This window comes from Priestia sp. YIM B13491 (genome assembly GCF_042787605.1).
Lineage (GTDB): Bacteria > Bacillota > Bacilli > Bacillales > Bacillaceae_H > Priestia > Priestia megaterium_E.
In genome coordinates this window covers 169,854-400,539 of the sequence record NZ_JBHZOR010000004.1, presented here as the reverse complement: position 1 = coordinate 400,539, position 230,686 = coordinate 169,854, and the positions used below count along the sequence as shown (strand labels likewise).

228 protein-coding genes, 3 tRNA genes, 1 other RNA gene, 1 pseudogene and 3 riboswitches (2 of these 236 only partly in view) are annotated in these 230,686 nt (G+C 38.2%); of the genes and pseudogenes, 70 read left to right on the top strand and 163 right to left on the bottom strand.

The annotated features are described in order from the left end of the window. Positions 1 to 57 carry the start of a sigma-54 interaction domain-containing protein gene (locus ACFX4E_RS17015; protein ID WP_377237969.1) on the bottom strand. Its footprint begins 1,320 nt before the window's first position, so the window shows 57 of its 1,377 coding nt (coding positions 1-57); the start codon lies at positions 55 to 57; its stop codon lies off the left edge, out of view. A gap of 116 nt (positions 58 to 173) precedes the next feature. Further along, positions 174 to 2,309 carry a DNA helicase RecQ gene (gene recQ / locus ACFX4E_RS17010; RefSeq protein ID WP_098525083.1) on the bottom strand — a complete coding sequence of 712 codons (2,136 nt, stop codon included), beginning with the start codon at positions 2,307 to 2,309 and terminating at the stop codon, positions 174 to 176. A 1,004-nt stretch (positions 2,310 to 3,313) separates the two neighbouring features. On the opposite strand from recQ, the gene ACFX4E_RS17005 reads away from it, so the two are divergent. Further along, positions 3,314 to 3,856 (top strand): hypothetical protein, encoded by a 543-nt coding sequence (locus tag ACFX4E_RS17005; RefSeq protein ID WP_098333224.1) that lies wholly within the window; start codon positions 3,314 to 3,316, stop codon positions 3,854 to 3,856. A gap of 131 nt (positions 3,857 to 3,987) precedes the next feature. Continuing rightward, positions 3,988 to 4,401 (top strand): hypothetical protein, encoded by a 414-nt coding sequence (locus ACFX4E_RS17000; protein WP_205689760.1) that lies wholly within the window; start codon positions 3,988 to 3,990, stop codon positions 4,399 to 4,401. Positions 4,402 to 4,514: 113 nt separating this feature from the next. On the opposite strand, the gene ACFX4E_RS16995 is transcribed toward ACFX4E_RS17000, so the two are convergent. Next, the gene (locus ACFX4E_RS16995) at positions 4,515 to 4,775 is read right to left on the bottom strand and encodes a hypothetical protein (RefSeq protein ID WP_336117584.1); all 261 of its coding nucleotides are present in this window, start codon (positions 4,773 to 4,775) and stop codon (positions 4,515 to 4,517) included. A 372-nt stretch (positions 4,776 to 5,147) separates the two neighbouring features. On the opposite strand from ACFX4E_RS16995, the gene ACFX4E_RS16990 reads away from it, so the two are divergent. From ACFX4E_RS16990 to ACFX4E_RS16975, 4 genes are all read left to right on the top strand, one after another. Continuing rightward, positions 5,148 to 5,474, top strand: coding sequence for a YflT domain-containing protein (locus ACFX4E_RS16990; protein WP_013056955.1), 327 nt, complete (start codon positions 5,148 to 5,150; stop codon positions 5,472 to 5,474). Positions 5,475 to 5,593: 119 nt separating this feature from the next. After that, positions 5,594 to 5,851, top strand: coding sequence for a hypothetical protein (locus tag ACFX4E_RS16985; RefSeq protein ID WP_060745700.1), 258 nt, complete (start codon positions 5,594 to 5,596; stop codon positions 5,849 to 5,851). A 274-nt stretch (positions 5,852 to 6,125) separates the two neighbouring features. After that, complete coding sequence (locus ACFX4E_RS16980; RefSeq protein WP_377237970.1) at positions 6,126 to 6,674, top strand: DUF3231 family protein; 549 nt, start codon at positions 6,126 to 6,128, stop codon at positions 6,672 to 6,674. Positions 6,675 to 6,741: 67 nt separating this feature from the next. Next, the gene (locus ACFX4E_RS16975) at positions 6,742 to 7,035 is read left to right on the top strand and encodes a hypothetical protein (protein ID WP_025752303.1); all 294 of its coding nucleotides are present in this window, start codon (positions 6,742 to 6,744) and stop codon (positions 7,033 to 7,035) included. 27 nt (positions 7,036 to 7,062) lie between these two features. Here the strand turns inward: ACFX4E_RS16975 and ACFX4E_RS16970 are convergent, their stop codons facing one another. Both ACFX4E_RS16970 and ACFX4E_RS16965 read right to left on the bottom strand, forming a co-directional pair. Further along, positions 7,063 to 9,240, bottom strand: a complete 2,178-nt coding sequence (locus tag ACFX4E_RS16970; protein WP_098790682.1) for an FUSC family protein — start codon at positions 9,238 to 9,240, stop codon at positions 7,063 to 7,065. Between the two features lie 188 nt (positions 9,241 to 9,428). Further along, on the bottom strand, positions 9,429 to 10,244 hold the full coding sequence (locus tag ACFX4E_RS16965; RefSeq protein ID WP_060745703.1) for a hypothetical protein: 816 nt from the start codon (positions 10,242 to 10,244) through the stop codon (positions 9,429 to 9,431). A gap of 178 nt (positions 10,245 to 10,422) precedes the next feature. On the opposite strand from ACFX4E_RS16965, the gene ACFX4E_RS16960 reads away from it, so the two are divergent. Next, positions 10,423 to 11,361 carry a VanW family protein gene (locus ACFX4E_RS16960; RefSeq protein ID WP_377579802.1) on the top strand — a complete coding sequence of 313 codons (939 nt, stop codon included), beginning with the start codon at positions 10,423 to 10,425 and terminating at the stop codon, positions 11,359 to 11,361. A 74-nt stretch (positions 11,362 to 11,435) separates the two neighbouring features. Here the strand turns inward: ACFX4E_RS16960 and ACFX4E_RS16955 are convergent, their stop codons facing one another. The 3 genes from ACFX4E_RS16955 to ACFX4E_RS16945 form a co-directional block, all read right to left on the bottom strand. Further along, positions 11,436 to 11,558, bottom strand: coding sequence for a YjcZ family sporulation protein (locus ACFX4E_RS16955; RefSeq protein WP_013056948.1), 123 nt, complete (start codon positions 11,556 to 11,558; stop codon positions 11,436 to 11,438). Between the two features lie 188 nt (positions 11,559 to 11,746). After that, positions 11,747 to 12,259: a GNAT family N-acetyltransferase gene (locus ACFX4E_RS16950; RefSeq protein ID WP_098333228.1), complete on the bottom strand. Its 513-nt coding sequence runs from the start codon at positions 12,257 to 12,259 to the stop codon at positions 11,747 to 11,749. An 84-nt stretch (positions 12,260 to 12,343) separates the two neighbouring features. Further along, positions 12,344 to 12,568 carry a YczF family membrane protein gene (locus tag ACFX4E_RS16945; RefSeq protein WP_028408619.1) on the bottom strand — a complete coding sequence of 75 codons (225 nt, stop codon included), beginning with the start codon at positions 12,566 to 12,568 and terminating at the stop codon, positions 12,344 to 12,346. A 145-nt stretch (positions 12,569 to 12,713) separates the two neighbouring features. Between ACFX4E_RS16945 and ACFX4E_RS16940 the strand changes: the two genes are divergently transcribed. The 3 genes from ACFX4E_RS16940 to ACFX4E_RS16930 are packed head-to-tail and all read left to right on the top strand — an operon-like array spanning position 12,714 to position 16,670. Next, positions 12,714 to 14,336 carry a spore germination protein gene (locus ACFX4E_RS16940; protein WP_377237972.1) on the top strand — a complete coding sequence of 541 codons (1,623 nt, stop codon included), beginning with the start codon at positions 12,714 to 12,716 and terminating at the stop codon, positions 14,334 to 14,336. Then, positions 14,326 to 15,549 carry a Ger(x)C family spore germination protein gene (locus tag ACFX4E_RS16935; protein WP_377237973.1) on the top strand — a complete coding sequence of 408 codons (1,224 nt, stop codon included), beginning with the start codon at positions 14,326 to 14,328 and terminating at the stop codon, positions 15,547 to 15,549. Before ACFX4E_RS16940 ends, ACFX4E_RS16935 begins: the two co-directional genes overlap by 11 nt. A 20-nt stretch (positions 15,550 to 15,569) precedes the next feature. Further along, entirely contained in the window at positions 15,570 to 16,670 is a 1,101-nt protein-coding gene (locus ACFX4E_RS16930; RefSeq protein WP_377258619.1) for a GerAB/ArcD/ProY family transporter, read from the top strand. A 198-nt stretch (positions 16,671 to 16,868) separates the two neighbouring features. Here ACFX4E_RS16930 and ACFX4E_RS16925 read toward each other — a convergent pair whose 3' ends face one another. From ACFX4E_RS16925 to ACFX4E_RS16900, 6 genes are all read right to left on the bottom strand, one after another. Continuing rightward, the gene (locus ACFX4E_RS16925) at positions 16,869 to 18,269 is read right to left on the bottom strand and encodes a Na+/H+ antiporter NhaC family protein (protein ID WP_377237974.1); all 1,401 of its coding nucleotides are present in this window, start codon (positions 18,267 to 18,269) and stop codon (positions 16,869 to 16,871) included. A gap of 215 nt (positions 18,270 to 18,484) precedes the next feature. Continuing rightward, positions 18,485 to 18,556: transfer RNA gene (locus ACFX4E_RS16920), tRNA-Gly, on the bottom strand. A 19-nt stretch (positions 18,557 to 18,575) separates the two neighbouring features. Continuing rightward, positions 18,576 to 18,657, bottom strand: a tRNA-Leu gene (locus ACFX4E_RS16915). Between the two features lie 26 nt (positions 18,658 to 18,683). Next, a tRNA-Trp gene (locus ACFX4E_RS16910) sits at positions 18,684 to 18,757 on the bottom strand. Between the two features lie 221 nt (positions 18,758 to 18,978). Beyond that, positions 18,979 to 20,373, bottom strand: a complete 1,395-nt coding sequence (locus ACFX4E_RS16905) for a phospholipase D-like domain-containing protein (RefSeq protein WP_377579827.1) — start codon at positions 20,371 to 20,373, stop codon at positions 18,979 to 18,981. A gap of 309 nt (positions 20,374 to 20,682) precedes the next feature. Next, positions 20,683 to 20,952 (bottom strand): hypothetical protein, encoded by a 270-nt coding sequence (locus ACFX4E_RS16900; protein WP_028408625.1) that lies wholly within the window; start codon positions 20,950 to 20,952, stop codon positions 20,683 to 20,685. A 504-nt stretch (positions 20,953 to 21,456) separates the two neighbouring features. On the opposite strand from ACFX4E_RS16900, the gene ACFX4E_RS16895 reads away from it, so the two are divergent. The 3 genes from ACFX4E_RS16895 (at position 21,457) to ACFX4E_RS16885 (ending at position 24,054) form a co-directional block, all read left to right on the top strand. Then, on the top strand, positions 21,457 to 22,575 hold the full coding sequence (locus ACFX4E_RS16895) for a GerAB/ArcD/ProY family transporter (protein WP_377237975.1): 1,119 nt from the start codon (positions 21,457 to 21,459) through the stop codon (positions 22,573 to 22,575). A gap of 96 nt (positions 22,576 to 22,671) precedes the next feature. Next, entirely contained in the window at positions 22,672 to 22,914 is a 243-nt protein-coding gene (locus ACFX4E_RS16890; protein ID WP_377237976.1) for a hypothetical protein, read from the top strand. 18 nt (positions 22,915 to 22,932) lie between these two features. Further along, complete coding sequence (locus ACFX4E_RS16885; protein WP_377237977.1) at positions 22,933 to 24,054, top strand: GerAB/ArcD/ProY family transporter; 1,122 nt, start codon at positions 22,933 to 22,935, stop codon at positions 24,052 to 24,054. Between the two features lie 26 nt (positions 24,055 to 24,080). On the opposite strand, the gene ACFX4E_RS16880 is transcribed toward ACFX4E_RS16885, so the two are convergent. The 8 genes from ACFX4E_RS16880 to ACFX4E_RS16845 form a co-directional block, all read right to left on the bottom strand. After that, a complete protein-coding gene (locus ACFX4E_RS16880; protein WP_098432738.1) occupies positions 24,081 to 25,415 on the bottom strand; it encodes an FAD-dependent oxidoreductase in 1,335 nt (444 codons plus the stop codon). Between the two features lie 479 nt (positions 25,416 to 25,894). Further along, complete coding sequence (locus ACFX4E_RS16875; protein ID WP_377237978.1) at positions 25,895 to 27,973, bottom strand: DNA topoisomerase III; 2,079 nt, start codon at positions 27,971 to 27,973, stop codon at positions 25,895 to 25,897. Positions 27,974 to 28,100: 127 nt separating this feature from the next. Further along, positions 28,101 to 29,756, bottom strand: coding sequence for a DUF2339 domain-containing protein (locus ACFX4E_RS16870; RefSeq protein ID WP_377237979.1), 1,656 nt, complete (start codon positions 29,754 to 29,756; stop codon positions 28,101 to 28,103). Positions 29,757 to 29,929: 173 nt separating this feature from the next. Then, entirely contained in the window at positions 29,930 to 30,166 is a 237-nt protein-coding gene (locus ACFX4E_RS16865) for a hypothetical protein (protein ID WP_013056931.1), read from the bottom strand. 99 nt (positions 30,167 to 30,265) lie between these two features. Beyond that, positions 30,266 to 30,709, bottom strand: coding sequence for a hypothetical protein (locus ACFX4E_RS16860; RefSeq protein WP_025752277.1), 444 nt, complete (start codon positions 30,707 to 30,709; stop codon positions 30,266 to 30,268). Positions 30,710 to 30,862: 153 nt separating this feature from the next. Further along, positions 30,863 to 31,891 carry a spore photoproduct lyase gene (gene splB / locus ACFX4E_RS16855; protein WP_025752275.1) on the bottom strand — a complete coding sequence of 343 codons (1,029 nt, stop codon included), beginning with the start codon at positions 31,889 to 31,891 and terminating at the stop codon, positions 30,863 to 30,865. A 111-nt stretch (positions 31,892 to 32,002) separates the two neighbouring features. Next, complete coding sequence (locus tag ACFX4E_RS16850) at positions 32,003 to 32,251, bottom strand: transcriptional regulator SplA domain-containing protein (RefSeq protein WP_016764006.1); 249 nt, start codon at positions 32,249 to 32,251, stop codon at positions 32,003 to 32,005. Positions 32,252 to 32,336: 85 nt separating this feature from the next. Next, positions 32,337 to 33,296 (bottom strand): LacI family DNA-binding transcriptional regulator, encoded by a 960-nt coding sequence (locus tag ACFX4E_RS16845; protein ID WP_060745714.1) that lies wholly within the window; start codon positions 33,294 to 33,296, stop codon positions 32,337 to 32,339. Positions 33,297 to 33,420: 124 nt separating this feature from the next. Between ACFX4E_RS16845 and ACFX4E_RS16840 the strand changes: the two genes are divergently transcribed. Continuing rightward, on the top strand, positions 33,421 to 33,549 hold the full coding sequence (locus ACFX4E_RS16840) for a hypothetical protein (protein ID WP_013083044.1): 129 nt from the start codon (positions 33,421 to 33,423) through the stop codon (positions 33,547 to 33,549). Positions 33,550 to 33,588: 39 nt separating this feature from the next. Here the strand turns inward: ACFX4E_RS16840 and ACFX4E_RS16835 are convergent, their stop codons facing one another. From ACFX4E_RS16835 to ACFX4E_RS16825, 3 genes are all read right to left on the bottom strand, one after another. Continuing rightward, positions 33,589 to 34,899 (bottom strand): Na+/H+ antiporter NhaC family protein, encoded by a 1,311-nt coding sequence (locus tag ACFX4E_RS16835; protein ID WP_377237980.1) that lies wholly within the window; start codon positions 34,897 to 34,899, stop codon positions 33,589 to 33,591. An 85-nt stretch (positions 34,900 to 34,984) separates the two neighbouring features. Then, positions 34,985 to 35,091: riboswitch (SAM riboswitch) on the bottom strand. Positions 35,092 to 35,192: 101 nt separating this feature from the next. Continuing rightward, positions 35,193 to 35,960, bottom strand: coding sequence for an ABC transporter permease (locus ACFX4E_RS16830; protein ID WP_377237981.1), 768 nt, complete (start codon positions 35,958 to 35,960; stop codon positions 35,193 to 35,195). Continuing rightward, the gene (locus tag ACFX4E_RS16825; RefSeq protein ID WP_098525096.1) at positions 35,953 to 36,864 is read right to left on the bottom strand and encodes an ABC transporter ATP-binding protein; all 912 of its coding nucleotides are present in this window, start codon (positions 36,862 to 36,864) and stop codon (positions 35,953 to 35,955) included. Before ACFX4E_RS16825 ends, ACFX4E_RS16830 begins: the two co-directional genes overlap by 8 nt. A 170-nt stretch (positions 36,865 to 37,034) precedes the next feature. Between ACFX4E_RS16825 and ACFX4E_RS16820 the strand changes: the two genes are divergently transcribed. Further along, on the top strand, positions 37,035 to 37,475 hold the full coding sequence (locus tag ACFX4E_RS16820) for a YtoQ family protein (protein ID WP_098525097.1): 441 nt from the start codon (positions 37,035 to 37,037) through the stop codon (positions 37,473 to 37,475). 152 nt (positions 37,476 to 37,627) lie between these two features. On the opposite strand, the gene ACFX4E_RS16815 is transcribed toward ACFX4E_RS16820, so the two are convergent. From ACFX4E_RS16815 to ACFX4E_RS16805, 3 genes are read right to left on the bottom strand one after another with little or no spacing between them, the layout of a single operon-like run. Then, a complete protein-coding gene (locus ACFX4E_RS16815) occupies positions 37,628 to 38,839 on the bottom strand; it encodes a Ger(x)C family spore germination protein (RefSeq protein ID WP_060745717.1) in 1,212 nt (403 codons plus the stop codon). Continuing rightward, positions 38,823 to 39,950 (bottom strand): spore germination protein, encoded by a 1,128-nt coding sequence (locus ACFX4E_RS16810; protein WP_377258622.1) that lies wholly within the window; start codon positions 39,948 to 39,950, stop codon positions 38,823 to 38,825. The genes ACFX4E_RS16815 and ACFX4E_RS16810 overlap by 17 nt, the downstream gene beginning before the upstream one ends. A gap of 3 nt (positions 39,951 to 39,953) precedes the next feature. Next, positions 39,954 to 41,531 carry a spore germination protein gene (locus ACFX4E_RS16805; protein WP_098432735.1) on the bottom strand — a complete coding sequence of 526 codons (1,578 nt, stop codon included), beginning with the start codon at positions 41,529 to 41,531 and terminating at the stop codon, positions 39,954 to 39,956. Positions 41,532 to 42,036: 505 nt separating this feature from the next. On the opposite strand from ACFX4E_RS16805, the gene ACFX4E_RS16800 reads away from it, so the two are divergent. Then, positions 42,037 to 43,656: an ABC-F family ATP-binding cassette domain-containing protein gene (locus ACFX4E_RS16800; RefSeq protein WP_050688769.1), complete on the top strand. Its 1,620-nt coding sequence runs from the start codon at positions 42,037 to 42,039 to the stop codon at positions 43,654 to 43,656. A 36-nt stretch (positions 43,657 to 43,692) separates the two neighbouring features. On the opposite strand, the gene ACFX4E_RS16795 is transcribed toward ACFX4E_RS16800, so the two are convergent. The 5 genes from ACFX4E_RS16795 to ACFX4E_RS16775 all read right to left on the bottom strand — a co-directional run bounded on the left by ACFX4E_RS16795 (position 43,693) and on the right by ACFX4E_RS16775 (position 48,433). Beyond that, on the bottom strand, positions 43,693 to 44,577 hold the full coding sequence (locus ACFX4E_RS16795; RefSeq protein WP_377237982.1) for a DMT family transporter: 885 nt from the start codon (positions 44,575 to 44,577) through the stop codon (positions 43,693 to 43,695). A 64-nt stretch (positions 44,578 to 44,641) separates the two neighbouring features. Then, positions 44,642 to 45,358 (bottom strand): helix-turn-helix transcriptional regulator, encoded by a 717-nt coding sequence (locus ACFX4E_RS16790; protein WP_377237983.1) that lies wholly within the window; start codon positions 45,356 to 45,358, stop codon positions 44,642 to 44,644. Positions 45,359 to 45,385: 27 nt separating this feature from the next. Continuing rightward, positions 45,386 to 46,015: an alpha/beta family hydrolase gene (locus ACFX4E_RS16785; protein ID WP_377237984.1), complete on the bottom strand. Its 630-nt coding sequence runs from the start codon at positions 46,013 to 46,015 to the stop codon at positions 45,386 to 45,388. A gap of 59 nt (positions 46,016 to 46,074) precedes the next feature. Further along, positions 46,075 to 47,085, bottom strand: coding sequence for an LLM class flavin-dependent oxidoreductase (locus ACFX4E_RS16780; protein WP_377258625.1), 1,011 nt, complete (start codon positions 47,083 to 47,085; stop codon positions 46,075 to 46,077). A 130-nt stretch (positions 47,086 to 47,215) separates the two neighbouring features. Next, positions 47,216 to 48,433, bottom strand: coding sequence for an MFS transporter (locus tag ACFX4E_RS16775; RefSeq protein ID WP_028413468.1), 1,218 nt, complete (start codon positions 48,431 to 48,433; stop codon positions 47,216 to 47,218). A gap of 140 nt (positions 48,434 to 48,573) precedes the next feature. Between ACFX4E_RS16775 and ACFX4E_RS16770 the strand changes: the two genes are divergently transcribed. Both ACFX4E_RS16770 and ACFX4E_RS16765 read left to right on the top strand, forming a co-directional pair. Then, positions 48,574 to 48,855, top strand: a complete 282-nt coding sequence (locus ACFX4E_RS16770) for an acylphosphatase (protein WP_013083031.1) — start codon at positions 48,574 to 48,576, stop codon at positions 48,853 to 48,855. A gap of 83 nt (positions 48,856 to 48,938) precedes the next feature. Next, on the top strand, positions 48,939 to 49,715 hold the full coding sequence (locus tag ACFX4E_RS16765) for a 3-hydroxybutyrate dehydrogenase (RefSeq protein WP_013056911.1): 777 nt from the start codon (positions 48,939 to 48,941) through the stop codon (positions 49,713 to 49,715). Positions 49,716 to 49,758: 43 nt separating this feature from the next. Here the strand turns inward: ACFX4E_RS16765 and ACFX4E_RS16760 are convergent, their stop codons facing one another. The 8 genes from ACFX4E_RS16760 to ACFX4E_RS16725 form a co-directional block, all read right to left on the bottom strand. Then, entirely contained in the window at positions 49,759 to 52,170 is a 2,412-nt protein-coding gene (locus ACFX4E_RS16760; protein ID WP_377237986.1) for a S8 family peptidase, read from the bottom strand. A gap of 741 nt (positions 52,171 to 52,911) precedes the next feature. Further along, on the bottom strand, positions 52,912 to 53,349 hold the full coding sequence (locus ACFX4E_RS16755; protein ID WP_013056909.1) for a S1 domain-containing RNA-binding protein: 438 nt from the start codon (positions 53,347 to 53,349) through the stop codon (positions 52,912 to 52,914). Between the two features lie 181 nt (positions 53,350 to 53,530). Then, entirely contained in the window at positions 53,531 to 54,352 is an 822-nt protein-coding gene (gene nadE, locus ACFX4E_RS16750) for an ammonia-dependent NAD(+) synthetase (RefSeq protein ID WP_377237987.1), read from the bottom strand. A gap of 34 nt (positions 54,353 to 54,386) precedes the next feature. After that, entirely contained in the window at positions 54,387 to 55,067 is a 681-nt protein-coding gene (gene nadD, locus ACFX4E_RS16745) for a nicotinate (nicotinamide) nucleotide adenylyltransferase (RefSeq protein ID WP_028408648.1), read from the bottom strand. Positions 55,068 to 55,082: 15 nt separating this feature from the next. Continuing rightward, positions 55,083 to 56,552, bottom strand: coding sequence for a nicotinate phosphoribosyltransferase (locus ACFX4E_RS16740; protein ID WP_060745727.1), 1,470 nt, complete (start codon positions 56,550 to 56,552; stop codon positions 55,083 to 55,085). Positions 56,553 to 56,574: 22 nt separating this feature from the next. Beyond that, positions 56,575 to 57,123 (bottom strand): cysteine hydrolase family protein, encoded by a 549-nt coding sequence (locus ACFX4E_RS16735; protein WP_028408650.1) that lies wholly within the window; start codon positions 57,121 to 57,123, stop codon positions 56,575 to 56,577. 71 nt (positions 57,124 to 57,194) lie between these two features. After that, positions 57,195 to 57,971 carry an NUDIX domain-containing protein gene (locus ACFX4E_RS16730; RefSeq protein ID WP_060745728.1) on the bottom strand — a complete coding sequence of 259 codons (777 nt, stop codon included), beginning with the start codon at positions 57,969 to 57,971 and terminating at the stop codon, positions 57,195 to 57,197. Between the two features lie 221 nt (positions 57,972 to 58,192). Further along, positions 58,193 to 58,588, bottom strand: a complete 396-nt coding sequence (locus tag ACFX4E_RS16725) for a CDI toxin immunity protein (protein WP_028408652.1) — start codon at positions 58,586 to 58,588, stop codon at positions 58,193 to 58,195. A gap of 331 nt (positions 58,589 to 58,919) precedes the next feature. On the opposite strand from ACFX4E_RS16725, the gene ACFX4E_RS16720 reads away from it, so the two are divergent. After that, complete coding sequence (locus ACFX4E_RS16720) at positions 58,920 to 60,008, top strand: FAD-dependent monooxygenase (protein WP_028408653.1); 1,089 nt, start codon at positions 58,920 to 58,922, stop codon at positions 60,006 to 60,008. Between the two features lie 90 nt (positions 60,009 to 60,098). Here ACFX4E_RS16720 and ACFX4E_RS16715 read toward each other — a convergent pair whose 3' ends face one another. Together ACFX4E_RS16715 and ACFX4E_RS16710 are read right to left on the bottom strand one after the other, a co-directional pair. Further along, positions 60,099 to 60,434 carry a helix-turn-helix domain-containing protein gene (locus ACFX4E_RS16715; RefSeq protein WP_013056901.1) on the bottom strand — a complete coding sequence of 112 codons (336 nt, stop codon included), beginning with the start codon at positions 60,432 to 60,434 and terminating at the stop codon, positions 60,099 to 60,101. A 203-nt stretch (positions 60,435 to 60,637) separates the two neighbouring features. Beyond that, entirely contained in the window at positions 60,638 to 60,763 is a 126-nt protein-coding gene (locus ACFX4E_RS16710; protein WP_013083022.1) for an anti-repressor SinI family protein, read from the bottom strand. A gap of 232 nt (positions 60,764 to 60,995) precedes the next feature. Between ACFX4E_RS16710 and ACFX4E_RS16705 the strand changes: the two genes are divergently transcribed. From ACFX4E_RS16705 to ACFX4E_RS16695, 3 genes are read left to right on the top strand one after another with little or no spacing between them, the layout of a single operon-like run. Then, entirely contained in the window at positions 60,996 to 62,549 is a 1,554-nt protein-coding gene (locus ACFX4E_RS16705; protein ID WP_377237988.1) for an alpha/beta hydrolase, read from the top strand. A gap of 15 nt (positions 62,550 to 62,564) precedes the next feature. Further along, positions 62,565 to 63,035, top strand: a complete 471-nt coding sequence (locus tag ACFX4E_RS16700) for a DinB family protein (protein WP_060745730.1) — start codon at positions 62,565 to 62,567, stop codon at positions 63,033 to 63,035. Between the two features lie 54 nt (positions 63,036 to 63,089). Continuing rightward, a complete protein-coding gene (locus ACFX4E_RS16695; protein WP_377237989.1) occupies positions 63,090 to 63,875 on the top strand; it encodes a nucleotidyltransferase domain-containing protein in 786 nt (261 codons plus the stop codon). Between the two features lie 67 nt (positions 63,876 to 63,942). Here the strand turns inward: ACFX4E_RS16695 and ACFX4E_RS16690 are convergent, their stop codons facing one another. The 5 genes from ACFX4E_RS16690 to ACFX4E_RS16670 all read right to left on the bottom strand — a co-directional run bounded on the left by ACFX4E_RS16690 (position 63,943) and on the right by ACFX4E_RS16670 (position 67,842). Next, positions 63,943 to 64,140: a hypothetical protein gene (locus tag ACFX4E_RS16690; protein ID WP_098333247.1), complete on the bottom strand. Its 198-nt coding sequence runs from the start codon at positions 64,138 to 64,140 to the stop codon at positions 63,943 to 63,945. 974 nt (positions 64,141 to 65,114) lie between these two features. Beyond that, complete coding sequence (locus ACFX4E_RS16685; RefSeq protein ID WP_098333248.1) at positions 65,115 to 65,957, bottom strand: hypothetical protein; 843 nt, start codon at positions 65,955 to 65,957, stop codon at positions 65,115 to 65,117. Between the two features lie 468 nt (positions 65,958 to 66,425). After that, on the bottom strand, positions 66,426 to 66,629 hold the full coding sequence (locus ACFX4E_RS16680; RefSeq protein ID WP_098249809.1) for a hypothetical protein: 204 nt from the start codon (positions 66,627 to 66,629) through the stop codon (positions 66,426 to 66,428). Positions 66,630 to 66,744: 115 nt separating this feature from the next. After that, entirely contained in the window at positions 66,745 to 67,173 is a 429-nt protein-coding gene (gene fosB, locus ACFX4E_RS16675; RefSeq protein ID WP_098249810.1) for a metallothiol transferase FosB, read from the bottom strand. Positions 67,174 to 67,230: 57 nt separating this feature from the next. Continuing rightward, positions 67,231 to 67,842 carry a LysE/ArgO family amino acid transporter gene (locus tag ACFX4E_RS16670; protein ID WP_028408659.1) on the bottom strand — a complete coding sequence of 204 codons (612 nt, stop codon included), beginning with the start codon at positions 67,840 to 67,842 and terminating at the stop codon, positions 67,231 to 67,233. A 103-nt stretch (positions 67,843 to 67,945) separates the two neighbouring features. Between ACFX4E_RS16670 and ACFX4E_RS16665 the strand changes: the two genes are divergently transcribed. Continuing rightward, positions 67,946 to 69,388 (top strand): aminotransferase-like domain-containing protein, encoded by a 1,443-nt coding sequence (locus ACFX4E_RS16665; RefSeq protein WP_377237990.1) that lies wholly within the window; start codon positions 67,946 to 67,948, stop codon positions 69,386 to 69,388. On the opposite strand, the gene ACFX4E_RS16660 is transcribed toward ACFX4E_RS16665, so the two are convergent. From ACFX4E_RS16660 to ACFX4E_RS16640, 5 genes and pseudogenes are all read right to left on the bottom strand, one after another. Then, positions 69,379 to 70,455 (bottom strand): HAMP domain-containing sensor histidine kinase, encoded by a 1,077-nt coding sequence (locus ACFX4E_RS16660; protein WP_377258628.1) that lies wholly within the window; start codon positions 70,453 to 70,455, stop codon positions 69,379 to 69,381. The genes ACFX4E_RS16665 and ACFX4E_RS16660 overlap by 10 nt on opposite strands. Next, positions 70,452 to 71,132, bottom strand: a complete 681-nt coding sequence (locus tag ACFX4E_RS16655) for a response regulator transcription factor (RefSeq protein WP_060745737.1) — start codon at positions 71,130 to 71,132, stop codon at positions 70,452 to 70,454. Before ACFX4E_RS16655 ends, ACFX4E_RS16660 begins: the two co-directional genes overlap by 4 nt. Positions 71,133 to 71,143: 11 nt before the next feature. Beyond that, a complete protein-coding gene (locus tag ACFX4E_RS16650) occupies positions 71,144 to 71,707 on the bottom strand; it encodes a class I SAM-dependent methyltransferase (protein WP_060745738.1) in 564 nt (187 codons plus the stop codon). Positions 71,708 to 71,834: 127 nt separating this feature from the next. Continuing rightward, positions 71,835 to 72,014 (bottom strand): hypothetical protein, encoded by a 180-nt coding sequence (locus ACFX4E_RS16645; protein WP_081085237.1) that lies wholly within the window; start codon positions 72,012 to 72,014, stop codon positions 71,835 to 71,837. Positions 72,015 to 72,145: 131 nt separating this feature from the next. Then, positions 72,146 to 72,865 (bottom strand): annotated as a pseudogene (locus ACFX4E_RS16640) (SDR family NAD(P)-dependent oxidoreductase). 197 nt (positions 72,866 to 73,062) lie between these two features. Here ACFX4E_RS16640 and ACFX4E_RS16635 point away from each other — a divergent pair. Next, a complete protein-coding gene (locus ACFX4E_RS16635; protein WP_043982218.1) occupies positions 73,063 to 73,689 on the top strand; it encodes an FMN-dependent NADH-azoreductase in 627 nt (208 codons plus the stop codon). 66 nt (positions 73,690 to 73,755) lie between these two features. Continuing rightward, positions 73,756 to 73,968: a hypothetical protein gene (locus ACFX4E_RS16630; RefSeq protein WP_377258740.1), complete on the top strand. Its 213-nt coding sequence runs from the start codon at positions 73,756 to 73,758 to the stop codon at positions 73,966 to 73,968. Between the two features lie 80 nt (positions 73,969 to 74,048). Here ACFX4E_RS16630 and ACFX4E_RS16625 read toward each other — a convergent pair whose 3' ends face one another. After that, complete coding sequence (locus ACFX4E_RS16625) at positions 74,049 to 74,816, bottom strand: TrmB family transcriptional regulator (RefSeq protein ID WP_252123154.1); 768 nt, start codon at positions 74,814 to 74,816, stop codon at positions 74,049 to 74,051. A gap of 122 nt (positions 74,817 to 74,938) precedes the next feature. On the opposite strand from ACFX4E_RS16625, the gene ACFX4E_RS16620 reads away from it, so the two are divergent. From ACFX4E_RS16620 to ACFX4E_RS16610, 3 genes are all read left to right on the top strand, one after another. Further along, positions 74,939 to 75,712: a sulfite exporter TauE/SafE family protein gene (locus tag ACFX4E_RS16620; RefSeq protein WP_013056888.1), complete on the top strand. Its 774-nt coding sequence runs from the start codon at positions 74,939 to 74,941 to the stop codon at positions 75,710 to 75,712. Between the two features lie 164 nt (positions 75,713 to 75,876). Then, positions 75,877 to 76,542 (top strand): hypothetical protein, encoded by a 666-nt coding sequence (locus tag ACFX4E_RS16615; RefSeq protein WP_231504500.1) that lies wholly within the window; start codon positions 75,877 to 75,879, stop codon positions 76,540 to 76,542. A 140-nt stretch (positions 76,543 to 76,682) separates the two neighbouring features. After that, positions 76,683 to 77,573: a PhzF family phenazine biosynthesis isomerase gene (locus ACFX4E_RS16610; RefSeq protein WP_028408668.1), complete on the top strand. Its 891-nt coding sequence runs from the start codon at positions 76,683 to 76,685 to the stop codon at positions 77,571 to 77,573. A gap of 40 nt (positions 77,574 to 77,613) precedes the next feature. Here the strand turns inward: ACFX4E_RS16610 and ACFX4E_RS16605 are convergent, their stop codons facing one another. The 3 genes from ACFX4E_RS16605 to ACFX4E_RS16595 form a co-directional block, all read right to left on the bottom strand. Then, the gene (locus tag ACFX4E_RS16605) at positions 77,614 to 77,892 is read right to left on the bottom strand and encodes a hypothetical protein (RefSeq protein ID WP_223268911.1); all 279 of its coding nucleotides are present in this window, start codon (positions 77,890 to 77,892) and stop codon (positions 77,614 to 77,616) included. 113 nt (positions 77,893 to 78,005) lie between these two features. Beyond that, entirely contained in the window at positions 78,006 to 79,508 is a 1,503-nt protein-coding gene (locus ACFX4E_RS16600) for an NAD(P)H-hydrate dehydratase (protein WP_377237992.1), read from the bottom strand. 11 nt (positions 79,509 to 79,519) lie between these two features. Further along, positions 79,520 to 80,560, bottom strand: a complete 1,041-nt coding sequence (locus ACFX4E_RS16595) for a C45 family autoproteolytic acyltransferase/hydrolase (protein ID WP_016763970.1) — start codon at positions 80,558 to 80,560, stop codon at positions 79,520 to 79,522. A gap of 142 nt (positions 80,561 to 80,702) precedes the next feature. Here ACFX4E_RS16595 and ACFX4E_RS16590 point away from each other — a divergent pair, with 142 nt between their 5' ends. The 3 genes from ACFX4E_RS16590 (at position 80,703) to ACFX4E_RS16580 (ending at position 83,750) form a co-directional block, all read left to right on the top strand. Next, entirely contained in the window at positions 80,703 to 82,580 is a 1,878-nt protein-coding gene (locus tag ACFX4E_RS16590) for a terpene cyclase/mutase family protein (protein WP_286128231.1), read from the top strand. A 331-nt stretch (positions 82,581 to 82,911) separates the two neighbouring features. Further along, entirely contained in the window at positions 82,912 to 83,454 is a 543-nt protein-coding gene (locus ACFX4E_RS16585) for a GNAT family N-acetyltransferase (RefSeq protein WP_377237994.1), read from the top strand. A 101-nt stretch (positions 83,455 to 83,555) separates the two neighbouring features. Continuing rightward, entirely contained in the window at positions 83,556 to 83,750 is a 195-nt protein-coding gene (locus tag ACFX4E_RS16580) for a hypothetical protein (protein WP_013056879.1), read from the top strand. A 1-nt stretch (position 83,751) separates the two neighbouring features. On the opposite strand, the gene ACFX4E_RS16575 is transcribed toward ACFX4E_RS16580, so the two are convergent. The 4 genes from ACFX4E_RS16575 to ACFX4E_RS16560 form a co-directional block, all read right to left on the bottom strand. After that, entirely contained in the window at positions 83,752 to 84,537 is a 786-nt protein-coding gene (locus tag ACFX4E_RS16575; RefSeq protein ID WP_060745744.1) for an ABC transporter ATP-binding protein, read from the bottom strand. An 18-nt stretch (positions 84,538 to 84,555) separates the two neighbouring features. Then, positions 84,556 to 85,038, bottom strand: a complete 483-nt coding sequence (locus ACFX4E_RS16570) for a GNAT family N-acetyltransferase (RefSeq protein ID WP_098432718.1) — start codon at positions 85,036 to 85,038, stop codon at positions 84,556 to 84,558. A 158-nt stretch (positions 85,039 to 85,196) separates the two neighbouring features. Then, positions 85,197 to 85,673: a site-2 protease family protein gene (locus tag ACFX4E_RS16565; protein WP_028408675.1), complete on the bottom strand. Its 477-nt coding sequence runs from the start codon at positions 85,671 to 85,673 to the stop codon at positions 85,197 to 85,199. A gap of 146 nt (positions 85,674 to 85,819) precedes the next feature. Beyond that, positions 85,820 to 86,638: an AraC family transcriptional regulator gene (locus tag ACFX4E_RS16560; protein ID WP_225049777.1), complete on the bottom strand. Its 819-nt coding sequence runs from the start codon at positions 86,636 to 86,638 to the stop codon at positions 85,820 to 85,822. A gap of 138 nt (positions 86,639 to 86,776) precedes the next feature. On the opposite strand from ACFX4E_RS16560, the gene lacZ reads away from it, so the two are divergent. After that, positions 86,777 to 89,881 carry a beta-galactosidase, LacZ type gene (gene lacZ, locus ACFX4E_RS16555; protein ID WP_335563606.1) on the top strand — a complete coding sequence of 1,035 codons (3,105 nt, stop codon included), beginning with the start codon at positions 86,777 to 86,779 and terminating at the stop codon, positions 89,879 to 89,881. A gap of 36 nt (positions 89,882 to 89,917) precedes the next feature. Here the strand turns inward: lacZ and ACFX4E_RS16550 are convergent, their stop codons facing one another. The 4 genes from ACFX4E_RS16550 to ACFX4E_RS16535 all read right to left on the bottom strand — a co-directional run bounded on the left by ACFX4E_RS16550 (position 89,918) and on the right by ACFX4E_RS16535 (position 94,132). Continuing rightward, positions 89,918 to 90,829: an EamA family transporter gene (locus tag ACFX4E_RS16550; protein ID WP_060745747.1), complete on the bottom strand. Its 912-nt coding sequence runs from the start codon at positions 90,827 to 90,829 to the stop codon at positions 89,918 to 89,920. A gap of 98 nt (positions 90,830 to 90,927) precedes the next feature. Beyond that, positions 90,928 to 92,844, bottom strand: a complete 1,917-nt coding sequence (locus tag ACFX4E_RS16545) for a vWA domain-containing protein (RefSeq protein WP_098333258.1) — start codon at positions 92,842 to 92,844, stop codon at positions 90,928 to 90,930. An 11-nt stretch (positions 92,845 to 92,855) separates the two neighbouring features. Then, on the bottom strand, positions 92,856 to 93,770 hold the full coding sequence (locus ACFX4E_RS16540; RefSeq protein WP_043982189.1) for an AAA family ATPase: 915 nt from the start codon (positions 93,768 to 93,770) through the stop codon (positions 92,856 to 92,858). 131 nt (positions 93,771 to 93,901) lie between these two features. After that, a complete protein-coding gene (locus tag ACFX4E_RS16535; protein WP_013056869.1) occupies positions 93,902 to 94,132 on the bottom strand; it encodes a YkvS family protein in 231 nt (76 codons plus the stop codon). A 421-nt stretch (positions 94,133 to 94,553) separates the two neighbouring features. Between ACFX4E_RS16535 and ACFX4E_RS16530 the strand changes: the two genes are divergently transcribed. Together ACFX4E_RS16530 and ACFX4E_RS16525 are read left to right on the top strand one after the other, a co-directional pair. Further along, entirely contained in the window at positions 94,554 to 95,048 is a 495-nt protein-coding gene (locus tag ACFX4E_RS16530; protein WP_016763958.1) for an RNA polymerase sigma factor, read from the top strand. Next, a complete protein-coding gene (locus ACFX4E_RS16525; RefSeq protein ID WP_098790706.1) occupies positions 95,045 to 96,235 on the top strand; it encodes an anti-sigma factor in 1,191 nt (396 codons plus the stop codon). The genes ACFX4E_RS16530 and ACFX4E_RS16525 overlap by 4 nt, the downstream gene beginning before the upstream one ends. Before the next feature lie 149 nt (positions 96,236 to 96,384). Here the strand turns inward: ACFX4E_RS16525 and ACFX4E_RS16520 are convergent, their stop codons facing one another. Further along, complete coding sequence (locus tag ACFX4E_RS16520; protein ID WP_176524092.1) at positions 96,385 to 96,837, bottom strand: helix-turn-helix transcriptional regulator; 453 nt, start codon at positions 96,835 to 96,837, stop codon at positions 96,385 to 96,387. Between the two features lie 153 nt (positions 96,838 to 96,990). Between ACFX4E_RS16520 and ACFX4E_RS16515 the strand changes: the two genes are divergently transcribed. From ACFX4E_RS16515 to ACFX4E_RS16505, 3 genes are all read left to right on the top strand, one after another. Next, the gene (locus tag ACFX4E_RS16515) at positions 96,991 to 97,611 is read left to right on the top strand and encodes a hypothetical protein (RefSeq protein WP_098525117.1); all 621 of its coding nucleotides are present in this window, start codon (positions 96,991 to 96,993) and stop codon (positions 97,609 to 97,611) included. A 109-nt stretch (positions 97,612 to 97,720) separates the two neighbouring features. Then, positions 97,721 to 97,898: non-coding RNA, 6S RNA (ssrS, locus tag ACFX4E_RS16510), on the top strand. A gap of 147 nt (positions 97,899 to 98,045) precedes the next feature. Continuing rightward, complete coding sequence (locus ACFX4E_RS16505; protein WP_013082985.1) at positions 98,046 to 98,474, top strand: pyridoxamine 5'-phosphate oxidase family protein; 429 nt, start codon at positions 98,046 to 98,048, stop codon at positions 98,472 to 98,474. 28 nt (positions 98,475 to 98,502) lie between these two features. Here ACFX4E_RS16505 and thiE read toward each other — a convergent pair whose 3' ends face one another. The 5 genes from thiE to ACFX4E_RS16480 form a co-directional block, all read right to left on the bottom strand. Further along, positions 98,503 to 99,147 (bottom strand): thiamine phosphate synthase, encoded by a 645-nt coding sequence (gene thiE, locus ACFX4E_RS16500; protein WP_098333261.1) that lies wholly within the window; start codon positions 99,145 to 99,147, stop codon positions 98,503 to 98,505. Between the two features lie 13 nt (positions 99,148 to 99,160). Beyond that, positions 99,161 to 99,967 (bottom strand): hydroxyethylthiazole kinase, encoded by an 807-nt coding sequence (gene thiM / locus ACFX4E_RS16495; RefSeq protein WP_060745752.1) that lies wholly within the window; start codon positions 99,965 to 99,967, stop codon positions 99,161 to 99,163. A 73-nt stretch (positions 99,968 to 100,040) separates the two neighbouring features. Beyond that, positions 100,041 to 100,149: riboswitch (TPP riboswitch) on the bottom strand. A gap of 191 nt (positions 100,150 to 100,340) precedes the next feature. Beyond that, positions 100,341 to 101,558 (bottom strand): MFS transporter, encoded by a 1,218-nt coding sequence (locus tag ACFX4E_RS16490; RefSeq protein ID WP_028408684.1) that lies wholly within the window; start codon positions 101,556 to 101,558, stop codon positions 100,341 to 100,343. 96 nt (positions 101,559 to 101,654) lie between these two features. Further along, the gene (locus ACFX4E_RS16485) at positions 101,655 to 102,254 is read right to left on the bottom strand and encodes a TetR/AcrR family transcriptional regulator (protein ID WP_028408685.1); all 600 of its coding nucleotides are present in this window, start codon (positions 102,252 to 102,254) and stop codon (positions 101,655 to 101,657) included. Between the two features lie 317 nt (positions 102,255 to 102,571). Beyond that, entirely contained in the window at positions 102,572 to 103,036 is a 465-nt protein-coding gene (locus tag ACFX4E_RS16480; RefSeq protein ID WP_098249828.1) for a GNAT family N-acetyltransferase, read from the bottom strand. Positions 103,037 to 103,205: 169 nt separating this feature from the next. On the opposite strand from ACFX4E_RS16480, the gene ACFX4E_RS16475 reads away from it, so the two are divergent. Next, positions 103,206 to 103,712: a hypothetical protein gene (locus tag ACFX4E_RS16475; RefSeq protein WP_098249829.1), complete on the top strand. Its 507-nt coding sequence runs from the start codon at positions 103,206 to 103,208 to the stop codon at positions 103,710 to 103,712. Positions 103,713 to 103,809: 97 nt separating this feature from the next. Here the strand turns inward: ACFX4E_RS16475 and ACFX4E_RS16470 are convergent, their stop codons facing one another. Continuing rightward, complete coding sequence (locus ACFX4E_RS16470; RefSeq protein ID WP_377237995.1) at positions 103,810 to 105,309, bottom strand: UDP-N-acetylmuramoyl-L-alanyl-D-glutamate--2,6-diaminopimelate ligase; 1,500 nt, start codon at positions 105,307 to 105,309, stop codon at positions 103,810 to 103,812. A gap of 215 nt (positions 105,310 to 105,524) precedes the next feature. Beyond that, positions 105,525 to 105,794, bottom strand: a complete 270-nt coding sequence (locus tag ACFX4E_RS16465) for a hypothetical protein (RefSeq protein WP_081085238.1) — start codon at positions 105,792 to 105,794, stop codon at positions 105,525 to 105,527. Between ACFX4E_RS16465 and ACFX4E_RS16460 the strand changes: the two genes are divergently transcribed. Further along, positions 105,772 to 106,380, top strand: a complete 609-nt coding sequence (locus ACFX4E_RS16460; protein WP_098249831.1) for a DNA-3-methyladenine glycosylase — start codon at positions 105,772 to 105,774, stop codon at positions 106,378 to 106,380. The genes ACFX4E_RS16465 and ACFX4E_RS16460 overlap by 23 nt on opposite strands. Positions 106,381 to 106,448: 68 nt before the next feature. On the opposite strand, the gene ACFX4E_RS16455 is transcribed toward ACFX4E_RS16460, so the two are convergent. The 5 genes from ACFX4E_RS16455 to ACFX4E_RS16435 all read right to left on the bottom strand — a co-directional run bounded on the left by ACFX4E_RS16455 (position 106,449) and on the right by ACFX4E_RS16435 (position 111,340). Beyond that, positions 106,449 to 107,417, bottom strand: coding sequence for a sugar phosphate isomerase/epimerase family protein (locus ACFX4E_RS16455; protein ID WP_028408689.1), 969 nt, complete (start codon positions 107,415 to 107,417; stop codon positions 106,449 to 106,451). A gap of 1 nt (position 107,418) precedes the next feature. After that, complete coding sequence (locus ACFX4E_RS16450) at positions 107,419 to 108,423, bottom strand: Gfo/Idh/MocA family protein (protein ID WP_034275886.1); 1,005 nt, start codon at positions 108,421 to 108,423, stop codon at positions 107,419 to 107,421. A 12-nt stretch (positions 108,424 to 108,435) separates the two neighbouring features. Then, on the bottom strand, positions 108,436 to 109,461 hold the full coding sequence (locus ACFX4E_RS16445) for a Gfo/Idh/MocA family protein (protein WP_377237996.1): 1,026 nt from the start codon (positions 109,459 to 109,461) through the stop codon (positions 108,436 to 108,438). Between the two features lie 32 nt (positions 109,462 to 109,493). Then, positions 109,494 to 110,219, bottom strand: a complete 726-nt coding sequence (locus ACFX4E_RS16440) for a ThuA domain-containing protein (RefSeq protein ID WP_060745759.1) — start codon at positions 110,217 to 110,219, stop codon at positions 109,494 to 109,496. An 89-nt stretch (positions 110,220 to 110,308) separates the two neighbouring features. Beyond that, complete coding sequence (locus ACFX4E_RS16435) at positions 110,309 to 111,340, bottom strand: LacI family DNA-binding transcriptional regulator (RefSeq protein ID WP_060745760.1); 1,032 nt, start codon at positions 111,338 to 111,340, stop codon at positions 110,309 to 110,311. Between the two features lie 250 nt (positions 111,341 to 111,590). Between ACFX4E_RS16435 and ACFX4E_RS16430 the strand changes: the two genes are divergently transcribed. After that, positions 111,591 to 112,166 carry a cell wall hydrolase gene (locus ACFX4E_RS16430; RefSeq protein ID WP_028408694.1) on the top strand — a complete coding sequence of 192 codons (576 nt, stop codon included), beginning with the start codon at positions 111,591 to 111,593 and terminating at the stop codon, positions 112,164 to 112,166. 31 nt (positions 112,167 to 112,197) lie between these two features. Here the strand turns inward: ACFX4E_RS16430 and ACFX4E_RS16425 are convergent, their stop codons facing one another. The 3 genes from ACFX4E_RS16425 to ACFX4E_RS16415 form a co-directional block, all read right to left on the bottom strand. Further along, a complete protein-coding gene (locus ACFX4E_RS16425) occupies positions 112,198 to 113,532 on the bottom strand; it encodes a sodium-dependent transporter (RefSeq protein ID WP_098249835.1) in 1,335 nt (444 codons plus the stop codon). Positions 113,533 to 113,708: 176 nt separating this feature from the next. Continuing rightward, complete coding sequence (locus tag ACFX4E_RS16420; protein WP_013056847.1) at positions 113,709 to 113,891, bottom strand: hypothetical protein; 183 nt, start codon at positions 113,889 to 113,891, stop codon at positions 113,709 to 113,711. 302 nt (positions 113,892 to 114,193) lie between these two features. Next, positions 114,194 to 114,940: a TspO/MBR family protein gene (locus tag ACFX4E_RS16415; protein ID WP_098333264.1), complete on the bottom strand. Its 747-nt coding sequence runs from the start codon at positions 114,938 to 114,940 to the stop codon at positions 114,194 to 114,196. Positions 114,941 to 115,166: 226 nt separating this feature from the next. Further along, a riboswitch (TPP riboswitch) is annotated at positions 115,167 to 115,264 on the top strand. 94 nt (positions 115,265 to 115,358) lie between these two features. Here ACFX4E_RS16415 and tenA point away from each other — a divergent pair. Then, positions 115,359 to 116,048, top strand: a complete 690-nt coding sequence (gene tenA / locus ACFX4E_RS16410) for a thiaminase II (RefSeq protein WP_013056845.1) — start codon at positions 115,359 to 115,361, stop codon at positions 116,046 to 116,048. Positions 116,049 to 116,076: 28 nt separating this feature from the next. Here the strand turns inward: tenA and ACFX4E_RS16405 are convergent, their stop codons facing one another. Genes ACFX4E_RS16405 through ACFX4E_RS16395 form a run of 3 tightly spaced genes read right to left on the bottom strand, consistent with a single transcriptional unit; the run spans position 116,077 to position 118,585 of the window. Continuing rightward, entirely contained in the window at positions 116,077 to 117,477 is a 1,401-nt protein-coding gene (locus ACFX4E_RS16405) for an aldehyde dehydrogenase (RefSeq protein ID WP_377237997.1), read from the bottom strand. A 13-nt stretch (positions 117,478 to 117,490) separates the two neighbouring features. Then, positions 117,491 to 117,793 (bottom strand): ArsR/SmtB family transcription factor, encoded by a 303-nt coding sequence (locus tag ACFX4E_RS16400; RefSeq protein WP_028408698.1) that lies wholly within the window; start codon positions 117,791 to 117,793, stop codon positions 117,491 to 117,493. A gap of 12 nt (positions 117,794 to 117,805) precedes the next feature. Then, entirely contained in the window at positions 117,806 to 118,585 is a 780-nt protein-coding gene (locus tag ACFX4E_RS16395) for an SDR family NAD(P)-dependent oxidoreductase (RefSeq protein ID WP_028408699.1), read from the bottom strand. A 308-nt stretch (positions 118,586 to 118,893) separates the two neighbouring features. Here ACFX4E_RS16395 and ACFX4E_RS16390 point away from each other — a divergent pair, with 308 nt between their 5' ends. Beyond that, positions 118,894 to 120,126 (top strand): helix-turn-helix domain-containing protein, encoded by a 1,233-nt coding sequence (locus ACFX4E_RS16390; RefSeq protein WP_098333267.1) that lies wholly within the window; start codon positions 118,894 to 118,896, stop codon positions 120,124 to 120,126. 74 nt (positions 120,127 to 120,200) lie between these two features. On the opposite strand, the gene ACFX4E_RS16385 is transcribed toward ACFX4E_RS16390, so the two are convergent. From ACFX4E_RS16385 to ACFX4E_RS16350, 8 genes are all read right to left on the bottom strand, one after another. Further along, positions 120,201 to 121,688, bottom strand: a complete 1,488-nt coding sequence (locus ACFX4E_RS16385; RefSeq protein ID WP_217598797.1) for an FAD-dependent oxidoreductase — start codon at positions 121,686 to 121,688, stop codon at positions 120,201 to 120,203. Positions 121,689 to 121,804: 116 nt separating this feature from the next. After that, complete coding sequence (locus tag ACFX4E_RS16380) at positions 121,805 to 122,395, bottom strand: superoxide dismutase family protein (RefSeq protein WP_025752148.1); 591 nt, start codon at positions 122,393 to 122,395, stop codon at positions 121,805 to 121,807. A 188-nt stretch (positions 122,396 to 122,583) separates the two neighbouring features. Further along, the gene (locus ACFX4E_RS16375) at positions 122,584 to 123,069 is read right to left on the bottom strand and encodes a YusW family protein (RefSeq protein WP_016763933.1); all 486 of its coding nucleotides are present in this window, start codon (positions 123,067 to 123,069) and stop codon (positions 122,584 to 122,586) included. Positions 123,070 to 123,185: 116 nt separating this feature from the next. Continuing rightward, positions 123,186 to 124,568 carry an aspartate kinase gene (locus tag ACFX4E_RS16370; RefSeq protein ID WP_013082960.1) on the bottom strand — a complete coding sequence of 461 codons (1,383 nt, stop codon included), beginning with the start codon at positions 124,566 to 124,568 and terminating at the stop codon, positions 123,186 to 123,188. Positions 124,569 to 124,763: 195 nt separating this feature from the next. Continuing rightward, on the bottom strand, positions 124,764 to 126,635 hold the full coding sequence (locus tag ACFX4E_RS16365; protein ID WP_013056836.1) for a PTS fructose transporter subunit IIABC: 1,872 nt from the start codon (positions 126,633 to 126,635) through the stop codon (positions 124,764 to 124,766). A gap of 12 nt (positions 126,636 to 126,647) precedes the next feature. Beyond that, entirely contained in the window at positions 126,648 to 127,562 is a 915-nt protein-coding gene (gene pfkB, locus ACFX4E_RS16360; protein ID WP_098525125.1) for a 1-phosphofructokinase, read from the bottom strand. Further along, positions 127,559 to 128,311 (bottom strand): DeoR/GlpR family DNA-binding transcription regulator, encoded by a 753-nt coding sequence (locus ACFX4E_RS16355; protein ID WP_013056834.1) that lies wholly within the window; start codon positions 128,309 to 128,311, stop codon positions 127,559 to 127,561. Before ACFX4E_RS16355 ends, pfkB begins: the two co-directional genes overlap by 4 nt. Positions 128,312 to 128,955: 644 nt before the next feature. Continuing rightward, positions 128,956 to 129,309, bottom strand: a complete 354-nt coding sequence (locus ACFX4E_RS16350; RefSeq protein ID WP_028408701.1) for a YolD-like family protein — start codon at positions 129,307 to 129,309, stop codon at positions 128,956 to 128,958. A gap of 248 nt (positions 129,310 to 129,557) precedes the next feature. Between ACFX4E_RS16350 and ACFX4E_RS16345 the strand changes: the two genes are divergently transcribed. Then, the gene (locus tag ACFX4E_RS16345; protein ID WP_028408702.1) at positions 129,558 to 130,397 is read left to right on the top strand and encodes a YitT family protein; all 840 of its coding nucleotides are present in this window, start codon (positions 129,558 to 129,560) and stop codon (positions 130,395 to 130,397) included. Between the two features lie 149 nt (positions 130,398 to 130,546). Here the strand turns inward: ACFX4E_RS16345 and ACFX4E_RS16340 are convergent, their stop codons facing one another. The 13 genes from ACFX4E_RS16340 to ACFX4E_RS16280 form a co-directional block, all read right to left on the bottom strand. Beyond that, positions 130,547 to 131,542, bottom strand: a complete 996-nt coding sequence (locus tag ACFX4E_RS16340) for a ketoacyl-ACP synthase III (protein WP_272767332.1) — start codon at positions 131,540 to 131,542, stop codon at positions 130,547 to 130,549. A gap of 108 nt (positions 131,543 to 131,650) precedes the next feature. Then, positions 131,651 to 132,724 carry a sulfate/molybdate ABC transporter ATP-binding protein gene (locus ACFX4E_RS16335; protein WP_377237999.1) on the bottom strand — a complete coding sequence of 358 codons (1,074 nt, stop codon included), beginning with the start codon at positions 132,722 to 132,724 and terminating at the stop codon, positions 131,651 to 131,653. Between the two features lie 19 nt (positions 132,725 to 132,743). After that, positions 132,744 to 133,610: a sulfate ABC transporter permease subunit CysW gene (cysW, locus tag ACFX4E_RS16330; RefSeq protein WP_028408705.1), complete on the bottom strand. Its 867-nt coding sequence runs from the start codon at positions 133,608 to 133,610 to the stop codon at positions 132,744 to 132,746. A gap of 12 nt (positions 133,611 to 133,622) precedes the next feature. Continuing rightward, the gene (gene cysT / locus ACFX4E_RS16325) at positions 133,623 to 134,459 is read right to left on the bottom strand and encodes a sulfate ABC transporter permease subunit CysT (protein WP_013082952.1); all 837 of its coding nucleotides are present in this window, start codon (positions 134,457 to 134,459) and stop codon (positions 133,623 to 133,625) included. A 93-nt stretch (positions 134,460 to 134,552) separates the two neighbouring features. Continuing rightward, the gene (locus tag ACFX4E_RS16320) at positions 134,553 to 135,617 is read right to left on the bottom strand and encodes a sulfate ABC transporter substrate-binding protein (RefSeq protein ID WP_377238000.1); all 1,065 of its coding nucleotides are present in this window, start codon (positions 135,615 to 135,617) and stop codon (positions 134,553 to 134,555) included. Positions 135,618 to 135,868: 251 nt separating this feature from the next. After that, on the bottom strand, positions 135,869 to 136,021 hold the full coding sequence (locus tag ACFX4E_RS16315) for a Fur-regulated basic protein FbpA (protein ID WP_034275894.1): 153 nt from the start codon (positions 136,019 to 136,021) through the stop codon (positions 135,869 to 135,871). A 344-nt stretch (positions 136,022 to 136,365) separates the two neighbouring features. Beyond that, complete coding sequence (locus ACFX4E_RS16310) at positions 136,366 to 136,530, bottom strand: YezD family protein (RefSeq protein WP_013056824.1); 165 nt, start codon at positions 136,528 to 136,530, stop codon at positions 136,366 to 136,368. A gap of 372 nt (positions 136,531 to 136,902) precedes the next feature. Continuing rightward, positions 136,903 to 138,282, bottom strand: a complete 1,380-nt coding sequence (locus ACFX4E_RS16305) for a sensor histidine kinase (RefSeq protein WP_098791404.1) — start codon at positions 138,280 to 138,282, stop codon at positions 136,903 to 136,905. Between the two features lies 1 nt (position 138,283). Continuing rightward, positions 138,284 to 138,958 (bottom strand): response regulator transcription factor, encoded by a 675-nt coding sequence (locus tag ACFX4E_RS16300; RefSeq protein WP_028408707.1) that lies wholly within the window; start codon positions 138,956 to 138,958, stop codon positions 138,284 to 138,286. A 141-nt stretch (positions 138,959 to 139,099) separates the two neighbouring features. After that, entirely contained in the window at positions 139,100 to 139,990 is an 891-nt protein-coding gene (gene galU / locus ACFX4E_RS16295) for a UTP--glucose-1-phosphate uridylyltransferase GalU (RefSeq protein WP_377258631.1), read from the bottom strand. Further along, entirely contained in the window at positions 139,987 to 140,391 is a 405-nt protein-coding gene (locus ACFX4E_RS16290; RefSeq protein WP_043982148.1) for a GtrA family protein, read from the bottom strand. The genes galU and ACFX4E_RS16290 overlap by 4 nt, the downstream gene beginning before the upstream one ends. Further along, entirely contained in the window at positions 140,384 to 141,349 is a 966-nt protein-coding gene (locus tag ACFX4E_RS16285) for a glycosyltransferase family 2 protein (RefSeq protein WP_028408710.1), read from the bottom strand. The genes ACFX4E_RS16290 and ACFX4E_RS16285 overlap by 8 nt, the downstream gene beginning before the upstream one ends. Positions 141,350 to 141,362: 13 nt before the next feature. After that, on the bottom strand, positions 141,363 to 143,603 hold the full coding sequence (locus ACFX4E_RS16280; RefSeq protein ID WP_098579585.1) for an ArnT family glycosyltransferase: 2,241 nt from the start codon (positions 143,601 to 143,603) through the stop codon (positions 141,363 to 141,365). A 240-nt stretch (positions 143,604 to 143,843) separates the two neighbouring features. Between ACFX4E_RS16280 and ACFX4E_RS16275 the strand changes: the two genes are divergently transcribed. Both ACFX4E_RS16275 and ACFX4E_RS16270 read left to right on the top strand, forming a co-directional pair. Further along, positions 143,844 to 144,416: a GNAT family N-acetyltransferase gene (locus ACFX4E_RS16275; protein WP_014460341.1), complete on the top strand. Its 573-nt coding sequence runs from the start codon at positions 143,844 to 143,846 to the stop codon at positions 144,414 to 144,416. Between the two features lie 68 nt (positions 144,417 to 144,484). After that, positions 144,485 to 144,961 carry a hypothetical protein gene (locus ACFX4E_RS16270; RefSeq protein ID WP_377238003.1) on the top strand — a complete coding sequence of 159 codons (477 nt, stop codon included), beginning with the start codon at positions 144,485 to 144,487 and terminating at the stop codon, positions 144,959 to 144,961. A 136-nt stretch (positions 144,962 to 145,097) separates the two neighbouring features. On the opposite strand, the gene ACFX4E_RS16265 is transcribed toward ACFX4E_RS16270, so the two are convergent. From ACFX4E_RS16265 to ACFX4E_RS16255, 3 genes are all read right to left on the bottom strand, one after another. After that, positions 145,098 to 145,970, bottom strand: a complete 873-nt coding sequence (locus ACFX4E_RS16265) for an STAS domain-containing protein (protein WP_028408714.1) — start codon at positions 145,968 to 145,970, stop codon at positions 145,098 to 145,100. Between the two features lie 263 nt (positions 145,971 to 146,233). Continuing rightward, the gene (locus ACFX4E_RS16260) at positions 146,234 to 146,926 is read right to left on the bottom strand and encodes an LrgB family protein (protein WP_028408715.1); all 693 of its coding nucleotides are present in this window, start codon (positions 146,924 to 146,926) and stop codon (positions 146,234 to 146,236) included. Next, positions 146,896 to 147,300, bottom strand: coding sequence for a CidA/LrgA family protein (locus tag ACFX4E_RS16255; protein WP_098791407.1), 405 nt, complete (start codon positions 147,298 to 147,300; stop codon positions 146,896 to 146,898). Before ACFX4E_RS16255 ends, ACFX4E_RS16260 begins: the two co-directional genes overlap by 31 nt. A gap of 191 nt (positions 147,301 to 147,491) precedes the next feature. On the opposite strand from ACFX4E_RS16255, the gene ACFX4E_RS16250 reads away from it, so the two are divergent. Further along, on the top strand, positions 147,492 to 147,923 hold the full coding sequence (locus ACFX4E_RS16250) for a MarR family winged helix-turn-helix transcriptional regulator (protein ID WP_098249849.1): 432 nt from the start codon (positions 147,492 to 147,494) through the stop codon (positions 147,921 to 147,923). Between the two features lie 99 nt (positions 147,924 to 148,022). Continuing rightward, positions 148,023 to 148,310: a phospholipase gene (locus tag ACFX4E_RS16245; protein WP_308011539.1), complete on the top strand. Its 288-nt coding sequence runs from the start codon at positions 148,023 to 148,025 to the stop codon at positions 148,308 to 148,310. A 36-nt stretch (positions 148,311 to 148,346) separates the two neighbouring features. Here the strand turns inward: ACFX4E_RS16245 and ACFX4E_RS16240 are convergent, their stop codons facing one another. Further along, complete coding sequence (locus ACFX4E_RS16240) at positions 148,347 to 148,859, bottom strand: GNAT family N-acetyltransferase (RefSeq protein WP_028408718.1); 513 nt, start codon at positions 148,857 to 148,859, stop codon at positions 148,347 to 148,349. A 190-nt stretch (positions 148,860 to 149,049) separates the two neighbouring features. Continuing rightward, complete coding sequence (locus ACFX4E_RS16235) at positions 149,050 to 150,474, bottom strand: phospholipase D-like domain-containing protein (protein ID WP_098333364.1); 1,425 nt, start codon at positions 150,472 to 150,474, stop codon at positions 149,050 to 149,052. Between the two features lie 172 nt (positions 150,475 to 150,646). On the opposite strand from ACFX4E_RS16235, the gene ACFX4E_RS16230 reads away from it, so the two are divergent. Next, positions 150,647 to 150,913 (top strand): hypothetical protein, encoded by a 267-nt coding sequence (locus ACFX4E_RS16230; protein WP_028408720.1) that lies wholly within the window; start codon positions 150,647 to 150,649, stop codon positions 150,911 to 150,913. A gap of 2 nt (positions 150,914 to 150,915) precedes the next feature. Here ACFX4E_RS16230 and ACFX4E_RS16225 read toward each other — a convergent pair whose 3' ends face one another. The 3 genes from ACFX4E_RS16225 to ACFX4E_RS16215 all read right to left on the bottom strand — a co-directional run bounded on the left by ACFX4E_RS16225 (position 150,916) and on the right by ACFX4E_RS16215 (position 154,366). Continuing rightward, a complete protein-coding gene (locus tag ACFX4E_RS16225; protein ID WP_050689955.1) occupies positions 150,916 to 151,515 on the bottom strand; it encodes a DUF3298 and DUF4163 domain-containing protein in 600 nt (199 codons plus the stop codon). A 347-nt stretch (positions 151,516 to 151,862) separates the two neighbouring features. After that, the gene (gene folD / locus ACFX4E_RS16220; RefSeq protein ID WP_028408722.1) at positions 151,863 to 152,717 is read right to left on the bottom strand and encodes a bifunctional methylenetetrahydrofolate dehydrogenase/methenyltetrahydrofolate cyclohydrolase FolD; all 855 of its coding nucleotides are present in this window, start codon (positions 152,715 to 152,717) and stop codon (positions 151,863 to 151,865) included. A 248-nt stretch (positions 152,718 to 152,965) separates the two neighbouring features. After that, a complete protein-coding gene (locus ACFX4E_RS16215; RefSeq protein ID WP_377238004.1) occupies positions 152,966 to 154,366 on the bottom strand; it encodes an alpha/beta hydrolase in 1,401 nt (466 codons plus the stop codon). Between the two features lie 202 nt (positions 154,367 to 154,568). Here ACFX4E_RS16215 and ACFX4E_RS16210 point away from each other — a divergent pair, with 202 nt between their 5' ends. Further along, positions 154,569 to 155,039 (top strand): staygreen family protein, encoded by a 471-nt coding sequence (locus ACFX4E_RS16210; protein WP_028413560.1) that lies wholly within the window; start codon positions 154,569 to 154,571, stop codon positions 155,037 to 155,039. A gap of 52 nt (positions 155,040 to 155,091) precedes the next feature. Then, complete coding sequence (locus tag ACFX4E_RS16205) at positions 155,092 to 155,571, top strand: hypothetical protein (RefSeq protein WP_047751087.1); 480 nt, start codon at positions 155,092 to 155,094, stop codon at positions 155,569 to 155,571. A gap of 33 nt (positions 155,572 to 155,604) precedes the next feature. On the opposite strand, the gene gltD is transcribed toward ACFX4E_RS16205, so the two are convergent. Beyond that, positions 155,605 to 157,086: a glutamate synthase small subunit gene (gene gltD, locus ACFX4E_RS16200; RefSeq protein ID WP_013082931.1), complete on the bottom strand. Its 1,482-nt coding sequence runs from the start codon at positions 157,084 to 157,086 to the stop codon at positions 155,605 to 155,607. Between the two features lie 16 nt (positions 157,087 to 157,102). Continuing rightward, a complete protein-coding gene (gene gltB, locus ACFX4E_RS16195) occupies positions 157,103 to 161,656 on the bottom strand; it encodes a glutamate synthase large subunit (RefSeq protein ID WP_377258634.1) in 4,554 nt (1,517 codons plus the stop codon). 134 nt (positions 161,657 to 161,790) lie between these two features. On the opposite strand from gltB, the gene gltC reads away from it, so the two are divergent. After that, on the top strand, positions 161,791 to 162,693 hold the full coding sequence (gene gltC / locus ACFX4E_RS16190) for a glutamate biosynthesis transcriptional regulator GltC (protein WP_060747358.1): 903 nt from the start codon (positions 161,791 to 161,793) through the stop codon (positions 162,691 to 162,693). 160 nt (positions 162,694 to 162,853) lie between these two features. Beyond that, positions 162,854 to 163,924, top strand: coding sequence for a DUF3900 domain-containing protein (locus ACFX4E_RS16185; RefSeq protein ID WP_025752107.1), 1,071 nt, complete (start codon positions 162,854 to 162,856; stop codon positions 163,922 to 163,924). 71 nt (positions 163,925 to 163,995) lie between these two features. Here the strand turns inward: ACFX4E_RS16185 and ACFX4E_RS16180 are convergent, their stop codons facing one another. Together ACFX4E_RS16180 and ACFX4E_RS16175 are read right to left on the bottom strand one after the other, a co-directional pair. Further along, entirely contained in the window at positions 163,996 to 164,175 is a 180-nt protein-coding gene (locus ACFX4E_RS16180) for an H-type small acid-soluble spore protein (RefSeq protein WP_263035814.1), read from the bottom strand. A gap of 77 nt (positions 164,176 to 164,252) precedes the next feature. Further along, the gene (locus ACFX4E_RS16175) at positions 164,253 to 164,612 is read right to left on the bottom strand and encodes a hypothetical protein (protein ID WP_025752106.1); all 360 of its coding nucleotides are present in this window, start codon (positions 164,610 to 164,612) and stop codon (positions 164,253 to 164,255) included. Positions 164,613 to 164,832: 220 nt separating this feature from the next. Here ACFX4E_RS16175 and ACFX4E_RS16170 point away from each other — a divergent pair, with 220 nt between their 5' ends. From ACFX4E_RS16170 to ACFX4E_RS16160, 3 genes are all read left to right on the top strand, one after another. Continuing rightward, complete coding sequence (locus ACFX4E_RS16170; protein WP_013056797.1) at positions 164,833 to 165,141, top strand: flagellar hook-associated protein FlgK; 309 nt, start codon at positions 164,833 to 164,835, stop codon at positions 165,139 to 165,141. A gap of 141 nt (positions 165,142 to 165,282) precedes the next feature. After that, positions 165,283 to 165,429, top strand: a complete 147-nt coding sequence (locus tag ACFX4E_RS16165; RefSeq protein WP_013056796.1) for a hypothetical protein — start codon at positions 165,283 to 165,285, stop codon at positions 165,427 to 165,429. Positions 165,430 to 165,558: 129 nt separating this feature from the next. After that, on the top strand, positions 165,559 to 165,771 hold the full coding sequence (locus ACFX4E_RS16160; RefSeq protein ID WP_013056795.1) for a hypothetical protein: 213 nt from the start codon (positions 165,559 to 165,561) through the stop codon (positions 165,769 to 165,771). 60 nt (positions 165,772 to 165,831) lie between these two features. On the opposite strand, the gene ACFX4E_RS16155 is transcribed toward ACFX4E_RS16160, so the two are convergent. The 4 genes from ACFX4E_RS16155 to ACFX4E_RS16140 all read right to left on the bottom strand — a co-directional run bounded on the left by ACFX4E_RS16155 (position 165,832) and on the right by ACFX4E_RS16140 (position 168,345). Further along, positions 165,832 to 166,266 (bottom strand): MerR family transcriptional regulator, encoded by a 435-nt coding sequence (locus tag ACFX4E_RS16155; protein WP_013056794.1) that lies wholly within the window; start codon positions 166,264 to 166,266, stop codon positions 165,832 to 165,834. 523 nt (positions 166,267 to 166,789) lie between these two features. Next, the gene (locus ACFX4E_RS16150) at positions 166,790 to 167,398 is read right to left on the bottom strand and encodes a class I SAM-dependent methyltransferase (RefSeq protein WP_263035815.1); all 609 of its coding nucleotides are present in this window, start codon (positions 167,396 to 167,398) and stop codon (positions 166,790 to 166,792) included. A 60-nt stretch (positions 167,399 to 167,458) separates the two neighbouring features. Continuing rightward, positions 167,459 to 167,635 carry a hypothetical protein gene (locus ACFX4E_RS16145; RefSeq protein WP_169305171.1) on the bottom strand — a complete coding sequence of 59 codons (177 nt, stop codon included), beginning with the start codon at positions 167,633 to 167,635 and terminating at the stop codon, positions 167,459 to 167,461. A 95-nt stretch (positions 167,636 to 167,730) separates the two neighbouring features. Then, positions 167,731 to 168,345: a poly-gamma-glutamate hydrolase family protein gene (locus ACFX4E_RS16140; RefSeq protein ID WP_028408728.1), complete on the bottom strand. Its 615-nt coding sequence runs from the start codon at positions 168,343 to 168,345 to the stop codon at positions 167,731 to 167,733. A 391-nt stretch (positions 168,346 to 168,736) separates the two neighbouring features. Here ACFX4E_RS16140 and cyoE point away from each other — a divergent pair, with 391 nt between their 5' ends. Then, positions 168,737 to 169,654, top strand: a complete 918-nt coding sequence (gene cyoE / locus ACFX4E_RS16135) for a heme o synthase (RefSeq protein WP_252123128.1) — start codon at positions 168,737 to 168,739, stop codon at positions 169,652 to 169,654. Between the two features lie 24 nt (positions 169,655 to 169,678). On the opposite strand, the gene ACFX4E_RS16130 is transcribed toward cyoE, so the two are convergent. Further along, positions 169,679 to 170,617: a carbohydrate kinase family protein gene (locus ACFX4E_RS16130; protein WP_377258638.1), complete on the bottom strand. Its 939-nt coding sequence runs from the start codon at positions 170,615 to 170,617 to the stop codon at positions 169,679 to 169,681. 92 nt (positions 170,618 to 170,709) lie between these two features. Further along, the gene (locus ACFX4E_RS16125; protein ID WP_377258641.1) at positions 170,710 to 170,829 is read right to left on the bottom strand and encodes a cysteine-rich CWC family protein; all 120 of its coding nucleotides are present in this window, start codon (positions 170,827 to 170,829) and stop codon (positions 170,710 to 170,712) included. A gap of 162 nt (positions 170,830 to 170,991) precedes the next feature. Here ACFX4E_RS16125 and ACFX4E_RS16120 point away from each other — a divergent pair, with 162 nt between their 5' ends. Beyond that, positions 170,992 to 172,350 (top strand): D-serine ammonia-lyase, encoded by a 1,359-nt coding sequence (locus ACFX4E_RS16120; RefSeq protein WP_377258644.1) that lies wholly within the window; start codon positions 170,992 to 170,994, stop codon positions 172,348 to 172,350. Between the two features lie 31 nt (positions 172,351 to 172,381). Here ACFX4E_RS16120 and ACFX4E_RS16115 read toward each other — a convergent pair whose 3' ends face one another. The 3 genes from ACFX4E_RS16115 to ACFX4E_RS16105 all read right to left on the bottom strand — a co-directional run bounded on the left by ACFX4E_RS16115 (position 172,382) and on the right by ACFX4E_RS16105 (position 175,713). Continuing rightward, positions 172,382 to 173,764: a PH domain-containing protein gene (locus ACFX4E_RS16115; protein ID WP_377258647.1), complete on the bottom strand. Its 1,383-nt coding sequence runs from the start codon at positions 173,762 to 173,764 to the stop codon at positions 172,382 to 172,384. Continuing rightward, positions 173,757 to 174,239 carry a PH domain-containing protein gene (locus ACFX4E_RS16110; RefSeq protein ID WP_013056785.1) on the bottom strand — a complete coding sequence of 161 codons (483 nt, stop codon included), beginning with the start codon at positions 174,237 to 174,239 and terminating at the stop codon, positions 173,757 to 173,759. The genes ACFX4E_RS16115 and ACFX4E_RS16110 overlap by 8 nt, the downstream gene beginning before the upstream one ends. Positions 174,240 to 174,381: 142 nt before the next feature. Next, entirely contained in the window at positions 174,382 to 175,713 is a 1,332-nt protein-coding gene (locus ACFX4E_RS16105; protein ID WP_014460373.1) for an NAD-dependent malic enzyme, read from the bottom strand. A 309-nt stretch (positions 175,714 to 176,022) separates the two neighbouring features. On the opposite strand from ACFX4E_RS16105, the gene ACFX4E_RS16100 reads away from it, so the two are divergent. After that, positions 176,023 to 176,601, top strand: coding sequence for an LOG family protein (locus ACFX4E_RS16100; RefSeq protein ID WP_028408734.1), 579 nt, complete (start codon positions 176,023 to 176,025; stop codon positions 176,599 to 176,601). Between the two features lie 33 nt (positions 176,602 to 176,634). On the opposite strand, the gene ACFX4E_RS16095 is transcribed toward ACFX4E_RS16100, so the two are convergent. Further along, entirely contained in the window at positions 176,635 to 177,846 is a 1,212-nt protein-coding gene (locus ACFX4E_RS16095) for a cytochrome P450 (RefSeq protein ID WP_028408735.1), read from the bottom strand. Between the two features lie 284 nt (positions 177,847 to 178,130). Between ACFX4E_RS16095 and ACFX4E_RS16090 the strand changes: the two genes are divergently transcribed. Together ACFX4E_RS16090 and ACFX4E_RS16085 are read left to right on the top strand one after the other, a co-directional pair. After that, positions 178,131 to 178,862 (top strand): ZIP family metal transporter, encoded by a 732-nt coding sequence (locus tag ACFX4E_RS16090; protein WP_028408736.1) that lies wholly within the window; start codon positions 178,131 to 178,133, stop codon positions 178,860 to 178,862. Positions 178,863 to 178,945: 83 nt separating this feature from the next. Beyond that, positions 178,946 to 179,494, top strand: a complete 549-nt coding sequence (locus ACFX4E_RS16085; RefSeq protein WP_060747366.1) for a DUF4825 domain-containing protein — start codon at positions 178,946 to 178,948, stop codon at positions 179,492 to 179,494. Between the two features lie 20 nt (positions 179,495 to 179,514). Here ACFX4E_RS16085 and ACFX4E_RS16080 read toward each other — a convergent pair whose 3' ends face one another. Both ACFX4E_RS16080 and ACFX4E_RS16075 read right to left on the bottom strand, forming a co-directional pair. Next, positions 179,515 to 180,417: a GNAT family N-acetyltransferase gene (locus ACFX4E_RS16080; RefSeq protein ID WP_377258650.1), complete on the bottom strand. Its 903-nt coding sequence runs from the start codon at positions 180,415 to 180,417 to the stop codon at positions 179,515 to 179,517. A 156-nt stretch (positions 180,418 to 180,573) separates the two neighbouring features. Continuing rightward, complete coding sequence (locus ACFX4E_RS16075; RefSeq protein ID WP_377258653.1) at positions 180,574 to 182,433, bottom strand: N-acetylmuramoyl-L-alanine amidase; 1,860 nt, start codon at positions 182,431 to 182,433, stop codon at positions 180,574 to 180,576. A 472-nt stretch (positions 182,434 to 182,905) separates the two neighbouring features. Between ACFX4E_RS16075 and ACFX4E_RS16070 the strand changes: the two genes are divergently transcribed. Next, positions 182,906 to 183,286 (top strand): plasmid mobilization protein, encoded by a 381-nt coding sequence (locus tag ACFX4E_RS16070; protein ID WP_028408740.1) that lies wholly within the window; start codon positions 182,906 to 182,908, stop codon positions 183,284 to 183,286. Positions 183,287 to 183,342: 56 nt separating this feature from the next. Here the strand turns inward: ACFX4E_RS16070 and ACFX4E_RS16065 are convergent, their stop codons facing one another. The 12 genes from ACFX4E_RS16065 to ACFX4E_RS16010 form a co-directional block, all read right to left on the bottom strand. Beyond that, positions 183,343 to 183,522 carry a DUF8096 family protein gene (locus tag ACFX4E_RS16065; RefSeq protein WP_025752091.1) on the bottom strand — a complete coding sequence of 60 codons (180 nt, stop codon included), beginning with the start codon at positions 183,520 to 183,522 and terminating at the stop codon, positions 183,343 to 183,345. A gap of 99 nt (positions 183,523 to 183,621) precedes the next feature. Continuing rightward, complete coding sequence (locus ACFX4E_RS16060; protein ID WP_028408741.1) at positions 183,622 to 184,620, bottom strand: N-acetylmuramoyl-L-alanine amidase family protein; 999 nt, start codon at positions 184,618 to 184,620, stop codon at positions 183,622 to 183,624. A 96-nt stretch (positions 184,621 to 184,716) separates the two neighbouring features. Beyond that, positions 184,717 to 185,253 (bottom strand): hypothetical protein, encoded by a 537-nt coding sequence (locus ACFX4E_RS16055; protein ID WP_098249863.1) that lies wholly within the window; start codon positions 185,251 to 185,253, stop codon positions 184,717 to 184,719. A 135-nt stretch (positions 185,254 to 185,388) separates the two neighbouring features. Next, on the bottom strand, positions 185,389 to 186,711 hold the full coding sequence (locus ACFX4E_RS16050) for an LLM class flavin-dependent oxidoreductase (protein ID WP_263035829.1): 1,323 nt from the start codon (positions 186,709 to 186,711) through the stop codon (positions 185,389 to 185,391). A 1-nt stretch (position 186,712) separates the two neighbouring features. Next, positions 186,713 to 187,444 (bottom strand): riboflavin kinase, encoded by a 732-nt coding sequence (locus tag ACFX4E_RS16045; protein WP_377238015.1) that lies wholly within the window; start codon positions 187,442 to 187,444, stop codon positions 186,713 to 186,715. A gap of 156 nt (positions 187,445 to 187,600) precedes the next feature. Beyond that, positions 187,601 to 188,374, bottom strand: a complete 774-nt coding sequence (locus ACFX4E_RS16040; RefSeq protein ID WP_025752086.1) for an amino acid ABC transporter ATP-binding protein — start codon at positions 188,372 to 188,374, stop codon at positions 187,601 to 187,603. Beyond that, entirely contained in the window at positions 188,371 to 189,081 is a 711-nt protein-coding gene (locus tag ACFX4E_RS16035) for an amino acid ABC transporter permease (RefSeq protein WP_028408745.1), read from the bottom strand. Before ACFX4E_RS16035 ends, ACFX4E_RS16040 begins: the two co-directional genes overlap by 4 nt. Before the next feature lie 27 nt (positions 189,082 to 189,108). Further along, positions 189,109 to 189,807 (bottom strand): amino acid ABC transporter permease, encoded by a 699-nt coding sequence (locus tag ACFX4E_RS16030; RefSeq protein WP_028408746.1) that lies wholly within the window; start codon positions 189,805 to 189,807, stop codon positions 189,109 to 189,111. A 74-nt stretch (positions 189,808 to 189,881) separates the two neighbouring features. Then, the gene (locus ACFX4E_RS16025) at positions 189,882 to 190,703 is read right to left on the bottom strand and encodes an amino acid ABC transporter substrate-binding protein (protein ID WP_028408747.1); all 822 of its coding nucleotides are present in this window, start codon (positions 190,701 to 190,703) and stop codon (positions 189,882 to 189,884) included. A 73-nt stretch (positions 190,704 to 190,776) separates the two neighbouring features. Then, positions 190,777 to 191,043, bottom strand: a complete 267-nt coding sequence (locus ACFX4E_RS16020; protein WP_025752083.1) for a glutaredoxin family protein — start codon at positions 191,041 to 191,043, stop codon at positions 190,777 to 190,779. A 26-nt stretch (positions 191,044 to 191,069) separates the two neighbouring features. Next, on the bottom strand, positions 191,070 to 191,594 hold the full coding sequence (locus ACFX4E_RS16015) for a GNAT family N-acetyltransferase (protein ID WP_028408748.1): 525 nt from the start codon (positions 191,592 to 191,594) through the stop codon (positions 191,070 to 191,072). A gap of 10 nt (positions 191,595 to 191,604) precedes the next feature. Beyond that, complete coding sequence (locus ACFX4E_RS16010) at positions 191,605 to 192,135, bottom strand: hypothetical protein (RefSeq protein ID WP_098333287.1); 531 nt, start codon at positions 192,133 to 192,135, stop codon at positions 191,605 to 191,607. A gap of 327 nt (positions 192,136 to 192,462) precedes the next feature. Between ACFX4E_RS16010 and ACFX4E_RS16005 the strand changes: the two genes are divergently transcribed. Together ACFX4E_RS16005 and ACFX4E_RS16000 are read left to right on the top strand one after the other, a co-directional pair. After that, positions 192,463 to 193,488 (top strand): LLM class flavin-dependent oxidoreductase, encoded by a 1,026-nt coding sequence (locus tag ACFX4E_RS16005; protein WP_377258656.1) that lies wholly within the window; start codon positions 192,463 to 192,465, stop codon positions 193,486 to 193,488. A 398-nt stretch (positions 193,489 to 193,886) separates the two neighbouring features. After that, complete coding sequence (locus ACFX4E_RS16000) at positions 193,887 to 194,708, top strand: Cof-type HAD-IIB family hydrolase (RefSeq protein ID WP_028408751.1); 822 nt, start codon at positions 193,887 to 193,889, stop codon at positions 194,706 to 194,708. 47 nt (positions 194,709 to 194,755) lie between these two features. Here the strand turns inward: ACFX4E_RS16000 and ACFX4E_RS15995 are convergent, their stop codons facing one another. Together ACFX4E_RS15995 and ACFX4E_RS15990 are read right to left on the bottom strand one after the other, a co-directional pair. After that, positions 194,756 to 196,099 (bottom strand): 2-hydroxycarboxylate transporter family protein, encoded by a 1,344-nt coding sequence (locus ACFX4E_RS15995; RefSeq protein ID WP_013082898.1) that lies wholly within the window; start codon positions 196,097 to 196,099, stop codon positions 194,756 to 194,758. A gap of 143 nt (positions 196,100 to 196,242) precedes the next feature. Further along, the gene (locus tag ACFX4E_RS15990) at positions 196,243 to 197,952 is read right to left on the bottom strand and encodes an NAD-dependent malic enzyme (protein ID WP_028408752.1); all 1,710 of its coding nucleotides are present in this window, start codon (positions 197,950 to 197,952) and stop codon (positions 196,243 to 196,245) included. Positions 197,953 to 198,448: 496 nt separating this feature from the next. On the opposite strand from ACFX4E_RS15990, the gene ACFX4E_RS15985 reads away from it, so the two are divergent. After that, positions 198,449 to 198,853: a hypothetical protein gene (locus ACFX4E_RS15985; RefSeq protein WP_028408753.1), complete on the top strand. Its 405-nt coding sequence runs from the start codon at positions 198,449 to 198,451 to the stop codon at positions 198,851 to 198,853. 27 nt (positions 198,854 to 198,880) lie between these two features. Here the strand turns inward: ACFX4E_RS15985 and ACFX4E_RS15980 are convergent, their stop codons facing one another. The 7 genes from ACFX4E_RS15980 to ACFX4E_RS15950 form a co-directional block, all read right to left on the bottom strand. Continuing rightward, positions 198,881 to 200,371 carry a peptide MFS transporter gene (locus ACFX4E_RS15980; protein ID WP_028408754.1) on the bottom strand — a complete coding sequence of 497 codons (1,491 nt, stop codon included), beginning with the start codon at positions 200,369 to 200,371 and terminating at the stop codon, positions 198,881 to 198,883. Between the two features lie 527 nt (positions 200,372 to 200,898). After that, positions 200,899 to 202,263, bottom strand: a complete 1,365-nt coding sequence (locus tag ACFX4E_RS15975; RefSeq protein WP_098249871.1) for an allantoinase — start codon at positions 202,261 to 202,263, stop codon at positions 200,899 to 200,901. 523 nt (positions 202,264 to 202,786) lie between these two features. Further along, positions 202,787 to 204,214 carry a sensor histidine kinase gene (locus ACFX4E_RS15970; protein ID WP_060747387.1) on the bottom strand — a complete coding sequence of 476 codons (1,428 nt, stop codon included), beginning with the start codon at positions 204,212 to 204,214 and terminating at the stop codon, positions 202,787 to 202,789. Continuing rightward, positions 204,204 to 204,878, bottom strand: a complete 675-nt coding sequence (locus ACFX4E_RS15965; protein WP_013056756.1) for a response regulator transcription factor — start codon at positions 204,876 to 204,878, stop codon at positions 204,204 to 204,206. Before ACFX4E_RS15965 ends, ACFX4E_RS15970 begins: the two co-directional genes overlap by 11 nt. Positions 204,879 to 205,196: 318 nt before the next feature. Beyond that, positions 205,197 to 206,072 (bottom strand): peptidylprolyl isomerase, encoded by an 876-nt coding sequence (locus ACFX4E_RS15960; RefSeq protein ID WP_098249873.1) that lies wholly within the window; start codon positions 206,070 to 206,072, stop codon positions 205,197 to 205,199. Between the two features lie 25 nt (positions 206,073 to 206,097). Beyond that, a complete protein-coding gene (locus ACFX4E_RS15955) occupies positions 206,098 to 207,099 on the bottom strand; it encodes an acyltransferase family protein (RefSeq protein WP_377258659.1) in 1,002 nt (333 codons plus the stop codon). A 296-nt stretch (positions 207,100 to 207,395) separates the two neighbouring features. Next, positions 207,396 to 208,808, bottom strand: a complete 1,413-nt coding sequence (locus tag ACFX4E_RS15950) for an amino acid permease (RefSeq protein WP_025752074.1) — start codon at positions 208,806 to 208,808, stop codon at positions 207,396 to 207,398. A 362-nt stretch (positions 208,809 to 209,170) separates the two neighbouring features. On the opposite strand from ACFX4E_RS15950, the gene ACFX4E_RS15945 reads away from it, so the two are divergent. Then, positions 209,171 to 209,824, top strand: a complete 654-nt coding sequence (locus tag ACFX4E_RS15945; protein ID WP_377258662.1) for a GntR family transcriptional regulator — start codon at positions 209,171 to 209,173, stop codon at positions 209,822 to 209,824. 179 nt (positions 209,825 to 210,003) lie between these two features. Here the strand turns inward: ACFX4E_RS15945 and nhaC are convergent, their stop codons facing one another. Further along, entirely contained in the window at positions 210,004 to 211,410 is a 1,407-nt protein-coding gene (nhaC, locus tag ACFX4E_RS15940) for a Na+/H+ antiporter NhaC (protein WP_098967245.1), read from the bottom strand. Positions 211,411 to 211,738: 328 nt separating this feature from the next. On the opposite strand from nhaC, the gene msrA reads away from it, so the two are divergent. Then, on the top strand, positions 211,739 to 212,644 hold the full coding sequence (gene msrA, locus ACFX4E_RS15935) for a peptide-methionine (S)-S-oxide reductase MsrA (protein WP_098579558.1): 906 nt from the start codon (positions 211,739 to 211,741) through the stop codon (positions 212,642 to 212,644). 3 nt (positions 212,645 to 212,647) lie between these two features. Here msrA and ACFX4E_RS15930 read toward each other — a convergent pair whose 3' ends face one another. Together ACFX4E_RS15930 and ACFX4E_RS15925 are read right to left on the bottom strand one after the other, a co-directional pair. Further along, a complete protein-coding gene (locus ACFX4E_RS15930) occupies positions 212,648 to 213,343 on the bottom strand; it encodes a YqjF family protein (RefSeq protein ID WP_136789405.1) in 696 nt (231 codons plus the stop codon). A 19-nt stretch (positions 213,344 to 213,362) separates the two neighbouring features. Continuing rightward, the gene (locus ACFX4E_RS15925) at positions 213,363 to 214,316 is read right to left on the bottom strand and encodes an NAD(P)/FAD-dependent oxidoreductase (RefSeq protein ID WP_028408763.1); all 954 of its coding nucleotides are present in this window, start codon (positions 214,314 to 214,316) and stop codon (positions 213,363 to 213,365) included. A gap of 199 nt (positions 214,317 to 214,515) precedes the next feature. Here ACFX4E_RS15925 and ACFX4E_RS15920 point away from each other — a divergent pair, with 199 nt between their 5' ends. Next, a complete protein-coding gene (locus ACFX4E_RS15920; protein ID WP_013056747.1) occupies positions 214,516 to 214,848 on the top strand; it encodes a hypothetical protein in 333 nt (110 codons plus the stop codon). A 35-nt stretch (positions 214,849 to 214,883) separates the two neighbouring features. Here the strand turns inward: ACFX4E_RS15920 and ACFX4E_RS15915 are convergent, their stop codons facing one another. From ACFX4E_RS15915 to ACFX4E_RS15905, 3 genes are all read right to left on the bottom strand, one after another. After that, a complete protein-coding gene (locus ACFX4E_RS15915) occupies positions 214,884 to 215,717 on the bottom strand; it encodes a flagellar motor protein MotB (protein WP_028408764.1) in 834 nt (277 codons plus the stop codon). Further along, a complete protein-coding gene (gene motA, locus ACFX4E_RS15910) occupies positions 215,710 to 216,504 on the bottom strand; it encodes a flagellar motor stator protein MotA (protein ID WP_013056745.1) in 795 nt (264 codons plus the stop codon). Before motA ends, ACFX4E_RS15915 begins: the two co-directional genes overlap by 8 nt. A 129-nt stretch (positions 216,505 to 216,633) precedes the next feature. Then, positions 216,634 to 216,777 carry a hypothetical protein gene (locus ACFX4E_RS15905; RefSeq protein ID WP_014460421.1) on the bottom strand — a complete coding sequence of 48 codons (144 nt, stop codon included), beginning with the start codon at positions 216,775 to 216,777 and terminating at the stop codon, positions 216,634 to 216,636. A 140-nt stretch (positions 216,778 to 216,917) separates the two neighbouring features. On the opposite strand from ACFX4E_RS15905, the gene ACFX4E_RS15900 reads away from it, so the two are divergent. After that, positions 216,918 to 217,196 carry a hypothetical protein gene (locus ACFX4E_RS15900; protein ID WP_014460422.1) on the top strand — a complete coding sequence of 93 codons (279 nt, stop codon included), beginning with the start codon at positions 216,918 to 216,920 and terminating at the stop codon, positions 217,194 to 217,196. 13 nt (positions 217,197 to 217,209) lie between these two features. On the opposite strand, the gene ACFX4E_RS15895 is transcribed toward ACFX4E_RS15900, so the two are convergent. The 7 genes from ACFX4E_RS15895 to ACFX4E_RS15865 form a co-directional block, all read right to left on the bottom strand. Continuing rightward, positions 217,210 to 217,869 (bottom strand): serine/threonine-protein kinase, encoded by a 660-nt coding sequence (locus ACFX4E_RS15895; protein ID WP_060747395.1) that lies wholly within the window; start codon positions 217,867 to 217,869, stop codon positions 217,210 to 217,212. A gap of 119 nt (positions 217,870 to 217,988) precedes the next feature. Continuing rightward, positions 217,989 to 219,275: a cytochrome P450 gene (locus ACFX4E_RS15890; RefSeq protein ID WP_081085344.1), complete on the bottom strand. Its 1,287-nt coding sequence runs from the start codon at positions 219,273 to 219,275 to the stop codon at positions 217,989 to 217,991. 107 nt (positions 219,276 to 219,382) lie between these two features. Then, a complete protein-coding gene (locus ACFX4E_RS15885) occupies positions 219,383 to 220,876 on the bottom strand; it encodes an aldehyde dehydrogenase family protein (RefSeq protein ID WP_013082880.1) in 1,494 nt (497 codons plus the stop codon). Positions 220,877 to 221,004: 128 nt separating this feature from the next. Next, a complete protein-coding gene (gene pulA / locus ACFX4E_RS15880; RefSeq protein WP_377258665.1) occupies positions 221,005 to 223,986 on the bottom strand; it encodes a type I pullulanase in 2,982 nt (993 codons plus the stop codon). A 79-nt stretch (positions 223,987 to 224,065) separates the two neighbouring features. Next, positions 224,066 to 225,460, bottom strand: a complete 1,395-nt coding sequence (locus ACFX4E_RS15875) for an L-cystine transporter (RefSeq protein WP_377258668.1) — start codon at positions 225,458 to 225,460, stop codon at positions 224,066 to 224,068. Positions 225,461 to 225,716: 256 nt separating this feature from the next. After that, the gene (locus tag ACFX4E_RS15870) at positions 225,717 to 226,085 is read right to left on the bottom strand and encodes a hypothetical protein (protein ID WP_074895971.1); all 369 of its coding nucleotides are present in this window, start codon (positions 226,083 to 226,085) and stop codon (positions 225,717 to 225,719) included. 104 nt (positions 226,086 to 226,189) lie between these two features. Beyond that, positions 226,190 to 227,473 carry an ATP-binding protein gene (locus tag ACFX4E_RS15865; protein ID WP_098331608.1) on the bottom strand — a complete coding sequence of 428 codons (1,284 nt, stop codon included), beginning with the start codon at positions 227,471 to 227,473 and terminating at the stop codon, positions 226,190 to 226,192. Between the two features lie 325 nt (positions 227,474 to 227,798). Here ACFX4E_RS15865 and ACFX4E_RS15860 point away from each other — a divergent pair, with 325 nt between their 5' ends. Together ACFX4E_RS15860 and ACFX4E_RS15855 are read left to right on the top strand one after the other, a co-directional pair. Further along, the gene (locus tag ACFX4E_RS15860; RefSeq protein WP_377258671.1) at positions 227,799 to 229,175 is read left to right on the top strand and encodes a M28 family peptidase; all 1,377 of its coding nucleotides are present in this window, start codon (positions 227,799 to 227,801) and stop codon (positions 229,173 to 229,175) included. A gap of 165 nt (positions 229,176 to 229,340) precedes the next feature. Further along, positions 229,341 to 230,686 carry the 5' portion of a potassium/proton antiporter gene (locus ACFX4E_RS15855; RefSeq protein WP_098331606.1) on the top strand. It continues 133 nt past the right edge of the window, so the window shows 1,346 of its 1,479 coding nt (coding positions 1-1,346); the start codon lies at positions 229,341 to 229,343; its stop codon lies off the right edge, out of view.

The window sequence follows — 230,686 nt, the reverse complement described above, 5'->3', positions numbered from 1 at the left end:
GATGACGATATTGTCATTCGAAGCATGCAAAATAGCTTCAAGCTCTCGTTCAATCATCTCAGTGCAGTACTCCTTTTTATTTAATCTGATTTTTCAAATATTTATACCTTCTATTTTATCAGTAAAATCGCTTATCCAACATAAAAAAGCTCCGTATAATAGGAGCTTTTTGTTTAAGACAGCTGCTTCATTTTTTGTTTAAATAACGCTACTTTAATCATAAAATAAGTGATGTTTTCAGGTAATTCTTCTTTGATTGGTTTTAACTTTTCATCGCCTACTGAGGAAGCAGCTTCTAAAATAAGCTGTTCGTCCTCCTCTGAAAGAAAAGGTGACCAGTCAATTTCTTTTTCTTCTTCTGCGCATTTAAACAAATGATTTTCAATGGTAATGCGGCTCAATTCACGTTCAGCAGCAATTTCATCTAACGATTTTCCTTGCTGAAATAGCTCATACGTCATTAAGTGAGAGCCTTCTTTTGATGAAGCTCTTGCTTTTTTTGGAGCAGGCGCTGAAACTTCTCGCTTTCGATCTGGATTTTCTTCACAAAACTGTTTGATTTCAGTCGTGAATCGTTCTCCGTATCGCTCTTGTTTTTGTTCTCCGACTCCTTTTACAGTGGCGAACTGTTCAAGCGTTACCGGAAGTTTTGAACACATATCATGAAGAGTATCGTCTGAAAAAATAACAAAAGGAGGCACGCCCGCTTCGTCTGCCAACTGCTTTCGAACGGAACGCAAATGAGCAAACAGCTCGTCGTCTTGGACAATTTGCTTCACTTCCATTTGTTCTTTTCTCATCACTTTTTCCGTCCCAAGAAGCACGCCTTTTCCTTTGGCCGCTACGGATAAAGTAGGAAATGATCCTTGTCCTACCAAAATAAACTGCTCTGAAATCAAATACTCAATAAAATCGCTCACTTCTTTAGCCGACCGGTCGCTCATGACGCCGTACGTTTTCAGCTTATCAAAACCAAAATCCACTACTTTTTTATTTCGAGAGCCCGTTAATACTTGAGCAATCATCATTTTACCGAAACGTTCTCCCATACGAATCATACAAGACAATACTTTTTGCGTATCGACCGTTACGTCTATTTCCACACGATCATCCGTACAGTTGCTGCAGCGGCCGCACTCATGCGCTTCACTTTCTCCAAAATAATGAAGAATATACGCTTGCAAACAGCCTTCTGTATGACAGTAGTTCACCATACTTTGCAGCTTTTCAAGATCTTGAATCTGCTTTTTAGGATTCGACGTTGACTGTTCAATTAAAAAACGCTGCACGCGAATATCCTGAGGTGAATAAAGCACGATACACTCACTTGGCAGTCCATCACGACCTGCACGGCCTGCTTCTTGGTAATAGCTTTCCATATTTTTAGGAAGCTGATAGTGAAGAACAAAGCGAATATTCGATTTATCAATCCCCATTCCGAAGGCAGAGGTAGCCACCATCACCTGCACATCATCTTGCAGAAAGCGGTTTTGCTCTTCATCACGGCTGTTTGCATTCATACCAGCATGGTATTTTGATACATTAACTCCTGACTTTTGCAATCTAGCATGAAGCTCTTCAACATCTTTACGCGTAGCGGCATAGATGATTCCGGCTTCTTGGTCATTTTTACGGATATACTGATCGATATAACTGATTCGATCCTGACCTTTCACCACCGCAAACGATAAATTTTCACGTTCAAACCCAGTCATCACCGTGTACTCTTCATTAATATGAAGAGCTCGGCAAATATCTTCACGCACTTGAGGCGTCGCAGTAGCCGTCAGTCCCATCACAATCGGAGCATTAGACAGCTTGCTGATGAGTTCATTGATGCGCAAATAACTCGGCCGGAAATCATGACCCCACTGTGAAATACAGTGCGCTTCATCTACCGCTACAAGCGGAATGGGAAGCATTTGAAGCTGCTCTAAAAACTGCGGAGACTCCAGTCGTTCCGGCGCTACATAAAGCAACTTATATTCTCCGAGCGCGACTTCTTCTAAGCGCTGCTGCACCTCCGTGTGAGTCAGCGAGCTGTTAATATACGTGGCCGGAATACCAGCTGCGTTCAACGTGTCGACTTGGTCTTTCATCAAAGAAATCAACGGAGAAATCACCAGTGTCGTTCCTTCCAAAAGCAACGAAGGAATCTGATAACAAAGCGACTTCCCTCCTCCTGTCGGCATAATACAAGCGGTATTGTGCCCTTCTAAAACATAACGAATCGACTCTTCCTGTCCTTTTCGAAATGAATCATAGCCAAAATAGGACTGTAAATGTGTTAAAGCTCGTTCAAATTGCAAAATAGCGTCCTCCTTTAAAATAAGTAGAAATAGTAGTTGAGGGATTGGTTGAGGGTAAACATTACAATTGCTCTTCCTATTCTAACAAAAAATTAGCTGCTGTGTTATTTCTAGCATAACTTCACACAAAAATATATGTAATGTAAAAAGCAAGTACTTTACAAAGACACTTGCTTTATAATGATTTAAGATATTATCGTAACAAGCACTATTAGCACTCAGTAGCAAGCCAGTATCTCCAATAGAGCGTAAATAATGCATATTTTTTAAAATTGCACCCTATTGCTGACGCTTCTTTATCGAGTGGCCTGCTTATTCCTGCTAATCTTGAAGTAGTAACCACAGTGGATGGAGTATTTCTTGCTATTTATTCATATCCAAATATTCTTCCAAAAGCATACAGATTGCCTTGGACCTTATCTTGACGACACAGTCGTTGAAACACGACCTATAATAGAAGCTGCCTGTACCAACTATTACTTGGTACAGGCAGCTCCTGATGATTCAAATTTTATTCAAAGCTGTAATCCCAACTTGCCTTACTGTTACTTGACAAATTATTAAATCAAAAGGTAGCTCTTGTTTTGACGCAAATGAGCAGGGCTGCGAACCAACAAGTGTTCCGAGTGCTATCAATTTCTCTCTTAACTTAACTTCTAATACTACTGACGGAGCAGGGATGCATAAACAAATTTGATATAGAAGATTCTCAACTTCAACTTGTTTAATATTAGAAATATCGATATATGAAGTTTGTTCAAAAACTATTATTCCCCCTCGGCTTCTTATCAAGGGGGGTTCTGTATATAAAATAAGTAAATAATATGTCAGTCTGACACACCGGGAATTTATAATTGCTTTTTGAAATCAGATACCAAGCTACATGCTGATTATTTTCAAACATTCGTAGAAACTGAGTAGACAAACGCCTTTTTTTCATGATTAAACGCTTGTCCAGTTCATTTATGAAGCAATTTACATCTACTATACTAGAAGGTGAAAATATGTCATATTATTACAAAAAATATTTAAAAAGTAGTTCTGACGACGAATATAGACACCACTGTGATAATGAATGGCATAAACATCACTGCAAACGACGCTGTGACAATGATTGTGAGAGACCAGATTTTGATGATAGACCTGCGTTTGGCACAGTAACAGGTACAACCACAGTAGCAGGAGGAGCTGTAAATACTCCATTAACACTTAATAATCTCCTGTCTCCAAGCAAGAACGTACGAGTTGTTCCTAGTGGTATAGAAGTTTTAGAAAGCGGAGAGTATTTTATTTCATTTTTAGCATTCTTCACTTCTACTCCTACTGGCTCAGCTGTTTCGTATACGATTAACGCCGGAGGCTTTACTCAACCTGTTTCTTCTTCTGCTAATAGAGCTACAGCATCCCTCGTCCGTTATTTAAGAAGAGGCGATACGGTGACAGTCACAGCAACGGTAACAACTGCTGCCGGAACTACTACTACTATCAATGCCGCTCTCACAGTCGCAAAAATCTCGTCGCGTTTTTCCGAAAAAGATTTTTATTAATTCCTATCACACTTATTTCCCTCTTATTTGATAAGAGGGCTTTTTTTATTTCTTATGTAAACCCTTCCTAAAATTCTTTTCCCCGTTTTGCCCTTTTTTCCTGTATAATAAGTAGTAAGAAAGAGGTGCTTATGACGAGACATCCTGTAGAAACGATTTATTATTTAGAAAATCCTCAGCGTGATATTTCAACGTATGCTTCGACAACGCAATTAACGGTTGAGTCTGTTGTGAAAGATGTGTTTGGTGTTGCTTGCGTAGCAGACATTAAAATTATGCTTCAATATAATAAAGAATTCCGAAAAAGCATCAGTCAATTACACAACGCAATGGACGATGATCTTACGTTAGAAATGGTTTTTCGAATTGCGTCGAAAGAAGATTTGCTTCGATTCAAAAAAAGTTTGCTTGAAAGCAGTTTAGATGACGCAGAAACGTCAATAGACTGTCCATTCAGCGCGACCATTCAGTTGCAAGATGGTCGTTATACGTGGAATGAATCCACTTCTGTGTACGAAAAACAAAAAGAACGCCTTTCATCTTAAGTTTTTATTTTTATGTATGAAAAAAGCCTGTATCTTAACTCCTTAGTTAAGATACAGGCTTTTTGGAATTTGTCCTATATTTGATTTTTAAAGTAGAACTTTTTAAGTGAAAATTAATGAAACAAGCGCGTAATTTTAGTTTTTCTATTAAAAAAGAATAATGCGGTAATCATTGTCACATCGGTCTTCACAATGATGTTTTTTCTCATGACATGGATCATAGTCGTCATGCTTATGGCATTTTTTCTTGCAAGAACATTTGCTGTGGCCATAGTCGTCATGCTTGTGGTATTCTTTCTTGCACGAGCATCTGCTGTGATGATGGTCCTCACAGTTGTGGAATCTCTTTTTGCAACATCCCATTCTACTATCATCTCCTTCTTTCTTTGTCCCTATCAGTATATGAAAAAGAAAGGAATGTGCACGGGTGCCTGTCCTAGCTTGAGGAATTTTTTAAAAAATGTGCGTACGTCTGTGATTTAACTTCCATCAAAAAAAGAATTATGCAAGGTAAAAGCTAAGCTTGCTAAAGCATTCTTCTGTTTGTTATCCGCCAGATTATCCTCAAAAATAACTGCGCTGCTTTCTTTTCTCCTATGTTAGACTTTTTAACTCAATTTCAGAAAATAGGTTTTATCTCTTCCAATAACGTGTATACACAAAACAAGGAGATAAGTTACTTAAGCTTCTCTTCATTACTCAACGTATTCGAGAAAGTTGTCTATCATACAAGGAGGTTTTTGGAAATGGTAAATGTAAAAGTAGTTGAAAATGGCGTACAGGCAAAAGATACAATTGAACAATTTTTACGTGAAGGATTTACAAAAGACGAAGTTTATTTACTTGCACACCATCAAGATCGCTCCGAGGATTTAACAGCTGCAACAAATACAAACAACATCGGTCTTTCTGAACAAGGTGTTTTTGATGCGATTGCGAACGTATTTCGTTCTCGAGGAGACGAGCTTCGTGCCAAAATGCGTTCATTAGGATTATCACAGCCGGAAGCTGAACGCTATGAAGAAGAATTAGACCACGGTAAAGTAATTGTCGTTGCATCAAAAGTTGCTTAATAAAAAAGCCCTACAACAGGGCTTTTTTATTTTGTCTTCCTCCCTTCTTACCTTTTCATTAAAGCAGTCATTCAGACATATGATTATGAAGATAAGAGTTACTGTGAGGAGTGATATATTTGATTATAGGAATTGAGTACACAAAACGTGTAAAAAATGGATTAGTTGTTAAAAATATTCCTTACAAGATACACGATAAACCTTGTGATGAAGGCTGCTGTAAAAATGATAAAACGATAGGCATCAGAGACAAATTAAGGGTTAATTGGCTGTTGAATGTTTTTATGCCTAGCAAAAATATAACAGTATTTGATTATAAATATTGGTCAGAGGAATTAACTTCTTTATGGAGAGAGCATAGGAGAAAAACGATATAATACACCTGCTAAAAAAACTCCTTGATAAGCAAGGAGTTTTTTTCTATTTACTTCATTTTCTAGAACCAGCATATTTATTACGCATTGCCGCAATTTTTATAACTTTAAATTTGGTGATAGTAAATGTACTGTCATCATTATAAGTTACTGCGTGAGAGGCTTTTTCTTCCCCTTATTATAATCAATTTTATATGTAACATTTCTTAGCTGTGTTTATCCTTTTCTGCTGAAGGCAATAATGAAGATGCATAAACTATATAAAGGGTGAAAAGTTATGATTAACGTCATTGAGACACTACTTGATTATATAAAAAACTCTTCTACAGATGATTCGCCCCCTCCCCCACATATTGGTGAGGCTATGGGATGCTGGTTATATTTCACTGCTTTAGCGGAAGAAATACCTGCCTTAGAAACCTGTCTTAATACAACAACCAACAGCGAACTGCTTAAGCTTACTCAAGACTCAAAAAACCTGGCTGAATCTCAGATTGATACACTCAAAAAATTAATGATTAAAGAAGGAATTATGCTTCCTGAAATACCGGCTACCAAGCCGAAATCCGACCCTAACAGCATTCCATTAGGAGCAAAAGCAACGGATTCTGAAATTGCTAACTTAATATCTGTAAAAATTGCTTCTAATATCGTCATGTGCAGCACGAATATGGGACAGTCTATTAGAACCGATATTGGATTGATGTGGCTAAAATTCCACACTGAAAAGGTTATATTAGGATCAAAAGTGAAAAGTCTGATGCAGCAAAAAGGCTGGCTTAAAATTCCTCCTTACTACTATTTACCTGGAGCACCTCATAACTAATTGGAGTGTTTTAAGGTAAGCAGCATAGATAACCTTACATCTAACACATTTAACGAGGTGCTTGAATATGGATTTCCCTACAATTCATACAAATTTTTGGGACGCAGTCATTGGTGTTCCTGTCGTATTAATCGTGACCCAGCTGATCAAATGGCTTTTTCATCCTAAAAAGCAATATGTTCCGACTATTGCTTTAGCTGTCGGCGTGCTTTTTTCAGTATTTATCAGTCACCCTCATCATATTATTGCCGGATTGTTTATGGGATATTTTTATGGATACGCCGCAATTGGCAGCTACGCCGGTCTTAAAACAACGTGGAGAACGATTAGAAAAGATACGTCACCTTATTCATCAGACTAAAAAACCAGCGACATATTCGCTGGTTTTTTAGTCTTCACTACTTATTTCTTCTGCTCCTAGCTCTTTGGCTAAGTGAACAACCGATTGATTGATTTTCCATACGTAATAAATGTTATGCAGCAGCTGAAGATGCTGTAAATTTCTTGATTGAACGGACGTGTCAAAATAATCTAAAGATTGTTCAATCTTTTGTCTTACATCTTCAAGCGTGTATACATACGTTCCTCGCTCTCCTCGCAACGCTTTTTCAAGCTGAGTGAAGTTGCTTGCTACTTTCTCTTCCACTTCCTTTACTACACCATGAAATTCTGCTTCCCTGTAAAAAGCCTCGTTTCTAGTAGAAGAAGCTACCAAATGCTTGGCGTAATAATTAATGGCGGTAAAGACGGTCAAAAATTGCTGAAGACGTGAACGGCCAACGAAACCTTTGATAATAGGATCTGAATCTACATGAAGCTGTTTTAGCTTTTTTTCTAATTCCATTCCTTTATCAGCTAAATTGGCAAACGCATACTGCTTCGTAAAACGATGCAAATAAGTATGAACAAATTCTTTTAAAGCCGCTACGTATTCTACTGAGGTGTCGGTTATTTTATCTCTTGTTCTTTTAGGAAACACAAGAGCAGATACGGCTAGACCAATTCCAACTCCTACAACTGTATCTAATACGCGAGCTAGTAATAAACTCTCTGAAATCCCCCCAAGAAGCATGTCATACATAAAGGCCAGCATCATCGTAATCCAAAAGCTCATAAACGAATACGTAATAGGAAAGAAATAAAAAGCCATAAACACACAGATAAAAAGCAGCGTTATTTCAAGTATCCCGGGTGAGACAAAGCTTGCGACAACAAAGCCAACAGCTGCTCCTAAAAGCGTTCCTACGCTTCGCTGCACGGCTTTTACAAACGTACTTCCTATCGTTTCTGTACCAAGAAGCACTAGATAGCCTGCTAACAGCGCCCAATATTGATGCGATGGAGATAAAAAAGAGCCAAATATTAATGTCGCAACAGCAGTGATGACCGCTTGAATAGACTTTTTCGTAGAGGGTTTTAATCCTTTTTCTTCATCATTGTCCTCTTCGTCTTCTTTTTCTTCCGCTTCTTTTTGAGGCTGTTTTTCTTGTTTCACAATTGCCTGCTGCAGCTCATAGGCTTCATCAATCACGTGATTTGATATCGTTTCGATACGGCGGATTAAGTAAAGCCAATCTTTATACCTTTTATCTTGAGGTTCGAGTTCACTTAATTTTTGGCGCAGCTCTTGCAGATGCTGAGCTGCATCCTTTAAGGAATGAGTAGGGTTTTCATTTAATACTTCTGCTTCGCGAATCGATTCCACTAGCTTTAACAGCAGCTGCTGAATATCAAAATGATTAAATGCCTTTAATTCACTGAGCTTTCGAATCGCCGGGGAATATGTCTGGAGCAGCATAACTGTATCAAATACATAAAGCCGCATCTGTTCAGCTGTTACGCCAGGCCATATGTCGTGGGGATCTGTATTTCCAAGCTCTTCTGATACTACACGGGCATACTCGGCCAGTTTTTTAATATTGCGGTTATATTGTTTGATTTGAGCCGGTTCAATTTGTTTCTTTTGAATTAACTCAATAATTAAATCAAGCACCAAATTCACTTGAATATGAAATGATTTCATTGAAGACCTCAGCACGTTGGCAGGCCGGTCTTTAAAGATAACAAAATTATAAATAAATGCACAGCATGCTCCTACTATAACGCCAGCTAACAGCCACGGCAGCTGAGAAAATGTGACGTGTAAAATAGAAGCAAAATAAAACGACATAAAGGCCACCATCGACAGGGAAAAATAGCGAATACCAAATCTCTGTAAATAAAAAGACAAAAACACCAACAGAACAAGAAAAATATTTTCTGCTTGTCCATATCGTGATAAAAACGAGCCAATTCCGAGAGAAACGGCGCTAGAAAGCGCTACTAAGCCTGTTGTCACTTTTTTTGCTTTTGTTGTTTCATCATTCACAACCAATATACCCATCAGGCCGATTACGCCTGCTAAAATAGCAGCGGTAATTTGTGAGCTTCCCGCTGCTTTTAATACGATCAGCATAATAACGACCGCTGTAATGACGCTAATCGTAGCTTTAGAAGCCGTTTTGAGCCTTTTTCGTCCAGGGTCTGCAGCAACTAAGCGGCTGAACCAATATGAAAAAATAAACACCCTCTCCTTTCGTGCTGTAGAGTTCTTTGCAGAAAGAGTAATATTATTACTTATACCCTTTTTTATTCTTTTCTATCGTATGTAAGCACGTTTTTACACTATAACATTGCGAAGGACTAAAGTGCTAAACAAATGCTTAAAAACACATCTGTTTTCTGTCAGATGTGTTTTTAAGCATTAATCAGTACTTACAATGTAAGTGAAGAAATTTCCCACCCGTTTGTTAACGGATTTCTCTTTAAAGTAAAAACCATCGTGGTCTTTTGAGCCCCTTTATCTTCGTAATAAATAAGGCAATCTACGGCGATTTTCTCTTTTGTTTTATACTTTTTTGCATGAAATACGTCCGTTTTATAATAAATAGTGGAGATACTATGCAGTTTTGCCCATAGCTTATGCTCTTGCTTCACGCGCAAAATCGGCTGCATCAAAGCATCATCATCTTGCTTTAATCCTGTTAAAAACATATTTACGACTTCTGCCGGCTCAGCTTTTAATGCATATTCATCAAGCTTTCCTCCTGCTTTTAATACCATTAACTGATGACCTGGATCCACATTTTGAGACTTGTGAGTCGTACTTCCTGCAAAATGAATGCAAAAATGACCGGGGAATCCATTGTCAAGCGCACCGGCTCCGTGAGGCATTCCGTTCATGGAAGCGGCAAGCATTTGACCTTTAAACGGAATGAGAACAGCTCTTCGGTTCCAGCTCCATTTCCCATTATATAAGTGCTTCATTACTTTCGTATCTTGGCGTGTAAGCGGCTGAGCATCTGCATGGTGTGAGCCTGCTCTTCGCTGCACGTAAAAGTAAAAGCCGGTTTCTACATCGATCACTTTAAACTTTTTCCCCTTCGGCAGTAAGCTTTCTACACGTTTCCACTTTAATACTTTTCCTGTGTCACTTACCGGAAAGTACGTAAGGTTTTCTTCTGCTTTCATCTTTTGGGGATGCACAAAAAAACTAATAAGCATAAAGACTAAAATCATTAATTTTGTCATTGTCTACCCTCATTACCTTGTAGTTTCTCTATGTAATATGCGAAAGTACACATACAATTATAAATAGAAATTTTTACACGCTCGCCTCATGGAAAATAATACAAAAAAGAGCTTGTGAATCCTATACATTAAACGGTTCATTTTATTCATACTAACAGGTGAAAGCGAGGTATATGATATGAATTTCACTTGGATGGTTGGACTTTTAATGCTCATTCAACCTCTTTCTACACAAGACCACCTATCTATTACTCATGACGGTAAACCAATTGAACGGATTGAACGGGACAAAGTGGCCGTGCCTCTTCTTCCTGTCCCTATGGTTGATCATGACAGATACAATCTTTTTCTAAAAGAATTGGATAAAAAAACATATAGAGAGCCCATAAATGCCCGCATTGATAAAAGCGGACAAATTGTTCCTGAGCAAGCGGGTGTCAAACTATATCATAAAGATTTTGCGGAGAAATTTTATACTTATTTTTTTAACGGCGGTACGTCAACATTAGAAATCCCGACGCTTCCTGTTCCGCCTCGCGTAGATAAAGAGCTGCTTGCAACGATTCGAATTAAGCAAATCGGTCATTATCATACGGTATTTAACCCTCATAATAAAAATCGTTCTCACAATATTTCTCTTGCAGCTGAATCACTAGACAGCAGCGTTATATTTCCTGGGGAAGTTTTCTCTTTTAATCAAATCGTCGGAAAAAGAACGGCAGCAAAAGGGTATATGCGTGCGCCAATCATTGTAAAAGGAGAGTATTCTGAAGGAGTTGGAGGAGGAATTTGCCAAGTTTCTTCTACTTTATTTAACGCCGTCGATAACGCTGGCGTAACGATTACACAGCGTTACTCACACAGTCGCAGTGTTTCCTACGTACCTCCTGGACGAGACGCTACCGTCAGCTGGTATGGACCTGACTTTCATTTTAAAAATACGTATAGTGATCCTTTGTTGATTCGAGCGCAGGTGCACGGGGGAGTCATAAGCGTGGCCGTTTACTCTACTGATGCGATTGAATATAAGCCTCGCCGCGTGCCTTGGGCTTCTATTGATCAATTGCCGAAAGAGAAAAAAATTGAATCGCATGTTGATACTGAGCCTGCCGATTAATCATCTCTTTCAGCTTTTTATAATGAACATAAAAAAAGCCTAAAGAAATTTCTTTAGGCTATTCAGTGATATAATTAGCAGCCGTAGCCGCCACCATAACCACCGCTATAACAACTACATCCGATAATTACTAATAGAATAAATAATACAACTAATAAAGCGAAACCAGAACCGAATCCACATCCAGCATTAGACATACAAGCACTCCCTTTCAACGTGATTTTCTGTTGCTAAAACAAAGAAGGTTCAAACATGGGGTGTTTCTCATGGATAGCTTATTGTATGTCTGCCTAGACGTTTTGGTTTGCTGTTCTGCTCATTTTTTAAAAATTGGGCTTGTTTTCGTCTTTAAAACTCGAAAAATGCAATTCCGTAAAAGTAAAGCTCATTTCCACTCTTCCTTTAAAATCGCGTAATAATATTCATCCCACCATCCTTTTTCAGTTGGAATACATTTTTTAAAATACCCTTCTCTTCTCATCCCGATCTTCTCCATAACACGATAAGAAGACGTATTCTCAGGCTGACAAGTAGCAATAATCCGATGCAGTTTCATTGTGTTAAAGCCATAGTCCACGATTGCTTTTGCCGCTTCTGAAGCATATCCTTTCTGATGATAGAGAGAATGAAATACCCAACCAATTTCATAAGTATGGTCCCCAAAATAGTTAAAAAAGACGAGATGACCAATTAAAATTTTTTCGTTTTTTAAGACAACTGGAAAATTTTTAACATTTTCTTTCGTATTTTCATTTACAAATTTCTTCGCATCATCCTTACTAAAAACACCTTCTGGTATGTACTTCATGACATTAGCATCAGATGTATATGCGTAGACATCTTGCCAATCTTCATATTTAAATTTGCGTATTAGTAGTCTGTCAGTCTCAATGTTCATGTGGTTCTCCCCTATCTCAAAGCTATCTTTCTATACGCTTGTTTCGATAGTGAAGATATAAAAACCTCTTTGCACCACAAGTTACTATTGCTTTTGCTGACGCTTCTTTAAAACAAGATAAAGTGACTCTGCGAAAAAGAAAAATAAAAGAGAAAAAAGGACAAATAATTCGGCCACTTCCATTACACGAAACGGGCTTAACGCATTGTATAGCGCCTGCAGTATGTTCGTTCCTTGAAAAAGATCAATTCCTACAGAAAGAGCGATCACAGATCCAAATAGCAGTAAGCTAACTCCAATAATTTTCATATGTCTACTCCTCACCTAATCATTACTTACCTCATAGGTTCGTCATTTTTATTTACCATCATGCAAAAGATATTTTGTTAAAAATTACATAATTATACGGTTTTTGGTCAAATTAATAAAAACTATAGTAAGGGTGCTTTCATTTATGCCTTCATTCTTTAAAAACCAAAAGTCTAAAAATAAGCTTCCCCCTCAGGCAGATCAAACAAGCAGCGAACAAGCAGCTTCTTCTCTTAAGAATCTGCTGTCTGAGAACCTTACCCTCATTAAAGAGAAAACTGGAAACAGCTCAGATATTGTGATTCGTCATTTTAAAATAGGCGTCAATAACAGCTTAGCTGCTGCTATCGTCTACATAGAAGGGATTGTAGATAATCAGGCTATCCAAGATTACTTACTGCAGTCTCTTATGAAAGATAATCAAAAAAACGAACTAAATGATAAAAATGCATTAGAGTTAATTTCCGAAGACATCGTAACAATCGGCAACGTATCGTTTGGAGACAACTGGAATGATTTACTGTCTTCTTTGATGTCAGGAGACAGCCTTCTTATTGTCGATGGCATAAACCGCGTACTCAGCGTGAGTACACAAGGCGGTGAAAAGCGTGCCATTTCAGAATCTACTACCCAAATGGTAGTGCGGGGACCAAAAGGTGCCTTTACTGAGTCTATTGGCACAAACTTAGCCATGGTGCGCCGAATTATTAAAACACCCGACTTATGGCTAGAATCGATGAAGATTGGCCGAGTAACTAAAACGGATGTCACTCTTATGTATATTCATGGCATCGCAAACGATAAAGTTGTAAAAGAAATTCGAAAGCGATTAAAAAATATTGATATTGATAGTATTTTGGAATCAGGTTATGTTGAGCAGCTAATTGAAGATCAAACGGTCACTCCTTTTCCAACTATTTATAATACAGAAAGACCTGACGTGGTGGCAGGTAACCTTTTAGAAGGAAGAATTGCTATTTTTGTGGACGGAACTCCTTTTGTCCTTATTGCTCCCGCTTTGTTCATTCAATTTTTCCAATCGGCTGAAGATTACTACGCACGCTTTGATATTGCGACGTCCATTCGTCTTTTGCGGGTGTTTATGTTTATGATTTCACTTATCGCTCCTGCTACGTATGTGGCGGTTACGACATTTCATCAAGAGATGGTACCCACGACGCTTATTGTAGCTCTTGCGGCACAGCGAGAATCCGTTCCATTTCCCGCGTTTGTGGAAGCTTTTTTTATGGAAGTCACCTTTGAAATTTTGCGTGAAGCAGGGATTCGTTTACCAAAAGCTATCGGCTCTGCCGTATCGATCGTCGGAGCTCTTGTTATTGGGCAAGCAGCGGTTCAAGCGGGGATCGTCTCACCAGCTATGGTTATTATCGTATCGATTACAGCTATTGCTAGCTTTGCAACGCCGTCTTTCGATATGGCTATTTCAGCGCGTTTAATTCGTTTTTTATTTATATTAGGAGCGGCTACATTCGGTTTCTATGGTATTATTCTTATTCTTTTAATGGGAGTTGGACATCTGTGCAGCTTACGTTCATTTGGTGTTCCTTATATGACGCCATTAGCACCGTTTATTCCTGCAAGCAATGAAGATACTTTGATACGGTTGCCATGGTGGACGATGAGAAGAAGACCTAAATTAATTAGTGATAACAAAGTTCGTCAAAGCAAACATCAAAAGCCTGAGCCTCCTTCTTCAAGAGGTATGATTAACCAGGAAATGGAAGAAGATGATCAAAATGAAACGTAAAAGTTTATTTTTACTGGTAATGACCATAATGATGGTATTGCTTACTAGCTGCTGGAGTAAAAAAGAGTTAACGGATCTTGCATTTGTATCGGCAATGGGCATTGATAAAACGAAAGATGGGCGGTATGAGCTTACCTTTCAAATTATTAACCCGGGAAATGTAGCTGGCTTACAAGGGGGCGGCGGTACCCAAAGTCCGCCTGTTACGATCTATTCTGCTTCTGGCGATAATTTAGTTGAAGCAAGCAGACGCGCTTCAGCTAGAATTTCCCGAAGACTTTATTATGCCCATACCAACTTAGTCGTGATCGGAGAAAAATTAGCGCGTGAAGAAGGAATTAACATTCTCATTGATTCTATTGATCGCGATCCTGAGTTTCGAATTACGACTTCCTTAGTAATCGCCAACCAGTCAAGTGCTGCTGATTTGGTAAAAGCACTAACGCCTGTCGATAAAATTCCAGCAAACAAAATTATGAAAACGCTGGAGTTCACTCAAAGAAAATGGGGAGAAAATCTAAAGGTTTCCTTTCAAGAAGTGATGAGATCTCTCGAATCTCCTGGAGGAGAAGCACTAGTCTCGGGTTTTCGTTTAGTTGGAAATCCTCAACAAGCAGAAAAATTAGATAACCTCCAGCAAAGCGCACCAGAAGCTACCCTTCGTGCTTCTGGCATTGCTGTTTTTAAAAATGGAAAGTTAATCGACTGGCTGTACAATAGTCCAGCCAGAGGCAGCGTTTGGATTCTTGATAAAATACAAGGAACCGACATTAATGTAGACTGGAAAGGAAAAAAAGAAGCGCTTGCCTATCAAACAGTTCGTCAAAAAACGGATGTATCTGTAAAAATGGTAAAAGGAAAACCTTATGCGTCCGTTCACACTCGCGTAGAAGGCGATCTTGGAGAAGTGGAGGTCCCTGTTGATACACGTCAACCTGCTGTAATCAAAAAAATGGAAAAAGCTGCAGGTAAAGAAATAAAAAAAGAATTACAAACAGCTATTAAACAAGCTCAGACAGACAAAGTTGACATCTTTGGATTTGGAGAAGCACTAGCACGCACGCGGCCTAATCAGTGGGAAAAACTCAAATCAGAATGGGATGACGTTTATTTTCCAAAATTAGATGTAGACGTTAAAGTAGAAGCTTACATTCGCCGAACAGGTCTGCGCAATAAATCGTTTCTCTCTAGCGTAAAAGAAAAACAACAATGAGGTAAGGAGGTTCTGGCTATATGGAAAAAGCAAAAATTAGCGCCACTCAGTTATTTATTCTCATGGTTTTATTCGAGCTGGGAAGTGCTTTATTAGTTCCTCTTGCAATGAGAGCAAAGCAAGATGCATGGCTAGCTATTTTAATTGGAATGCTGTGCAGTTTTTTCTTCTTTTTAGTTTATCACAAGCTCTATTCCTACTATCCGGACCTCCTGCCCACAGAATATATGCAGAAAATTTTAGGTAAGGCACTGGGAACGCTTCTTGCATTCGTATATATCGTTTATTTTTTATACGATGCATCACGAGTTCTAAGAGATTTCGGAGAGATGCTTCTTACTTTTGCTTATCCCGATACGCCTTTATTTATTGCCAATGCCTTATTAATGCTGGTCATTATCTATATTACCCGAAAAGGAATTGAAGCGATAGCCCGGTCAGGAGAGCTTCTGTTTATTTTTATGTACTTTCTGGCTGTGGCAGGCTTCATCTTAATTATTAGCTCAGGACTAATTGATTTTAAGAACTTACAGCCGGTATTAAAAGAAGGAGTACTGCCCGTTGCAAAAGTTGCTTTAACCGAAACGCTGTATTTTCCTTTCACGGAAGCTATTGTATTTACCATGCTTCTTCCTTATTTGAGCAATCCCAAAAAAGCGAGTGTCACCATGATATGCGCAACGGGATTAAGCGGAATTAACCTAATTATTACGATGATCATTAACATTAGCGTGCTTGGAGTTGATTTGACGACAAGATCACAGTTCCCTCTTCTGAGTACTGTCCAAACGATCCAAGTAGCTGATTTTTTAGAGCGTCTAGATGTATTTTTTATGTTCGCTATGGTTATTGGGATTTATTTTAAAGTTAGCATCTTGTTTTATGCTTCTATAATAAGTACAGCTACTTTATTTAAAATTAAATCGCCTTCCCGTCTAGCGTATCCTTTAGGCATCATTGTGTTATTTCTGTCGGTTACAATCGCTAGTAATTTTCAAGAACACCTTTATGAAGGGCTGCACGTAGCGAGATTTCTTTTACATATGCCGCTATTTTCTATCATACCTATACTGCTTTTGATTATCGCCTTTTTGAAAAATAGGAAGAAGCAGCACAGATAGTATATATCTCTAATAAATAGAAAAATGGCGTTAAAATTATCGAGGTGATGTTCGTGTATATATGGTTTTATGATCATTTTGTTAATACAATCTTATTTCCGCTTACTTGTATCATGCTAGTGTGCCTATCACTAGGGCTGTATGCATACGTTAAGCTAAAAAAAATGAAAAGTGAAGAATAGATAGCTACTCCCTCATTTAAAACAAGAAAGATACAACAAGATAGAAAGCAACTGTTATTCCCGCTGCAATTAAAGCTGGCTTTAATTTATATTTGGCATATTCAATAACAGATAAATCTAATATTTTGGCGATGGTATTCGTATCGTCGCTTAAAGGTGAAGAAAATGCTCCAAAGGAACCGCTCGCAAACACCGCACCGATAATTAATGGCAAAGAAAGATCTGCAGAACTTGCAAGCGATACGCCAAGCGGCATTAAAATCCCCCATGTCCCCCAAGCAGACCCGATAAAGTAAGAAATAGCAGCTCCAAACACAAACATAAAAGGAGTGACAAACATTTGAGGAATCCACTTAGAATGTGCCGTCACAAAATTTGAAAAACCTAAGTCTTCTGTAACAGCGGATAATCCCCATACTACCGATAACAGCAGAATAACGGACATTAAGTCATTGCCTCCTGTGATAAAACCATTAAGCAAATTCTGTAATGTAAAGCGCTGAAACAAGAAAAAAATGAGGGTAATTAACGTAGTGATAATTAAAGCTACTACCATCGCTTCTAGCACGTCTGCTTTAATAAATGCTTCAAAAAAGCTGTGGCTCTTATGATGCCCGCTCCACCATGTTAAAAGTAAAGTAAGTGAAATCACAACAAGTAAAGGTACTAACAGATTCCAAGGCTTAGAAGGCAAATCCTTCGACACGCAAGGATGACAATCATGCCAATCTTTTTCGTCTTCTTCCTCTAGCTTCATAGGAGCCGTAGATGTTGAATGATGAAAAAAACTGAAATAAATCCCTACTAGAATAATCACAATCGAAAAGAAGTTATAAGGAATGCTTTGAATGAACAAAGAATAAGCGTCTTGTTTTATGCCTTGATGATCAATTGCCATTTGAATGATTGAGACCATATACCCTACAAATGCCGTTGCCACAGGAATTAAGACGATAACAGGAGTAGCAGTTGTTTCAATAACAAACCCTAGCTCTGCTGTCGTCATTTTCACTTTTTTCAGCAGCGCTCTCATGATGGGCGCGATCGTCACAAAACGAAATGTGGGAGCACTGAATGTTCCAATGGTTGAAACATAGGTTAAAATAAGGGCTTTTTTTCTTGTATCAATTCTTTCTGCAGCTGTTTCCACAAACCCCTTAACTCCTCCAGCCATCTTAATCATTCCGATAAGCCCTGAAAACGCGTATAAAAAGACGACGATTTCTATATTAATTTTATTTCTAAGAGCTTGTACAACATAGTGAAGTAGCTTTTCAACACCTCCGATAATCGAATGATCAATTAAATAAGCGCCTACTAATAAGCCTAAAAACAACCCTGGCAGCACTTGTTTCGTGAAAATAGCTATGGGAATAACAATTAAAAACGGTATAATCGAAAACCAACTAGATTCCATAGGACTCTCCCCTATCTTAAAAACCATATTAGATGTCTTCACGTATCGTTCATTAGCTTTTAATGTAACCCCAATATTGTGTGTATATTCACGAAAGCAACACGTATAAGCAGTACTGCTTTAATAAAATATTTCTGATTACAAACAGCATAATAAAACTCTTTATTTCTACAACAAAAAAAGCAGCTTGCACATGCAAACTGCTTTTGAAAAGAAGCGGAAGACGAGGTTCGAACTCGCGACCCCCACCTTGGCAAGGTGGTGTTCTACCACTGAACTACTTCCGCGCATATATGAAAGTAAAGATGCGGGTGAAGGGACTTGAACCCCCACGTCATAAGACACTAGATCCTAAGTCTAGCGCGTCTGCCAATTCCGCCACACCCGCGTGTGAATTAAAAGCTAACTCCAAAGTGGCAGGGGCAGTAGGAATCGAACCCACACTGACGGTTTTGGAGACCGTAGTTCTACCTTTAAACTATGCCCCTAGAAATGATTTCTTCAAAAGAACCTCGTTTATTAACGACGCTATATCATAATAAAACATATATGGAATTTCGTCAATAGATCTTTTGATGAATCATAACTAGTACTAGCGGTTTTCAAAAAACTGTGAGGCATATCACAGCTTTTTACACATTACCTTCACCAGCTGCAGTCCTCTTTAATCTCCGCTATTTGTTTTTAGAGACTCTGCTGTAACAAAGTACTATACAAAATATCTCCAAAATCGTGTAAAGACCGAAAGAATATGTAGGAGTGCAGATTTTACAGGAGGCACGTTTTTTTGAGAATCCGTATTAACATCCACAGGTTCTCCCTCATCTCCCACAAGCATACTGTGAGAAATTTTAGCTTCAATAGCTCCTGTTAACTGAGCTGCAAATTCTTCACTATCTATCATAACCATGGATTCAGTATTTAAAAATGCAGAGCGCGAATCTAGGTTAAAAGAACCAACTGCACTTAAACGCTGATCGTAAACAACAGATTTCCCGTGAATTGAATAAGGCTTTTGATATTCATAAAGCTTCGAACCAGCTTTTATGACGCGATTCTTTACTCCCAAGTATGCAGAAAAAGCCATAGCATTTGGAGTGGATGTAATAGAATTAGTTAAAATAATTCTTTGCACTTTTGGTTTTACTCGCTTATCTATATACTGTTCCATCTCTTTTGTTGGTACGATATAAGGGCTTTGAACAACAATGGATTTTTCAGCTTGTTGGGAAAGCTTAATAAACGTTTTCCATATAAAAGGGCTTTTATTTATTCGTTGAATAGGATTTGTAATAAAAGAAATCTTTCTTGTAGGGATCGTTGCTTCTCTCCATACAATATAAGGATGGACAAAAGGTTCGTTTGCTTTTTTGGCCTCTTCGTATTGATCTATCAACAATTTCTTTCCTGAAAGACCGCGAAATTGTTTAGTTTTCTTGAGCTTTGGAAAAGCTTTTCGTGTATACGGATGATTCCATAATTTCTCTACATACTTCTCCATTGAGAGAATGACACTATGACTTTCTTGCTTTGTGTTATAAATCAGCACATCACGGTCATAGACAAAATTTTTATTTGGTTGACTGGCCAAGTATTTATCTCCAATGTTTCGTCCTCCAATAATACCTAATTGGCCATCGACTACTATTATTTTATCGTGAAGACGATTATGCCATGTCCAAGGTTTAAAAATAGTGAAGGGCTCATAGTACTTTAATTCTATATTATTGTGGAAAGCTAGGGCATAAAGAACATTTTTCCTCTTGCCTTTTAGCCCATGAGAGATCCCGTCTAACAGCACGCGAATACGTATACCTCGATCCGCAGCTTCGAATAAAGCGCCCATAAGTAAATCCGAAGAACGACCTTTACCGATGGAAAAGTACGCAATATCAATTGTATGCCTCGCTTCTTGAATCATCTGCATTCGAACAAGCCCTGAAAAATAACCGTTTTCCAAAAGCATAGCTCGGTCTGTAGATTCTTTCTTCCCGTAAAAATTCTCAGTATTCATTACTTTTAAGTCTTTTCCCTTGTGCAAAGGGACATAAAACAGTACCACTGCAGTTACGAATACATATATGAAGTACAATACGACAATCATTATTAGTATGTTTATTAGCATATTTCCTGTCACAATCCCTTTCCATTCTTATCGTTCTGTTTTTATTAGGATTCTTACTTTTTTAACTTCTATACCTTTTAAAATAAGAATGGAATGATGGATTATTTGTTACACCACTGTTGATTTCCGTGCCAGTCTTCGCCTTTCCCTCCAAACAACAGCTAGAAGCAATTATATACACGAAACCTACGTTTACACTACCAATAAAAAAAGCAGAAGTTCATTACCTTCTGCTTTTACAATTTATACTCTCTATTGTGAACCTGCCTAAGTAAAACAGCGGCTCTTTTACTGATTAAGGTCGTTCTCCATATCTTCTATATCTTGCTGAAACTCTGTTAAACGCTGACGCTGTGTTTCAGAAGCATTTTCAAGCGCATTCTCAATTTGCTGAGAGGCTTCATTCACTTCACCTATCGCTTGCTTCGCTTCATGTCCGTACGATGCATCATTTTTAGCTTCATTTGCCTGTTCATATGCATCTACTGCTTCTTTATGCCCCTGCTGTGCTGCTTGAAACGATTGTTGTTTATCTTTATTGTATGGGAATTTTTTCATCATAGTGCTCCTTTCCATTTGTTCACTCTTTAGTGTGGCATTTTTCTACTTATTCATACGACGCTTCAATAGGTTAAAGCTAAGTGAATATTCCTCATAACAAATCCCTCAATCATTTAAGAGCCCTAGAAAATATCTTCTATCTCCTGAAATGCTTTCTATATTTTACAAAAATGTATAATCACTTTCTTTAGCGGACATCATACGAATAGCTTATCTGAACGAAAAAATGTATTGGGGTTGACTGCATGCACTTGTTTCTTTCCTTTTTGATCATTTGTGCAGGGATTATATGGATGGAAATAAAAAGATTACCTCAACACTCTCATAAAAAGGAACGGAACATTTTTATTGTGTTCATGACAATCAGCATCATAATCGCTCTTGCAAAAATCTTTCGGCTGCCTCTACCCAACCCTTCTGATTGGGTAGAAGTAATGTTTCAACCTTTAAGTCACTTATTATTCCGTTGGATCACTTAATTAGTGTATATGGCAAAAGGATGTGCTCATTTTGCTTAATGAAATCAATATTTCAGCTGCGCAGTTTCGCAAATTAGTAACTTTGTATAGCATCGGAAGCACAATTATTGTTGTACCTGCCGCTATTACAGCTGATGCTCATCAAGATGCCTGGATTGCCGCACTCTTTGGTGTAGCATTAGGAATTGGCTTAGTTTTGCTTTTTACCTCACTAGGAAAAATGTTTCCAACGCTTACGCTGATGGAAATGAACGAAAAAATTTTAGGCAAACTATTTGGAAAGATCGTTTCTGTTGTTTTTGTGTTATCCAATTTATTTATCAGCAGTCAAGTTCTTTACTATGTAGGAAATTTTCTCACTACACAAATTCTTCCCTACACGCCGCTTACAGCCATCCACATTGCATTTATGGGTGTGGTCATCGTAGGAGTACGCCTAGGAATAGAAGTTATTGCACGAAGTGCCGAGATTTTATTTCCTTGGTTTGTCGGATTATTCGGACTTCTTATTTTGTCTATGATCCCTCAAATTAAAATAGAGCATATTCAGCCGGTGTTCGAAATCCATCCAAAAGCTTTTATTCGTGCTGTTTTAACGTTTTTAAGCATGAGTTCTTTGACTTATACCATTCTGCTTATGATTTTCCCTTCTCATACACCAGACACAAAAAAGGCAACTCAATCCTTTTATATAGGTAATATAGCCGGTGGACTAGTGATGGTTACGTTAATCTTACTCGGAATTCTAGTACTTGGTCCTTATTACTCCCAAATCACCATGTTTCCAAGCTATGAATTAGGAAGAAGAATTGATGTAGGAAACTTTCTTCAAGGAATTGAAGTAGTCATTGCTATTTTGTGGTTTATTACTCTCTTTTTTAAACTTTGCATTTACTTTTACGCTACTCTTTTGGGGTTTGCCAATGTATTTCATATAAAGGACTACAAACTATTTTCTTTTCCAGTCGCACTCATCATGATTACCCTTTCCCTTATTGTGTATCCAAGCGTTTCTTATCAAAAGGATTGGGATACAAAAACGTGGATTCCCTACAGCTTACTTGTAGGCATCTTATATCCACTTTTCCTTTTAATTGCAGGGTTTATTCAAAACAAAAAGCGGCGTTCTAGCAATGGATAGAAACTCACAAACCTTTAGTAAAGAATGCACCTTCAGTATAAGTAATTATTTTTCAGGAAAATATAACACTAATTATTCATGTATAGGAGCTAGTGTATGCTAGGGGTATTGGGGTTACTTATTGTTTGCACGCTCGTCATTTGGTTTGAAGTACCTAAACTACGGCAAAAAAAGGCGAAGAAAGAACTTTGGCTATTCTATACAGTTCTTGCAATCGGAATGGTCGTAAGCATCTGTAAAGCACTTGGTTTAAATGTTCCAAATCCTTCTGATTTATCAGCTGCTATCTTCAAGCCAATCAGCATATTTTTTACTTCATTTATTATCTTAAGACGTTAAGACGAGGAAGTGAATACAGTGAAACCTGTAGTTAAAATTTCAACGATTCAATTTCGCATGCTCGTTATGCTTTATACAATTGGAAGCACAATTGTTATTGCTCCAGCAGCTATGACTGTAGATTCTAAACAAACCGCTTGGATTCCAGCTATCCTTGGAGTAGTATGCGGATTTGTATTAGTGAAAGTATATATAGCTCTCGGACTGTTATTTAAAGATAAAAATCTGATAGAAATCAATGAAGCAGTGTTTGGAAAATATCTAGGAAAAGGTGTATCTTGTTTATTTGTCACGTCTACTGTCATAACATGCAGCCGCATTGTATACTACGTGGGGAGTTTTTTAAATACACATATTATGATGGAAACTCCGCTGATTGCTATTCACATTATTTTTATGCTTGTGGTTGTGTTCGGAGCAAGACTCGGACTAGAAACCATCGCACGCTGCTGTGAAATATTTTTCCCTTGGTTTATTGGCCTTCTCGGAATTTTCATCTTCTCACTGACTCCTCAAATGAAAGTCGAAAACCTTATGCCTTTATTAGATATTCACTTAAAGCCGCTTACTCATTCGGTTTTCACCTTTCTTAGCATCACTTATTTTACTTTTGCTCCTTTAATGATGGTATTTCCTCTTCATTTAAGAAAACCTGAAAAAGGTGCTAAAGCTTTAATGAGCGGAAGTCTGTTAGGTGGATTTATTATGGTAGCGATCATTCTCTTTTGTATAATGGTTATTGGCTCTTATCATTCTTCAACTACCATGTTTCCTGTATACGAAATGGCTAAGCGAATTGAGCTGGGAAATTTTCTGCAAGGAATTGAAGTAATTATTGCTATTATATGGTTTCTTACTCTTTTCTTTAAAGTTTCTCTTTATTTTCATGCTTCTATCGCTGGGCTTTGCCACATTTTTAACGTCAATGAAACTCGATTTCTAACGCTACCGATGGGGTTAATCATTACAACTTTTTCTATTATCGTTTATCCAACCATTATCTATCAAAAAACATGGTTAGCCGAAACGTGGATTCCCTATAGTTTTTTCGTAGGGGCTTTTTATCCTTTTATTCTTCTTGTTATAGGCTGGATCCGCTTTAGACCTGCTAAAATAAAAAAGATAATAAAATCTACATAAAAAAAAGCAGGTAGTCACCTGCTTTTTTATGCTTGAAGCGCTTGAAGTCCTGCTTGGTTTAAGAAATGCCAAGGCTTATTAAAGTGCGGTTGAAAGAAAAAGTCCATAAAGCCAAGCTCATCGATCGTCATTTCCTGCTGTACACAGACAGACAATGTATTGATTGCTTGAGTAGCATCAATTTTAGAAATAACCTGTGCGCCTACAATTCGTCTTGTTTCTTCTTCATATACTACTTTCAACGTAATATTTTCGTACGTTGGCATGAATTCAGGTCGGTTATTCTCTGATATTGTGATACTTTTCACATTCATATCAAAAAGAGAAGCTGCTGTTTCAGTTATGCCGGTAGATGCAACATTGTAATCATAAATATGCAAGCCTGATGTTCCTTGTGTTCCCATGTACTTAATCGTTGGCTTAACAAGGTTTTGAGCTACTAATGTTCCCATTCTAACTGCATTGGTAGCAAGCGGAATATAGGCATGTTTCTTAATTGGATTGTAATAAATGGCACAGCTATCTCCGGCTGCAAATACATCTTTTTTGCTTGTTTGCATATATTCATCAACTACAATTGCGCCGTTTGGAAGCATGTCTACTTGTCCTTTTACTAAGTCTGTATTTGGACGGAAGCCAACACACAGAATAACAAGATCCGCTTCGTATTCGCCTTCAGTTGTCACTACTTTTTCAACAGATCCCTCCCTGCCTACAAATTTAGTAACCGCTTGGTTTAATGCTAACTTAACTCCTCGATTTTCAAACTCAGTTTCCATTAGATTCGTAAATTCTGGATCAAGATATTTATTTAAAATGCGATCAGCACTATCAATAAACGTCACTTCTTTTCCATACACTTCGAATGCTTCTACTAATTCTGCACCAATATAGCCCGCACCAATTACGGCGATTTTCTTCGCTTGCTTCGCTTTTTCAATAATGTGATTAGCATGCTGATAGTTTTTACAAAGCACAACATTATTTAAGTCGATGCCTTCAAGGTTTGGAATAATCGGCCATGATCCAGTTGTCATCACTAGTTTATCAAATGTATCTTCAAATTCTTCGTTAGTTTCTAAATTTCGTACAGCTATTTTTTTACCCTCTGTATCAATATTCGTAACTTCATGTTTCATTTTCATATTTACACCCATCTCTTGCAATTCAGACGGTGAAGAGTAAAATAAGCCATTTGCATCTTTTACGACCCCGCCTACATAGAGCGCAATTCCACAAGACAAAAATGAAACATTATCATTTCGCTCATAAACTGTAATTTTAGCTTCTGGATAAAGTTCTGCCATATTTTTTACTGCTGCCGTTCCTGCATGTGTACACCCTACTACTGCAATTTTCATAGATGATATCCCCCTTAGGATTATAGAAAATATGATATTGTGAAGTTTTTCACACATATTGTGAAATGTTTCACAATATCTTTTACAATTCTTATTATACAAACATGTTTGTCCTTTTTCAAGAGATATGTGAAAAAAATCACATACTTTTTTAGAAAAATATGTTACAGGGTTCTTTAAATAGCTTTAAAGCTTGATATGATACGCTTTTCTTGCCGATGCGCTGCTGATGAAAAACTTCATCAGCTTGGTTTTTTACGTAGAAACTCACTATCCAGCGCACTCTCCATCAAAAAAATAAGATCGATAAAAGAGTCATCGCTAAAATGATTAGTACCATCACTCCTACTATAAAGAACGAGATTAAACGATCATTCCCCTGCTTTTTCTTTTCATTGTTCCACTCCACCTTACTTACTCACCACTTAATCCATATTAAAGGAAAAAAGTGCGATACCGTGGTATCGCACTTTTCTACATTATTTATCTTTTTTATCTTGAAGAGCTTGTTTTAAAGCATCACCCAAGCTTGAACCAAATGCTCCATCATTGTATTTGTTAAGAAGCTTTCGTTCTTCTCGTTTTGAAATCTTTTTCTTTTTGTCCTCAGCTTTCTCCACTACTTGACATGAACGGCATTGGAAGTACGTACCCGCTTTTCCTGAGTGAATTTCCATTCGCTTGTGACACTGCGGACAGCGTCGATTCGATAGTTTAGGGTCTTTTGCGCGTCTATAGCTGCACTCAAGGCTTGAACAAACGAGCACTCTTCCTTGCTTTGTTTTCTTTTCTTTCAAGAAAGAACCGCATTCCGGACATTTAGAGCCCGTTAAATTATGAGGTTTGTACGTTTGATTACTCGTTTTTACTTGCTTAACTAGCTTTTCTGTTTGTTCGCGAATATTTGTTAAGAACTCTTTTGCATTTCCTTTTCCTTTAGCAATTGCTTCTAAGTCACGTTCCCACTTAGCCGTAAGCTCAGGCGACTTTAACTCATCTGCTACTAGGTCAATCAGCTGCTTCCCTTTTTTGGTTGCGTGCAGACGATTGTTTTGGCGATCAATGGATTCATTTTGCAGAAGTTTTTCAATAATATCTGCACGTGTTGCCGGGGTACCTAAATTATGTTTTTCCATTTGTCCAAGAAGATCCGCTTCTGTATAGCGCTGCGGCGGCTCTGTAAATGCACTTTTCATCGTTACATCTTGAATGGACAGCTTGCTGCCTTCTTCCATATCAGGCAGCTTCACCGTTGCTTCTGAGTCTCCACCAGAAACTTTTTTGAAGCCTGCATTCACGACTTGCTTTCCGCTTGCTACTAACTGTTCCCCATTTACTTCAATCTCTGCTTTAACCACTTCATACTCATATGCAGGATAAAATAATGAAATAAATCGCTTTGCAATTAAGTCATACAGCTTTCGTTCATCAGCTGATAAGTCCTGGAGAAATACAGGCTGATCCGTTACGATAATAGCGTGGTGATCACTTACTTTTTCGTTATTAACCACTCGCTTTGGCAACTGTGCATTTCTTAAAATTGGACGAACTTCTTCTTTATATACAGCAGAGATGCTTTCCAAGCGCTCTTTCATAGTAGAAACCATATCTGTTGTTAAATAACGAGAATCTGTACGTGGATACGTGACTAACTTATGCTGTTCATATAACTTTTGAAGTACATTCAATGTCTTCTTAGCAGAGAAGTTAAAGCGTTTGTTAGCATCTCGCTGCAGTTCGTTTAAGTCATAAGGAAGCGGCTGCGCTTCTTTATGCATTTTGCGTTTAATTGTTTTTACAACTGCCTCACCTGATAATTTTGAGTGCAGCTCTTTTGCGCGTTTTTCATCAAAAATACGCTTTTCATTGCCCTTTTGCCAAGCGGCTTCAAAAGATGAAAACTGAGCTGTAAGCGTCCAATATTCACTAGGTTTAAATGTATTGATTACTTGTTCACGCTCAATTATCATTGCAAGCGTCGGTGTTTGTACCCTTCCTGCCGACAATGGTTCTTCATATTTAGTCGTTAACGCTCTCGTTACGTTTAAACCGATAAGCCAATCGGCTTCTGAACGGCAAACGGCTGAATCATACAAGCGATTAAACTCTTTTCCTGGTTTTAACTGTTTAAATCCGTCACGAATTGCTTTATCCGTTTGAGACGAAATCCAAAGGCGTTTAAACGGCTTGTTCCAGCGTACCTTTTCCATAATCCAGCGTGCTACAAGCTCTCCTTCCCGCCCTGCATCAGTCGCAATAATTAACTCACCAATATCCTTTCTTTTTGCTAGATCGGATACTGTACGAAACTGCGAGCTCACTTTACGAATTACTTTTAATTTCATTTTCTCAGGCATGATTGGCAGATCTTCTAAGCGCCATGTTTTATATTGGTTATCATAATCCTCTGGTGTTTGTAATTCAACTAAATGACCGAGTGCCCATGTTACGACATACTTTGGTCCTTCAATATACCCTTTTTTTGTTTGTGTGCTGCCAAGTACGCGCGCAAGATCACGTGCTACACTTGGCTTTTCTGCTAATACAAGTGATTTCATTTTATGTATACCTCCAATTCACTTGTTCCATTATACATGATTGTATACCTTTTGTACGACTTCAAGATTAAGTTTACATAATCATATTATAATAAATAAAGCTGAAGAATTTCTCTTCAGCTTCGAGCTACTTCTTTTTATAAAATAGTCGCGAGATAATTAAACCGATAGCTCCTAAGACGATAAATAACAAGGCCCGTATAGCCATTGGGATAAAAGGTAAATCGTATAAAATGAGTTTAAAAAGTGTTAAGAACAAAATGCCCACGCCGATATACGTTGCTGTTTTAAACGTTTTAAGTGATCCTATTACAAATGCTGCAATGGACATCCCTAACCAAACGGCCGTCATAATAAGCGTTTGCGGATTAGTGGAAAGGTGATTGGTGCCAGCGACCGTCACTTCTGTAGCAAAAATTAAAGAAAGAATAGAAAAAACAATACTTCCTCCAATTTTGAATATATCGTGCTCATCCCGTTCTGTTTTTTGAATGCTGATCCATATAAATACTGGAATAGAAGCTAACACAACAATCCAATTTAATGTCGGAAGAGACAGCACTCGTTCGATTGGTGTAACTAAGATATACGTTGCACTCAGTATATAAATCGTATAAGAAAATAGTTGATGAAGTAGATTTTTATACGTTATGGCGATATAGTAAACAGCAAGTCCTTGAATCACATATAAAATAACTCCTTCTCTTAAATCGACGAGCTGATGAATAAAAAACGCTACTGCAACAATTAAATAGGTAATAAAAAATTCAAATTTCTCTTTAGAACTTCTTACTGCGTAAACACCTAATGCGTAAATAATAACTAGCGCAAGCAGCACCATTGTGGTCGTGCCATCGTCAAAAACGGCGAGCAGCCAGCCGTACGTAACTGCTAAACTCGATAAAAGGGTAAACGCATATACTTGGAGTACGGATTGTGATAGAAAAAAACTTGAAATTAAGCATAAATGCTGAATAAGAATTGCCATACCTAATAACTCTTTTACACCATTATCACCGACAAACGAGTAATAAATGAGTAGCGTAAGATTTAATAGTACCGCGGAAAGAACATATAAAATTGAATATTTTTGTTTGATTGCCACATATAAAAAGGCAATATACAGAAGCGTTTCATAGCCAATGAAAACGAGCGCATTAGGCGAATTACTTTCAATAAGAAAAGGAACTAGTACGCCTCCAACCGCGCTAATAATACCTAATGCCTGTGAACGATAAAAGACTGTCGCGATAATCCCTAGGATAATCCAGCTCGCATTTAGTATAAAAGCAAGCATTGGTCCCGCTAAATGATACAGGCTATGCATCGCAAACGTCGTTAACATGAGGATAGGAATAGCTCCTCCTACAAGTACTTGCCCGAGCACCAACCTGCCCTTTTTAATTTGGAAATGACCTGTCACAGCAAAACCTATTGAAACAGCGAAACCGAGAACAACTTTTGCTTTTTCATTCATTAACCCATAGTCAGAGGCTGCTTTAAATCCCCATAGCACGCCAATAATAAATACAAAAATAAAAATTCTCGGCAGCCATGTTTGAAAAAGGACTTTTTCCCAATCAACGGGTTCTTCTATTGCCTGTGAGCTTTTAGCTGCTGTTTGAGCAGGACGTTTAGTCGTCTCCTCACGCTGCTTGGGAGGAGCGTGAACTGTTTTTGGTCTTGGAGAATTTGTTTTATATACGAGCGACTTTAGCCTGGCTACGTCTTCTTCTAAACTGCTTATTTTTCGTTCAAGTTCTTCTATTCTTTCTTTTTCCATTTTCTCTCACCCTTTCTCTTTAAAGTATTTGTGATGTTTATATGTATATCTAACAGAACTTAACTATTATACCATTAAAAGGGATATCACTTAGAAACATTCTATTTTAAGCAAAAAAAAATACAGCGCCCTTTTCAAAAGAAAAGTTCGTTGTATAGGATGTGCTGCATTTTTTATGTCACTTTCTCGCTGTATGTACTATGAAATCCCGCTTCGATGTGGGCTACTTGAAAGCTATGGTGACCAATTAAATATTTAACAATATCCACACGGTCAATTTTACCGGGCTTATTATTCATTGCTTCTCGCACCATAGATTGAAATGTTTCTTTGCAAAACTTCTTTTCATGAAGCAGAATCGTTTCACAATACTCTTCATGGTCTCCCTCTGAAATACGATAATAATGCATTTCTTTCACCCCTTTTTAATGTTATACCTATTACATACCCCAAATATTGCTATTTTAACAAATTAATTTTATTATTCTTTATTTTTCCATATATATGGTTTATAGGGCAACGTTTCGAAACTCGTCGTTATAAATGCTAATTTGAAGCCGCTGAGAAAAACGTTCTTGTTCGATATATGTTTCAGGCATTAATCCAACAGGATATACCTTAGGGTTTTCGCCACTGCCTAATATGTATACATACATCTTTCCTTCGCTTGTATATCGAACTTTCGTCGAAATACCCCCTTGCCCTTGAAGAGGCGCATAAACAGCTCTTACATTATCTCTTATTTCTTGTACAAACCCATGCAGTTCAACATCAGAATCATAATAATGGTTTGCTTCATACAAGCCGTAAATACGAGACTTATCGATATCACACAATATGTTCCAAAATTCAGATAAATCTTCTTGGAACAACACTTGAATAAAATTCCGTGCAGCTTCTTGCTGTTCGTTTGTTAATTCTTTTGTTAGCGCAAACTCTTCATTTTTTAACATCTCAGTCACCTCCCTTTTGTATGTAATACGACAAGAGATAAAAATAACCTCTTTTTTTCAACTTATTAGCAAGCAATTTATTTTTTTACATTAAAAATTGAAAAGTTATTTTGACTAAGGCGTCAGAATAACTTTTCAATTACTGTAGAATAATTACGTGAAATATTCGATTTTTGCATTCGGAAAATACTGATCAATGTAATATTCTAATGTTTCTCTTAACTCTTGCTCTTCATCTTTTGCGTATACATACTTTCCAATTCCATAACGCCCCCATTTGTAGCGACGCTCCTCTTCATTCATCTCAAGCTTTGTTTTCGGATAATTTTTCTCAATTACCCGCTTGGCCGGCTTGGTAAAGCGATGCTGAATCATTTCAAACGTAATATCATCTCTTGACTCCTCAGGTATAGAGGCGTCAAGCTTTTCAAACAACTGACGGTATCCCTCTTGCCAACCTTCATGAATGTAAATAGGCGCCACAATAAAGCCAAGTGGATATCCGGCTTTTGCAACTTTATTAGCAGCTTCAATCCGGTAATCAAGAGGAGATGTACCAGGTTCAAAGTTTTTTATAACATAATCTGCATTTATGCTAAAGCGGAAGCGCGTGCGACCATTATGTTTAGCATCCAATAAATGATCCACGTGATGAAATTTAGTCACAAAGCGCAGTTGACCTAGTTCACTTTCCCCAAAATATTCAATCGCGCGCTTTAATGAATGTGTTAAATGGTCAATTCCTACGATATCAGATGTACAAGCCGCTTCAAATCGCGTTATTTGAGGGGCTCTTTCCTGCATATATTGCTCTGCTTGACCTAATATTTCTTCAACATTCACGTACGTGCGAATATATGGTTTGCTTCCCATTGTTGTCTGCAAATAACAATAGTGACAGTGCCCCATACACCCTGTTGCAAACGGTATTGCATATTCAGCTGACGGTTTAGATGTATCAAATTTCAATGTTTTACGCACGCCAACTACTAAAGTCGACTTGGCATTGCGGTATTTTTGCAAATCATTTTTTCCCGGTATATTACGCACTTGATTATGGGAAGTTGTTTGACGAATCTCAATTCCCATCTTCTCAAATTTTTCTTTTAATTGAACACCAAGCGGGTACTCCATTGCCCCTGGCTCAATATATACTAATTGAGGTACAAAAGGTTTTATCATCATGTACACTTCCTTTTTTCTAATACTAATAGCGTTTGAAAAATAAAAAGACTCTATCCTTGGTAATTATTTTTCAAACAAAAAAGACTCTCCGTTTAAGAGAGCCTTGCATCAGTCATATTGTTCATAATCAAATATCTTATTATACATTTTTTCAGCTTCTTCATACGTTGAATATACGGCATCATCTTCAGCTAACAAATGGTAAGACTCATGTAAAAACAGCGCCTTTTCACCTTTGTTTTCGGGATGTTCAACAATTTCAGCTTGATTAATATTCGCAACGTTTGCCGTATGAGGATTTCGGTAAATAACAAATACTTGATCTCCCACTTGATATTCTTTTTTCTCCACGATCATCATCCTTTTCTTCTTTCTTTACTCGTATGATGTCCGCTTTTGCTCATTTTATCCGGTAAAAACACCTCATGGCATCATCAAAAATTCATACGCTTTTACGCTCAATAAACCGAAAAGGGAGCTCAATTTTCTGAGGAGTCTTACTTCCAACTAATGTAAAAAGCGTTTCTCCCATTTCCTTAAGAGGAAGTTCGATCGTTGTTATTTGTAAATAAGAAGAAAGCGGATGATTATCAAAACCAATGATAGCTAACTCACCAGGAACTGAAATACCCGCTTGTTCGCACTGAGCTTTTATTCCGATAGCTACTTGATCGTTTGTTACTAAAAGCGCCTGAGGCCGATTTTTCATCTGCACTAATTTTTCCACCACTTTTTCACCATCTGTCACGTTCAAACAGCCTTGAAAAACCCATTCCGGATGATAAGGCTGATTTATTCTTTCTACATATTCTTTGTATGCTTGTTGCCGCTGTTGACTATTCGTACCCGTCATTCTTCCAATACAGTAGCCAATATCCGTATATCCTTTTTCTTTTAAATACATAAGCGCCTGTTTAAAAGCTGCATAATGATCAACGTATACGGAGCGAATAGAACGATTCTGTACGTTTTCGCACACGGCTATCGGTCCGTACTGCTGATAATATTCAATCGTGCTCCAGCTGCTTGCTCTAGAACAAATAATCACTCCATCAACTTGCTTTGTTTTTAGCATATGAAGCGCTTCTTCTTCTTTTTTCACATCATAGTTCGTCTGACAAATAACAAGCTGATACTGCTTTTCTAACGCTTGAGATGCCACTCCTTCTAAAAGCAGACTAAAATACGGATGATTAATAAAAGGCAAGACGACGGCAATCATATTTGTTTTCCCTTTTGATAAGTGAACGGCATTAATGTTTTGTTCATAATTAAGTTCGTGAATAACCTGCTCTACCAGCCGGCGTTTTTCTTCTTTTACATACGGATGATGATTTAGCACCCGGGATACAGTCGAAACAGATACACCAGCTTTTTTTGCGATATCTCGGATATTTGTCATGTTTTCACCTTTTTCTCTTGCGCTGAAACGCGTTTCATACTTTATTCTCATTATAAAGTGAAACAGCAAGAAGCTAAACCCGTTACCATCGTGTTTTTATTCATTTACGTAAGGAGGTCATTTCATGGGTATTTTATTATTCATTTTATTATGCGGGATTGAAATTGGAGGAGCGGCTTATGCACTTAAACAGAACGAGACGCTTTGGAAGGAGTTAGATGATGAAAAGCCGACTGATTTTTTTAAACAGTAAAAAACCCTTAAAAAGAACATTCTTTTTAAGGGTTTGATATTACGCAGCTTCTTTAGATGACTTTGACTTTTTATTTAAACGAGGAAATCCAATTACAATTGCAATGACCCCGCAAACCGCTGTTAACATTGGGTAGAATGTAAATGGAATAATCTCAATCGGTGAAACTTTAGCAAATCCTGCTGCGAGAAGCATTTGTGCGCCGTAAGGGATAAGCCCTTGAACGCTGCATGAAAACAAGTCAAGCAGACTGGCTGATTTACGATTATCAATTGAATATTTATCAGAGATTTCTTTTGCTAACGGACCTGCTGTAATAATTGAAATCGTGTTATTAGCCGTCGCTAAATTAGTTAAACTTACTAGTCCAGCGATGCTGAATTCGCCGCCTTTTTTTGTTTGAATACGTCGTGTTAATAAATTCAATAAGAACTGAATACCGCCGTTATAGCGAATAAGCTCAACCATTCCGCCGATTAGCAGAGATAAAATAATTAACTCTGACATTCCGCCAATACCTTCTGTCACAGTTTTAGCAAGAGAAGAAAGCGTGTAGCTTCCATCAGCTAATCCAATCACGCCGGCTAGCACAATTCCTCCGGTTAAAATACTTAATACGTTTGCACCAAATATGGCAGCAACCAGTACGCCGACATAAGGCAAGATTTTAAACCAGCTAAAATCTTTAATTTCTACTGATGACGTATTGCCTAGCGTCATTACAAGCAATAAAATTACCGTAACAATCGCTGCAGGAAGGACAATAAAAAAGTTTACTTTTAATTTATCTGACATATTTGTTTTTTGCGTACGAACTGCTGCAATGGTCGTATCAGAGATTACGGATAAATTATCTCCAAACATTGCACCACCAACAACGGCAGCAACTGCTAATGTAATGGATACATGCGCTTGCTCACTGATTCCTACAGCGATAGGCCCTAGCGCAGCGATTGTTCCCATTGACGTTCCCATCGAAATTGAAATGAATGCGCCAATAACAAAGATTCCGACTACCACTAAGCTTTGCGGAAGCACAGACAGAGCTAAGTTTACCGTTGAATCAACAGCTCCCATGCCTTTAGCAACTTGAGAAAAAGCACCTGCTAAAATAAAAATAAGCACCATAATAATGATATCAGGATGCCCTGCTCCTTTAGCAAAACGCTCCACTTTTACATTAAGTGAATCTTTACGATTCATAGCCAGGGCCACAATGGCTGCAATAATAATGGCTACTAATACAGGAAGCTTATAAAAATCTCCCGTTATAATTCCTGATCCGACAAACAGGACTAAAAAGACGCCCAGCGGTAACAGCGCCCAGCCGTTTCCTTTTTGTTGTTCCATTCTTAACACCTCTTGTTTACGTAATAAAAAAAGACCTCTTCTTATTGATAAGAAGAGGTCTCTTATTTGTATCATAAGATTACCCTTCTCATCTTCCAAACGAAACATCGTCTGCTGGATTTGGCACCGCACTGCGTACAGCCAGTTGCCGAGACATCATAGGGCCAGTCCCTCCGTCTCTCTTGATAAGAAGTTTATAGTTGTTTTAAAAATAGTCTTTCACTACTGTAATCTCTTTTTATTTAATTGTCAAATGCTATTTTAGAAAAATATATAGTGCGAAAATTCTCACATCAATTAGCTACGTCTCGTTTTAAAAACGCTGCCCAAGCTATGCCCATAAAGAAGACAAAATGGGCAACTAAGATGAAAATGGAAAATGGAATCGTCATGCCGTCAAACAGCGGCTTCATTCCGTCCATATACTGCACAAAGTTCGTGTTGGCAAATAATAAAAATTTCCCCCACCATAAACCTAGCTCTGATACCAGTCCTGTTACAGCTTTCGCGCCGATACTTACGACAATAGCTAGACTGGAAGCAAGCGCGCTGTTTCTAAATAAAGACGACAGCATGAATGCGAACGTCATCATCATAAACGTTTCCATATACGCACTGTCATACGTAAGCGTAATGTTTTTAAGCAGCTGTGCATCTCCTTCTAGACTGGTAAAGCCAAAGAACAATGCTCCCCATACAAATGAAAAAAGCAAATAGCTCAGTAAATAATATAAGCTAATTAAAACGAGAGTTAGGTACTTGGATGCTAAAATCGTTGAACGTCTAGCAGGGCGAATTAAAAGAAGTTTAATGGTACCTGCTTCAAACTCTTTTGCAACCATTGACCCTCCAACAGCAAGCGCGAAAAATTGAACGAGAATCAGCATACCTGAACTAAATGACAGGAAGTTCAAAATATTGTCTTCTGTTCCTGCACTGTTTGCTACTTTCTTCATTAAAAGAGCCATACAAAGAGTTAAAATGCCGATTGTAATAAACGTGATTTTTGTACTTCTTTTGTGAAACCATTTCATGTGTTCATTTTGAATTAGCTTAAGCATGGTGCTCTCCTTCCGTAACGGACATAAACGAATCTTCAAGCGTCTCATACACAGGGGTAATTTGGTAGACTAAAATATCGCTGTCCACTAATTTTTTATTCACAGCTGGAATTTGCTCTTTTACAATCGCCACGTGGATACTATGTGATCTCACCGTTACTTCAAATTGTTGTGATAAAAGATCCGCTGCTTTTTGCGCATCAGACACTTCAAATTCTACGTACATTCCTTGATCTTGACGATTTGGAGATAAATCTTGAACGGCTTTTAACTCACCGTTTTGAATAATGCCAACGCGATCACATAATGCTTCTACTTCTTTTAATAAGTGGCTCGCGATTAAAATTGAAATTCCTTCTTCCCTGCAAAGCGTTTGTAAATATGTACGAAATTCTCTCATTCCCGCTGGATCTAGACCATTGGTTGGCTCGTCTAGTAAAAGCAATGCAGGCTTATGTAAAATAGCTTGAGCTACTCCTAAACGCTGTCTCATCCCAAGAGAATACGTCTTCACTTTTGCATGAATGCTGTTTTCAAGCTTTACTAAAGCAATCACTTCATCCAAGCGTTCTGATGTGATCCCTTCATGCATATTCGCAAAGTGTTTTAAATTTTGATAGCCCGTCAGATAATCATAAAACTCAGGGTTCTCAATAATCGCGCCAATTGATTTCATAGCTGATGTAAACTGTTCCTTTAAAGGAAAGCCGTTAACGGTAATCGTTCCCTCTGTTTCTTTAATGAGTCCTACGACGGTACGAATTAGCGTTGTCTTTCCAGAACCGTTCGGACCAAGCAACCCGAAAATCTCACCGCGCTCAACCGATAAGGATACATCATGCAAAATGGTTTTCTTCCCAATTACTTTACTGACATGATCTACTTGTAGCACTGTTTCTGTCATCATGTACATCCTTTCTTTAATTAGCAATACGCCTTCTATTGTTTCTCTTTTTTAACTATTTGTCTACTATAACCTTATTTTTGGAAAAGCAGCCTATTCAAACCATTCGTATTATCCGCTTACATTTGATAAAATAAAACAAATCTTAGTTAGAGGAGGACTTCTACATAATGAACTTAACCGTATACCTTGCCGGGCAAATTCACGATAACTGGCGAGACGAAATTAAAAACCAAGCAGAACAATTAAACCTTCCCCTTGCCTTTGTCGGTCCCATGACAGACCATGACCGCTCCGACAACATTGGAGAAGAAATTTTAGGAAAACAGCCTAACGCTGTCTTAAAAGATGAAGCTGCTTCCCAAATTAATAATTTACGCACGCAGGTGCTCCTTAAAAAATCTGATGTGGTTATTGCTTTATTTGGCGAAAAATACAAACAGTGGAACAGCGCAATGGATGCGGCGACAGCCATTGCATTAGATAAACCGCTAATTTTGGTTCGCCCTGAAAAACTGCACCATCCGCTTAAAGAACTGTCAAACAAAGCCCAAGTTGTAGTCGAAACGCCAGAACAGGCTCTTCAAGCATTAGCTTATATTTTTGAATAGCAAATAAGAGCTGTCGGTTCTGGACAGCTCTTATTCTTCATTTATCCCTCAAGCTCCTTACTGGGGGGAATATTTTTTAGCAAGCTCTAAGGCTATTCCTTTTAGTTTCTTTCATTTCCAACATCAAAACAAGCCAAATTGTACTTAGCTGCTCACTTTTTTGATCCTGACGTTCCATAATCTTTAATCATTAATTTTACATCATAGTTAATTGGAACTTCACTAAATGTTTGATCCCAATTGTCTTTAACCCTCATCCATACTCTGGGCCTTTTAATTCTCAATTGATTTCCGAACCCGGCCACATCGACTTTATATTCTTTTTGCATTTTTTCTACCGTGTTTTTTACGAGGTGCTCCACTTTTTTTTCTGAGTTTTTTTGCACCTTCTGTAAAAATTGATTTTTTAAAGGATTTCCTGAGACCACCCAATTTTCAGATAGCCTCCCCTCGGATTCAATATGCACATCGAAGGAGATGCTATTTCCTTTAACATGAGGTTCAATATGACTTTTCATGGATTCTATTTCGTATACAATCAGCTGACCGGTCTTTTTATCAAAGCTTTTCACTAGCCCGCCTTTCCCTTTTCCTGTGATCCAAGTCAGACCATCTAGTTCTTCTTCATTCAAAAAACCGATCATTTTGTTTGTTTTCCCTTTAATTATGGCAGCACCAGCAAATTTGATTTCCCCATTTGCCGATAATACATTTTGCAATAGAAAACTAGTCCCTGATTCAATATTGCTCTCTAATTTAATGAGCGACGTGGGAGGTAAAATTCTCGTTGTTCGATATGCATTTTCCACCATTCCAGCCAAACGAAATGCCGGGATTTCTCCTGCTGTCTTCGATTCTAGCCCGTCCCTAGCTCTCCCTTTACTAATAAGTACAAGACAGCTTGGTCTAATCTCATTATCACGAAGAAACTCATTCACTAATTTTCCTAAACTATACGTTCTCGCAAGAGCCTCGCCAATAATAATTACTTTTAGATGTTGGCTGGCAATCGAAGTCTCTCTTCTCAATGATAATTCACGGGTCATTTGATGAATAGAATCTCCCGTTTCAGCCATATTCACGTAAGCCTTCTGCTGAGGTCCTCCTTGGACAGTTGTTGAACTTGCCACTTGCGGGGTGATCAGTTGGTAGGTTGACGTAATCAAGTTCCTTTTGGGATACTCTTCTTGTTCATCAAATTCTTTTTCAGTCATGGACTTGTTAGCTTTATCAAGAGCCATACCTACTCCTAAACTTCGTTCTTCAATTTCATGACTGCTCCAGCAGCCCGCCAGAGGAAAAAGCAAAAAAACAGAAAGCAAAACCGATAAGAAGAACCGTACGTGATTAGAGGCTTGTCTCATACTTTCTCCCCTTTATTTTTGAAATGATAAGAAGCAGTACGGGTAAAAAGCCAAATAAAATCAGGGCAGCATTACCAACCATATCTCCTAATTTAAATACATCATTGATATTTCTAGGGATCATGGAAATGAGATAAATAACCGGAAGCACACCATACATAAATGGATGGATATTTTTTTTAAAAAGCTGAGACAGTCCTAATGAAGCAGCGTAATGGTTAACATTAAAAGAAGTAAACATTTGCATAATCCATACCACCAGCAACAAGGAATCAAAGCGTTCAAATATTAACCCAGTTAATTCATAACTTCTTATTAAATCAAGCGTAGGCCACGTTCTCGTAACCACTCCATCCACTGAGAACGCTCCGATAACCATCACGACGGTAATAACATAAAGAAGCAAAGGAATCGCAGTACCAACTAGTAAAGCTTTTACTGCTTTGTTTGGTTCTTTCATGAATGCCAATATTAAAAGCATGAATTCAGGCCCAGTAAACGCAAGAGCTGTTGTCCTTATCCCTTTTAGCACCGGCGTAATACCTGAACCTAGTACCGGGCGCAGATTATCCACTTCAAATATTTTGATACTCATAAAGGCAACAAGTAAAAAAAGAATAACCGTAATAGGTAATATAATCTCAAATATACGGGCAATTGGATTTATTCCCCCTCTTATCAGATAGAGACTTGCCCACATAAATGGCATGATTATAGCCCATTTTGGGGTTCCTTCCAACAATAGATATCCAGTTACCTCTGCCAATGAACGAGCATGAAACCCACCAAGTGCCAAAAAATAACCGATCATGAGGAAACTAAATAACTTGCCTATCCATTTCCCTACAATTTCTTGGCTGTATTGATAAAAGGTTTTTTCAGGGAAGCGTTGACTTAATTTCACCATGATTACCCCTGCTATCATGGTGATTATCCCCCCTAAAATAACAGTTAGCCAAACATCTGGTGTTTTCACTTTTTCCGCAGCTGCCCGGGGCAAGGTAAGAATACCTGTTCCAAGAATAAAGTTGGTAATAATAATAGTTGTTTGAGGCGTCGTAATACGATCTTTTGAATTTATCATTTCTAACAGCCCATTTCCTTTCATCATAAGCTACCCTTTTCGCAGAGGATCTTTGGTGTGCATCATCTTTGGACGTCGTTTCATCATCATCAGAGGCATACGGACTACCAAGTCTTTCCATTCACTTAAACGATAAGGAACAGCTGGACTCATATAAGGTACGCCGAAACTTTTTAGTTTCACTAAATGGCTCATCATAAAAAGGAAAAATAAGATGACGCCATATAATCCAAGTATGGCAGCACAAAGCATGGCTACAAACCGAAGAATACGCAATGTGATTCCTACACTATATTGCGGAATAGAAAACGATGAAATGGCAGTTAACGCCACTACAATCACCAAAATAGGGCTAACGATTCCTGCCTGCACCGCAGCTTCTCCAATGATTAACCCACCGACAATGCCCATTGCTGGACCAATTGGTTTCGGCAACCGGAGTCCGGCTTCTCTCAAAATTTCGATCGATAGTTCCATAAATAAGGCTTCGATAAGAGCGGGAAACGGAACACCAGACCTTGATCCTATAATAGAAATAGCTAACTTAGTCGGAATTAATCCTGGATGAAATGAAATAAACGCAATATACAAAGCCGGGGTAAAAAGGGAAAGAACCACTGCAATATAACGAAGAAAACGAATGAATGTACCGGGAATCCACCTTTCATAATAATCTTCCGGCGACTGTAACATCATGCTAAACGTAACGGGAGCAATCAAAGCAAAAGGCGTCCCGTCTAATAAAATGGCTACTCTCCCTTCCATCAAAGCAGCAATTACACGATCGGGACGCTCCGTGTTCTGTACTTGAGGAAAGGGACTAAGGTAATTATCTTCAATGAGTTGTTCAACATATCCTGACTCCGGTACATTATCGAGGTCAATTTTTTTAATTCGTTTTTCTACTTCTTCAACTAGCTCTGGATTAACAATTTCCTTTATGTAAGCAACAACTAAATCTTTTTTGGAACGCTTTCCTACTTGAAATTTCACCAGCGATAAATTTTCAATGTCTCCGCTTCCTCTTAATAAAGAAGTATTATCACTTAACGATTCAGTGAAGCCTATTCTTGGCCCTCTCACCAATGCTTCTGATACGGGCTCTTCAATCGTCCTTGTTTTTACTTTGCTTGTACCAAGAATTAAGGCAAGTGATAACCCGTCAATTAAAAGAGCCGTAGATCCTGTTAAGACTTTTGATATTACTTCTTTAATAGGATGGACCTCTTCTACATCACTAATTGATAATACTTGGCTTTTAATAAACTGTTTTGAAAGGCTTCCCTTTACGTAAAGCTGATCCTGTTGATATTCTTTTGAAAAATCAGCCATCAATGATGACAAAATATGTTTTTCAATAAGATCTTTATCTGATAGCCCCTCTACAAAAATAATAGCTGCCTGAATGCCGGTGCGTCCTATAATAAACTCTCGAAAATGAACGTCGGAGTTATGACCAATTTCATTTTTAACTACTTTTAGTGTTAAAGCTAAATGATCCGTAATATGATTAGGTGAATCCTGATGTATAGATTCCTGTTTGCTTTCCTTCTCGTGCGCATGGTTGCCTATTTTTTTTACTGCTGATTTCCATTTTTTCACTTTCATCACTCTTCCTCTGAATTACGAATCCCGCTTAATAATTTGTAGATTATATACGGGATGAAAAAAACCAGAACTGCTTGTATAAAAACTGGCCATTCTGGAAGATAGGAAACAACTAATTTCCACATGATAATCACCCTATTTATGTCTATATCAAACCAATTTTAGAAATAAGCACCCGTAAAATATCAGTGTTCACTTCATATAAATTCTTTTATTTACCAGGTAGTATTATTCTTCTTTTTGTTTCTTATACAAAGGAATACAACATCCATCTTAAAAATGAAAAAGAGCTGATTACTGAAGGATTAAACATGCTGGTTTGCTGTTCAAAGTTTTGGTGAATGCTAGAATAATCAAGTTTCACCGCTCAAAAAATCCCTTAAATGGTTGACGAGTGCTTGAAGTGTCGGTTACACTTTATGTTTGAAATATTGTATTCATATCGCTCTTATCTCAAAAGAATGGTATAATTTTATAGATATTGAATTTGGAGGACTGCTCATACATGATTACAGTTAGTAATGTAAGTTTACGATTTGGCGACCGAAAGTTATTTGAAGATGTGAATATTAAATTCACGCCTGGTAACTGTTATGGATTAATCGGCGCAAACGGTGCTGGAAAATCAACGTTTTTAAAAATTTTATCTGGTGAAATTGAATCTCAAACTGGTGATGTACATATGGGCCCTGGCGAACGCCTTGCTGTCTTAAAACAGAACCACTTCGAATATGAAGATCAAGAAGTTATGAAAACCGTTATTATGGGGCACGCTCGCCTTTATGAAGTAATGCAAGAAAAAGATGCTATTTATATGAAAGCAGACTTCACAGATGAAGACGGAATGAAAGCAGCTGAGCTTGAAGGTGAATTTGCTGAATTAAACGGTTGGGAAGCAGAATCAGAAGCGGCTATTCTTTTAAAAGGATTAGGCATTTCTGAAGATCTTCACGCAAAAAAAATGGCTGAACTAACGGGTAGTGAAAAAGTAAAAGTGCTTCTTGCACAAGCTTTATTCGGAAAACCTGATGTATTACTTTTAGATGAGCCTACGAATAACTTGGATATTCAAGCAATTCAATGGTTAGAAGAGTTCTTAATTAACTTTGAAAACACAGTCATTGTTGTATCTCATGACCGTCACTTCTTAAACAAAGTATGTACGCACATTGCTGACCTTGACTTCAGTAAAATCCAAGTCTACGTTGGTAACTATGACTTCTGGTATGAATCAAGTCAATTAGCACAAAAAATGGCGTCAGATGCGAACAAGAAAAAAGAAGAAAAAATTAAAGAGCTTCAAGCCTTTATCGCTCGCTTTAGCGCAAATGCATCAAAATCAAAACAAGCAACGTCTCGTAAAAAATTGCTTGATAAAATTTCATTAGATGATATCCGCCCTTCTTCTCGTCGCTATCCGTACGTGAACTTCACGCCGGAACGTGAGATTGGAAATGACGTACTTCGCGTTGAAGGTCTAACAAAAACAATTGACGGCGTAAAAGTGCTTGATAACGTAAGCTTTATTATGAATAAAGATGATAAAATCGCTCTTGTAGGCCGCAACGAACTTGCAAATTCAACATTAATGAAGATTTTAATGGGTGAAATGGAAGCAGACAGCGGTACGTACAAATGGGGTGTGACAACGTCTCAAGCCTTTTTCCCTAAAGACAACTCCGAGTACTTTGAAAACGGAGACTTAAACTTAGTAGACTGGCTGCGTCAGTATTCACCTAATGACCAAAGCGAAAGCTTCTTACGCGGTTTCTTAGGCAGAATGCTATTCTCTGGTGAAGAAGTGTTGAAAAAAGCCAACGTTCTTTCCGGAGGAGAAAAAGTTCGCTGTATGCTTTCTAAAATGATGCTAAGCGGTTCAAACGTTCTTTTGCTAGACGATCCTACGAATCACCTTGACTTAGAATCAATCACAGCACTCAACAATGGACTTATCAGCTACAAAGGTTCAATGATTTTCACATCTCATGACCATCAGTTCGTTGAAACGATTGCAAATCGTGTAATTGAAATTACGCCAAACGGAGTAGTTGACAAGCAAATGACGTACGATGAGTATTTAGAAGACAGCAACCTGCAAAAACAAGTAGCTAGCATGTACGCTTAATAAGAAATCCCCTTTCTCTAGAGAAAGGGGATTTTTTTATATACGCACCTCTTGATTTAGCGATGATTTCGGAGAATACGTTAAAAACGCTAAGCTAACAAATACTAGTGCTGCTCCACATATGTTCACCAAAGTTAGAGATTCTCCTAAGAAAAAGACGCCCAATAAAAAAGCGGTAACGGGCTCTGCTAACGATAACGTCACGGCGGTAGACGCATGTACCGACTTAAGCGCTGTAGAAAATAATACATAAGCAAGAGCCGTCGTAAGTATTCCTAAGTGAAGAGCAATGCCTATTCCATTTAAAGAAACTAGCCAGCTCATATCATACATAAACCAGCATGGGATTAGTAGAACAGCGGCGGCTGTAAACACAAGCGAAGCTCCTACTTGCGGATCAACATGCTGAACAATTTTTTTATTGACAGTCGTATAGCAAGCAAAAGATGCCCCTGCTCCTATCGCCATACCCAAACCTATCACGTCGATTTGAGTATCTTTTTTTAACAACAAGCAGCTGCACCCTATAATACCAGTAACCGTAGCAAGCAACCATTTTTTTGCAGGTTTCTTGCGGTACACTATGTAATCTAACACTCCTGACAAAAGCGGCGCACTGCCAATTGCCACCATTGTGCCTACTGCAACACCCGTTTTAATGACAGCGGAAAAAAATAACGGCTGATAAGCGGCCATACTTGCTGCAGCAACCGTAAGAGGCAGAATAGGAAGGCGTCTTACGTCCACTTTCTTTTTTTGAATAAGACAAGCTGCAAAAAGTGACAGCCCCCCCACAGCTAAACGCACGGCTCCAATCGCCACGGAATGTGCTTCAGCAGATGCTAAAGCTTGGGCAGTCCCTGTTGTTCCCCATAATACAGCGGCACATAAAATAAGTATTTTTGATAATGAAGTATTCATATTTCCATCTCCTTTCTTTTATCATAGCTAAAAGAAAGAAAAAAGTTTTTCCGCTTTTATGATCTTATTTGTCTGTTTTTAAGATACTTCGATATTGCGTGGGTGAGACTCCTTCTTGTTTTGCAAACCATTTAGTGAATGAAGACAAGCTTTGATAGCCGACTTCGTGCGCAATATACGTTATCGAATAGCTGCTCTCTTTTAACAATTCTTTTGCTTTATTTAAACGTATACGCGCTATATAGCTTTGAGGCGAATAGCCCGTTTTTTGTTTAAACCAAGCGGAAAAATAGGCAGGATGGTAATTTTCCATCTTGGCAAGGCTTTCTATGTTTAGCTCTTGATTAAAGTTAGCATGAAGGTAATCAATGGATTTAAACGTTTGGTTCTTTGGTAAATAATGCTGAACGTAACGGACTAAATCTTCAAGCGCCCCTCTCTCAGTGCTTTTTTGAAGCCCATCAAGTAAAAGGTAGCGAATTGCTTTCCACCTTGAATCCCATTGAATAAAAGCTGCTTGTTGAGCAAGATGCGCACTTTCTGTAAATTTCAAAGGAATATCAACAACTAAACATTCATTTGCGTTTTTAGCTTGATACGTATGAAGCTGACGAGGCGGAATGTAAAAGCAGCCTTCTTGCAGCGTTAAGTGCTGCTCACTCGCTTGAATATCAAGAGCACCTGCTAGCGGAAACAAAAGCTGACTGTAGTTATGATCATGAGTATGAGGTGAATAGCTGTAGGCTCTTTTTTCGCAAATAATTTCACGTAGCGTATCCATTTTGCACTCCTTTCCTTATTTCCTATCTCACAGAAGCTGTTCTATGCCGTACAAAACAGTTTCCAGCGCCTTTAACGATTCCGTAGGATTATACAAAACGTCCAATGAATGATCGGCATTTTTAATCACTTGAATATTCATTGTGTTTGTTTTTAATTGATAAACTTCTTCAGTATAATAGTAATCACGACTTCCTATTACAAGAAGACCTTTATGAGTGTTTTCTAGTAAACTTTTAAACAGTTCCGATCTGGTTAAAAGCGGCGTCAGTAAAAGCAGCACTGCATCTTTGTAGACTTCATCTTTCATAACTCGCTGAATCAGCGGAATGGTGCCCAGCGATTTTCCTACAAATATGATATTTTTATAGTCATTATGAGATAAAACGTCCTGCAGCACGAGATCAATGTCTTGCATCATAACGTCTGCAATCTCATCTGTAGACTTTGTCATCAGCTCTTTTGAATATGTATAGTGAATCTGAACCACGTCAATTCCGTGTTTTAACATCAGCATCGTTACATAATACAACAGCGGCTTTTCGTACGTATAGCCCAGACCTGAAAACATAAAGCAAATGCGAGGCCCTCCTGTTTTAATATGTGTATAGGTAATCTTATTAGTTTGGCTGCTTACACTTTTTTGATCTACGTGCATGTCACTCCTCCTTTTTAAATATTCTAACATTTAATCCCGTAAAAAAACCCCACCTTTTCTTAAAAAAATGAGGGTTGAGGAAATAGCTCTGCAAGCAGTTCATAAGACTTCTTTTTTGCTTCATAATCATGGATATTTGTAATAATTAAAAATTCGTCGTTATCGTATTTTTGCTGCAGCCCGATTAATCCTTGTTTTACTTCAGCTGGATTTCCTACGATCATACGAAGACGATTGTTGGTTATTTTTTTGAGCTCTTCTTCTGAATAAGAACGATTGCGCACTTCTTCTATCGATGAAATTGTTGTATCTCCGCCTTTAGCTACTTTCAACAGCCAATCATCTAACGTGTTAGCGTGTTCCTCCGCTTCTTCTGTTGTTTCTGCACATACTACAAATACGCATACGTTGGTTTTAGGCTTTGATTGATACGAAGAAGGGATAAATTCTTGTTTATAATGACGAATGGCTTCTTGTCCACCAACTGAATAAATAAAGTGTCCAAACGTAAAAGAGATGCCCAGTTCAGCAGCAGATCTCGCTCCTCTTTTATTGATACCAAGATGCCACAACTCCGGCTTTGTTTCACTTAACGGATAAGCCGTCACGCCGTAATACGGATGATCCGACGGCAAATTATGCTCAAGATGTCCTTTTAACGCTTGAATTTGCCGCGGGAATTCATTGAGGCTTTTACGGACTCCATCTGTCAGCGCTAGCCGAGTCAGCGCATCTCCTCCCGGTGACCGTCCAAGACCTAAGTCAATTCGATTCGGAAACAGATTTTCAAGCAACTGAGCATCTTCTGCTACTTTATACGGACTGTATTGAGGAAGAAGGACTCCTCCAGATCCAATTCGGATTCGGCTCGTTTGAGAAGCTAAGTGCGTCATTAAAAGAGTTGGAGATGAGCCTGCAAGACCGTTCGTATTATGATGTTCCGCTACCCAAAAGCGGTGGTAGCCCAACTTTTCCGTTAATTTTGCCAGTTCCACCGTACGTTTTAACGCTTCCTTTGGTGTTGATCCGCTTGAAACTGGAGACTGATCCAATACGCTTAGCTTAATCATAGCTGATTCTTCCTTTCGATTTTCAATTTCTATTGTATCTATTGTAGGAGAAAAATATGAATTCGTCTTGAAATTTGCTTCACGCTCATAAAAAAAGCAAACGCTAAGGCGCGTTTGCTTTTTCTTTTTCTTATTTTGCTTCGTGTATTTCTTTCACACGCTTATCGCTCGGCAACAGCCATGTTAACAGCCCTAGGATTGGTAAATAGCTGCAAAACAGCATAATAAACTGAAGGCTGAAGACATCGGCTAATTTACCGAATACAACAGCTCCTAAAGCTCCCATCCCAAAAGCAAGACCTACAATTAAGCCGGAAACCAAGCCAATTTTCCCCGGCATCAGCTCTTGAGCATAGACGACCGTGACGCTGAAACTTGACTGGAGAATAAAGCCGATTAGTATTAAAAGAGGTGCCGCCACTCCGAGAGAAACGTGAGGGAGTAATAAAGTAAACGGTACTGACCCTAACATAGAAAACAACAAAATATTTCGTTTTCCGAAACGATCGGCAAGCGGACCTCCAAAGAATGTTCCAAACACCCCTGCAATCATAAATAAAAAAACGTAAAGCTGAGCGCTTTTGATAGGCAAATTAAATTTTTCAATAATATAAAACTGAAAGAAATTAAGGATGCCGGCTCCGTACCATGAACGTGCAAAAACAAGAAAAATTAAAAGTCCAATCGCAAAAATAATTTGCTTGTTCATCGTAAATGAAGCATCTGACTGCTTTTTCTTCAAGCGTTGACGAGTAGCTAACTCTGATTTATACCATTTAGAGACGCTGTATAGAACCACTACGCCGATACCTGCAATTAACGTAAACCAAATTGTTCCAAACTGACCAAGTCCGATAAAGATAAATGCCGTAAACAGCGGAGCCATCGACTGTCCAGTATTCCCGCCAACTTGATAAATAGACTGTGCCAGCCCCCGCTTTCCTCCTGCTGCCATATACGCTACGCGAGAACCTTCCGGGTGAAAAATAGCGGATCCGAATCCTACAAATAAAACAGATATAATCACAAAATAAAAATTTGGCGCTAAAGCGAGTCCAACCATACCAATCATGCTTAAACACATTGCAATTGGCAATAAAAACGGCGAGGGACGCTTATCGGCAAATACGCCGAATACCGGCTGCATAATCGATGACGTCATGTTTAAAGCAAAGGCAATCCAGCCGATTTGCGTGTAGTTTAAATTCATCGATTTTTCAAGGACTGGAAAAAGTGCCGGTATAACAGACTGCATACAATCATTTAGAAAATGTCCTAAACTAATAGCAAATAAAATACGGTAAATTGTCGCCGGCTGCGCTTGCTGCGTTCGTGCTGCTGCTTGCATTCATAACCCTTCTTTCTTATTTAATCTACATTAAAACTGTTAAAGTCTTACAATGTCTTTTTCTATTATACAGTGAAAAGTAAGATTATAGTTGTTTTCTTTTTTATAAAAAAGGGAAAATTGCCTGTGAGGTGAGAACAGTGAAAAAACATGTGCATATGATTGTAGACGGACGCGTTCAAGGGGTTGGGTTCCGTCACTACACGCAGCTAAAAGCAATGGAATGCTCCATTAACGGATGGGTACGAAATCGAGACGATCAAAAAGTAGAAATTGATGCTGAAGGTGAAGAAAGTAATATCCAAAAATTTATTGAAGAAATTAAAAAAGGTCCCTCGCCGTTCGCTTCTGTTAGCAATGTGGAAGTAAAGGTAGTAAACACCCCTTCCCACACCCATTCTTTTCGTGTGAAGTACAGTTAAAATACTCGCTAAATTAAGATAATTTTTGATAAAATGGAAAAGTAAGCGATTTTATTTTTTCTACATATAAGGGGGAAAAAACGATGGTTGAAAACAAAATTGTGTTAATTACAGGTGCAGCTCAAGGTATTGGTTATCAAATTGGTGAGCGCTTTGCTGAAGACGGAGCGACTGTTGTCTTAACTGACTTGAATGAAGACGGAGTTAAGAAAGCAGCAGACAAATTGAAGACAAAAGGCTACGAAGCATTAGGCATTAAAGCAGATGTGACAAATGAAAGTGACATTGAACAAATGATTGCTCAAACGGTTGAAACATATGGCCGCCTTGATGTATTAATTAACAATGCTGGCATGCAATTTGTTTCCCCGCTCGAAGAATTTCCTACTGAAAAATTTGAACTTTTAACGAAAATTATGCTTGTTGCACCTTTTGTTGCGACTAAGCATGCGTTTCCTATTATGAAAAAGCAAAAATTCGGCCGCATTTTGAACATGTCTTCCATTAACGGATTGATTGGTTTCTCAGGAAAAGCGGCATACAACAGCGCTAAGCACGGCGTGATTGGCTTAACGAAAGTGGCTGCTCTTGAAGGTGCGGAGCACGGCATTACGGTAAATGCGATTTGCCCTGGTTATGTTGATACGCCGCTTGTTCAAAATCAATTAAAAGATTTGGCACGTACGCGAAATGTAGCGCTTGAAAAAGTACTAGAAGAAGTCATTTATCCTCTTGTTCCTCAAAAACGCTTGCTTGCTGTCGATGAAATTGCAGATTATGCAATGTTTTTAGCAAGTGATTTAGCAAAAGGCGTAACCGGCCAAGCTGCTGTGATCGATGGTGGATATACGGCTCAATAATAAAAAGAGTGTCAGTTAGACTGGCACTCTTTTTATTATTTACTTATTTAATTTCAAATTCTCCTAAAGAACCTGTCGTCTGACCTGCTTTTACTGCTTCTGCGTATAAATAATACGTTCCCGTCGGAAGAGCTTCACCATTAATCTTTCCGTCCCACGTTGCGCTAGAGAATCCTTTTTCTACATTCGTATACGAACTTAACAATTCCCCTTTTTCTAACGTTGCATCGTAAATGTAATAGCTAAGCTTCTCTGCTCCTCCTGGTAAATAACTGCCGTATTCAAATGAGCCATTTCCTAGTACATCTACATACGCAGAAGTGACGCGAGGATAATCCGGCTCTTTTACAAATAAGATGGTTGGAACATCGTACGTTTCTTTATTGTTACTTACGGTAATTGTCCCTTCATAATAGCCAGGAGACAATTTCCCTGCATCTACTTTTACATTCAGGTTTACTTTTTGTGTTTTTCCTGCATTAACAACTAAATCGTTTGTTGATTTAACGTCAATTGCCTGATGGCTTTTCTTAAATTTTACCTTGACCGAGTATTTTTGACTGTGATTTGATAGATTTTTAATCTTAAAGCTTTGTTTTTCTACTTGTTTCCCTTTATCTTTATAAAAGACGCCGTACGAGTGACTTCCTGGTGTAATAAGCGTTTTTGCTTTAATTGCATCTACTACGCGCATGCTTCCTGCACCTTGCGTATTATGAGGGTAAACCAGCCCGTTGCGGTCACGAAGCAGTTCCGTTGTGTTCATTAAAGATGCTTTTACGTCTTCTACTTTATAATTTGGATGCGCCTGTAAAATTAACGCTGCTGCTCCTGCTACGTGGGGTGCTGCCATACTTGTTCCTTGTTTGGATCCATATCCATGAGGGTTGCTTGGATCATTGGTTGGCACTGTGCTGATGATATCGACTCCCGGTGCCGAAATGTCCGGCTTAATCATCCATGTATCAACAACCGGTCCGCGCGATGAAAAGTCAGCCATTGTTTCATCGACTGTCTGATTAAACGTTGCACTAAAAGATCCCGTAACCGATCCCTTTGCCAAAGAAGCAACCAAGGCTTGTCCATCAGCTTTTGATAAGCGAATACTTGGCAAAGATGTGCCTGGAATATCAGGGATTGTCCCTTCTACATTGTTGTAAATCACCGTGGCAACAGCGCCGGCTTTTTTCGCATTATCAACTTTATCTACAAACGCAATGTCACCGCGAGAAATAACCGCTACTTTTCCTTTTACATCTTTTCCTTCAAAGTCTTCTGGTTTTCCGAGTCCGACAGGTACAAATTCATACTTTTTACCGCTTGCATCCAGTAGCGCCTTGTCATTTGGGAAGCCCATTACTTCAGCTGAAGCATAGCTTGCGTTATCTACAGTTAATGTCGTTTTATACAAATTGTAGGGAAGCTGAGTTGCACCAACTGAAATAGCTTCACGAGACGTTCCCGGAGACCCTACTGTCCAGTTAGCTGGTCCACTGTTTCCATTTGACGTAACAGCAACTACTCCTTCTTCCATTGCCCAATCTAATGCAATACTCGTTGCCAAGTCTGGATTATTAATCGTATCTCCAAGCGACAGGTTCATTACATCCGCTCCGTCTTCTACCGCACGTTCAATACCGGCGATCACGTCTTCCGTTGTACCTGTTCCTCCTGGCCCTAGTACACGATAAGCAAGTAAATGAGCATCAGGAGCTACTCCTTTAATTTTCCCGTCCGCTGCAATTGTTCCCGCTACGTGCGTTCCGTGCGTTGTTGCTTCTCCTTTTGGATCTCCAGCCGGCGTTTCTTGAGGGTCTTTGTCATCATCTACAAAATCCCACCCTTTATATTTCTCAAACGCTGACTTTAAATCCGGGTGGTCGTAATCGACGCCTGTATCAATAACGGCTACAGTCATATTTTTACCTGTATATCCTGATTTCCACGCTTGATCTGCTCCTACATAGTAAATGCTTTTATCCATTTCAGAACTGTATTCTTCGGCGCTCACTTCTTTCGATTTCACTTCTGTTGTATGATATTCAACGCTTGGATAAATAGCTTTTACTCCCGGTAAACTTGCTACTTTTTCAAGGTCATTAGCCGGAAGTTCCGCTGAAAACCCAGAAAATACTTGGTCATATTCACGCTTTACTTTTGAAGTTTTAGAAGCTTTTGAAAGCTCTTTTTTCACTTCGTCACGCGCTTTTTTAATCTTTCCTTTACTTTGCGCTACTCCTTTTTTCTTTGCTTCCGCTAAAGACTCTTCATTTAACTCCACAATAACTTTTACTTTTTTAGCCGACTTTAAGTTATAGTCTCCTTGAATTTTAACTAAAGACGGTTCAAGCGCTGGTTTTGAATTTCCGTTGGCGGATGCGCCCATTGCAAAAGAAGATAAAGCAACCGAAAATGCTACTGTACTTAATACAGACCGAATTGATACTTTTTTCATTGTGTTTTCCCTCTCCATTTCTCTCTATACTTCGTGCTACTATGTATGCCTTCATCCCCAGAACATACGCATCTTTTGCTTAGCTAGTGAGCTAAAAACTAGAATAGTATGGAAGTTCTATATATTACTATAAAATCCTTGAGTCTATGGAATCATTTTATATACTCGTGCAAATTAAGCACTAATGCTCAAAAAATGAAGAATTTTGTCTGTTTATCTTCTTTCCGTAACTTTTTTATTCCTAAAATTATGAAGAGATTAGATGAATATACAAGAATACTGACGAATTTCTGTTAATGTAGCTATTTTTATCAGGGACTCATTCCTACTTTTCCTTTGTTTACTTATAAGGTTTTTTTATTATTTTAAGAAAATTGTTCTTATAAGCGCTTTTTATTTTATTACTTATTATTTAGAACATAGTTTAATTTAATATAAAATATCGCACTTAATTAAATGAAATTTTAAAAAATTACGAATAATAAAATGAGATCTTGCAGATACTAACGTCAACGCTCGCACAAAGGGAGGCATGATTATGATAGATTTAAATTTCATCCTACTCATCCTTGATCTTCTCTCATCTCTTGTCACTATTGGCATCTACTTTACAACCAAGTAAGTACCTAACCTTCTCTTTACTCTTCTAGCGCATGTACTTAAGCTATTACAAAAAAGAAGCAAGCCAATTTTTACTGGCTTGCTTCAACTATATAATAAAGTAGTTAAAGTGGAAGGGATTTATCCGCGTCTTCCGCCTCTGCCACCTCGTTTTGATTCAGTGCTGCGTTTTAGTGTAGATAAATTATCTTCACTATCTTTTAAGAAACGCGCCATTTTTTGTTCGAAGTTTTCCTTTGGTTGGAAGTTGCTTTTAGAACGATTATCATTATTTCTTGCCTGACGTGGCGGGCGTTGTGAATAAGAAGATGAGGGTCTTTCAGGTTTATCTATTGCTTTTTTAATCGATAATCCAATTTTTCCGTCTTTCTCATTAACGACTTTCACTTCAATTTCTTGACCAACTTTAAGATGGTCATTAATGTCTTTTACATAGCTGTCAGCTACCTCACTAATATGTACAAGCCCAGTTTGACCTCCAGGTAATTCTACAAATGCTCCAAAATTAGTAATACCTGTTACTTTACCTTGTACCTTGCTACCTACTTCAACTGCCATAAAAAATGTTCCTCCTCAATAATATTAAAAGCACTTCATTATACCAAAGTGCGTAAGAATAACAAAGTGTGTATGAGAAAACAATTTGTTAAATTGCACTTTTTCCGCCTCTTTTTTGTTTTATGAAAGAAATCAGTCAAAATAATGCCCATATTAGATATACCTAATATGGGCATTTCTCTCATTTCCACCATTCATCAAACATACTAGCCGGTAACTGACGCTTATGTTCAGTAATACGATAGCGCTGTTCAATTTTTCCAGCGGCTTCTTGTGATACTTCTTTTCCTTCCAGATAATCGTCTAGTTCATCATAAGAAATTCCTAGTTCCGTTTCATCAGATTGACCAGGACTATTATCTAACAAGTCAGCTGTTGGTACTTTTTCATACAATCGTTTATCTGCACCTAATTCTTTTAGCAATGCTTTTCCTTGACGTTTTGTTAGTCCCGTTAGAGGGAGCACGTCTGCTCCGCCATCTCCATATTTCGTAAAAAAGCCTGTTACTGCTTCTGCTGCATGATCGGTTCCGATAACTAAAAGGCCGTTTTCTCCTCCGACTGCATACTGTACAATCATACGCGTACGTGCTTTGACATTTCCTTTATGAAAATCAGACAGCGCTATATCTGTCGCACCTGTAAACGAACTTTCAAATGCTTCTACCGTGTTTTTAATATTAAACGTATATGTTTCATTAGGTTTAATAAATTCTAGTGACGCCTTCGCATCCGCTTCATCATGCTGCGTGCCATGAGGCAAGCGAACGGCTACAAATTTTGCTTCATATTCTTCTTTTCGCAATTCGTCTACAGCAATCTGCGCTAATCGTCCAGCTAAGCTAGAGTCCTGGCCTCCGCTTATACCTAATACAAAGCCTTTTGCATTTGCTGACTTTAAGTAGGTTTTGAGAAAATCAACGCGGGCACGAATTTCCTGTGCTGGATCAATTTCAGATTTCACATGTAGCTCTTTTCTTATTTTTTCTTGCATGTCTGACATGATACATGCTCTCCTTCCATTATATGTAGATTTCTTACTGATACAGTCCATGTTTTTTACTATAAAAATAACAGAGATCAGGCATTAAATATCTTGGTTCTCCACCCCGAGCAAATTCTTGACGGATATAAGTAGAGCTGATTTCCATCGCCAGCCCTTTATCAAGAAGCTGAAACCGGCCGTCGTCATAATTTCGAAGCAAAGGAGAACGGCTAATAGCTTTCAACATGTCTATTCCCTCTCTTGCCATGACGATAAACTGGTTTTTACTAATAAGTTCATCTGCTTTCTTCCACTTGCCTTCGCCAATATCTTGCAGTAAGTCCGCTCCCATAATAAAAAATAACTCAGCGTGTGGAAGCAATTTTTTAAAGTGCTCCATAGTGTAGTATGTGTAATGATAGCCGGGCAATACGTCTAGCTCATACGTATCGAGCAAAAATTTTGGGTTATCTTTAATCGCTAAGCTAACCATATTTACACGGTGCTCATCCAACGTCTGGAGCTTTTTATCCGTTCGTTTGTGCGATGAAGGCAAAAAGATAATAGCATCTAACTTCTTTCGATGCGCAACCGTTGATGCCGTCCAAAGATGAACATTGGTAACCGGATCAAAAGAAGAACCATAAATCCCAATTTTCGCTCCTTTTTCTAAAAGCTTATCTATTTTTTTATCAGGGTTTAGCTGTTGAAAATAAGCAAGCGTATCTGACATGTCTCCAGCTCCCTACTATTTTTTATTTAGGGCTTCCGCTACTTTTTGTTTCACGTACGCAATTTGACGCGTTTTATTTTCCCAACATTTTTCGCTTAAATCTACTGGATATTCTTCAGGATTGCGCGTGCGCTTATATTCATCCCAAAGCAGCTCTAAATTATCTTTTACGTACTGCTGAATTTCCTGAAGCTCTTCTGTTTCATACACAAGCTCTCCGTTTACAAAGATATCATGGTGGAGTTCTTTTGCCTCAAAATTTGTGACGAATTTACTGATAAACGTATGAACAGGATGAAACATTTTTAAACGTTCTTCGCTTTGAGGATCTTCGTCTTCCATCGTGATATAATCCCCTTCAGATTTTCCATTCAAATTGTTAATAATACGATATACGCGCTTTAATCCTGGTGTACTCACTTTTTCAGGATTTGCGCTAATTTTAATCGTATCCATCATCTCGCCCTTTTCTCCTTCAATAGAAACGAGTTTATACACTGCGCCAAGCGCCGGCTGATCATAGGCAGTGATAAGCTTCGTACCAATTCCCCACATGTCTATTTGTGCTCCCTGCGACTTTAAATGCATAATCGTATCTTCATCTAAATCGTTGGAAGCAACAATTTTTGTTTCTGTAAACCCTGCTTCATCTAACATTTGACGAGCTTTTTTAGACAAATATGTTAAATCGCCGCTGTCTAAGCGAATCGCTGTAAAATTAATTTTATCGCCTAATTCTTTTGCTACTCTAATGGCGTTGGGAACTCCTGATTTTAACGTATCGTACGTATCAACTAGAAACACGCAGTTTTTATGGCGACGAGCATATTTATGAAATGCAATATATTCGTCTTTATAAGCTTGCACCATCGCATGAGCATGCGTTCCTGCAACTGGAATTCCAAATTTCTTTCCTGCTCGCACATTAGAAGTAGCACCAAATCCGCCAATATAGGCTGCTCTTGTTCCCCAAATAGCAGCGTCCATTTCTTGAGCGCGGCGTGTTCCAAATTCCATTGCCACTTGATCTCCTACTACATGTTTGATTCGAGCTGCTTTTGTCGCAATCAGCGTTTGGTAATTCACAATATTCAAAATAGCTGTTTCTACGAGCTGAGCTTCAATTAATGGTGCTTCTACACGTAAAATTGGTTCATTATGGAACACAAGCTCACCTTCACGCATACATCGAATCGTTCCAGTAAACGTAAGGTCTTTTAAGTAAGCTAAATAATCTTCTTTAAAACCTAATTCTTCATGCAAGTAGGTTAAATCTGATTCGCTAAATTTAAATGCTTTAATATATTCAATAATTCTTTCTAATCCAGCAAAAACAGCATAGCCATTCCCAAAAGGAAGTTTGCGGAAGAAAACTTCAAAAACAGCCTTCTTTTGATGAATATTATCTTCCCAGTACGTTTCTCCCATGTTAATTTGATATAAATCGGTGTGTAGCATTACGCTGTCATCTGTAAACATATTCATTAATTTCCTCCACTATTATGTCTTAAATAATTTCTGCTCCGAGGCAAGATTTAAAATGTTCAAGCGCCCACTCATGACCTTTTTGATTAAAGCTTGCTACGGCTTTTTCATAAATATAAATAGCAAATCCTTTATTATAGGCATCTACTGCTGTATGAAGTACACAAATATCCGTACATACACCTGCTAAGTAGACATCGGTAATTTGTCTTTCTCGAAGTTTAATCTCCAGATCCGTTCCAGCAAATGCGCTGTATCTCGTTTTATTCATCCATTCTACATTTACCTGTGATTGATACACATTATATAAATCATTTAACTTTCCGTATAGCTCTCTTCCTGCAGAGCCTTCAACATTATGAGGCGGAAACAGCGCTGATTCTGGATGCAAGGAATCATTTTCTTTATGAAAATCAATGGCGAACACCACATACTCATTTTGCTCAATAAATTGACGCGTAATATCGCATATGAATGTTTCAATGTGTCGCCCTGGTTCTCCGCATGTCAAAGCTCCGTTTTCAGCTACAAAATCATTTGTATAATCGATGTTAATCAGTGCTTTTTTCATTATGTTTCCCCCTCATACGTGAAAATTAACAGTTAACATATTGTTAATTATTTGGATTGAAAGTTTTTCTTTTAATAGCGTGCTGTATAGATTGGCTTCATCACATTCATTTCAACAAACTGATAGAGCTTTGTTGGTTTTTTAGACGTTCTCGTCGTTGTTTTTCCGTCTACTTCTTCAATAAATGGCAGCATTCTTATTTTTCGTGCAAAGGCCTGATCACTTTTAATCGCTGCATCATCCGTTACGGTAAGCAGCACAGCCTGCAGCTCAGAATATGTAAACTGAGAAGGCAGAAATTTCTGGGCAATGGTCGTTTGCAATAAATCTTTCTTAATTTCCTTGATTGCATCTCGAATGATGATTTCATGATCAAAAGCTAAAGGCAATGAAAAGATTTCATCTATTTTAAATAATTCAACTCGAGCAGCATCATCATTCGCTTTTCGCTTTATTAGACTATCTTCTGGAACGATTGCATAATGTGCGTTTGTAATGACCCATCCTCTATCGTCCCTGCCAGGCTCATCATAGACACCATAGTGTTTTAAATGAATGTCCTTTACGCCCGTTTCTTCTTCGAGCTCTCTTTTAGCCGCTTCAAAAGCTGATTCATCAGGATGGACAAATCCGCCGGGAAGCGCCCACTTTCCTGCTTCGCTGTTCTTTTCTCCCTCTGCGTTCACCATTGCTCGTTGGATAAGCATTAATTTCAAACTCATTTTAGGTGGTTTGTATGGTTCTTTTTCTTCCGTCACAATCGTAAATACAGCAATATCTGACGTATAGCCATATGGTTTAGGATATTCTTTTTTCGTTTGATTCGTCATTGCTTTTTTGTTCGACATTCATCATTTCTCCTGATCGCTCTTTTTACAATTAACAATATGATTAATGTTAATTATATTTGTTTTATGGAAAATGTCAATACTTTTCCCACTAATTATAAAGAGAAGGTAATTTATGTTGTAAATAACGTTATGTTTCGTATTTTTTAGATTTTATATGCATAAAAAGCTGAGTGAAGAAGTTCTAATTCCCCTCCTCCCTCAGCTTTTTTTCCTTTTAATTAACGTGCTGCTAAACCAATCATCATTTTACCGTCTTTAAAATACTCAATGACATAGTCAACAGACGGACAGTAAATAAATGCTTCTTCTGTAAGATCAGCTGTTTGTTGAAAAAATAGTAAAGCCTGAGCTAAATCGACGCTTACAGCTTTAGTTGCTCGTTTCCAAAATAAAACAACCTGATGTTCTTTTATATTCATCTCTTGAAGCCATTTTTTGATTTCTTCAATATGCCGAGTGGACTTTTTAATTAATACTTTTCGCCAATTAATTTGCATGATTGTTAAAAAAGGAAAGGTGTTTGAAAGTTTTTCGAAGTAAATGCTTGTCTGCTTTTTCGTTAGCAAATCTGCACTGTTACCCAATGTTTGAATATAATGTTCTACTTTTGTCATAATCATCCTCCAGTCGAAATTGGAGTTTGCTAGAATTTTCAGAGACGATCTCTACTCTTCTTGCTAAAAATCCTGCAGCTTTCCAACCGTGCTTTTTCTCAACAATTTTGATGTTTCACCTTTTTATACAAATTATTCAAAATAATTTGTGTATTTTAGTTTATCATAAAACTTAATCTTTGACTTTGATTATGCAAAACCTTATTTGTGTTTTGTCCAAAGAGCGAATTCCATAGAAGAAAAGCTATAAAAAAGTTGACATTCACATTTATAAAAGTTAATATACTTACTAAAAGTAACTTAATTGCATATAACAAACAAGGTGAAGAAAATGAACTATCAAACAGATGTGTGTATAATAGGAGCCGGACCAGGCGGTGCTCTACTGGCCTATCTACTGGCTAAACAAAATATATCAACTATACTGATAGAGAGATCTGATGAGCTTGGAAAAGAATTTCGAGGCGAACATTTAAATGAAGATGGAGAAATGATTCTTAAGAAACATCATATATTTGAAGAAATGGAAAGCTTAGGCCTCCTTCGAATGTCTAGGGTCGAATACTGGAAGGATGGACATGTATTCAAAACCATAGAATCTGAACTTGGACATGCAGGAATTCATGTTCCACAGCAGCATCTCCTTCAGTCTATAAATAACCAAGCAAGCATCCATCCCTCCTACAAACTTATGCTGGGCACAAAAGTAACGGAGCTAATGCAGAATGAAAAAGGACAATATACTGGAATAAAAGCTCAGCAAAAAGGCCGGGGTGAAATAATAGTTGAAAGTAAAATCATTATTGGAGCAGATGGCCGATATTCAACTGTTCGCAAACTTGCGCACATAAAAAACAATATTCATAATCATGGATACGATTTGCTTTGGGCAAAAATTCCTGCACCAGCCAATTGGGAGCCTTCTATTAAATTTGCACTTGTAGAACAGCAGCAGGTGGCGCTTTTTTCTCAAGCAAAAGGCTTTGTTCAAATCGGATGGAATATTGAAAAAGGCAGCTATCCTGCTCTTCGGAAACAATCATTTAGACCGTTTATTCAGCGTTTAATAGACGCTTTCCCTAGCTTAAACCTTTCAATAGAAAGGTTTATTACGTCGTGGTCAGACTTTACGCTTCTTTCTGTGCAAAGCAGCATAAGCGAAGTATGGTCAAAGCATCACCTGTTATTATTAGGGGATGCTGCTCATACGATGACTCCAACTGGTGCTTTTGGATTAAACGAGTCATTAAAAGATGCTGACTTACTGTCTGACTTACTGCATCAAGTTTTTTATCAAAACAAAGAGATTTCAGAAACATTGAGACAGTTTGAACAGAAAAGAAAGCCTAAATTAATAACTCTTGAACATATTCAGTTTCAGCGAGAAAAAGAATTCTCGTCCCATTTTATTTCTTCTTAAGCCTAAAAAAAAGAGATTCCATAGATAAATGGAATCTCTTTTTTTTGCAGTTGTTCTATGTAAGTTCTCTTTTATGTATATTCCGCGAAGTTAATCTTGCTTTGCCCGCTGCCATTTTTGAAATTCAAGAAATTGTTTAAACTGCTCTTTGCTTATTCCTGACTCCGCTGCTTCTTTTGCTAACTCAAGCCACTCATCATCAATATCCAACGATTCAGATTTATCCATAGGCTCATGAATTAATCTATCAATACTCACGTTCAATGAGGTAGAAATTTTGTTTAGAAATTGAATAGATGGGTTGAGCTGAATTCCTCTTTCTACTGAAGATATGTACGATTTAGCAACACCCGCTCGGTTTGCAAGTTCTGTTAGCGATATTCCCTGTTTCGTTCTGAGATCTCGAATACGTTGGCCAATTGTCATTTTAATCACCCTTACTAATGCTTACTTATCGATAATAATACCATAATTTCACTTTACCGTGCATTATAAATAAACGTTCTTACCATAAAGGGGTGATTATACATCTAAAAAAGGGTGATTATGCATCTAGTGAAGATAGTTTGAGACTGGTTATAAAGGTTATCTATACTTGGGAACGCTTTATTCCCTTATCATTGTATCGGCTAAGCATTTGAACTAATGCTTTGTAAAAATTGTCTAACTTCCTCGATGCTTATACCTGTTTGTTTTGCTTCCATTATGAGCATAACCCATTCTAAGTCTAACGTATTTTCGTCTTTAAAATTCATAATTCTCCTCCTTTCTTCTTTTTTCGAAATTGATAACGTTTTCTTTTTAGTGTTTTTGGGCATTCTCCCTTATTTATCACTATGGTTTTACAGTATAATGGATATTACTAGAACATTAGACATTTTTTAATTACTAAAAAGCACCTATTTTTTTGAAATTTTTGTCTATTCTTATCATAATAATTTTACCGTTACACAAACGCTACAGTTAGACACTAGGAGGATTGTTTTTATGCCTTTTCTGCATACGGCGACAGAAAAAATTTACTATGAAGTTCATTCGCCCGCGTTCACTGACCAGACAGACACCATTGTGATGATTCATTCTGTTATCACTGATCATACGCTTTTTGATTCTATTACTGCAGAATTAACCCAACATTATCGTGTTATTCAATACGATTTGAGAGAGACAGGAAACAGCGCCTCCGCTACAGGGGAAATATCGTTTGAGACTCATATTGAAGATCTTTTCCACCTATTACATACGTTGCATATAAAGAAATGTTACTTAGTTGGCGTGGGATTTGGAGGACAAATCGCTGTTAAATTTGCTGCTCGCTATGAATTTCTTATTGAGGGACTGATACTATTGTCTCTTCCTTTTTATTCCGATAGCACCCTTCAAAAGATTAAGAGATGTTACAACGAAGAAAGTAAAAACCAAATACCGGTAGATAAAATTTTCGAATTAGGCAAACTAGAGAGTTTGGAACCTACAAACATACAACAGATAATTGAAAAACTAAAAAAAATGGATCCCAGGGTATATTTCCGCTTTCTTAAACTATCTATTACAGACAATCTATTTCAAGAGTTGACTAGTATTTCACTTCCTGTACTCACTTTATCTGGCCAAAATGATTTGCTGTTTTCATCACAGTATCTGATTTCAAAAACGATGTTTTTAAAAAATTACAGTCATATGACCATACCTAACGCTCATTCTTCATTTCTAGTAAAAGAAAAAACAGCTTTACTCAAAGAAATTGTTATAGATTTTATTAAAAGTAATACACAACAACTGCCTTCTTTAAAGAATGATCCTATGAAAATACTTAAGAACTGGGAAAGTGACACAGCTATAGATATACAAAAAGATTTTCATGCACATACACCCTCTCTTAAAGTAGATTTTTTGTACTCTTTTTCCGTCTATGTAAATGGCCAGCTTATTACAGAAGGCTGGAACAAACGCTTTGCTCAAGAAATCTTACTATATCTTATTTTTCATCATTCTATCAGCAGAGAACAGCTATGTGAAGCGCTGTGGCCTGACGTACCTTTAAGCAACGCCAAAAAGAATTTGCGCGTCTATTTGTCTCATTTAAAAAAGCTATTGAACGCAGAAAGCGCAGAGCCGGTTTTACTTGTTAACAGGCCGCTCATTTCTTTAAACGCCGATGTGTCAAGCGATGGATTAGACTTACTAACTGACCTTCAGTGGATTACCGAACAGTCTGATCCGGCGTTGAAATTCAAGGAAGCTGAACAGAGACTGCACCAATTAGTTCCTCATTATTTAACAACGATTTATGACGATTGGTTCCTTGATATCCGAGTAAAAATAGAGATTATTCTTCTTGACTTATTAATCTGGATGAAAGAATGGCTTTGTGAGAATGGAAAAGTTTCAAAAGCCGTATTTTTACTCATTAAATTTATTGATTTAGTAGAAGAAAAGGAATTCATTTATGATGAAATTGTCGATTGCTATATCAAGCTCGATAACAATGAAAAATCAGAGTACTGGCTCGATCAAAAAATGCGGTATTTAGTTGAATAAAAAGGATGTGAATATATGAATTCGTACTGTGAGATGGTGTTTAATCAAATAAACGTTAACATCCATTCCCTAACCGCAATTATTAATGACGTTACAGAAGAAGAGCTTGCTTATCGTCCCCTCCCTCACAAGCGATCTATTCAAGAGCTGTTGCAGCATTTATGTCTCATTTGCAGTGCAGACTATTATATTTCCTTAGGCTACTCTGCAGATAAAATGAATGACTTTTATCTGCAGCATCCAGCTTATACAAAGCTTGAACTCAAAGCAGCTTTAGTAGAGGGCTTCAATCAGCTAAAAGCAGTTTACTCTTCTTTTGACGAACAACAGCTATTGTCACTGCAGACATCCTATTGGGGATGCACGTATACACGTTTTGAGTGGCTGCTTGAAATTCAGTCTCATTTATACCATCACCGTGCAGAACTGTATACGCTTCTAACCTGTTACCGCAGAAACGGATTGGATGTAGTGCTTTTTGAGTGATATAATTTGTAGCTTTTATATATAGAAAGCATTAAAAGAAAATGAGGTTGGGTTATGAGAGAAACAATCGTTGCAGCTTTAAAGAAAATTGAAGAAGATTACGACGTAAAAGTATTATACGCTTGTGAATCTGGAAGTAGAGCGTGGGACTTTCCATCTAAAGATAGCGATTATGATGTTAGATTTATTTATATTCATAAGAGGAATACATATTTAAGCATTGATCCAATCGGTGTAGGTAAAAAGCGAGATGTAATAGAGCTACCTATTAATGACCTATTAGATGTTAGCGGCTGGGACTTAACCAAGACATTAAAACTTTTCAGAAAATCAAACCCACCTTTACTAGAATGGATGCAATCAAACATTGTATATTACAAGGCGTATTCAACATTTTATAAAATGAAAGAACTACATTCTAACATCTTTACTCCTACTTCTTGTATATACCACTATTTAAATATGGCTAGAAATAACTTTCGAGAGTATTTACAAGGTGACGAAGTAAAAATCAAAAAATATTTTTATGTTTTAAGACCTGTGTTAGCTGCTAAGTGGATTGAGCAATATAACGAATTTTCTCCACTAGAATTCCCTATTCTCTTGGAGAAACTGTTACCAGAAGGAGAGTTAAAAGAAGAGGTTAGCAAGCTGTTAAAGCGTAAAATTAGTGGTGATGAGTTAGATTTAGAACCACGCATCAATGTTATTAATGAATTTTTAAACTTAGAAATTGACCGTTTAGACAAATACGTCAGAACTTTATCCGTAGAATTAGATGACCCTACATATGAATTAGATCAATTGTTTAGAGATACTTTAGACGAAGTTTGGAACTAAGTATAAACCAAAAAGGCTTATCCCTAATGCAAGTAGCGGCGGATAAGCCTTTTATTTATGGTTTCTATTAAAGCGGTATATTATTATTCGTATTTTTTGTGTCATTTAAATAGCTCTCCACATATATTTGTTCTGCATCTGTAGCATTTTTAATTCCATCCTCCGGACTAAATTCAATGTCTCTCCTTATGGCTACACGATCTGCAATGTAACCCATTGCTAACAAAAAAACTATACATCCTCCTGCCCACAGCCACATTGTCATTTTACTACCCCCTTTTTTAATTTCGATATTACATTTGATTACTTCTTAGGATTTTGATTAGTTTTACTAACCACTCCTTTTACTAACCCAGTAAAAGGATTAATTTCATAAGTTAAATCTCTTCAGGTCCCTTTTTCTTCTTTAGTTCACCTAGCGTCGCGTAATACAGCATATATCCTCCGCAGGATAAAAGCCCTCCAACAAATAAAATGGCAAGTTTTTTAATAACTATCCCCTCCACATTCTTTTAAACAAAACAGAACTAACAGATAATTCGACTTTATGTTAAACGTTTTTCCGCAAAAAGGAATTTAAATTAACATTCCCTATACTTACTATACGTTATAGCACGAAGAAAAGTTTCAGAAAATTACATCAATAATTTCCAAGTTGATTTTCAACAAATCTGATTATAATTTTTTATGTTTCATCCTAAATAATTTCAAAAATACAAAGTTACTGCTACCAATCTATCTACAAAGCATTTGAGGCTTTACGCCGCTTCAATCAGATCTACTATTATTGCCAGATGCATTAATTATGATGCCGACTATCACTGCAGGTATGAACCAATTACCTCAACACTTAATTTCTCACGGTACAGCTTTAAGTAATACAATGCGTCAAGTTGCAGGTTCGATTGGTACGGCTATACTTGTTACAATTATGACGCAACAAACTACGGAATACCTCGCTAACTATACTATACCAATACATTAAGTTCTTAAGTAGCCAACTTAGTCAATTAGGTACTAGCGGTATTATGTCGCTATACGCTAAAGCAATAACAACTCCGACTATAGATGGTAGTAACGATGCATTCTTATTTGCTACATTATTAGGTCTGGTTGCACTTTTACTCTCTTTCTTCTTGCGTACACCAAAGATCAATAGAAAGAAATAGTAAAAAGCCGTTTCTTTGGTTAAGAAACGGCTTTTTATTTTAATAAACAATTGTATTTAAAGCATATATCTTACATTTGGATATCATATTTAGATTCAAATGTAGACACTTTTTCTTTAGCATCTAAAAATTGTGTTTCAGCAGCTTTTGTGTTTTCTTCTAAAGTTGATTTATCCTTACCACTTTCTTTTTGTAGAACTTCTAGCATTTCAACTTGCTTATTTAATGACGAAGTTACGCTAGTGACTGCGGAATTCAATTGATTATATTCTTCAGTACTAAAGCTATCTTTATATTTCTCCAACTCTTCCTGAATAAGCTTTATTCTTTTCATAGGCATTCCTTGTATAGACTTAATAGCCTCAGTTGCGTCTGCATCAATTTTTTCATAATCGTAGCTATCTGCATTAAAATCTTTGTCTAACTCAATCGTGTTCACTGCATTAAAGTGCTGAGTAATATCGGCTTTCGTTAATACAATATGCATATGAGTACCTATTGCAGCCTCGTACACATCTACTGCCGAACCGTAACGTTTTTGAGCTTTTATTGCTTGATCATTACTTAAATTGTCTATCTCAGTTTTTAAGTCTTTTAAGTGTTTGTCTATTTCACCATCATCGCCTTGAAGAATATTCTTGCTTTCAATTGACTTTGCAAGTATGTTAAAGTCTGCTTCAAAAACAAGATAATCATCAGATTCCATATATCCTTTTTCTTTTGTATAGTCTTCATACTCGCTCTCTAATTTAGAGATTTTTTGTTCAAGTTTTTTCTGCTCTTTCCCCATTTGTTTCTGCTCTTGCTTAGCAGATGCTTGTTTTTGTTCTTCTTTTGTTGACCCACAAGCTACTAGACTAATAGATAACAACGATGCTACAAGTCCTAGGCCAATTTTTCTTAAATTCTTCATTTCTTTCTCCTTTTTTTGGTATGTAGTTTTTTCACCCAACCATGATAGCATATATTACGTAATCCAAAAGAACGATTTTAGCAAAAATATCAAGTTTTTAACAAATAAACCATTAAGAGCAACACTTTTTTCTACTAGTTCCGGAGATTTAAACAGGTCTTTTTTTCTCAAAGTTATTGAAAATTGTTTAATCGTTACACCTTTCACCTTGCGCAGGCTAAAAACTAATTAGGAAAAGTAAAAGCCGTTTCACCGTTTAGAAAACGGTTATTTACTTTAACATATAATTCTATACTTAGAGTTAATGTGATATTTCAACCCCTAGTTCTGATTCAAAATAATAAATTTACAATTTTCTTAGCGCGTTGACTTGTTTTTCTAAAGTGGAAATTAACCATTTTCTTCATAAAAATAGTACTATTTTCAAGAGGAATCTTTTATTTCTCCTGAAGATAGTACTACACTATATTAGATAACCTTTATTTTTGTTTTAGTTTTAATTGTATAATATGTATCTGCTACTAGTCCTACTGCAAGTCCACTAATCATCCCGTATGGTAATACACCTGGTACATTTTGATAAAAAGTGCCGATTAACATCGCAGCTAGGATGCCGAAAAGTACGCCTATCACAATATGCGAACCAAACTTCACCTGTTTTGCGGTATACATTCTTCCTCCTCCTCACTTTTTTTCCATTATATCACAACAGTATCGTTTATTTAATGATAACTGAGCGAGGAATGCGAATGTAATAAAACTGTAACCTTATATAACTATTTTAATACTACTCTTTTGGTGAATAAAATGTCATATGAGGCTTTTCTTCTTGATAATACGCTAAGCGGTCTTGGAGCGTACCGGTGTGAAATTCAAATTTATGACCGTCCGGATCCGTAAAATAAATAGATTGTTTGTCTCTTTCGTCGCGGTTTCTTCCCGGTAAGATGGTTACATTATGCTGTTTTAACAGTTCTCTTGCTTCGTCAAAGTTTTCAATAGAAATAGAAAACGCTAAATGAGTATACGAATACTGAATGTCTGATCTAGGAATATTTTTTTCTTCATTTAACGCCAGCCACAATCCATTCAGACTAAAGTAAGCGGTGGATTTTCCTTTCACTAAAAGTTCTGCTCCTAGCACTTTCTGATAAAATATGATAGATTGTTCTAAATTTGACACAGAAAAGCACATGTGATTAATTCCTTGAATCATCTTTACCCCTCGCTTTCTAGAAAAAAGTATTACATAACTTTCCTTTTAGCACCTATTTTACTGAAAAAACATACTTTTTGCCATGTAAAGAGCTACTCCCCAAATCATACATGCAGAAGCCTTATTGACCCAAATCATTATTTTTCCATTTGAATCCATTTTTCCTACTGCTTTTCCTGCAAATGCTAAGGATAAAAACCATATCCACGAAACGCATATCGTAACCAGCGTAAAAACCCACTTTTCTCTTCCGCTGTACAGTAGAGAATTTGTTCCGATTACGCCCATAATATCCATTAGCGCGTGAGGATTTAGCAAAGATACAGAAGCAGCAAATAAAACTTGCGCTTTCACCGTCATTCCTTCCTTTAATGACGTTTTTGAAGGTTCGCTCTTCCACGTCACAAAGCCCATATACGCTAAGAAAAGAAGACCTATTCCAAAAATAAGCGTTTGAAAAAATGAAAAAGCAGCGGCTGCTGCTGAAACTCCCAGCACTGCTACTAGAATTAAAATCGTATCACAAACAGAAGCCGTTACCACTACGGGAAGCGCCTGTTTGATCGTTCGTTGATTGGCTCCTTGATTAAAAACAAACACATTTTGTACCCCTAAAGGTAAAATCAAACCGAATGCTAACAACAAAGCATGTATAACCACTGTAAACATGTTGCTCTCTCCTTTCTCTTTTATCCTACAATTGACATCCCCTGTTGTCTCCATCCAAATTTTGATTTATAATACCAACCAAATTATAAAAAGGTGGTCTCACATGAACTGGACTCCAGATCGGGCTGATAAAAAGCCAATGCACAAACAAATTCAAGAGTATATGAAAGAGAAAATCATAAATGGAGAGTGGCCTATTGGAACTAAAATTCCTTCGCAGCGCCATTTAGCTGCTAGCTTTTCTGTAAATAGAAGCACGGTGGTGACAGCAACCGAAAACTTAATTGCTGAAGGACTGCTCAGCGGAAACAAAGGAGGTGGCACCAAGGTCATTAACAATACGTGGAGCTTACTAGCATCAGGTTCTCACATGAACTGGAATTCATATGTAGAAGCAGGAATATACCAACCAAATTCCCCGACTATCCGCCATATTAACGAAGCTGAATTTCAACCGGGCATTATTCGTTTAGGAACTGGAGAGTTAGCACCTGACCTGCTTCCTTCCTACCAGCTTTCGGAACTATTTAGCGGAATTAATCATAGAAGCGTACACTTGGGCTACGAGCACCCGAGAGGAAATGATGAACTCCGACAAGAGTTAGTGAAGCATGTAAAAAAACGAGGCATTGAAACTTCTCCTTCATCTATTTTAATTGTATCCGGTTCACTTCAAGCCCTTCAGTTAATTTCAATCGGCCTGCTGCCTCCAGGTGCCAATATATTAGCTGAAAAGCCTTCTTATCTTTATTCTCTACCGTTATTTCAGTCCGCACAAATGAAAATAACGGGCGTTTCGTTAGACGAAGAAGGAATGCATTTAGCTTCATTAAAAGACCAGCATGTAAAAGAAAAAGGCACAGCTTTATATACAATACCGAACTTTCATAACCCTACCAATGTAACGATGAGTGAACAAAGGCGCCAAGCACTGCTTCGCCAGTGTGAAAGAATGCATTTGCCCATTATTGAAGATGATGCTTACGGAGAGCTTTGGTTCCATTCACCGCCTCCACTTTCATTAAAAGCTCAAGATAAAAATGGAATGGTTCTTTATTTAGGAACGTTCTCTAAAACATTCAGTCCAGGATTTCGAATTGGATGGATTGTAGGGCCTGAACATGTAATTGAGCGATTAGCTGATCTTAAAATGCAAGTTGACTACGGAGCCAGTTCCTTATCTCAATGGGCCGCTGCTGAAGCTCTCAAAACCGGACTCTATGACAAGCATGTGGCCAGCGTACGCTATAAATTAAAAGAAAAATCTCAGCAAACACTGGCTATTCTAGAGAAGTATTTGAAGAATCTCGCTGTGTGGAATGCTCCGAGCGGTGGTTTTTATTTTTGGCTTACGCTGCATAAGCCTGTTTCGATGCGGAAGTTATTTAAGCACTGTCTTGACGAAGGAGTTCTTTTAAATCCAGGCGCATTGTATGACCATGAGACTTCACAGCATATCAGAATATCCTTTTCTTATGCGACGCTTGCAGAATTTGAATACGGCATCAAAATAGTCGCAAAAAGCCTTAAGAATCTTTACAAGTGATTCTTAAGGCTTTCTTGAGTTAACGGCAGCTTTATAAAAAAAGTGAGCTTATTATGCTGACGATCCGCTCGTATCTCTCCTTGATGCAGCTGAATAATTTGTTTTGCAATAGCCAGTCCTAAACCTGAACCATTCGCGTCCGTTCTTGATTCATCACCTCGATAAAATCGATCAAACAACTTTTCTACCTCAATTTTTTCACTGATGCTAATGCTGTTCCTAAAAGAAATAACTATGTAACCCTCGTCAATCTCCTGATTCACCTCTAATACGGAAGGCTTTTTGCTGTATTTCTTGACATTTTCGAGCAAGTTTTGAAATACTCTTACCATTTTTTCTACATCAACAAATGCATTCCATTCACAGGCAAAGTGAGTCTGAACGTCAATGCCTTCTCTTGTTAAAATTGGCTCGTACTCTCCTATTACCTGCTGAAGCAAACGTTTCATATCGACCTCATTTCGTTGAAGCTGAAGATCAGGACTCGTTAATTTTGTATAGTCGAACAATTCTTCTATTAACTCCGTTAAGTATTTTGCTTTTGAATCAACAATATATAAGTAGCTATCTAATGTTTCATCATCCATACTTTCTCTTTTTTTGATTAAATCTAGGTACCCAACGATGGATGTTAACGGCGTACGCAAATCGTGAGATACACTGGATATTAGCTGATTTTTTGCTTGCTCCAGCTCTCGTTCACGATCAAATTTTGTACGAAGTTGCGCAGACATTTTGTTAATGTTTTGACTTAATTCAGCCAGTTCATCTTTTCCTCGTACCTGGATGGTTGCGCCTAAATCTCCATTTGAGATTTTTTGAACTTGTTTAGAGATTTCTTTCAAATAACGAATATGGGAACGAATAAGTGCTAAGAAAACAAAAACAAAGACCACAACGGCGATAAAGAAAAGTCCAAACGCTAATATATTATATGCAGGGACATTCATTTTCTCTTCTTGTATATACCTGCTCAAAACAAGCCTAGCAATTAAAATAAAAATTAAATTGGTAGCCAAAAAACTTATAATGATAGCAAAAAGAAGCTTTACACTTATTCTTCTCATATTCTGTATCCTACGCCCCATATGGTTTTAATATAAATTGGCTTTTTCGGATTATCCTCAATTTTTTCGCGAATCTTTGTAATATGAACCATTACGGTATTATCCGATTTAAACGCATCTTCTTGCCATACGGCTTCATATATTTTCCCCATACTCATCACCGTTCCTTTGTGGCGTACCAGTAGCTCTAAAATATCAAACTCTTTTGGTGTTAAACGAATCTCGTGGCCGCGCACAAAGACAAGCCGGGTGCTGCGGTTAATTTCCAAATCGCCAATTTGAATAATATCGCGCTCAGCACGTTCATTGTATTTTTTATAGCGTCTAATTTGTGATTTTACTCGTGCGATGAGCTCGAGAGGATTAAATGGTTTTGTTAAGTAATCATCTGCGCCTGCTGTTAACCCAGAAATCTTGTCCATATCTTCTGACTTAGCCGACAGCATAATAATGGGCATGTTTTTTTCTTCACGTATTTTAAAAGCAGCATCGATTCCATTCATCTGCGGCATCATAATATCTAATATAATTAAATCTACTTCTTGTTCCTCTAAAAGCGCTAATCCAGATACAGCATTAGAAACTTTCAGCGCTTCAAATCCTTCATTTTCTAAGTAAATAGCAATTAAATTACGAATTTGCTCATCGTCATCTATAATTAAAATTCTGTCTTTCATTTACAAACTCCTTATATCTGATTTTTTTCGCATGTAAAAATATATGCAGGAGGAACATTTCTCCACTCTTTTTCCACTTTAATCTGAGGGAAAAACGAGCGGATCAGCTGTTTTTTTAAATTCGTATACTGAAACGTAATAAATTTCCCTTCCTTCGCTAATACGCTGCGCGTGTTTTGCAAAATACAGTCCGACACTTCAGACGTTAAAGAAGCAAAAGGAAGACCTGATAGCACGTAATCCACTTTTGGAATATCATACTGTATCAAGTACTTTTGAACATGTTCAGCGGATCCGTGTATCACATACACATTTTTTTCATCTCTTACTTGTTCCTTTACTTTTTCGTAAAAATGCCGATTGTATTCGATAAGAAGCAAAGTTGTACAAGCACTTCGTCTTCTTATTAATTCACGGGTAAAAACTCCGGTTCCTGGCCCGTACTCTACTATACAGTCTGCATGTTCAAAATCAATCCCTTTTACCATTTTTTCCGCTAAGTGCGTAGAACTTGGCAAAAGTGCTCCTACCGTTCGCGGCTGGTGAAAATATTGATACATAAAAGCTAAATTCATTTGCTATTCCTTCTTTCTACTCTTTCTTTCTAGAATAGAAAAAAAATCTAAAGAAACGTTAAGTAAATTTCTTAAGAATTCTTAAGAAAACAAAAAGGAGGATGGGACATAACGGAATTAACCCAATCTAAAGACGAACAAATTGGATTAATAAACTCATATGGATTGCTCTTGACACCGCTGTTGATTTCCGTGCAAGACTTCGCTTTCCGCGGGCGGCCGGTAAGCCTTCTCGTCGCTTCCGCTTCTGCGGGGTCTCACCTGTTCCGCTTTTCCCGCAGGAGTCTTCGCCTTGCCCTCCAATCAACAGCTAGAAGCGGTGAAACCAACGTTCATAATAACAGTAAAAAACCCGAATGATCAGTCAATAATATCGATTGATCATTCGAATTTCCCTTTAACTAAAATATTTTTATCCAGCCTCGTTTAAAAGATAATTTATCGTAAATAACATCCGCTATTTAAGTCGAAGGTGGCTCCTGTATAATGTTTTGCTTGAGGGCTCAGTAAAAAAAGAACCGTATCTGCCACATCTTAAGGCGTAACAAAGCTTGGAATCAGCTGATGAGCGATGTATTCATTTTTGCGCCACTCTGGAATATTTTTCATCATATCGGTATTTACCATTGTAGGTGCTACGGCATTCACCCGGATATAAGGAGAAAAATTCATCGCACAGCTCTTGGTTAATCCTAGTATTGCTGCTTTAGACATTCCATATATAGCATCGGAGCTTCCTTCCATTCCTGACACGGACGATATATTAATAATCGCTCCTTCTGTTTCCTTTTTCATTAACAATTCGCCAAAGTACTTGGAGAAATAAACATATCCTTTAATATTAATATCCATCACAAAATCTATTTCGTTTTCTTCATAATCCAATAAATTTTTCCCTAAATACACGCCTGCATTATTAACTAACCCATACAAGTTTTTATCTTTTATTTGGTAAAAAAGATCTTTTACACCCTTTCCTTTTTTAACGTCTACTACGTGTGTTTCAATATGGCCCTTTGTATCTTCAGCCAGCTGTTTCAAAGCTCCATCGTTAATGTCACAAGCAATAACTGAATAGCCTTCCGACACACACTCTTTTACAATTTCTTTTCCAATTCCAGAACCTGCACCCGTAACGATTATCCATTTTTCTTTCATCTCGACACCTCTTATTTACTTCTGTTAGAAACACTTGTTATGTAAATATTCAAACATTTATTATACCATTATTTTCTATATAGACATCCCTTTCTTGCATTCTTTTTTAGCTTGCCTGACAAAGCGCGTATAGTTTTTTATGGGAGTGATAACGATAAGACAGTACATTATTTCAAACAAGAAAGAGATGATAAGACGTGGCAAAAGTACTTTATATTACAGCTCATCCTCACGATGAGTCTCAATCATTCAGTATGGCAACTGGAAAAGCATTTATCGATGCTTACAAAGAGCACAATTCAAGTGACGAAGTTGTACATATTGACCTTTATAAAGAAAATATCCCTCATATTGATGCGGATGTATTTAGCGGCTGGGGCAAACTTCAGTCTGGCTCTGAACTTTCTTCTCATGAACAGGAGAAGGTCAATCGCCTTGCAGAATTGAGCGAACAGTTTGTATCAGCGGACAAATATATTTTTGTAACGCCTATGTGGAACTTTTCGTTTCCACCGGTTATGAAAGCCTATTTAGACTCTGTAGCCGTAGCGGGTAAGTCATTTAAATACACGGCAGAGGGTCCTGTGGGGCTATTAACGGATAAAAAAGCGCTTCATATTCAAGCACGCGGAGGCATTTATTCTGAAGGCCCTGCAGCTGATATGGAAATGGGACATCGTTATATTGGGATTATGATGAATTTCTTCGGAGTCCCTTCGTTAGACGGCATTTTTGTGGAAGGGCATAACGCAATGCCAGATAAAGCCCAAGAAATTAAAGAAAAAGGAATAGCAGAAGCAAAAAAACTTGCCCAAACTTTTTAATATAAAGAGGCTGTAACAAAAAAATTTTAATTGAAGGAAGATCCGAACGAGGACTCGAGACTCTTAATGGAGCATCAACTTTGTTCGGATTTTTCTGTTGGTAAGGTGCACGTAGCTTTCATGCATGGTGGCTGCTTCCAGCAGTTAATTGGAGGGCAAGGCGAAGACTCCTGCGGTAAAAGCGGAATAGATAAGACCTCACAGGTGCGTAAGCGACGAGGAGGCTCATCGGCCGCCCGTGGAAAGCGAAGTCTTGCACGGAAATTAACTTCGATGTAACAAGCCATTCATACTAGACCATTTTCCCCCATTTGTTCATCTTTAGATGGAAGTGATTTTGTTATGTCTAAGTCTCTTTTCTACGCGAAAAAACTTTCTCTTTCCCTTTCGATCCACCTGTCCATTTCTCTATCACTTTTTTCTACAAGTCTGTTAACGAGAATATCATGCCAAATATAATTTTCAAGTAAATTAATGTTGACTGCGTTATTTGTATAGTACGCCATTTCTTTATGACCATAAATCATTTCACTGCTGTCAACAGATATAATAAACCAGTTTTGATTCCCAATGTTTTCGGTATAGCTCGTATGACGGTGCCGGTCAAATTCCTCCATCGCTTCATCTTGTTCAAACACAATTCCTTTTAGTGTGACTCTCTCCCTTAGCTGTAATAAAAGAGGCTTCAACTCATTATAAATATCGGGCCAAAGCGAGATGACAATTTTATTTTTTGCTTTTAACAATAGCGACTCACAAAAAGCAAGAATGGCTGTTTCTCCTTTCATCGTCATAACCCTGCTTTCTTCTATAGACTCTGCAGTTTCAAGACGTTTAAGCGTTGCGCTAACGTCTTCATACGTTTCGTTCCATTTTTTCTGCAGCGAATGTAAAAAAGCATCGACGGGCAATGACGTGTACTGAGTGCCATCATTGCTCTCTTCTTTTAACACCATGCCTTTTTCCTCTAGTGCTTGTAAAATATCGTATACACGTGCTCTTGGCACACCTGAATGTTTACTAATGCTATAAGCAGTGGAAGATCCTTTTTTGACAAGCGTCACGTATACTTTTGATTCATACTGATTAAATCCAAGCGACTGTAGCTGCTGAATAATATTTTCCATAAAGGAAACCTCCCTGTTTTTTAAGTTATTTGAAATTTTCATTATTTACATATTTACAACTGCTTTTTATATAGTTACTATTTAAGTAGTCACTATATATTATGACATGAGGAAGGTGCTTTATGGAAGAATTAAGTTTACAGATTGTTCTTTTGCTTTTACTATTTGGTTTTTTAGCTGCATTCATCGACTCTGTAGTTGGCGGAGGCGGTTTAATTTCAACGCCTGCCCTTTTATTTTTAGGCCTGCCTCCCGCTGCTGCCTTAGCTACAAACAAATTAGCCGGAACGATGGGCGTATTAACGAGTACCATTCGATTTGTCAAATCCGGAAAAGTCGATTTTCGCGTCGTAGGTAAATGGTTTCCTTTTGTATTTATTGGCTCTTTAGGAGGTTCAATCACCGTTCATTTTCTATCCTCTGCTTTTTTGAAACCTGTTATTTTGATTCTCCTTGTTTTAGTTGCTATTTATACAATCTTCAAAAAAAACTGGGGCACCACGTCCACGTATAAGCCGCTGTCTATTAAGAAACTTATTTTCTTTACCGCACTTATTTTTATTATTGGCTTTTATGATGGATTTTTAGGAGCAGGCACAGGTTCATTTATTTTATTTGCTTTTTTATTTATGGGATTTGATTTCCTGCAGTCAGCAGGCAGCGCAAAATTTTTAAATTTCGGCAGTAATTTAGGTGCTTTGCTTGTATTTTTATATTTTGATTCTGTTGTATTTTCTTACGGATTAATTATGGGGTTTGCGATGATTGTGGGTTCTTTCGTTGGATCAAATGTCGCTCTATCAAAAGGCGTGACGTACGTCCGAACGCTTTTTATTCTTGTCACTTTAAGCCTTATTAGCAAAAACATATTTGATTATGTAAATCAGTACAAATAGATCAATAGTTTCTTTAGAACTATAACAATGAACCTATATATCTATTAGATGAATAAAACCACCTCTTACTATTTTCTTATTTTTGGGTAAATGTGTAAAAAAACACTAAAATTGTTGTATACTGGTCCATGTTGTTTTACATAATTTAGAAATATTATACAGAGGTGAACATTTTGTTTAAGAAATTCAGGTTTTTATGGTTTATTTTGCTGATCTTTGCACTTATTTTTGTCAAAAATACGTTCTTTTCTTCTTCAGAGAACGCTGCTGAGACTCTAGCAACGTCAGATGTTCCACAAGCCGCGGCTACTTTCAAAGAAGGAAACAATCAGCAGGACGGAGTCATTATTCAAAAATACCGCAAACAGCTAGATGCAGCGCAAAAAAAAAGCGACGAAAAAGCGACGAAAGAAATACAAGAAAAAATTTATGAAGACGGAAGACAGGCGGCACTAAACTTTTTACCTCGCAATAAATTTCAAAGAACTTTTTCCCAGCCTTCTAAAAAATCGGCCGATGACATTTATAATTTTCTAATTGCCCAAGTGGGGTTTGGAGGATATGATTCTCTTTATCAAGAAGCAATAGCCGCAAAAAAAGAAGCAGCTTCTTCTACTGATGAATTAAATATGAGTGGTATTCAAGCTAAAACCGCTGCACTTACATACGGCACACTAGCACAAAGAGAGCAGCTGCTTGTTACAAGTCTTGCCTATGACTTAAGCAGCGTAGGCGTCATTTCTTCCGATACAGCTAAAGATATTGATAAAAAAGCTACTCATATGCTGGAAATTAGAAAAGAAGGAATAAATGCCGCTATGCAAGAATAGTTTTGCGAAGTGAAAAGCAGCAGGTAAAAACTGCTGTTTTTTTATTCTAACGTTCAGGTATTTCACTATTTTAATAGCCGATCATTTAATAGCACTGGTTAAAGCTTTCATACAATGATATAAAAATGGAGGTAATTTCTATGAAAGAAGCGATTGTTTATCAATACGATGCGTTCAGTACGCGCCCTAATAAAGGAAATCCTGCGGGAATTGTGTTTAACGGAGATGATTTTTCAGCTGAAGAAATGCAGAAAATTGCTTATCAAGCGCAGTTTAACGAAACGGCTTTTATCATGAAGTCTTCCCGGGCTGATTTACGAATTCGATATTTTACACCCGGACAAGAAGCAGATTTGTGCGGTCATGCGACCGTCGCTTCTCTTTATGCTTTACATAGTAAAAACAAACTTCCAAAAACTACATTTACAGTGGAAACAAATGCTGGAATTTTGCCGATGACTGTACAGAATAGAAACGGACGACCTGTTATCACCATGAGTCAAGCTTCTCCGCAGTTTCATCCGTTTTCAGGTTCAAAAGAAAAACTGGCAAAAGCTCTTAATCTTCATATTGACGACCTTGATCAAAGACTTCCTATTGTATATGGAAGCACAGGGAACTGGACGCTTATTGTACCTTTAAAAAATTTAGATGCCTGTAAAAAGATGAAGCCTAATCAAGAAGATTTTCCTCATATTTTAACAGATATGCCAAAAGCATCTATTCATCCCTTTTGTTTTGAAACGATTCACTCAGAAGCTCATATGCACGGAAGACATTTCTCTTCACCATTTTCAGGTACGGTAGAAGACGCCGTAACTGGAACAGCATCAGGCGTAATGGGCGCCTATTATGCGAGATATGTGGACCAGCAAGATAACGAGCGCTGGCAATTTGTGATTGAGCAAGGACAGGAAATAGATAAAGATGGCTTCGTTCATGTAGAAATTACAAAAAAAGCGAATACGTATGGTGTGGTAATCGCAGGAGAAGCTGCCTATGTAACCAAGCAAATCGTTTCTCTTTCCTAATAAAAACGTGTCCGCCTATTTGGCGAACACGTTTTTTTGTTTAGTAAATAATAGCCTGTACGCTCATTATTGTAACGGTTAAAATAAGAATCACGTTCCCTATAATTAACCACGGCTTTGCGCTTCCCCTTCTACCTTTAATAGCCGTGATTAGTCCAGCAATGGGCAATAAAGCCATAACGATGACCCAAATTTTACGAAGAATGCTGGAATCCAAATAAAAACCAAACTGCATCATCGCAAATAACACGACTGTGATAAGGAAGAAAAGTGTAGGCACAGCTAAATGAATGCCTCTTGGTCTCATTGAGTAGTACACAACATCACTTTCTTTCTATGTAAAATCTTACGTAAAATAACGTTATCATTTACAAAGAGTTTTGACAACTTTTTGAAGGATTTTGTCAACAAATTTTAATAATCCAAAAGAAATTACTTCTCACTCAGCTGTTCGAATACTGCTGGAAGTGCAGAAATAACGTCGCTTGCTAACATATCTATCATTGTATGCCCCTGATCGAGCAGCACATCCGCTGCTTTTCCGTGAACATATACCGCATTACTGATTGCTTCTTGAAGAGAATCATGCTGCATAATAAAAGCGAGGATAATTCCTGTTAACGTATCACCCGTTCCGCCTTTTGCAAGTCCCGCGTTTCCAGTGGTATTTACGTATTGTTTTCCGTCCGGTGTTGTAACAATCGTGTTTGGACCTTTTAATACAAGATACACACCATTTTCCACTGCGTATTGTCTAGATATTGAAAATCGATTTGCTTCTACTTCGGCGATTGTTGTGTCAACGAGCCTTGCCATTTCTCCCGGATGAGGCGTTAAAATCGTGGCGTGTTCTCTTTCTTTTACTTCTTTGTCTAAATGGGGAAGATGAAAAAGAGCATCGGCGTCCACCACAACAGAAACCGGCTGGTGAAGCACTTGTTCAACGACTTTCTTCGTTTCTTTCGCTCTCCCAAGCCCTGGTCCGACTGCAATTGCATCATACTTACCTTCTTCTAAAGGAATCTCGCCTGCAAAAAATCCATCTTTGCTTGGACATGGTTTATACATCACTTCCAGCATGTGAGCAGCTGCAATCGCATGAATATCGCTCGGAAGCGCAAGCGTTAAAAGTCCCGCTCCGCTTGTGAGCGCTGCTTTTGACGTTAGCATCGGCGCTCCGGGTGTTTGAAGCGAACCTCCTATTACGATTCCTTTTCCATGTGTACCTTTATTGGACGAAGCGTTTCGAATGGGAAAAGATTGTTTAATATGCTGAGTTGACCATACTTCCTTAAGAGATGAACTTTTTTCAATTGCTAGCGGCGGAATACCGATATCTACTACAATCAATTCACCGTAACTTTCTTTACTCGGGTATGTAAATGCCGTGACTTTCGGCTGCTGAAGCGTAATCGTAGCATCTGCACGTACCGTAAGCTCTTGCTTCTGTTCCATTACTCCACTTGGGACATCGATGCTGTATATGTAAGCCTTAGAGTCGTTTATTTTTTTTATAATGTTATCGTAAGGAGATTTGATGCTGCCTTTTACGCCTATACCTAATAAACAATCAATAAGAACCGTATACTTTTTCACAGAGAAGTTGTCTCCAGCCGATTGCCACGTGAACCCGGCATTTTCATAGATGATCATGGCTTTTTTAGCCGCGCCTTTTATTTTTTCCCGTGCAGGAACTACCCAGACGTCAACTTCATAGCCTTTTGACTTCAAAGCACGGGCAATAACAAAGCCGTCTCCTCCATTGTTTCCCGTTCCTATAAGCAGCCCTATGGTTTCATGTTTTTTGATTCGCTCACTCAGCGCGTTAGCAGCAGCCTGCCCGGCATTTTCCATAAGGGACTCTTCACTCATCCCAATTGCATTCATCATATAATCATCCACTTGATACATCTCTTGATTCGTTACAATTCTCATTATGCTGCTCCTTACTGAAACGGAAATGGTTCATCTGTATTTACCGTTCCTTTTATTTTCGTTATAGTTAATTGTTCTCCTTTCACCCAATCTTCAAACGAGAAAATAAGAGGCTTTGCTTTTCGTCCAATCCCTACAATGACTTGCAGCGTCTCCGGTACATATGCTACTGTATGAAGCGTTCCAGCAGAATTCCGGTAATCTTCTTTAAAAATACCGTATTCATCTTCATTAAATAAAGAAAAAGCTTCAAGAGGCGATAGCTTTTTTTCAATATGATCTCGAATATGATCGAGCCTTTCCTTTGACTCTACCAAATGATGACGATTTTCTTCGACCAGCTGATTAAAATGGTTCGTACACCCCATCATCGTCCCTCTTTGTACATGAACGCCTCGTCCGGATGCTTCGACTACTGCTCCCTGTCCGCTGCGGTCATAAATGGAATAATTAAACGCATGACGATGCGGTGCTCTTTCTAAAATAGCAACAGCCTCTTCTGTCGTTTCACATGTTTCTAAAATAAACCGAGCGAGCGTACAGCAAATAAATCCGTTTGTTTGACGGCGGCGATTAACAAAATGATAGCCAATTGCCAGTCCTTTTTCATTCATTCCATCCATTCGCCCAATCATTCTCGTTCCAAATCCGACGCTTGCATATCCTTCATTTGGCTGAAAAAGCAAAAATCGGCCTTCGTACGTTTTAGGATGATAATCATAGTTTCGTACATACACGCCGTGCTGCATAAGAGCCGAACATCCCGTTTTTTTCCACTCTTGCTGATATCCGCTGTACTCATGAATAACGTCTTCAAGAGGCCAATCTAAACCTTCTGCTAAGCCCACTAGCTCATCCCACAGTCCCCGAGCAAATAAGTCGTAATAATGACGAGCTTCTTTTGCTATCGTTTGATAGCTTCGTAATGAACGTTTTCTTCTTTTTTGATGATTTTCAAACAGCTTTGTTCCTTTATGTAATTTCCCTTGCATTTCACCAAGCTCTCGGTAAGAGCCTCGTCCTTGAATGACTTCTACCTGTATTTCTTTCACTTCTATCACTCCAATTTTCCAGTACCTTTATTGTGCAGCAAGCGCTCTATTCTTTGCAACTTTCTCCTCTCATAGAACTCTCTTCCTTTGAATACAGTTATAAAGAAACAGGTCGAAAGATTGAAAAGCATTATCATAAGAGGTGATCATATTGCTAAAGGAAGTTCAGCTAGAGATTCAGCGAAGAATCGCCTATCTGCGTCCCACACAAAAAAATGACGGGTCATTTCGCTACTGTTTTGAAACAGGCGTTATGCCTGATGCGTTTTTAATTATGCTTCTTCGCACCTTTGATTTAGATAAAGAAGTGTTGATTAAACAATTAACCGAACGGATCGTTTCCCTTCAAAATCAAGATGGTCTTTGGACGTTGTTTGATGATGAAGAACATAACTTATCCGCCACTATTCAAGCTTATACAGCTCTTTTATATTCAGGGTATTACCAAAAAAACGACCGGATTTTGCGAAAAGCGGAAAGATATATTATAGATTCGGGAGGCATTTCGCGCGCTCATTTTCTCACAAGATGGATGCTTTCTGTTAACGGCTTATACGAGTGGCCAAAGCTATTTTACCTCCCGCTTTCTCTTTTGCTCGTGCCTACCTATGTACCGCTTAACTTTTATGAATTAAGCACCTATGCCAGAATCCACTTCGTTCCGATGATGATAGCAGGAAACAAAAAATTTTCACTTACTTCTAGACATACACCTTCTCTTTCTCATTTAGATGTAAGAGAACAGAAACAGGAATCGAAGGAAACTGCTCAAGAATCACGCGCTTCAATTTTTTTAGTCGACCATTTAAAACAGCTGGCTTCTTTACCTTCTTACACCCACAAGCTTGGTTATCAAGCAGCCGAGCGTTACATGCTAGAAAGAATTGAAAAAGATGGAACACTCTACAGCTACGCCACCTCTACTTTTTTTATGATTTACGGTCTTTTGGCTCTTGGCTATAAAAAAGATTCATTTGTGATCCAAAAAGCAATTGACGGGATTTGTTCACTACTTAGTACATGCAGCGGCCACGTGCACGTAGAAAACTCCACGTCAACCGTTTGGGATACCGCGCTGCTCTCTTACGCTCTACAGGAAGCAGGTGTACCGCAGCAAGATCCCATGATTAAAGGCTCAACTCGCTACTTAAAGAAAAGACAGCATACAAAGCTTGGAGATTGGCAGTTTCATAACCCAAATACAGCACCTGGAGGCTGGGGATTTTCCGATATTAATACGAATAACCCTGACTTAGACGATACGTCTGCTGCTATCAGAGCTCTTTCTAGAAGAGCGCAAACCGATACAGATTATTTGGAGTCTTGGCAAAAAGGCATTAACTGGCTGCTGTCCATGCAAAACAAAGATGGGGGTTTTGCTGCATTTGAAAAAAATACCGACTCTATTTTATTTACTTATCTGCCGCTTGAAAATGCAAAAGATGCAGCGACAGATCCGGCTACTGCCGATTTAACCGGTCGAGTGCTTGAGTGTCTCGGAAACTTTGCTGGTATGAATAAATCCCACCCTTCGATTAAAGCTGCAGTAAAATGGCTGTTTGATCATCAATTGGATAACGGGAGCTGGTACGGCCGGTGGGGGGTTTGCTATATTTACGGAACGTGGGCCGCTATTACAGGACTCCGTGCTGTAGGGGTTTCTGCTTCTGATCCGCGTATCATCAAAGCTATCAACTGGCTCAAAAGCATTCAACAAGAAGACGGTGGATTCGGAGAATCATGCTATAGCGCTTCTTTAAAAAAATATGTGCCACTGTCGTTTAGCACCCCTTCTCAAACGGCTTGGGCTCTTGATGCTTTAATGACAATATGTCCGTTAAAAGATCGATCCGTTGAAAAAGGAATTACATTTTTACTGAATCCAAATCTTACAGAGCAGCAAATTCATTACCCCACGGGAATTGGTCTTCCTGGACAATTTTATATTCAGTACCACAGCTACAATGATATTTTTCCTCTTCTTGCACTTGCCCACTACGCAAAAAAACATTCTTCGTAAAAAGGCTGGGACAAAAGGAGTTTAGCTGAAGGAAGATCCGAACGATGAATCGAGATTCTTGCTTGAGAATCCAACTCGTTCGGATTTTTTTATTTGTAGGGTGAACGTAGGCTTGCTTCATATATGTAGAGCAGTTAATGAGAAGCCAAGTCTTGCACGGAAATCAACCGCGGTGTAACAAGCACTCCATACTAGCACATTAATCCCATTTGTTTGTCTTGAGATTCGATGGACGTAGTTGTGTCTCAATTTCTTTTTATACGTAAAAGCAGGTTTTTTAAGAAACAAGTGGAATACCTTTTTAAATGTTAGGAAAGAAAGGATGCATCAAATGAATAATGTTTCACCGCTTTTAAAAGGAAAAAACGTGATACTAAGAAAACCAAAAGACAGCGATGTAAATGACTATCTAGCGTGCAAACAAACAAAAGAACTTATTCGCATGTACGGAGGCGATACTCGAAACTTAAAACCTCTTACATTACAAGATGCCAAGCGGCACGTCGAGTACATAAAGTCTCAAAAGCTCAATTGGTGCATTGAATATAAGCAGCGTTTTGTTGGAGAGGCCCGGCTGACCGTTAACGAGTACGACCGGCGCGCACGGTATGCAATTGGTTTATTTGATTCCTCCGTTTGGAATCAAGGGCTAGGCACTGAAGTTACAAAGTTGGTACTTGCGTACGCATTTGAACACCTTCACTTGCACAGAGTCGATTTACGAGTGCTCGAATACAACCATAGAGCCATTGCTTGTTATGAAAAATGCGGTTTTGTAAAAGAAGGAATAGAGCGTGAAGGTGCTTTTGTTGAAGAAGCATTTCAGACAGATCTTATCATGAGTATACTCGAACAAGAATATTATCAGCTGTAGAAAAGAGAATCGGCTGTCATCATCCTACTTCTTTAAAAATCCGTATAGCCCAAGCCTTTTGTGAATAAAGTAACATAACGATATAATCAAAGGAGCCAACGATGACAGCTTATGATTCCTCTTCTTTTGTATTTGTAACCATTGATAAACATGACATTGCTGCTTTTTTACTAATTGATATTATTTGCAGCACCACTATTTATGTAGCATGTAAACATTATCTCCACAATGAGCTTGTTTCCATTGCAAGCAGCGCTCTTTTTCCCATGGTATGTAAGAAGGTTTCTCGACGCTAGCTCAGCTTTTTACCGGTTCTTTTAATGACAGCCAAGTGCGTTCCTTCTGCTGCTGAATCTCTACGGCGTGATTAAAAAATTTAGAAAGATGCGGCTCAGTGAGCTGGTCTTTCGTTTTTCCAGAAGAAAACACTTCTCCTTGGCGCATACAAAGCGTATGGGTAAAGCACGGCAAAATTTCTTCTACATGGTGAGTAACGTAAATAAGCGTAGGCGCTTTTGGCTGCTCTGCCATTTTTGCAATCAGCTGAAGAAGCTGTTCTCGGGCCATTATATCTAGACCTGTACATGGCTCATCAAGTATTAAAAGCTTTGGTGAGGCCATAAGAGCTCGGGCAATTAGCACTCGCTGGCGCTCTCCTTGAGAAAGTGTTCCGTACGCCTGGTTTTGTAAATCTGCGCAATTTAGCAGCTGCATTAATTCTATGGCTTGGTTCATATCTTTTTGCTCCACTTGTTCATATAAACCAATAGATGCAAATTTGCCGCTTAAAATCAATTCTAAAACCGTATCGTCATCTCGAAACCGCTGCTGAAGCGAAGAACTTACCCACCCGATTTCTTTTCTGAGCTCAGACAGATTTGTTTCTCCAAATTTCCTTGAAAGAACTTCTACTTGGCCTTTTGTAGGCCAGATATATCCGTTGATTATATTTAAAAGCGTCGTTTTTCCGGAACCATTTAACCCGAGCAAACACCAATGTTCCCCTTTTTCCACTAACCACGACACGTTTTTTAAAATTTCTTTTTCTGCTCGTTTTACCGAAACGTTCTTAATGTTGATCATGCTAACACTCCTATACTCTCATTTTTCATTATATATACTATAAAAGAATAATGATTTGTCCCATTTGTTAACTTGCTTTTCGTTTTTCATGCCAATTCTTTCAGCCACTTTAATCGAGGAGGAATTGTCAGGATCTATTAATGATATAATCTTCTGAAATTTCAGCGTATGAAGTCCATAATCTAAGCAAGCTTTTGCTGCTTCACTCGCATAGCCTTTCCCCCAGCAGCTGCGTAAAAATAAATAACCAAGTTCTGGATCTACCTTTCCGTCTACTTTTTGAAGAACCATGCCGCACTGCCCTAGAAACTCTCCTTTCTTTTTATCCTCAGCGATCCACATGCTAATGCCGTACGTTTGATAATGCTGCTTCATCCATTGAATCCAGCAGCGTGTGTCTTGTGCGCTTTTAGTAGAAGAATAATACTTCATTACTTCAGCATCCTCAAAGATTTTCAGTAAATTTCCTGCATCGCTTTCGGCCATGGCTCGCAGCGTCATTCGTTCTGTCTCAATAATCGTATGAATCCTCTCCTTTCGTACATTCCAACATCTACTATCTTTATTATCCGCTACTATTTTCTTTTCGTAAAGTTTTCCTTTTTTTATTTAAATGAACGAGAAAAAACGCACCAAAAAAGGCTGCTACACACAGCCCTTTAATCTGGATCACACGTTTTCCCGTACCGTAATACGTTATATATAGCACGTCCATCACTTGCAGATGTCTCTGTATATTGAATTGGCAGCAGTGAGAAAATAACATAATAGACTGAAAAATAAACAAATTGATAGCAAAATATATCTTCAGGCAGAATATTAGCCATAATTAATCCATTTATTATAAAAATAGTAAGCAAATTAAACAGTACACCACCCGCATACACCACTGCATGAGAAATGCGACTGTCATTCTTAAGATTTTCATATTTACAAAACGAGTCTAAAAAATAGACTGACTTAATTTTAAACTTCCCCATTTTAAGAATCGTTTTCCCTCGCCCAATAGTAAAATCGACCTTCCCTCCGAAAATAATTGCCATGACGGAATGCCCCAGCTGATGAACAAATGATACAAGTGGCAATACAAGACAGAATGACCACACAAACTTTGGAAGATCATTTAACCCAAACACGTTTATCCCTCCTTTTTGTTTCTTCTCTCTACTTTTCCTCCCCGTTTTCACTTAAAACTACATTTAATTTCTTTTTTAAAACTCGTACGAAATAACCAGCACACATACCATATCTTATGACCTAGAAAAACCCCGATATATGTAGCTTATGAAAAATACATTTTCCGAAAAATAGTTGGCGTAACGTTTTCCTGTTCTTTGAAACGCTTGATAAAGTAGCTTGGATGTTCATACCCTACTTGTCTTGCTATATCTTGTACAGAGATTTGATTGTTTTTAAGCAGCAGTTTCTTTGCTTTTTGAATCCGCACGCGCGTTACGTATTCAAATGGCCGGATGCCAAGAGATTGTTGAAAAAGCAAACACGTATACTGCTCCGTTACGTTGAGCTGCTGCGCCAGTACTTCTAGCGTTAACGGCTGATGATAATATTCCTCGATATAACGAAGGACTGGGTTGAGCTGAGTAATTTGCTGCAGACGACTTTTGCTTTCTATATATACGCTGTCTTGACGAAGTTTTAAAATGACGCTGTATAGTAGTTCGGAGCACTGCATGGTGCTAGAGGTATGATTTTCTTCTAACCGATCCATTAGTTCTTGAAGCATCCTGTAAAGACTTTCAGCATTTGTAAGGGCGATTTTTCCCGAATTAATAAATTGAAGAGAAAGCATGATATCATCAATCACACTTCCGTTAAAAGAAACCCAGCATACTTGCCATTCGCTCGTAACGGGATAGTATTCGTGCGGAACGTGCGGCGTCAGAAACATCCCTTCATTTTCTTTTATAATATAAACCTGGTCATTTACACGAAGCTCGCCTCTTCCTTTTGTGCATTGAATCCATTGATAATCAGGAAACTCTCCCTGACGCTTAATATGCGTTTGGTGTCTCCAGCTTCCAGCGCTTGTAACATAGAATGGCAGTTTCATATCTTCATCTGAAAGAGCCGGAAAGTACATACGGTCCACATTACTTCCCCCTTTTTATGTGAATATAGTTATATTATCATGAAAATAATTAGATTGATAAGGTTTTCAGAAAACGTTATCATTTTCATATAAACTAATAACCTAGTACTTTAGAAATGAGGGATCGACGTGTTAAAAACCGGCAAGAAATTTCATTATACAGCACCTGCAAACGGATACCCTGAATGGAATAACAACCCTGAAATTTTTCAATTGAACCGTTCAAAAGCACACGCTTTACTTATGCCTTATCAAACGGTCGAAGAGGCCTTAAAAAATGATAGAAAATCTTCTGTTTACTATCAAAGCTTAAATGGCAGCTGGTATTTTCATTTTGCTGAAAATGCAAATGGCCGCGTCAAAAACTTTTTCGCACCTGAGTTTTCATATGAGAAATGGGACTCTATTTCAGTTCCTTCACACTGGCAGCTGCAAGGATATGACTATCCTCAATATACAAACGTGACATACCCTTGGGTTGAAAGTGAAGAGCTCGAACCTCCTTTTGCACCGACTAAATATAACCCTGTCGGTCAGTACGTCCGTACTTTCACACCTAAATCAGAATGGAAAGATCAGCCGGTGTACGTCAGCTTCCAAGGCGTTGAATCTGCTTTTTACGTATGGGTTAACGGTGAGTTTGTTGGATACAGCGAAGACAGCTTTACTCCAGCTGAATTTGATATAACTTCTTACCTTCACGATGGTGAAAATACGATAGCAGTAGAAGTATATCGCTGGAGTGATGCAAGCTGGCTTGAAGACCAAGATTTTTGGCGAATGAGCGGCATCTTCCGAGATGTATATCTCTATTCTACTCCGCCGGTTCACATCTATGACTTTAGCGTTCGTTCGTCGCTTGATACCAACTACGAAGATGGTGAACTTATCGTTTCAGCTGATATTTTAAATTACTTTGAGCACGATGCTCAAGATCTAACATTTGAAATCATGCTGTATGATGCGAATGGCCAAGAGGTACTACAAGCTCCCCTGCAAACAAATTTAAGTGTGAGCGATCAACGTACAGTCTCCTTGCGTACACACATTAAAAGCCCTGCAAAATGGAGCGCGGAAAGCCCTAATTTGTACACGCTTGTACTCAGCTTAAAGAATTCTGCTGGTTCTATTATTGAAACAGAAAGCTGTAAAGTCGGCTTCCGTACGTTTGAACTAAAGAACGGTCTTATGACAATCAACGGCCAGCGTATTGTACTTCGAGGAGTGAATCGCCACGAATTTGATTCAGTAAAAGGTCGGGCAGGCATCACGCGTGAAGACATGCTTCACGACATTTTGCTGATGAAACAGCATAATATTAACGCGGTGCGTACATCCCATTATCCTAACGATTCAGTATGGTATGAACTATGTAATGAATACGGTCTATACGTTATTGATGAAACCAATTTAGAAACGCACGGAACGTGGACTTATTTACAAGAAGGTGAGCAAAAAGCCATTCCAGGAAGCAAGCCAGAATGGAAAGAAAACGTATTGGATCGCTGTCGTTCTATGTACGAACGTGACAAAAACCACCCTTCTATCATTATTTGGTCGCTTGGAAACGAATCATTTGGCGGAGAAAACTTTCAGCATATGTATACCTTTTTTAAAGAAAAAGATTCCACGAGACTTGTTCATTACGAAGGAATCTTCCATCATCGCGACTATGATGCTTCAGATATAGAAAGCACGATGTACGTTAAGCCAGCAGATGTAGAGCGCTATGCACTAATGAATCCGAAAAAACCTTACATCTTATGTGAATACAGTCATGCAATGGGCAATTCATGCGGAAATCTGTACAAATACTGGGAGCTGTTCGATCAATATCCAATCTTGCAAGGCGGTTTTATATGGGACTGGAAAGATCAAGCTCTTCAAACAACAGCTGAAGACGGTACTTCTTACTTAGCTTACGGCGGAGATTTTGGTGATACGCCAAACGATGGCAACTTCTGCGGAAACGGCTTAATCTTTGCTGATGGAACAGCTAGCCCAAAAATTGCAGAAGTAAAAAAATGCTATCAGCCTGTAAAGTGGACAGCAATCGACGCTTCTAAAGGAAAATTTGCCGTTCAAAACAAACACTTGTTTACAAACTTGAACGCCTATGATTTTGTTTGGACTGTTGAAAAAAACGGTGAACTCGTTGAAAAACATGCGTCTCTTTTAAATGTAGCTCCTGATAATACAGACGAACTGACGCTTTCTTATCCTCTTTATGAGCAAGAAAATGAAACTGATGAATTTGTTTTAACTCTTTCTCTCAGATTGTCCAAAGATACAGCTTGGGCTTCAGCTGGATATGAAGTGGCGTACGAACAGTTTGTACTGCCTGCTAAAACCGCTGTACCTTCAGTAAAAGCTGCTCATCCTGCTTTAACCGTTGACCAAAATGAACAAACGCTTACGGTTACTGGATCTAACTTCACGGCTATTTTTGATAAGCGAAAAGGACAGTTTATTTCTTACAACTATGAGCGCACCGAGCTGCTTGCGTCGGGTTTCCGTCCGAATTTCTGGCGTGCAGTAACCGATAATGACCTCGGAAATAAACTGCATGAAAGATGTCAAACGTGGCGTCAAGCAAGCTTAGAGCAACAAGTGAAAAAAGTAACCGTTCAGCCGCAAATTGACTTTGTTATCATTTCGGTTGAACTAGCTTTAGACAACTCTCTTGCTTCTTGCTATGTAACTTATACGCTATATAACGATGGTGAAATGAAGATTGAACAATCTTTAGCACCTTCTGAGACAATGCCTGAAATTCCTGAAATCGGCATGCTGTTTACGATGGACGAGGCTTTTGATTCTTTAACATGGTACGGAAGAGGCCCTCATGAAAATTATTGGGACCGTAAAACTGGCGCTAAGCTTGGCCTTCATAAAGGCAGTGTAAAAGAGCAAGTCACACCGTATTTACGCCCTCAAGAATGCGGAAACAAAACGGACGTTCGATGGGCCACTATTACAAACGATCAAGGACGCGGCTTTTTGATAAAAGGTTTGCCAACAGTCGAGCTGAATGCTTTATCTTACTCACCTTTTGAACTGGAGGCTTACGATCATTTTTACAAATTGCCGTCAAGCGATTCAGTAACCGTACGGGTTAATTACAAGCAAATGGGCGTTGGCGGAGACGACAGCTGGGGAGCTAAAACACATCCTGATTACACGCTATATGCTAACCGCTCGTATACAAACACGTTTACGTTAAAACCTCTATAAAAATAAAAAGGACTTTCATTTGAAAGTCCTTTTTACTTATGATGTCACCTCTGGCTTTCGCTGAGAAAGTAAAAATACCGTAGCGATAATAAGAATCGTACCTAACCATTCCGTCCATCCAAACGTCACATGAAGCCATAGAACAGAGAGCGCCGCTGCTGATAAAGGCTCTGCTGAAGCAAGAACAATGGCTTCAGAAGCGCTAATATGCTTCAAACTTTCCAAATAGCAATAAAATGCAATGAGCGTTCCGAAGATGATTACAAATAACACCGCACACAGCGACAATAGCGACCACTCACCTGCTATATGCCACGGCGGGTGAATAAACGAAAAACTTGCACCGCCTATCACCATTCCCCAGCCTACTACTTCAATTGAGCTCCATTTCGCAAGAAGACGCTTAGGCTGAAGCGTATAAAAAGCAGACGTCACAGCTGCCCCAATTCCCCAAAACAACGCCCATCCTGTAATAGACAGCTCGTTAAAATTCCCGCTTGTTGCAAGAAAAAAGGTCCCCGTTATGACGAGCGCAACAGAAATCATTTCTACTTTCACCGGCCACTTTCTTGCTTGCACAGCTAAATAGCCAATAATAAATATTGGCGACGTATATTGAAGCACTGTAGCTGTAGCAGCGTTTCCTGCTTCAATAGCTGCAAAATATGTATACTGCACGCCGAGCATACCGATTACACCAAACAAAAGCAGCGAAGTCCTCTCTTCTTTTGTTTTCCAAATTGCAAAAATATTGCGCTGCTTAGAGGCTATTGCCAAAAGCAGCAATCCGGATACTAACATACGAACGACAACCAGCCACTCTGCGTTAAAACTTTTATGCTGAAATAAATATTGAGCCACCGTGCCAGATACTCCCCACATTGTGGCACCAATGATTACAAGCAGTAGCCCCCATGCTCTTCTAGATGACGTTTGAACTCCTTCCACTTGCCATTCCTTCTCTCTTTTTCATATATATTTAACTTACCTCGCTCCTCTTTAACGGTCAATAGCAAAAAAAGTCGAAGCAATATGCTTCGACTTTTTTAAATGCTTTTATGAAGTAATTTCTTGAGTAAAGGAAATAGCACATCGGGAAGTTCTTCGATGTTTGGTACTAGAATACTATATTTCCCGTACATATTTTGAATGGTTTTCTTTTGTCCTTCATCAATTTCCCCGTTGGATAAAAAGACGTTGATGACTTCAATTCCGTGCTTGCGTGCTTCTAATACCGCTTCGTGCGTATCTACAATACCATTTTGTTCATATCCCATAGCGGCTGGTTCACCGTCTGAAAACACAAGTAAAAACTTCTGCTGTTCAGAACGCTGAAGCAAGCGGCGTGTCATATGGCGAATGGCAAATCCATCACGGTTGTCTTCTTCAGGCTCAAGCTGCATAATTTCAGGACCGCTTTTGCGCTTTAACGATGCTTGAAAGTCCATAACTGTCTGCAGGTAGTTAGGCTGGCTCGTTTCGGTGGCATCATTTGTATCTTCCCAAAACCCTACAATTTGATGAGGCACCATAACGGATTTTAACGCTTCATGAAATAGCGTAATCCCAAGCTTCGTTTCATCCATTTTGTCGTACATTGATGCGGAACAGTCAACTAAAAGAGAAAAGACGGCATCAATTTGCGCAGAATCTTCATCTTTTTTATAAAACAAACGAGGATTGTCATCTGTCCATAGTTTTAGAAGCTTTTTATTTAATCGGCCAAAGTGCAGCTCGCTTCTAGGAAGCGTTTTTTTATGTTCAAGCGTTTTTTCAATCATTTGCTTTAATTTCTTTTGATACGATGCAATGATTTTTTTATTCTCATCATACTGAACAACGTGATCGTCGTTCGGAAGTTTAGAATCTACAAAAACAGCATAGGCATGCTTATTTTCTTTCCCATACTCATAATCCGCTTCCCCGTCTTTTTCCGGGTGCGTTTGCTCCATGGCTTCGATTTGAGAATAATCGTTGCGCGATGTTTTTTGAGAAGACCCTTGCACCATGCCCATTGCTTGATCTCCATCGTCGCCTTCACGAACACCATCGCCTAGCATGTCTGTTTTTGAGCCTTGATCCATATCAAACTGTAGAAAACTTTGCGTCGCTTCGCTTGTCTCTCGATGCCACATTTCCATTTTCTCTTCGTGAATGTCTTCATCTCCGTCTTTTTCATGCTCTAAAATATCATCGTTCACTAATGAATCTTTGCGCTTTAAATCTTCAAATGTTAACCCTTCTTCTAACTGATCATACTGAAGTTCAGCCAAGAAGAAATAAGTATTAAGCATATCTTTTTCAATAATATCATCAAAAACATCTACAAGTTCAAGACAGATGCGCGATACATCTTTTGTTGTTTTAGCTTCATATACGTTTGTTAGCTGTCTGCGAATAAAAGGCATCGCTAAATTAATCGATTCACTCATTGAAGGAATTTCTTCAAATGGATTTTCGGCCGTCAATAGCAAGTAGATGCCGTTAAAAAGTGCATCCGTATACACGCTTTTTGTTAAATTTGCGCTCATTTGTGTAGCAAAATATTTTCTGTAGAGCTGTCTTCTGACGGCGAAGGCTTTTTTCGTTCCAGGGCGTTCGCGTTTGCATACTTCTTCTAAACGAATATCTTCAAACAGCATAAACAGCTGCTTAGCTAAGCTAGGTACCGAGGTTTTATTTATTTTCTTTAAATATGCATTAATTTCTTTGAAGTTTGAATGCTTATAGCTTCCAATACTTCTTAAAAATACATCACTTTTTAAGCCGTACACTTTGTCTTCTTCTGGACGGTTATCCCAAAAGTGACTGAGATAAATAATGCCGTGTACAGGATCATAATAAGAAGAAACGCGATACTCTACTTCAATTTCATCATTTTTTGTTAATGTTTTCGTTAAATCCGCCAGCTCCATATAGAGAAAGGAATCTACATTTTTGTCGTTAAATTTAATAAATCGCATAGCGCCACTCCTTACTCAAATAATGTTTCAGCAATATTTTGAATGGCGGCTTTTTCCCTTTCATCTTCTAGCTTTTCAATAATACCGCGTCTAATCGCGCGAAGAGGCGGCATATAAAGAGCTAAATCACACGTATCAATAAGCGCACGAATAGACGCAGCTTCTTCTGATACATGGCCGCTTTGAACTTGAGTAATTAAATCTGCAGAGAGCGTGACAAATTTATCAATTAATTTTTCGTCTTTTAACTGAGACTGAGACATCAGAACTTGCTTTAAGCTGCCTCCTTGAATATACGGCACTTCAATAACAACAAAACGATTTTTTAACGCTTCGTTTAATGGAACGGTACCAACATATCCCTCATTAATAGCTGCTACTACGCCGAACGTTTGCTGACCGCGTACTACATCTCCAGTAAATGGGTTCGTAATCATTTTCCGGTAGTCAAGAACGCCGTTTAAAATAGGAAGTGTTTCAGGTTTAGCCATGTTAATTTCATCAATATATAGTAAATGGCCTTTTTTCATTGCCTGAATAACAGGTCCTTCCACAAACTCAATACCTGTTTTCCCTTCTTGTTCAGCAATTGTTTTAAAACCAAGCAGCGCTTCTGCATCTAAGTCAACCGAGCAGTTAACGCTATGCATCGGCTGAGAAAATAAATGCGACAGTGTTTCAGCAAGCTTTGTTTTACCTGAACCTGTTGGCCCTTTTAAAAGTACGTTTTTCCCTAGTGACAAAGCAATAATGGCATCTTCTAAAATATCTGCTTCTTCTGCTGTATAGCCGCCTTTTCCAATTAATAGCTGATCAGCATCGGACAAATTTTCATATTTACGATTCGCTAAAAGCGAAAGAACCTCTTGTGGTAATGATAATTGTGATAGTTGAATTGACATAACAAAAATCCTTTCTTTCTGCATACTTTCTATAATTTACTAAAAAACATTCTTCTTCTCAAAGAATTGCTTTACCTACGCTTTTCTCTAAGGTTTCGGATAGAAAAATCGCAGTCTTCAAACATATATTCAGTAAAAAAAAGTAGGTTATTCACCTACTTTTTTACGATTTTATAGTTTTTATGATTAACAACTGTTTTCATGGATTCGCCCGTTTCAGCATCTTTCCCAAAATCTACGATAACCGAATTGTCTCGCACTACCATAACAATTCCTTTAAATCCTTTATAGTCGCCTTTTTTTGGCTGAATCGTATCGCCAACTTTAGCTGCTTTGACTTTAGGTGCTTGTTCCTCTGTACCTTGTGTATTTTCTACGTCCATCATGACCCCACCTTTTCCAATTTACCGTGTTTTTTATAAGTGAAAACACAATTTAATTTACTTTTTGTTGAAAATACTTAGTTTATTTTCCCACAAACATCTATGGTTAAACACCATGTGTTTGTCCATTTTTACTTTGCAAACAAACGCTGTATTTTTTATTATGTATGTAGCTGTTTTTTGTAAGAGCACATCCTCGTTCTATCATAACATTTTCTGTTTCCTTCGAACACCAATTACCCTTTAGTTTTTTAAAAAAATGACAAATTACACGGAATTATGTCGAATTTCATATGATTTTCTTTTTAGTGTGATAAGCTATATATCGTATTTTAAGCATCTTTTATCTATTACATACGATTTTTGATAAAAAAACCGAAACTTTTATCCACAAATTGCGTTGATTAAATGAAAGGGGGAGAAAATGGCACAACAGCATAACTTTGAACACATTTATAAACAGCACATGCATGATTTGCTGCGCTATCTTCTCTCTCTTACTCGCAGAAAAGAATCAGCGGAAGATTTAATGCAGGAGACCTTTTACCGGGCACTTTTACACTTAGAAACATATAAAGGCGAGGAAGTGAAGCCTTGGCTGTTCAAAATTGCTTATCACGCCTTTATTGACTGGTATCGAAAAGAAAAAAAACGCCCTACTGTCGAAATAGAAGAATGGCACTTTACTCCTCAGCCAAGTGCTGAAGAACAAGTGATGATTCAAAGTGAAATCGACGGCTGGCTTTCTGATGTATCTGCTTTGCCTCCGGCTAAGCAGAATATTGTACTGTTACGAGATTATCACGGCTTCACATATGAAGAGATTGCAGAAATGACTGGCTATACTCTGTCAAAAGTGAAAATGGACTTGTATCGTGGTCGTCAACAATTGAAAAAAAGAAAGGAAGAGGACGGATGAGCTGTCAAGATATGAAGCATCAATGGGAAAAATATAAAAACGGCACTTTGACAGACAAAGAAGCAGAAACACTTGAAGAACATACGGAAAATTGTGAAGCATGCTCAGCTCATTTGGAGCACTTGCTAACCGAAGATGAACCGTTACCGCCAACTTCACCAGCTACTTCACTAAGTGACGATACGATGTTGGATAATAAAAAAGTTAAAAAGTCCATTTATATCGCCAAATGGAAGCAGCGCCTTTCAAATGTGACAACTGTCATTGGCTCTGTCGTTCTGCTATGGATAATCGGCAGCTTTTTATCTATTGTATATTATCATCAATCAAAAACCGAATACATAAACAGCGTGAATCAAGCAGCTATCGAATCTGCTTTTCCGAACGTTCATATACGTGAAACCACTTCTGATACACAGTCCTTCTTCCGCATGCAGTCGCAAATGGAAGCTTATAAGCAAATTGGACGTGAAGAGCAGGCCATTGGGACGTTTACATTTCATCAGCTGTTTGATAAAACAAGCGGTGTAGAAAAAGAATTTTCCGGCGGCAAATACGATCTTAACCTTTCTTTTGTCTATCCGGATCCAAAAAAATTAAAGCTACATGCAAAAGAGTATAAGGAATGGACGAATGAAACATGGAAAGCATTAGAAAATCTACCAAAAGGAACGGTAAGCGAAGTGGCTATTTCTTTTGATGATACGTATTCGCTAAAAGAAGTTCAGCAAAAAATGAGCGCCATCGACAGCCGTGATTTTTCTACCTCTTGGTACGCGCTTAATACAGGGCACGAACAAAAAACAAGTACAAAAGACGAGCCATTAATTGACTTAACATCAACATTTGGCTTTCCAGAGTTTCTAGACTTACCTTACGATCACAAAGGAAATCAAACCCACTCTACTAGCAAGTCGAACGTTTTAAATATGATGAAACTATTAGCCGATAATGAAGAAACGGTCCAAAAAGTTCGCCAGCTAGACCATTCCGATCTGTTGCTAAAGCAGCGATATTCTTATGTAAAAAAACACGGCGTCGGTGTGTACGGCATTGTGATTACAGGGCCTACAAAAAAACTGCTGAAATTAAAAAATGATCCGTCGATCACATATGCGTCACTTGGAGATGTAGAGCTATGGAATTGGTTCAGTCGTCCCTCGTCAGGTACGTTAATGAATCAGTAGAGGCCGAGACAAAAGTATAGCAGTGGAAGAAAAATCCGAACGATGAATCAAGACTCCTGATGGAGAATCAAATTCGTTCGGATTTTTTTATGAGTAGAGTGAATGTAGGTTTCATATACGCAGTGATTTTGTTATGTCCCGGCCTCTTTTTATTCATTCGTTAATTGTTCAAACCTTTTTACCGCTTCGCTTTTATCAAATGAACTAAACCATCGATAGTCTTGGTCATCTAAAATGCGATAGTGCTGACTAATCATATTTTGCTGCAGACGAAAAGAGCCTTCTTTTTGAATTTCTTTCCACCATACTCTTCCTCCGAGCGTTTTATCTTTTGGAGAAGATACGCCGTTATGAGCAATGATTTCTACTACTTCTAAAGGAACGTCTCCTAAAACCGATTGAAGGATTTCACTGTCACCAAACAAACCGCATACTGCAACAGTGGTCGTCCACCCTGCTTCCGTGCGCCCTTTTTCAATTTGAACCAATGTTTTTTTGGAAATACCAATGACTTCAGCCATTCTGTCTTGTGAATAGTTTCTTTCTAAACGAATTAATCGTATTTTATCCGATACTGATTTAATTACTTTTTGTTTATTCATTTTCACAGCCCTTTCTTTCTATACACGTACATTTCTTTAGTGTAATATTACACCTAATTAAAGAAGAGTTTCAAGCGTTTCCCTTCGTCACAAGACGGGGAAATATACTGAAATGGTTTTTGTACACTAAAACAATTAAAAGGAGTTGAGAATATGTATATCATTGTATGGGCTGTGCTTGTACTATACGCCTTTCTACTAGCTCCGGGAGCAAGCGCCTCTGATGATTTACTGTTTAAAAAACTTATCACAGGAAATTTTCAACAGGTAGATCCGCTCGTGGTTATGGTATTCTCTTTTTTGGGACTTTTCCCAATATTGTTTATGGTAATGATCTGTAAAAAAGATACATACAAACTGCCTGGATGGCCATTTTCTCTTCTATCATTTGGGGTTGGAGCTTTTTCTCTTTTGTTCTATTATCATTGGAAAGGACAAAAAGTTCGAAAACATTCGCGTATTCCTTCACGTTTCATTACTATCATTTCTTCTCGTCTATGGATTGGACTATGCTTAGCGCTCACGATTGCAGGTTACGTATACGGACTATCCATAGGTTCAATAAAAGCTTATGGAGAAGCTTTTATGCAGTCACAGCTTGTTAGCGTGATGACCGCTGATTTTTTTGTTTTAATGTGGCTTTCTTACTCCGTTATGACAAAAGAAAGGATAGCATCCCGGCCTTACCTTCTTTTATGTTTCATTCCAGTTGCCGGCCCTTTTCTTATTTTGTTACTGCTTCCCCGCCAAGATGTTAGAGAAGAAAAACTTTAAATAAAAGTCTTGCGTTCCATTCATTATTCCGTTATAATCATTTCTTGTACGATGAAAGTTGATTAATTAGAAAACATTTATATATCGGCATCTTATTTACATTTGTTATACATACCTGCGCTGTGCGTATACTCATGTTGTCTTAAACCTTTGAGTGTTAAAAGGGAGCTCAAAATTTAGCTGCAGATAGCACGCCCTTCTTGGGACGCTAAACCCGGCTATGAGGGCACCCACCTAGTAGATCTGGGTATTTAAGACACTTAGGGTTACGGCAGTGCGGGCTTATTTTTTAGTTAGCTGTAGCTAGCTTTTTTTATTTTTTATTTTATTAGTTTACATAATTATTTTATTGTTAACTTATATTTTTTTTAGACATGTATGTTTTATTTATCTTCGATTGAGGAACATAAAAAGTAATAAAGGAGATGGATAAAATGAATGAACAAAAAATTGCTAAAAAAGTAAACGAAGTATTAGAAGGAAATCGTGTAGGAACATTAGCTACAGTTGTAAACAACAAACCCCACTCTCGCTATATGACATTCTTTAGCGATGAAGATGGTATCGCTCTTTACACACCAACAAATATCAATACACATAAGGCAGAAGAAATCGAAGCCAATCCGAACGTGCACGTACTATTGGGCTACAGCGGCGAAGGATATGGCGATCAATACTTAGAATTATCTGGTACAGCTGTTCTTCGTACTGGTGATCAATTAAAAGGACGTATATGGAACGATCACATGAAAGAATGGTTTGACGGTCCAAATGACCCTGAGTATGTTGTTCTTGAAATTACGCCGAACGAAATTCGCTTTATGAATGAAGGCGAAGAAACTCCTCAAACTGTTCAGCTATAATAAAAAAAGCGCACAGTGTGCGCTTTTTTTATTTTCCTACCGCTTCTTTCAATTGAGCTGCTTTTTCTTTTGGAGACGCTGCTAAGCTAATCGCGGTAATAATAGAAACGCCATCTGCACCTGCTTCTACTACTTGTTTGGCATTTTCAGGCGTGATCCCGCCGATTCCTACAATTGGAAAGTCAATATTCTGGTTTCGCACTTCTTCAATTAACTTTGTACCTTGCACTGCTTTTGCGTCTTTTTTTGTAGACGTAGGAAAAACAGGTCCCATTCCTACATAATCCGCCCCGTCTTTTATCGCTTGCTGCAGCTCTTGTACATTATGAACAGAGACGCCTACAATTCCTTTTCCTATTTTCTCTCGAACAATATGAGCTTTTTCATCTTCTTGTCCAATATGAACGCCATCTGCTTGTAAGCGGATCGCTAAGTCAAGATCATCATTCACAACAAAAGGAACGCTGTGCTGCTGACAAATTTGCTGAAGTTCCTTCGCCAGCTGATATTTCGCTTCTCCTGTTAGGGCACCCTCGCCTTTTTCACGGAATTGAAACACAGTAACGCCGCCTTCAATTGCTTCTTTCAACACTGCTCTCGGATCTTTTGTACAGTTATTGCTGCCCATTATAAAATAAACTTGCAGCAGCTTTTTGATTTCTTTGTTTGTCATTTTCCGGCTCCTTTTAACGTTGATGTACTCTTGCATATGATTCAATATCCTGCCCAGATAAAAGATGAAGCTGGTTTAACAGCTCAATTTGAAAGCTTCCCGGCCCTTCTTCACCTTTTTTCGCTGCGGCGATTTCACCTGCCACTCCGTAAAAACTTAAAGCAGCAACGCTTGCCTCGACATATTCTTTTTCTACAGCAGCGAAAGCTCCTATAATTGATGTCAGCAGACATCCAGTCCCCGTCACTTTCGTAAATAACGGGTGACCGTTGTCTACTGTATACGTTTTGTTTCCATCTGTGATTACATCTTGTTTACCCGTGATAACAATCACTGTATCTAATTTGTTCGCTGCTTTCTCAGCAAGTTCAATGACGTCTCCTTGCCCTTCTAATGAATCAACGCCTTTAATGAGCCATGACTCGCCTACTACATTCGCAACTTCAGCAGCGTTACCACGAATAACTGCCATATTTAATTCTTCTACAAGCTGACGTGCTACTTCTGTACGAAACGGTGTCGCTCCGGCTCCTACAGGATCGAAAATAACCGGCACGCCATTTTCATTTGCTGATTTTCCTGCTATTCTCATCGCTTCTACTTCTTGAGCCGTCAGTGTACCCATATTTAAGACAAGCGCTCCGGCGATTCGTGCCATGTCAGCCACTTCTTCTTTCGCATAAGCCATAACAGGTGAAGCTCCTAGTGCAAGCAGTCCATTTGCTGTAAAGTTGGTTACCACAACATTCGTAATATTATGAACAAGCGGACTTATGTCTCTTACTTTCTCTAATTGAGCTGAAATTTTACTAATATCCATGTTTTTTCACTCTTTTCATTTAGTTTTAACACTGCAAAAAAGACAAAAAAGCACCTTGCATGCGCAAAGTGCTTTGGTATGTACTCACATTCCCTGCGCTGGCATTATCCAACAGGTTCAAATGGTCAACAGGCGTCCCTGTACTCTCAGCCTGCCCCGCGCAAGCTCCCATACTATTCTTGTTACGTTTAAAGTTTACTATTAACCTTTTTTATTTGCAACCATTTCACTGTTTTGCCGATAAAATAAAGCTTCTCTATAGGCTGAGTGGCGCTTTAAACCTTACACCATTCCTAAAAGAATAATCAAAAGACCTCCAGTAAGCTACTGGAGGTCTTCTATTCCCTAAGAATTCTATCATTTTTCCTTATGGTTATTTCTCTTGAACCGCTTGATTTCTCACAGCTGTTTTTCTGTCCTTCCCTGCTCTTAAAGATAAAAGAAAACAAAGAAGCAGTACAAGTGCAGCTGATACGTACGGATAATTAATGTTTATATCAAAGAGAAAGCCTGCTACAACGGGGCCAATAATATTTCCAAGACTTGTATAAGCAGAATTTAGTCCGGCTACATATCCTTGGTCGTCTTGTGCCATCATCGACATTTGCGTGCTGATTGCCGGACGTAAAATATCTGTTGCTAAAAAAACGATAAATGTCACAACAATAATAAGCCAGTACGTGTGCACAAATAGCGTAAGTAAAATAAAAAGTCCCGTCATCATCAAGCAAAACGAAATCACTCTTTTTTCACCAAACTTATTTAAAATCCACCCAAAAATCGTAACCTGCACTACAGCCCCCGCAATAGAGCCAAACGTAATAACAAACGCAATATCTTTTGGCGTAAAGCTAAATTTATGATCAACAAATAGTGAAAAAATCGTTTCATAATTGGATAATCCAAACGATGTCACAAAAACAATAATTAAACTTAAAAAATAAGGTTCTTTATAAGAATTCATAAGCTGCAGTAGCAGCCGCTCTTCTTTTGGATTCTCATTGTTTGAAACAGTATGATTTTGTACAGGACGAGACTCTGGCAAAACAAGAAGCGTAATCACTGCAGCCAAGCCTCCTGCTACTGCGGCCATATAAAATGGTACACGCATGCCGTATTCAGCTAAAAAGCCGCCGATACCGGGTCCAATAATAAATCCTGTTGTAATCGCCGCCGTCACATAGCCCATTCCTTTAGCGCGTTCTTTAGCAGACGTCACGTCCGCTGTATAGGCCATAACAGCAGGCATAATGAGCGCGGCCCCAACCCCGCCTAACATTCTCGATACAAATAATAAAAGAGGTGTACTCACTGAACCAAAGAACCATTCAGACAAGGCAAAAACAATCATTCCCGCTACAATAATTTTCTTTCTCCCTAACGAATCTGATAACCGACCCGCTAAAGGTGAAAACAAAAATTGAGTCAGTGAAAACACCGCTACTAAAAGCCCCATCACGCTGCCGTTGATATGAAGCTCCGTCATATATGTTGGCATAATTGGAATAACGAGACCGATTCCTGTAAAAACAATAAAAATATTTAGCATGAGCAGCAAAATCGCCGCTCGATTTCTTAACAATAACGACATATAAACCTCCTGATTACAAAAATACTGAACGTTCGGTCTATAAAAATACAAAATAATGAGGGATTACTCATTACCGCAATAAGCATCCCCGATTATTTAAGAAGACCTTGCTATGATTCCGTTTAAAAATACATCGATTGCTGAATGGTAAAGCTTCAGGGCATTTTCCGTGTTCGTTTTTCGAGACATGCGGCTCATTCCAACAAACAGCCCTTCTAAAATCACTGCAAGCTGTTCTGCATTTTTAGGAGAAAACTCTCCTTCATCAATGCCTTTTTGCAAAAGCTCCCGGTTAAACTCCACGTGTCGTTTCACCATCTCATCAATTCGCTCTTCGATGTCGCTGCCCTTTTCCTCGTTGTTAAAAAACTCATCGGCGGCTTTCGTAAGAGGATGATTTAAATCATCTAAAATGATTTGCTCCGCAATTCCAAAAAGCTTATCTCTTGTTGTTTTGTAAAGAGACTCTCTTTCTTTCCAGTTGCGTTCCCACTCGAGATCCCATTCGTCTATTAAATAGAGAAAAAGCCCTTCTTTACTTTTAAAGTGATAATAAATATTCCCTTTACTGCTTCCCGTAGCTTCTACAATTTCCTCAATAGATGTAGCTTTATAGCCTTTTTGAGAAAACAATGCTTTAGCGGCATCTGCCACTTTTCTTTTGGTTTGTTCACTTTGAAGCTTTTTTTTATTCAAGCTATTTCCACCGCCCGGCACATTTATTATTTATACTGAACATTCGTTTTGTATTATCTGACACCTATACTACATAGGAAAATCCTTTTTGTCTAGTGAAAAAATCTAGTTTATACCTTTTTATATGAATTATGACAAAACAAAAAACAAAGAGGTTGAGACATAACTAAATCAACCGCTAGAAGCCACTGCATATATGAAACCTACGTTCACCATCACCATAAAAAAATCCGAACGAGTTGGATTCTTCATCAAAAATTTTGATTCATCGTTCGGATCTTCTTTGACTAAAATACTTTTGTTCCGGCCTCTTTTAATCAATCATTCAATTTCTTTGTCATAAATACACTGTATGGATCTTCTTTGTAGGTAGAAAACGGTTCGCACTCGTAAAACCCAAAACTGGCGTATAGCTTTCTAGCCGGTTCAAAAGCAGAAGCGGATCCTGTTTCTAAGCTTAAGCGTCGGTATCCTCGTTTTTTCGCTTCATTTATTATGTACTGCAGCAGCTCCCTAGCAATGCCTTTTCGCAAATGAGCCGCGGCTGTTCGCATCGATTTAATTTCTCCGTGATGCTCATCTAGCTCTTTTATAGCCCCGCACCCTGCTAGCTGTCTGTCTTCCCACACGCTCCAAAACGTAATATCACGGTGTTTTAAGCTTTCAATATTTAGAGCATGAATACTTTCAGGAGGTGAATATAAGTTCATTCCTTGAAGGTGAGAACTTACTAGTTCAATAACTTCATTGTTCGTTAAGTGGTCTCTTTTTATTTTAATCATTTTCTCTTCCTTCCTGCTACTAACGGGCGGTCAACTACAAACCTACTTATGAATAAATTCACTGTCAACCTTTAAAAATCCTTTTATACACTCCCTTCTTTTTCACAGTTATTAAAATCGACTTTGCCAAGCAGATGTTTCATACATTGTTAAACGGAGGTGAAATTCGTTGAAGAAGGTTTTATTTTGTCTTGTCCCTCTTTTGTTTTTATTATCCGCCTGCTTTAGTGATCCTGTTCAAGATGATTTAATCGACTATAACAATCAAGATTTAAAAAAAGCCGCTCAGCTTGAAAAAGAAGCGATTGACGCATACGATTCTGTTACAGGCGCTAACTACACAAGTGACGCAGTGATGTATGATACGATGACGAGTGAAGTCATTCCTACCTATCGTAAATTTGTCGACGAACTCGAAAACATCGATGTAGAAACCGACGATCTTCGAAAGGTTCATGAAGGCTATATAAAGGCTGCCAATACCCAGTATAATGCTTTCATTAAAATTGTCAGCGCTTTAGAAAAGCAGGACCGCAACCTTATTGCTGAGGCAAACGCTATGCTTGATGAGGCACGAAAAGGGATACGCGATTACAATGCCGCTATTAAAAAGCTGGCTAAAGAACATGATGTAAAAATTGAAGAACTAAAAACACAGCGAGAAAACAGCCTATAGTTTTGATGCAAAAAGAAGGTCTCTAAAAATAGTAAGAGACCTTCTTTCGTATGCTGTTTCAATTTCTCCACGTTCGTTCGATAAATGAAGAAGAGTATTAGGAAATATTGCTTAACGATGCATAATAAGAGGCAATAATTTCTTCATCTGAATGCGGAATTTCGTTTCCTTTTACAAGCTGAGCGCCGTTAATACAGCCGCTTGTAAGTAAAATAATATCATTCGGCTTTCCTAAAGAAAGCGACTTTAATACTCCTTCTGTTCGAGTAGGGGCACGGTGAATATTACTTGCGCTTGGATTTGAAAAACCTGTCATTACTTGATCTACAATCACGTTCGGATCATGATGACCTGGATGATCAACAGTTACGACAATTTCATCAGTTTTTCCTTCAATGACACGCGCCATTTTAGGCATTTTATTAAAATCTCGAAGGCCGATCCCTGCAATCATGACAATGAGCTGGTTATACTCCATCTTTTTTACTTCTTCTACTAAACGCGTAAGGGCAACAGGCGTATGGGCATAGTCTAAAATCACTTTTTGGTTATTAGGACCTTCTATCACTTGAAAGCGTCCTTCTGGACTTTCCAATTTAGGAAGCACGCTAATAATATCTTCAATGTGGTATTCAAAATGAAGAGCTGTACCAATGGCCGCTAGCACGTTAGCAATGTTGTAATCGCCATATACAGGCACTGCTACTTTGTATGACTGTCCTTTATAAAGTAAATCAAAGAAAGAGCCCCCTTCTTTGACAGTAATGTTTTTTGCTTGCAGAGTTGCCTCCGCATTATTTAATAAGCTATACGTGACTTTAGGTCCTTCAAATAGCCTGCTCAAGTCTTTACCCATGTCCTGATCATCTATATTAATAACGGCATGTTTTGCCTGCTGAAATAATTTCATCTTGCATTTTTTATAGTGCTCAAACGTTTTATGATACTCTAAGTGCTCTTCTGAAAGATTTGTGTGAATGGCGACATCAAAATAAATATCTTCTACTCGCTGCTGATCAATCGCAATTGAAGATACTTCCATCACTGCCGCTTCATCGCCTCGTGTATACAAATCATAAAAAATTTTATGCAAGTCTACCGATTCAGGTGTTGTAGGCGTACTTTTTTTATAAACTAACTTCTTCTTTGATGACCAAATGCCGGTCGTGCCAATCGATCCTGTCGGCAATTTTAAAAGAGTTAAAAGCGACCTTACGTAAGCTGCTACGGTTGTTTTACCATTTGTACCTGTAACGCCAATTGTCTCAATTTTTTCATCCGTATAATCAAAATACATTTTAGAAAAAGAGGCCATTACTTTGCGAACGTCATCAACAGCTAAAAACGTACAGTGAGAATACTGAGTGCTCAAAAGACGCAGCTCCTCAATGCTTGTCCCAAAGACTGCTACGGCTCCTCTAGCTATAGCTTCTTTAATATATTGATGTCCATCTTCATTTTCACCTTTTATACTAAAAAATACTGATCCGTCGTAAACCTGCTTTGAGTGATATGTCAAATGGTTGATCGTTTGAGATGCAGGCCCAAAAATATGTTTAATTGATAAGTTCATTAATGTATCAAAGTGGATGTTCATAGCTATTCCTCACAGTGTATAAATTTTATTTTTAATATGTTCTAAAATCCCTTAAATACTCTTTGAAGGATATTTTTTCTTTATTTCCATTTATAAAGAACTTTCTACAATTCAATCTTCTTATTTTGCTTTCATGTGTAGAACGAAAATAAAGAAAAGACGGATCACTATTTTTTAAAACTAAAAGTATGTAAAATATGGATGAACTGTGTATATCATACCAGCAGCAAAAGCGAAGCATTGTAGTAAAATATTCCCCCTATACGTGCAAAACGAAACCATTCTTTAAAATAAAATAATTTCATAGAGTAAGTTGAATCATGATCAATACTTGAACGTGGGGTAAGAAAGATTACTGTATTAATCAGTGCCTCTCTTTGCAAAATAACAAAGAAAACATCATAATAAAAGATGCGCATAACAGCGTGAATGACTCTGTTTTGAAAGGATGGACTACAGCAAATGACGCGTTCTCTTTTAGACATTGAACCACTTCCTCTTTTATTTTATCAACAGCCTACACTTGAATTAGCTCAGTCGCTGTTAGGATGTCTTCTTGTTCACGAAACGGCGGAAGGAACTGCATCTGGTTTCATTGTAGAAACAGAGGCTTATAAAGGGCCTTTCGACCGAGCAGCTCATAGCTTTAATAACCGGCGCACAAAAAGAACGGAGGTCATGTTCGGTCCTCCTGGTCATGCCTATACGCATACAATGCATACACATTGTCTACTCAATGTTGTAAGCAGCGACATCGATTGTCCAGAAGGCGTCCTCATTCGAGCTATTGAGCCATTTAGCGGAAAAAATTTGATGAAAAATAGACGTCGAGGGATGGAAAATGAAATAAATTGGACAAACGGTCCTGGGAAACTAACAAAAGCACTAGGGGTTTCAATGGATTTGTACGGTCATGATTTAACCAGCCCTCCTCTTTATATTGCTCGTGGCTTCACTCCTTCAGAGATTTCCGCCGGACCTCGCGTTGGCATTGATAATTCTGGTGAAGCGAAGGATTACCCTTGGCGCTTTTGGGTTACCAATCACCCGTTTGTATCGAAGTTCAGGTGAACAAAAGACGAATTGATTTATTAACGAAAATAAAAGAAGCACCTCTTTTTAGAGATGCTTCTTTTTGCTTACGCCCACCACATTTGTGAGGGAGTTTCTTCAATTAATACACTTTGTAAGTTTGTAACCGCGCGTTTAAATCCTTCTTCAATCGACATGATTGGATCTTCATGCTCGATGCTGACTACATAATCGTATCCGTATGTGCGAAGTGCACTCATCATATCAGACCACTCTTTCACATCATGTCCGCATCCTACGGATCTAAACGTCCATGCACGCGTTTGGACTTCTCCGTATGGCTGCATATCCGTCAGGCCGTACATGTTAATATTATCCTGGTCCAAGTACGTATCCTTTGCATGGAAATGATGAATGGCATTTTCTTTTGCTAAAATTTTAATAGCTCCTACCGGATCAATTCCTTGCCACCATAAATGACTTGGATCAAGGTTAGCGCCAATCGCTGGACTTGTTTTTTCGCGAAGCTTTAGCAGCGTATACGGAGTATGAACTAAAAATCCGCCGTGAAGTTCTAAACCAATTTTCACGTTATGCTCCTCCGCTAGTTCTCCAATTTCTTTCCAATAAGGAACAAGCTTATTTTCCCACTGCCAATTCAAGACGTCTCCATACTCGTTAGGCCAAGGAGTAACAGGCCAGTTTGGGTACTTCGCTTCTTCGTGATCTCCTGCTGTTCCAGAAAAGCAGTTAACCACTGGAACACCTACTAATGATGCTAGTTGGATGGTCTTGCGAAGCGTTTCGTCAGATTCTTTTGCAAAACTTGCCTCAGGTGAAATAGGATTGCCGTGGCAGCTAAATGCACTGATTGTAAGTCCGCGGTCTTTTATCTGCTTCATATAGGCTTCTCTTTTTTGTTCATCTTCAAGCAGCTCATCTAACGGACAATGACTGTTTCCCGGATAGCCCCCCGTTCCGATTTCAACAGCATGAAGACCTGCTGCTTTTACTTTATCTAACATCTCTTCAAAAGAAAGATCCGCAAATAAGACCGTGAATACTCCAAGTTTCATTTTAATTTCCCCCTGTGCGATATATTTCGTCAATAATAGCTGAGACTTGAAGCGCTTCTTGTGGCTTTACCACTAATTCAGCATTTCCTTTACACGCTTCAACGAAATTTTTAGCCTGACTTAGGCTGTAATCATCTTCTCCATCTATCCACGGTGACGTACTGTTCATGAGCATACCGTTTTTAGACGTGTATAGTTCAAACGGAAACACGCTCAAACCGCCATCTACCCCTGATATGCTTACGTGCTCTTCATCATCTTCGATATTAGCAGCCCAAGAAGTTTCTAAAAGAAGCGACGCTCCATTTTCAAATTTAATATAGGCCGTTACATGATCATCCACGCTGAATGCTTCATGATCAAATGCTCCCCATTGATTTAATTGGTTAGGCGTTTTACTCAGGTCATTATATGTACTTCCCAGAACTTCAGTATGCTTTGGGTTTCCCATCAGCCAAAGCGTTAAATCAAGCAAATGGCAGCCGTAATCAATTAAGCTGCCTCCTCCTTGAAGATCTTTGTTCGTAAATACCCCCCAACCGGGAACCTTTCGGCGACGCATTGCTCTGACACGTGCAACTAATGGGCGCCCTACCTCTGTCATCATTTTTTTCGCTGCCTGCGCTTCTTTCATGAATCGGTAATGATACGCAATCGCTAACTGCTTACCTGATTCTCTAGCAGCAGCAAGCATTTCTTCACCTTGCTCTTTAGACATCGCCATTGGCTTTTCACATAGGACGTGAACGCCTGCTTTTAGCGCTTCTACTGCAAACTCGGCGTGAAATTTATTCGGTGTACAAATACATACAGCATCCACTTCTTTAAACATATCTTTGTAATCAACAAATACGTGAGGGATATTATGCTCATTGGCTACCTCTGTGGCTCTTTCACTATTAATATCGCTAAGCCCCCAAATCACACATTCATCACCCAGTTGTTTGAATGCCGGGATATGCCTGCTTACAGCAATCCCTCCTGCTCCGATTATGCCAATTCTCACGTTTTTCACCTCTTACACGCGCGTAATTTGTTTCGTTTGACTTGATTTTAAAGCTGCTAAAATAACAGCAAGTGATTTTAATCCTTCTTCACCAGGAACAGGAGATTCTTTATCTTGTGCAACTGCATCTACAAATTGTTCAATGACGTGAGAATTACCTTGGCCGCCTTCATCGTTCGATTGAATTTTTCCTAATTCATAGTTCACGACTTCACCCGTTGCATATTGTGCAACTAATGAATACGTCGGGTCGTCCTCCAAACGAAGAATCCCTTTCTCTCCGTAAACAATCGTGGAGTTATCTTCTTTTCCATTGTAAGCCCAGCTTGCCGCAAGCGTACCGATAATCCCGCTTTCCGTTTTTAATACGCACACAGCATTGTCGTCTACATTTGCAAAGTCTTTTGCATTGCTTTCTACAAATGCACCGACTTCTACAATTTCTTCATTCAATATGTAGCGGAGCATATCGGTTTTATGAACGCCTAAATCACCCATAGCCCCAATAAACGCTTCGTCTTTTTTGAAGAACCAGCTGTCTTTTCCGTCCACGCTCCAACCTTCAGGGCCACCGTGGCCAAAAGCCGTACGGAAACTATAAATTTTACCGATTTCCCCTTTTTCAATAAGTTCACGAGCTTTTTGATGAGAAGCTACAAAGCGCTGATTATGTCCGATCATTAGTTTTTTACCGTTTGTTTTTGCTGCTTCAATCATTGCTTTCGCTTCTTCTTCTGATGTTGCCATCGGCTTTTCACACAGGACATGAACTCCGCTGTTTAACGCTGCAACCGAAATAGGCGCATGAAGATAGTTGGGCGTACATACGCTCACTGCTTCTACTATACCGCTTGCTAAAAGTTCTTCATAGTTTGTGTAAGCTTTTACACCGTACTGCTGTGCTACGCTGTTTGCACGTTCTGTGTTTATATCGCAAACGGCTACTAATTCTACTTGTTCATTCATCTTATATTCTGGTAAGTGACGGTGTTGCGCAATGCTTCCGCACCCAATAACGCCAATTTTTACTTTTGCCATCTTTCCTATCCCCTTTGCTTAAGCATTATTAATTAGTTTTTAACAGCGATTGATTCAAGCGGTTGCGCATTGCCGTAAACCGGACGTTTTCTCTCTGCTGGCTTCGCCCATTTAATCGCATTCATAATGACACGCTGAATGTCTTTGTTATGGTATGTTGGATATGTTTCATGTCCAGGTCTGAAATAAAATACTTTTCCGTTTCCGCGTTTGTACGTGCAGCCGCTTCTGAAAATTTCTCCGCCTTCAAACCAGCTCGTGAAAATCAGTTCATCAGGTGCTGGAATATCAAAGTGCTCTCCATACATTTCTTCGCGCTCAAGCTCGATAAATTCACCAATACCTTCCACAATCGGATGACTTGGTTCTACTACCCACAAGCGCTCTTTTTCATCTGCTTCACGCCATTTTAAGTCGCAGCTTGTGCCCATTAACGTTTTGAAAATTTTAGAAAAGTGACCTGAGTGTAAGACAATAAGCCCCATACCGTCTAGCACGCGCTGCTTTACTTTCTCAACGATCTCATCTTTTACTTCGTCATGTGCTAAATGACCCCACCATACTAAAACATCCGTTTGATTTAATACTTCTTCAGTCAACCCGTGTTCTACTTCTTCTAATGTTGCGGTGTGCGTACGAAATCCTCCTTCTTCTAAAAAAGAAGCGATGGCACCGTGAATGCCTTCAGGGTAAATTTCTCTTACCACCGGATTTTTCTGTTCATGACGATTTTCATTCCATACTGTAACATTAATCATTTTCATATCCCCTTTTTTTGTGAATGCTAACTTATATCCCCTTTTTTTATAAATGCTAAACTTTGGTTAACCGGTTAACTTACTGTGATTCACCCGCGCTTAGCAGTCGAATCTCGAATAATAAGTTCAACCGATAATTTCACATGCTGCAGCGTGCTGAAACGGTGTTCAATTGCTTGAATAACAGACGTCGCGGCGACGACTCCTTTGTTAAATACATCTTGACGGATGGTTGTTAGACTTGGAGATGCATAGCTGCTAAACGTTATGTCATCAAACCCTACGATTGAGTAGTCCTGCGGAATTTTTTTCCCCTTTTCTTGCAGTGCTTTCATAATTCCAAGCGCCAGCGTATCAGAGGATGCAAAAACCGCACGAATATCCTTATGATCTTGCAGCAGCTTGTTCCCTAATTTGTAACCGTTATCAAAGGAACTTTCGTTCACTTCAAAAACAAACGTCTTTGATGGTGTAATGCCTGCTTCTTTTAATGCTTTCTCGTAGCCTATATACCTCTTTTTATCCACTGGACTATTGACGAGGTGATGAGCAACAAAGGCAATTTCTTTGTGCCCCAAATTCACTAAATGTGTTGTAGCTAGATATCCTCCATGCTCATCGTCTACAGAAATATGATGATAATCACGTTCGTACTTTTCATATGTATCTACTAGCACAATCGGATTCGATAACGCTTTCATTTTCTCATACAATCGATGAGGGAAGGCTCCTAAAAACAGAAGACCATCAATATTTCTCGTTCGAATCCATTTTAGGCAATCAGCTGGGCTACTCGCTCCAGATATGACTAGATCATAACCATGCTTGCGGATTACATATTCAATTCCACTAATCATTTCGCTGTAATAATGGTTATCTTTAAATATAGTAGAAAGTGAATCATCTGTAAGCGGGAACATAACGCCAATCATATTTGACTTTTGTTTCGAGAGACTAACGGCGGTTAAATTTGGTTCGTAGTTTAATTCTTTTACCGCTGTTAAGATTCGCTCTTTTGTTTCATCGGATACTTTGTTAATTCCGTTTAAGACGTAAGATACTGAAGCTGCAGACACCCCTGCATGCTTCGCTACATCACGAATCGTTATCTTTTCTCCCATAAAATCTCTCCAGTTAAACGGTTAACTATTTACTCGTTCATTATAATTCACTCCTTTATTATCAGTCAACGTATTTTTCAAATTATCTGTTAACTATTATAATATCTTCCTAGATTGGCATGTTTTAAGCAGTGACAAGATGTATTGACACCTGTTAATCTTTGAAACGTACATATAAAGTTCGGTGCACAGCACGCACCGATCCGTGATAAAAGGGGCGTTCAAAAGGATTTCAGGAGGTACTTACTTTATGTTTAAGAAACTAGCAATTATTGGAGCACTGGCAGTTCCTATGTTCGGCATGAGTCACGGGGCAAATGCCGCTGAAACAACTCATCGCGTAAAAGCCGGAGAGACTCTTTACAAGATTGGCGCTGAATACGGCGTTACGGTTAAACAGTTAAAAGAAGCGAATCACAAATCTACGGACTCTATTAATGCAAATGAAACACTAACAATCCCTAACTCTATTAGCGAAAGTGATAAAGAATTGTTAGCTCGCCTTGTACAAGCTGAAGCAAAAGGCGAACCTTACGCTGGCAAAGTGGCTGTAGCAACAGTTGTCTTAAATCGCGTGGATAGCGATTCTTTCCCAAACTCTATTCATGATGTCATTTATCAAGGTACACAGTTTACACCTGTACAAAACGGTGAAATTAATAAAGCAGCGGATGCTGAAGCAAAAAAAGCTGTAAATGAAGCACTAGCTTTTAGAGGTCAAGGAAAAGGTTCATTATTCTTCTTTAATCCAGATAAAACAAGCGACCAATGGCTTCGTCAAAAACAGGTTACGATTACGATCGGAAATCACGTTTTTGCAAAATAAACAAAAAAAGCACTCAGATGAGTGCTTTTTTTTAATATGCAACAAGTAAGCTTAATAGAACAGCTATAATAATAATAGGCAATACGTATTTAACTAGAAAGAACCATGCGTTGAATAATTTAACACCTTTTGTACTTCCTGAAATAAACTCTTCATACACGGCTTCTTTTTTCATTTTAAATGTCACAAAAATCGCAATGGCTAAACTTCCAAGAGGCAGCATTAAGTTGCTCACAAAAAAGTCAGCTACGTCAAATATACTTCTGCCAAAAAGTGAAACATGTTTTAGTACACCAAACGAAAGCGCTGATGGGATACCTACCACAAACACAAGAATCCCTGATAAAGAAGCGTAGCGAGTTCGTTTTGTCTGATCGTCTTTGGTTAAAGCAGCTACGATAATTTCCAGAAGTGAAAAAGCAGACGTAAGCGTAGCAAATAGAAATAAAATTAAAAACAGTGCTAAAAAGACGGTACCAAACGGCATTTTCTCAAATACTGTTGGCAAGACCACAAACAAAAGTCCAGGTCCTTCAGTTGGCTTTAATCCAAACGAAAAAACGGCTGGAAAAATAGCCAAGCCCGCCAGCAGCGAAACAAACAAGTTCAAAATAGCAATAGTGCCAGCTGAACGCGTCAAGCTTACTTTTTTCCCTAAATAAGAGCTATATGTCACCATGCAGGATAATCCCACGCAAAGCGAGAAAAACGACTGACCGAGCGCATAGAGAACAGATGACCCTGTAATGGCTGAAAAATCCGGTTTTAAAAAGAACTTTACTCCGTCCATTGCTCCGTCTAATGTTAGAGAACGCACCACGATAATGATAAAACAAATAAATAACAGCGGCATCATGTATTTATTAGCACGCTCTATTCCTTTTTGTACGCCTTTTGAAATAACAAACACTGTAATTAATAAAAACAGCGCCTGTGCACCTAATACTACATAAGGTTGGCTAATGACGGCATTGAACAACGCGCCGTACTCTTTTCCGCTTAGCATACCGGTTACACTCATAATCGTATATAAAATCACCCAGCCGCCAACGACGCTGTAAAAGGAAAGCAAAACGACACAGCTTAGTACTCCCAGCCTGCCAATCCATACCCAAGCGGATTTTGGAGCAATTGCCTTATAAGCACTAATCGCTTCTTTTCCCGTATGTCTTCCAATGATAAATTCTGCCAACAGAAGCGGCAATCCAATAAAAATCGTAAATAAAATAAACAACGCAAAAAATGCTCCACCGCCACTGGTTCCCGTTACGTATGGAAACTTCCATATCGCTCCTAGACCAATTGCTGCCCCAGCAGATGCTAAAATAAAACCGAGGCGTGAAGACCACTGATTTCCTTTACTCATATAATGTTACTCTCTCCTCTTCTAAACTCAAAACTCACCTGATTAGTACTGTACCATAAATGCAGAAGAAAATCATTCCCGTTTTACTTTTTTCTATAAAACGATATCTATATAGAATAGAAAAAATGAAGAAGCAGCTGCTTCTTCATTTTAAGGTCGGTGTTTCTATTCAAAATTTATTCTCTGTACGATGATTCATCTCCACGGTAGGCTTCTTGATTTGAAATTTCTTCAATATGCATATGCCCTTCTCTCTCTAAACGAAGGACCGTACGCTCTGCATCTTCATAGCTCTCGCACGTCACTTGTTTATATTCCATATCATCTTTATCTGTGTAAGCGACTAAATATGTTTCCATTTTAACTCCTCCTATATAACCTGTATGTAACGTATGTTGCCTTTTTCGTTTATTTCTAAACATATAGGCTCCAAACATAAAGCCTAGCATACTATAATAGCGGAACTTCAATTTAAAAAAGTTGAATTTTTCATTATGCACCGATGCAACATGGAGGTTACACTTATGACATTTATTTTATCATTCGTACCAATTGTTGTTCCTTTTGGTATTTTAATTAGCTTAATTGCTTTTACAGCTGCTTTTTTACAATCAAAAGAGCATCATAAAAAGCTCTAGCTTACAAAAGCTAGAGCTTCTTTTTAAAAACGTCTATAGCGTTTAATCAGTCCCACAATAATGGCAATTGCTAATAAAACAATCGAAATAATGACAGTCATGACAATTGGCTGATTTCCACTTTGCTTCACTGCAATGGCAATATAAGCCCAAATAAAAACAAGCGGATAAACAGCGTCTCGGTTTTTTAATGTAAACATGATGCCCAGCACAGCTCCTACCAGCAGCATAATAATCGTCCATGCTAACTCGTTTAAGCCAAGCAAGTGCTGTATTCCATTTGCTTGAAATACGACAAACACATTGACAATAGTCGCAACAGAAATCCATCCAAGATAAAGCGAAATTGGCAGACGCATAAACCATGTCGTCATTCGAGAATGCTGAATAATGGAATACACAATCATTAATGTGCCTAGAATAAAGAGCATAACTAAAAGGGATAACTTATAGTAATCGTTTTGGAAAATAAAGATCCACGCACTATTTAACAAACAGTTTAGAAAAAACCAAATGCCGATACGTGCATATATTTCCTTTTGATCTTCTCTTGCAAAAAATTGGCGTATAACCCAAATGGTTAATAATAAATAAATAACGCCCCAGATAGCAAAGGCATAACCAGCTGGTGTAAACAACGTAGGAACTTGCGCAGAAGCTTCTCCCGTTGTTTTGCCTCCTATTGGAATAGCATTTGCTAAATAATTCACAAGCAGTGTAATAGCCAAGCCTATTGCATTTAATATAGCATACAAACGAAATTTCGCCATTTTGTTCTCTCCTTTCTTCTATTTATATGGGAGTGTTTCGGAGACGAAAACGGCTCTTCCCTTCATTAATACCTCTTCTTCCCTAAAAATATGCATTTTTAAACAAAAATGATTAAAAATAGCTTTAAGAAGCTTCCTCTTTAAAAAATAAAAACGGTTAGCGCACATTTCCCTATAACTCTTTCTATTTTTCAGAATATATGGTAAGTTAAACTTAGATTAATAGGAAGTCCACTAGGGGTGCCACCGGCTGAGACAAGTTTTCTTGATCCCTTTGAACCTGATCTGGCTCATACCAGCGTAGGAAAGTGGCAATGTTCAGTTTTTACTGTCCTTTGCCACTCCGTTTATAAACGGAGTGTTTTTTATTTCCTTTATGTGCTTGTTTGTGACTTCCTCATATTAAAGGAGGATTTTGATGTCATTTTCATCTCAATTAAGACAAGAAGCAAACTATATTTACGAAGCCATTTTTAACCATCCTTTTATTAAAGGAATTGCTGAAGGAAACGTGCCAAAAGAAGCGCTTATTCACTACGTTTCTCAAGATTATGAATACTTAACAGCATTTGTTCGCATTTACGGCGCTGCTTTAACAAAATGCCGCACGCGTACCGAAATGGAAGCCTTTAATGCCGGCATTTCTACGGTATTACATAGTGAAGTACACCCTCACAATAATTTTTGTGAAGTAGCAGGCGTACGTTATGAAGACCTTCACACTGAGACGCTTTCACCGACGGCCAGCCACTACATTAACCATATGACAAGTGTTGCGCATACAGGCAGCTTAGCAGAAATCATTGCAGTGCTTCTTCCATGTCCATGGACGTACGTTGAAATTGGCCAGCGCATTACAGAACAAGTAAATCCATCTCCTTCTCATCCTTTTTATGAATGGATTCAGTTTTATAATAATGAAGAAATGAATGGCACAACACAATGGTTTTGTAACAAGCTTGATGAACTCGCCGAACAAGCGACTGAAGAAGAACGTAACCGTATGAAAGATCACTTCATCAAAAGCTGTGAACTGGAGTATTTATTTTGGGAAATGGCATATACCCAAGAAAAATGGCCGCTTTCTCAGCTTTCCCTTTCAAAATAACGAAAAAGCCTCCTATCAGGAGGCTCTTTTATTTCAATAGTTTTTTGATCATTTTCAAGCTTTGTTTTTCCGAAGGATAGCGGAATGACAAATCAAACTTGGTTGTTTGAGACAGCATGCTTTTAAAATGAGTGAATGTCTGAAAGCTGTCTTTTCCATGATATTGACCCGTGCCGCTTTCTCCCACTCCGCCAAACGGCAAATATGATGTAGCGATATGCATAAGCGTATCGTTTATACAGCCTCCTCCAAATGAAAGGCGCTCCGTTATGACGTTTTGCACATCTTCACTTTCTGTAAATAAGTAAAGAGCTAACGGCTTAGCTTTTTCTTGAACTTTATGAATGACTTCGTCTAGTGTTTCATATTCAATCATAGGAAGAATAGGCCCAAAGATTTCTTCTTGCATAACGTCTGATGTCCAGCTTACTTCACTTAACACCGTAGGTTCTATTGTTAGCGTGTCCTTATTGTACCCGCCTCCAACTATAGCATTTCCGTCTTTTAAAAACTCAACTAGCCGAGTAAAATGACGCTCACTGACAATACGGCCGTAGCGGTCGCTTTCAAGTGGATTACTACCGTAAAATTGAGAAATTGCTTCGCGAAGTTTCTCTACAAGCGGCGCTTTCACTTTTTTATGCACGAGCAAATAATCAGGAGCAACGCACGTCTGGCCTGCATTCATCCCTTTACCAAACATAATTCGCTTCGCTGCAAGATCTAGGTTTGCGTCTTCATGTACAATGCACGGACTTTTTCCGCCTAGCTCAAGCGTGACGGGGATAAGCTGCTTCCCTGCTTCTTGCATAATAATTTTCCCTACATTTACACTTCCCGTAAAGAAAATATAATCAAGGGGCTGTTTTAAAAGCAGGCTTGTCGTGTCTACAGCCCCTTCAACCACCGTCACAAATGCTGGGTCAAAAGCTTCAGCCAGTAATTCTTGTATAACGCGAGATACGCTAGGCGTTAGTTCAGAAGGTTTTATAATCGCCGTGTTTCCAGCGGCAATCGCTCCTACTAAAGGAGACAGTGCCAATTGAAACGGATAGTTCCACGGAGCAATAATTAACGCAACTCCATACGGTTCAGGAACAATTTTCCCTTTAGAGCCCACATGTGTTAAAGCGGTTTTTACTTTTTTAGGCTTCATCCATTTTGCTAAATGTTTAAGCGTAAACCGAATCTCCTCTAGTAAAATCCCGATTTCCGACGTGTAGGCCTCTACTTCAGATTTATTTAAATCTTGTTTTAAAGCATCCATAATTCTCTGCTCATTTTGTTTGACTATTTCTCTTAGCTTATTCAGCGCTTGAATGCGGCTGCTGATACTCTTTGTCTTTTGCGCATAGAAATACTGCTTTTGTGTAGAGACAATATGCTCAATGACCGTTTTATCTGTGATATAAAATTGCTCGTGGTTCATCTCTTTCATCTCCCTATAAACATTCGCTTTCAACTGTAGCAAGCAAGTTTTTTAATAGCTCAACTGCCTCATTTAAAGCTAATGAATAATATCTCTGCGTTCCTTTTTGCTCAATTTGCACAAGCTTTTGATCGCGTAGAATTTTTAAATGATGAGAAATTGCCGGTCGTGATAGCGTAGACTCCTTTGCAATTTCATTTACGGTTAAAGGCTCTTTTTCCGCGAGCAGCAAAATAATATCTTGTCTTGCTGAATCACTTAGCGCCTGAAAAATAGGAATGCTGGCACGAAATAACTCGACTGCTTTTTGACTCATATAGATTCTCCTTTATTTAATTTCTTGTGTTCTGCGGACAACGGATGTAAGCCACTTTCTTGGCACGAAGCGCGGGATGAACGTAGCGAGACGAAACTGCACTCCTGGTACGATAACCGTCTGCCCTTTCATAAATTTTTTATAGCCAACTTTCGTTACTGTTTCTACATCCATTGCACCGCTTTGAAAAAGCTTGGAGTTGCTTAGCTGGGCTCGGTCGCTAAAACCCGTTTTAGTTGGACCCGGGCATAGAGCGCTTACCGTTACATTGGTACCTTTTAATTCATTTTCAAGGGCCTCTGTGAAAGACAATACGTACGCTTTTGTTGCGTAATACACCGTCATAAGCGGACCCGGCATAAATGCAGCAACGGACGCAATGTTCAAAATTTTACCTTGATTTCTTCTGACCATATCCGGTAAAAATAATTTTGTTAAATGAGTTAACGCTCGAATATTTAAATCAATCATGTTTAACTCGTCGTCTAAAGCTGTTTCAATAAATTTGCCGTATAGTCCAAAACCAGCATTGTTCACTAAATAGTCAACGTGTATTTTTTTATTTTTAAGTTCTTCATATAGTGACTGTATCTCTTCTTCTCTTGATAAATCCTTAACAACCGTTATCACGTCAATATTGTAAGTAGATTTTAAATTCTCTCCAATCGCTGTTAGTTTATCAGCGCTTCTGGCAACTAAAATTACAGGATGACCATCCTTTGCGAATTGATAAGCTAACTCTTTACCTATTCCTCCCGACGCACCGGTGATGAGCGCATAATGCTGTGACATAGTGTTCACTCCTTATGTTTATATGTTCAAGAACTTAAACATTTAAACTTATCTTATAGGATTCATTTTTTCCCGTCAACTGTTTTCTATACTCTTCTTTTCTTTTATGTTTTCCATTTTTGCCATTTGCGCATTTCTGTACATTTTTTTACAAAATATGCGTTTTCTTTACATAGAAGGCTAATGTCGTCTAGTTTTGACAACCTTTGTCACCTAGCAGGAAAACAAGTGAAGATATGGTGAATACAACATACAACAAATAATCCATTACATAGTTGGATGAAAATAGATAAGGGAGGAAATGAAAAATGATGGAGACATATACAATTAAAAAAGTAAGTGATCAATTAGAGGTAGAAAAGAAAACGCTAAAACAATGGGAAAAATTATTGGGCAGCTATTTAACAATTGAACGAGTAGATGGGGCCCGTGTCTATACAGAGGAACAAATTGAATTATTTAATGATATTAAACAGCTGTTTGATGAACAATGTACGTTAGATGAAGTCAAAGAATACGTTCAGCTGCTGATAAAAGAACAAGAAGAACAGGAGCATTTAGTTATGGAATCAGAGGCAGCGGTTTCAAAAGAAGAAGAACCGGCACAGTTGAAAACTGCTAAAAAAGAAAACGTCATTGATTTTCAAGAACATTCCAATAAACAATTGAAGCAAGAAAAGAAAAAAGCTGCTGAAAAGCAGGAAAGCATTTCAGAAAATAAGCAAGAGAAGACCCCTCCTATACCTGAAGCACGATTAGCTACTGAAGAAGAAAAGCAGGCTATTTCTGCTTCTATTGAAGAGCCAAAACCAAACGACCTTGTTGTGAATGAAAAAGAACTGCTTCAAGGGGAATTAGTAGAAGCTGTTCGCCGCTATGAAGATGTGTTTGAGGTACTTGATACATTTAAAGCTGATTTGTTAAAAGAAATGCGGGAAGGTATGCGAAATGAAGTTCGCGAAGAAATTGTCGGAGAAGTAAAAAGAGAGCTTGAAAAAAGTGCTACTCAAACTGTAGAAATGGTGGAGTCGGTCGGGGCATACATCTCTGAGTCTTCAGAACGCAGCGCAAGAGATGTAGAGAATATGTCTAAGAAAATTATCCGTTCTAACGAAAAATCGTTTGATGAAGTCACTTCTTTGATTGAAGATTATTCAACAATCGCTGAAGAGAAAACCGAGGATATGCGCCTGTTCATGAAAGATGTCATGGAGAATGCGGATGAATCCTCTAAAGAAATGCAGTATTTATTAGACCGATTCTCAAGCAATTCCACCGTTGCGATGAATCAAGTAAAATTTATGGTTGAAAAATTAAACAATTCTTCAACTAATACGACAGAAGAGCTTCGTGATTTAATTGATTCAATGAATGAGGAACGAGTCTATTATTTAAAAGAAATGGAGAAAGAACGTAAGCTTCATCGTCAAAGCGTAGCTGAACGCGAAGAGATGTTTAGTGATTTTGTCCAAACCTTTAGACAAACCGCCGCTGCTGATATGAAGCGAAAAAGGAAGTGGTGGAAGCTGTTTCTCTCCTGAAAACACCGGCCCTATGGTAATAGGGCCGGTGTTTTTTAATAGTATGAACAATAGTAGTTTGTATGTAAGAAATGTTAAGGTAACGCGTGGCGATGAGACGTTATACTTTGAAAAACATGATAGCCGCTTACCGATACGCCTATAGTTCCTGCTCCTGGAAATACTGTATCTCCGCATAACCACATTCCTTCTAAGCCAGATCGATGCGAAATGCTGTTGAACAAGGCATGATCTAACGTTTGCGGAAAGCCTCCCACTCCGCCGCTTGGGCGAGAAGTGAACCTTTCCCATGCTTTAGGAGCTCCCGAAATTTGATGCTCTGCTTTTTCAATGCCAGGAATAATGGTTTTAATGCCTGCTACCATTTTTTTTTCAAGAACTTGTTTTTGAAGATCATAGGCTTCTTTGGTACTCCACTTGCTAAGATCAATGTGAGTAGACGCTGTAATTGTACGCTTGCCTTGAGGCGCTCGAAAACGATCGTCAGGATGAGAGACTGAGAGAAATAAATGATTTCCTTCCGTCATTTCCCCTTGTTCGGATTGAAGTACTTGCTGAAACAACTCTACCTTTTGCGGCAGATCTCTTTCATCAATCGCAAAATACATCGAAAACGTTCCCCACTGCGGAAGCTCGCTTTTTTCTTTTGCCCGCTTATGAATATGCTGGTAATCTTCATCATGCAGCAAAGACTTTAAGCTTTGAACCGGCGCGTTGCATACAACGTCTGATGCACGGTAATGGTTACCTCTATGATCATGCACGATCCACCCGTCATTATCACGCTCTATCTTTACTACTTTCCTTCCTAGAATCGTTTTTCCTCCGCTGGCTTTAATCGATTTTTGCAGCGCTTCTGCGACTTTGTATAAGCCGCCATTCACATAAAAAGCACCTTCGTGATAAATATCTAACGCTAAACATCCAATAAGCATTGAACAGTTCTCACTCGTTGTCTGCATGCTGTCTATTAATTGACCATCAACAAAATGAAGAAAGTCCGCTTCGTCTAGCAAGCTGTGTTTTTTTAGTAAATAACTAAACGATTGATGAAAATAAGGCAACAGCTTCACAGAACCAAAATTCAACGAACTTACCAGCCTGCTCCACTCACCGACTGTTAGAGGAGGAAGAACCGGCAGAGACTGCATAAGCTTGCGAATTTCTTTTGCAATTCTAAAAACATTTTCATAAAAGCTCCTAATATTTTTTGCTTTATGAGGAAATTGTTTTTGAAGATAGGAAATATGCTGATACCGGTCTTGATAATAAATCAGTGTACGATGAGGAAGATGAACTTTCATGATTTTCTCAAGAGAAACCTTTTCAATTTCTAGGCCAAGGTACGTGCCGATTCGCTCATGTATCCCTCCGTGCTCAAATCCCATTCCAAGCGTCGCCCCAACAGGAAACGTATACAAATGACGCTGAAATTTCCCTGCACAGCCTCCCCATTCTCGAGAAGCCTCTAAAACCGTCACTTCATAGTCATGTTTAGCTAAAAGCGCTCCCGCTGTTAAACCACCTATTCCTCCGCCTATTACGACAACTTGCTTATGCATGTTTTCACCTTCTTTAGCTCTTTCTTCTATTGTGCAAAAAAAAGAAGCTCACCGCAATTTAGAAGCGGCTCGTTACTGAAATAAAAAAGCCGTGAATGATCTCACAGCTTTTTGGCTTATTTTGTAATCACTCCACAAACAATCCGATCTCCTGAGTTTCCTGAAGGATCCGTTGTGTAATCGTCGACTTTATCATGTATCACTAATGCCGATCCATCCATATCCAAAAGAGAATTCGGCTTTCCTTCTTGCAGAGTGACAAGAGAAGCAAAAATTTCTGTATCTACTTTGCCATTTGGAGCAACTTCTAGATTGGGCAAATCACCTGCATGCGGGCCTTTTGTATTTTTAAAGCCGTGTTCACGTTTAAAAGGATTAAAATGGGCACCCGCTGTTTTAAAATCCGGCACCTCACATTTTCCTATTTCATGAATATGAAATCCATGTCTCCCCGGTGAAAGACCTTGAGCAGTTAATTTAATGTGCACGCCGTTCTTTGCTTCTGACAGGGTAGCCTCTCCTACTTTTTTACCCGATGTATTTGTTAAATCCACTTTAACAGGTTCTACCGATACTTCGCTTGTTTCTTTTGCTTCCTCTGTTTTCAGGTGGTTTTCATGAGCGTTATTTTGCTCTTTTACCATGCTGCATGCTCCTAACAATAACAGAACAAAGACTACGCATCCGTTCATTATCAACTTTTGCATCCGTGATTCCTCCTTTTTCTTATTTATCACCATCCTTTCACTATTTTCCTTTTTTTAGACATCAAAAATAAGATTGAGACATACGTTCACCTTACCAATGAAAAAATCCGAACGAGTTGGATTCTTAATGAAGAACCTCGATTCATCGTTCGGATTTTCCTTCAACTAAAATACTTTGCTTTAACGTCTTACTTCTGTTTAAAGTTGTATTCTTTTTCCGTTCCGTTTGAAAAACGAACTTCTAATTCAAACGACTGAAAATCTTTTTTTAGACCAAACGCATCGATTACTTCTTTTTTTACATCTTCATCGGGCGTGCGCTGATCAAAATTTAACTTTTTAAATTTTGAAGATAATTTATTAAAAGCTTTGTCTCCGTTCAAGTGCTCATCGTTAATATTATCATCCACTTTGGCTTCTATCTCATCATTTTCATTTTCGTAGTCGGCTTCATAATCATTGTTGAGCCCCTTATAGTCTACTTCTAAATCAAATTTTGAAAAGTTAAAAGATGTGTTTTCGCTTTGATTATCATAGCTCATCGGCGTTCCGCCATTCGTCACGCCTTGTTTATTTTGAGCTTCTTTTGCCGGCGCTGCATCATCATTGTGGCACGCTGAAAGCACGCTAATACTTATAAGGGAAAAGAATATGAAAAAGGGTCGTTTCTTCACTGTATTTCCTCCTTTGACTTCACTCTTCCTTCCCTTTATGTCCACAAATTTGATTTTTATACGCCTTCACTAGAAAACCCCGCTCTCTAAAAAGAAAGCGGGGTTTTTCGTCTTGTTTATTTTACATTCGAATAAGAAATACTGTACATGCTGTTAAAATACGTATTGTAAAGAGCTTGAACAGCACGGTCTAAAGCATCTGCTTTCACACCAAACATCATGCTCACCTCAGAAGAACCTTGGTTGATCATTTCAAGATTTACTTCAGCACGAGCAAAAGCTTCTGTAGCTTTTGCAGCAATTCCTACTGTGCTATTCATTCCTTCTCCTACTACCATAACCATAGCAAGATCACGTTCAATAAAGATTTCATCTACTTCAAGTTCTTTTTCAATTCGAGCAAATACGCGCTTTTCAACATCTGGCGTAAGCTGATGCTCGCGCATGATGACAGAGATATTATCAATTCCTGAAGGGGTATGTTCGTATGAAATACCTTCATCCTCTAAAATTTCAAGCAATCTTCTGCCAAAACCAATTTCACGGTTTAATAAGTATTTGCTCACGTGGATGTTGCAAAAACCTTTGTCTCCAGCGATTCCAACTACCGGTGTATCGCCGTGAGGACGCTCAGCTACAATGAATGTGCCCTTTGCTTCCGGATTATTTGTATTCTTTACACATACAGGAATGCCTAGTTTATAAACCGGCTCCAGCGCTTCATCATGGAAGACAGAAAAACCAGCATAGGAGAGTTCACGCATTTCTCTGTATGTTACTTCTTTCATTTCATGAGGCTTTTCCACAAGTCGTGGATCTACGCTGTAAATAGCATCTACGTCGGTAAAGTTTTCATACAAGTCAGCTTTTACTCCTGCTGCTACAATTGAGCCTGTGATATCTGACCCACCGCGCGAGAACGTAACCATGTTCCCTTCTTCAGAGTAGCCAAAGAATCCTGGAATCACCAAAATGCCCGAACGCTCTCTTAGCTGCGGTAATTTTTCATAAGACAGTGGAAGCACTCTTGCTCTTCCGGGTTCATCAGAAACAAAAATACCTGCTTCTTTTGGATTTACATAATGAGCTTCAAAACCTAAATGGTTTAAATAAGCAGCCATTACCTTTGCGTTATTATCTTCTCCACTTGCTTTTAGGCAGTCTAATAAGCGAAATGGATCGTTTTTATGTAAATCAATAAGTGATTGTAAATTCGTAATAATGTCAGTAATAATCGTTTCTGGCATAGACAAGTCCACAACGATTTCACGATAGCGATCAATTACTTGCCCAAACTCATCGACGTAATCTTCTCCAAGCTGTATTTTGGCAGAAAGTGCGATTAGCAAATCTGTCATTTTTGTATCTTCTCCGTATCGCTTACCCGGAGCTGATACAACCACCAGCTTTCTCTCTTTATCAGACGTTACAATATGCGCAACCTGTTTAAATTTCTCTGCGCTTGCAACTGAACTCCCGCCAAACTTCGCAACCTTCATGTGTGAGACACTTCCTTACTTTGTTTTTAATATTCGATTATTGTACCATATTTTATCAAGTAGAAAAGCTTATCTATCTAACTTTTCTAAAAATTAAAGGAATACTACCGTAATTGTACTCCCATAAAGAACAAATGTCTACCAGAAAAACACAAAAAGACTGATTTTACATCATGTAAAATCAGTCTTTATTTGTTATTCTGCTTTTGGCTTTTTTAATACCCCTACAAGAACCGCCGTTACAATTGCACCAATTAAAATTGCTAGTGCATATAAAAGAGGATTTCCTTGTACAATTCCGATAACGAATACACCGCCGTGTGGTGCTGGTAAACCGATGTGGAACATCATTGTTAAAGCACCTGCTACTGCAGCACCGATAACCGATGCCGGAATCACGCGGCCTGGGTCAGCTGCTGCGAATGGAATCGCACCTTCTGTAATAAATGAAAGGCCCATTACATAACACGTTTTACCTGTTTCACGCTCTTGGCGAGTAAATTTGTTTTTAAACAAAGTTGTCGCAATAGCCATACCTAATGGTGGAACCATACCGCCTGCCATAATCGCTGCGTGAGGTGCATAGTTTCCAGCATCAATCATTGCAATACCAAATGTAAAGGCTGCTTTATTAATAGGGCCACCCATGTCGATAGCCATCATACCGCCTAAGATAATACCTAATAATACTAAGTTACCTGTACCAAATCCACTTAACCAGTGCGTTAATCCTTTGTTAATTGCACTAACTGGCTCATTTACAACATAAAGCATAATCAATCCTGAGATAAAAATCCCAAATAGCGGATAAAGAAGAACTGGCTTAATTCCATCAAGCGCTTGCGGCAGGCCGCTGAATAATTTCTTTAACCCCACTACTACATAACCCGCTAAGAAACCAGCGATTAAACCACCTAAGAAACCGCCTCCGCCAGAAGCTGCTAAAAGACCTGCAACCATACCGGGAGCTAAACCAGGACGATCAGCAATACTCATTGCAATGAACCCTGCTAGTACTGGTACTAGTAAGAAGAATGCGTTATCTCCGCCAATTGTTTTTAGCGCCGCTGCAAATGCATTATACGTTGGATCTTTCGGTTCTGCTGAGTGAATGCCAAACATAAATGAAATGGCAATTAAAATCCCGCCCCCTACAACAAACGGAAGCATTGCGGATACACCGCTCATTAGATGCTTGTAAAACCCTGTACGCTCTGATCCTTTACTTTCTCCGCCTTCTTTGCTGCCACCGCCGCCGCTGTATACAGGAGCATCTCCTTTTAAAGCGCGGTTAATTAATTCTTCAGGCTTGCGAATTCCTTCAGCTACTGGAACTTGAATAACTTTTTTACCTGCAAAACGTTCCATTTCTACTTGCTTGTCCGCTGCAACGATAATAGCGGTAGCGTTTTCAATTTCTTCCTTCGTCAACGCGTTTTTAACCCCGCTGGAACCGTTTGTTTCAACTTTTAGCGTGACATTCATGTCTTTCGCTTTTGCTTTTAAGCTGTCCGCTGCCATATATGTGTGGGCAATTCCCGTTGGACAAGCCGTTACAGCAAGCACTAATTGATCTGAAGCTGTATCTACTTCCTCTTCCGGCGCTTCATTTTCAGTTTCTTTATCATCAATTGCTTTAATGACTTCATCAATTGATGATGCTGTTAGCAACGTTTTTCGGAATGATTCGTCCATTAATAACGTAGACAAACGAGATAGTGTTTCTAAGTGAGCGTTATTTGCGCCTTCACTCGCTGCAATCATGAAGAATAAGTGTGCAGGCTGTCCGTCTAATGATTCATAATCGATACCTTCTGTTGAGCGTCCAAATGCAATGGCCGGTGTTTTTACCGAGCTTGTTTTCGCATGCGGAATGGCAATGCCTTCTCCAATTCCCGTTGTACTTTGAGATTCACGATTTAAAATTGCTTCTTTATAGCCAGCTCGGTCGCTTAAGCGACCAGCTTCGTCTAATTTTCCAACTAATTCATCAATAACATCAGCTTTTGACGTGCTTTTTAAATCAAGAATGATTGTATCTTTTTTTAATAATTCAGTAATTCTCATTCTCGTTTCCCCCTACTCTACCTTTGTGATTGACACTTGTTCACGAAGCGTCTTTACATCTTCTGCTGTACATAATTCAAGTGAGAATGCTGTGGCACTTCCTGAAGCTACTCCTGTTTGAAAAGCTTCTAATAAATCCCCTTGTTTTACATAAGAAGCAATAAATCCAGCTACAAGTGAATCGCCAGCTCCAACAGAATTTTTTACCGTTCCTTTAGGGACTGTGGCACTGTAGACACCGCTTTCGTTAATAAGCAGTGCTCCATCACCTGCCATAGACACAACGACGTTTTGCGCTCCTTGTTCCACGAGCTTCTTACCGTATACTAGCGCATCTTCTGCACTGTTTACTTCTACATCAAACAATTCTGCAAGTTCATGATGATTCGGTTTGATAAAAAACGGCTTGTGGGACACGACGTCTAGCAAAGTTTTTCCACTTGCATCTACTACAACTTTTACTCCGTTCGCTGCTGCTAGTTCAGTTAACGTTTCATACACAGAACTTGGAAGCGTTTTCGGTATACTCCCCGCTAATACGAATATATCGCCTTCAGTCATTTGCTTTACTTGAGTCAATAAAGACTGAAGCGCTTCGTCTGTAATAGCAGGTCCTTGACCGTTAATTTCTGTTTCTTTTTCTGTTTTTAACTTTACGTTAATACGGGTATCTCCCTCAACTCTTGTAAAAGCTGTTTCGATATTCTCCACTTTTAAGTAGTCTTCGATATAGGTTCCTGTAAAGCCGGCTACAAAACCGAGGGCTTTATTATCAACACCTAATCGCTTTAAAACGCGAGAGACGTTAATGCCTTTTCCTCCTGGAAACTTGGCTTCATTCGTTGTACGGTTAAGCCCGCCTTCTTCGAATGCTGAAACATGTACTACGTAATCAACGGATGGGTTCAACGTACATGTATAAATCATGATTTCACAACCTTTATGTCTGTTTTGTTTGCATACTGTATAAGTACATCGCTAGGTACGTCATTTGTTATAATTTTTGCTTCATGTAAATCGGCTATTTTCGCAAAGCTTGTTTCAAAAAACTTAGTGGAATCTGATAAAATATACGATTCTCTAGACAGCTTCATTGCCGTTTGCTTGATCAATGCTTCTTCTGGGTCAGGAGTTGTATATCCATATTGATGATGAATCCCATTCGCTCCCATAAAGCACTTATCAAAACGATATTGCTCAAGACTTAAAAGAGCTCCATTGCCAATTAAAGCGCCCGTTTTATGTTTAACAGATCCCCCAATTAAATAGAGGGTGATACCTTGTTCTAGCATCGGGTTTAAATGCATTAAACCATTTGTCACGACTACTACATCTTTTTGCTTTAAAAAAGGAATCATTTCATACGTTGTAGTTCCTGCATCTAAAAAAATACAGTCACCTTCATTTATAATGGAAGCCGCATACTCTGCAATGTTTCGTTTATCTTGAACATTTTTAGCAGATTTTTCGATAACGCTCAGTTCGATTCGTTTACTGCGAATAAGCGAAGCGCCACCGTGAACACGTTTGAGCATTTGCTCTTCTTCTAGTTGACTTAAGTCTCTTCTAATGGTGGATTCCGAAGCGCCTGTAACTTCGATAAACTCTTGTACTTTTACAAGTTCTTTCTCTTTTAAAAGTTTTAAGATTAGTTGATGTCTCTCCGGCGTTAACATGTTCTAGCTCCTTTTTCAAAAAAGCGTTTTCATTTATTTCATGTACTTACTTTATCACGGTTTACATTCAAAATCAATCATAAAAAATCAAAAACATTCATTTTTTTAATTACAAAATAAAGTTTTTTGAACGAATAGTTAAATTTGCATTTGGTTTAATAATAGTTAATACAAAAGGAAATATGCTGGTAATTCAAGAATTTGTCTACTTTTCTCATTATATGTAAAGGTTTTCTTCTACTCAATTAGCTATGACTGTTTTTGACTATTTCTTGACCGATTGAATTTTTCTGACTGAATCAGCCATAGCTTGTCCTGATTTCGTAAAAGCCTACACACCAAAAAAGTTGTCCACCTTTTTGGACAACTCAAAGTGACCCATCATTTAAATAAAAATAGAAGCATATATAATATGGAAGCAAGGGCAGAAGAAATAGCTAAACTTGAGATAAAACGAACAAGTCTTTTCTTAATGAACTGCGTTAATTCGATTTCTCTTACTTGAGTTTTTTCATTTTGCATACAATGATCCCTTCTTTAATTAAAATTTCCTAGTAGCTAGAAGTTACTACTCGCAGAATATGCTTTTATGTATTGTATGCATGCGTTAAAAAAAAGATACAAAACGAACAAAAAAGCTACTCTTAGCTAGAGTAGCTTTCATCTTTCCATACATCTGCTTCAATTACTGCATCCGCTCGAATCGAATATGTATAACAAGGGCCTGTAACCATCAGCATATTCGACTGCAGCGAGACTTTATCAATCGTCACTCGTTCATACCTTTGAATATGTCCTGCTTCATAGACGTGAAGCGTTACTGGATGATGCTCCGAGTAACTGTTCATAATGACATTTTCAATATGCTCAATCTTTTCTTTTTTCAACCCTAAGGACTGCTTATGCGCCTCGGGACTGTACATTTTCTTCATTTTCTCTAAATGCTCGGGCATTACTAACTTCGCATACTGTTTTAATTCATCTTGATACACGTTCATTCTCCCCCTTGACTCTTGCTTCTATTTTACCGAACGAACATTCTCATTGCAAAACTTTTTAATCAAAATAAAAGCAAACAATTCATTTTTTCATACTCCATAAAAACTGTCAAAAGATTTTATGTTAATAGCAGAAACTGATTTTTAAAAAAATAATAATATCCCATCTTTAATTCGGTCTCTAGAGTTGGTATAATACATTGTCATGACTGTGTTTTCGGAGTTTTTGATGATTGGAGGTAACGTTCATGATTAATAAAATAAAAGAAATTATCCTCATTATTCTAGGGAGCCTCATTTTCGCACTGGCCATTAATTACTTTGCTATTCCAAATGAATTAGCAGAAGGCGGCGTAACCGGTGTAACAATGATTACCTATTATGTATTAGGCTGGTCTCCAGGTATCACAAACTTTATATTAAACGGTTTGCTGGTACTAATCGGATACAAATTGCTTCATAAACGTGTGATTGTTTACACAATTATATGTATTATTTTCACGTCTCTATTCCTACATATAACTGAAGGACTGGGAAATCCTCTTGACGATACGCTACTGGGGGCTATTTTTGCTGGTATTTTAGCTGGGGTAGGACTCGGACTTGTGTTTAGAGGCGGCGGAACTTCCGGAGGCTCTGCAGTTATTGCCCGCTTAGCTAATCAATATCTAGACTGGAATATTAGCAAAACGATGCTGGCAATTGATTTATTAGTGGTAGCAAGCGCTTATTTTGTCATCGGTGGAGAAAAGACGATGTATACGATTATTTCTCTTTACATCGGAACGAAAGTGCTTGATTATATCATTGAAGGACTCAACCCTCGCAAAGCAATCACTATTATTTCACACCGTTCAGCTGAAGTAGCCGAACAAGTCAATAAAAAGATGCAGCGTGGTGTCACTGTCTTTTCCGCTCATGGAAGCTATACAAAAGAAGCAAAAGACGTATTGTACGTAGTTGTGAACAAACAAGAACTGCTAGAATTAAAGCGTATTATTCATAAAGTCGACGAACAAGCTTTTGTGGTCGTACACGATGTGCGCGACGTCTTTGGAGTAGGTTTTACTATTCCAAAAGCCGGCTGAAAACCCGCTGTAAAAAAGCGGTTTTTTTCTATTATATATGTTTGCGCTGAAAATACAGTAAACCTGCCGTTATAAAAAGAATAAACTCTCTTGTAACGACAATAAAAAGCTCTGTAATGAAAATCTAAAAAGCTAAAAGGCGATGCCTTTTAGCTTTTTTCTTTACACGTCCATTTAATTAACAGACCGCAGTGCGTTAATCCTCCTCCAAACCCATAGAGAATAAGGAGGTCATTATCCTGTACTTTTCTTGTCATTATTCCTTCGTTTAAAGCAAGCGGGATAGAAGCTGAAGACGTATTTCCGCAGTATTGCACACTCGTTAACGTTTTATCCATTGAAACACCTGTTTTAGCACAAATAGCTTCAATCATTCGAAGGTTTGCACTGTGCGGAATAAACCAGTTTACATCAGAAAGAGAAATGGAAGTATTCTTTAATAATGCTTCTACTCCTTTTGGAATCGTTCGTACAGCAAAGCGGTATACTTCACGCCCGTTTTGAACTAAATTCCCGCTCGAGTTAATTTCTTTTCCTGAAAGAGTATTAGATAAGTTAGAACGATATAAATTTCCCCCTCCGCTTCCGTCCGTTCCGTAGTGACATCCTAAGAAACTTGGATTATGCTCATCGTACTCTACAAGCATAGCCCCCGCTCCGTCACCAAACAGCACGCATGTGGCCCGGTCCGTATAATCTGTAATTTTCGACATGACTTCAGCACCAATAACTAAAATCTTTTTATGCAATCCCGACGTCACTAAGCCGTTCGCCACATGAAGTCCATATGTAAAACCGGCGCATGCGGCACTTAGATCAAATGCAGCAGCTTGATCAATATGAAAGTAATCTTGAACCTGACATGCTACGCTAGGAAAAAAGTGATCCGGCGTTGTTGTCGAAACAATAATTGCATCTACATCTTCTATTTTTACATCATATCGGTTAAGCAAATTTTCAACGGCTTGAATGGCAAGCGTGGACGTGTATTCGCCTTCCCCTGCAATTCGTCGTTCTTTCATTCCCGTACGCTGTACAATCCATTCGTCACTTGTATCAACCATTTCTTTTAAATGGTCGTTCGTTAATTTTTGCTTTGGTGTATATATCCCCATTCCCGTAATTCTAGCTTTTGACTGTATCATTTCTCCACCTCAAATCAGTTGATACTTAATTATAACACCTACTTTTAATATCTGGTACTAATTTATTAGCAGATAAAAAGCGCAAAGGCATACCCTTTACGCTTTTTATTAAATAGAATAATCTTCTGGAATAAATACTTTTAGCTGCTTAGGCTTTACATACACCTGCTCTCCCACTTGAAGGCTGAGGACTTTATAGTGCTCTTTGGTTAATTCAGCTTCTAAAAATTCTTCTGCATCTTCTCTTTTTAATTCAATTTGCACGATAGGACCTATCACATGAATATGGCTAACGGTTGCAGAAACAGCATCTGCGCTTGTTTTTACCTTTTCAAGGTGAATATCATGAGGTCGTACATATCCAACAGCTGCTTCTTCATTTCTTCCGCGGAATTCTGGAACATCCATTTCAAAGCTTCCTTGTTTTAGTCTGCCTTTATGAATGCGGCCCTTGAATAAATTGACGTTCCCTAGAAAATCGTACACAAATGGACTGTTAGGATGATCATATACTTCCTCAGGACTTCCAATCTGCTCAATTTTTCCGTTGTTCATCACAACAATACGATCGGCCACATCTAAAGCTTCTTCTTGATCATGCGTAACGAAAATACTCGTAATATGAAAATCATTATGCAATTTACGCAGCCATCTGCGCAAATCCTTGCGAACTTTTGCATCCAAAGCGCCAAAAGGTTCATCTAATAGCAGTACTTTCGGTTCTACTGCTAACGCTCGAGCAAGCGCTACTCGTTGGCGCTGTCCGCCCGATAATTGAGAGGGATAGCGATTTGCAAGCGGCTCTAGTTTAACAAGCTGCAGCAGCTCGGTTACTTTCTTAGTAATGTCTGTTTTAGAAGGCCTTGTTTTTTTAGGTCGTACTTTTAAACCATACGCAATGTTATCAAACACAGTCATATGCCTGAACAAAGCATAGTGTTGAAAAACAAACCCTACATTCCGCTCTTTTGGATTTATGTGCGTAATTTCCTTTCCATCAAATAAAATAGCTCCTTGATCAAGATGTTCAAGACCGGCAATGATACGAAGCAAAGATGTTTTTCCAGAACCGGACGGACCGAGTAAAGCTACTAATTCACCCGTTTGAATATCAATGTTAATAGAATCCAGCGCTTTAAAATCACCAAAGTTCTTTGATACGTGCTTAATATGGATACTCATCTCATAAGCTCCTTCTTATTTAAATATGTTTGGCTTTCCACTCAATAATATTTTTTACAATTAATGTAAAAATAGCTAAAACTGACATTAAAGATGCTACCGCAAACGCTGCTGCAAATTGATATTCATTGTAGAGAATTTCAATATGAAGAGGCATCGTATTTGTCATTCCTCGAATGTGCCCAGACACAACGGATACAGCTCCAAACTCTCCAATTGCGCGCGCATTACATAAGATAATGCCATATAATAAGCCCCATTTAATATTAGGTAACGTCACTAGAAAAAAAGTTTTGAAACCGCTGGCTCCTAACGTTAACGACGCTTCTTCTTCGGCTGACCCTTGAGCTTGCATAAGAGGAATCAATTCTTTAGCAACAAACGGCAGCGTTACAAAAAGCGTAGCTAAAATAATACCGGGAATAGCAAATACAATTTTGATGTCGTGATTAAACAACCATTCTCCGAATAACCCTTGTGCACCAAATAATAAAATAAAAATCAATCCAGCAATAACAGGCGAAACAGCAAACGGCAAATCAATAAGCGTAATTAAAATATTCTTTCCTTTAAAATCAAACTTTGTAATTAACCATGCAGCTACCACGCCGAAAATGGCATTTAAAGGAACGGTAATAAGCACCACAATTAGCGTTAGTTTAATAGCAGCCAAAGCATCCGGATTCGTAATCGCAGCAAGATACGTTTCCCACCCTTTTTGAAAAGCTGTCATAAAAATGGTGATGAGCGGGAGCACTAAGAATAGAGCTAAAAAAGCCAGTGCAATAAATGTAAGCAGCCACTGGACGACTTTGGGCTCTTTTAAACTAGAATGATTAAGTTTAACAGTCGTTTTTGCATGCTGCATTGGAACATGTCCTGCCAATGTCATCCCTCCTTAACTATGTACAAATTTACGATTTGTCCACCATTGAATAATATTAATAAGTAATAACAGAAAAAATGATACAACGAGCATGACTGATGCAATAGCAGTAGCGCCCGCATAATCGTACTGCTCGAGTTTTGTCATAATAATAAGCGGCGTAATTTCAGTTTTCATCGGCATATTTCCAGCAATAAAAACAACTGACCCGTATTCTCCAAGCGCTCTTGCGAATGAAAGAGAAAAACCTGTTAAAATAGCAGGCACCAGCTCTGGAAAAATAACTTTTCTGAACGTTTGCATTCGGCTGGCTCCTAAACTAGCCGATGCTTCTTCGATCTCCGCATTAAAGTTTTGCAATACTGGCTGCACCATTCGGACAACAAACGGCAGACCAATAAACGTCAGAGCGATAATAATTCCGATAGGCGTAAATGCGATTTTAAACGTAAATAATTGACCAATCCATCCTTTCGGAACGTAAAGAGTGGTCAAGGCAATGCCGGCAACAGCCGTTGGTAAAGCAAACGGCAAATCTACAAGTCCATCAATAAACCTCTTTCCAGGAAAATGATATCTCACTAATACCCATGCAATAATAGTTCCAAAAATAACATTAATAATCCCTGCTGCAAATGCTGCTCCAAAACTTAATTTATATGATGCTACTACTCTAGAGTCTGTAACAGTTTTAATAAAGTCGCTCCATCCCATAGATGCCGTATTTAAAAAAATCATAGCTAACGGAAAAAGCACAAGGATACTTGCATAAAACATCGTAAAACCTAAAGAAAGCCCAAATCCAGGTAAGATGCTTTTCTTTTTCTTCTGTCGTTGTAACACGCTCACGTCTTACACCTCTCTCTGCTTTCAAGATACATATACACAGAAGATACGAATTACCATTCGTATCTTCCTCATTTACTTTTTTAATGCATCATATTACTTTGGCTGATAAATCTGATCGAATGTTCCTCCATCGTTAAAATGAGTTTCTTGAGCTTTTTTCCAGCCGCCAAAATCTTTAATGGTGACTAGGTTAAGAGAAGGAAATTGATCTTTGTGTTTCTCTAATATTTTTTCATTTCGAGGACGATAGTAGTTTTCCGCTGCGATTTCCTGACCTTTTTCTGTATATAGATATTTCAAGTATGCTTTTGCTACCTTTGTTGTGCCTTTCTTTTCAGCTACTTTATCTACTACAGCAACAGGCGGTTCTGCTAAAATACTCAATGACGGTGTTACAATTTCAAATTTATCTTTTCCTAGCTCATTTAACGATAAGTAAGCTTCATTTTCCCATGCAATTAACACGTCTCCAATGCCCCGTTCTACAAATGTAGTTGTCGCTCCGCGTGCGCCTGAGTCTAACACTTCGACATTTCCATAAAGTTTACTCATGAAGTCTTCAATCCTTTTGTTATCTCCGTTATATTTATTCTTCGCGTATGCCCAAGCCGCTAAATAATTCCAGCGTGCGCCTCCAGACGTTTTTGGATTTGGTGTAATAACGGATGTACCTTTTTTCGTTAAATCATCCCAATCTTTAATTCCCTTTGGATTTCCTTTACGAACTAAAAAAACAATTGTTGATGTGTATGGTGTAGAATTATGAGCCAATTCTTTTTCCCAGTCTTTGTTTAATAATTGGCGAGTTTGAGCGATTTCATCAATATCGTATGCAAGCGCCAGCGTTACGACATCCGCTTCTAAACCGTCAATTACTGCTCTACCTTGCTTACCAGAGCCACCGTGTGATTGCTTGATAGTAACGTCTTGCCCTGTTTTATCTTTCCAATAAGATGCAAAACTCTTATTGAACTCCTGATAAAGTTCACGTGTAGGATCATATGAAACGTTTAAAAGCTCTACTGGTTTTTTTGAATCGTTTTTACTCGCAGAACTATCTTTCCCTGCTGTTTCAGTAGATTTCCCATTGCCGCAACCTGCTAGTACGACGAGCAGTGCTGTTAGCACCATTAAAAACTGAACTGCTTTTTTCTTCATGTTTTACTCCCCTTTTTATAAAAAATACAAAAAGGCCGCTATCTCTTTGAAAAGAGAAGCAGCCTTCAGTTAGTCTGATCAGCGTATATGCTCTTAAATTATTCTTATTAAATTTATTCGTAAGAATAAAAAGAAGATACTTTCTGAAAAGACAATTTATTCTTGTTTTTATAATAAACACACTTTACCTATTAGTCAACTAGGTTTTTAATCTTTTTTACACTTATTTTAGTTCTTTTTACGTGTTTTCCTTACTTACTGCGTGTCTGATACTCTTTTTCTAAGTCAGAGAGCGTGAGTTCAAAAAGATGATGGTTTTCTTTTTTGTAAACCCCTTTTTTTAATAACTCTTCAATGAGGTATTGTTTTCTTTGCCGCACCGCTGCTCGTAATAAATTTTCCATCTTTATTCCTCCTATTCTATTCATCTAAAAATAAAAAAGGCTTCTAACATAGGTTAGAAGCCTTCGGTAACCCGATCAGCACAAGGATGAAACTGTCAGATCTTTATCATTTTAAAAAGTATAAAGCTGCTGCTTCAGCAGCTTTACACTTCTCATCGTTATACTTAGACAACCTATAACACAATTTTAATTCGAAAAATTCTAAATATTCCATCAATAAAAAGTCAATTATTCTTTGGATATGCATATTTTCTATACTTGATACAGTACTCCCACTTTGCTGCCAAAGACTTCAATAGCTAGGCCGTCTCTTCCATGTTTGTGGAGAAAGTATTTAACTAGACTTATTTGTGGCTTGCTACTTTGCTTTTAGCTAAAAAGCGGTTTTTTTCCGTACTGTCCACTTGAGTAATTTGTCCGTCGTGAAGAGTAATTAGTACAGATCCATAGTTGATTTCAGTTAGTAATTTAACAATATAATCTAATTTTTCTTGTGTAATTGAAGCCATTTTATCATTCTCCTATTCATAGATAAATTTATATTTTAGTTGCAGTTGAATAAACAAAGCGAACAACATCTATAAGTACTTGTATAATGTGCAGAAGATAAATACATGGTAATCCTCCCCATATGTTCAGTTGAAGATTGAGATTTTAATGACCACAACCAATGTACAGAAAAGGCCCACACTAGTAGCGAACAAGTATGAGCCTTCGGTTGACCGATCAGCTTCTTTAGCATCCCAATTTTTTCAAAAGATTTATACTATCTATATTATTTACACTTTACCTATATGTCAAGTAGGGATTAAAAAAATAAATAGATATTATTAAATTTTTTTATATCTTTGACCTAATAAAAAAGACTCATCTGCATGAACTTACACAGACGAGTCTTTTTTAGTCCTATTTTTTTGGATAGACAGGGTTACCGTAAAGATGCTTCCTTGTTCTTTTTTGCTTTCAACACGTATTGCGCCCTCATGCAGCCGAACAATTTTTTTTGTAATGGCTAGACCGAGGCCGCTTCCTTTTAACGTTCTCGATTTATCTACTTTATAAAAGCTTTCAAAAATATATTTTTGATCTTCTTCGGCAATACCAATTCCATTATCCTTTATTTTCACGTCTATTTCTTCGTTTTTTAGAGAAATGGATATTTTCACAAATCCATGTTCAGGCGTATATTTAATAGCATTTGTTACTAAGTTTAGCCACACTTGCTCTAACAAATCTTTGTCTGCTTCCATTTGAACATTGGATAAATCAAGATCAATTTCTATGTTCTTTTTTGTCCACTGAGGTTCTAAAGCCATGACCACATGCCTGATTTGTTCATCCAGGCGGTATGGCTGCAGCATTAGCGTTTGATGTTCAGAGTCTAGAGAAGCAAGCTTTAGCAAATTGGAACTAAGCTGAGAAAGTCTTGTACTTTCTTTTTCAATAATCGTTAAATATTGTATCTTTTTATCTTCACTGACGATATCATCTTTAAGTGCCGCTGAAAAACCGCGAATAGAGGTCAGCGGTGATTGAATCTCATGCGAAACGCTAGCAATGAACTCTTGCCTCATCGTTTCTATTTTGTTTAATTCTTTAGTCATTTGATTGAAATTTTTAGTTAACAGACCGATTTCATCATTCGCTGCGTGCTCGACTTGCACATTGTATTCGCCTTGTCCGACCACTTTCATCGCTGTACTGAGACGCTTAATCGGTTTAATAATAATCATTGAAACATATGCAAATAATACAATACCCACTAATAAAATCGTAATAAGCTGGATATTTTGAACATCTTGAATAACTGAAAATTGCCGCTGTGGATGAGACTGAATAAATAGAGCATACGACCGTCCATTTTCTTTAAAAGGAAGACCCACTACGTTTGGCTGTGGACGATCATCTTTTTCCTCGTTTAAATTAGAATAACGCTTCCCGTCTAATACTTGATCTACTTCTTTCGGTGTAATTGGAATAGGCGGTCCTGGCTGTCCTAATACTTTTTCTTCATGCTGATCATCAATAATAATAAACGAAAAATGAATGAATGATGAATTAGATAAAAACCTTGCAGCTTTGTCGGAGTCTTCTGCTCCGTACAAATCAATAAAATCTTCTCCCATCTTCACCATATCCTGACCTAATCGCATTTCGAGCTTCTGCTTGCTAAGAAATGTCGTAACGACAACGGTAATCACAACGCTCAATAAAATTGTAATGATGAACGACAGAACCAGCTTTACATAAATTGATTTCACGTTAACACCCTTCTGCTCTATAACCTAATCCGCGAATTGTTTTGATTTCCATACCGACGTTTTTCATATGATTAAGCCTCTCTCGCAGACGTTTTATGTGAACGTCTACCGTGCGCTCATCGCCTTCATAATCATATCCCCAAATTAATTGAATAAGCTGATCACGAGTAAAAATCTTTCCTGGAGAACTAACGAGCGTGAACAGTAATTCAAACTCTTTTAACGGCAGCTGTTCGCTTGTTTCTCCTGCACTCATCTCTAATTTGGTACGGTCTAGTTTTATATTCCCCATATAGATTACATTGTTAGCTTCTACTCGGTACCTGCGTAAAAGAGCCTTTACACGAGCAACCATTTCCTGAGGATCAAAAGGCTTCACGACATAGTCGTCTGTTCCGATATCAAATCCTTTTAGCTTATCATGCGATTCGCCTCTAGCTGTTACCATTAAAACCGGTATATCAAAATACTCCTTAATTTCCTTTGTTAGTTCCCATCCGTCTTTAAATGGCATCATGATATCAACGACTGCTAGATCAATTCGAAACTCTTCCATTTTCGTCCATGCTTCTTCACCATCTGCTGCTTTTATAATTTTAAATCCTTGATTTTCTAAATATAATGATATCAGCTCTCGAATATGTTGATCATCATCTGCAACTAATATTTGAATCATACATGTCTCTCCCTATTCCTAAGTTTGTCCAGCTTTTACGCACAGTAAGCTCTCTGTTTATACCAAACAGAGAGCCGCATAAGATCATACAATGATTTTACACTTCAAATATGAACTGAATATGAACAAACTGATTAACGCTTAGTAACTGAAGTTGTTTGCTCGTTCTTTTTCTACAATCCCCTCCAAATACGATAAAAACGTGTGACGTAAATCTCTGCGCTTTAACGCAACTTCTACCATCGCTTTCATATAGCCTGCCTTATCTCCAATATCAAAGCGCTGCCCTTCCAGTTCAAGAGCAAACAATCGCTCTTTTTCACATACCACACGCAGTGCATCTGTTAATTGTAATTCATTTCCTACCCCTCTTTCAATCGTTTTTAGATAAGAAAAAATAGAAGGATTTAAAATGTAGCGGCCCATAACGGCAATAGTTGACGGAGCTTGTTCTATCGATGGTTTTTCAATCAAGTCATTCACTTCATGAAGGCTGCCAAATTTATTTTTCGGCTGAATGATTCCGTATTTTGATACCTCTTCAACATCCACTTTTTGAACTCCGATAACTGATTGATTAGTCGTTTCATACGCTTGGATCATCTGTTTGAGCGCAGGTTCTTCAGAAGTCATAATATCGTCTCCAAGAAGAACAGCAAACGGCTCATCTCCAATAAACTGTTCGGCACAAAGAATAGCATGACCGAGTCCTAACGGCTCTTTTTGACGAATATAGTGAATGCTGGCCATTGATGAGATTGTTTGTACTTCTTTTAACATGTCAAACTTGTGTTTTTCTTCAAGCATTTGCTCTAACTCAATTGATTTATCAAAATGGTCTTCAATTGATTTTTTGTTTCGTCCTGTAATAAAAATAATACTTTCAATGCCTGACTTCACAGCTTCTTCTACAATATATTGTACAGCAGGCTTATCGACAATTGGCAGCATTTCTTTCGGCTGCGCTTTTGTCGCTGGCAAAAATCGAGTTCCTAAACCGCCTACTGGAATAACTGCTTTTTTTATCGTCATATATGAATCCCTCTTTCTTTTTTAGTAGTAAATACAAATAATTTAGTACCAATAAAGTTGATACCGACACTTGCGATTGTAATTAAAAGTTTACTGATTAGCAGCGATATACCCCATTTATTATATAGAACAGTCAACAGAAATGATGTTAGGGATAAAGTGATCAAATTTACGATCACGAATGAAATCACCTCACGCTTACTGCTTTTTTCTTTTCTCTCAAACGTCCATTTGCGATTCATGACATAACTGTTTAAGATGCCCGCACTGTATGAAATCCACTGTGCTAGTATGTAGTTAACACCGATTGTTGTTAAAAGTGCGTATACTACAAAATCAATCAGTGTATTTACAACTCCTACTAACGCAAATTTAATAAAAGATATCCATTTGTTAGTCACGAAGTGATACTTCCTTGCGTGTTTCAAGCTGATACTTTTCACGGACGATATAGAGTGGACGATTTTTTGTTTCATCGTAGATGCGGCCAATATATTCTCCAATCATACCAAGAATAATTAAAATGATGCCGCTAAAGAATAGCTGAATGACAATTAATGACGACCACCCGGTGATGGTGCTGTCTGTAAATAACTTCAAATACAGCACTACTAAAAGATAAATAAAGCCGATACCAGATAGAGTTACACCAGCATAGCTAGCTAGCTTTAATGGCTTATATGAAAAAGATGTAATACCATCCATTGAAAGCTTCAGCATCTTTTTCAAAGGGTATTTCGACTCCCCGGCCAAACGCTCGTCTCGCTCATATTCTACTGCTGTTTGCTTAAAGCCAACCCAGCTTACTAATCCGCGAACAAAGCGATTTTTTTCTTGAATGCTATTCATTTGATTGCACACTTTGCGATCTAGCAAACGGAAATCCCCTGTATCAAGTGGAATATCAATATCGGTCATCGCACGTAAGAAGCGATAAAACATAGCAGCCGTTTGTTTTTTAAAGTATGTTTCTCCTTTTCGCTTTGTACGCTTAGCGTATACAACGTCAAACCCTTGCTTCCATTTTTCAATCATCTCTAAAATCAATTCGGGCGGATCTTGCAAATCAGCATCAATCACAACGACCGCCTCTCCTCTTGCATAATCCATACCCGCTGTAATAGCAATTTGATGACCAAAGTTACGGGCAAAATCTAATAAAACAACCGCTGGGTCTTGCTCACTGTACTCTTTAATGATTTCTGCTGTTCGATCTCTACTGCCGTCGTTCACGAAAAGAAGCTCGTAAGCTTCTTTCGTTGAACGCATCACTTCTGTGAGACGGCGGTAGGTTTCATGAATCACTTCTTGTTCGTTGTAGACAGGAATAACAATAGAATATTTAACAATGGAACTCATGTTCATGCCCTCCTTATTTAAGCGTTATTTCGTATAGTGTTCCGTTTCCAGATGGCCCTTGCTGAGCACTTGATGACGTAGACTGCCATTTGGAAGAAGGAATCTCCTTACTATTGTCTTTAATCCAAGTGATAACGTCAGATTGACCTCCCTTGCCCATTCCAGACAGGTAGAAATATTTCACTTCACCTTTTTTAATCATGGCTTTTAATTTACTTACCGTTAAAATTGGATCTGAACCGCTAAATCCACCCATTGCCATTACTGGCTTGCCCGTTTTGATAATGTAAGGTGCAGCTGAAGTTGAGTCCGTTGTGGCAAATAAATATTTTTCGCCTGTATTATTTTTTGTTAAATAGTTTAGTAGCTTTTGGTTTACTTCTGCGTTCATCCCTCCACTTTTTCGTTTTGAAGAGGATGATTTGCTTGAAAAGCTATTTGGCATTTGACTATTATTGGACGAACCGCCTGGCATTTGCATTTGACCACTGTTTGAAGAACCGCTTGGCGGCTGCATTTGACCATTATTGGACGAACCGCCCGGCATTTGACCGCCGTTCGATGATGAATTGCCGCTAGAGCTTCCTGGAGGCTGCATGCCGTTAAAACCAGATTGTTTGCTATTTGTAGCTGTGCTTGGAGGTCCTCCCATACCGCTTGAAGAATCAGGACCTGCTGATGGAAGCATGCTATTTCCACCATAAATAATTGGTGTCATCGCCCAGTACGCCGGCATCGCAAGTAAGACAACCATCGCTGCGGCTCCTAGGTAGTTCGTCAACGAATTTTTACGCTGTTTACGAACAGCTAAAACAAGAGCTAAAATGACGCCCAGTGCTCCTACACCTGCAATTGGAGCTACGCCGATTGAGCTGACATAAGGAGACATAATATATACTTGAAGTGCTGCTGTTGTTAAAATACCACCTGGCAGCAGCCATGATTTCCAGCCATTATGCTGTTTGTACATGCTCCATAAAGCTACTGCTCCCGCTCCGGCAAATGCAGCGATTGGAGGTGCCAGCATAATTAAATAATACTGATGGAAAAATCCTGCGATACTAAAGAAAACAGCTACTGGTAGCAGCCACGCTAACCAAAATAAACTTTCTTTTTGTTTTGTCGTGTAAGGGCCTTTAAATTTTACTCCGGCAAATAGACCCACGATTGAAAAGATTACAAATGGTAATAACCAGCTGATTTGATCTGATAACCCTTTTTGAAATAGTCGGAATGGACCAGGATTCCCCGTGTTGAACATTCCGTTTTGATTCCCTCCACCTGGAGCCTGCATCTTTTGAGAAGAGCTGCTCTTTCTTTGATTTGAGCTTTGTGAAGAATCAGCACTTGAATTACTAGTTTGTTTTGTTTCACTGCTTGCTGTTTGCTGCTCAGTTTGAGCAGGCTGTTTATGACCGCTTCCCGTCACGCTTGTATTTCCAGTTAAACGATTAATACCGTTATATCCGAAAGCAAGCTCTAGAACTGAATTTGTTTGACTGCTTCCCATATAAGGGCGCTTATCAGCAGAAGTAGAATCTACCACAACTGCCCATGAGACAGAAACCGCGAGCATTAGTGCAGTCGCTGTTGTCAAAAAAGCAATTTTCTTTTTCCAAGTGATTTTGGTTGCCACTACATAGAAAACATAAAATGCTGGTAAAACCATGTATGCTTGAAGCATTTTCATATTAAATGCAACACCAATCATCGCAAAAGCTGCTAACACCCAGCCAAATTTAGCCGTACGCACAGCACGAAATAACATCCACGTTGCTACTAGTAATGTAAATACAAGCATACTATCGATATTATTTGTTCGGCTTACCGCAGGTACAATTGGCGTCAGAGCCATGGCAAGAGCAGCCAATCTCCCAGCCCATACGCCAAACGTACGTTTTACGAGCACGTATAGTAAAAGGACTGAACCGATGCCTGCCAATGCTTGCGGTAGAATGACGCTCCATCCGTGAAATCCAAATATTTTAGCGCTAATTGTCTGAATCCAAAATACAACCGGCGGCTTATCAATCGTTACATAGCCTCCTGGATCAAAAGATGCATAAAAGAAATTATGAAAACTTTGAAGCATACTTTTGACAGCTGCCGTGTAATAAGCATTGGCGTATTCATCTGTCCAAATTTTAAATAAGTTCAAAAACGCTGCAATTAAAACAATAGGAACTAAAAATAAGTCTATTCTTTTTTTATTTGAAGTTCGTTCTTCTTTCACTTCACTGTTCATGTGTTTCATTTCACTCCTTTGTAATTTCTGACTTTAGTCTAACAAGCATATGTGAACTGATTATGAACAGGAAAAATAATTTTTTATTTTTTTAAAACCCATTTGACCTCTTACACTCACCAATGAAATATTTTACAATTAAAGAATCAAGCAAATGAAATAGAAAGCGTATTCTTGGAATGCTGCAGCTTCTATGAAACATTATTATCAACACTTCATCCACTTCTTGCTGGGAAAGGAGACAACTTTATGATTCAAGTAAAAGATATATATGGAAATTTACCCACACTAGAAACCGAAAGACTCCGCTTGCGGAAAGTTACAAAAAAAGATGTGCGTGACATGTTTGAATATGCCTCAAATGAAAAGGTAAGCAGATATGTAAATTGGGAAAAGCACCGAAAGCTTCAAGATACAAAAGAGTTTGTTTCCTTCGTTCTAAAGCAGTACAGCAACCAATCCATTTCTCCTTGGGCTATGGAAATCAAAGCCTTAAAAAAATGTATTGGCACCATTGACTTTGTCACTTGGAACCCTACTCATCGCATTGCGGAGATTGGCTATGCGATTTCTGAAGCATATTGGAATAAGGGATTTGTTACGGAAGCAGCTGAAAAAGTAATTGCGTTTGGATTTGAAGAAATGGATTTAGTGCGCATTCAGGCGAGGTGCTTTGTTGAAAATGCCGCTTCTGAGAAAGTGATGAAAAAGATCGGCATGTCTTATGAAGGAACGATTCGAAAAGCCATGTTTATTAAGGGAGCTCACCAAGACTTAAAGTTATATTCAATCTTGCGAGAAGAATATACACGCAACGCGTAGAAAATGTATAAAATACTTTCCATAACATAGGCTAACTTCAACACTAACTCTTCCTTTTGAGGTGAACAATGTTGGAGCAAGCAATTCAGCATTTAGACTTATCTGCACATGGTTTGTGGTTTCCGATTACCGTTAGTTTATGTTTATTTATTCTTGCCCTTGTTTTATTTAAACGACAGCTAACTTGTCGAGATTTTTATATCACGTTTAGCGTAGTTGGATTTGTCGGATGGCTTTGTGATGTTATCATTACGCGTGTTTTTAACATGATTGATTTGGGAGATCCAAAAGTTACAGGACTTGGAGATATTCTAAGCTATACATTTATTCCACCTTCCCTTTCCATTTTATTTTTGACTTACTTAACAGCTAAAAATAAATGGGTTTTATCACTTCTCTTTTGCGCTGGTTCACTACTCATAGAATACGGAATGATTAAAAGTGGCTATATGCATTTAAACGGCTGGTTTTTTATCTATTCAATAGTGGTATACTTCCTCGTTTATGCTTTGGTGCTGCCATGGCATATGGCATTTATTAAGTAAAAAAAGCGGATGTTAATTAACATCCGCTTTTTTACTATGCGCTTACTTTCTATCTGCTGAAATCCATATTTCCTACCGACGTTTAGAAGAATGAATCTCTACATATGTAACACAGGTGCCGCGTGTTCATCTCCGGTCATTTTATTCGCCGTGATGACACATGCGCGCGGCTATGTTCTTCAGGACGTCTAAAACCAATTTTTAAAAGCGCTGCTTCTAAATTTGCTTCTGTTTTAATTTGATTAAAATCAATTCCTAGTTTCACTACCGTTTGGGCAATTTCCGGTCGTATCCCTGTTATAATAGCTTCCACTCCTACTAATTTGAGAGATCGATGAATTTTGAACAGATTATCTGCTACCATTGTATCAATAATCACGACACCTGAAATATCCAAAATAAGATAGGATAATTGAAGGCTTGTCCCTTTTTTCAAGCAGGTTTCCATCATAACTTGCGAGCGGTGGGTATCAATTTCTCCAATAATCGGCATAATAGCAATCCCTTTTGTGACAGGTACAAGCGGAACTGACAGTTCTTCTAGTGACGTATAAGCTAAATTCATCATGTATCGATTATGCTCGTCATAAATTTGACCAAAAACACATGTTACCGTATCTAAAAGCGGATCAATCCGTTCACTGACATGCAGCATAGTAATTGCAGCAAACTGATGCTCCTCTAGTTCTCGTGTAAATACGTCCCAAATAACGCTGCGATAGATTGGTAAGGTACCCAGTGCTTTTTCTAACGGAATATTTTTTTCTACCGCATATTTTCCCGTTTCTAGTGCCCATTCTTTAACAAGTTTAAGTACATCCTCTTGTTCTTCAAATAGGGATCTTCCAAAGTATTCCATGATTAACACTCGCCACTTCAAAATTTTCTTTTCCTTCAATTCCTCTAGACTTAGCGTATGCGTAGAATCTAATCGTTCGGCTAATTTTTCTGACAAGCTATATTTATGTTCAATAATCTTTTTTCCTATATACACGAGTTCCTCTTTCATAAAATACGCTCAGCTCCTCTTTTCTGCTATTTTTACTGCGTATATAACCTTGACTAAGCCTACTTACCCAACCGACAATTGACTAGCCTTCCTAAAAATAACAAAAAAGCGGTTATTTTATGAATTTTCTTTCTTTTTATTATAGTACCAGAGCAAGAGCCGCACAACTGAAAGTTTGCTACGAATAAAATTCGTAATTTGACAGAGAAAACAATCCTGTTTGAACTCAAACAGGATTGTTTTCTGTATTTACTTATCTCACTTTACACTTGGAATAGCCAGACAACAATCGGCCCAAAAACCGAGCCCAGTACAGCGCTTAACGTCATTGATACCGAGCTCATCGATACCGTTAGTTCACCGTATTCAAATGCTTTAGAAGTTCCTAGCGCATGAGAAGCGCTGCCTAGGGCAATTCCTTTTCCTAAAGAACTTTTAATACGAATCCACTTTAAAAGTAAAGGTCCAAGAATTACTCCCGAAAAGCCTGCAATCATAACAAATACCACAGTCATGGATGGAACCCCTCCTAGTCCCGTGGCAATTTGAATTGCAACGGGAGTGGTAATAGACTTAGGAACAATGGATAAAATCAGGCTTCGGTCAATGCCGAATACTTCAGCGAACACGAGTCCGCTAATCATGCCTGCAAATAATCCTACAAACACTCCTCCAATAATAGGAATGCTGTATTTTACTAGCATCTCACGCTGTTTATACAGTGGATACGCTAATGCAACAACCGCTGGCCCCAGAAGTGAATTAATCCATTTGCCTCCAATCATATACTCGTCATAGGAAATATGAAAGGCAAGCAAAAGAAGAATAACGAATACGGTTGTAGTTAAAACTGGAATAAGGATTGGGTAAGAGAACCGTACGTATATTTTTGCCATGACTAGATACAGAGCAACTGTAGCTATGATTATAAAGAGCGCGATAAAGAATTCTTGCACTGTTGTTTCTCCTTTCGTTTGTTCGCTTTCTTTTCTAAAAGTTGACTGGCAGCCCCCGCGGCAGCCATCGTAATGATTGTACTAAGCACAATAATTAAAAATAAAATCGCTCCGTTGCTTGAAAGAAGCGAAGGATAATTCATCACTCCTGCCATAGCTGGTATGAATAATAAAGGTAAAAAAGATAACAAGAAGCTTGCTCCGTCTTCAATCACTTTGATGGGAACAACTTTGCACGTTAAGCAAATGAGCATTAAAATTAAGCCTATAATACTGCCTGGAATAGGCAGGTGAAGCATGTGGTGAACAGCTTCGCCAATCATAGAAAAAGCATAAAGAATCGCGATTTGTAAAATGATTCGTATCACTTTCATTATAGGTCGCTGTCCTATAGATAAAGAACAGCTGTCCTCCTCTCTTTATTTTGTCATGTTGTCTAACATTTAACTATATAAACATCCTTTACTTTACCTGCTTTTACTTGTACTATACAACTATATATACATTTGTATTATACAAGTATATATTTCTTTGTCAATGAATGATTTTGTAAGGAGAGATTATAATGCAAGAAAAAAATTCAATTGAATTGATTGAATATGAGCTTACTACCTTTATTAGACGAGCCGTCTATCTTGATAATTCTGAAAATAAAATAGGAAATCTAGAAAGATCAGCTTATTTATTATTGCGGCAATTAGATGAATTTGGACCAGCTCGTGTAAAAGAGCTGGCAGAAGCATTTAAACTCGACATTTCAACTCTGTCTAGACAAGCATCTGCTTTAGAAAATAAAAAGTTTATTTCCCGTTCCTCTGATCCTTCGGATGGACGCGTCAGCCTATTTGACATCACACCACGTGGAAAAGAAATGCTGCAAACTGATAAGCAAATGCGCCTTGAACGCTATCATAGTATGTTAAAGGAATGGTCAAATGAAGAAAAGGAGCTGTTTGGCAAACTATTAATGCGGATGAATGACGCATTTATCGATTAAATAGAAATTCATGAAAATTAGGCTGCTGCTGCAAGGTGTTTGTCCCTGTCTCTTTTCTCTTTTTTGCATTTAATGTAAAGAGACTATTGAAAAGGATGTATGATTATGTCTGTTCCGAACAAACGGAAAGCCGCGCCCTGCCTCTTCCCCGGCTATAAATGGTGTGGTCCCGGATGCAGTGGTCCCGGATGTCCGGTAAACGATGTAGACTGCTGCTGCAAATACCATGATTTATGTTATGAAGATTACGGATCATGCCGCTCATGTGATGAGCAATTTCTTGACTGTCTTTGCTCCAAAGCAAATCCGTACAGTTTAAAAGGAAGACAGGCATACGCCATGTATACCTATATGCGACTGAAGTTAGCTTTAAAACAATATGACTAAGCATAAAAGAGGAGAATTGAAAAATTCACCTCTTTCTTATGCCATTTTATCCGTGTGAATCCAAAAGCGTTGAACAACAGTTCCGTCCTCTTCTATATAATCCTCGTCTTGTACACCACCGTTTGCCAGAATAGTTCGACGAGAAGCGGTGTTCCAATCATCACACACAACTAATGCCCGTTGAACTCCCAGCTTTTTAATTTCTTGAAGAGATAACTTCAGTAGCAGCTTCGCATATCCTTTTTGTCTTTCGCTCGGCCGAATACCATAACCTATATGTCCTCCGCTGTTTCGCAGTATTTCACTTAGCTCATGGCGGATATTAACTACGCCTATTACTTTTTCGTGATGCATTAGCCAGTAGGTGGAATCGGGTACATATCCTTTTTTTAACCCGATCCCTTTTTCTGCATCTAACAACTCTTGAACCATTTTTTCAAAGTAAGCAGGTTCTTTATCAATTACCCACGGAATCATTTTTTCTCCGCTTGCTTTCCATTCATGATAAAAGTTCATATAAGCCTCTTTATAAGCTGCATCTGGTTTCATTAAAACGGGGGTTTCCACGTGCCTTCCTCCTTTTTGTTTATTATGTTTATACTACCTAGTTTTTCCAATAAATAAAAGAGGATAATTTACATTATGTGATAAGTTTGTTTATTCATTTATTTATAAGATATGTAACAAAAAGCACCCAACGAATATACCATTGAGTGCTTTTTGTTTTACTGCCAGTTGTTTAAATAAATTCCTTAAAAAACCTTGTCACTTTTGCAAGGGCGTATAGGAAGGTCCGCTTCATAACAGGTTCTTCTGTCTTTTGGATGTCAGGAGATTTAATCCATCGCTTATGGTTAGCAATAAGGACACTTTTATCCATTTTGTTTTCCATCGCCATCGTCAGCTTTTTTGCAAATTCTTGACTATCGATAATGACCATGGATTCATTATTCAAAAATGTAGAACGGGAATCTAAATTAAAAGAGCCTACGGCACTGAGTCTTTGATCATAAATCACAGACTTTGCATGAATCGAATAAGGTCCTTGGTATTCGTAAAGCTTTACACCTGTTTTCACAATCGTATCACGCATACTTATATACCCGGAAAAAGCCAACACATTGGGCGTAGATGTAACTGAATTTGTGAGTAGCGTCCATTGAACAGCTGGATTCTTTTTCATTGCTATATACTTTCTCATCGCATTGGTTGGCACCACATAAGGACTTTGAATAAGAACAGAGCGGTTAGCTGCTTCTGCCAGATTAATAAACGTTTTCCACATAAAAGGTCGTTTATTAAAGCGTTCAATTGGATTATGTATAAAAGAAACACGCTTTGTAGGAACGGTGGAAGCATTCCAATTAATCTTAGGCGTCGCAAACGTTTCTCCTACTTGCTTAGCTTTATCATATTGCTGCAGCAGCAAAGCTTTCATCCTCTTTCCCTGATCGACCTGGTACTGCGTGAGATGATAAAAAGCTTTTTTAGTGTAAGGATGAGCCCATAATTCATTTATATAATTTTGCATTTGAGTGATGACGCTATCTTGTTTATGTTTGCTGTTTGTAATAAAGACATCACGATCATAGACGAAATCTGGAGGAGGCTTTTTAGCCAAATACTTGTCCCCTATATTCCGTCCTCCTATTATACCTAGTCTACCGTCTACAATCATTATTTTGTCATGCATACGATTTTGCCACGCCCAAGGTTTAAACAATTGAAGCGGTTCGTAATACTTCACTTCAATATTGGGATGTGAAGCTAATGCATAGAGCACGCCTCTTCGATTTCCTCGTAAGCCGTTAGCTATCCCATCTAAGAGAACGCGAGTATGGACGCCTCGATCAGCTGCTTTAAAAAGAGCGGCCATAATTAAATCAGTTGACTCTCCTTTTCCTATTGAGTAATAAGCAATATCAATCGATTTCTCAGCTTCTTGAATCATTTGAATACGAACTCTTCCTGCCTCATAACCATCTTCAAGAAGTCTCACTCGGTCCGTAGACTCCCTGTGACCAAAAAAGCTAGTCGGTTTAATTGAGGTCGTTCCCTCTCCTGTTTTTAAAGGTACATAAAAGAGAACCACCGCCGCTATAACCACGTACAGAATATATAAAGATAAAATAATAAGTAATCCTTTGAATGCTATTTTTATCATCGCAACTCCAGCTTCTTGTCTTTTTCTGTTATCGTTCACAAATAAGGACCATTACATGCAAGAAACTGCTTCCTTGATTGCTTTGCGCTTTGTCTTTTTGACACATTTATTTTTTCTGATTCACTATTTGTATAGTATGCTAGTACATATCATAGAAAAAAGGATGATGGTGATGGAGGAATATTCTTTTCGTTTTCATATCACAGATTCTTACCCTTTGCAAAATGAAAACGATAAAATAGAAGCTGTGGTACGCACCAAAATCAAGCATGCGGAGGGAGGATGCTTGTATGAGGGTTATCTTCGTGTTCATATCACTAATATTGGGGTCTTTCCTGTAGCAAAAGATATTGCTGAAGCGATTAGCGTTCGTTCGCTTCGTCAGCAGTTAGCGGCCGAATTAAAAAGATACGTACGGCCGCACCGCAATTTTTTATAACTTTATCCAAACATTTGTCCAAGTGGACTTTCATCTTCAATAATATCTTGAATAGCGTAGATAGAAATTGGAAAGTAAGGAATTCCATATGCGTAAGGGGCCAGGTCATACAGCTGATAAAAGAGCACAAGTGATTTATCGGCGATATAAAAATCTTGATCTGGTTTAATTCCTTTATACTCTCCAAGAACCATAATATCGCGCTCTTTTATTTGCTCTCCTACTATTTTAGAAAGAATGCTCACGTAATTACTGTCTTTTTTAAATAGATCTTTGAGTTGATACGTTTTTCCAGTCAGCACATTAAACGTTAACGGAACGACCACGGTCAAACCATGCGCTCCCCCGGAATAAGCAAAATTGACAAGTGTTAAGCTGAGTACATTTCGCTCGTTCGTTTTCAACTCATAATAACCCGTTTCTTCTGTATCCGGATTTTCTCCATATCCCTGCTGACGAATTAATTCATTCGTGCGCTGCAAAATTTTACTGTTCATGCTGTGCTGAACAGCTTGATTAGTCAAATGTACAACTGGATAATAAACGTTTAACTTTTTCTTCACCATTTGTTGAGAATATACGGTTGCAGGTAACGTAACCATCGCTTCCTCCTCTTTGTATACAGGTTGTTACATTCTATTCTTTTAGCCTCCATTCCATTACTGAAGCAAAGAAAGATTCAGACATAGCGAAATCAATCCAACCTAAAGACAAACAAACTGGATAAATGCTCTAGTATGGATTGCTTGTAACACCACCGCTATTGATTTCCGCGGAAGTCTTCGCCTTGCCCTCCAATCACCAGCTAGAAGCACACTCATACATGAAACCTATGTTAACTTTATCAATGAAAAAATCCGAACGAGTTTGATTCTCAATCAAGAATCAAACTCGTTCGGATCTTCCTTCAACGAAAATACCTTTGTCTCAGCCTCTTTTTTACTTCTTGTTATTTTACGTTGTTAATTGTTTTAGCAGCGTCTACCGTATTTTTTAATAACATTGTGATGGTCATCGGGCCAACTCCGCCTGGTACTGGTGTGATATAACCTGCAACTTCTAAAGCCGCTTCGTAATCAACATCACCAACGAGTTTACCATTTTCCATTGTGTTACCTACATCAATTACAATCGCACCCGGCTTAATATCATCTGCTTTAATAAGTCTAGGTTGTCCTACAGCTGACACAAGAATATCAGCTTGTTTTGTTAAAGCAGATAAATCTTTTGTGCGAGAGTGAGCAATTGTTACCGTTGCACTTTCTTGAAGTAACAGCATGGATACTGGTTTACCAACAATATTGCTTCGTCCAATTACTACCGCATGTTTACCTGAAATTTCTTCACCTGAACGTTTAATTAACTCAACGATGCCGTGTGGTGTACATGGTAAATAGCACTCATCGCCAATAACCATATTCCCTACGCTTACTGGGTGGAAGCCATCTACATCTTTTTTAGGAGATACAGCATTTAATACTGCTTTTTCATCAATATGTTTTGGTAATGGAAGTTGAATAAGAATACCATGAACAGATGGATTTCCATTCAAGTGATGGATTTCGTTTAAAAGCTCTTCTTCAGTAATCGTTACGTCACGTTTGATAATTTCAGATGCAACACCGATTTCTTCACAAGCCTTTGCTTTTGCTTTTACATATGATTGCGAAGCAGGATTTTCTCCTACTAAAATCACGGTTAAACCAGGAACGATACCTTTTGTTTTTAATTGAGCTACCTCTTCTTTTAATGCGGCGCGCAGTTCTTGCGCTACTTCTTTTCCTTTAATTACTTTCGCTGTCATGATGTTTTTTGCTCCTTTCAACTGTAGCCATTTAATAAATGTACGAATTATAGTTATTAATCTAACACAAAAGTTCGGTTTTGTTCAATGTTTTTATTATTTTTATTTTAAATAGATGAAAATAAATAACAAATAACGTATATTCCATTCTTATCGTACTATAATATTTTGTATTCACCAAAGGTGTTTTTATTCAAACATTGCTTTTCCAAATTAAAAACCGCACCTTCGGCACGGTTTTGAACGATTTATTTTTCTGTTGATATGCTTTTCTTTGTAGTCAACGGCAGCACGTCTTCCTCTGTTTTTAGATCTTTTACATGCATTTCCTTGAGAGGCGCACTTATTTTCTTATTTTTCGGAGGTTCTTCAAAATTCTCCACCCAATCACATAGCAGTTCAAATCCTTGATACACATAAGGCAGGAGAGGCTGAAGCTTTCGATCTGGGTCAATTTGATGATTCCATACTAAGCTATCAATGTGGTTGCCATTTTCAATTACATAGTGACGATGAAGGTGCTGCTTACCAGAATCTTTTACCAGTTGTTCATAAGGATAAGCATGAATATCCGGAAAAATAAGAGCATCTAACGACCCTGTAATGCTTATCAACGGAACGGAAATATCACCTGTATTTTCAATTTCACGAACTCTTTGCTTTACATCTTGCGGTCTTTCTTGATAATCATACTTTTCAAAAATAGAATCTAACGAACGGTCTCTAACTCCGTTTTCAAAAAGAGTCAAGTATTTTTGCCATGGAATGCTTCCAGGTGCTTGACTGTCAAACTCATCTCTATATATATTAAGCGTTAAAAACCAATAATACTGGTCATGATATGGCCATAAAAACTCAGATCCTTTTGGCAACCCTGCTTGATACAAACGGTGCAAAGCTTCTTTTTGCGATTCACCTACGGTGCACAGTGCTTCTTCGGCATGATTTACAACAGGTGTTAAGGAAGTAATCAAGTTATCGTGATCAGCTCGCCACATAACCCCTTCCCATTCAACGCCTCCATTAAAAAGCTGAGGCTCTCCATGTTTCCCGTCGTTTTCTAAAGCATAGCGAACAACATAACCCCCGTTAGAAATACCTAACGCATACGTTTTTATATCAAAATATTCTGTCACTTCTTTTTGAAGTTTGTGACGATAATTTTCAAATAAAAATCTCTGCGCGATTTTTGTCACTTCTCGGTATTGAATATGCCATTTTCTAATGGAGTCTTCTTCTTTGACTAGAGCGTTCTTTGCTTTAGCAAATGGATCATCTCTCACTTCTTCTCCCTGAGTTCCTTTATCAGAAGCAGCAAACGCAAACCCTTTTGCCAACACATAGTCGCTGAATAGTAAATCCGTTGATTTCTCATCTCGGGTAGCTGGGACTCCTGACATAACTAACTTTCCATTCCAATCATCGGGAATTCGAATGAGAAATTTACCACCATCAACTTCACCTTCTACTTGAACGCCCGTTATTTCTTCAGGCTGATACATGTAATACCATCCATTTTTTTCTTCTTTTGTTCCCCAATAGATAGGAGCCAGCCCAATGTTCCCATAGGCAGTCGCTGCTTGAAATTGAAGAGGGTTTTTAGTCGTTAACCAGTTTCCATACTTACCGTCAAACGTTGTGATATTCAAGTGATAACCTCCATTCACATTTGCTTTTGAAGACAATCTTCGGGGACTGTACACGCATAATTTTAGTTAAATATTACCATTCATTTCTCGAAAAGTACATCAAAACGCCTTTGTTGCAGAAAGAAAGTAGACATTTATCACATCTGAGCCCATAGCGCCGTATAATATTGAAATTTATTCAAAAAAAGGAGTGTCAATGACTATGAGTTCGTTTAATTCTTCAAAACTCTCTACGACTCTCATTCCCCCTGCTACTTCCTCCTATCCGGTTTCTGGAAGAAAATATACTCTTACTCATTCTGATACAACCGGTCAGCTTTTTTTAAGCATCGGATGCTCATATAACAACAAGGCGATAGATAAAAATATGCGTGATGAAGTACTAGCTGCTCTTCACGTAACAGACCGACAAGCAGTTATTCAAGGCGAAGTTTTTGTTAGCGGAGGTGAGTTCAGCCGCGAGCAAGCACAGCTTCGTTATCACATTTTCCGCCGGGAGCTTCCGCTTGCTTTAGAAGCAATATTTTACGGAGACCAAGCGTTTTTTCAACATTATCCAGACTTGCTAAATACACCGATTTACATTTATTTCGTATCGACTTATCAAGAATTTAGAGGGTGGTCCTATTATCAAACCCCTAAATTTTATTTAAAACAAACATGCAGCAGCTAGCACGCTAGTGCATAAACTAATGGGAAATGAACGAGGAAGGTGTGAATATCTCATGTACAGTCAATGGGTTTACCCCTATATGCCGCGCTACTACCATCCAGTGGTTCCTACTACGAATGAAAATTATTTAGAACCTTATAGATACAATGAAGACTTATTTTCTTATATCCTGCATGAAGAAGAGGAAGTTAGATCTACACGCGATGTAGACAGAGTGATGAAAATTTTAAAACGCCAGTATCAGTCCATCTACAGAGATGCTCAACGAGGCGGGATGGATAGCAAACTAACAGAATACTTATTTCGTTCCATTGTAAGATTTGTTGATGATAACTATAACAATTACAGCGGATCTATTAACGAACGCGTCGAAAAAGCCGCGCGACAGCTGAAAAAACGTGATCCCTGGATATTTGAACTTTTTAACTTATACAGCGTTTCCCCTGTTTCACAAGTTCGAATTACTAACACGATTTTAACCGTTTCATTTGAAAATTTACGTAGAGGAAATGAAGTGCCAAATCCTAGATAAACAAAAAACCGCCACAATTGTGACGGTTTTTTGTTATGGTAATACAGTTGCTCCCATTAGATGGCTATCAACTTGTTTAGCTACTTCACGACCTTCATGAATAGCCCATACGATTAAACTTTGCCCACGACGAGCATCACCAGCAGCAAAAACACCTTCAACATTTGTTTTGTAATTTCCATACGCTGCATCTACGCGACGATTTTTCGTTTCAACACCAAACGCTGATAGAACCGGATGCTCTGGACCTTCAAACCCAATCGCAATAAAGACAAGCTGAGCTGGCCATACTTTTTCTGTTCCTGGAATTTCGGTAAAGATGTACTGTCCATTTTCACCTTTTACTTTTTCCATTTGAACCGTATGAAGTTCTTTCAGATTGCCTTGCTCATCTGCCACGATTTTTTTCGTTTGAATTGAATATTCACGTGGATCGTCCCCAAATTTCGCCTGTGCTTCTTCATAAGCATATTCAAGATTAAATACATGTGGATATTCAGGCCACATATTATCTGCCGTACGCTCAGCAGGAAGCTGAGGATGTTTACCAAACTGAACAACGCTGCGGCATTTTTGACGAAGAGCAGTAGCTACACAGTCAGCTCCCGTGTCTCCGCCTCCAATAACAATAACGTCTTTTCCTTCAGCATCAATAAATTGACCATCTTTGAAGTTAGAATCTAAAAGGCTTTTTGTTGAAGTTGTTAAGTAGTCCATTGCAAAGTGAACTCCTTTTGCTTCACGACCTTCTAATACTAGATCTCTTTGTTTCTGAGCTCCTGTACACAAAATGACAGCATCATATTGTTCTTTTAACTCTTCAGCAGTAATGTCTTTTCCAACTTCCGTATTCGTTACAAAATCAATACCTTCTTGTGTCAATAAGCGAACACGTCTTTCCACTACTTCTTTATCTAGCTTCATATTTGGAATTCCATATGTTAATAAACCACCGGCACGATCTGCTCTTTCATATACCGTTACTGAATGACCCGCTTGATTCAGCTGATCTGCGCTCGCTAAGCCTGCTGGTCCAGAGCCAATAACAGCAATTTTTTTGCCTGTTCTTTTCTCCGGAATACGCGGAGTAATCCACCCATTCTCAAAGCCTTTATCAATAATAGCGCGTTCGATATTCTTGATCGAAACCGCTGGATCTGAAATAGCAAGCGTACAGGAACCTTCACACGGAGCAGGACAAACGCGCCCTGTAAACTCCGGGAAGTTGTTCGTTTTCATTAAACGCTCTAAAGCTTCTTTCCAGCGTCCTTTATAAACTAAATCATTCCACTCTGGAATTAAGTTATAGATTGGACATCCAGAAGTAAAAGCATTAATATCCATTCCCATGTGGCAAAAAGGTGTGCCACAATCCATACATCGTGCTCCTTGACGGCTTAGCGCTTCATCAGATAAAGGAGCAGCATACTCTTTCCAATCACCTAAACGTTTTAACGGGTCACGTTCCTTCCCTTTTTCACGTTTGATTTCCATAAATCCTGTTGGTTTTCCCATCGTACTCTCCCCTTTCTTACTGAGCTACCGCTTCTTGTTGTTTTGCCGATGCTTTCTTTTCTTGTTTTGCATTTTCCTCAAACGCACTCATAGCTGCTTCTTCTTCCGTTAACCCAGCTGCTTTTTGCTCTTCAATGCGATTCATCATGCGTTTATAATCATTCGGAATCACTTTTACAAATTTCGAAAGCGATTCTTCCCAATTTTCTAATACAAATGCTGCTTTATGACTGTCAGTATATTTTAGGTGATTTGCAATCATCTCTTTTACTTCTTCTGCTTCTTCTCCTTTTAAGCTCTCAAACCCAATCATGTCTTTATTACAAAGGTTTTTGAATGCTTCTTGATCATCAGCAAATACGTAAGCAATACCGCCAGACATTCCCGCACCGAAGTTTTTACCTACATCACCTAATACGACAACGCGTCCGCCAGTCATATATTCACAGCCATGATCGCCAATTCCTTCAACCACTACGTTCACACCGCTGTTACGAACCGCAAAACGTTCTCCTGCTAGCCCGCTAACATAAGCTTCACCGCTTGTTGCACCGTAAAATGCCACGTTCCCGACGATAACATTTTCACCTGACACAGCTGTTGTTTCCTTAGGTGGAGCAACGATGATTTTACCTCCTGATAACCCTTTTCCGATATAATCATTTGCATCTCCAGTTAGATACATAGACATTCCTTTTGGAACAAATGCACCAAAACTTTGTCCTGCAGAGCCAGTGAATCGAAGAGTAATCGTATCTTCTGGCAGACCTTTCTCACCGTAACGTTTTGTAACTTCACTTCCTACAATTGTTCCAGCTACACGGTTAATATTAGAAATTGGCAGTTCTAACTCGACTTGATACTTATGCTCGATTGCTTGCTGTACCGCTGGCAAGATTTTTTGCATATCAAGAGATTCGTCAATTTTATGGTTTTGAGGTGTTTTAAAAGTACGTACACCTTCAGCTTGATATAAAAGAGTTGTTAAGTCTAAGTGCTGCGCCTTCCAGTGATTTTTTGCACGTTCGCTAACGCTTAATACGTCTGTACGTCCAACCATTTCATCTACTGTTTTAAATCCAAGTTCAGCCATAATTTCGCGTACTTCTTGTGCAACAAATTTCATATAGTTAACGATGTGATCCGCTTCTCCTAGGAACTTTTTACGAAGCTCTGGGTTTTGCGTCGCCACTCCAACTGGACATGTATCTAAGTGACACGCACGCATCATGATACAGCCTAAAACAATTAAAGGCGCCGTAGCAAAACCAAACTCTTCTGCTCCTAAAAGTGCTGCCATGACTACATCTTTACCCGTCATTAATTTACCGTCTGTTTCAAGCACTACCTTTTCGCGAAGACCGTTTAACATAAGCGTTTGATGAGCTTCCGCTAAGCCCAGTTCCCACGGTAGTCCCGTATGTTTAATACTTGTTTTTGGAGATGCTCCCGTACCTCCGTCGTAGCCGCTAATAACGATAACGTCCGCTACTCCTTTTGCTACTCCGGCAGCAATCGTTCCTACTCCTGCTTTTGAAACGAGTTTGACGCTGATTCGTGCATCACGGTTTATATTTTTTAAGTCATGAATAAGCTGTGCTAAATCTTCAATCGAGTAGATATCGTGGTGTGGAGGAGGTGAAATTAAGCCTACTCCTGGCGTTGATCCACGCACATCTGCTACCCATGGATATACTTTGTTTCCTGGAAGCTGACCGCCTTCTCCGGGTTTTGCACCTTGTGCCATTTTAATTTGAAGCTCATCCGCATTCACAAGGTAATGACTTTTCACTCCAAAACGGCCAGAAGCAATCTGTTTAATCGCACTGCGGCGATTATCTCCATTTTCATCCACAGTGTAGCGGCTAGGGTGCTCGCCACCTTCTCCACTGTTACTGCGTGCGCCTAAACGGTTCATCGCAATCGCTAATGTTTCATGAGCTTCTTGACTTAAAGATCCAAACGACATAGCACCTGATTTAAAACGTTTTACAATCGAATCAACTGATTCCACTTCATCAATGGAGATAGATGAACGCGTTCCATTAAACGAGAATAGGTTGCGCAAGAAACCGATGCGTTCTTCATTAGCCGATTCAGAGAATTTTTTAAATAAGCTGTAATCTCCCTTACGGCAAGCCCACTGCAGCGTGTGAATTGTTTTTGGATTAAACGCATGATGCTCGCCCGTGTGTCTCCACTGGAAGTCGCTTCCTGACTCTAACGTTTGCTCAATTGTTTCAACATAAGCATTGTCGTGACGCGTTTTCGCTTCTTTTGCAATAACATCTAAACCGATACCGCCAAGTTGCGAGGCAGTACCTGTAAAATATTGCTCGATAACCTCTGCACTGATTCCAACTGCTTCAAAAATTTGTGCGCCCCGATAACTTTGCACCGTTGAAATGCCCATTTTAGACATTACTTTTACAACACCTTCAGTAACGGCTTTTACATATTTCTCAACAGCATAGTCATACGATACGTTCAACGTACCTGCGTTAATTTCATTTTGATATGTTGCAAAAGTAAGATATGGATTAATTGCGTCTGCTCCGTAACCAATCAGTGCTGCAAAATGGTGCACTTCGCGCGCTTCTCCTGTTTCCACTACAATGCTCGCCTTTGTACGGTTTCCTTTTCGCACTAGGTGCTGGTGCAGTCCGCTAACCGCTAATAAAGCTGGAATAGCTACGGATTGAGCTCCCGCTTCACGGTCTGTCAGAACAAGAATGCTAGCACCTGCGTTAATCGCCGCTTCAGCTTCAGCAAATACGCGATCAAGATCTGCTTTTAAATCATTTGTAAATACAGCAGATATAACAGCACTTTTGAAATCTGGATGAATGGCAGACTTCAGCTGATCAGTTTGATCGTTTGTTAAAACCGGTGTCTCAAGCTGAATTCGATGAATATTTTCTTTGGTTGGATGCAGTAAATTCCCTTCTGCACCAAGCAATGTCATTGTTGATGTAACCAACTGTTCACGAATAGCATCAATCGGTGGATTGGTTACTTGAGCAAATAGCTGCTTAAAGTAATTGAACAGCGATTGAGGACGATCAGACAACACGGCTAATGGAGTATCATTACCCATTGAACCAAGCGGATCTTTTCCTTCTGTAATAACTGGAACTAAATATTTATGAATATCTTCATACGTGTAGCCAAATGACTTCTGGCGAATGACCAAATCATCGAAGTATTCAGATTTTTCTTCCTGCACTTCTGGCAACGTTACCAGCTGTTCATCTAACCACTCTTGATAAGGCTCAGCCTGTGCCATTTCAGATTTAATTTCTTCGTCTGAAATAATTCGGCCCTCCTCTAAATCGATTAGAAGCATTTTACCTGGGCTTAAACGATCTTTATATAATACATTTTCATCTTCAACATCAATGACGCCTACTTCTGATGAAAGGATGATGTAATCATCTTTTGTAACATAATAGCGAGCTGGACGTAAACCGTTACGGTCTAAAATAGCACCGATTTGCTTTCCATCCGTAAACGAAATAGCAGTCGGACCATCCCATGGCTCCATTAATGCGCTATGATACTCATAGAAAGCACGTTTTTCTTTTGACATGTGCGGATTCTCAGACCAAGGCTCCGGAATAAGCATCATCGCTGCATGCGCTGGCTTGCGGCCGGCCAATACAAAGAACTCTAGCGCATTATCTAACATGGATGAGTCGCTTCCTTCAGCATCTAAAATTGGAAGAACCTTCGGCAAATCCTTACCAAATGCGTCCGAAACAAACTGCTGTTCACGTGCTCTCATCCAGTTTTGATTACCGCGAAGCGTATTGATTTCACCGTTATGAATTAAATAACGGTTTGGATGTGCTCTTTCCCAGCTTGGGAACGTGTTTGTGCTAAAGCGAGAATGCACTAAAGCAAACGCTGAAGTGAAGTCTTCATCTTGTAGGTCAAGATAAAAAGCATCAACTTGCTCAGGCGTTAATAACCCTTTGTACACAATTGTTCTACTTGAAAGGCTCGTAAAATAAAAACGGTTTCGACGCGCCTGCGCCCAATTTTCCGCTTGCTTACGAATAACATATAGCTTGCGTTCAAACGCTAAGTCATCTTGAATACCGTCATTTGCCCCAATAAATACTTGTCGTACGTACGGACAGCTTTCTTTTGCAACTTTTCCGATTTTTCCGACATTTACAGGTACAGTTCTCCAACCTAGTAACGTTTGTCCCTCTTCTTCAATTAATTTATTAATATAAGCTTCGATTTCTCGACGCTCGTCTTCGTTATTTGAGAAAAAGATCATTCCAACTCCATAACGACCTTTTTCAGGCAAGTTCAATTCAACGCATGTCTTTTTAAAGAACGCGTGTGGAATTTGCACCATTAATCCAGCTCCATCTCCTGTTAGCGGATCGCTTCCCTGTCCGCCTCGATGGTCAAGCTGGCAAAGCATATTTAGTCCTTTTTTAACGATATCATGTGACGCTACGCCTTTCAATTGAGCGTATAGTCCGATTCCACATGCATCGTGCTCAAATTCAGGACGGTAGAGACCTTGAGCTTTTGGCATTTGATTGTATGTCATCTTCTTCTCCCCCGTTCGTTTTCTTTATCTTTTTAAGATCACCTGTTTACATTGTAAGTTTTCAAATCAATATAAACAATATATAATTTAGATAAAACTAATCTAATTTTGATATATATAGATGGAGGATGCCTATGGAACTGCGTCAATTACGCTATTTTATGGAAGTTGCAAAAAGAGAACACGTATCTGAGGCGGCAGAATATCTGCATGTAGCTCAATCAGCGATCAGCCGTCAAATCGCGAACCTGGAGTCTGAGCTAGGTGTTAGTTTATTCAAACGCGAAGGAAGAAATGTCAAGTTAACAGCAATAGGAAAAGTCTTTCTTGAGCATACGGAGACGGCTATGAAAGCTATTGACTATGCGAAAGAACAAATTGATGAATACCTGGATCCCGAAAGAGGAACGATTAAAATCGGATTTCCCACAAGCCTTGCCAGTCACCTTCTTCCTACTATTATATCAGCCTTTAAAGAAGAACACCCAAATGTTGCTTTTCATCTTAGACAAGGTTCGTATAAATTTTTAATTGAATCGGTTAAAAAAAGAGATATTAATATCGCTTTTTTAGGCCCTGTACCTGTAGAGGACCAGAGTATAGAAGGCCATATTCTATTCACTGAAAATCTTTTAGCCCTTGTTCCTTCTCATCATCCGCTCGCTGAACGGGATAGCATTCGGCTGCGGGATTTAAGAAATGAAGATTTTGTGCTATTTCCAAAAGGATTCATTTTACATAAAATGGCCTTTGACGCTTGCAAACAAGCAGGATTCATGCCCAATATTTCATCTGAAGGAGAAGATTTAGATGCGATTAAAGGTCTTGTATCCGCAGGAATCGGCGTCACGCTTCTTCCTGAAAGCACAGTGTCTGAAACGACTCCTCGTTTTACGACTAAACTCCCTATTCATACGCCGCAGCTTCAGCGTACAGTCGGGATGATTATTCCTCGAAATCGTGATTTAGCACCTTCTGATAAAATTTTTTATAAGTTTGTCAAAACCTTTTTTGAACGGTTGGAGCAGTATAAATAAGAGAGGCCCCCTGCCTCTCTTATTCTTTGCTTTATACACTATTCCTCAGCTGATCAATTGTATAAATAGATCTTCTTCCCCTAAAGCTAACAGGCATTGACGCTTACCGGACTCTTTCTTATACTGAAGTAACTGACTAAAAAGAAACAAGGTGACTGCTATGGATTTTAAAATTAATTTTTTATCATTTTACGTAATACAAGTAGAAGGAAAAGAAGAACAGGCTTCTAAACAATATAAGCATTTTCAAACGCTTGATACAGAAGAATATGACGAAAGTTCCATTAAAGATTTTTTAGACGGTGAATTTAAAAAAATTGTAAAACGCAAAGTAGAGCGACACCCCAAAGCAGAACAAGTGCCTACAAAGCTCGGGTATTTTATAGTTGAACCAGGCCACGCTCTCGACTCAAACCCTAATTATAATTTATTTCACCGCACTCGTTTTGCCACAACCAAAGAAGAATTTGAAGAAAATAGCGAACAGTTTATCAATGCATACCTTGATACTGCAGCCGTTCGAGGAGGAGCATTTTTAGTTGTATCTGCTGTTCCAAGAAAATATTTTGATCATGCTTTTGTGTTTATTTTAAAATGTGACTTCGAACCAAAAGTGGCTTCAATTTCAGATGAATCAACCCTTATTCGTCACGTAGAAATGGCGATTACTACTAAAAACATGAAATCTATTCAATACCCATACATGCCTGAAGAAGGCATGGTCGAAGAAAGTGAACTTGTCATCCACCAAGCGTCTCACGCTCGTTACTTTGAAGACTTCTTGAAATTTATTGACTACAACGAGCCGATGCCTGAGATTATGAAAACACAAGTAATGGATATGGTGCGTGAACACGTCAGCGAAACGTTTGAAGCAGAAAGCGTAGAACTCGAACAGTTTGAATCGGACATGGAACTGTGGGCAACAAGTGAAAAGCGTGAGCTTCAAGAACGTTTAGATACGCATCAAGTCATGGAAGCTGCTGCTCATATCGTCGAGCATACCCCTGATGCAGAGCTTAAAATGAAGCTTGGCGAAACAGAGATTAAAGGACTGTTAGCTGATTTCGGGGAAAATATTCACTTAGCAAAAGTGAACGGACGCTACGTGGCGTTAATTGAAGCAGAATCGATTCTGTTTGAAAAAGGCGCGTCTCCAATTGAGTTTCATAAGCCAGGTGATTTGCACGGAATTATTGAGAAAATCAGCAGTAAGAAGTGGGAAGAATAAATAAAAGCCAGAGAGTACAACATAGCTCTCTGGCTTTTATTTAACTGAAAAACTAGCTCTATTTATCCACCTTAATTCTCTACTAATTGGCTCACGGAAACATTTTGTTCATTTTCTGGCTGACCTAGCGGATAAATTCTTACCGTATCATTTTTTTCGCTTACATGTTGAATATAAACGGCCGTATCGTTATACGTAACGTTAGCCATAACGGGTGAATCAGCAATTTGTTTTGCTCGCTGCTTGTCCACGTTTCTTCCCCCCTCTATGCTGATATACATATAAGGTTTGTTTAAAGAATAGATGCTATTCGCCCCCTAGAGCAGTTCTACCGTTTTTTAGCGGTGCGGTAGCCAAGGTAAAATACGAAAGAAGTATAGGTAATGAATGCAGCTCCAGCCAGCAAGAGCATTTTGTGATGATGCCAAAGGGCCGCATATGTTTTGATGAAGATCCCCTTTGTAAGTAAAATATATTGATACACAATAAAAGCAACCACTAAAGCAAGAAACAGCACTCGAAACAAACGAATGAAATCAATGTTAGATAAAATGGAAGCAGCTTTTACCCAGGGCGATGTAGGAGGCTGCGCTTTTTTAGTGCTTCGGCTCTTCGACTTTTGTTTCTTTGCAGGCGGAGCTTTTGATTCTTCTATTTTAGGTGCTGGTTTTTGTTTTCCTTGAGCCATTAGTCACTTTCCCTCTTTCTTAAATAAAGTGTCTAAAAAAGAAGCTTTTCTATTTTGCATATTCAAGACAAGATCGGCTATCTCCTTTTGACTTTTAAAAATACTTTCCTTTTTTAAATACAGAATGTCTTTAGGTATGTGCCTATAGCATTTTTCTTATCTTCGCATACGTTATATCGTGTTTGATTTGAAATTACTATGTAAAAGGAGCGGTGCCCTAATGAACCCTTATTATTTCAACCCTGGATACATTCCTCAACAAGTTGATTACTCAGTTCAACAATACTATCCCCCTTACGTACCACAGCATGAAGAATACGATGAAAGACAGCAGCTTCAAAATCTTGGAGGATTTGAACGAAGAATTCGTGCCCTTGAGAGACAAAATGAGGAGCAAGTCAGAGAAATTACTCGTTTAAATCGCGTTGTGGAGCGACATACTGATCGTATAAACAGATTAAATCAGCGCTTACGCAATGTAGAAAGAAGACTTAACATTCCATTTACAGCAAGCCAGGACGGATTTTAAACTCAGCTTAAGCATTCCCGTTTCTTTTGAGCGAGAATGCTTTTTTACATGTCTTCCGTCGTTTTTGATAGCACAAAGGATATTTGATTAAACTTTACATAAAATAAAATTTGACTATGAAAAAGAAAAGGAGAAAATCACATGAAATCCCCTGTTGTTATTTGTCCTAACTGTCATTCTCAAAAAGAGCTTGCTACCGTTTTAACTGCTCAGTCCAATCAAAACGTTATCTATACATGCTCAGCTTGCGGCTATAAGCTGACAAACATTAAAACAAGCAAAGGGTAATCAGTATCTCTCACCTCACTTAGTACCTATACTCAATACGTTCTTCTGTCCATATACAAAAATTAACGTTTACGTAAATGTTATTAATTTTGTATACTGATAGTATTATGGGAAAGGGAGTTGAAGAAGTTGAAGTTTAAAATGAAGGAACGCGGGCAGCTGCATTTGAGCCCCGAAGGAAAACAATTAATTTTAGACTTGTACGAATCAAATATGATGGAATCTGTAAATGAAGCTTTGGATGCTGAGACAAGAAGCTTTCACAGTGGAAAAGCCGATGGGATACAGGCTATTTTACTTCTTTTAGGGGTACAGCTAGAAGAAAACACTTCACAATCGTAAATCAATGCCCTATAAAAACCGTAAAAGCAGACGCACTCTTCTGGTGAATGCGCCTGCTTTTTATGATTCTTCCTGCTCAAATTTTACAATTGCAGTCTTAGCACGATCTCTCAGTGACAGAAGGTCAGACTCTACTTTTAAGATGTTTTTCTTTTTCTGTTCAATCAGCTTGAGCTGCTCTTCTACCGTATGTAATACTTGCTCTAACTTTTCTTTTTGTTGACTTGTTCCTTTCACTTGCCTATAATCCATTTTTTGTATTTCAAGAGTATCACTTAAAGCAAGAAATTCCTGTAATTCTTGAAGTGAAAAACCCATGACTTCTTTGGCATTCGTAATTTTCTTTAAAAATTCTACATGTTCTTCGGTGTACAGACGAAATCCACCTTCACTTCTTGGAGGTGCTGGCATCAGTCCGATTTGTTCATAATAACGAATTGTACGTTTTGTTAAACCGCTTTGCTTCGCTACATCATCTATTTTTAGTTCACTCATTTTTAAATCCCCTTTAATCAATTCACAATGTCAACTTTTCATACTTGTTACTATTATACACTAACGTTAGATATCTCAAAACAAATCTGAACAGCTGGGCACTTATTTAAAAATAAATAAGCAATTTCTTTACCCTTTTTTAGAGTAAAAAAATTGCTTATACAGTATATGCTGGGTTCTTTTCTCTAAAACCTTATCATAAATGCCGTTTTTGTTAATTTACGATTTAGCATACAAATTAATAAATTTGTTTTTGAGAGTTCTTATTTCTATCCACTAAATGTTTATTAACTTGTATGTAGCCTTCTCTTTCTGTACTAGCCCCGCCTGCGCTGAGTACACCGATAGCCACGCATGCTATCCAACCTAATTTCATTATAACAGAAAGCGCTTACATAATAAAGTGTTATGCTTTAATTTCTAAAAAGTTATAAATAAAATCAGCAGGTATTTTTCCACCTCCTGCTGATTTGTTCAATAGAACCGTCAAGATACAGCTTTATCAAACAGTAAATAGTTCGTCTTAATAAGCTACTTTATAAATCAAAAACCGTTCATATGGGTTTTTACGATCCAACTCTGGCAGCATTACCTCTTCTTTTAAAATGAAAGAAGGGTGTTTTTCGAGGTGATGAAGATAATCCTCCGAACTATAATATAAAATCAAATCAATCTCGCGTTTATTCTCTTCCCACGAAAGCAAAATATTGTTCACTACTTGGATAAAAATTTGAACTGAAAAAGGATTAAAAAAATAAAAGCAGTTGTCTAGCGGATGAATCTTATATTCCTGGGCTAAACAACACTGAAAATGAATAGGATGTTTGCGACCCTTGGCTTTTTTTAAATAGAGCCTCTGATTATCTATGGCCTGCTCATAAAAGTGCTCGTTCATTTCTACCCCTACAGCGGTGGCATTGCACAGGTAGTTCACATAAAAATTCAGCCTTCCTTTTCCACACCCGAAGTCGACAATTCTATCGCTGCTTGTTAGCTCATACTGAGTGAAAAGTGTTTCTAATGCACTATAAGGCGTAGGTTCATAACGATGGTAATGAAATGAATCATTGAATCCCTTTTGTTCTCCCGTTGTTTTTATATTTAATAAAGCGTCATAATATTGCTCATTCATGGCCAATCTCCTGTTTATAGTTGTTGAAAAAGAGAAGGACAGATGTCCTTCTCTTTTTTCTCACTCTACTTTCACACGCATTTCTGATATTTTAAGACCAATCTCTTCGATTAACTGCACAGCTTCCGCTCGTTTTTGATCATCTAATGTGCTGATTCCCCGTACGTCTACGCTTTTTAAATATTGATAAGAGGCTTTAAGACGTTCTAGGGTATCTTCTTGGTCAAATGTTTTCATGATTATCTCCTCCAGTATATGTAGTTACTATATGTATACCACAAACATGTCCGTAATAAATCTAACCTGTTTAATAAATACTAAACGTATCTGTTTTATCTAAGAGGAAATGCGCTTCTAATAGCTGATATATACTCAAAAAATTCCTGGGTTTTCGAATTTTTACGTTCATTTCTCGTGTTAGTTGCAAAAAAAGCTTCTCTTTGCGCTTTACTTATCTCAATTTGCACACCCATCCTCCTAGCTGTTTTATTGGTTATATTTCTAGGGCTTGTACCGGAAAAAGGGTCTTGATCTGATAAAATTTCTGTGCTAAAACCTTTGGAAACAAGCGCCTCATACACTTTGGATCTTAATGCTTTGTCAGCACCGCCGATTTTAGTGTGTTTTTCACTTTTATCATTGTATCCATGAAAAGATACGGCATAGTCTTCTTTCGATATAATAGTTAACGCATGAGGTTCATCAAAATGAGTGGATGTGATATGAAGATCGGCATTTCCTGATTTCTTTAACCCTTCAAATATATAGTACGAGTATTCGTTTCCTGCTAGCCCAACAGCAAGTTCGGATGTTCCAGTTTCGATACCACCGCCGTGTATCGCAAGCATAATAATGTTAGAAGGTCTGATTTCGAATTGAATTTTGTAGTCTTGGTTGTATACTTCATGAGAGGCAAGTTCAGAGAAGCTAGCATATTTATCTGGCATCATATATCCTCCTTGTGAATAAGACATAGTAAATAAACTTATTAGTTCTTTCTTTAATGTACCACATCTTTTCTTTCATCACATACTATGTGATTGCAATTACCAATAAATATGGTACGATTAAGTTCGAGTTTCTTGCTCGTTAAAAGTTCACCAGATAGTCAAAATTTTCATTTTTAAGCATTCCATTTTTATCTTATAATAAAGGATGTACTTATTTTTAATTGGTAATTCGACATTATTCTTTGTTTTTTTAAAAAGTTCAAGGAATGTTAACAAATTTTACGAGCAACCTTGATGTAATTACGATATTTTTTTGTTAAAATAGTTTAGTTGATTAATAAAGATTAGGTTTATTCATGTAGGAATAAGCTCAAAAAGGAGAATTGCTGTGAAAAATACCGAAGTTATCACAAAGGAATCACTTCCTATCAATCAGTATTTTTCCCGGGAAGTAATCAGTGCTATTATAAAAACTGGGATTATTAAATCGAACTCACTAGGAATGGTTGCTGGGCTTTGTCTCGCAATTGCTGTTAATGACTTAAGCTTTGTGACACAAATTCCTATCATTATTTTGGCTTTAATTGGGACATCCTTTGTCGTAGGAGGAGCTGGGGCAGTTAATAACTTTTATGACCGTGATATTGATGCGATCATGAAACGTACGAAAGACAGACCGACGGTAACAGGAGCGGTCAACCCTAAATTTGCTCTATGGCTAGGACTGGCTTTATTTGTTATCGGTGTAGGCATTTTATTTTTAGTTTCTAACATGGCCGCCATTATGGGTATTTTAGGATTTTTCTTTTATGTAGTTCCTTATACTATGCTTACAAAACGTACAACTATTTATAATACCGAAGTCGGAAGTATTTCTGGAGCTATGCCTCCAATCATTGGCTGGGCCGCTATTTCACCAGACTTATTTCATCCGGTAGCCATTGGATTGTTTGTATTTATGTTTTTATGGCAGCCTCCTCACTTCTACGCTATTGCGATTAGAAGACTTGAGGAATATAAAGCCGCAGGTGTACCAATGCTTCCTGTAGTAAAAGGGATTCGTCGTTCCAAAATCCAAACGCTTGTATACCTAGTTATTTTGCTAGCGGCATCTTTCTTATTTTTATCGTTTAGTAAAATTATCGCATTTACAATGTTTGGTTTAACACTAGTGTGGATGCTTCTTGGGATTGTTGGATTTAAAAAATTAGAAGATACAAAATGGGCTACTTTAATGTTTGTGTTCTCATTGAACCATCTTACGATTATTTTTGCCCTTATGATTATACTGTCATTTTTTAAATAATAAACGTTCAAAAGCAGGTAGCTATCAGCTACCTGCTTTTATACTAGATACATCTTTTGCTTTAAGCGAAATCATTCCTCCGTACCTTGCCGAAACTGCTCCACCTAACGCGTTAGCAAACATTGTGTACTGCTTCTGTGACTCCTCACTTTCAGGTAATCCTTTTTCGTGAACACACCATAAAATTCCTGCCATAAATGCATCACCCGCTCCCATCGTGTCTATCACCTGCACTTCTTTTGCACTCACATGAAGCGTTTGATTTGCAGTAACGGCTACTGCGCCATTTTCTCCCTGAGTGACCCATACGTACGGAATATGATACGCTCTCAGTTTTTCTAGGCTTTCTGTCAGGTCTGCTGAATTCATCAAAAGTAGGAGCTCATCTTGAGAGATTTTCAAAATGTCTGTTTCGGACAAAAACGGTGTCACGATATTTCTACATGCTGCTTCACTTTCCCATCTTTTCATTCGAATATTTGGATCAAACGCTACAAGCATACGATGTTTTTTTGCGAGCTTCACAGCTTCTTTTGTAGTTTCCTGGGAAATTGGATGAAACAACGTACCTGATCCAAAATAAAAAATCGCTGCCTGCTCAAATAAAGCTTCCTGCAGCTCATGTTTATACACTTGCTCATGAGGTGTAGAATCTATGTAGGAATGGAAGTAGCGATCTCCTTCTTTACTTTTATGTACATACACTTCACAAACTTTTTTAATCTCCGATATTACACAGCCGCTTTGATTCACTCCTTCAATTAAAAGATTCTTTCTTACAAAATCACTTGTTTCGTCACTGCCCAACTTGCAGATATAATATGCTTTTGTTCCTAACTTCTGAACTCCGACTGCTACATTAACCGTTGTACCTCCTAAAAAAGGGGTAAAGCTAGTGTTAAATTCGTTTTTAGCAATATAATCAATAAATGCCTCACCGTATGAAATAATTCCTTTTTTCAAGTTAATCCTCACCTTCTTTCTTCTGTCTCCCAACGCATTTGACACATACACACGCTTTTCCTCTGCTTTCTAAAGGAATTTGTTTAAACAGATCAGGGGGTAAAAACTTCCTGCATACACCAACACTTTTCTATTTCTCTATCTTGTACAGAAGCACAGTTATTTTTTTCTCCGCAGATAGGACATCTGCTATCATCGCCTGAAAATGCCATGAATTCCTCTCCTTTTTTCTATGCAGTTGTATAGATTATCTTTATTAGTATACAAGAGGTGGTTAAAATGCGCTTTCTGCTTTTTGATATTTTCGTTTTCAACTTCTTCTATTCCTGGTACTATACATATAAAGGAAATAACATATTGCGAAAGGAGCCTTTATGACGACAAATTTATTTCACCAAAAACCCCTTGCTACATGGATGCATGAATATCCTTTATTAACACCTTTAATCAATAAACGGGAAATACTTTGGATAAATCCTTATATAAAACCTGCTCAAGAAGCACTTTCTTCTCTTTCTTTACATACCAAAGATATAAAAGATGCAAAAGAACGACTTTCTCGCTTTTCTTCTTTTCTTCAAATCGCTTTTCCTGAGCTGAAAGCATCAAAAGGAATCATTGAATCACCTCTTCAAGAAGTTGCATACATGAAAGACTATTTAAATCAACAAATGAATAACATGCTGCAAGGAAAATTATTGATGAAATGCGATCACGATCTTCCCATATCAGGTTCTATTAAAGCAAGAGGCGGCATTTATGAAGTATTAAAATTTGCTGAAAGTCTTGCTATCAAAGAAGGACTGCTTACCGAGGAAGACAGCTACGCTCTTCTAGCTGAAGACCGATGTAAAAAGTTATTTTCTTCTTATTCTATTGCAGTAGGATCTACCGGTAATTTAGGTTTAAGCATTGGTATTATGAGCGCTACTCTCGGCTTTAACGTCACTGTCCATATGTCAGCGGACGCTAAAAAATGGAAAAAAGATCTACTTCGTTCTAAAGGTGTAACCGTTATTGAATATCAGTCTGACTACGGAAAAGCCGTGGAAGAAGGACGAAAGCAAGCCGAAGCAGACCCCGCCTGTCATTTTATTGACGATGAGCAGTCTAGAGATTTATTTCTTGGTTATTCCGTTGCGGCTTTACGTTTGAAAAAGCAGCTAGCCGAGCAGCAGATTCAAGTAGACGCCGAACACCCTTTATTTGTCTATTTACCTTGCGGAGTAGGCGGAGGTCCTGGCGGTATTACGTTTGGATTAAAAGCAATATACGGTGATCACGTTCACTGCTTTTTTGCTGAACCTACTCACTCTCCTTGCATGTTGCTTGGATTAATGACCGAGCTGCATGATGGCATTTCCGTTACGGATATTGGACTTGATAACGTAACAGCTGCCGATGGACTAGCTGTAGGAAGGCCATCTAGCTTTGTAGGCGAAACGGTAAAATCGCTTATTAGCGGAATTTATACCGTAGAAGATGATCAGCTTTTCCGATTTATTTATGAGCTAGCCAATCGTGAAAATATGTATATAGAACCTTCAGCAGCGGCTGGTTTACAAGGGACTCTTCACCTGATGAAAAGCGGGTCTTCCTATATACAAGCGCAAGGACTAGAAAACGATATGTCAAAAGCTACTCATCTTATATGGTCAACTGGAGGCAGTATGGTGCCAGTTGAGGTGATGAACAGCTATTACGAGCAAGGGAGAAATTTAATGAATAGATAACGTCAAAAGGCATGGAGAACAATGATGTTCTTCATGCCTTTTTAGCCGAAGTAGCTTGCAGAAAGATAGGATGCCAAATCTCAAATGGAAAATATCCGGACTTATAGCTGCCGCTTGTACCCATAGTTGCAATTTTTATTTTCCTGTATCCTTTTTTCCATAAAAAGGTTCCTGCAAACACCTCAATTTCTTCTATTTTCTTCCTTCTAATAATCGTTGTTTTTCGTGTTAAAAACTGCGATCGAATACTGACAAATACATCGTTCATCATCAAGCCACCTTGGCGATAGCCCAACCAGTGAATAAGTACGTATACAAGGCATAGCACAGCAATAATCCACACAAACATTGATTTCCAAAAGCTAATGCCAATCCCTGCTGCCGCAAATAACAAGACCGGTAATAGTAATGGATACCACGCATATTGAATCGCTGTATTTCTTGGACACCTTACATATTCATAGTGCGGCACATATACGTTCATTAACGCTGCAATCTTTTTTTGCTGGATAAACGGGTGTAAATAGACCTTTTCTTTTAAATCAGAGGTTACGACGTTTAACGAAACGGAAGACCATCCAAATAAGCGTCGAACCAACCCTTCCTCTATCGTAACAGCCTGTATTTTATGAAAAGGAATCGTAAGGGATTTCTTATTTAACAATCCGTATTTAATATGTAGATAATGATCGTAGCGCTCTACTGTAAAACCGCCAAACCGTATTACATATAAAACAATAGACAGCAAATAAGCAAGCACCACAATTACAGCCACTAATACAAATAAACCAAACATCGATTGATGAATCACTTCTTCGTAAGCTGTCTTCACCCAGCGGTTGATATACGTATCAATATACTGATAGAGAAAACCAAGAGCAGCAAATATATACCCAAAATTCCCGGAAAACGCAGCAGCTAACGCCAGCTGTTTCACCGACACTTTCATCGTACGTTCAGGACTTTTTTCCCTTATTTCCGGCTGACTCCCCGAAAGCTTTAACGTATCTTTAAGATGGTGCGCTTCTTTTAGTGAAATACCAGATAAATCAATTTCAGCATCCGTACCGCTGCTGGCCGTGTCAATACGAAGCCGGGCTAAGCGAAGAATTCTAAAAACAAACGGCTGATCTAACTGAATCGATTGAATGCGATTTCGTTGAATAAATCGTTTTTCTTTTTTAAAAATCCCTTTATACAGACGCACTTCCGTTTCCGTTACTTCATAACGAAATTCCTTCCAAGTAAAAAAAGCAAATAAAGCGACTACGCCTCCCGCTAATAGCGTTGCCCACCAATATGTAAACAATATGTGCCGATTGACGATAAATACAAACACAAAAGGCAGGATATTATTTTTTATATGTTCAATAAATGCTATTGCAATATATAGCGGATGCAGCCGCTTACTCATCTTCATCATCTACCTCTGCTAGTCTAGCAATATACTCTCGCAGTGCTTCAGCATCTCTTTGTACAAGTGCAGGAATTTCGACGCTTCCAGCTGCTGTAATGATTTTAACAGATGCCAAGTCAAATTTTCGAAAAATCGGCCCTGTCAATGTTTCAACGTGCTGCACTTTCACAAGCGGAATTTTCGTATGATACCAGATGAATAGCCCTCTTTGTACATCAATTTGAGTATCTGTGACTTCATATGAATATACATTCATATATACATTTGGAGCTATAATTGTATATATGATAAAGCTCACGACTAATAGTCCAGCTGATATCCATCCAATAATTGACCACCAATCAAAAAAATGAACGAGTAGAAAATAACCCGCTGTTGCAAGAAGCCATAGGCTATGCGTAAAAATGGATTGCCAACGCATCGCTTTTTTAGCCTCGAGGGGCAATTTGCCCTTTAAATGTTCAAACTCCATAAAAACTCCTTTCTCTACCTTTTTTACTATTTCTATTACTATATTACGTTAAAAAAGGAAAAAAGTTTCATAGTTTGCTATTTTCTTATTATTTTTTGATAAAAAACAAACAAGGCTGCCTATTTCGAGGCAGCCTTGTTTGTTATCGATAAACACCGTCTTTCTCTCCGTGTACAACAGCAGCTCTTTCAACTGCTTCAGATACTGCTTCATGTACAGCTAGATTAAGAGGATGAGGAACTAAATCGCCTGGACGCGTTGAATTTGCAATGGCTTCAGCTGCAGCTACAAGCATCGTATGCGTAATATCACGCACCCCCGCATTTAACACTCCTCTGAAAATACCTGGGAAGCCAAGTACATTATTCACTGACCTTCCGTCAGTAGCGTAAATAGCTCCTGCTTCAAGAGCATCTTCAGGTTCAATTTCTGGCTTTGGATTAGAAAGTGCTAGAATGATTTGCCCTTTTCGGATCCATTCTTTTTGTATTAAGCCAGGTACACCTGTTGTCGCAATAACAATGTCACAGTTCTCCATAAGCTCTTCTAATGAATCCGCTACTTTTCCACCGTAGCTGACTAAGCGCTCATTCGCTTCAGGAGACTTATCAGCTCCTATCACCTGTTTGACACCGTAAGCCATGAACATTCTGCAAGTAGCGATGCCGGCAGCTCCTAAGCCGATTTGTCCTACTTTTGCTTCTTTCAAATTCACACCTGTGCTGCGACAAGCTGAGATAGCTGCTGCTAGCGTCACAACTGCTGTTCCGTGCTGATCATCATGCATAACTGGAATATCGAGCTCTTCTTTTAAACGTTCTTCAATTTCAAAGCAGTGAGGCGACCCTATATCTTCTAGTAAAATGCCGCCAAATCCCGGTGAAATATTTTTAACCGTTTGAATGATTTCTTCCGGCTCATTTACATTCAACAAAATAGGGATAGCGTTTACATTGGCAAGTTGATCAAATAACGCAGCTTTTCCTTCCATAACAGGCATCCCTGCAACTGGACCAATATTTCCCAATCCTAGTATAGCGGTACCATCTGTTACAATCGCAACCGTGTTTCCAATGCTCGTATAAATTTTAGCTTTGTCGGGCTGTTCTTGAATAGCACGGCAAACGTTTGCTACACCTGGTGTATATACTCTTCTTAAGTCAGCGATCGACTCAATTTTCATTTTGCTTTTCATTTGAATTTTGCCGCCTTCATGCGCATGAAGAACTTCATCTGATACTGTATGTAAAGTAATGCCTTCTAAACTGCGAACCGCTTCAAGCAATTCCTCAAGCTGGTCTTCACTTTCTACTTGAACCGTAATGCTTCTCATGGTGTAGTTATGTCCTACTTTAACGGTTTCAACCTCGCCAATGTCTCCTCCAACATTTCCGATAGCTGTTGCTACTCTTCCTAAGTTTCCTGGTACGGTCGGTGTTTGTACCATTAATGTGCGTATTAAATTGTTCATCATATCCCCATATCCCCCTTGTCTTAATCCTGCAAGTGCGTATACTTACTAAATGAAGCGTTTAAAACGGTCAAATTTCCTATGAGTTCATGTTATCTACTTATCTTACAAGTAGATCCATACGTACTGTCTTTTCCATTAAAAGAAGAACAATAGATAACGCTTTCAAACAGACGTTTCGCTTTGATTATAAGCAAAGTTTTTAGAATAATCAAGCGATGACATTGTGAAAATTCATAAATTATTAAGAAGGAATTTGTTCTTCATAAACAGAAAAGACTTATATAGAAAAGAAACAAAGGAGTGAAGCAGTTGAAATCAATTTGTATATTTGCAGGATCAAGCGCTGGAATAAAAACCGAATATAAAGAGGCAGCCGTCTCGCTAGGACGCTACATGGCCCAAAAAAAATACCGGCTGATTTACGGAGGCTCACGAATGGGCCTGATGGGAGAAGTCGCAAATGAAATGCTTCAGCATGGAGGCGAAGTCATCGGCATTATGCCCCGCGGTTTGTTTAGCGGTGAAATTGTTCATACCGCGCTGACAGAACTCATCGAAGTAGAGAGCATGCATGAGCGAAAGGCAACTATGCACGAGTTAGCTGATGGTTATATTGCGCTTCCTGGAGGTTTCGGGACATTTGAAGAGTTGTTTGAGGCTCTCTGCTGGGCTCAAATTGGTATACATAAAAAACCAGTAGGGTTATTAAATGTGAACGGCTACTACAACCCGCTTATGCAAATGGTTCAGCATGCCGTAGATGAAGGATTTTCTACAGATTCTGCTATTCGTCTCATCAATATTTCTGATACTCCTGAACAGCTTATCTCTTCAATGGACACGTACACGTCCCCTTCAGAGGACCAAAAATGGAACACTGAACGCTAGCTAAAAAGCAAGCGCATAATTTGCGCTCGCTTTTTAAGCTTTATTAAAAGTGATCTCATATTTTTTTACGCCAAAAACAAAAGGGCTGCCTATTGGCTTTAAAGACTGATTCTCAACTTTTAAAAACTCGCCTTTCTCTAGTAACTTAGTAAAAGCAATTTTCCCTTCCATTCTTGCTAGCGGTGCTCCTAAGCAAAAATGGATGCCGAATCCAAAGCTCACGTGAGGATTTGTTTTACGATGCACGACAAAAGTGTCAGGCCGTTCAAACTTAGCTGAATCTCTATTTGCACTTGCTGCCCAGCTAATTACCTGCTGCCCTTTTTTAATCTTACACTCTCCAAGTTCTACATCTTCAGCAGCTATGCGTCCAATCGCTTGAATAGGAGGATAATAGCGAAGCGTTTCTTCTACCAGGTTCGGAACTAGCGATATGTCTCGGCGAACTTCATTCTGCACGTCTACGTCTTCTGTCATATACCGAACTCCGTTCGTAATTAAGTTTGTGGTTGTCTCATTGCCTGCTACTAGCAATAAAATACAAAACCCCAGCACTTCCTCTTCTGTTAAATGCTCGCCGTCGATTTCTGCTTCTAAAAGAAGCGAAATGAGATCTTCTTGTTTATTTTGCTGACGCTCCGCGATAATTTCTTTAAAATACCCTTGTAAAAAAATCACGCCTTCATTACGCTTTTGCATCATTTTTGCAAAAGCTTCGTCTGAATTATTTTCAGCACCGCTCACTAAGTCATCGGAGTATTTTTTAAACAGTTCTCGGTCTTGGATTGGTACTCCTAGCAGCTCTGCTATTACAATAATCGGGAGTGGTCCAGCAAAGTCTTCTACTATATCAAACTTTTTTTTGCTGCTTACTTGATCTAATAAATAATCGGCAATCTCTTCAATATGACCCTCCAAGTGCTGAATAGCTCTTGGTGTAAAAGCTTTGTTTACTAAGTTTCGTAACTTTGTATGTTTTGGAGGGTCCATCATTAAAATACTTTCTTGGCGTTCTTCCATTGCTCGTTTGGATGAAAAAAGCGACGGGTTTTTTAAAATATACTTTACTGTTTCATAATCAAATACATCCCAGCAGTTTCGGCTTTCATCATAACGAATAGGTGCCTCTTGACGCAGACTGTTATAAATATCAAATGGGTAAAGCTGCTGTTCAACGGATTGGATTTCTTGCATAGGAATCAAGTTAGCATAGCGATTTTCTCTTTTTACTGCTTTTGAATTCATCTCGTATTCCTTCTTTCGTTTAAAAGTGACCTTGTTAAGTTTTTTAATCTTCTACAGATCAAAGAATTTTTTTCCATCTTTGTATCTTTTGATCAGACTATCACAAGGTTTTTTCACTTTCAACGGACATAATCAGAAAATTTTGTCAATTATACAGAAGACTTATTTTATTTAAGGTCTAAATCAGTGATTATTTTCCATTTTTTAGTTCATTTATCGTGTTTCATAATAATCATAGAGATGGTTACACTACAAGTAAGTACGTAAGAAAGTAGGGATCTCATGTGATAGATGCCCTTATGTGGGGTGGTGTCTCAGGCTCAGCTGTATTAATTGGAGCTATTATAGCTATTTTTGTACCTTTAAAAAAACAGTTGACTGCTTATATTATGGCTTTTGGCACGGGCGTTTTGTTAGGAGCTGCTGCTTACGAGCTCATTCAAGATTCGGTAAAAGAAGCGGGAATCATTGCTTCTTCTTTAGGCTTTTTAACAGGCGCAGCACTTTTTACTCTTCTTGACATCTCCTTAGCTAAAAAAGGCGCTCACAAAAGAAAACGTTCGGACCACCTTGTCCCCGCTAGCTCGGGACTAGCCATTTTTATTGGTACCATTATGGATGCTATACCTGAGTCACTGATGATTGGCGCAAGTTTGATTGAACAGCACCACGTTAGCTGGCTGCTTGTTGTTTCTATTTTTATCAGCAATATACCCGAAGGAATCTCCGGGACAAGCGGACTGCTAAAAAGCCAATATAAGCAAAAGAAAATTTTTTCATTATGGCTTTCTGTCTTCTTTATATCGGCTCTTTGTTCTTGGATTGGATATCTATTTCTTCAAAATGCTACCCCAAACATGATGGGTTTTATTGCCTCATTCGCCGGTGGTGGAATTGTGGCAATGGTTGCTTCGACGATGTTGCCAGAAGCTTTTGAAGAAGGTGGTCCTGTTATTGGTTTTATTGCTTCATTAGGGTTATTAACTTCTATTATTTTGGATTATCTGTCTTTTTAGTGAATAAACTTATATTTTGTATGAAACAAAATATATAGGCCTTTCGTCTTTACAAGTAGATATAAACAAAAGGAGTTACCATTATGAAAAAAATATATGCTTCTCTTACACTTTGCACAGTACTCACTTGCCTATCAGGGTGTGCTTATGCACCTCATAATAATCTGTCTGCCGAAAGAGTCTCTGCTTCTTCTATTCAACATACTTCTTCTTCAAAACATGAGGCTTCAGTAGAGGAAATTACAAATAAGCTTCCGGGACACGTTTATTTAAAAGGTATAGCCTTTCAAGATACGCAAAAACCTTATTACTTAGCAATTAATTACGCTGCAATAAATAATAATCAGCATACGTTTGAAAAAAGCTGGACGTCTGTTAAAACCAAATGCATACTTTTACATAACGCAACCATCTTACTTTCTGCCGTACAAAATGCTGACAGCGTTCACTTTACTATTAATACGACTGTTCCTCAGACAATCACCATTACTCGAAAAGAGTTAACGGACTTCTACGGAAGAGATCTTTGGAATTATAATGACGTGAAACAAGTATGGAAAGAAAAATTCGAAGGACAGCAAGAAAAAATCGAGGAATTTTATGATGCACATCCAATTACAGAAATGCAGTAAAAGCGGCCCATGGCCGCTTTTTAAAGTTGTTTTCTCATAAACACCTGCTCAAGTTTGATTCCTTCATCTGTATATAAATCTTGAAAACCAAATGATTTTAACATTTTCACGAGTAAGCTATTTCTTTTTTCAGGTACATTATATGTATTGTAAGCAATTGGTCCATACATATTAAAAATGGTTGCTAATAAAAAGCTCAGAACGTCCTCTGAATTTGAGATATGTTCCTTAACGCTTCCTTGATAAAAAGTAACGGAATTCACGATGCCTATGGAAGAAAAATTCTTTTGAAATAACAGATAGCCAACTTCTTCGTTTTTTTCATTCAACGCAATAAACGATTCTCCATCACGAATACAGTCAAATTGATTTTTCCACGGAACGTCGTATGTATAAAAGGGTAGGTTTTGAATATCTTTTGCAAGTCTTCGCTTTAACGAATACGTAAGCTGATTCTTCTTTTTAAGTAGAGAAGCGTGAAAACTACCTCTATGCTTTAGAAATAAAAGCGTATCTACAATCTCATATCCGTATTTCTGATAAAGATGAATGGCTTTTTCATTCACTTTAAATGCTTCCAGACTGGCTTCCACTACTCCTTGCTGCTGGTATCTCTCAAGTGTAGCTTTTAGTAAGCCTTCTCCAATTCCCATTTTTCGGTAAGGTAGGGCTACGCTTGTACCTCCATTCCAAGCATGTTTTTTTCCCTTGACCTTTTTTATTCCATTTAACATAATTCCAGCTGGTGTATTATTATAAAAAGCCATAAAAGAATGGTCGACAGATAGCTGATCCAAACCAAATCTACAAGTGAATTGATCTAGTGACAGCTCAATCGGAAGATAATAATCTTCAAAACCCTTATTAAATGCTTCTAGCGCATCAGAAAAAGAACACTGACTTAGAGGCTTAATTATAATCACGGGACATTCCTTCCTTTTGTAAAAAGATAATAAGCTAGAAATTCATTATAAGAAAACATCATCAATAACCTTCTGAATTTTTGTGGTTTTTAAAAGAAAAGAAAGAGACATATCTTTTAAGCATCCTGTCTCTTCCTTTTCATTTAACACTCTATTCTATTGTCTTTTAACCTCTACATCCGACGCTTTCACAAACGCATAGCGGTGATTAAAATAAATTTGATAATATTCGTCTTTTCCAACAATCATTTTGTGATCGTTTGGGTTTGTTGTAAAAGTGGGTGCATAGTAATAGTCACTCCTTACTTTTTCTATCCCCACGTACACCTGCTCCGGAGAGATTGTATACTGAAGCGGGATCATGTCTTTAACCGGTATATTAGAAGGATAGGCTGAAGCTTCCGGGAAAGCTCCTCCGTACACTTGAATGCTTTCTTTTCCTGGTTTTGGCGTTAATAATATGCCTGTGCCTTTACTTGTATTTTTATTATGGGGATTATAAAACCACGCTTTTTGCCCTCCGTACCAAATCGCTGTCCATTCTCCTTTTGTCTCAGCTACTGCATACGTTTGGCCAGTTACAGCTTTGCTTCCCCAGTCTAACGTTTGTTTCGTTCCAGGCCCTGAAGCTGCAGGCTCATTCAGTAGCGGTGAATCATTGCTGGGAGCTTGATGCAAATACACAAAGTTGGCCGGCTGCTTTGGTGCATCTGATACTTCTGGCTGATTGTTTTGAAAGACTGGATTAATCGTAACGGCTAGTTTGTTTGTATGCTGGCGCTCGACTGGGCTTCCTACTAAATCCATGTAGTGCCCCCAATCCCAAAACGGCCCAGGATCTGAGTGCATACCTGATTGAGCTTTAGGAGACAAACCCGGCACCTCATCATGACCAATAATATGAGCTCGGTCTAACGGAATATTATATTCTTTGGCAAGGTGGCGTACGAGTCTTGCCGAAGAACGGTACATTTCTTCCGTAAACCACGTGGATCCTTCAAGCGCAAACCCTTCATGCTCGATTCCAATACTGTGTGTATTAAAATACCAGTTTCCTGCATGCCATGCTACGTCTTTGTTATTGATCATCTGTGCGATGTGACCATCACTTGAACGGATTACATAGTTTGCAGCGGCTCTATTAGGGTTAGCAAACAAATCAATCGTTCCATCATAACTTACTTCTGTATCATGAATAACAATATAGCGAACATCTGATTTTTGGCGATTTGCAATATCATAGTTTCCATAATCTGAAGGACTTTCGCTGAATTTCCCGTAAAAAGCAGGGATGTATTCACATTTTAAAGATGCCGGACAATCCGCTTTATTCGTATTGGTATTTTCAGCATGAGGAATTGACATATCTATATTTTGAGGGGAAATTTTAAGATGCTGTCCGTCTGACGTTGTATGCTCTGCTCCTTTTTCCAACGTTTCATATACATCATCGGCAAATACTTGAGCGTTTTCTTTATCCTGAGAAGAACTGTAAGCTGCGACTGCTTCGTACCATTTTTGATCAGTGGACGGTACATTTCCGTTTTTGTCTTTTGCAATAAAAGCCAGCACAGCAGCGCCACCGCGAATATTTTGCACAGGATCTTTTTTTAATCTTTCTTTATCGGACTTAAGCAGCTTAGCAGCTAAGGTGAGCGTTTGCTGTTTATCATATGCTGGTTTTGAAGGCGAAGCTCCGTTTCCTTTTCCATCTTCTAAAGAAGGGATGTCTGTTAAATGCATAAGACCGTATCCCCCGGCTGCACTGGGTTCTCCGTTATGATTTTCCCAGCGCGACTTGTTGTAGGAAATTGCTTTTAAAAGCGAAGCTGGCACACCAAATTCTTTAGATGCTTGTGCAAATGCTCGCTCCAAAGAATCTGACTGATTCTCTGCAGCCAAAGCGACTACAGGCTTTTGCAGCGTATGAAGGGGCATATAAGCTGTACATATGACACCAGCCGTAAGCATGGCTACCCCTATCTTATTTAGTTTTAATCTTATTTTTAGTTTCAAACGTATTCCTCCCCCGTAAAGTATGTAAATGAGGTCAATAAAGACATAATATGACTTTACCTCGTTCTCAACCATTTCGTCTTCTTTCTTTCTATTCCCTTGAGACAATAGTCTAGAAGATTCGACAGAGTTACTAGGAGGAAAGATGTGGTACGAGGAAAAAATCATAAAAATCATCCCTCTTCTTTAAAGCTGCGCTCTCAAAAATGGTTGAGTACAACAGCGGTCCATTCATCCCTTTTGCTGCCTTTTTAATAAAGCAGCAATATTGTAGATAATGACATTCCTTCTATAATTCAACTATTACTAAACCAAATTTCTTAATTTACCAGTTTTTTAACAGACTGTACGCTCGACATTTTAGTAACTTTTCACCATAGTTAACCATGGAAAAGGTTGCTATTATTAAAGACAAGAGAATGTTTACATATGATTGAACGCAGCAAGAACTGCTCTTGAAAGGAGATACCTTATGAGAGGACACAGCATTCCAGCAATTAAGTTGAATGAAGAAGAAAAAGAAAAATTAGAGGAACTTATTGAACACTATAATTTAAAACGAACGTCTCTCATTCGAAAATTTATTATGGATGGAAAAGTTAAGCCTCCTTTAATCGGCAAAGAAGCAGGTGTGGAACTATTGGTTAACCTGCGAAAAATTGAGTCTGAACTAAGCCGGCTAAGCAATAATATGCATCAAATTGCAAAGTACTTACATAAACCAAAAGATAAGCAAAACCATTCACAGAACCTTGAAGACATCCTATTAGAAATGATGAAAAAACAAAAACATGTACAAGAAGATGTAGAGACTATTTCAGAGCAGCTTAGCGATCATTTATACGTTAAATAGAGAAAAAACGCTCTTTTCATTTCAGAAAAGAGCGTTTTTTATAAAGAAGTAGGGATTTAAATGCTTTTTTTCATGCCGCACTTTGCGCATGTACGGATAAAAATAAAGTCTTTTACTAAGCTTTTAAATTTCACATGTCCACAGTTATCGCATCTGCCTGCAACTTTATCCGGAAACTCCTCATATACATATACTTTTGTTAAATCAATCGCTTCTTGTTGCTCTTCCATTTCCATCACACCTTTATGCATCTTTACGATTCAGCTCTTTATATTCTATCAAAAATAAGTAAAATTACTAGGGTGAAAGCTTCAAAAAACAAGAAGGTTTTTTCACTATTTTGTTATCCGTTCAGCTTTGTACCACCAATTTTCTCTATCTAAAAATGCTTTTACATTCAGTATTTTTTTATCGCGAAGGGTAATGATGGCTACCGCAGCTCCTTCTTTGGAAAAGGTTACAGCTGTTTCTAATTTCTCTTTTGTCACAAACACTTTTAATGTTTCCATATTCTCTTTTGTTAATTCCGCAGTTGTGATGGTTTCTCCTTCAATGATTGTATCTTTTTTTTCAATAAAATGTTGTCCATCCATCATCCAGGCTGCACGCGTTTCACCATAAACTTGAAAGAAGGTATTCTTTTTTAAATAACCTGTTCTCTCCGACATATTTGCATCCTTATACGTCTCCGTATCCTCGGTTGTTTTTATCCATAAAGGTTTATATAAAAAAGTAGGCTTTGGAAAACCTTCCTCGTCAGAATCTCCCACAGGATTTGTAGATTTAGACTCCAGGTTTAAAAACTGCGCAACCCCTTTTGCATATGCCACCCCCATATCTTTTAGAAATTGAGGATTTTTTAAGAGCTTTGCATCATGTTCTGTATCAATAAACCCGATTTCAGTTAGTAAAGACGGCATATAGGAACGTCTTAACACACTATGATTAGCCAATTTCCTGCCTCGGTTAAAGTGATTGTATTTAGTAAGAACAAATTTCACATGATCGTGAATATCGTTTCGTAACACAATGGTTTGGTTATTTATATTTTTGCTATAAATAAAATCTTCATATCCCGTTTCGCCGCCTGAATTTATATGAATAGATAAGTATACATCAGCACCCCACGCATTGGCTTTGTTGACCCGTTCATTTAATGACAAAAACACATCGGTTGTACGCGTTGTACAAAGAGAAAATCCTTGATAGTGAGTAGAAAGAAAAGAGATGATGTACTGTTGAACAGCTAACACTAAGTCTTTTTCATATAACCCGCTGGCGACAGCCCCTAGATCTGCCCCTCCGTGACCTGCATCTAAATAAATTTTTTTCATATAACCTGTCTCCTCCTTATCCGTAGCATATGCATGAATAAGCGAAGACGTTTGTTATACAAAACTACTTTTATGTATAAAGCTTTTTGCTATAGCTCATTTAGAAGTCTTTACAACTGATTTACCATAGCTAGTAACATCAAAATATGTATTTGATCCATCGTCTTCATTGATCACAACATCTAAGTCATGAAAATAACGATGAAGTTCTTTTAACAGTGCTTGATCTTTCGTCTGCTCTAGCTGTACAGCGAGCTTCTCCATATGCTGAAAGTCTTTCTTTAAAACAGAATCTTTTACTTCAATCGTGCCAATCGTATTGTTAATGGCTGTGGCTTCTTCTTGTACTGCAGACCAGTCTGGATGCTCAATGGCACTCCACCCCGTCAAATCATTTAGTACGTCATGATGTTCAGCAATAAAGTCTTTTGCCTGCTGATCGCTGCTTTCCAGTTTATCAACTTTTTGTTGATCCACTTTAATGGCGCTTGCCTGTATACTTTGCTGTGATAAAAAAGGAATTTTTCCGTTTTGGTACAATATCCACCCTGTCGCTCCTCCCCCGACTAAAAAAACGGATAAAGATATCGAAATGATCATACGCTTCTTCTTACTTTTATGTCTTTTTTCCATTTGACTCCTTTCCGGGTATTCAAAACCCTTTAGGCCTTATGAACTGAAACGAATAACCTACAAAAAGAATTTTACCATATTTTTAATATTAAAAATATTAAAAAAGAGACTCCTTCGAGTCTCTTTGAATCCACTTCAATTAACTTTCACCTGTGTGTAGCGATTTTTAGGAACATTCAACTGCAAGTTACTTCTTAACGTATTCCCTTCGTATTCTGTACGATACAAGCCTCTTTCTTGCAGTATCGGTACAACGTGTTCAACAAAGTCATCTAAGCCATGCGGAACGCTTGAATGAATAATAAAGCCGTCAGCTCCTTTTTCTTCAAACCACTGTTCCATCAAATTAGCGATATGCTCTGGCGTCCCAATAAATTGTGTTTTAGGTGTAGCAATTCGCAGCGCTGCTTCTCGCAGTGTCCACTTATATTTTTTGGCGTTTTCTTTAATTTTGTCAGTTGTACTGCGGAAACTATTACTTCCTATATCTCCTAAGTCAGGAAATGCATCATCTAATGGAAACTGTGAAAAATCAAAATGATCGAAAAAGCGTCCTAAGTAGTTTAGCGCATGTTCAATTGTCACCAATTGAGAAAGTTCTTCATATTTTCTTTCGGCTTCTTCGTTTGTAATACCAATTATAGGACCAATTCCCGGAAAAATTAGAAGTTCGTTTTCATTGCGTCCTTGCGCTGCGGCTCTCGATTTTACATCTTGGTAAAAAGCTTTTGCTTCTTCTAAATTGTCTTGTCCCGTAAACACTGCGTCAGCCGTTTTTGCTGCTAAATCTTTTCCGCTTTCAGAAGATCCTGCTTGAAACACTACGGGCTGCCCCTGAGCTGAGCGCCCAATGTTTAACGGACCTTCTACAGAGAAAAATTCGCCTTTATGATGTAATCGGTGTAGCTTTTTCTCCTCAAAAAATTGTCCGGTTTCTTTATTTCGAATAAATGCATCATCTTCCCAAGAATCCCATAATCCCTTTGTTACTTCTAGAAACTCTTCAGCTATTCTATAGCGTTTGTCATGAGTGGGGTGCTCTTTTCCATAGTTAAGCGCAGATCCTTCTAATGGAGACGTGACAACATTCCATCCCGCTCGGCCGCTGCTAATATGATCAAGTGAAGCGAGTTGTCTAGCCACCGTAAACGGCTCGCTATACGAAGTCGATAGAGTGCCGACTAAACCAATATGAGAAGTGACAGAAGCAAGTGCTGATAGAATAGTAAGAGGTTCAAAACGATTCAAAAAATGCGGAAGCGATTTTTCATTGATATATAACCCATCGGCAATGAATACTAAATCAAATTTTCCTTCTTCCGCTTTTTGAGCCTGCTGCTTGTAAAAACCGAAATTAACGCTGGCATCTGACAAAATTTCAGGGTGTCTCCACGCCCCCATATTTCCTCCAACTCCATGAATAATAGCCCCTAGCTTTAATTGTCTTTGATGTGTCATATTACCATTCTCCTTTTTCATACCCATTCATAAATTCTCGTAATTGATTGGTTAAACCACCTGCTCCAAAGCGAAGGACTCCTTCTTTTTCTGTCTTTCTTCCATTTCCTTCTTGTGCAAATTGCAAAAAAGCGATAACGTGAACTCTTCTAGGGTGAATATTTTCAATTCCTTCGTCATAAAACCATTGATCAATTGTATTGTAAATCCCTTTATTGACTCTGAATTGACTGTGGCACCAATTAAAAAACTGGAGATCAGGCAGATTTAAATACCGCGCTTGCCCTAGCTTGGAAGCTATATGTTCACTAGATACATAGCCCATATGTTGAAATCTTTGCTTTGCTTGTAGCGTATCAGCTTTAATTTGATGCTTTAAAAATTCAATAGAAGGAAATTTTTTCTCTCCTCGCACCCGAAAGATCACGTCGCATTGAACTGTCTCTCCATAAATAACGTCGTTAAAATCCAGAATATGCACCTCAAATGTTTTAGATAGTTCCGATCCAAATGTCGGCTTAACCCCTACATTCATAACTCCTATATGTTCAAGTCCCCGCAGATGAACGAGGACACCATACACGCCATTTTTTAATTCCTCATGCTGAGTATCTATATTAGCTGTTGGAAACCCTAAGTGTCTTCCTTGCTGCCTTCCAGGTACAACCTGCCCTTTTATAATAAGTTTTTTGCTTGTTTTAGCTTTTAATGCTCCTCTATTCACTACGTTCACCCTTCTTCCCTTAAGTCTAGTAAAAAATAAAAGGTTCTTTGCACAATGTCACACATTGTGCAAAGAACCTCTAGTGATCTAGTCGGTTTGTTTAATTTGATGATTTTATCATATACTTATTATTCCTATGAGTCAAGTTTGTTTTCAATTAAAATATTAGATTGTTTTTTCATAAATATAAGAGTAAGGAGAATGCGTTGGGTTAATACGCTTAAAAAATTGCTTTGTTCGATCTTCTTTTGGGTTTAAAAATATGTCTTCAGGATGACCTTGTTCGACAATCTTTCCTCCGTCCATAAATACCACGTGATTAGAAACTTCACGGGCAAAACTCATTTCGTGCGTAACAATGATCATTGTAATTCCTTCTTCAGCAATTTTACGGATAACAGACAGTACTTCACCCACCAGTTCAGGGTCCAAAGCAGACGTTGGCTCATCAAATAAAATGACTTCAGGGTTTAAAGCAAGCGCTCTAGCAATGCCCACTCGCTGCTGTTGACCTCCTGATAACTGACTTGGATAAGCATTTGCTTTTTCAGCAAGCCCAACTTTTTCAAGGACGTCTAAACTGCGTTGTTTCGCTTCTTCCTTTGGCAGCTTTTGAACAATAACTAGCCCCTCCATAATATTTTCAATAACGGTTTTGTGTTTGAACAAATTGTACTGCTGAAAAACCATCGTTGTTTTTTGTCGAAGAGTTAAAATGTCTTTGCGGTTTGGCTTTTGGCACTGAACCGTAAATTGATCAATCGAAACTTCTCCTTCATCTGCTTTTTCTAAGAAATTAATGCAGCGCAAAAACGTAGTCTTTCCAGAACCACTCGGTCCTAAAATGGTCACAACGTCGCCTTTTTTAACAATTAAATCAATACCGTCCAATACTGTATTATCACCAAATGTTTTTTTGATATTTGTTAATGCAATCATACAACCCCTCCTCGATTATAAACCGTTAATTTTCGTTCAAGCAGCGCTGTTATCCCTTCTATTAACATCGTCAGCATCCAATAAATAAGAGCAGCAGCAATATAGGCTTCTAAAAACTTGAGATTGTTCGAAGCTACGATATTAGCAGCACCGTTTAGCTCTTTTTGCGATACGATGAATGCGATAGAAGACGTATGCAAAAAGCCGATGAAGATATTACATAAATTCGGTAAAGACAAAGCAAACGCCTGTGGAAAAACAATTCGTTTCATTGATTGAAAACGATTCATCCCAATGGCATACGCAGCCTCAATTTGTCCTTTTTCTACAGCTAACAAACCAGAGCGAATAATCTCTGACATATAAGCTCCCGCTGTAAAAGACAAAGCGATTAATACAAATACGACAATAGGAATGCTGTTTGCATTGAAGCTCCATCCATAGTAACTCGATAGTTTATTAATAAATAGCGGGAACCCTAGGTAAATAACCATAATATGAAGAATAGCAGGCGTTCCTCGGAAAAATGATACGTATACGTTGGCAATTGGCGTTATTATTTTTACTGAATTGATTCTCACAGCCGCAACAGCAATGCCAATAAGCAACCCGCCTAGTAACGGACCGATGGTAATAAGGAGCGTTAAAGGTAATGCCTTTAAAATTTCTACAAATGCTGTCCATATAAACGGTACATCAATAATCATGTTTACACCTCTTTTAGTAAGCTCGTTTTATACATGAACAGGCTGATCATGTTTTTGCAGCTTCTGTTCTGATTTCACAAAAAATTTCTCTAATATAATCGCTACCAAATAATAAATAATGGCAAGTGCGATATATACCTCCACTGCATGAGCCGTTGCAGCGATAATGGTATCTCCTCTTCCCATCATATCCATCACACCAATGGTAAAGGCTAAAGACGTATCTTTTAAGGACCCAATCACAAGATTTCCAAAGTTAGGAAAGGCTACAACGAGAGCTTGCGGCAGCACAATTCGAGTGAACGTTTGTTTTCCCGTCATTCCTATACTATAAGCCGCTTCGGTTTGCCCTTTATCTACACTGTTAATGGCACCGCGCATCATTTCAGAAAAAGACGCCGCCGTGCTCAGTGAATACGTGATAATAACAAATACAAGCGGAGCCATTCTTGAAACGTCAATATGAATCAATTGTAAAAGGGCAGGTATTCCATAAAAAACTAAAAATAATTGAATTAAAATAGGGGTTCCCCTCATAAAAGAAATATAAACTGCTGCTATTTGGCTTAACACCGGCACTTTATAAATACGAGGCAGGGCAATAAACAATCCCAAGGTACTGCCAATCACAAGTGAAGCAATCAAAATCCAAATTGTAATATGCAAATAAGATAATAATTGAGGAATAGAGGTGAAAATCAGCTCTATATCAAATGCTTTTCCCATCTTTTTCTCTCCTTTGTTTCCCTCTGCAGGTAGCGAAAGGACCCAAGTTCAAGGCTTGGGTCACAGTAAGTGCTTTAGTTATTTCCAGCTGCTTTTGTATAATCTTCTCCCAGCCATTTTTTACTTAATTTTGTCAATGTTCCGTCTTCTTTTATTTCTTTTAACGCTTTATCAACGTCTTTTTGTAAACCTGTTTCATTTTTACGAAGCATAAAATATACTTTTGAATTTGAAATAGCAGGCCCTACAACTTTTTGCTCTGCGTCCGCTTGTTTATTGACAAAGTCAACTGCAAACGGCGTACTAATCGTGGCATCCGCACGCCCTGTTTTCAGCTGCGTTTTTGTGTCATCAGATCCTTGGCCTGAATAGACGATATTAATTTTATTTCCATGTTCTTTGTTATACTTATCGATTAAGTTAGCAGAATTACTCGTTGCTCCTACAATTACCTTTTTACCGCTCAAATCTTTAATTGATTTAATAGACGTATTTTTTTCGTTTACAACTACATGCAGCGGAAAGATATTATAAGGTTCTTTATTAAAAAGGAACTTTTGTTTTCTCTCTTCATTCACTTCCATCTGATGGGCTACTAAATCAATTTTGTTCGATTCTAAGCTCAAAAGTAAATTAGAAAAATCCATTGTCTTAAATTCGAACTTATAGTTTGGAAGACGTTTGTCTATTTCTTTAACAAGCTCTACGTCATACCCTGTTAGATTTCCTTTATTGTCAAGAAAGCAAATGTTCGGAAATTGCGTACCCGTTCCTACAATAATTTTTTGTACTTTGTCTTTGCTTGCGTTAGCCGCTGTTTCTTTATTTGGTGTTCCGCAAGCGGCTAGTAATAAAAGAAGTGATAAAAAGATAGCTGTCAGCTGTAGTTTTTTCATGTGTTTTGTCCCTCACTATGTCTCAAAATAATTTGTTGTTTTAATGAATGAATGAATAAAATAGATGTTCCAGCTATTTAACGATTGGTGAATAGTCTTCAATCAATTTTTCTATTTGTTCATAATCTTTTTCAATTACTCCTTTAAACTGCCCCTCGTCTCCAATTTCAACGACCGGTACATGGCGAATACCGTATTTAATTTCAAGTAAATCCCGCAAATAATCTCTTCCTTCTACATCGATACTTTCATATTGATATCCTTTCTCATGAAAATATGCTTTTAGTTCCTCGCAATGATGACAACCTTTTCGATTCCATAATAAAATTTTTACTGACATGGTTTTTCCTCTTTTCTTTTAAATGATTAATTAGCTTTTTGTAACTCCTTGTGTTTTTCTAACTCATATCTTTCGGGGTGTAAGATCTTCCTTAAGAATACGCCTTTTCCTTCTTCTCCTTGATCGACTTCAAAAAAGCGCTCATACCCTTTCCTTTCATACATAGGAATCAACCACGGATGTTGATCAGAAGTAGCCAATGTAACGGCAGGTTCCCCCAATTGATCCCGAATAATTGTTTCTTCAACCCATGTTAAGAGTTTAGAACCTACTCCTTTCTTTTTAACCAAAGGATCTACCGCAAACCACCATAAGAAAGGCCAGTTCGTTATTTCTTTATACGTTCTTGCTGTAATCGTAGCTACGATTTTTTTATCACTTTCCAGTACGTAGCAGCGGCTGTTTTGAATGTTTTCTTTGACAAGTTCAATCGTTGCCGTTGCGGCTGGAAACTTAATTCCTAGCTTTCGAATCGGCTCGTATGCTCGAAGCGTTAAATCCAACAGCTCTTCAGCATCTTCTACGGTTGCTAATCGAAATAATTCACTCATTTTCTTCACCTCATTTTATAAATGTTTGAAGAGATAGATCGGCTTTATAAATCAGCTCATCCACAGCTTCCTTTAAACGACTTTTGGCATTTGCATTGTTGATGCCTGTAAAAGAGACGTATTCATGCAGCAAAAAAAGACTGCTGACCCAATAAGGTCTACCTAAAAAAGACGCTAAAAGTTTTAAATCATACTTAGCTTTTAGTAACGAATTCACATTTTCACCAATAAGAATTGGCAGAAGTATTTTTTTATGCAATAAATCTTCTGGCAATATTTTTGTTAGCCGTTCAAAAGACTGTACGTATGTTTCATTTACTCCAGATAACAGAACGACAATACTTTTAGCTTGGTTCACTTTTGAAATAAATCCCTTTACTTCTTTCTGTGCTTCCTGCTTCAAAGCGTGTACATCATGATACAAAATAGTTTCTGCGTGCACTCCTCTTGAGGTTAAGCAAGCTTCTAGCTCATCTTTCACTGAGGCTATTTGTTGATAATTATGAGAGCTCCCGTTATATAAAATACATACATCGCTCACTTTCTTCCCCTCCTTTTTACAGCAAAAAGGCTCCTGGAGTTTCCTCAGGAGCCTTTGGTAGACCAATCAGCTTTAACTGTTTCTTTGATAAAACCGGAGAATGAAGTGAAGTGTCTTTGAAACATACTCACTTAATTCTTATTTATCCAAGTTGTTTTATCGGCTTTTCTGTTTGATGATTCAACTATATAGCCTCAAAATGGCAAAGTCAACTTATTTTTTAAAAAATATTTTTCTTTTAAAAAACTCTTTTCATCTGGAAAATCCTCTGCTAAAATTAATCCCAATTATTCTTACCTTTTTTATCAACTTTAAGGAGTGTTTTCAGTGAAATTAAGTATTTTAGATCAAAGCCCCCGTTATGAAGGTGAGCGTGCTGAAGATGCATTTCAGCATACTATACAATTAGCTCAGCTAGCAGAAGAACTTGGCTACCACCGCTTTTGGGTAGCGGAGCATCATGACTCTGAACATGTTGTAGGATCATCACCTGAAGTGTTAATTTCTCACCTGCTCGCTAAAACGCATCATATCCGTATCGGCTCAGGCGGTGTTATGCTTCAGCACTACAGCCCTTATAAAGTAGCAGAAAATTTTAATGTTTTAGCCTCATTATCTCCAAATCGCATCGATCTTGGAATCGGTAGAGCACCAGGAGGACTACCTCATTCTACTCAAGCCTTGCAACAAAACTCTCAGCCTACTAAGTCCTTAACAGATAAACTGATAGAACTTAAGCAATACCTAAACGATACGCTGCCGGAAGATCACCCTCTTTACGGTTTAAAAGCCTATCCAAGGCCGGAAAAATCAGCAGATATGTTTTTACTGGGAGCAAGTGCTTCAAGCGCAGAGCTTGCGGGTTCATTAAACCTTCCTTATGTATTTGCTCAATTTATTAATGGTGATCAAAAAGTGCTAGAAGAAGCGATTTCTGTCTATAATCAGCACGTTTCATCTCGCGCCCGCTCGCTTGTCATTGCCCTTTCCGTCATCTTAGCGGATACCGTAGAAGAAGCAAAAGCATTAGCATCCAGCACAAAAATATTTAAAGTATACTTACAAAATGGGAAGTCCGCTACATTAGGCTCCAAAGAAAAAGCTGAAGAATTTGGTCAGCAGTCCAAAGAAAGCTATCGAATTGAAGAAAAAGAAGCAAACGTTATACACGGTACAAAAGAAACCGTTCGTCAAAAGCTTCAAGCTTTGAAACAGGAATTTTCTATTGATGAATTTATTATTCTTACTGCCATTCAAGATTTTGAACTAAAAAAGCGATCTTACACGCTCTTAAAAGAAGCATTCAATGAAGGAGATGTGCAGAGAACTAATCACACTCTAACTGCTTACTAATCCAGAAGCTGAGACAAAAGTATTTTAGTAGAAGTAAAAAACGCACTAATAATCAAAATTACCGATTATTAGTGCGTTTTTTTTATTGATAAGAAGAACGTACCTTTCATGTGTTTAGTTGCTTCTGGCTGGTGATTGGAGGGCAAAGCGAAGCCTTGCACGGAAATCAACAGCGGTGTAACAAGTCATCCATACTGGATCTTCTATCCCATGTGTTCGTCTATAGATTCGAGTGATTTAGTTATGTCTCAATTTCTTTGTTTTATCTACTTACCAGCAGTTCAAACAAAGTATACGCATCCCTCTCATTTTTTCAAAAAATCATTAAATTGAATCAAACGTTTTTTTATAGTACCATATGAAGATATGAGTCTAGTAGAAGAAGGGAATTTAAAAATATGCCTTACAAAATGATTGTTTTAGATTTGGATGATACACTATTATGCGATGATCACACTATTTCTCCGCGCACAAAAGAAGCATTAATGAAGGCGCAAGAATCGGGAGTGAAAGTTGTACTTGCTTCTGGACGACCAACTTACGGAATGGTTCACATCGCCAAGGAACTGGAGTTAGAAAAGTACGGAAGCTTTATTTTATCGTTTAATGGGGCAAAAATCATTAATTGCCTAACAAATGAAGAGCTATTTAGCAGCACATTATCTCCGAGAACCGTTGCACGTCTCGACGATATTAGCCGCGAAGAAGGCGTTTTAATTCATACGTACGTTGGAGATGAAATTATAACTGAAGTAGAAAATAAATTTACGGATATCGAAAGTGACATTACAGGTCTGCCGATCCGTGTTGTTTCATCTTTTACTGATGCCGTTACAGAGCCTGTTGTAAAAGTACTCATGCTTGCAGAACCGGAAATGCTGGTTCATGTTGAAAAGAAACTTCAAAAGCAGCTTCAAGGAGAGCTAAGCGTAATGCGATCTAAACCATACTTCCTTGAATTTACAGAAGAAGGCGTCACAAAAGGGACAAGTCTTCACTTATTAATTCAACAGCTTGGCATTACACGCGATGAAGTGATTGCTATTGGCGATAGTTATAATGATCTTGCCATGATTGAATTTGCAGGACTTGGGGTAGCAATGGGAAATGCTCCTGAAGATATTAAAGAAAAAGCCAACCACGTAACAGATACAAACATGAACGACGGTGTGGCAAAAGTTGTGGAAGAATTTATCTTAAAACCTGTTAGCATTTCATAAGACAAAAAAGCAGCTCGTACGAACCGAGCTGCTTTTTTGTTTTGATTTTATACTCCTAACAGTTTCATAAGAAGCGTCGCTAAAATAACAGTGGAAGCGCCTCCAAGTCTTGTTGCTACTTGAGCAAATGGCATAAGTGACATACGGTTGGAAGCTGATAAAATCGCTACGTCTCCCGTACCTCCTAAACCGCTGTGACAGCCGGTTACAATAGCAGCATCTACAGGGTGCATTTTCATCATTTTACCTACAAAATAACCCGTTGCTACCATAGCAATAACAACTGCAGCACATACGACTACATAACCTGGTGTAACAATTTTCACTACATCTTCAAGAGGAATATACAAAATTCCTAGCCCTACCATTAACGGCCATGTTAAGCTCGTAGAAATGAATTTGTACATATGATAAGCACCTTGCTCCATTTTAGCAGGCATTACTTGTAAACATTTGACTAGCGTTGCCGCTACGATCATTAAAACTGGACCTGGAATTCCTAAAAACTTATGTGCTAAGCCTCCGAAAATAAAGAAACTACATGCAATTAAAAGACCTGCGCCCATTAACGAGAAATCTACTGGTTTCTTGATATTTGTATCTTCTGAGATGCCATCTCCGCCTTTTGTCTTCACAAGAACTCCATTACCTGTTAATTCTGGCTTTTTCTCTCCTAGACGTTTCATTAAGCCAGCACATACGATAGCAACGATGTTTCCGATAACAGCAGCTGGAATCATTTGCGACACAAAAGATTCTGCTGAACTACCTAAAATTTGAGAATAAGCAAGTGAAAGCGGTAAAATACCTTCACCAATCCCTCCTCCAATAATTGGTACAACAATATAGAAAAATGTATGTTTTGCTCCGTAGCCAAATAACATCCCAACAGCTACGCCTGCAGCTACAGCGGCTAACGTACCTAATACAAGCGGTACGAACATACGTGTAAAGCCTTGAATTAAAACTTTACGGTTCATACCAAGAATACTTCCGGCTACTAAACAAGAAATATAAAGGTATAAAAAGTTTGATGTTTTCATCAAAGTTGTTACCGCTTCCATAGATGCGGGATTTAAAACATTATAAAAAACTAATACGGAAGGTACAAGCAGTGATAAAATAGCTGGTCCGCCAATATCTTTTAAAATCGGAATTTTTAATCCTAAATCACCAAGGAGCATTCCCATTACCATAATAATTGCAAATCCGCCAATCATATCTGGAGGAAGCTCGTTGTAAACGGCTGCGCCATATACAATTAATGCAAGTAAAACGTATAGCGGCAGAGGAATAACTCCTACTTTAATATTGTTGATTCGGTTCCAAAAACCCTTATTTTCAGGCTGTGAATCTTGAGTAAACGTTTCCAATTTACGTGCTGTATTCATCTCATAACCCCCTGTGGTTCTAATATAGAGAATCATACACAAATTTCAAAAAACTATATACGTTATGTAACTTAAGAATTCTTTTTGTAACTAAAAAAAGCACAGCTTCTTTTTTCAGAAGCTGTGCTTTTTCTATCTAAAAATTAAGCATTTACTGTTTCTAAAGCTTTAATTTCTTTGTATGTTGGTTCCCACATTGCCGCTTTTACTGCCGCTTTAACATCTGTTGGAACTTCTTTTGCAACGCCATCTTTAATTGCTGCGTTAGCAACCGCTAAAGCAACGTTATATGATACTTCACGTAATTCTTCTACGCGTGGTAGTAATGAAGCACCCGGCTTGCTGCTGTCTACCATTTGAGCTACAGCATGTGCACATGCTGCAAACATGCTGTCTGTAATAACTTCTGCTTTTACCACGATTGATCCTAGACCAAGACCAGGGAAAACAAAAGCATTATTAGATTGACCAATTTCATATTCCACACCATCGTAGTTAACTGGTTCAAACGGACTTCCAGTCGCTACAAGCGCTTTTCCTTCTGTCCAATTTAATAGGTTTTCAGGAGTAGCTTCCGCAAGCGGAGTCGGATTTGACATCGGTAAAATAGCTGGGCGTTCTACATGCTTCGCCATTTCTTTTATGATTTCTTCTGAGAATGCGCCTGCTACACCAGACGTACCAATTAAGATTGTTGGCTTCACTTGTCTGACAACTTCTAAAAGAGAAATTTTGTCTTCTTCACGGTTCCAGTCCTTCACTTCTTCTGCTTTTCGTGCATAAGGCGTTTGGAAACCTAATAAGTCGTCCATATCATCTGTTAAAAGACCTCGGAAATCAACTGCCCAGAAGTTTTTGTATGCTTCTTCTTCTGTAATACCGTCTAATACCATTGCGTCACGAACTTGATCCGCAATACCGATACCTGCTGTACCCGGTCCAAAGATTAAAACGCGGTGGTCACGAAGTGGCATTTTAGACACTTGAACTGCTGAGAAAATAGCGGCAAGCGTTACAGCACCTGTTCCTTGGATATCATCATTAAACGTTAAAATTTCTTTTCCGTACTTGTTAATAATGTTACGAGCATTTACATTACCAAAATCTTCCCAGTGTAACAGTGCATTAGGGAATATTTCAAGAGATTTTGAAATGAATTGATCTACGAAATGATCATAGCGTTCACCGCGGATACGTTCATGACGGTTTCCGATATATAAAGGATCATTTAATAATTTTTCGTTGTTTGTTCCTACATCAAGAACAACTGGAAGCACTCTGCTTGGATCGATTCCTGCTGCAGCTGTATATACCGCTAATTTACCGATAGCAATATTAATACCGCCAACGCCCCAGTCGCCAATTCCTAAAATACTTTCTGAATCTGTAATAACCATTAAATCAATGTCTTCACTATTTGCATCGATATTTTTAAGAGCTTCTTCAATGCCCTCTACATTATCGATTGATAAGTATACGCCACCCGGACGGCGATATTCGTGGCTGTACTCTTGGATTGCTTGTCCAACTGTTGGTGTATAAACAACAGGAAGCATTTCTTTTAAGTGATCTTGCAATAAACGATAAAATAATACAGCATTACGGTTTTGTAAATCGTTTAAATATACATTCTTACCAAGGTTATCTGGCTGAGCTAAAAATTGCTCATATGCACGTTTTGCTTGCTCATCTAAAGTTAAAGTCATTGGAGGAAGTAAACCTTCTAATCCTAACGTTTTGCGCTCTTCTTTTGTAAAAGCTACCCCTTTGTTTAACATTGGAGCTCCTAAAATTTCTTTCCCGCGTAAAGTCGTTTCGATTGTTTCATTATCTGCAAAAAATACGTTGCGCATACGACTATCTTCCTTTCTGTAGACTTGTATGACAAGCATACAAGTTGGTTAGATTTAAGTAATTAACATCTTATATGGATATTACATATTATTCAAATGTCCGTTAACTTTTTATGAATAGCATGCTAATTCATTTGACAATAGTATATTTTATGCCTATCTATTTCTACTGTCAACTATTTTAGTAGAGCAATTTTTTAGTTATAAAGAGGTGGAAATTTCTGAATTTAATATCTTTTATTAATTTTCTTTTTATATAGGTATTAAGAACCTTATTTACAATGGTTATTTCTTTTTGAGAGTTAAAATGGTTCTTTAATATGGAAAAAATGTTTAATTATAAAAAATTTATTTTAAAATAATTTCAGTTTACCTTTAAAAGAATAATTTTTATTTTTTTGTCTATGCTGATTAGTAAATTACTATGAATATTCTTTCTCTTCTCTCTATACATATAAACTACATAGTTCTTTTTTATAATAATGGAGGTTATTATATGTTAAAACCAGATACAGCTATTATTTTTGGATTTCTTATCGAAGAGGCGTCCAGTCGATTAGACGATCAAGAAATTAAAGAAATTGCGGCTAAAGAGCTAGAAAATGGAGAATTGGTTTTTGAAGAAGCGAGTTATTTTTATAAACGCTTTTTTATTCCGGCTTCCTCTGAATTAAGACAAGCTCTTCGCCGAGAGGTCTTATCACTTCATTTAACATTAAATCAAATCAAAAATGCGCATGGCAACGGATCCATGTCTAAGATTGCTCATATGCATCAAATTATTGCAGAAACTGAAAAATCAACAAACGAACTAAACAGACTTTTAAATCTTGCATTTTACGAAGGTGAAGACGATCAGACATACGCCTCCTTCATGAATATTTTTTCAAATAAATCATAAAAAAACCGCCCTTGAGGACGGTTTTTTTTATTGAACACCTTTCATTAAACGCTGAATTTTTGGCGAAATCATTAGTACAATTACACCTAAAATGACCGACACTCCGCCCAATGCAGCAAAATAAACAACTTGAGAAATGTTTTCATAATATTGAACAAGCTGAGCATTGATTGCCTGCGCCGCTGCGCTTGTTAGGAACCATAAACTCATCGTCTGAGCAGAAAACGCTGCAGGTGCTAGTTTTGTTGTAGTTGATAGCCCTACTGGTGATAAACAAAGCTCTCCAACTACAACTAAGAAGAAGCTTAGCACTAGCCATAGCGGGCTCGCTAACGTTTCATTTCCATGAATGCTAGCCGGGATAACCATGACAAGGAAAGAAAGTCCTGCAAATAAAAGTCCTAATGAAAACTTCTTTGGTGTAGAAGGCTGTCTGTTTCCTAATTTTACCCAAATCGCTGCAAAAACTGGCGCAAATATAATAATGAATAGCGGATTTAACGATTGGAACCAGCCAACTGGAATTTTAAAACCACCATACGTTAGCTGCGTATGATCTTTTGCATACGTTGCTAAAATTGTTGACCCCTGCTCTTGAATCGCCCAGAACATTACTCCAGAGATAAAAAGAGGAATGTACGCTAATACGCGTGAACGCTCATCAGCTGTTGTCTTGGGGCTCTTATACATAACAACAAAGTAAATAATAGGAATAACTATCGCTAAAATACTTACAAATAAAATAACACCTTCAACAGTTAAAATACCCGCTAAAGAAGTCAGTACAATAAAGATTGCCAGTACAACTACAACAAGTGCAATGGTACCAAAAACTTTTTTGCGTTCTTCTGGTTTTAAAGGGTTTGGAACTTGTCTGCCTGCACGACCTAGGTTTTTGCCTCTTGTAGCCATAAATACGATTAGACCTAAAAGCATTCCTACTGCCGCGATTCCAAAACCTAAATGGTAGTTATACTTTTCACCTACTGTTGAAACAACTAGCGGCGCGATAAATGCTCCAGCATTCACACCCATATAGAAGATACTAAATCCAGCATCTCGACGGTTATCAGTCGGGCTATACATATCGCCCACAACGCTCGAAACGTTTGGTTTTAATAAACCTGTTCCGATGATAATCAAGAACATTGAAATAAACAGCGCTGTTACACCTGCCGGCAACGCAAGCACTAAATGCCCCAGCATAATAAATATACCACCGTAAAACACCGTATTAGACGTACCTAAAATGCGGTCTGCAATCCAACCGCCAATAATTCCAGACATATAAACAAGGGAACCATAAATAGAAAAGATCGCTAAAGCGGTTCCTTGTTCCATTCCTAATCCACCGTTTGCAATTGTATCGTACATGTACAATACAAGTAGCGCACGCATTCCATAGTATGAAAAACGTTCCCAGAATTCTGTAAAGAACAAGGTAAATAACCCTTTAGGATGTCCGAAGAATCCTTTTTGAGGAACTGTTTCATACACTTTTTCTCTCTCTACCGACATATTCCTTAACCTCTCTTTCAACCGTAAACCACCATAGACAAAACTATCAAAAAATTATGATGATATAAAAAAATAGAAACAAGAAAATTTTATTCTTATAAAATGATTCTGTCAATATCAGAATTTTACAATGAGTGCATAAAATACGATTTTCCATTATAAAATTGCACCTATAAAAAGCTTTAAATCAAGATTTCTTTTCTTAAAATATCTTTTTGAAATTTTTTTATACAAAACCCTTGATTACAAAGCATCTGATTATCTACTTTTCATACAACCAGATAATATTTTCCTTTTTGGAAATTTTTTCTTTGAATTTAAAAAGGAATTTTATTATTTTTTCATTATGCTTCCCTCAATCAAAAATATACTTTTTCAGAATAATAAAAACCTCTTTAAAAACATCTCTTTTGTTATAGTAGATACTCATTTTTCTCCTATGTATTACCTTTAATATAAGTCATCCTCATTTTTTTATGTAAAAAAAGAGATAAAAGGTTTATTTTTTACCTCTTTTTTCACTGTACCTACAATTTTACGTATTCACCGTTTACCATTTGTCCTTTGTGAAGAGGAACCACACCTTCTTCTTTAGTGTATACAATCGTTCCTCTATTAATGGTAGTTAAAATAACGCTATTAAATACTGTTCCTTCATATATACTGTGCTTATGTTTGAAAACCATTCCTTCTTTTGTCACTTTTTCAGTTTGATCCAGATCAACGATAACCAAATCCGCATCGGATCCCAGCAAGATGGTTCCTTTTTTAGGATATAAACCGAAACGTTTAGCTGGATTGGTTGATACAAGCTTTGAAATGCGAGAAAGAGAAATCCCTCTAGTGATGGCTCCCTCACTAATCATTGCTTGCAAAGAGTACTGGCCGCCTGATATTCCACCCCAAACTTTAAATAAATCATTCTGATGAGCGGTTTTTAACTCAATCGGGCAAGGAGAATGATCAGAAGAAATCATATCTATTTCCTCTGATTGGATACAAGCCCATAATTTTTCTTTTTGACTCCTGCTGCGAAGAGGAGGTGCACACTTAGCCGTTACGCCAATTTCTTCAAAGTCTTCCTCTGTAAAGAGTAAATAATGCGGACATGTTTCCAGCGTAACGTTCATTCCATTCTTCTTTGCTTCCGTAATAAGCTGCACTGCTTCAGAGCTGCTAATGTGTACAAAGTGAAGCGGACATCCCGTTTCTTCACCGTACTCAAGCGCTTGCTTTACTGCGTTTACTTCTGCTACGACCGGTCGCGTTTCTAAATAATCTTTAATAGCAGTTTGCTTTTGCTTCTGTTTAGCCTGTTCAAGCTTTTGTATTAAGTCATTTCTTTCAGCATGCAGGGCAAGCACTTTATTTAGTTTTGCAATCTCTTTCATTCCTTCGTATAATGTGAGGTCATCTGAGAAATCAAATTCAGAACCGGCTTCTGACATAAATGCTTTAAAACCTATTACACCCGAATGAGCCATTTTGGCTAATTCTTCTTTATTACCAGGAACCAACCCTCCCCATAGACCATAATCTACTACTGACTTTTGATCAGCCAGCTTTTTCTTTTCCCACAGCGCTGCTTCTGTTACGGTAGGAGGAACGCCGTTTAAAGGCATATCAAAATATGTAGTGCAGCCTCCCGCAGCCATAGACGCTGAACCGTAGTCAAACCCTTCCCAATGGTCTCGGCTCGGTTCATCAAAATGCACGTGAATATCAATCATTCCAGGCAGAACATATTTGCCTTTAGCATCTACGTATTTTTTTGCTGGTGTGCTAACACCTTGCGCTATTTCTGCAATCTTTCCTTTTTTAATCCCTATATCCGCTGTTACTATTTCGTCTTCTAATACGACCGAACCATCCCTAATAATTAAATCGTACATGTTATCAAACTCCCCTTTATTTAACTACTCCGTCTTCTTATTAAACGAAGCAGTCTGCTATTGTTCTATCATGCATTGTTTCCTTCAAAAAGTCTTTATCCTTGTAAAGAAACCTGACACATAGACTGGTTATTACGCTAGTAAATATAACTGAATTATCTGATTTTCACACTCGCTATTTTGTCTAAACTTTTCTTTTTTATTTGGTCACTTTCACTAACTAAAAAGAGATTGAGATATAAATAAATGAATGGACGAACAAATTGAATAAAGGGACCAGTATAGATCGCTTGTGACACTGCTGTTGATTTCCGTCCAAGCCTTTCGTTTCTGCCGGCTCTCACCTCCTGTTTCGCTTTTCCCGCAGGAGTCTTCGCCTTGCCTACCAATCAACAGCTAGAAGCAACTACATACGTAAAACCTACGTTCACCCTAACCATAAAAAAATCCGAATGAGTTTGATTCCCCATCAAGAATCAAACTCGTTCGGATCTTCCTTCAACTAATTTTGTCACAGCCTCTTTTAACTCTTTTTCACTTTTTGTGACATTGGCAACCTTACTGTAAATGTACTTCCTTTTTCTTGTTCACTTTCTACGTCAATTTTTCCTTTATGTGTTTCTACAATCCATTTAGCTATGGCTAGGCCTAGCCCGTGACCTCCCATTTGACGGGATCGGGATTTATCAGCACGATAAAAGCGGTCAAAGATCCGATCCTTTTCGTCAGGATGAATTCCAACTCCTGTATCACGTACTTTTAATATACATTCACTCCCATGCTGAACTACTTGAATGTTTACACTTCCATGAGGAGTCGTATATTTAATAGCATTGTCTAACAAAATGTAAATCAGCTGAGTTAGACGCTCTTGATCTCCAGTTACGACTAATTTTCCGGGCGTATCTAGCTGTAAATCAATAGGTTTGGAAATGGCCAGAGTTTCAACAGATTCCATTACCTTTTGCACCGCGTCTGTAATATCAAAGGGCATCATTGCTTTTTCTACTTTATTAGAATCTGAGCGTGCAAGCGTAAGTAAATCACTGACGAGACTCGTCATTCGCTTCACTTCAGCTTTCATATTATTAATTAATTTTTTAGAGAAAGGATCTTCTGTTACTTCCTCCTGCATTTCTAAAGCATTGATAGAAGAAAGCATAACGCTAAGCGGCGTTCTTAACTCATGGGACGCATCCGCCACAAACTCTTTTTGCTTTTGGAAAGCTGTTTCAATTGGGACCATCGCACGTTTTGACATTAAACGGCTGATATAAATGGCTACTCCTACAAACAGTACGGTAAGGCTCAGCATAATAATGAGGAGCCACTTTAACAGCTGATAAAGAAACGAAACGTCTTTTCCAATATAAAGCATCCCTAAAAATTGGCCTTTATAAAAAATAGGTTCACCCGCCATCATCAAATCAATATCTATTTTGCCTTCTCCGTTTTGCCCTTTTACTCCTTCAATGTGTTCAAAACTAGGACGTGGGGCTTTTATTCGTTCTTTCCTCACTTCATTTTCAATAGGGATCCATCCATCAATTAAATCTAACAAGTTAGAGCGAAGACGCTCACTCGCTTCGTTCCCCATAATAAGGTCCCCTTCAGGACTGATGACATAATAAAAAAATTGATCTTCACCGGCTACGACAATGTTTTTGTACTCTTCTTTCGACTGTTGATTCGAGCTGTTTACCGCTTGTTTAATTAAGATGCTTTGGACAATTCGAGACTCTTGTTTTAGCATGCTATTTAAGTTTTGCTGCTGACTGTTGGATACAACCACATATACCAATGCATAAACAATAAACACGAATAATAGCAGAAACAGCATTAGCAATGCGCTGTATCGGAATGTTAAACGATTTTGCGTCTGGCTGAATAAATCTTGCTTTACTTTTTGTTTTACTTTCTGTTTAGCCCTCGTAAGAAGTTTAGCTTTCAATTTTGTAGCCTACTCCGCGAATGCTTTGAATAAGATCTTGTTTGTTGAATTTCTCTAGTTTTTTCCGCAAAAGTTTAACCGTCGCATCAATCGTTTTAATCGAAACATCTGATTCATATCCCCATACCCGGTCTAAAATAATATCTCGAGAAAGAACTTGTCCTTTGTTTTTCACTAAAAAATCTAGCAGTTGAAATTCACGAGGACTTAATTGAATAAACTCCTCGTCAAACTGCACGGTTTGACTTGCTCTTTTTAATATCATGCTGGCAATCTCTACTTCTTCTTCTAAAATCGGTGCATAATTACGACGAGACAAAGCGCGAAGCCTTGCAAGCAGCTCGTCAATTTCAAATGGCTTAATAACGTAATCATCCGCTCCCGCATCTAAGCCTTGTATACGATCTTGAACCGCATCTTTTGCTGTTAACATAAGAATAGCTCCGGCGTATCCTTCTTTTCTTAGACGTTTACATACATCGATTCCGTCTCCATTGGGCATCATCCAGTCAAGAATTAACACATCATAATGCGCTTCAGATGCATAATCATATGCATCATTCCCTTCCGTCACCCATTCGACGTTATAGCCTCCTTTTTTCTTCAGCATATAACTAACTAATTCACCTAGCTGCAAATCATCTTCTGCTAGCAGTACGTTCATTCTGCGTAACTCCTTCCTTCATTTGATACATTTTCCTGCATCCTTTTGTTTACTTTATTATACAAAAAGAATCAGCAGAAACAAGCTGCCTCTACTGATCACTTTTCATTTTAATTTTCCCTATCTGTATTAAGAATGCCTAACGATTTGATTTGAATATGAAGGATTTGATCCATTAACAGTTTCTGTGACCTTTACAACACGCCGGCATATCTCAGCTCGTACACCTCTGTGCTTCAATTGCTCGACGATTTTTTCTAATTTGCTATAAGACGCTGTTTGTTTCATATCCATCCCCTCATTTCGTTAAGGTATTATTTATGAATCAAGTTTGTTTGTAATATCATACTTTTTCTTTAGCTTTTGTAACCACGTTGGATACTCTGTTTGGTATTTTTGATCAAGCAGCGTTTGCTTGATTTTTGCTTTGCTATTTTCATATGTTGCTTTTTGCGCTTCTTTTTTGCCTGTTACTTTAATAATGTGATAACCGTATTCTGTTTTAACAGGATCACTTACTTCATTTACCTTCATTGAAAATGCTTTGTTGGCAAAAGCTTCGACCATATCGCCTTTTTTGAAGTATCCAAGGTTTCCACCATCTGATTTAGAAGCTGTATCTGTTGAATATTCTTTTGCTAGCTTCGCAAAATCTTCTCCTTTATCAAGCTTAGCCTTTACTTCTTTCGCTGTCTTTTCGTCTGCTACTAAGATGTGGCTAGCTTTCACCTGTGCTTCTGTAGCTAGTGAATCTTTATTTTGATTAAAGTACGATTTCATTTCACTATCTTTAATATTAATAGTCGACTCGACCATTTTTTTTGCCTCAATATTCGTCTTTAAATCTTTTTTCAGCTCTGACAATTTTACACCGCTAGATGCTAATGCTTGATTTAATGCATCTTCTCCCCCGTACTGACTTTTAAGGTTTTCTAATTCAGCATTAATTTCTTTATCGGTTACTTTAATATTTTGTTTAGCTGCTTCTTTTGAAATGACTTTTTGTTCAATCAATGAATCAAGGACACTTGATCCTCCTTGAGCAAGAAGAGCATCGTACAGCTGATCTTTTGTGATTTTTTCATCACCAACGGTAGCAACCACCTTTGATTTATTCATTGCTACGGCACCGATAGCTACTGCAGCAATAACCACAACGGCTGCAATAATCATAATTATTTTGTTTTTAGACATCATTAAACTCCTTTTCCATTTCTCATTACTTACCTAAACTTAAACTTTTGCGCCTTGGTAACGGTTTAAGCTCAATTAAAGGTCTTGCAATAGTGGATACGTATTTACTCGACAACAACCACGCCAATACACAAGCTCCAATTAGAAGAATACTGTATCCTTGTACACTTTCTATCCAGTCTCCAAAAGAAGATAGGCGGATATATTTAATCAGAAACCCATGTAGCAGATATACATAAAAGGTTTGAGCACCTCGAGATGTAAAGGACATCGTTTGTGTAGGGATCAAAGCTAGAAAGGAAATCGTCATTGCTAAGCTGATGCTATAAAATAGCGTACGAATGGTCATTCCCTCTAATTGATTTACACCTAAAGAGGCATAAGATTTTGAACCAAATAACCACTCTTTCTCAAAATCCGGTGCTATATACTGGATCCATAGAGCAATAATCAGCAAAGTGCCTCCAGCTACTTTTTTGCAAGAAACCGACGTCAACTTTTTAAAATGTTCTTTTTTCATATAAAATCCTGCTAAGAAGAAGGGAAAGAACACAAAGGTTCTAGAAAGGCTCAACGTTGTTTCCAGCGGTTCACATAAGCCAATCATAATTCCTAAAACTGCCGCAACGGCTAAAGGATATTTGATTTTTGTAAAAATGAACAACATGGCGTTCCAACAAAATAAACTCAACAAAAACCATAGCGACCAAGCTGGCTGAAACACTGAAACTTCGAATGCGGATTCATCATACAGTTTATAGTCGTATACCGCATAGATAAGTTGAAAAATAATATAAGGAAGTAATACTTTCTTCGTCATCTTCCACATGTATCCCTTTTTTCGGTATCCCTTTGCAAAATAGCCGCTTATTAAAATAAACGCTGGCATATGAAAGGTGTAAATAAATATGTAGAGCGTTCGTAGCCACTGTTCATCATTGATAAAGGGAGTTAACAAATGGCCAAACACTACTAATACAATTAAGATAAACTTTACGTTATCAAAATACGCATCCCGCTTAGCCATTTGACCTCCTCCTTTCTTTCGCGTTCTACGGATCTGTACGACGTGCTGCTGCGAATATCTTTTCTTTACATTCCTTACTATACATAGTGAAAATGAAAAAACAGTGAAAACCTTGCTTACTTCTATTTTTAAATAAGGCGCGGCTAAATAAGTTTGACAAATGACTCCTCTTTCTCTACTATATAGATACGCACCCTATCCAATTCAATTTCGCTTGTTGCGGGACACTTAACCAGTACGGATGGATAGGGTGTTTTTGTATGCAAAAAAAGCAGAAGACCTAGGTCTTCTGCTTTTTATTTTGCTATAGGCTGACTTTCGTTTTTTCTATTTCCTTTTTTATTTTTCAAATAATAAAACAGATAACAAAAAAGGACAAATGGGATACCGCAGTATAATGCGATACGCTGACTCTCATCAAAAGCCAGTCCTACACAAGCAGCAAAGCATAAAACAAACGCTAAAATAGGTACAATAGGATATAAAGGAGCTTTGTAAACAAGCTTCGATACATCATTCCCTTCTTTAATATAGCGTCTTCTGAACATAAAGTGAGAAGCCGCAATAGCCATCCATACAGCTACAACCGCAAATCCAGAAATAGAAACTAATACTAAGTAAACAGTTGTTGGTGCAACTACGCTTGACAGCAAGGACAGACATGCCACTCCCATGCTGATAAGCAACGAATTAAATGGAACCCCTTTAGACGTTACTTTTCCTAACCAAGTGCTGACCATTTTTTGATCAGATAATGACCATAGCATTCTTGAACATGCGTATAATCCTGCATTAGCGTTTGATAATAAAGCTGTTAAAATAACCAAGTTCATGATATCTGCTGCGTAAGGAATACCTATTTGATCGAATACCGTTACAAATGGACTTTCTAACACTCCTGCTTGTTTCCATGAAATCAATCCAGATAGTACAAACATGGCGCCAATAAAAAAGAAGAACGTACGCCAAATGATATTTTTAATTGCGCGAGGTATGTTCTTTTCCGGATCCTCTGTTTCCCCAGCCGTAATACCAATTAATTCTGTTCCCGAAAAAGCAAAGCTAACAGAAACCATCGTAATTAATACAGGCATAAGTCCATTTGGAAATAAACCGCCCTCTCCTGTAAAGTGAGAAAGCATCGGCGCTTTTTCATGACCGCTAAGGGGAATGAATCCAAACATCGCTGCTGCGCCTAAAATAATAAATACAATAATGGTTAATACTTTAATACTTGAAAACCAAAATTCTGTTTCACCGAAAAAACGTACAGATGTTGCATTTAAACCAAATAATAAAAGGGCAAACAGCGCGCTCCATATCCAAACCGAAACGTCAGGAAACCATCTTTGCATAAGCAATCCAGACGCTGTAAACTCCGAACCGACAGACACCACCCAAGTCAGCCAGTAAAGCCAGCCAACCGCAAAACCAGTTCCCGGCCCGATAAACTTCGTAGCGTATACTTGAAATGATCCTGACACAGGCATTGCTACGCTTAGTTCCCCTAGACATATCATGACTAAATACATAATTAATCCACCGATTAAATAAGCAAGGAGTGTTCCCCCAGGACCTGCTGCATTAATTGTGTAGCCTGAATTAAGAAACAGCCCCGTACCGATAACACCGCCAAGAGAAATCATAAATAAATGACGGCTTTTCATTTTTCTTTGTAACTGATTCATAGATGTTGTATTCTCTCCCATTATGTACCTCCTTTTTATAGTAAACCCATCTAAAAACTTGGTTTATTTACATATTCTTTATAGTCTCTTCTCTGAAGGAGTAGGCTCTATTTCTTCGATATGTACAAATTTTGTATATTGTATACAATATACACTTCTTAAATCTTTTTTCGATTATATCATTTTTCAGATTTTTTACAACAATCAATAGTAAAAAATATTTCAATAATTCTATTTTTTATATTCTAACTAAGATTAGACGAAGTGATATGATATGATTATTTTTACACCTGTACGTTCTTTCACGCTATTTTTATACTCTTTCATCACCATGACATGATGAGAAAGAACGGCTGATGCGATATTTATTTTAGGGGGAAACAATGAACAAGGGGCCTATGATTTATCATTCATTAAAAGATCATGTATATAACTACATAGCAAGTCAAATTCAAGACGGTACACTGCTGCCTAACGACAAAATAAATGAAGCCAGCATTTGTTCTCAGCTGAATGTCAGCCGAACGCCTGTGAGAGAAGCGCTTATTAAACTGGCATCAGACAACCTATTAGAGTACAGACCGCGCAGAGGATTTACCGTAAAGGAAATTGATACACCAAAAAAACTAGAAGTATTTGAAATCGTCGGTGCTTTAGATGGTCTTGCAGCTTCCCTGTCGATTGATCACTTAACGGAAGACGATTTTACGAAGATGGATGAGCTTATTAAAAAAATTGATGTTTCGATTGAATTAGAAAATTATCAGGATTATCAAAAATACCAAACGTATTTTCATCGAGTATATTTGAACCGATGCGGTAATGTGACCTTAAAAGAACAGCTTATATCTTTACAAGACGGATTCATCAGACAAACGTACTTTAGCGATGACAATAAAGAGCTATACGCCATTTTACATGTGATGAATGAACATCACCGCCATATTCTAAAACTTCTGAAGCAGAAAAATAAGGCGGATGTTCAGCTTTACCTTCAAAATGTCCACTGGAAAATCGAATATCCAGAAATGATTTGATCAAAAAGAGGTTAAGGCATAACTAAATCAATCCAGTCAACAGCTAGAAGCAACAAAATACATGAAACCTACGTTTATCATACCAATAAAAAAATCCGAACGAAGTTGATTCTCCATCAAGAATCTTAATTCATCGTTCGGATCTTCTTTCAACTAACATACTGTTGTCGCAGCCTCTTTTATTTTGCTATAGAAGAACGTTGTTTTTCTTCGGTTACATACCAAATGAATTTTCCTGTATATCCGTAAATAACCGCCAAAATAATAGAGACAAAGCTTAGCCACATAAACGGCAGATAAGCGAATGTAGAAATCCCAAGCGTTGTAGCTAAAAATACACCGTTGTCCGTCCACGGAACCATCCCTGAAGTTAAGGTTCCCCCTACTTCCGAGTTACGGGCAAGCACCAGACGCTGTATTCTTAACTTGTCATAACTTTTCTCCATAATTTTCGGCGTTAAAATTAATGAAACATACATTGCACAACCAAATATATTCCCTAATAGCCCAACGAAAATAGTAGAAGCCGTAACGTTTCCAGAATTGACAAGAATTTTTTCGAATTTAGATAGCAGGACTTCTAAGACACCGAGCTCATCTAATAACCCGCCAAAGCCTAGTCCAAAAATAATGACAATAATGGAACCGACCATGCTTAAAATTCCGCCACGATTTAACAGCTCACTTAAAAATGTGTTGTCGGTATTAATTTTAAATCCTTCATAAGCCGTATTAAATGCGCTCGCCACATCCATATGTTGAAAGACAACTGCCCATATAATTCCTAATAATGAGCCAATGGCAATTGATGGAAGAGAAGGTTTCTTTAATGCTAAAAGGACAATAACAGCCAAAGCCGGAATCAGCATCCACCCGCTGATATGGAATGTATCCAACAGCGAAGATTTTAATCCGTCTACCCGTCCAGCATCAAAATCTTTTCCTCCATACATAAACCCTGTTACCGTAAATAATACTGCCGTAATGACGTAAGCAGGAATATCCAACACTAACATTGCTTTTACATGATCAATAACGTTCACTCGAGCCATTGACGCAGATAAAATGGTACTGTCAGAAAGAGGAGAAAGCTTGTCTCCAAAATAAGCTCCTGAAATCACAGCTCCAGCTACTAAAGGAAGCGGCATACCTAAGCCTTGTCCGATTCCCATCATCGCGATTCCGGCTGTACCAACCGTTCCCCAAGATGTTCCTGTTGAAATCGAGGTAATAGAGCAAATGATAAGTGTAGCAAGTAAAAAGAATGTTGGATTAATAAACTCTAGTCCAAAGTAAATAAGAGAAGGAACAACTCCTCCGGCAATCCATGTTCCAATTAACGTACCGACGGCTAATAAAATTAAAATAGCTTCTAAACCGTTTGATATTCCTCTTGTAATGGCTCCTTGCAGCTGATTATACGTATACCCAAGTCGTACTCCTAGCGCCATAACAATAAACCATGAAATAAATAAAGCGAGCTGAATAGGTAAATCCAAAACAGTTGCAAATGAAATAACAACTGCTAAAAATAAAGCAAGCACAATCATTATTTCCCACATAGATGGTAAACGGGTTGTGTTCAAACTAGCTCCTCCTAAACTGGTATGTAGATTCTGGAATGTGGTATCGTTTAAGAGTAAAACGTCCTTATTTCATTCTTTAATTGTTCCTCTTACTGCTTGAACGTATGTACTTCTTTGAATGCTTAAACAACAAACTGCATCTTTTTAAGAACATAAAATAAGGTTACTCGTGTAAACAATAAGCCATTTTTTCTTTTATCCAGTGGTCATAATACCACAAGAGCGTGCTTTCTTACAAGACTAGTTATAAAGCGCTTTCTGTTTATTTATACATTTTAATACATAAATATATTTTATTTATTTCATTCAACGAAAAGAGGTAAGTAACGTGAAAGAATATGCAACATTTGCGGGAGGATGCTTTTGGTGCATGGTCGCTCCTTTTGATCAGCTTCCAGGAATCAGCAGTATTCGCTCGGGCTACGCTAAAGATGAACAAATCACTTCTGAAGCTAAACAGGAAAGCGAATACGTAGAAGCAGTACAAATTGTATGGGACCCCTCTCATATTACGTTTGAAGAACTGCTTAACCTGTATTGGCAGCAAATTGACCCTACGGATTCCGGCGGACAGTTTTCAGACCGCGGACCGTCCTATCGAGCCATTATTTTTTATCACAACGAAAAACAAAAAAAAGCGGCTTTCGATTCTAAAAAAAAGCTAGCCCAAAGCGGGCGCTTTAAGCGTCCCATCGTCACACCTATTTTACCTTTTTCTTCTTTTTGCGAAGCAGAAGAACAGCAGCAGGATTATTATCGAAAAAACGCATTTCACTATAAATTATACAAAGAAGGATCGGGGCGGACTGATTTTCTGACACAGCATTGGCCAAAGGACCGCTCCTATCTAAAAGAGGTCCTAACGCCCATGCAATATTTTGTTACGCAGGAAAATGGAACCGAACCTCCTTTTACAAATTTATATTGGAATAACAAAAAACAAGGAATTTACGTTGATCTTCTAACGGGAGAAGCACTGTTTAAAACGTCAGATCAACTCCCTTCCCATACAGGGTGGCCTGTTTTTAAACGCCCTATTTTATACGGAAATATAAAAAAAGTTCCGATGCAGCATGAAACAGCACTAAAAAGCAAAGAAGGAAATAACTATTTGGGTTTACTATTAACCGAAGAAAACAGCGAATACTATCAAGTAAATTCCGCGGCTTTGCGCTTCATTCCAAAAGAGAAGCTTAAAGAAGAAGGGTATGAAGACTTTTTAATTTTGTTTTGATACTTATACTTTTTTAAAAGGATAAAAATAAGCCGTGACTTGATTGGCATAGTGCACAATTAAATCGCGATTGTCTGCCGGACGCAAAAAAGGCTGAGTAATAGAATCATCTCTTATTTCACACTCTCCTTTTTGCAGCTCCCAAGGATCATGATAAAGGTCTCCTCTATAGACATTTCCTTGATGAGTGGTAAATAAGCAGTAGCGCTCTGTAAGCCAATGAGCTACTTCTCCTTTTCTACTGCGATAGGACGGAGAAGTACCTCTATATGTAAGCTTTACTCGCTCTTTTTTTGAGTCTCTGTGCGTGCGAACTGACTGAAAAGAAATATGGTTCTGAGTTTTGTTGAATGTCATAGCAGCGTGGTAATAAGGCAAATGAAAAAACTGACGAGCAATCCATACCCCTAGCGGATTGCTTGCGTCTAAACTAAAAAAATAAACGCCTTTTTCCCCTTTATATGTAACATATGTACGCACATTCAGCTCATATAGCCGTGAAAAGATGGGAACTGCGGGCGTTCCTTTAAATCGAATGTCTGTCATCGTAAAAGGCACCAGTGCAATCCATCCTTGACCATCATAGGTGTCAGGCTCTAACTGACTAGGCAATAAAGAAGCCAAAAATGCCGGATCTACAGGCCAATGAATAAACAGTAAATCTTTCCACGTTTGTTTCATTATCCAATTATTTTTCACTTCTTGGTCCCTCCTTTTTCTAGGTGTTCTTTCCCATTAATTCAGCGGCTGCCGATTTGCCTGACAAATATGCGCTCTCTAACCGTGAGTGATTCGTCTCGTCTTCCCTTCTTAAAAAAGCATCTCCTGCCACCAGTAGCGACGGCATAATTTTAGCAAAGGGCTGATGAAGAACTTGTTCAACCTCTGCATAGCGCCATTTCTTTAACTGAATGCTTTTAATATGATTCGCATCTATCCATTCTTTTATTTCATTTTTTATCGCCTGCAGCAACTCATGTTCATGCTCATCAAAATGTTTTTCTGACCAGTCTTTATTCGTATATATGCTAAGAACGGGCGTCTTTGATATTCCTTTTTGCTCATGATTAACGATTCTTTGGATTGTGCTAGATGGATTCATGATTTGACCATGATCACCATACAGCATCTCTGTGTAAAGCTCCACGATAGCAACCAAGCAGGGACTAAATTTCAGTGTTTTAAGAATAGATTGGTCCGCTTGCAGCTTACTATTATTAAGTACCTCAATAACCTGAGGAGACGGAGGTGTAAGAATGATATCAGTCGCTTCAAAAATCTCATTTTCTTCCGTATACAGCTGATACCTTCCGTTTTGAAAATCAATGGCTTGAACTTTTCGATTCACGTATACGCGTAGATCTTCAGCTAAATATTTAGCTAGCGCATTCATGCCATTCGGACTGTGATACCGAGGGTGATGGTCACCAAACCACTTCTTAACCTTTCTATCAGCTATCCATTTATTTACGTCTTGTTGAAATTCATCGGATCTCACTGTAAAAAATTGAGCTCCGTGATCTGCTTTTCCATCCCCTACTCTTCGGGTAGCCATTCGTCCCCCTACACTTTTACCCTTATCAAGAAGAAAGACCTCTATTCCCTCTTTTTGTAATTCAGCCGCTGCTGTAAGGCCCGTCATTCCAGCACCTACTATTCCTACTCGTCTCATTTTTTCCTCCTTATTTAACGCATTTACTTACAGTATAAAAAAAGCGGAATGATTGAGCTAATTTAAACTGTCTTTTTCATTTAACTGCGTTTCTGCTTGTCTCAAAAAAATAGTCTACGATTCCTTTCAGCTGAGTATACTTGTTATATACAAATATACATTTACCTGCTAGCACGTCTATAGATAGGAGGACTGTCATATGATGCTCTATGATATTAAGCACAAAGTATATTACGAAGTATTTAATACAGCTCGCCCTAAAATGAAGGACGCTCACCAAGGCCGAAGCTGGGGATATGTTTATAAAAATCTCAATGGACAACCTACAAAGTTTTGGATTGACTTTACGCATGGACGTTTTATGTACTTTCAAGTTGAAGACAAGTGGTATCGGGTGCAATATTTGCAGTCCAATGATAAGAAAAAAACAGCGGATGTCTTTAAAGGCGCTCTCATTGACTTGATTTTAGATGGAATGGACCTCAAGTTAGTACGAGGAAACTTTGAAAAGAGAAGACTCTTAGCTTTATAACACATAGAAAAACAGCCTTAAAAGCAGGACTGCTTTTAAGGCTGTTTAATTGTACGAGGAGTAATCAATATTTCAACCCTTCTATTTTTCGCTTGCCCCTCTGCTGTATTGTTAGATGTCACCGGTTTGAACTCTCCAAATCCTTTTGCACTGAACATGCTTGGATTAAGCTTATCATTTTTTAAGATAACTTTCATAAAGTTAACTGCTCTCATCACGCTTAACTCCCAGTTGGATTCAAAACCAGCGTTGCGAATGGGTACGTTATCAGTATGACCGCTAATAATGATATTACGAGGAGGATCAATCACCAAAAGTTCTGAAATATCATTGGCGATTTTTGTATCTTCACTTCGAACCTGCGCTCTTCCCGAATCAAACAATACATTATCTCGAATGGAAATTAAGAGACCTTCATCAGTTAGCGAAGTCTGTAATTGATTTGTTAGGTTTTTCTTTTGAATATACGCATTAATTTTAGATTGAATTTGCTGAAGCTCTTCTTGATCAGCTTCTCGAATGGTTTGCTCCTTTTGTTCGCTCGTTAACGATTGTGAAGAAGCAGGAGACTGATTAGGAGCTGTCTCCACTTCATTTGTTTTTTCCGTACTTTTAGCTGCAGGAGTATTTGAAGGCTGAACCGCTTCTTCAGATTCCTCCAGAGATTGAAATTCCATCACGCCCGTTCCTCCAACGAACGCCTCATTAAATGCGCGAGAAAGATTCTTAAATTTTTGCGCATCCACTGAGCTCATTGCAAACAATACAATGAATAAAGCAAGTAAAAGTGTAAGCAAATCTGAGTAAGGAAGCAGCCAGCTTTCGTCAACATGGTCCTCTTCATGCTTTCGTTTTCTGCGTCTACTCATTTATGCCCACTTCACTTTCTTGAAGAAGCTTTTTACGTTCCGCTGTTGGCAAATAAGAAGCCAGCTTTTGCTCAATTACTTTTGGTGTTTCTCCTTCTAGAAGTGAAAGCACTCCTTCGATCATCATATACTTTACCTTTACTTCATGTTTCGATTTACGCTTTAGTTTATTTGCAAACGGATGCCATAGTACATACCCAGTAAAAATACCAAGAAGCGTAGCAACAAACGCCGCGCTGATCGCATGTCCTAGCGTATCTGTATCTTCCATGTTCCCAAGCGCAGCAATTAACCCTATAACAGCTCCAAGTACACCGAGAGTTGGAGCATATGTACCTGCTAAAGCGAAAATACTTGCACCCGTTTGATGTCTTTCTTCCATCGCATCAATTTCTTCAGACAACACGTCTCGTATATAATCCGCACTTTGACCATCAATAGCTAAATTCAAACCATTTTTTAAGAAAGGGTCATCTACATCAATAATTTGGGCTTCAAGTGATAGTAACCCTTCTTTTCGAACAACTTGTCCCCATTCAGAAAACATGGATACTAAATCAACGGGCTGCAGCATTTTTTGTTCTTTAAACAGGACACCAAACAGTTTTGGGACTCTTTTGATTTCATTTGAAGGAAATGCAATCACTACTGCTCCGACGGTTCCGACAATAATAATTAAAATAGCAGCCGGATTTCCTAACACAGATGGATTAACCCCTTTGAAAAACATGCCTACAATAAGAGAGGCTATTCCTAAAATCAGTCCAATAAAAGATGTTTTATCCATATGTAATTCTCCTATCCTTAACTTCCTGTTCTTTCTTTTTGTATATTTTATCCTCATCTTTTATTTCGACTATTTCATAGAATTTTTAAGCTTTTTATGAATCATATTTACAATTACAGCTTTTCTCTATTATAAAAACACTTTTTTTAACTTTTCATACAGAATGTCTGAAGGTCCAGCTATAATCGCTACAATTTGATTTTCCACATAAATAGCAGCCGTCATCTTATTATCAATATCAGCTAAAATGGCAAATCCGACGTTAATGTTCAACTTTACTCACCTCTATCACGTTCTTGTTTATTCAACATATAAAAAGAACAGTCTTACCATTTATTTTTCCGTGTTTTATTGACATTTGTAAATTTTATATTAAGATTATGTAAATGAGTTGACAAAATGGAGGTGGTATTATGCTACTAGAAAAATACTGTAAAGACACTGATTTAATGATTATCCAGTTTACAATTGAACTAACAAAAGACATTCACGCTAAAATCTCCGCACGTACTTTATTTTATGAAGAACAGGTGATACGTTATGCTGAAAAAAGAATACGTTCTTTCTTACACCCTCTTTCCCTTAAACATACGCTAAAATTTGTCTATCAATCTGAAATACTACAAACCATTCTATTCAAATTAAAACCAACTTTTGAGCAGCAGCATGTATTGCGCTGTATTTCATCTTAAAAAGGAGTTTCCTTTAGCGGAAACTCCTTTTTGATTTGATTCTACGATATAGACGATATGCTTTTCTGATCACGTTTAACAACGGGTATGGCAAGCGGATATGGTACTTATCAATAAACGGATAAAAGGTGTAATAAGCTTTTACAAGGTCTGTCCATTTTTTATCAATACCTTCCTTATAAAAGTCAGAAATATCCACCACATACCCTCTTCCATCTTTCATCATGACATTTTTACCATGCACATCATACGGGTTTAAACCCTGGCTTCTTGCATAGTCCAAAGCTTTGTTCACATCTTTTATGACTTGTTCTGGAATCTTTATTCCCCGCTGGACGGCATCATACAGTGTAACGCCTGTAAGTCTTTTTAAAATCAAGTACGTCTTTCCCTCATGAAAAAGTTGAGAATAAGCTGGGTGAACGCCCAGCTTTCTATACACTTGCGCTTCTTTTTTTACACCATAAATTTCTCTTCCGTATACTTTCACGACAAATTCAGGATAATTTTCGTGCGTAAACACACCGGCATAGTTTCCTTTACCAATAAGTACCCACTCTTTTGTTTTGTTCGTAACTTCAACTGGATCATAGTCACTTTCACTTTGAATCGTAACTTGCGTTAGTAATGATGTTTCAACTAGCGACACCAACTGTTTAATTGTTTTATCCATAGTCCCCTCTAAAAATCCTTCAGTAATCTCTATCAAATATTACCCTATGATAAATCTCAATGCAGGATGTGTCAATAAATTGACAGTCTGATATAAAGAGGGAAAGTATTCCCGTTCATTCAAGACTGGGTGTGAACTTTGTGAACATTCACCTTCAGTTCTTCTTTCATATTCAGCATTACGCCCGCCATCGGAGAAATAGATTCGGGCTTAGTCAGCTGAAATAAAAAGCGCTTTGTCATTTCTGACAGAAAAATGGTTACTATTTCAGTGATATAGTCCGTGCCCCTTTCCGCTTGATGCTCAATCCCAAGCGGCATATACATATAGCTTGGGACATCAATGGACCCTCCTTTTTCAAAACGGTCAGGTAAAAATTCACTTGGCTCTAAAAAATAATCTTCATGGCGATGCATCATATAAGGGCTAATTAACATAATCTCCCCTTTTTTAATACTGTAGCCATCTATTTGTATATCTTCACGTGCTTGACGCCCAAATAGCCAAAGAGGCGGATATAACCTCATGCTTTCAGCAATTATTTTGCGCATATAGGTCAGATTTTTGGTTGAAAGCGATTCGCCGCTAGCATAGGCTTGAATTTCTTTATGCAGCTGAAGGTGCTCCCTAGTATTTTGAGACAGTAAATGAATAGACCAGCTGCATACGTGCGTAATCATTTCATACATCGAAAGGAATATAGAATTTAGCTGTTCGTATATTTCTCTTTCATCGCTGTCTTCTCCGCAAGAATTCAATATATACTGCAGTAAATCATTTCCTTCGGTTTTGTTTTGAACACGCATTTGAACGCGTTCAAAAAGGAGTTGTTCGAGCTGCTCATCTGAGTCAGGCTGGTGCAAAGGCAGACGAATATAAATTTTGCCTAACTTTTCTTTTTTTCTCATAAGCGCTTGAACGTAGTGAATTTTATCTTTATCCTCAATCGAAATGCCAAATACAAGTTGAAGGAGTACAGCTACGACTATCTGTCTTATGTCTTTTACTATCGTTCGAAGCTGCCCTTCTTCCCACGTTTCCGTATGCTTTTCAATTATTTTTGCTATTGCTTCCTTATTATAGGTTAGATGTTGTTTAAGTTGTGAGGGTTGAATGGGGCTCATGTATAATGCTTCATCTGTCCATAACATTTCTTCGCCTAGCAGCGTTTTAAACATGTGCGTTAGTTTAATTTTTTGAAACGCCTTGCTGTTTGTAATGACTACATCTTTAATAAGTTGAGGGTCTCTCGTTACATAAAAGCGTTTGTGCGCAACTCTAAATGTTGCAATTTCTCCATACTGAGTCAAGTTTTCCAAAAAACCCAGGGGGTTCTCTCTAAACTTTTGCAGGTGACCGGTAAGCTTATACGACGAGGGGCCCTGTATAACCGGCAATGTTATCACTCCTTTTCTAAAAATGCGGGACTTAAACAAATAAAAGAGTAGTCCACTAAAGACTACTCTTTTTCACACAAAGATATGCTATTGATTTTCACAAAAATTCTTACTAATTATTCCATATTGATCCATACGCTTTTCACTTCAGTGTAGTTATCAAGCGCATAGCTTCCCATTTCACGACCAATTCCCGACTGTTTATAGCCTCCAAACGGGCTTGCTGCATCAAATACGTTGTAACAGTTCACCCAAACTGTACCTGCTTTAATACCATGAGCAATATAGTGTGCTTTCTTTAAATCCTGTGTCCAGACGCCCGCTGCTAGACCATATGCTGTATCATTTGCTTTGGCAATCAAATCATCAAGATCGTCAAACGGCATAGCAGCTACAACCGGACCGAAGATTTCTTCACGAGCAATCGTCATTGAATGATCGACATCTGCAAAGATAGTCGGTTCTACGAAATAGCCTTGATCAAATGGAATGTTTCCTCCTGCGAGTACTTCTGCTCCTTCTTCTATTCCTTTATCAATATAGGTTTTCACTCGTTTTTGCTGCTGCGCAGATACAAGCGGCCCCATTGTTGTCTCATCTGCTAATCCATTTCCTTGTTTAATAGATTTCGTTTGAGAAACTAAATCAGCTACGACATTATCATATAAGCTTTTTTGGACATACAGACGACTTCCAGCACAACATACTTGTCCTTGATTAAACATAATACCTGAAAGTGCACCAGGAACCGCTTTTGTTAAGTCTGCATCCGGCAGGATAATGTTTGGTGATTTACCTCCAAGCTCTAACGTCACACGCTTTAAGGAGTCACTAGCTTGCTTCATAATTGCTTTTCCGACAGCAGTAGATCCCGTAAAAGCAATTTTATCGACAAGATCATGATGAACGAGCGGTTCACCTGCTGTTTTCCCGTAGCCTGGCACGATGTTTAGCACGCCTTTTGGGAACCCTGCTTCATCGGCTAGTCGAGCCAAGTAAAGTGCAGAAAGCGGCGTTTGCTCGGCTGGTTTGAGCACAATTGTACATCCAGTTGCCAAAGCGGCTCCGAGCTTCCAAGCGGCCATTAAAAGCGGGAAGTTCCACGGAATAATTTGGCCAACAACTCCTACTGGCTCATATCTTGTATAGTTAAAATACGCTCCTTGCACAGGAATAGTTTGTCCAACCATTTTAGTTGACCACCCAGCAAAGTAGCGGAAATGTTCGATTGCTAATGGAATGTCTGCATTTGATGTTTCACGAATTGGTTTTCCGTTATCAAGCGTTTCAAGCTGCGCAAGTTCCAATTGATGTGTTTCCATTAAATCAGCTAATTTATAAATAAGTCGACTTCTTTCAGCTGCTGACATCTTTGTCCAAGGTCCATGATCAAAGGCTTCTCTAGCCGCTCTGACGGCACGATCAATATCCTCTGGATTTGCTTCAGCTACATCTGCCAACTTTTCACCCGTTGCTGGATTTACTGTTTCAAACGTTTTTCCTGAAACAGAGTCTACCCACTCGCCGTTAATGTATAGCTGTTTAACTCCTTTTAAAAACTCCACTACTTTCGGACTCATTTCAACTTTTTTCGCTCCAAGATTTTGCATCAAATACATACCTCCCCACGAATTTTGAAAACGCTAACAATGAATATTTTACCATGTTATCTAGTAAAATCAACAATTTTACATACAATATTCTGAATTTTTCTACATGCATTCCAGCTATCTAAAACTTATCTTACTAGTACAAATGTCGAAAGAGGCGAAACGTTTACTGTATTTCCTTTCACCGTACGGAGCGTTTTTGTTCCTGCCTGCTCGCCGTCAACAAGTAATCTCCACGTTCTGTTAGAAGGCAGATGAACCGTTTGAGCTTGTTTATTTGCATTATGAATCACCATTATTTCGTTTGTTTTATCTTTATTAGCTTTAGCATTTAACGTATAACCTACTACGTTTGATGGTGCGTCAACAAAGCGTAAATTTTGATGAATAGCCTGTGCACTCGTCATTCTAAATGAGGAATATTGCTTTCGAAGCGCAATAAGTCCCTTCATATAATCTACTTCTTGGCTGAAAGCTGCTCGGCGCTTCCAATCTAGCTGATTGACAGAATCGGGTGACTGATAGCTATTATGATCTCCGCCTTTTGTTCTCATAAACTCTTGACCTGCATGTATAAAGTTCATTCCTTGAGATGTTAAAATAATAGAAGAAGCAAGCTTATGCATTTGCTTTTTCGTTTGCTCGGTGTCAGCAGGGTTCGTCAGCTGAAGCTTATCCCATAACGTATGGTTATCGTGGGCTTCTACATACGTCACAACTTGATCCGGGTCTTCATACGTGGCAGTTGAATGATCATAATCTATTCCAGCTGCTATACTTTGCTGTATGAGCTTTTCTTGACCCTGTTTTCCATTAACAAATCCGTTTTCACGATCAAAAAACACGCTGCCTTTAAGACCATCTCGCATACCATCATTGAAGTGAGCGATGCGCTTCATATCCTGAGCGTTTTTCTGATTAGCTTTTAGCTTAGCATCAAGCTCGGTTCCTAGATCCCAGCCCTCTCCTAAGACGATAATGGAAGGGTCAATTTCATCTAACTTCTTTCTCACTTCATTCATTGTCTTTGTATCGTGAATCCCCATTAAATCAAATCGAAACCCATCAATGTGGTACTCTTTTGCCCAATACGCAACAGAATCTACAATAAACTTCCGAACCATCTTCCGTTCAGACGCCGTGTCGTTTCCAACACCTGTTCCGTTGGATAAAGTTCCATCTTCTTTATAACGGAAGTAGTAGCCTGGAACTAGTTTATCAAAGCTATGCTCACTCACTGCATACACATGATTATAAACCACGTCCATTACCATACGAAGCTGCTTGTCATGAAGCGTTTGAATCATTTGTTTAAGCTCAATAATTCTCGTCTTAGGATTATATGGATTTGTTGAATAGGAACCTTCTGGGACGTTGTAATTTTTTGGATCATATCCCCAGTTAAACTGCGGCTCGTTTAATTTCGTTTCATCCACCGTACGATAATCGTAAATAGGCAGGAACTGAACGTGCGTCACACCTAAATCTTTAATATGACTGAGTCCTGTTTTTACTCCATTTGGTCCTTTCGTATTCCACTCCGCTACGCCTAGATATTTTCCTTTATTTTTGATACCGCTCTCTTTTTGAGACGATAAATCTCGTACGTGCAGTTCATAGATAATCGCATCTTCTGGATTTTTAAATTTCGGCTTATTTGCACTCCACTTTCTCGGATTTGTCTTAGCCAAATCTACGACAACTCCGCGATCTCCATTCACCGTTGTTGCTCGTACATATGGATCAACCGCTTCGTTCCAGCTGTTCCCAATTTTTACTTTGTACGTATAAATTAGTTCATCTTGATTTCCTTTTAACTCCGCTTTCCACGTTCCTTTTTCACTTTTAGTCATAGAAATTTCTTTTACAGCTTTGGAGTTCCATGACGAATAAATCACTAGCTTGGCTTCGCTTGCAGTTGGAGCCCATACGCGAAAATTTGTTTGTTTCTTAGAATACGTGTTTCCTAAATCGTTTCCGCTATATGCATACTTTTCGTCAAATTCTTTCGTGCGAACGACATTTCCATTGACTACATCAGCTGAGCCGTAGCCTTTTTGCTTAACTTTATACGTTTTTGTAACGTCCAAAGGCTGTTTTGTTATGATTTTAACTTTAGTAGTAGCAGCGTCTTCTCCCTCTTTATAAGGTATCACTTTCTCAATTTGAGCTCCGTCAATTTCAATGTCTCCTACACTCTTAGAAGAGTCAAACGGCACGTTTGTTTCTAAGGTGATTTGATTAAATGTATCCATAGTCGCTTTCGTGATTTTCCGAGTGATATCTACTCCTGCTCTATCATAATAAATTCGATTTTGTCCTTGAACAATCCATACTTCTACATTCCCATCTTTACCAACCTTGGTAATAAAGCGGTCTCCTCCGTCTTTATTTTCCCAATCGCTGTCACTAGTAGAATGGCGTACAATAAAACCAATTTTGTCAAATAAATTGCCACTTCCACTGTTAATGGCGTAAGTCGCTCTCTTCCCAAAATTCGTGTCTTCCGTAAATTCGATTTGCTTGCCTTCTTTTTCATCACCGGGCCATGTCCAAATGTTCCACCCGCTGTAATCTCCGTCGTACCGATGATAATTTAAGGTAACGTTTACTTTATCAAACTTCGGTAAATCTCGGTATTCACCGTCAGGAGGAGACGTATATGTATGTTCATCTCCACTTTTCACCCATACTTCTCCTTCACCGTTCTCCACCGAAACGAAGCGGTCTCCTCCATCTTTTTCCCACGACTCTGTTCGAACAATAAAACCTACTTTGTCATAAGTACCGGGTAATTCAACTTCCGCTACTTTTCCAAATTGATCTTCCCCTGTAAATGCGTAAGGCTTCCCTTCTCCTCCTTCAGGAAAAACCCATAATCCCCATTCCTTTGTATCATTTGGAGCAGGCTGATAGTGAATCGTGATTTTTGTTGCGTCTGCTGCAGATGCAAACGATTGCATAAATGGGCTAAAAAAAGAGCTTACTAGTAAGAGTAAAGCCGTCAGTACCATTGCATATTTAGTCCAACTACGTTTCAATGAAAACCCTCCCGTAAAATAAAGTACGTACACATTTTTCACTATAACCTTTTTTGAAAGCGTTATCATAAGTATTTTTTCCTATTTTATGTGGATAAAGAAAAAAAATCCATAGTTAACAATGTTAACTACGGATGACGTATCTCTTTTACACTTCTGCTGTTTCAGGTGAGATGGTTTGATCGTTGTATACGTTTGTATCTAGCTCTTTTGTTAAATTACTAGTGACGACTCCGGCTGTCATGCTTCCACTTACATTAAGCGCCGTACGCCCCATATCAATCAATGGCTCTACTGAAATTAATAAGCCTGCTAGCGCTACGGGCAAATTCATAGAAGATAATACAAGTAAAGCCGCAAATGTCGCTCCTCCGCCAACGCCTGCTACGCCAAACGAACTAATTGCTACAATGGCAATCAACGTGAAAATAAATGAAGGCGTTAAGGGGTCAATACCTACCGTTGGTGCAATCATAACGGCTAACATAGCTGGATATATTCCAGCGCATCCGTTTTGACCAATTGTAAGACCAAATGAACCTGCGAAATTCGCAATTCCTTCTGGAACCCCTAGCTGTCTTGTTTGTGTATTAACATTCAAAGGTAATGCTCCAGCACTTGTACGGGAAGTAAAGGCAAAAGCCAATACAGGAAATACTTTCTTAACATATGTGATCGGATTTACACCGATGATTGTTAGAATAACTAAGTGAACAATAAACATAGCTGCCAATGCGACATATGATGCTACAACAAATTTTCCAAGTTTAACAATTGCATCAATATCACTCGTTGCTACTGTTTTGGTCATAATTGCAAGTACCCCATAAGGAGTTAAACGAAGAATTAGCGTCACTACACGCATTACAATTGCATAAAGCGTATCAATAATTTTTGAAAATAACGCCGCTTCCTCAGCCTTTTTACGCTTCACGCCTAAATACGCAATTCCAACAAATGCCGCAAAGATGACAACGCCAATCGTGGAAGTTGAACGTGCGCCTGTTAAATCAAGAAACGGGTTAGCAGGCAATAATTCTACTACTTGCTGTGGGATTGTTTTTGCTTCTAAACTAGATAAATTGTTTTCTAAGTCCTCTCCGCGCTGAAGTTCCGCTTCCCCTTTTGTGATTTGGACAGATTCTAAATTAAAGCTCGTTGTTGTAAAAATACCAATTGCAGCTGCTATCGCTGTTGTGACAAGCAAAATCCCAATAATTAAACTACTAATCTTTCCAATATTGCTCGTCAATTTTAAGCGAGTGAATGCCGCTACAATCGATACAAATACAAGCGGCATAACAATCATCTGAAGAAACTTAACATATCCGCTTCCTACGATGCTAAACCAATCGGCGGTCGTCATCGTTACTTCATGAGTCGGACCATACACCCACTGAAGAGCAAAGCCAAAAATAATTCCTAGTCCAAGCGCTGTAAACACACGCTTTGAAAATGATACATGCTTTTTCTGCATCATAAACAGCCCCGCAAGCAATGCGAGCATAACGAGGACGTTTAGGATGACTAATAAGTTATTCATAGATGTTCCCCCTGTAATTTTTTCCATAAATTATGTCTCTATTACTTATAATATAACAATACCAATAAGTCAACTAGGTTTTATATTTTTTCCTGAAGACAGTTTTTTTGAATAATTTTGACAAAACAAAAAAAAAGCTAAGAATTTTCCTTAGCTTTCTATTTTACGCTTGTATGTACTTCAGTGGTCTTTTGCTCCGTTACCAGAGATGGCCTTTCTTTCATCAGACCGGATGTACTACAATTCATATATAGGATTACATTTCATATAATTCATTTAGCCATTTTACAAACAAATGTCTGGGCAATTCTAGTTCGTGAAGCTCGACATATTGAATATCAGACAGCGTCGTTCCTCTAGCCATATAAAAGTACCACTGCCAGCCAATATCTTTAGCAATGGCATAGGATTTAGCTAGATCTTGCCTACTATCTGTCTGCTGCATATCATTCATCCACTGCGTTTCATCCGCTTCATACTCATAATAATGGAGAGTATATTTATCACACCAATACGTAAGGTCCTGATGGGAAAACGGATTTTCTCCGTCACATACTTGAAGCAATAGCATTCTTAAATTTTCCGGTGTATACGGTAATATAATTTTTTGATCTGCACGTCTCATTTTGCTACCTTCCTGACATGTTCGTTTCTTTTATTACATCATGTACAGCTGCGTTTAGCAATAAGAAATGGATGACGTTTTCATTACTTTTCGTTTACAACATTTCATTTGCTTGCAAAAACCGCCGTATCTTCGACATACAGAGGGAGTCGGATTTTAACAATCGTCCCTTTGTTCTGCTCACTCTCAATCTGCAGGGTACCGTGATGATCATGAATAATTTTGGAGCTAATTGTTAATCCAAGCCCCATTCCTTTTTCTTTTAAAGTAAAAAACGGTTCTCCTATATGTTCTAGACGGTCTTTAGAAATTCCTACTCCTTCATCTCTAACTTCTATAAAAATATAGTTATCCTGCACTGTTTTGATTGTAATGTAAATATTTCCAGGCCTATTCATGGCTTCAATTGCGTTTTTAAAAACATTAAGTAATACTTGAATAAGGTGATTTTTATTTCCATACACACTAGCGTTATTTGTTTGTTCATCGTATAAGAAGTTAATGTTTTTCAATAAAGCTTCATGGGAAGTTAAACTCATTACATACTTAACCGCTTCTGTAAGAGAAAACACGCGAAAATGTTCACTTTCAGGTTTTGACAAAAGGAGCATTTCACTGACAATACCATTAATTCGTTCCAGCTCATCAAGCATGATGTTAGCATACCCTATTGCGGATCGGTCTGTTTCTTTCATGAGCTGAACAAACCCTTTAATACTCGTAAGCGGATTTCTAATTTCATGAGCAATTCCAGCAGCTAATTCGCCTACTACAGAAAGCTTTTCCTTTTTTATGAGAAGCGCTTCTGCAAGCTTTTGCTGAGTGATATCTCGTCCAATCGTGATAAGAGCTTTTCTTGAGCCATCATCAAAAAACACAGGTACTTTAATAACATCAAATGTTTTGACCTCGCCGTTTGGTATTTCAAATGCTTCTTCCGTGCGTACCTTTTCCTTTTTTCTCCATGCTTCTTCATCCGATGAAATACAGTGTAAGAAAGCGGCTTGAAAGAAAGGCACAAGTTCCCCAAGTTCTGCATCGGTTTTACCCCTGTAATCAATACCCTTTAAATGATAAAGTTCTCTTCCAAAATCATTCACCGCCACCCATTTGCCAGCTCCATCTTTAAAACAAATAAAATCTGGCATTGAATTTATTAATGTAGCAAGCTGATATTGTTCATCAGACACCTGGGTATGAATCGAACGCTTATGAAGTAAATAAAACGTGCCAGCCGTTACGCCCACTAGTAAACTATCTTTTATCAAACTGCTAAGAGCATATGCTCCTTTAAAAAATGCCATTGTTTGAAAGACGATGTACACCCCTACAAGCAGAAGACCCGCTACCGCCGCTGCTTTTCGTACACCCTCCCTATTTTTTATCAATATTTCCCACCAGCCTTTGTTTTTTACGTGAATACTCTCTATGTCTCATCAATTAAGTTCTGAATATTCTTCTTACTTTTAAACTAGTTTACCTTATTTTTTTATTCTTATCTAATACCTTTTTTTATTACTTTTGACACAGTTTCTTTTATCCTCTTTAGTTGTTTCCGCATTTTCATTTTATTTGAATTATTTTCTCTATCAAAATAGGAATTTAGATACGGAATAGTCTGGAACATTTAGGTAATAATACTCTTTTTTGTATTTTCTTAATATTGTAAATTCGAGTAGTACCAACTACATCGATAAATTTAGGGGGATTTTAATGAAAAAAACCGTGATTTCTTTGGCTGTAGCAACAAGTTTGACTTTATCTTTTACAAGTGTACAAGCTTCTACTTCTGCAAATGCTTCTCACCATCAAAGTTCTGAACAAAAAGTATTAAAAAAAATCAATGCTGAGAAAATTTATCAAGACATTGCGTATCTCTCAAAAAAACCTCGTGTGGCAGGAACTGAAGCTGAACGCGAAGCTGCTACATTTGTTCAAAAGCGTTTGTCTAAACTAGGCTATGAGAGCGCAGTAGAGCCTTTTACCTTTACCGGTTACACACCAGCAGCTAGTTTTTCACTAAGCGTAAACGGTACCAGCTACTCTCCGACAACTTTTACTTATAGCACCAATGGAAATGTCACTGCTGAAATTGTAGATGGAGGGCTGGGTACAAAAGATAATTTAGCAAACAAAGATGTGACAGGTAAAATTGTATTAGTTCAGCGAGGCACTATTACTTTTGGTGAAAAAGTATTAAATGCTGCTGAAAAAGGAGCTGCAGCCGTCATTATTTTTAATAATACAGACGGTGAGCTAAACGGAACGCTTGGCGGCGCTAATGATAACTACATTCCGTCTCTTGCTGTTACCAAAGAAGAAGGTGACAAGGTTCTTACTTCTATTCAAAAAGGCGAAAAGCCTTCAGGTACAGTAAAAATTGAAGGAGCTGTCGTAAGTGAGCGAACATCTTATAATGTAACCGCTACTAAACCTTCTACTTTTAAGAAAAAAGGAAAAAATGATATTATTGTAGTAGGTGCTCATCATGATTCTGTGGCCGGAGCGCCTGGGGCAAATGACGATGCTTCTGGAACAGCTATGGTGCTTGAATTAGCTCGCGTATTTAAAACTCTTCCTACTGATACAGAACTGCGATTTGTCACATTCGGAGCTGAAGAAGTAGGCTTACTAGGATCCGAGCATTATGTTAGTGAGCTATCTGAAGATGAGAAAAATCGTATTGTTGGAATGTTTAATTTAGACATGGTAGGAAGTCAAGATGCGGGAGATTTGGTGATAAATACAGCTGATGGAACACCAAATCTTGTCACAGAATTAGCTCAAGCTTCAAGTACAAGATTAAATGGAGCACCTACGCCATTCCAAGCTGGCGGCCGCAGTGATCACGTTCCGTTTGCAGAAGCAGGAATACCGGCTGCTCTATTTATTCACAGTCCGTCTGAACCTTGGTATCATACGCCTGAAGATAACCTTGATAAAATAAGCAAAGAAAAACTTCAAGATGTGGCTGAGATTGTTGGAACAGCTATTTACGATCGTTCCCGTCCCGACCAACAAGGTTCTTCAGTTAAAAAGAAAGCAACATTTAAAGCTCCTCATCTTTATCACGAGCAAGATGTTAAGTAAGAATCTATCCCTGTTATTCATACATGGTCAAAAAAAGAGATGTTTATGCATCTCTTTTTTTGATAAGCAGATTTCTCAAGGTTTTAAATCCATTATGCTACAATTATTATAGAGGAACCTCATTTATTACTTACATAAAAATTTTGAACAAACGAGGTGTATTTTTTGGATTTTACGGTAGACCATTCAATTCTTTTACTATCTATTCTCCTTGTCATAGGGGTACTTACTGCAAAGTTCTCTACTCGCCTTGGAGTCCCTTCGCTTGTACTCTTTATTATTGTAGGAATGGTTGTTAGCCACTACATCTACTTTGACAATGCTCTTTTAACACAAGGATTCGGAATATTAGCGCTTATCATTATTCTTTTTGATGGGGGCGTGCAGACCAAATGGAAAGATGTTAAACGCGTTGTTCGCCCTTCCGTTTCATTAGCTACTTTCGGAGTCCTTATTACGACAGTTTTAACGGGTGTACTTGCCAAATATATTTTAGGTGTTACTTGGCTTGAAGGCTTTTTATTTGGGGCAATCGTTGGCTCTACAGATGCTGCAGCCGTGTTCTCTGTACTAGGAACACAGAATATCCGCCAAAAATTAAACTCCACGCTAGAAGCAGAATCTGGTTCCAATGATCCGATGGCCATCTTCTTAACCGTTTCTATTATTGAATTAATTCAACATCCAGACTCTCCTATCCTCTCGTTAATCCTTAATTTCTTTTGGCAAATGGGAATCGGGCTGATACTTGGTTTAGTACTCGGAAAAGCAGCCGTGTGGATTATTAATCGAATTAATTTGGATTCTTCAGGTCTTTACCCTGTGCTTACATTGTCATTAGCCGCCTTAACCTATGGAATTTCCACATTTGTAGAAGCAAGCGGTCTACTTGCTGTATATGTAATGGCAGTGGTAGTAGGGAATGCAGATCTAACTTATCGTCACACAATTGTCCGCTTTAACGAAGGTTTTGCATGGATGATGCAAATTTTAATGTTTATTTTACTCGGCCTTCTTGTCTTTCCTAATCAACTGCTAGATATCATTTGGCAGGGTATACTGTTATCTCTTTTACTTATGTTTGTCGCTCGTCCACTCGGCGTATTTCTTTCGATGATGTTTGCTAAATACTCATCCAAAGAAAAACTGTTTATTTCTTGGGCCGGTTTAAAAGGAGCTGTTCCAATTGTATTGGCTACTTATCCTATGATGGCAGGTTTGGAGAACAGCACGCTCATTTTTAACGTCGTTTTCTTTGTTGTTTTAACTTCCGCTCTTCTTCAAGGAGCAACAATCGCTCCTTTAGCCAAATTTCTAAACCTTTCTCAAGGTGAAAAAGAGACGGTTCCTCACAGTCTCGAGCTTGTTTCGATGGGCAAAACAAAAAATGAAATGATTGAGTTGAAGCTCGTGGAACATGCAGATATATCAGGAAAATCGCTTGAAGAACTTCACCTCCCTGAAGACATTTTAGTGACTGCTGTTATTCGAGATGATAAACTACTTACCCC

Bases quoted from the DNA above. Each gene is read 5' to 3' on its own strand.
- ACFX4E_RS17005 (WP_098333224.1), top strand. From the start codon at position 3,314: ATGTCATATTATTACAAAAAATATTTAAAAAGTAGTTCTGACGACGAA.
- ACFX4E_RS17000 (WP_205689760.1), top strand. From the start codon at position 3,988: ATGACGAGACATCCTGTAGAAACGATTTATTATTTAGAAAATCCTCAG.
- ACFX4E_RS16995 (WP_336117584.1), bottom strand. From the start codon at position 4,775: ATGATAGTAGAATGGGATGTTGCAAAAAGAGATTCCACAACTGTGAGG.
- ACFX4E_RS16990 (WP_013056955.1), top strand. From the start codon at position 5,148: ATGGTAAATGTAAAAGTAGTTGAAAATGGCGTACAGGCAAAAGATACA.
- ACFX4E_RS16980 (WP_377237970.1), top strand. From the start codon at position 6,126: ATGATTAACGTCATTGAGACACTACTTGATTATATAAAAAACTCTTCT.
- ACFX4E_RS16975 (WP_025752303.1), top strand. From the start codon at position 6,742: ATGGATTTCCCTACAATTCATACAAATTTTTGGGACGCAGTCATTGGT.
- ACFX4E_RS16965 (WP_060745703.1), bottom strand. From the start codon at position 10,244: ATGACAAAATTAATGATTTTAGTCTTTATGCTTATTAGTTTTTTTGTG.
- ACFX4E_RS16960 (WP_377579802.1), top strand. From the start codon at position 10,423: ATGAATTTCACTTGGATGGTTGGACTTTTAATGCTCATTCAACCTCTT.
- ACFX4E_RS16955 (WP_013056948.1), bottom strand. From the start codon at position 11,558: ATGTCTAATGCTGGATGTGGATTCGGTTCTGGTTTCGCTTTATTAGTT.
- ACFX4E_RS16950 (WP_098333228.1), bottom strand. From the start codon at position 12,259: ATGAACATTGAGACTGACAGACTACTAATACGCAAATTTAAATATGAA.
- ACFX4E_RS16945 (WP_028408619.1), bottom strand. From the start codon at position 12,568: ATGAAAATTATTGGAGTTAGCTTACTGCTATTTGGATCTGTGATCGCT.
- ACFX4E_RS16940 (WP_377237972.1), top strand. From the start codon at position 12,714: ATGCCTTCATTCTTTAAAAACCAAAAGTCTAAAAATAAGCTTCCCCCT.
- ACFX4E_RS16935 (WP_377237973.1), top strand. From the start codon at position 14,326: ATGAAACGTAAAAGTTTATTTTTACTGGTAATGACCATAATGATGGTA.
- ACFX4E_RS16930 (WP_377258619.1), top strand. From the start codon at position 15,570: ATGGAAAAAGCAAAAATTAGCGCCACTCAGTTATTTATTCTCATGGTT.
- ACFX4E_RS16925 (WP_377237974.1), bottom strand. From the start codon at position 18,269: ATGGAATCTAGTTGGTTTTCGATTATACCGTTTTTAATTGTTATTCCC.
- ACFX4E_RS16905 (WP_377579827.1), bottom strand. From the start codon at position 20,373: ATGATTGTCGTATTGTACTTCATATATGTATTCGTAACTGCAGTGGTA.
- ACFX4E_RS16900 (WP_028408625.1), bottom strand. From the start codon at position 20,952: ATGAAAAAATTCCCATACAATAAAGATAAACAACAATCGTTTCAAGCA.
- ACFX4E_RS16890 (WP_377237976.1), top strand. From the start codon at position 22,672: ATGCTAGGGGTATTGGGGTTACTTATTGTTTGCACGCTCGTCATTTGG.
- ACFX4E_RS16880 (WP_098432738.1), bottom strand. From the start codon at position 25,415: ATGAAAATTGCAGTAGTAGGGTGTACACATGCAGGAACGGCAGCAGTA.
- ACFX4E_RS16875 (WP_377237978.1), bottom strand. From the start codon at position 27,973: ATGAAATCACTTGTATTAGCAGAAAAGCCAAGTGTAGCACGTGATCTT.
- ACFX4E_RS16870 (WP_377237979.1), bottom strand. From the start codon at position 29,756: ATGGAAAAAGAAAGAATAGAAGAACTTGAACGAAAAATAAGCAGTTTA.
- ACFX4E_RS16865 (WP_013056931.1), bottom strand. From the start codon at position 30,166: ATGCATTATTATCGTATTTCAGAGGGAGACCATGAAGAGTATTGTGAA.
- ACFX4E_RS16860 (WP_025752277.1), bottom strand. From the start codon at position 30,709: ATGTTAAAAAATGAAGAGTTTGCGCTAACAAAAGAATTAACAAACGAA.
- splB (WP_025752275.1), bottom strand. From the start codon at position 31,891: ATGATAAAACCTTTTGTACCTCAATTAGTATATATTGAGCCAGGGGCA.
- ACFX4E_RS16850 (WP_016764006.1), bottom strand. From the start codon at position 32,251: ATGATCGTGGAGAAAAAAGAATATCAAGTGGGAGATCAAGTATTTGTT.
- ACFX4E_RS16845 (WP_060745714.1), bottom strand. From the start codon at position 33,296: ATGACAAATATCCGAGATATCGCAAAAAAAGCTGGTGTATCTGTTTCG.
- ACFX4E_RS16840 (WP_013083044.1), top strand. From the start codon at position 33,421: ATGGGTATTTTATTATTCATTTTATTATGCGGGATTGAAATTGGAGGA.
- ACFX4E_RS16835 (WP_377237980.1), bottom strand. From the start codon at position 34,899: ATGGAACAACAAAAAGGAAACGGCTGGGCGCTGTTACCGCTGGGCGTC.
- ACFX4E_RS16830 (WP_377237981.1), bottom strand. From the start codon at position 35,960: ATGCTTAAGCTAATTCAAAATGAACACATGAAATGGTTTCACAAAAGA.
- ACFX4E_RS16825 (WP_098525096.1), bottom strand. From the start codon at position 36,864: ATGACAGAAACAGTGCTACAAGTAGATCATGTCAGTAAAGTAATTGGG.
- ACFX4E_RS16820 (WP_098525097.1), top strand. From the start codon at position 37,035: ATGAACTTAACCGTATACCTTGCCGGGCAAATTCACGATAACTGGCGA.
- ACFX4E_RS16815 (WP_060745717.1), bottom strand. From the start codon at position 38,839: ATGAGACAAGCCTCTAATCACGTACGGTTCTTCTTATCGGTTTTGCTT.
- ACFX4E_RS16810 (WP_377258622.1), bottom strand. From the start codon at position 39,950: ATGATGAAAGGAAATGGGCTGTTAGAAATGATAAATTCAAAAGATCGT.
- ACFX4E_RS16805 (WP_098432735.1), bottom strand. From the start codon at position 41,531: ATGAAAGTGAAAAAATGGAAATCAGCAGTAAAAAAAATAGGCAACCAT.
- ACFX4E_RS16800 (WP_050688769.1), top strand. From the start codon at position 42,037: ATGATTACAGTTAGTAATGTAAGTTTACGATTTGGCGACCGAAAGTTA.
- ACFX4E_RS16795 (WP_377237982.1), bottom strand. From the start codon at position 44,577: ATGAATACTTCATTATCAAAAATACTTATTTTATGTGCCGCTGTATTA.
- ACFX4E_RS16790 (WP_377237983.1), bottom strand. From the start codon at position 45,358: ATGGATACGCTACGTGAAATTATTTGCGAAAAAAGAGCCTACAGCTAT.
- ACFX4E_RS16785 (WP_377237984.1), bottom strand. From the start codon at position 46,015: ATGCACGTAGATCAAAAAAGTGTAAGCAGCCAAACTAATAAGATTACC.
- ACFX4E_RS16780 (WP_377258625.1), bottom strand. From the start codon at position 47,085: ATGATTAAGCTAAGCGTATTGGATCAGTCTCCAGTTTCAAGCGGATCA.
- ACFX4E_RS16775 (WP_028413468.1), bottom strand. From the start codon at position 48,433: ATGCAAGCAGCAGCACGAACGCAGCAAGCGCAGCCGGCGACAATTTAC.
- ACFX4E_RS16765 (WP_013056911.1), top strand. From the start codon at position 48,939: ATGGTTGAAAACAAAATTGTGTTAATTACAGGTGCAGCTCAAGGTATT.
- ACFX4E_RS16760 (WP_377237986.1), bottom strand. From the start codon at position 52,170: ATGAAAAAAGTATCAATTCGGTCTGTATTAAGTACAGTAGCATTTTCG.
- ACFX4E_RS16755 (WP_013056909.1), bottom strand. From the start codon at position 53,349: ATGGCAGTTGAAGTAGGTAGCAAGGTACAAGGTAAAGTAACAGGTATT.
- nadE (WP_377237987.1), bottom strand. From the start codon at position 54,352: ATGTCAGACATGCAAGAAAAAATAAGAAAAGAGCTACATGTGAAATCT.
- nadD (WP_028408648.1), bottom strand. From the start codon at position 55,067: ATGTCAGATACGCTTGCTTATTTTCAACAGCTAAACCCTGATAAAAAA.
- ACFX4E_RS16740 (WP_060745727.1), bottom strand. From the start codon at position 56,552: ATGAATATGTTTACAGATGACAGCGTAATGCTACACACCGATTTATAT.
- ACFX4E_RS16735 (WP_028408650.1), bottom strand. From the start codon at position 57,123: ATGAAAAAAGCACTGATTAACATCGATTATACAAATGATTTTGTAGCT.
- ACFX4E_RS16730 (WP_060745728.1), bottom strand. From the start codon at position 57,971: ATGTCGAACAAAAAAGCAATGACGAATCAAACGAAAAAAGAATATCCT.
- ACFX4E_RS16725 (WP_028408652.1), bottom strand. From the start codon at position 58,588: ATGACAAAAGTAGAACATTATATTCAAACATTGGGTAACAGTGCAGAT.
- ACFX4E_RS16720 (WP_028408653.1), top strand. From the start codon at position 58,920: ATGAACTATCAAACAGATGTGTGTATAATAGGAGCCGGACCAGGCGGT.
- ACFX4E_RS16715 (WP_013056901.1), bottom strand. From the start codon at position 60,434: ATGACAATTGGCCAACGTATTCGAGATCTCAGAACGAAACAGGGAATA.
- ACFX4E_RS16710 (WP_013083022.1), bottom strand. From the start codon at position 60,763: ATGAATTTTAAAGACGAAAATACGTTAGACTTAGAATGGGTTATGCTC.
- ACFX4E_RS16705 (WP_377237988.1), top strand. From the start codon at position 60,996: ATGCCTTTTCTGCATACGGCGACAGAAAAAATTTACTATGAAGTTCAT.
- ACFX4E_RS16700 (WP_060745730.1), top strand. From the start codon at position 62,565: ATGAATTCGTACTGTGAGATGGTGTTTAATCAAATAAACGTTAACATC.
- ACFX4E_RS16695 (WP_377237989.1), top strand. From the start codon at position 63,090: ATGAGAGAAACAATCGTTGCAGCTTTAAAGAAAATTGAAGAAGATTAC.
- ACFX4E_RS16690 (WP_098333247.1), bottom strand. From the start codon at position 64,140: ATGACAATGTGGCTGTGGGCAGGAGGATGTATAGTTTTTTTGTTAGCA.
- ACFX4E_RS16685 (WP_098333248.1), bottom strand. From the start codon at position 65,957: ATGAAGAATTTAAGAAAAATTGGCCTAGGACTTGTAGCATCGTTGTTA.
- ACFX4E_RS16680 (WP_098249809.1), bottom strand. From the start codon at position 66,629: ATGTATACCGCAAAACAGGTGAAGTTTGGTTCGCATATTGTGATAGGC.
- fosB (WP_098249810.1), bottom strand. From the start codon at position 67,173: ATGATTCAAGGAATTAATCACATGTGCTTTTCTGTGTCAAATTTAGAA.
- ACFX4E_RS16670 (WP_028408659.1), bottom strand. From the start codon at position 67,842: ATGTTTACAGTGGTTATACATGCTTTGTTGTTAGCATTCGGTTTGATT.
- ACFX4E_RS16665 (WP_377237990.1), top strand. From the start codon at position 67,946: ATGAACTGGACTCCAGATCGGGCTGATAAAAAGCCAATGCACAAACAA.
- ACFX4E_RS16660 (WP_377258628.1), bottom strand. From the start codon at position 70,455: ATGAGAAGAATAAGTGTAAAGCTTCTTTTTGCTATCATTATAAGTTTT.
- ACFX4E_RS16655 (WP_060745737.1), bottom strand. From the start codon at position 71,132: ATGAAAGACAGAATTTTAATTATAGATGACGATGAGCAAATTCGTAAT.
- ACFX4E_RS16650 (WP_060745738.1), bottom strand. From the start codon at position 71,707: ATGAATTTAGCTTTTATGTATCAATATTTTCACCAGCCGCGAACGGTA.
- ACFX4E_RS16630 (WP_377258740.1), top strand. From the start codon at position 73,756: ATGGAGCATCAACTTTGTTCGGATTTTTCTGTTGGTAAGGTGCACGTA.
- ACFX4E_RS16625 (WP_252123154.1), bottom strand. From the start codon at position 74,816: ATGGAAAATATTATTCAGCAGCTACAGTCGCTTGGATTTAATCAGTAT.
- ACFX4E_RS16620 (WP_013056888.1), top strand. From the start codon at position 74,939: ATGGAAGAATTAAGTTTACAGATTGTTCTTTTGCTTTTACTATTTGGT.
- ACFX4E_RS16610 (WP_028408668.1), top strand. From the start codon at position 76,683: ATGAAAGAAGCGATTGTTTATCAATACGATGCGTTCAGTACGCGCCCT.
- ACFX4E_RS16600 (WP_377237992.1), bottom strand. From the start codon at position 79,508: ATGAGAATTGTAACGAATCAAGAGATGTATCAAGTGGATGATTATATG.
- ACFX4E_RS16585 (WP_377237994.1), top strand. From the start codon at position 82,912: ATGAATAATGTTTCACCGCTTTTAAAAGGAAAAAACGTGATACTAAGA.
- ACFX4E_RS16580 (WP_013056879.1), top strand. From the start codon at position 83,556: ATGACAGCTTATGATTCCTCTTCTTTTGTATTTGTAACCATTGATAAA.
- ACFX4E_RS16575 (WP_060745744.1), bottom strand. From the start codon at position 84,537: ATGATCAACATTAAGAACGTTTCGGTAAAACGAGCAGAAAAAGAAATT.
- ACFX4E_RS16570 (WP_098432718.1), bottom strand. From the start codon at position 85,038: ATGACGCTGCGAGCCATGGCCGAAAGCGATGCAGGAAATTTACTGAAA.
- ACFX4E_RS16560 (WP_225049777.1), bottom strand. From the start codon at position 86,638: ATGTACTTTCCGGCTCTTTCAGATGAAGATATGAAACTGCCATTCTAT.
- ACFX4E_RS16545 (WP_098333258.1), bottom strand. From the start codon at position 92,844: ATGCGATTTATTAAATTTAACGACAAAAATGTAGATTCCTTTCTCTAT.
- ACFX4E_RS16540 (WP_043982189.1), bottom strand. From the start codon at position 93,770: ATGCAGAAAGAAAGGATTTTTGTTATGTCAATTCAACTATCACAATTA.
- ACFX4E_RS16535 (WP_013056869.1), bottom strand. From the start codon at position 94,132: ATGATGGACGTAGAAAATACACAAGGTACAGAGGAACAAGCACCTAAA.
- ACFX4E_RS16530 (WP_016763958.1), top strand. From the start codon at position 94,554: ATGGCACAACAGCATAACTTTGAACACATTTATAAACAGCACATGCAT.
- ACFX4E_RS16525 (WP_098790706.1), top strand. From the start codon at position 95,045: ATGAGCTGTCAAGATATGAAGCATCAATGGGAAAAATATAAAAACGGC.
- ACFX4E_RS16520 (WP_176524092.1), bottom strand. From the start codon at position 96,837: ATGAATAAACAAAAAGTAATTAAATCAGTATCGGATAAAATACGATTA.
- ACFX4E_RS16515 (WP_098525117.1), top strand. From the start codon at position 96,991: ATGTATATCATTGTATGGGCTGTGCTTGTACTATACGCCTTTCTACTA.
- ACFX4E_RS16505 (WP_013082985.1), top strand. From the start codon at position 98,046: ATGAATGAACAAAAAATTGCTAAAAAAGTAAACGAAGTATTAGAAGGA.
- thiE (WP_098333261.1), bottom strand. From the start codon at position 99,147: ATGACAAACAAAGAAATCAAAAAGCTGCTGCAAGTTTATTTTATAATG.
- thiM (WP_060745752.1), bottom strand. From the start codon at position 99,967: ATGGATATTAGTAAAATTTCAGCTCAATTAGAGAAAGTAAGAGACATA.
- ACFX4E_RS16490 (WP_028408684.1), bottom strand. From the start codon at position 101,558: ATGTCGTTATTGTTAAGAAATCGAGCGGCGATTTTGCTGCTCATGCTA.
- ACFX4E_RS16480 (WP_098249828.1), bottom strand. From the start codon at position 103,036: ATGATTAAAATAAAAAGAGACCACTTAACGAACAATGAAGTTATTGAA.
- ACFX4E_RS16470 (WP_377237995.1), bottom strand. From the start codon at position 105,309: ATGAACATCCACTTTGATACATTAATGAACTTATCAATTAAACATATT.
- ACFX4E_RS16460 (WP_098249831.1), top strand. From the start codon at position 105,772: ATGACGCGTTCTCTTTTAGACATTGAACCACTTCCTCTTTTATTTTAT.
- ACFX4E_RS16465 (WP_081085238.1), bottom strand. From the start codon at position 105,794: ATGTCTAAAAGAGAACGCGTCATTTGCTGTAGTCCATCCTTTCAAAAC.
- ACFX4E_RS16455 (WP_028408689.1), bottom strand. From the start codon at position 107,417: ATGAAACTTGGAGTATTCACGGTCTTATTTGCGGATCTTTCTTTTGAA.
- ACFX4E_RS16445 (WP_377237996.1), bottom strand. From the start codon at position 109,461: ATGGCAAAAGTAAAAATTGGCGTTATTGGGTGCGGAAGCATTGCGCAA.
- ACFX4E_RS16440 (WP_060745759.1), bottom strand. From the start codon at position 110,219: ATGATTAATGTTACAGTATGGAATGAAAATCGTCATGAACAGAAAAAT.
- ACFX4E_RS16435 (WP_060745760.1), bottom strand. From the start codon at position 111,340: ATGGGAGAAAAGATAACGATTCGTGATGTAGCGAAGCATGCAGGGGTG.
- ACFX4E_RS16430 (WP_028408694.1), top strand. From the start codon at position 111,591: ATGTTTAAGAAACTAGCAATTATTGGAGCACTGGCAGTTCCTATGTTC.
- ACFX4E_RS16425 (WP_098249835.1), bottom strand. From the start codon at position 113,532: ATGAGTAAAGGAAATCAGTGGTCTTCACGCCTCGGTTTTATTTTAGCA.
- ACFX4E_RS16420 (WP_013056847.1), bottom strand. From the start codon at position 113,891: ATGGAAACATATTTAGTCGCTTACACAGATAAAGATGATATGGAATAT.
- ACFX4E_RS16415 (WP_098333264.1), bottom strand. From the start codon at position 114,940: ATGGCGAAATTTCGTTTGTATGCTATATTAAATGCAATAGGCTTGGCT.
- tenA (WP_013056845.1), top strand. From the start codon at position 115,359: ATGTCATTTTCATCTCAATTAAGACAAGAAGCAAACTATATTTACGAA.
- ACFX4E_RS16405 (WP_377237997.1), bottom strand. From the start codon at position 117,477: ATGAACCACGAGCAATTTTATATCACAGATAAAACGGTCATTGAGCAT.
- ACFX4E_RS16400 (WP_028408698.1), bottom strand. From the start codon at position 117,793: ATGAGTCAAAAAGCAGTCGAGTTATTTCGTGCCAGCATTCCTATTTTT.
- ACFX4E_RS16395 (WP_028408699.1), bottom strand. From the start codon at position 118,585: ATGTCACAGCATTATGCGCTCATCACCGGTGCGTCGGGAGGAATAGGT.
- ACFX4E_RS16390 (WP_098333267.1), top strand. From the start codon at position 118,894: ATGATGGAGACATATACAATTAAAAAAGTAAGTGATCAATTAGAGGTA.
- ACFX4E_RS16385 (WP_217598797.1), bottom strand. From the start codon at position 121,688: ATGCATAAGCAAGTTGTCGTAATAGGCGGAGGAATAGGTGGTTTAACA.
- ACFX4E_RS16380 (WP_025752148.1), bottom strand. From the start codon at position 122,395: ATGCAAAAGTTGATAATGAACGGATGCGTAGTCTTTGTTCTGTTATTG.
- ACFX4E_RS16370 (WP_013082960.1), bottom strand. From the start codon at position 124,568: ATGAAGGTTGCGAAGTTTGGCGGGAGTTCAGTTGCAAGCGCAGAGAAA.
- ACFX4E_RS16365 (WP_013056836.1), bottom strand. From the start codon at position 126,635: ATGAGAATTACTGAATTATTAAAAAAAGATACAATCATTCTTGATTTA.
- pfkB (WP_098525125.1), bottom strand. From the start codon at position 127,562: ATGATTTATACATGTACGTTGAACCCATCCGTTGATTACGTAGTACAT.
- ACFX4E_RS16355 (WP_013056834.1), bottom strand. From the start codon at position 128,311: ATGTTAACGCCGGAGAGACATCAACTAATCTTAAAACTTTTAAAAGAG.
- ACFX4E_RS16350 (WP_028408701.1), bottom strand. From the start codon at position 129,309: ATGAACGTGTATCAAGATGAATTAAAACAGTATGCGAAGTTAGTAATG.
- ACFX4E_RS16345 (WP_028408702.1), top strand. From the start codon at position 129,558: ATGATTAATAAAATAAAAGAAATTATCCTCATTATTCTAGGGAGCCTC.
- ACFX4E_RS16340 (WP_272767332.1), bottom strand. From the start codon at position 131,542: ATGATACAGTCAAAAGCTAGAATTACGGGAATGGGGATATATACACCA.
- ACFX4E_RS16335 (WP_377237999.1), bottom strand. From the start codon at position 132,724: ATGAGTATCCATATTAAGCACGTATCAAAGAACTTTGGTGATTTTAAA.
- ACFX4E_RS16320 (WP_377238000.1), bottom strand. From the start codon at position 135,617: ATGAAGAAAAAAGCAGTTCAGTTTTTAATGGTGCTAACAGCACTGCTC.
- ACFX4E_RS16315 (WP_034275894.1), bottom strand. From the start codon at position 136,021: ATGGAAAATTTATTACGAGCAGCGGTGCGGCAAAGAAAACAATACCTC.
- ACFX4E_RS16310 (WP_013056824.1), bottom strand. From the start codon at position 136,530: ATGGCTTCAATTACACAAGAAAAATTAGATTATATTGTTAAATTACTA.
- ACFX4E_RS16300 (WP_028408707.1), bottom strand. From the start codon at position 138,958: ATGATTCAAATATTAGTTGCAGATGATGATCAACATATTCGAGAGCTG.
- galU (WP_377258631.1), bottom strand. From the start codon at position 139,990: ATGACGATAAAAAAAGCAGTTATTCCAGTAGGCGGTTTAGGAACTCGA.
- ACFX4E_RS16285 (WP_028408710.1), bottom strand. From the start codon at position 141,349: ATGAGTTCCATTGTTAAATATTCTATTGTTATTCCTGTCTACAACGAA.
- ACFX4E_RS16280 (WP_098579585.1), bottom strand. From the start codon at position 143,603: ATGAAACACATGAACAGTGAAGTGAAAGAAGAACGAACTTCAAATAAA.
- ACFX4E_RS16275 (WP_014460341.1), top strand. From the start codon at position 143,844: ATGATTCAAGTAAAAGATATATATGGAAATTTACCCACACTAGAAACC.
- ACFX4E_RS16270 (WP_377238003.1), top strand. From the start codon at position 144,485: ATGTTGGAGCAAGCAATTCAGCATTTAGACTTATCTGCACATGGTTTG.
- ACFX4E_RS16265 (WP_028408714.1), bottom strand. From the start codon at position 145,970: ATGAAAGAGGAACTCGTGTATATAGGAAAAAAGATTATTGAACATAAA.
- ACFX4E_RS16255 (WP_098791407.1), bottom strand. From the start codon at position 147,300: ATGAAAGTGATACGAATCATTTTACAAATCGCGATTCTTTATGCTTTT.
- ACFX4E_RS16250 (WP_098249849.1), top strand. From the start codon at position 147,492: ATGCAAGAAAAAAATTCAATTGAATTGATTGAATATGAGCTTACTACC.
- ACFX4E_RS16245 (WP_308011539.1), top strand. From the start codon at position 148,023: ATGATTATGTCTGTTCCGAACAAACGGAAAGCCGCGCCCTGCCTCTTC.
- ACFX4E_RS16240 (WP_028408718.1), bottom strand. From the start codon at position 148,859: ATGAAACCAGATGCAGCTTATAAAGAGGCTTATATGAACTTTTATCAT.
- ACFX4E_RS16235 (WP_098333364.1), bottom strand. From the start codon at position 150,474: ATGATAAAAATAGCATTCAAAGGATTACTTATTATTTTATCTTTATAT.
- ACFX4E_RS16230 (WP_028408720.1), top strand. From the start codon at position 150,647: ATGGAGGAATATTCTTTTCGTTTTCATATCACAGATTCTTACCCTTTG.
- ACFX4E_RS16225 (WP_050689955.1), bottom strand. From the start codon at position 151,515: ATGGTTACGTTACCTGCAACCGTATATTCTCAACAAATGGTGAAGAAA.
- folD (WP_028408722.1), bottom strand. From the start codon at position 152,717: ATGACAGCGAAAGTAATTAAAGGAAAAGAAGTAGCGCAAGAACTGCGC.
- ACFX4E_RS16210 (WP_028413560.1), top strand. From the start codon at position 154,569: ATGAGTTCGTTTAATTCTTCAAAACTCTCTACGACTCTCATTCCCCCT.
- ACFX4E_RS16205 (WP_047751087.1), top strand. From the start codon at position 155,092: ATGTACAGTCAATGGGTTTACCCCTATATGCCGCGCTACTACCATCCA.
- gltD (WP_013082931.1), bottom strand. From the start codon at position 157,086: ATGGGAAAACCAACAGGATTTATGGAAATCAAACGTGAAAAAGGGAAG.
- gltB (WP_377258634.1), bottom strand. From the start codon at position 161,656: ATGACATACAATCAAATGCCAAAAGCTCAAGGTCTCTACCGTCCTGAA.
- gltC (WP_060747358.1), top strand. From the start codon at position 161,791: ATGGAACTGCGTCAATTACGCTATTTTATGGAAGTTGCAAAAAGAGAA.
- ACFX4E_RS16185 (WP_025752107.1), top strand. From the start codon at position 162,854: ATGGATTTTAAAATTAATTTTTTATCATTTTACGTAATACAAGTAGAA.
- ACFX4E_RS16175 (WP_025752106.1), bottom strand. From the start codon at position 164,612: ATGGCTCAAGGAAAACAAAAACCAGCACCTAAAATAGAAGAATCAAAA.
- ACFX4E_RS16170 (WP_013056797.1), top strand. From the start codon at position 164,833: ATGAACCCTTATTATTTCAACCCTGGATACATTCCTCAACAAGTTGAT.
- ACFX4E_RS16165 (WP_013056796.1), top strand. From the start codon at position 165,283: ATGAAATCCCCTGTTGTTATTTGTCCTAACTGTCATTCTCAAAAAGAG.
- ACFX4E_RS16155 (WP_013056794.1), bottom strand. From the start codon at position 166,266: ATGAGTGAACTAAAAATAGATGATGTAGCGAAGCAAAGCGGTTTAACA.
- ACFX4E_RS16150 (WP_263035815.1), bottom strand. From the start codon at position 167,398: ATGAATGAGCAATATTATGACGCTTTATTAAATATAAAAACAACGGGA.
- ACFX4E_RS16145 (WP_169305171.1), bottom strand. From the start codon at position 167,635: ATGAAAACATTTGACCAAGAAGATACCCTAGAACGTCTTAAAGCCTCT.
- ACFX4E_RS16140 (WP_028408728.1), bottom strand. From the start codon at position 168,345: ATGCCAGATAAATATGCTAGCTTCTCTGAACTTGCCTCTCATGAAGTA.
- ACFX4E_RS16125 (WP_377258641.1), bottom strand. From the start codon at position 170,829: ATGGCATTTTCAGGCGATGATAGCAGATGTCCTATCTGCGGAGAAAAA.
- ACFX4E_RS16120 (WP_377258644.1), top strand. From the start codon at position 170,992: ATGACGACAAATTTATTTCACCAAAAACCCCTTGCTACATGGATGCAT.
- ACFX4E_RS16115 (WP_377258647.1), bottom strand. From the start codon at position 173,764: ATGAGTAAGCGGCTGCATCCGCTATATATTGCAATAGCATTTATTGAA.
- ACFX4E_RS16110 (WP_013056785.1), bottom strand. From the start codon at position 174,239: ATGGAGTTTGAACATTTAAAGGGCAAATTGCCCCTCGAGGCTAAAAAA.
- ACFX4E_RS16105 (WP_014460373.1), bottom strand. From the start codon at position 175,713: ATGATGAACAATTTAATACGCACATTAATGGTACAAACACCGACCGTA.
- ACFX4E_RS16095 (WP_028408735.1), bottom strand. From the start codon at position 177,846: ATGAATTCAAAAGCAGTAAAAAGAGAAAATCGCTATGCTAACTTGATT.
- ACFX4E_RS16085 (WP_060747366.1), top strand. From the start codon at position 178,946: ATGAAAAAAATATATGCTTCTCTTACACTTTGCACAGTACTCACTTGC.
- ACFX4E_RS16070 (WP_028408740.1), top strand. From the start codon at position 182,906: ATGAGAGGACACAGCATTCCAGCAATTAAGTTGAATGAAGAAGAAAAA.
- ACFX4E_RS16065 (WP_025752091.1), bottom strand. From the start codon at position 183,522: ATGGAAATGGAAGAGCAACAAGAAGCGATTGATTTAACAAAAGTATAT.
- ACFX4E_RS16060 (WP_028408741.1), bottom strand. From the start codon at position 184,620: ATGAAAAAAATTTATTTAGATGCAGGTCACGGAGGGGCAGATCTAGGG.
- ACFX4E_RS16055 (WP_098249863.1), bottom strand. From the start codon at position 185,253: ATGGAAAAAAGACATAAAAGTAAGAAGAAGCGTATGATCATTTCGATA.
- ACFX4E_RS16050 (WP_263035829.1), bottom strand. From the start codon at position 186,711: ATGACACATCAAAGACAATTAAAGCTAGGGGCTATTATTCATGGAGTT.
- ACFX4E_RS16040 (WP_025752086.1), bottom strand. From the start codon at position 188,374: ATGATTGCATTAACAAATATCAAAAAAACATTTGGTGATAATACAGTA.
- ACFX4E_RS16035 (WP_028408745.1), bottom strand. From the start codon at position 189,081: ATGATTATTGATGTACCGTTTATATGGACAGCATTTGTAGAAATTTTA.
- ACFX4E_RS16030 (WP_028408746.1), bottom strand. From the start codon at position 189,807: ATGGGAAAAGCATTTGATATAGAGCTGATTTTCACCTCTATTCCTCAA.
- ACFX4E_RS16025 (WP_028408747.1), bottom strand. From the start codon at position 190,703: ATGAAAAAACTACAGCTGACAGCTATCTTTTTATCACTTCTTTTATTA.
- ACFX4E_RS16020 (WP_025752083.1), bottom strand. From the start codon at position 191,043: ATGTCAGTAAAAATTTTATTATGGAATCGAAAAGGTTGTCATCATTGC.
- ACFX4E_RS16015 (WP_028408748.1), bottom strand. From the start codon at position 191,594: ATGAGTGAATTATTTCGATTAGCAACCGTAGAAGATGCTGAAGAGCTG.
- ACFX4E_RS16000 (WP_028408751.1), top strand. From the start codon at position 193,887: ATGCCTTACAAAATGATTGTTTTAGATTTGGATGATACACTATTATGC.
- ACFX4E_RS15995 (WP_013082898.1), bottom strand. From the start codon at position 196,099: ATGAATACAGCACGTAAATTGGAAACGTTTACTCAAGATTCACAGCCT.
- ACFX4E_RS15990 (WP_028408752.1), bottom strand. From the start codon at position 197,952: ATGCGCAACGTATTTTTTGCAGATAATGAAACAATCGAAACGACTTTA.
- ACFX4E_RS15985 (WP_028408753.1), top strand. From the start codon at position 198,449: ATGTTAAAACCAGATACAGCTATTATTTTTGGATTTCTTATCGAAGAG.
- ACFX4E_RS15980 (WP_028408754.1), bottom strand. From the start codon at position 200,371: ATGTCGGTAGAGAGAGAAAAAGTGTATGAAACAGTTCCTCAAAAAGGA.
- ACFX4E_RS15975 (WP_098249871.1), bottom strand. From the start codon at position 202,263: ATGTACGATTTAATTATTAGGGATGGTTCGGTCGTATTAGAAGACGAA.
- ACFX4E_RS15965 (WP_013056756.1), bottom strand. From the start codon at position 204,878: ATGAACGTACTGCTAGCAGAAGATGATTTGCAGCTAGGTGAATTAGTT.
- ACFX4E_RS15960 (WP_098249873.1), bottom strand. From the start codon at position 206,072: ATGTCTAAAAACAAAATAATTATGATTATTGCAGCCGTTGTGGTTATT.
- ACFX4E_RS15955 (WP_377258659.1), bottom strand. From the start codon at position 207,099: ATGGCTAAGCGGGATGCGTATTTTGATAACGTAAAGTTTATCTTAATT.
- ACFX4E_RS15950 (WP_025752074.1), bottom strand. From the start codon at position 208,808: ATGGGAGAGAATACAACATCTATGAATCAGTTACAAAGAAAAATGAAA.
- ACFX4E_RS15945 (WP_377258662.1), top strand. From the start codon at position 209,171: ATGAACAAGGGGCCTATGATTTATCATTCATTAAAAGATCATGTATAT.
- ACFX4E_RS15925 (WP_028408763.1), bottom strand. From the start codon at position 214,316: ATGAGACGAGTAGGAATAGTAGGTGCTGGAATGACGGGCCTTACAGCA.
- ACFX4E_RS15920 (WP_013056747.1), top strand. From the start codon at position 214,516: ATGATGCTCTATGATATTAAGCACAAAGTATATTACGAAGTATTTAAT.
- ACFX4E_RS15915 (WP_028408764.1), bottom strand. From the start codon at position 215,717: ATGAGTAGACGCAGAAAACGAAAGCATGAAGAGGACCATGTTGACGAA.
- motA (WP_013056745.1), bottom strand. From the start codon at position 216,504: ATGGATAAAACATCTTTTATTGGACTGATTTTAGGAATAGCCTCTCTT.
- ACFX4E_RS15900 (WP_014460422.1), top strand. From the start codon at position 216,918: ATGCTACTAGAAAAATACTGTAAAGACACTGATTTAATGATTATCCAG.
- ACFX4E_RS15895 (WP_060747395.1), bottom strand. From the start codon at position 217,869: ATGGATAAAACAATTAAACAGTTGGTGTCGCTAGTTGAAACATCATTA.
- ACFX4E_RS15885 (WP_013082880.1), bottom strand. From the start codon at position 220,876: ATGCAAAATCTTGGAGCGAAAAAAGTTGAAATGAGTCCGAAAGTAGTG.
- pulA (WP_377258665.1), bottom strand. From the start codon at position 223,986: ATGATAACGCTTTCAAAAAAGGTTATAGTGAAAAATGTGTACGTACTT.
- ACFX4E_RS15875 (WP_377258668.1), bottom strand. From the start codon at position 225,460: ATGAATAACTTATTAGTCATCCTAAACGTCCTCGTTATGCTCGCATTG.
- ACFX4E_RS15870 (WP_074895971.1), bottom strand. From the start codon at position 226,085: ATGAGACGTGCAGATCAAAAAATTATATTACCGTATACACCGGAAAAT.
- ACFX4E_RS15860 (WP_377258671.1), top strand. From the start codon at position 227,799: ATGAAAAAAACCGTGATTTCTTTGGCTGTAGCAACAAGTTTGACTTTA.